We start from the raw sequence: 228,193 nt of genomic DNA, 5'->3' as shown, positions 1-228,193 counted from the left end.
GACCCGGCGGGCCAACCTGGACTCCGAACTCCTCATCCAGTTGCGTGACGTCCTGGACCGCCGTTCGAAGATCATGATGATCATCCCTGCCGCGGTGCTGGGTTTCATCGGTGGCTCGGTGGCCTCCGGCATGTACGAGACCTTCCTGGCATGGACGCAGTCCACGCCGTTCGGCAGCCAGGACGCACAGTTCTCGCTGGACGCGTCGTTCTACGTCTTCCAGCTGCCGTGGTGGCGATTCGTCCTCGGATATGTCACGTTCACCGTCATCGTGGCCACCATCGGCGCACTCATGGTGCACTTCCTCACGGGTTCCATGACCACCAAGGCGCTGCGCGGGCTCGGCAACGTCGACGTGCGGCAGAGCGGCAACGCCGCCCAGCGCCAGCTGTCCATCATGGTGGGCGCGGTGCTGCTGCTGTTCGCCACCTCGGCCGTCCTGGACCGCTACAACTACCTGACCACCACCAACCACCTGTTCACGGGCGTCACCTACACTGACGCGGCATCACGGATCCCGGCGCACCTCATCGTCGCGGCCATCGCCGTGATCTGCGCCCTGCTGTGCTTCTACAACGCCTACAAGGTGCGCTGGAGCATCCCCGCCGTGTCTGTGGCGCTGCTCGTGGTGAGCTCCATGATCCTGTCGGTCGTCTACCCGTGGTTCATCCAGAACTTCGAGGTCGTCCCGGACGAGCCGGACAAGGAGCGGCCCTACATTGCCGCCAACATCGATGCCACCCGGAAGGGTTTCGGCATCGACGACGTGCAGATCACCGACTACGAGGCGAAGACCACCGCCAGCGCCGGTCAGCTCAAGGAGGATGCTGCGGCGTTGCCGGCGATTCGTCTGATGGACCCAGCCGTGATCGCCCCCACCTTCGAGCAGCTGCAGCAGGTGCGTGGCTACTACACGTTCCCCGCGACCCTCGACGTGGATCGCTACGACATTGACGGCCGGGAGACCGACGCGGTGGTCGCTGTCCGCGAGCTGGACCTGGCCTCCGTCGAGTCGGGCGAGACCTGGAACAACAAGCGCACGGTCTACACCCACGGCTACGGACTGACGGCCGCCTACGGCAACCAGAAGGAAGCCAACGGGGAGCCCGTCTTCTTCGCAGGTGGGATTCCCACCGTGGGTCTGCTGCCCGAGCACGAGCCCCGCATCTACTTCGGTGAGAAGTCGGACCACTGGGTGGTGGCCGGTGCACCCAAGGATCGCGATCCCGTCGAGCTGGACACGCCCGGCGGCGGCGAGGGCGGCGGCGAGGCGAAGTTCACCTACGCCGGTGCCGGCGGTGTGGCCATCGGGGACTTCCTCACCAAGGGGATGTTCGCCATCCGTTTCGGCGACGTCAACCTCATGCTCTCGGACCGGGTGAACGGCGACTCCAAGATCCTGTTCAACCGTGTGCCCGTGCAGCGGGTGCAGCAGGCTGCTCCGTGGCTGACGGTCGACTCCGACCCGTACCCGAGTGTCGTGGACGGCAAGATCGTGTGGATCATCGACGCCTACACCACGAGCGAGAACTACCCGAACTCCACCAAGATTGACTGGGCCAACGCCATCTCCGACACCCGTACCGCCGCCGACAGGCTGCTCATGGGTCGCCAGGTGAACTACGTGCGCAACTCGGTGAAGGCCACCGTCGACGCCTATGACGGCACGGTGAAGCTGTACCAGTGGGACGAATCCGACCCCATCCTGCAGACGTGGATGAAGGTCTACCCGGGTGCGGTCACGGACAAGTCCGAGATCTCCCCGTCGCTCCTGGAGCACCTGCGCTACCCGGCTGACCTGTTCAAGGTGCAGCGGGAGACCCTCGGCCGCTACCACACGGAGAACACCAACACCTGGTACCAGCAGTCCGACATCTGGGCCGTTCCCAACGACCCGGTGCGCGGTGCTGACAAGGTCAAGGAGCCCCCGTACTTCCTCACCATCCGCTGGCCCGGGGACAAGAAGCCGCACTACGCCAACACCACGGTGTTCGTGCCGCGGGAGCGGGAGAACCTGTCGGTGTACATGTCTGCCAATGCGGACGCCTCCAGTGAGGACTACGGCCAGATCCGGGTCCTGAAACTTTCGGACAAGAGGCAGATCGCGGGTCCGGGACAGACGTTCAACGCCATCAGCACCGATGAGCAGGTGGCTGGTGCATTGCTTCCGTTCAACAGGGACGGCAGCAATGCCTCCGCGATCTACGGAAACCTGCTGACCCTGCCCGTCGGAGGGGGCGTGCTGTACGTCCAACCCATCTACACACAGACCAAGGCCACCACCGGTGGATACCCGGCGCTGCGGTTCGTGGTGGTGCGCTTCGGCGAGAAGGTGGGCATCGGTCCGACGCTGCAGGCCGCGCTGGACCAGGTCTTCGAGGGCAACTCGGGTGCGGACACGGGAGAGAAACCCGTGCCCAATGAGCAACTTCCGGGGACGACGCCGCCCGTCAACACCCCGGTGGATGAGCAGGCCCGAGGTCTGCTGACTGAGGCGATGACGCTCTTCCAAGAGGCGGACAAGGCACTCCGTGAAGGCGACCTGTCCACCTACCAGGCCAAGACCAACTCCGCCATGCAGAAGGCCGAGGCTGCGCTGAAGATCCTCAACCCGTGAGTGTGGGGGACCCGGTCAGCTGATCACGACCGGGTCCATACCCGCCGCCTGCAGAGCCGGGACCAGCACGCTGGCCGGCCCGCTGATGGCCACGCTCGTGGCGTCGGGGTGGACGTGGTGTCTGAAGGCGGAGGTTACCTCCGAGGGGGTGGGGAGTTCGAGCGCCGCAAAATGTTCGTTCACGAACGACGCCCGCTCGCCGACGGCGGCCAGCACCGCCGCCTGGCGCGCGATGTCGGAGGCCGTCTCGTTGGCCAGTGGCGCGACGCCGATCAGGTAGCGCTTGGCATCCTGCACCTCGGCGTCGCTGAAGGGCTGGGCGAGCGCCAGTCCGTCCAGGAGGCGGCGCAGAGCATCGGCCGCCACCTCCACGCGGAAGCTGCCGCCCACGAAGAACTGTCCGTCGTCCTGGCGTGCGCTGAAGCCGCCCCCCACGCCGTAGGTGTAGCCCTGGCGCTCCCGCAGTTCGAGGTTGAGGCGGCTGGCAAATGCGCCACACATGGCGTGACCGCCCAGTTTCAGGGCCGCCCAGTCGGGGTGGCGACGTCCCACCGTCAGCCCACCTGCGTGGATCGTGGCCTGGACGGTGTCCGGCATGTCCACCAGGACGATCTGGGTGGGTCGATGAGCCTGCGGCGCTGTGTCTGCGCATGCCGCGTCCCCGCCCCACCGGTTCAGCGGCGACAATGCGGAGGACAGATCCAGGCCTGCGAGGTCGCCGGCCACCACGAGGGTCGCGTTCCCGCCCCGCCACTGTGTGCTGTGCCAGGCGAGCACGTCGTCGCGGCTGATGGCTTTCAGCGTCTCCGGGGTGCCCGCCACTGGGCGCCCCTCACGCGAGTCCCTGCCGAACAGCACCTGGCGCAGGGCCTGCTTGGCCACCCAGTCGGGAGAGGCGACGCGGCTGTCGAACGCCGCCACCTGCATCTCCACGTGGTGCTCGATGTCGGATGCCTCGAAGCTGGGTTCGGTGACAACCTCGGCCAGCAGTTCCATCACCGCAGGCAGCCGGTGGGCCGGGGCGTCGCCGCCCAGACTGGTGTGCGACTGGGAGGCGTGACCGTGGAGCGCCGCCCCCTGCAGTTCCAGGAGCTCCGAGATGCGACCATCCGGGTTGCTGCGCGTCCCCTCGTCGGCGCAGTGCAGCGCCACGGTGGCCACACCCTCGATGGGACGCGGCTCCGTGGACAGCGACGTCGGCAGCACCAGTTCGAGGGCAGCGATGTGCTGACCGGGCAGGTCGAAGGCCCAGATCTGCGTGCCGCCCTCCAGTGCGAGGACCTGCGGCTCCGGGAAGTGCCAGGCGCCGGCCAGCGAGACGGTGGGGCGTTTCACAGCGAGACCTCCGAGGGCAGGTAGTGCAGAGTGCTGGGGGTGGCCAGCAGGTGTGTGCGGACGGCGTCGCGGACGACGTCGACGTTGAGCGCAGCCAGTTCGGCCGCGTGCTGGTTCACGTGGCCGGGGGTGCCGAAGGTGAGCCACGCGTCGTTGAGGAGATCCGATCGACCCTCAACGGTGGCCAGTTGGAGGAGCCAGTCGCGTTCGTACTGCGCGATGGCGCGTGCGAGTTCCTCGTCGGTGGGGCCGCCCTCGGCGAAGCGGGCAAGCTCTTCCACGAGCGCGGCGGCGGTGACGTCGGTGCTGATGCCGTCGGTGGGGCGGGCCATGAGCGTGGTGATGGAGGTGGAGCGCAGGTGTGGCAGCGATGCGGCGTGTACCTCCGCGGCCAGACGACGCGAGCGCACCACTGCCTTGTGCAGCCGCGACGTGTGGCCGTCAGCCAGGATCGACAGGGCCATGTCCAGCGGGAGGTGGTCGTCGTGGGCCGCTGGTGGCGTGTTCCACGACAGGTACACCAGAGGGTGTGGCACATTGCCGTGCGTCGTCGTGTCGCGGGACGGCAGTGCGGGGACCGGCGCTGTTGCGTGGTCCGGCCTGTCCCGGCGCGGCACCTGTCCCAGGTACCGCTGCGCGAGGTCGAACGCCTCGTCGGCCTCGACGGGACCGGAGAGCACCAGTCGCGCGTTGCTGGGGCGGTACCAGTCGTCGAAGAACTGCTGGACGTCGTCGAGGGTGGCATCGTCAAGGTGTGCCATCGAACCAATCGGCAGGTGTCCGTAGGGGTGGTCCGCGGGGAAGTGCTGCGCCACGAGCAACTCGAGCAGGTCACCGTAGGGCTGGTTGTCGTAGCGCTGGCGCTTCTCCTCCTTGACCACCTCCCGCTGGGCCGCGAAGTTCTCGGCGGTGATGGCCAGGGACGACATCCTGTCGGCCTCCAGCCACAGCGCCAGGTCCAGCGCGCCGCGGGGGACCGTCTCGAAGTAGTTGGTGCGGTCCGTCGACGTCGTCGCGTTCACGGAGCCGCCGTTGGCCTCCACGAGGGCCATGTGCTCGCCGCTGGCCACGTTGTTCGACCCCTGGAACATGAGGTGCTCAAACAGGTGGGCAAACCCGGTGCGCGTGGGGTCTTCGTCGAAACTGCCCACCTCGTACCAGATGTTCACGGCAACGGCCGGGGCCACCGGATCGGGTTGCACACAGACGCGCAACCCATTGTCGAGTGTGGTTTCCACCAGGTTGTAGTCCAGCCGTCGGCCGTCAGTCATGCAGAGAACTCCTCGTCTACGGACGCACTCCCACCGGGACGGCGTCTGCCGCGTGAGTCTAGCGGGCGTGCTCCGTCGTCGACCTGGAAAGTTGTCGGCGGAATGCGAGGATGGACGATTCCCGCCACCGGCGCCAGTAGATCGGGTGACGTTGGCGCTCAAGGCCATTCTTCGCCTGGGCCCCGGGTGCTTCAGGCACGGTCTCAGCGCGTGATGCTCGTCATGGATCGGTGGGAGTGGATGAACGGCACGTCGATGGGCCGCGGAGCCTTGCGCCCGGTCAGGGGATCCTGCGTGTCCAGCGCGCTCGTGTCGGACGAGGAAGCCGGTTCGAGATCGTCGAGTCTGCGCATCACGTCAACCACCTTGTCCTCCACTCTGGAGGAGGGCCCCCAGATGAACGAGATGTCGTGCGTCAGGTGCCAGACGCCGGCGATCATTGCGATGACCACGGGCAGCGTGATGGCGGGGACCAGCAACTCGGTGAGAGGCGTGGCGGAGACGTCGAACTGCAGCCAGACCCCACCGACGATGGCGACAGCCAGCCAGTTCATCAGGTAGAGCGGCAGTGTGCGCCGGCCAGCCCGCTGCGCTGCCGGCCGCAGGGGCGTCAGGACGATCAGCTGGGAGATGGCAAACAGTGCGGGCACCGCGAGGAGCGACTTCATGGGTACGGCCGGGAGCCACAGTTCCATGGCCAGCCACGCCGTCACGATGGCGACTGATCTCAACGGGGTCATGCGCCCCACCACGTCGCGCAGCGGCTTGCTGAGCCGGGCTCCGACCATGAAGAAGAAGGCGTACTGGATCATGCCGCGGTAGCCGGTGCTGCTGAGCATCCCCGGCAATGCCGTTGCGCCGGTCTCGACGACGACGTAGCCGATCCCGGCGACCGTCAGCGGCACCCAGGAGGCCACGTTGCGGGTGCCCCACCAGATCAGGTGGAAGGCCGGCAGCGCGACGAGGTACCAGAGCGGTGTTTCGAGCCAGAGGACGTTGTGGACGAGGTTGGTGCGTGAGACGACCTTCGCGGTGTCGTGCAACCAGAACTGGAGTCCCACCTCGACGACGGCCGTGATGGCAAGCCACAGTGCGAACAGGTAGACGAAGCCGATGACGCGTCGGCGGGCGAACCGCTCGAAGGATCCGGCCGCGAACCGATGGGCGAAGAGGCCGGACATCAGGAAGAACCCCGGCATGCGCATGGGGCTGGTGGCTTGCAGGACACGGCGCCAGACGTCGGACGTGGGAAGTTCGAGCAGGCTCAGTACCCATACGACGTGCCCGAGGACCACCAAGGTGATGGCGACGCCCTTGGCAACGTCGATCCATTCCACCCGGGCCTTGACGGGCGTGTGGACGGCGACGATCGTGTCGCTCTGCTGCTGTACCGCCATGCCACCTCCTCCGGGGTGCGGGAGCGCCGGACAGACGTCTCCTGCATGAGTGCTCACTCGGTGGGGGACTGGGATCACGGTCCTGGGTCCCGGGATGTCACGGGGCCCCACCGACGTCGACGTCATGCCTTGCTCGCAGTCGACGACGGAAGCCAGCGACCGCTTTCTAAATTTTTCTCAGTATACGGGACGAAAGTTGTGGACTCCACCAGTCGCGCGGGTGCAGGCTGGGGGTGCCTGGGATGTTGGTGGTGATAGGGCGGTCTTGGTCCTGTCGCATTCGGTGCGCCATCGACGTCCGTCGGTCCTGTCCACTGACCCGTCGTCCCCAACGGGTTGTTCACCCACAGAGCCCGGTCCGACCAGCGGCAGGTCAGGGAGTTGAAGGCCCATCTCTGCACGGTGGTGAAGCCGGTGAGGGTTTTCTTGCTGGTCGTGGCAAAGATCTCCGTACGGCACCGCCACGAGGAGTGTGGTCGTGGCGATGCAGAAAGCCACAGTTCCGAAGAACTGTGGCTCTGTGTTTCCCCGTGGTACCCGGGGCGGGACTTGACCCCGGAGGACAGGGTCGCGATGTTTATGGGTGCATCTTCGGGTCCTCCGTCGGATCCCTGAACAGTGGGGGGCAGCCGCTGGCCTGCGCATCCGTTCGGAGCTCGAAGTGCCAGGATTCGTTGGCGTAGATCTGGCAGAGTCCGTACTTTTCGCCGTGCTCGGACAGCCATCCGATGGCGTCGAAGTGTGCGACGTCGACCGCGTCACCCGAGACGTGAGCCGAGGTCTCAGCTGTCGCGACCCAGCGGGCTGCTTCCTCCGGTGATCCGTATTTTGACACGGCTTTCTCCAGTAGTTGGTTTTGGTATGCCGCCGATCGCCATCCGCTGTTCACAAGAATCTCGATGTTCTCGTCCCGGGAGTCAGTGGCTGCTGCTTGCAGCGCGGCCAGTAGGGGGGAGTTGAGGTTCGCCACTGCTGGCTGGGTCCCATCGAAGGCGCTCACCGGGCTCGTGAGCTCACCGCTTGCCCTCTCGGAGGCCGAATCATTTCCCGACAGCATCTCCACTGGGGAAACGTTGGGGGCCTGCATCAGCTGAAATCCGACGGCGAGCGTGCCAATCACGGCAACAAAGGTCAGGGGAACGAGAGTCCGTCGCAGGATCCGCGTCGCACGAGTCCGGTGTGTGCTGCGTAGAGGGTCACGGTGTGTGGCTGTGGTGGTATTCATCCTTCTAGGCAACAGGGCGCGATGTTGTCAGCACGTATGCAGTTGTGGATACGTCGGCGATATGTTCTGGTCCCTAGTGTGGGGGGATGCGTGTGTTGATCGTCGAGGATGAGCCCCTCATGGCCGAGGCAGTGCGCGATGGGCTGCGACTGGAGGCCATGGCTGCGGATGTCGCGGGTGATGGTGAGACAGCGTTGTATCTGCTGGGCATCAATGACTACGACATCGCGATTCTGGATCGGGACATCCCTGGTCCGTCCGGCGATGAGATCGCCAGGTGGGTCGTGGCCTCGAACAGTGGAATGCCGATTCTCATGCTCACTGCCGCGGACAGGCTCGATGACAAAACTTCCGGGTTCGAGCTGGGTGCTGACGACTACCTGACGAAGCCTTTCGAGTTCAAGGAATTGGTCTTGCGCATCCGGGCGCTCCATCGTCGTCGGGCCAATCATCGTCCTCCTGTGGTGGAGATCGCGGACATGCGCCTTGACACCTTTCGGCGCGAGTTCTACCGAGGTGATCGATACATTGCATTGACGCGGAAACAGTTTGCGGTGCTCGATGTCTTGATGGCTGCCGAGGGCGGTGTTGTCAGTTCTGAGGAACTTCTCGAGAAGGCGTGGGATGCGAACGCCGACCCTTTCACGAACGCGGTGCGGATCACAGTGTCCGCCCTGCGCAAGCGGCTGGGCGAACCGTCAGTGATCACCACGGTGCCCGGGGTGGGCTACCGCATCGACACGACGGCCGTGACCAGCGGTGGTTAGGCCTGCCGGGATGAGTGTGAGGTGGAAGCTGACCCTCAGCTACGTCGGCTTCCTGACCCTCGCGGGCGTGCTCTTGGCCGCCGTCATCTGGCTCTTCCTGCTGCGCTACGTCCCCAACACCGAAATAGACAGCGCGGGAGGATTCGTCCCCAACCGGGACGACCTCATCCGTGCCTTTGCGCCCAAGGCGGCCGTCGTGGTGGTTTCCCTGCTGGCGTTCGCTCTCCTTGGCGGGTGGATTCTCGCCGGAAGAATGCTCGCGCCGCTCGACAAGATCCAGAATGCTACCCGGATTGCCACAGGCGGTTACCTTCATCATCGAATTCGGCTCGAAGGACCCTCGGACGAGTTCCGTGAGCTCGCCGATTCCTTTGATGTCATGCTGGATCGGATCGAGGCGCACGTCGCGGAGCAGCAGAGATTCGCCGCGAATGCCTCGCATGAGCTCCGTACCCCGCTCGCGATCACACAGGCTCTGCTCGACGTCGCCCAGTTGTCGCCGGACCGCGACACCGGGGAAGACCTGGCGAAGTTGAGGGAGACGAATACCCGGGCGATCGACGTCACCGAAGCGCTCCTGTCCTTGAGCCGAGCGGGCAACGCACTGATCGGCCATGACAGCGTCGACCTGTCCCTACTGGCGGAGGAGGCAGCAGAGACTCTTCTGCCGCTTTCCGAGGATCATGGCGTGAGTGTCGCTGTCTCAGGTTCCACCGCAATGACGACTGGGTCGACGTCGCTGCTACTGCAGATGGTTACCAACCTCGTCCACAATGCCATCGTCCACAACCTTCCATCAGGGGGGACGATATGGGTGTGGACCAGTCAGGACGCCCATGTTGCGTCAGTCACCGTTGAGAACACGGGCACGGTACTCACTCCCCAGCAGGCCGCCACCCTCGCCGAGCCCTTCCAACGAGGCAGCAACCGCGTGCGAAGTGACGGAAAGGTCGGGGCTGGCCTCGGTTTGGCCATCGTGAACCGCATCGTCGACGCCCACGCAGCCACTCTCGATCTCCACCCCAGGGTCGGCGGTGGTCTCCGAGTGCGGGCACGCTTTCCGACCCACAGAACCAGACACCTTGGTGAAAGCCAACAGCCCCCCACCCAGGACCCACGAGTGGGTGGGTCTGCTGCACGGATAGGTACCTGATCGTGCAGCAGACCCATGATCTCGGCCCCTGTGGTGGGTCGGTTGGTGCGGATGATGGCGAGCTGGTCAGCGATGGCGGTCCAAAAGCTGGCGGTCATGGTGTGTCCTCCTGGGAAGGGTGGTGAACGTGGCCCCGTGGTCTGCCAGTGCTGGTGAGTGCCCGACCCGTCAGGGTCGCTCCGTCCACCACGGATGCGGTGGACGCCGGCGGCCGCCGGCACCAGATCTACGACGCCAGCGGGCGTCTCTACTTGTTCCTCGATCCGGAGTTGTCGCGGCCCCGCCAGGGGTCGTGGACGAATCACCGCAGCGCGGTGGCAGTGTCGCTAGTGCGGGTAGTTGGCCTAGTGCAGGTAGTTGAGGGGCTTGGAAAAGGGCCCCGGGCCGCTTGTTGCGACTCGGGGCCCTGACCTTCTACAAGGAAGTTTGGCCGTGCCCCTTCGTCGCAGTGCGACCTGCGTGAGCGCCGCGGCACCCAGTTCGGAGGGGAACTGCTTCCGCAGACGGCCAGCGGCGCCGAGCAATCCGGGGTCGACCTCGAGGCTGGCGGCGGCGAGCGCCGCCAGCCCCTGTTCGGAGAGGATGTCAACGGATGCAAACCTATCGAGTTGGCTACTCCGGACGCGTGGTTGGCTGTCAGAGGCGCCCGGCCCCCATCTCGGTCAGGATGTGGTCGGCCTGGCGCATCGCCAGGGCAACGATCGTCAGGGTGGGGTTGGCCGAGGCCGACGAGGTCATGACCGAGCCGTCGCTGACGAACAGGTTCGGCACGTCATGGGTGCGTCCGAAGCGGTCGACGACACCGTCCTCGGGCTTCTCGCTCATCCGGTTCGTGCCCAGGTTGTGGGTGGAGGGGTACGGCGGGGTGCGGTGGGTCCACAGTGCCCCGACCGATGAGTAGATGTCCTCGGCGACCGTCCAGGCGTGCTCACGCATCGCCACGTCGTTGGGGTGGTCGTCGAAGTGGACATTGGGCACCGGTAGACCGTGCTGGTCCAGCACGTCGGTGTTCAACGTCACCCGGTTCGTCTCCTGCGGCATGTCCTCCCCGACGATCCACATGGCAGCCAGGTTGTCGTAGGCATCCATCATCCTGGCGAGGTCGGGTCCCCAGGTGCCGGGTTCGACGAAGGCCGCCAGGAAGGGCACCCCCAGCGAGATGGTCTCCATGTAGTAGCCGCCGACGAAGCCGCGGTTCGGGTCGTTGATGGCGTTGTCGGCGATGATGCCAGCCATCGTTTCGCCGCGGTACATGTGCACGGGTTTGTCGAAGGCCGCGTAGGACGACGCTGTCATGTGGCGCATGTAGTTCCTGCCGACCTGGCCGGATGAGTTGGCCAGACCGTCGGGGTGCATCGACGAATCGCTCATCAGGAGCAGACGGGGCGACTCGATCGAGTTGCCGGCCACCGCAACGACGCGCGCGGCCTGCTTGTGCAGGGCGCCCGAGCCGTCCAGGTACTCGACGCCGTCAACCTTGCCGGCCGCATTGTGCGTGATCCGGACGGCCTGGCACTCGGGTCGCAGGTCGAGGTTGCCGGTGGCGAGCGCCCGCGGGATCTCTCGGATCGCGGTGGACCACTTCGCCCCGGATTTGTCGCCCTGGAAGTTGAAGCCGTCCTGGATCGATGCCGGACGACCGTCGTAGGGTTCGGCGTTCGTGGCATAGGGTCCGGTCGCGTAGTACTTCAACCCGGCCCGTTTGGCACCCTCGGCAAAAACCTTGAAATTGTTGTTCGCTGGCAGCGGCGGGCGTCCGTGGCGATGGGTGGAGCCCATGGCAATCTCGGCCTTGTCGTACCAGGGCGCCATTTCAGCGGAGTCGATGGGCCAGTCGAGCAGGTTGGCACCGTCGAGGTCGCCGTAGGTGGTCCGGGCCTTCCACTCGTGGTCCATGAAGCGCGGCGTGGCTCCGGCCCAGTGCGTGGTGGTACCGCCGACGGCCTTCACGATCCAGGTCGGCAGGTTCGGGAAGTCCTGGGCGACCCGCCACGACCCGCTGGTGGTGCGCATGTCGAGCCACGCCATTTGACCGAAGGCGCCCCACTCGTCGTTCTCGTAGTCGTCGCGGGTCAGGTGGGGGCCGGCCTCGAGGACCACGCACTTCACGCCCTTGGTGGTCAACTCGTGGGCGAGCGTGCCGCCACCTGCTCCGGAGCCGATGATGACGACAACGGGGTCCTTCTCATCGATGGTCGCCATCTCAGTTCCCTCCAGCGTTCTGGGCCAGCGGCACGTTCTCGACGCGCCCCTGCCCCTCGTACTCGGTGATGCGGGCCTCAGGCAACCAGTCCAGGTCGTCGAATCCGCGGTTGATGTAGCCGCCCTTCTCGAATGAAGGACCCTCGTAGCCGAGGATCGTCCACACCTCGTGGTCGTTGTAGAGGGTGTTCACAGCGACGCTGTGCACGGCAACGACGAAGTCGTCCCGTCCCAGTCCGTCGACCAGTTGGCGCAGTGCCGCGTCGTCCGCGTCCTTGAACGAGCCACCCGCGAGGTCGTCGAGACGGGCCAGCCCTGCGGGCAGGTCGGTCTGGACGCCGTCCCGCACGACCTCCGCGCACCGTTCAAAGGGCCCGTCGGGGAACCGGTCTTGGGGGTACATCACCTTGATCAGCCGGGTCAGTGTGGCCATCTGGTCGTCATCGAGGGCCGGACGTTGGACGTCCTGCGCGTCTTCCTGTGCGACCTGAATCTCGTCAGGCTGAATTTCCGATTCACGTTCATCACCAGTCACGGCACGCTCCTTCAAGGGTCCAGCGCCCACTGCATTGTGGGCCTGACCCACTCTAGGCATCGGCAGGGCCGCGTCCTGTCAATTCAGGAAACCGCGTCCGGTAACCAGCCGGTGCGGGGAACCGCGCTGCCTGTGAGGGCGCGAGAGGGTTGGGGATGCACGGGGGGATGTGCCCGGGCCTGGTGGTGGGTGACCCTCGCCTTGCTGGGGCGGGGTCACCCCTTCCACGTTCTCAGGCGGCTTCGGCGGCTGGGGTGTCGTCCTCGATGAGGGCCCCGGCCAGTTGGTGGACGGCTCGAAGGACGTTGGCGGCGCTGCCTTGGATCATCTCGATGTCTCCGCCGGCCCAGCCGGCGACGTAGCTGCTGGAGGTTCGCGCAGGCGAGCGAACCGGGGGAAATGGCGACGAATTGAGCGCCGGCGCATCAGCTGGGCCGACACTCTGGATCAACCACACCACCGGCCGGAGCCGCCTCGTGGAGATGCCCAGAGTCCGACGACCCCGAACCAAGGCCAGACCCGTCCCCGAACCGGTACTCCAGACCTTCCTCACCTCGCACGACCCCCGAATCTCCCTCGGGTCACGACTTGCCGCCAGCGCAGGGCTGCGCCGCTCCGAGATCATCGTTGTCCATCTCGACGACTTCCGCGAAGACCTGCTGGGCAGGTCTCTCCTTGTCCACGGCAAGGGCGGCACCGACCGCCTCGTACCCCTGGCCGACGGACTGGACTCCTCCATCCGCAGCTACGTCGCCGCTCACCACATCACGGGCTACCTGTTCCCAGGCGAGTGCGACGGCCACATCGGCTCCAACTGGCTCGGCAAACTCATCAACCAACAACTACCACCGCCCTGGAACCTCCACGGGCTGCGTCACCGTTTCGCCACGACGATCTATCAGCAGACTCACGACATCATCGTCGTCCAGCAACTCCTCGGCCACGAATCCGTCGCCACCACCCAGCGCTACCTCGCCCACAACGGCGAACAACTACGCCGAGCCGTCAACCTCGCCGACACTGCTCGAACCTTCCGGGCGGCCCGCGCCGACGGCCGCCACAGAACTCTCGCCAAGGAGAAGCGACCCATGGCCGCTTTATCACGAACGCCACGGCCCCCAGCAATAGAGGCTTCCCCCCAACCTCGACGCCGCGACGTCCTGCGTGCAGTGTGATGGGGACGTCGCCCCTCGTCGCTCAGTGCACGAAGCGGTCCAATCCGCGACCGTTTCTACCCCGGCGCTCTTGCCCTTGTGTGGTGGCCCCTCCTGACCGTGATCGTCACCATCCAGTTCTACGAAGATTTCAGAAGGACGACGCGCTTCTATTGACCAATCGGTTTAGTATTCAGTGTAGGAAAGTCGCCCAGCTCAGCCGAACTTTTTCAGCTCTTGCCGATCCGACTCGTCGTGCGATCCTCGCGAAGCCCGCAAGTGGGGCGGCAACCGTGCAGGACATTGCGGCACCCTTCGACATGAGCATGCCCGCGATCTCACAGCACTTACAGGTTCTCGAAACGGCGGGTCTCATTTCTCGAGGTCGCGAAGCCCAGTGGCGCCCGGCGAGATAGAAGGCCAGTGCTCTCGCGCCGGCAGCCGGTTGGATCGACGACCACCGCAAGTTCTGGGAGACGAGTTTCGACGCTCTCGAACACCACCTAACAACTGAGATGAAGGGCACTACGATGACTGAATCGACGGGTTCAAAGGTGACGCTGCCCGAAGCCATGACGGGTAAAGCGAGCCCTGCGAAGGCGGCAGTCGGTGACAAGCCGGTCTTCGCCTACATCGCCAGCCTGCCTCAGCCGCAGCGCGGCATCGCAGAAGCGGTCGATGCGCTGGCAGCCAAGACGCTGCCCGACCTACAGCGCTCGGTGAAGTGGGGTATGTCGTACTACGGCGTCGGCGACGGTTGGTGCTTCAGCTGCGGCGGGTTCGCTAGCCACGTCAAGCTCATGTTCATCAACGGCGTCGACCTCAAGCCGGTTCCTCCTGTGACCCCGCAGGGGATGGGCAAGGCGACACGAGGTGTGGAGCTGCACACTGTTGAGGATCTCGACGAACGCCAGGTCGCCGCATGGATGACGTCGATTGCGTCCGTGCCAGGTGTCGGTGGTAAGAAACGATGACTCACGCGACAGGCTCCGTCGTTACCCGCCGGTTCGGAGTTTCACCCGAAGCGGTTTTCGATGCTTGAGTAACGCCAGAGTCCTTCGCCGAGTGGTGGGGAGGGAGTGACGTCGAAATCCCACTAGACCGACTGTCGTTAGATGTTCGATCAGGCGGCGGGTGGGAGGCGACCATGATGCTCCGACAGGATCAACCGGGCCTCCTCGCCCACGGCGAATTCCACATGCGCGGCGAATACGTCGAGGTTGATCGACCACACAAGCTCGTGATGACCATGTCCAACGAGCTTGAAGGAGAAGAACGCGAACTACTCACTGTGACCTTCAACGCGATCGGAGGTGGAACCGAAATAGTGTTCAGCCAGATCGGACGTGCTGGGTGGCCTCCGGTCCCCCTACCTCGATGTGCCCACCAGCACCTGGTCCGGCACATCCACAGGTGCATCGTTGTGCTTCATCGCCGGTCACGAGGTCCCATTCTCGAAGGCGACCCTGACCAGCCTGTACTCGAGCCACAACGACTACGTCAAGAAGGTCAAGAAGAACACCGAGTCGTTGGTGAACCAGCGCTTCATCACAGCCTTGGACGGGCAAGCACTCATCAAGGAAGCCAAGCAATCCGACATTCCCTGACAGTGAACGCTGGCTGAAAACCTTCGTGTGAATCCGACGGGTCCGTACACCCCGATTGCGGAGTGTTCGGACCCGCCTGCAGCGAACCCGGAAACACCGTTAACGAGACAGTCCCGTACTGGGTGATTACGGCGTACCTGCGTGTCCTGTTCATGGGTTTCGAGGCACGAGGGCTATGTGACTATGTCAACCCAAGTGGTACCCACTGGGGCAATCTCGGGCGAGTTGAAGACGATTCCGCTCGCATTAGGGCACTCCACTGCGACAAGGGTCGACCACTTCTCCGATGGGCCCAGCGAATCCTGATAGGAGGGTCGGCGGTTTGCCTACACACTCGGGGATGCTGAGGGCGGTCTCGACCAAAGCTCAGGTTGGATCATTTTGGTAGTTGGTCGCGACGGCGGGTGGGATAGGCCGTCTCGGCGGTGTTGCCTGCCAGCTCGATAGCCGTGTCATATGCCGCGCATGACTGTTGGTTGCGGCCCATCCGTCGCAGCAGGTCGGCGCGAGTGGCGTGGTAGGCGTGATAACCGGCCAGCGTGTCCTCGAGTCGGTCGATGGTGGCTAGGGCCACTTCAGGTCCGTCCAACTCAGCGACCGCGATGGCCCGGTTGAGGACGATGATTGGCGAGGGGTCAAGGAGAGCGAGACGGTCATAGAGGGTCACGACCTGCAACCAGTCGGTGTCGCGAAAATCGGTGGCGGATGTGTGAATTGCGTTGACCGCAGCGAGGATCTGGTAGCGACCTGGAGTGACCACGGCGGCGAGACGCTCGCTTACCAGCCGATGACCCTCGGCGATGAGCGCCGTATCCCAAGCCCCACGGTCCTGCTGGTCAAGTGTGACCAATTCGCCGCTTGCCGTGACGCGGGCGAGAGCACGGGCTTCTGTCAAAAGCATGAGGGCCAAGAGTCCGGTCGCCTCATGATCGTCGGGTAGGAGTACACGGATCAGACGAGTGAGCCGGATCGCCTCGGCGGTCAAGTTGCGACGTACGGGATGGGTGTGGTGGCCGGTCGCCAGATAGCCCTCGTTGAAGATGAGGAAGATGACGGCAAGTACGCCGGACACGCGCGCCGGAAGGTCCTCCGCCGATGGCACCCGGTACGTGATGTTAGCCGCCTTGATCTTTGCCTTCGCACGGGTAATCCGCTGCCGCATTGTGGCCTCCTGGACCAAGAAGGCTCGAGCGATCTCGGTCACGGTCAGACCTCCTACCATCCGCAGCGTCAGAGCCACCCGGCTTTCCATCGCGAGGGCAGGGTGAGAGCAGATGAACAGCAGCCGCAGCCGGTCGTCGACGATGGCGCCGACCGGGTCCGGCGAGCTGTTGTTGATCGACATCTGGGCCTGCCGTTGCTTGTGGTCACGATTGTTCTCACGCCGGATACGGTCGATGGCCTTGCGTTTGGCGGTGGTAGCCATCCAAGCGCCGGGGTTGGCAGGTACGCCCTCGACCGGCCACCGAGCCACGGCGATCGCGAACGCCTCGGCCGCCGCCTCTTCGGCAATATCGAGGTCACCAAAACGCCTCGCCAGCCCAGCCACCACCCGGCCCCACTCCTCGCGGTAGACCCGGGTGATCACCCCCTCGACTTGAGTCACTGGAACGGTCGGACCTCAACTCGTCCTTGGCATGCCTTCGAGCCCTCAGCCGCCAGCGCAAGCGCCTGATCGAAGTCAGCAGCCTCAATGATCCAAAATCCGCCGATGTACTCCTTGGACTCCAGGTACGGGCCATCACTAAAGACCGGGGTCTCACCCTGCCCATCGACGACGGTCGCATCCATCGCCGAAGCAAGACCATTGGCGTAAAGAAGGTGGCCGTCGGCTTGCAGCCGCTCGTTGAAGACTCCTGTGTCGGCCATCGCCTTCACCATCGTCTCCCTGTCCGGGTAGCTCCCAAACTCGCCGCGCTCAGCAGGTCCAAATACCGACAACAGATATTGCGTCATGGTCACAACTCCTCACCAGATAGCCCCTCTGGCCACCACACCTATGCTACGAACGGCTCTGCGCCGATACGACACCACATCCCACAATTCTCTCAACGGCTTCTTCGAGTGCCTGAAGATTGAGTCCGATCACCGGGGTCCTTTGCCTTACCTACGCACGAGCCGAGAGTGATGCTTCCCCATCCCGGTGTCGCGCAACCCTTACGAATCTAGGCGTCTCACCGAGTCGGCGTTGGCGACGAAGTGGCGCGCCTTGAAAAGTCTAAGCAGTAGCGGGGCGGTTTCGCGGACACACCACTCTCTTGAGCTTCGGCGCGACGCGCGGGACTGTTCCCTCAGATCGGGCAGACTGCATTCCTAGGAGACATCGAGGAGTAGGTTCCGCACCCAGTCGCTTCAACCACCTCAGGAAGGCATGTAATGAGGCTTTTGCTCACCTCGGGGGTATCACCAACACCAGCATCAGCGACGCGCTGATCGACATGCTGGGCAAGCCGGTCGCCGAGTCGACCGCGCTCTGCGTTCCGACGGCACGGTGGGGTTACCCCACGGACCGACCGCTCTCGGCGCGGGACTACGTCAGTGGGCGTGCCTGGGGTGGCATGACAGCTCTGGGCTGGAAGTCGCTGGGAATCCTCGAGTTGACCGCGCTGCCCACGATCGGAGCGGAAACCTGGGTCCCCTGGGTCCGAGATGCCGACGTATTGCTCGTCGCCGGTGGCGAAGCAACCTACCTGTGGCACTGGATGCGGGAGTCCGGGTTGGCCGATCTCCTGCCGTCACTGACTGACATGGTCTGGGTGGGCGTCAGCGCCGGCAGCATGGTGATGACCCCGCGCATCGGCAAAGCCTTCGTTGAATGGCCGTTCGCGCGGGACGACCGCACCTTGGGCGTCGTGGACTTCTCGATCTTCCCCCACCTGGACGTCTTGCCGGAAAACACCCTGGCCGAAGCGGAGCGCTGGGCGGCCGACATCGGCGGACCCGCCTACGCCCTCGACGACCACAGCGCCATCAGGGTGACCGACGGGACAGTCGAGATCATTTCCGAGGGACAGTGGACGCACCTCTCCCCATAAGAGCCCCTCACACACTCGATGCCGCAGCCCTTGTTGCATGCCGCAACACGCCCCCGCGAACCGCAGCCAGATCCCCCAACGCCCTGCGATTTATCGACGGGGGGGGGACTGGCCGCGCAAGTGGCACGCGACCTCCGAATGTCCCGGGCCACCCCTCTACCGGCGGGCAAAGACCATCGCCCCTGAACCCAGGATCACCGGTCAACCTGTGCGCCTGGGTCAAGGGGTTGCTGACTAGTCGTGCTGTTGGTAGGCGGCCATGATCTCAGCCGACACACGTCCCCTGTCGGAGACCGCCGACTTCGCGAACCGGTGGAGTCGTCCTCCAACAGCAATAACCGGTGACCGCAACTGATCAGCGCTGTTAGCGTCGACGTATGACTGGACTTACCCCCTACCTCGCCTTCGATGGCACCGCCCGCGACGCGCTCACCTATTACCGCGACGTGTTCGGAGGTGCCCTTGTGCTTAATACGTACGAGGACTTCGGGCGTACGGACGGCCCCGCGGAAGCCATTTCCCACGGGATGCTGCAGGGTCCCGTCGAACTGTTCGCCTCGGACGTCGCCGCAGGGGAGTCGGCGCTGAAACTTGATGGCATCTTGTTCTCATTGCTCGGTACTGCGGAGCCCGCTGTCATGGAGACGTGGTTTGCCAGGCTGGCCGAGGATGGCAGCGATATCGACGCGTTGCAGCAGCGCAGCTGGGGTGACCACGACGGACAAGTGACTGACCGCTTCCAAATTCGCTGGCTGATCGGGTACCAAGGCTGAGCCGGCAAGCTGCCTAAGAACGTTCAAATAGGGTGGCGAGTTCAAGGGATCAACGCACTGCAGCGTTGAAAGTCTAGGGCTTGAGTGACTGGGGGCTTCTGGACGTCAAGTCCCGTTACTCCCGCGTCCCTCTTCTGGCGTGCGACAGTTGTGGACATGAGAACCGTCCTTGCCCTCATACCAGTACGGTTCTTCGGGCGATACAGAGGTGACCGCCGAGTACGTGGTGCCAGCCAAGTGGGAGGCGACGGTGCGCGCCTCGGAGGCCATCTGGAAGCCGGGCATGTTCGCCAACCAGAACTCCGCGTGCAAGCTCAGTAAACAGTTCACCATCGACACGGTTGAAGCGGCTCTGAGCGTGTCCGACTGAGTCATCCGGAAATGGCGACGAATTGAGCGCCGGCGCATCAGCCGGGCCTACTCATGCAGCGTCGGTACACCCTGATCCCGGGGGGTGTGGATCATCCTCAGTAGGTGAACAGGACCTGGTTGTTGAAGACCCACTTGTTGCTCTGGGTGTACTTCCCACCCTGGCGGTCATAGACGGTTGTCAAGATGTAGCTGCGACAGGCACCACGCCCGGTCTTGGTCGTGTCGCATTCGGTGCGCCACTGACGTCCGTCGGTACTCGTCCACTGACCGGTCTTTCCCAACGGGTTGTTCACCCACAGAGCGCGGTCCGACCAGCGGTAGGTCAGGGAGTTGAAGGCCCAGCCCTTGACGCTTTCGAACCCGGTCGGAGTTTTCTTGATGGTCGTGGCAAAGATCTCCGTGCGGCAGCGCCAGGTGGAGGAGTAGGGCTCGCAGGTGGTGCGCCACTGACGGCCGTTCACGGTGCGCTCACCGGGGATGGTGTACACCTCCATCATGGGCTTGAAGAGCTTGGCGATCGGCACCTGTGCCGCGATCATCCACGAGAACTGGAGGTTCGCGTAGGCGAGAGAACCGGGGGAGAACTGCCAAGTGACAACCGTGAACCCCTGCGGATCGGCAAAGGAGAACGCGTAGCTGCTCAACTCCGGGAGCGGCTGCACATTGGACAGCAGCCCCAGGCGTTCTTGCTCGTAGTAGTACTCGATGGTGTCGGGCTTGAGCGTGTAGGAGTTGAGCCCGAACTCGAGGGTGGGCGGCACGTTGGCCGTCGTCTTGAACCTGTAGATGCAGAGGTACGGAGCTGGCTGAACCCCGTACGCGAGGGGAGGTTCAGTGGAGTCGGCAGGGCGAAGCTTGTTGATCTCGGCCGCACTCGGGCAGGAAACACGGTTGACTGGTGGCACGTCAGCGTGTGCAGGCAACGCTGGAGCGAGAATGGCGACGAGGGCCGCGACGATGGTTGCGGCAAGTGTGCGGGCCTGGAGTTTCATGGTTTCTCCCCTGAGCGACGTTGAGCAGTGCGAGTGGTATTCGGCTGTGCGCTCGGGCGCCGAGGGCAACCAGGTTTCGAAAATATAGCATCCGAATGTGCCCGCGCGTGGTCGTGGCAATACAAAAAGCCACAGTTCCGAAGAACTGTGGCTTTTCGTTTCCCTGTGGTAGCGGGGACAGGATTTGAACCTATGACCTCTGGGTTATGAGCCCAGCGAGCTACCGAGCTGCTCCACCCCGCGTTGCTTGACCAACTATAGACGGCAATTTCGGTGGGCACAAATCGGGGGTTCCCAGGGCCTCTTCACACTGATCGCCCGTGGCAGCAGACGTGGTGCAGAGGCATGGATATCCTTCCCCCGTGATGCACGCATGGGCACGAACCTGGCACACGGTGACTCTGATCATCGTTCTGGCGACGCTGTTGCTGCAGGCTGGGCTGGTGATCCAGGGGCAGGCGGTGCTGGACGAGTCCTTGGTCCCACCGCTCGGGACACGTCTGTGGCGCCTCGTCAGCTACTTCACCGTCCAGAGCAACATCCTCGTGGCGGTCGCCGCTGCCACGCTCGTCAAGAACCCGGCGCGCGACGGTGCACTGTGGCGCGTCATGCGCATCGACGCGGTACTGGGGATCACGCTGACGGGGCTCGTGCACTTCTTCCTGCTGCGGCCACTGCTGGACCTCAAGGGCCTCAACGCGGTGGCCGACACGGGGCTGCACCTCGTGGTCCCGGCCCTGGCGCTCATCGGGTGGCTCGTGTTCGGCCCGCGGCCCCGCCTGACGCTCCAGGGCGCCCTGTGGTCCCTGCTCTGGCCCATCGCATGGCTGGTCGGCACGCTGGCGCTGGGCTCCCTGACGCGGTGGTACCCCTATCCCTTCCTGGACGTGGCGGCGCGCGGGCTGGTTCCCGTTCTCATCACATGCGGCGCCGTGACGCTGGTGTTCCTCGTCCTGGCGGCGGTGGCGTGGGTCCTCGACACCCGGTTGCCGGGGGTGCCCAACAACTGAGGGACTACTCAGGCCAGGTCGGGGATGCTGTCGCGGGCGTCGGTGTAGTCCATCCCGCACAGCTCCAGCAGGTCCGCCATCATGGAGCGCGCCTGCGCGAGGATCACCGCACTCGACAGCCTGTCCCCGACGGGAATGGTGGCGCTCTGCTCGGCCAGGGCAACGATGTCGTCGATCTTGCTGGAGGGCTGACGCATGGCGAAGAGCTCGGCGGCACACTCGTCGGTGATCTGCGCGAGGCACGCCATGAGCTGGAGGTGGTCATCGGGGACTCCCTCGCCGCGGTAGACGGCCACGACGGCGCGCCGCGCAAGAACGCGCAAATTGCGGGTGAAGCGGTCCAGGGGGACGGTGAGGTCGGCGATCTGGAGCACACCCTGGCGGTGCCGTCGCATGAAGGGGGAGAACCGGACCACCGCAGCACCCTCGTTGGCGGCGGTCGTCAGCGTGGCGAGGGCCTGCTCCGTGGCACGCGCGGAGGCAAGCACGCGTTCGGCGGCCTCCATGTCGGAGGCCTCCACGGCCAGAATCATCTCCCGGATGGTATTGGCCGTTTCGTGCAACACCTTGGCGGCCTGCAGGCGTGGCCGCATGACGGGGCCGGTGGGCGCGACGGTGGCGAACACCAGTGCCACGCCGCAGCCCACGAGCGCGTCCATCCACCGCGAGATGCCGGCGTCGACGCCCGGGATGACGGTCAGCACCACGGCCGCCTGGACTGCGGACTGCGTGACCATGAGCGTGCGCGCACCCAGCCACGTGGTGAACGACATGGCGACGGCGATCACGAGGACGATCTGCCACACCCCTGTGCCGAAGTAGTGCAGGAAGATGTCGCCGAAGAGCACGCCGACGGTGACGCCCACGGAGATCTCCAGCGCCCGCCACAGCCGCTGTCCGAAACTGAAACCGAGGCAGACGATGGTGGCCACCACGGCCAGGAACGGCGCCTTGTGGGAGAACAGTGTCTGGGCAAGCCACCAGGACATGCCGGCGGCCAGCGAAATCTGCACGATCATGAACAGCCGCGACTGCCAGCGCAGGACACGGCGCTTCTGGGAGCGCCAACCCCACCTGGCGGTGCGTTCGCTGAGATCGAAAGCCCGCAGCGACGCGTCGTGGATGGCGTTGCCGGTGCCCTCCCAGGAAAAAAGGCGGCGCTTCGGTTTCGACAACGCATCCTCCCGATTCTCAGGATCGCCACAGGAGCGCCATGGCGGTCAACGCATCGTGAATTCTAGCCGACAGTGGCCCCGTGGCACGGGGCCGGCGCTCAGTCTGCCGGCGCACCGGTCACGGTTCCACGGACCCGGGCAGATAGGATTGCCGCGTTATGTTGTCCACGATGGGGGAGTTCCGCCCAATGGAAGCACGTCGTCCACGCCGCCTCGTCGCGGCTTGGCTTTGTCTGATGGCTGCTGGAGCCGTCGCGCTGACAGCCTGCACACGTCCCGAAGCACCCTCCCAGGGTGAACCCGTCATCCTCAACATCGGGGCCACCGGTGAACCCGTGGGTCTCGACCCGTCGACGGTCAACGGGGCCGGCACACCCTTCGTGCTGCTCTACAACGTGTACGAGACCTTGGTGCGGATAGATGGCGAGGGCGCGATCCGCCCTCTGCTGGCCCGCGACTACAGCGTTTCCGATGACAACAAGGTCTACACCTTCAACCTGGACGGGCTGGCCAAGTTCGCCTCGAACACCCCTGTCGACGCCGAGGCGGTCGTGACGTCCTTCGACCGGATCCTGAAGGGTGACGGCATCACTGACCAGGTCACGTCGAAGATGGCGCCGGTGGACTCGGTCAAGGCTCTCGACTCCGACACCGTCGAGGTCACCCTGAAGCAGCCGAGCAACCAGTGGCTCTTCGACATGGCCGGTCCCGCCGGCATCATCTACGACCCGGCCGGTCTGGACACCCTGGACACGAAACCGGCCGGTTCCGGGCCGTTTGCCTTTGCGGAGTGGGAGACGGGCCAGTTCGTGAAGCTCGTGCGCAATGATCACTACTGGGGCACGGGAACGCGCGTCGACGAGGTCTTTTTCCGCTACTACGCCGACCCGAACGCCATGAACACGGCCATGCTGTCCGGCCAGCTGGACATCATCTCGAACCTGACGGTGCCCCAGGCCCTCGACCAGTTCGGGGACCCCGACAAGTACACCGTCATCGAAGGCACCACCGACGGGGAGGTGGTACTCGGGTTCAACCACGACAACCCGCAACTCGCCGACCTCAAGGTCCGTCAGGCCATCAACTACGGCATCGACCGGCAGGCGCTCGTGGACTCCGTCTGGGGTGGCAAGGGCATGCTCATCGGGTCCATGGTTGCGCCCACCGACCCGTGGTTCGAGGACCTCTCGAAGACCTACACCTTCGACCAGGAGAAGGCGCGTGCCCTGCTGAAGGAAGCGGGCTTCGAGTCCGGCCTGACGCTGCGTTTGCGCGTCCCCACGCTGCCCTACGCCCCGCCCGCCGCCCGGTTCATCGCGGCACAGCTCAAGGAGATCGGCGTCACGGTGCAGGTGGAGGAACTGGAGTTTGCCCGCTGGCTCAGTGAGGTCTACACCGCTGGCGACTACGACATGACGATCGTCGCGCACGTCGAGCCCCGCGACATCGGCAACTTCGCCAACCCGGACTACTACTGGCACTACGACAACCCCGCATTCGCAGACCTCATCAAGAAGGCCGACGAGGGCTCGGCGCAGGAACAGGTGACGCTGATGAAGGAGGCCGCGAAGATGTTGGCCGACGACGCGGCAGCCGACTGGCTGTTCCTTCTCCCCAACCTGGTGATCACCACCAAGGAGGTCTCCGGACTCGAGCAGAACGCCACGAGCCTGTCCTTTGACCTGACGTCAGTCGCCACCAACCGGTGACGTGACCCTGCGCACCGTGGGGCTGCGGCTGGCCGGGCTGGTGGTCAGCCTCCTGGTTGCCTCCCTGCTCATTTTTCTCGCCACCAACGCCCTGCCCGGCGACGTCGCACAGGTCATCCTGGGGACGAACGCCTCACCGGGGGAGGTGGAGGCACTTCGCCAGCGCCTCGGGCTCGACCGGCCGCTGAGCGTTCGCTACGTCGAATGGGTCACCGGTGTGGTGCGCGGCGATTTCGGTACGTCCATGATCACGGGCCGCGACGTGGTCTCGCAGATCGCGCCCCGCCTGGAGGTGTCGCTGTGGCTCGTGGGTCTCGCCATGGTGCTCGCGATCCTCATCTCCCTGCCGCTGGGCGCGTTCGCGGCGGTCCGTCGACGCCACGCCAGCGGCTTCGTCGCCTCCGCCATTGCCCAGATAGGGCTGTCCATCCCTGCTTTCTGGGCGGGAATCTGGCTGGTGGTGATCTTTGCCGTGACGCTGCGGTGGCTGCCCGCCGGCAACTACGTCAGCTACTGGGACAGCCTCGGACAGTGGGCCCTGCACCTGGTGCTGCCCGTCACGGCGCTGGCCGTCGTTCAGGCCAGCATCCTGGCCCGCTACGTGCGGAGCGCCATCATCGACGTCCTCGGGGAGGACTGGTTCCGCACCGCCCGCTCCGTGGGCTGGTCCACGTGGGGTGCTCTGCTGCGGCACGGCAGCCGCAACGTGGCCATCTCCCTGTTGACCGTCATCGGCCTGCAGCTCTCGACGCTCCTGGTGGGGGCCATCATCATCGAACAGGTCTTCGCTCTGCCGGGCCTGGGCTCCCGCCTCCTGCTGGCCGTTGGCCAGCGCGACCTCGTGGTGGTCCAAGGCATCGTGCTGCTGCTCGTGTGGGCCGTGCTGGTCATCAATTTCGTGGTCGACGTCATCTACCAGTTCGTCGATCCGCGGCTGCGACGGGTGGGGACAAACCGATGAGGCGCGCGAACCTCGTGGTGGGTGGTGTCCTCATTGCGGTCATCGTCTCGATGGCGGCCGTGGGGCTGTTCTGGACGCCGTTCAGCCCCACGGCCATCTCCGGGCCCCGGTTGGCACCCCCCGGATGGCCGCATGTGTTGGGCACCGACGGGCAGGGCAGCGACACTGCCTCCCGCATCATCAGCGGTGCCAAGCTGGCCCTGCTGGTGGGCGTCATGTCGGTCTCTGCGGCCGCCCTCATCGGGGTACCCGTGGGCATCATCGCCGGCATGTCCCACCGGTGGGTGGCAGCCATCTTGTCCCGCGGCGCCGACATCCTCTACGGTTTCCCCGCCCTGCTGCTGGCCATCCTCTTCGCGGCCGCCGTGGGCGGCTCCACGTGGACGGCCGTGGCAGCCATCGGCATCGCCACCATCCCCGTCTTCGTCCGTATCGCCCGTGCCGCCACGATGCAGGTCATGAGCCAGACCTTCGTGGAGGCGGCCAGACTGTCTGCCACCCCGCCCCTGCAGGTGGCGTGGCGCCACGTGCTCCCCAACATCGCCCCGGTGCTGGGGGTGCAGGTGTCCGTCAGCTTCGGGCTGGCAATCCTCGCCGAGGCGGGACTGTCCTACCTGGGCCTCGGCTCCGGCAGCGACGTCCCCACGTGGGGCAGGATGCTGCGCGAGGCGCAGAACGAACTCTTCAACGCCCCGCTCGTGGCGCTGTGGCCCGGTCTGGCCATCGCCATGGCCACCATGGGCTTCAACCTGCTCGGCGACGGACTGCGCGACCTGCTGGACCCCAAGCTGCGGGAGATCGCGTGAACCGACTTGAGGTGACAGACCTGACCGTCGCGTTCGGCCGCCGCCGCACCGTCGCCGTCGACCGCCTGTCGTTCACGCTGGGGCAGCACGAGCGCCTCGGGATCATCGGGCAGTCCGGATCCGGGAAGTCCGTCACGGGTCTGGCAATGATCGGGCTCCTCCCCGAAAATGCCCACGTCAGCGGGTCCATCCTCCTCAACGGGCGCGAACTCGTGGGCGCCCCGGAGCGGGAGCTGCGTCCTTTGCGGGGCGACGAGGTGTCCATGATTTTCCAGGAACCCATGACCGCCCTGGACCCCACGATGCGCGTGGGGCGCCAGATCGGTGAGGTGGTGGCGCTGCACCACCGCGACCGCAGGGGCGGTATCCACGACGAGGTGCTCGACTGGCTGGGGCGTGTCGGCATGACCGACCCGGAGCGCGTCGCCCGGTCCTTTCCCGACGAGCTCTCCGGTGGGCAACGGCAACGCGCGCTGGTGGCCATGGCGCTGGCGAACGAGCCGGGGCTCGTGATCTGCGACGAACCCACCACGGCGCTCGACGTCATCGTGCAGCGCCAGATCCTTGACCTGCTCGACGAGCAACTCCAGGGGCGCGCGTCGCTGTTCGTCAGCCACGACCTCGCCGTGGTCCGGCAGGTCTGCGACAGGGTGCTCGTCATGCTCCAGGGGCGTGTGGTGGAGTCCGGGAAGATCGACGACATCATCGAGGACCCGCAGCATCCCTACACGCGGGGCCTCGTCGCGGCGGCGCGCATCGGCAACCACCCGAGGGGCACCCGGTTACCCACCATGACCGACTTCACAGAGGGGGGTCGTGCGTGAACGGCTCACTGATGGCGACGCAGGGTGCCGAGGTGACGTACCGGCGCTCCGGGCGGCCATTCGTGGCGCTCCACGACGTGACCTTCCGGCTCGCGCCGGGGGAGCGGGTGGGGGTCGTGGGCGGCTCCGGTTCAGGCAAGACCACGCTGGCCCGGCTGCTGTTGGGGCTGATCCGGCCCAGCGCCGGGACGGTGTCGTTCCGGGGTCAACGCGTCGACGGCTTGCCCGAACGACTCCTCGGCGACCTGCGGGCCGGTGCCTCCATGGTGTTCCAGGACCCCAACTCCTCGCTCAACCCACGCATGGAGGTGGGCGACATCATCTCTGAGCCGCTGCGCTCGCCACGGCTCCGGCGTCGCGGCGACCTTCCAGAGGTATCCCCGGAGGCTGTCCGGGCGGCGCTGGAGTCCGTCGGCCTGGATCCGGCCACAACGTCCCGCTTCCCGCACCAGCTCTCCGGTGGGCAGCGGCAGCGGGTGGCCATCGCGCGGGCTCTCGTCAGCGACCCCGAGGCTCTCGTGGCCGATGAACCCGTGTCAGCGCTGGACGTGTCCGTGCGCGCACAGGTGCTGAACCTCCTGTCCGACGCCGTCACGGAGCGAGGTCTCGCGCTGGTGTTCATTTCGCATGACCTCGCCGTGGTGCGGCACCTGTGCGAACGTGTCGTGGTGATGCAGCAGGGCCGCGTCGTCGAGGAGGGGGCCGTCGACGACGTGTTCGCGGATCCCCGCCACCCCTACACCAGGCAGTTGCTCGAGGCAACACTCAGCATCTGATCGACCGTGACCTGACCAGGCAGCAGCCCCCGTCCGCAGATCGCTATTGTGGGACACGTGAAGGCTCTCCTGCTCGAAAACATCCATTCCGAGGCCACCCGCATCCTGACGAAGCGTGGCTACGACGTCGAGAACAGGGCCGGCGCCCTGACTGACGGTGATCTCGTCGCCGCGCTCGAGGGCGTCAGCTACCTGGGTATCCGGTCTCGTACGCAGATCACCCGCGAAATCCTGGAGGCTGCACCCAGCCTCAAGGCCGTGGGCGCCTTCTGCATCGGTACCAACCAGATCGACCTCGACGCCGCGACCGAGGCCGGTGTGGCCGTGTTCAACGCCCCCTACTCCAACACGCGCTCCGTCGTGGAACTCGCGATCGCCGAGATCATCTGCCTGGCCCGCCACCTCACGGACCGCAACAAGGACGTCCACGAGGGGCGCTGGGACAAGTCGGCCATCGGCTCCCACGAGATCCGGGGGCGAACGCTCGGCATCATCGGGTACGGCAACATCGGCTCCCAGCTGTCCGTGGTGGCCGAGGCGCTCGGCATGCGCGTGTACTACTACGACATCGCGGACCGCCTGCCGCTCGGCAACGCCAAGGGCCTGGGGTCCATGGAGGAACTGCTGGAGGTCTCCGAGACGGTCTCCGTGCACGTCGACGGCCGGGCCAGCAACGCCGGCCTCATCGGCGAGGCACAGTTCGCCCAGATGCGTCCCCGCACGCTGTTCCTGAACCTGTGCCGCGGCAACGTCGTCGACCACGACGCCCTGTATGACAACCTCGTGAGCGGTCACCTGGCGGGTGCCGCCATCGACGTGTACCCCAAGGAGCCCAAGATGAAGGGCGAGCCCATGGTCAGCAAGCTGCAGGGCCTGAGCAATGTCATCCTCACCCCGCACATCGGTGGCTCCACTCTGGAGGCTCAGGTGGACATCGGCCGCTACGTCGCCGGCAAGCTCGCCGACTACGAGACCTACGGCGCCACATCAATGTGTGTGAACCTGCCCGAGGTGCCCGGCGCATCCCCGGAGAACCACCGCATCGTGCACCTGCACCACAACGTGCCCGGCGTGATGGCCCGCCTGAACCACCTGCTGGCCAACCACAACATGAACATCGCTTCCCAGACGCTGTCCACCCGGGGCCAGCTCGGCTACGCCGTCACCGACGTGTCGGGGGAGGCGCCCGCCGACCTCCTCACCGAACTCGAGGCCCTGGACGAGACAGTCCGCGTCCGGGTGCTGTAAGTCCACCACACACGTCACGAAACCCCGGCCCACCCGGTCGTGGGCCGGGGTTCTGTGTCGTGGGGGCCCGGGCCCCCCTGTGTTGCTCGGCAGTTCCTCGCGGCGAGGCATGCGGGAATGCTCCCGGTCCCGGACAGCCTCAGGCGTCGTGGTTGGCTGCCATCTCGCGAAAATAGTCCCCGACGCGGTGGGTGCCGCAGCGCTCGCCGACGGCGTCGTGCGTCAATCCCTCGGCGAAGAACTGGGCGAGGCTGGCGGATCGCTCGCCCAGACGAGACGCCATCCACACTGTTGCCGTGAGGGCTGGGCCGGGGATCGTCACCAGGCGCGGATGCTTCCCCCACGCCTCGAAGGCGAGACGGGCCATGTCCGGGTAGGTGAGAACATCGGGGCCACCCACATCCCAGGAGCCGTTGACGTCCCCCATCCTGTCGACGCAGAATCGGGCCAGGTCCGCGCCGTGGATGGGCGCCACGCGCGCGTCACCGGGAGGCACCAGTGCGACGCCGCGCCGCGCCATGCCCACGTAGTCGCCGACGTCGGAGAAGTACCCGGACGGGTTCACCACCTGATGGGCCACGGGGGAGCGACGCAGCACTTCGGCGAACGCTGACTTGGCGCGCAAAAGCAGGGAGCGGCCAATGTCTGCATGCATGACGTTGACGTAGAGGAAGGAGCGCACCTGATGGTGCTCCGCGTCGGCCAGCAGGTGCAGGTTGGCCACGAAATCGACATCCCACGGGTTCGCGTTCTGTCGGGTGACCCCCAGTGCGGAGATGACCCGGTCCGCCCCGCGGCAGAGTCCCGTGACGAAGCCCGGGTCGGTGACCTCCCCCTCGGCCCACTCCGCGACGAGTCCTGACAGCGAGGGCGCGCCGTGTGGACCCGGCGATTCTGCCCGGCGGCGGGAGCGGACAATCGCACGCACCAGGTGACCGCGTGCCGCGAGCTCGGCCACGACGTGGCGGCCCAGGTAGCCGGTGGCGCCGGCGACAACGACGGTGTCCATGTCACCCTCCTCGAAGCTGCACGCCGAGGCCAGGCTGGTGCCGGCAGTGGTGTCACGCTACGTCCGGCCAGAGGTGGATGCAACCACATTCCAGAAGTCGCGACCGTCGTCCCCTGGTTCAGAGGGTGCTGAGTACTTCCATGGCGATGTCGTGGAGCAGGCCGTTGGTCGCGAGGGCGCCGGGACCCTTGACACCGGGCTCTCCGTCGAGGTTGGTGAAGCGACCGCCGGCTTCCCGGACGATGATGTCAAGGGCGGCCATGTCGTAGAGGGCCAGGTCCGGCTCGCACGCGATGTCGACGGCGCCCTCGGCCACCAGCATGTAGCTCCAGAAGTCGCCGTAGGCGCGGGTGCGCCAGGACTGGCGCATGAGGTCGATGAAGCCCTGGCCGCGGCCCGAGTCCACCCATTCGGAGATGTCGGAGTAGGACAGGGAGGCGTTGTCCATCTCGGAGACCTTGCTGACGCGGATCTCCGAGGCGTTGAACAGGGTCTTGCCGGTGCGCGCGCCGCCGTTGAGGCTGGCCCACCAGCGCCGGCTGAGCGCGGGGGCGGACACGACGGATGCGACGACCTCCCCCTCCACCTGCAGTGCGATGAGGGTGGCCCACACGGGAACGCCGCGCAAGTAGTTCTTGGTGCCGTCGATGGGATCGATGATCCAGCGGCGTGCGCTCTCGCCGGTGTCCGACATCTCCTCGCCGTGCACGGCGTCGCGCGGACGGGCCTTGGCCAGCGTCCGTCGGATCGACTCCTCGACGGCGGTGTCCGCCTCGGTGACGGGTGTGTTGTCAGGTTTGCTCTCAAAACGCAGGTCGAGTGCTTTGAAGCGATTCATGGACAACGAGTCCGCGTCGTCGGCAAGCATGTGCATGAGTCGGACGTCGTCGGTCAGGTTCTTCGGCTGGGCCATGGACCCAACCTATCGAACAGGGTGATCGCTCAGATGAAGGCGCGCTCCATGCGGCGGAATGAGGCGAGCCGGAGGTGGTCCAGCCGACCATCCGCCACGGCCTCGTCCAGTGCGCACCCCTCTGCACCGGTCTGGTGGTGGCAGCCGCGGGGACACTGCTCGGCAAACTCCGTGAGGTCGCCGAACGCGGCCACGATGGAGGAGGTCTTCACGTGGCTGATGCCGAACGAGCGCACGCCCGGTGTGTCCACGATCCAGCCACCCTGCGGCAGCGGGATCGCCAGGGCCGAGGTGGAGGTGTGACGGCCCTTGCCGGTGAGGTCGCTGACCTCAGCCACCGCGCGGTTGATGCCGGGCACCAGGGCGTTGACGAGGGTGGACTTCCCGACGCCCGAGTGCCCCACCAGCACGGTGGTGTGGTCGGTGAGGATGCTGTGCACGGCCGCGAGGTCGGAGCCGGGGCGGGTGGTGATGATGGGGACGTCCAACGGCTGGTAGGCCGCGATCAGTTCGTCGGGGCTGGCGAGGTCGGCTTTGGTGAGGCACAGGATGGGGGAGACCTTCGCGTCGAAGGCGGCCACCAGAATCCTGTCGATCATGCCCATGCGGGGCTCCGGGTCAGCCAGTGCCGTCACAATCATGAGTTGGTCGGCATTGGCCACGATGGGCCGCTCGAACGTGTCGGCGTCGTCGGCGCTGCGACGCAGGATGGTCCGGCGCTCTGCCACCTCGACGATACGGGCCAGCGTGCCCTCCGAGCCGGAGGTGTCGCCGTCGAGCGTCACGACATCTCCGACGATGACACCCTTGCGCCCGATGACGCGCGCTTTCGTCGCCGTGACCAACGTTCCGTTGTCCAGCAGGCAGCGGTACCGCCCACGGTCCACGGTCACGATCCGCGCCGTCGGGGCCCCGAAGTAGTCGGGTCGCTCCTTGGTGCGGGGACGGCTGTGCTTGCGGGGCCGGTCGAAACCACCCTGGTCATCGGCGCCGAGCCCCCCGCGACGGGCCATCAGGCACCCACCGCGGCGAGCCAGTCGGCCTCGAAGTTGGGCATGGTCTTCGCGACGCATGCCAGGTCGGTGACGCTGAGTCCGGGGACGCGCAGCGCGAGGATGGCGGCCGAATGCACCATGCGGTGGTCGGCGTAGGTCTCGAACTCGGTGGGTGCGAGGTCGGTGGGTGAGTCGACACCTTCCACGACGAGCCCGTCGTCGGTCTCGTGGGCTGTGATGCCCAGCCGGGTGAACTCCGTGACGAGGGCGGCGAGGCGATCGGTTTCGTGGCCGCGGATGTGCCCGACGCCGCGGATGCGGGTGGTACCCCGGGCCAGCGCGCCCAGGCTCGCCACGACAGGTGTCAGCTCGGAGGAGGCATGCAGGTCGACGTCGATGCCCTGCAGGCGCTCGGGTCCGTGCAGCGTGACACGGTCCCCGTCCTGATCGACGGTGGCGCCGAGGCGCCGGGCGATGTCCAGGAAGAGACCACCGGCCTGCTGGTTCACAGCGGGCCAGCTGGGCACGGTGACGGAGCCCCCGGTGACGGCCGCGGCTGCCAGGAAGACTGACGCGTTGGTGAGGTCGGGCTCCACCGTCATGTCGCGCGCAGCGATGGGACCGGGTGCCACCTGCCAGGTGTTGTCGTCCACCTCGTCGATGTGGACGTCGTGCTGGCGCAGCATGTGCACCGTCATGCCGATGTGAGGGCGGGACGGCACGGTGGCGCCGACCTGTTCGATGCGCAGCCCCCGGGGGAGCCTGGCTGCCACCAGCAGCAGGCCGGAAATGTACTGGCTTGTGGCGGAGGAGTCCACCCGCACCACGTTCGACGCGCTGCGGCCGGGCGTGACGGTGAACGGGAGCCTGTCCGAGTCCACGTCCGCACCCAGTTGGCGCAATGCGTCGAGGAGCCCTGCCATGGGCCGGTTGCTGGCATGCGGGTCGCCGTAGAAGTGCGTGGGGCCCCCGGCCAGCAGCGCGACGGGGGGCACGAAGCGCATCACGGTGCCGGCGAGCCCGCAGTCGATGCCACTGGCTGCAGTGGTGAAACGTTGCGGCGCCGTGATGCGCAGCCCGTCGGACACGTCCCCCTCGACCGTGACGCCCATCGAGCGCAGCGCGGCAATCATCAGGTCACTGTCGCGGGAGGCCAGCGCGCCTTTAACCGTGCAGGGCCCGTCCGCCAAGGCAGCGATGACGAAGGCACGGTTGGTCTCGGACTTCGACCCGGGGACCAGAACTTCAGCCGTCACCGGTCCCGGGGACGAAGGGAGAAGGTGTGCCATCAGTGGATCACGGACTCCAGCTTCTTACCGACCTTCTTGGCCTCTTTCCGGGCACTCTTCGACAGGTCATGGCCCTTCTTCTCCGCCTTCTTCGCGGCCTTTTTCGCTGTGTGCGAGATGTCGTCGGTCGTGGCGGAGATCTTCTTGTCGGCAGCCTTGACGGTCTGCTCTGCCCGCCACGACAGGCTGGGGCGACCCTGGAGGTCGCGGGCGGCGATCAACGTGGCACCCAGAAGGGCCAGGTTCGTCAGCACCTTCGGTCGGGCCGCGTCCTTCTCCTCCTTGGAGGCGCCCTTCGCCGGGAGTGCGATGGCGACGTTCAGGACCGTGGACTTGGCCAGGAGGACCGCACCCAGTCGGCGACCGATCCCGGTGGCGAACATCACACCACCTGCCACCTCGGCGGCGCCCCCCAGACGGACCCACGTCTCCGTGGACTCGGGGATGGACGAGGAGTAGGGCGCCGGGACCACGCGCTGCAACAGCGGCACGACGCGCGCCGTGAAGGCTTCGGCTTCCGGGGCGGACTCGGCGGGGTTGCGCAGCTTCTTCACACCGTCGGCGATGAAGGCGCTGGCGAACAGACTACGGGACAGAAAACGCAACAGGCTCATGGGGCCAAACATACCCACTCAGGAGTGCACGAGCGCTCGCACGTCCTAGATTGGTGCGCATGTGTGGGCGATACGCGGCCGGTGCTGATCCTGACGAACTCGTCGAGGAGTACCGCATCGACGAGGTCACGGCGGACGGGCGCGACGCGTGCGTTCCCCGGTTCAACATCGCCCCCACCGACACGGTTCCCGCAGTGGTGGAGCGCGAGGCGGAGACAGGTCTCCTCCGCAAGCTCGTGGGCCTCCGGTGGGGTCTGGTGCCCAGTTGGTCGAAGGATGCCGGGGGCGGCGCGCGCATGATCAACGCCCGCGTGGAGACCGTCACCGAAAAACCCGCCTATCGCAGGGCCATGGCGGCCAGGCGGTGCCTGCTGCCCGCCCTGGGCTACTACGAGTGGCGGCCGGAGAAAATCGGGGACACCACGCTGAAGCAGCCCTACTTCCTCAGGCCGGCTGATGGCTCGATGGTGCACATGGCCGGGATCTACGAATTCTGGAAGGGGCCAGACGGATGGCTCGCCACGGCGTCCATCATCACCACCAGCGCCACCGATGAGCTGGGGTGGGTGCACGACAGGATGCCCATGACCGTCACGGACCGGGACCTCTGGCTGGACCCTGGACTCACGGCCGGTGAGACGGCGCGGGAACTACTGGTGCCGCTGCCGCATCTGGCGCCCACCAAGGTGTCGAGGGCCGTCAATTCCGTGGCCAACGACGGAGCCGACCTTCTGCTGCCCATCGAGTGATCTTTTGGGGAATAGACGGGCCACGGGTGGTGTTCCACCAGACATGGCCCCACTCCTCGACACGGCAGTCCCGGACATGGGTCTGCGTCGTCGTTTTCCGGCGCTATCCTCGTACCTGATGAACGTGGAAGCCTCAAGCACTGACCTCGCCCCGGACGCCGTCGACGTCCCGTCGCAGGACGCTGCCTTCGAGGAAGAGGCGCTCAGCCACCTGGACCGTCTCTACGCCGCCGCGTTGCGCATGACCCGCAATGCCGCTGACGCCGAGGACGTGGTACAGGAGGCCTACGCCAAAGCGTTCGCCGCTCAGTCCACCTTCACGCCCGGAACCAATCTCAAGGCGTGGCTGTACCGGATTCTCACCAACACCTACATCAACACCTACCGCAAGGCTCAGCGTTCGCCTCGCACCAGCTTCGACGGCGACGTCGAGGACTGGCACCTGGCACGGGCGGCCTCGCATGACTCCGAGGGTCTGCGATCAGCGGAGATGGAGGCGCTGGATCAGACGCCCGACAAGACGGTGGCTGATGCGATGAGCGGGTTGCCCGAGAACTTCAGGATGGCTGTCTACCTGTCGGACGTCGAAGGTTTCTCGTACAAGGAGATCGCCGAGATCATGGGTACGCCGATCGGCACGGTCATGAGCCGGCTGAACCGGGGGCGCGCCCTCCTGCGTGACGCGCTGGCCGACTACGCGGCCGAACGTGGCATCTCCCGTCGTCAGCGAGGCGATGCGTGATGTCCGACACCGCAATGTGGAGCCACGAACACGACGAGATGGACGAATGCGTCAGGGCCCTGGAGGCGGTTCACGCCTTCCTCCACCACGAACTGGCCGACGCGGACGCGGACGTGATCCGCGTTCACCTGCACGCCTGCGAACGATGTATGGAGAACTTCGACATCGAGTCCACCATCACGGAGATGATCGAACGCAGCCAGCCCGCGCAGAGGGCGCCGGCAGGACTCGCCGCCCGGGTGCGCGTCATCCGTCGCACTCTCCGCTGAGACCCTGCACTCATGCCGGCCGGCACGACGCCAGCTTTACGGGGACGGTGAACTAGGATCTGGCGGTGACCAACCCCAGCCTGGATGCCATCGACCCCGACGAACTCGCCATCGCGGTCAAGGTGCTCGGTGAGCTCCATGAGCTGCCGTCGGATCATCCCGACGTGACCACGGTGAAGCGCGCGGCATCCCACATGTACAAGGTGCTCAAGCACACCCGTCGGTTGCGCAAGCGCGAGGCGGAGGCGGCGGCCGACCGCGCCATCATCGAAGCCACCGCCACCGGTTCGCGGATGCGCATCGACGACGAGACCCAGGGCATTCAGCTCGTCTCCACCACCACCGGTGCCTTCGCCGGCGAGTTGTTGAAGTCCCGCGGTTGCTACATCTGCAAGCGCGACTACACGCTGGTGGACGCTTTCTACCACTGGCTCTGCCCCGAGTGCGCCGCCTTCTCCCACACCAAGCGTGACCAGCGCACCGACCTGACGGGCAAGCGGGCGCTGCTGACCGGCGGTCGGTCCAAGATCGGCATGTACATTGCGTTGCGTCTGCTGCGCGACGGTGCACACACCACCATCACCACGCGGTTCCCGAAGGACGCCGTCCGGCGTTTCTCCTCGCTCGAGGACAGCGACGAATGGCTCCACCGGCTCAAGATTGTCGGGATCGACCTGCGCGACCCCACCCAGGTGGTTTCCCTGGCTGAGGACGTGGCCGCCTCAGGGCCCCTGGACATCCTCATCAACAACGCCTGCCAGACCGTCAGGCGCTCACCCGGCGCCTACAGCCAACTCGTCGAGGCTGAGCTGGTCCCCCTCGCACCCCCCTGCGCCGGCCGTGAACTGCCGGAGATGCTCTCCTTCGACCGGATCTCCGAGGCCCACCCCGCTGCAATCGCCGGTGCCCTGAACAGGGACGCCGTGCCACAGCACGAAGGTGAGTCACTCGAGCAGGCCCGGGCCGTGCACACGGCAGCGTCGCTGACGGCGCTGGCCCTCTCCGCCGGGAACGCCTCGCTCGAGGCACACCTGGCCGGAACCGCCGTCGATGCCGGGGGACTGCTGCCTGATACACAGACCAACAATTCCTGGACCCAGGTTGTCGACGAGGTCGACCCGTTGGAGTTGCTCGAGGTGCAGTTCTGCAACTCGATCGCGCCGTTCCTGCTGGTCTCCAAGCTGAGGCCGGCGATGCGGGCGGCCGTCGCCGCCGGTGCCCGACGCGCGTACGTGGTCAACGTTTCAGCCATGGAGGGGCAGTTCTCCCGGCGCTACAAGGGTGCCGGCCACCCGCACACCAACATGGCCAAGGCCGCTTTGAACATGATGACCCGGACCAGCGCCGGGGAGATGTTTGAGACCGACAAGATCCTGATGACAGCGGTCGACACCGGATGGATCACCGACGAGCGGCCCCACCAGGAAAAGTTGCGGATCGCCGCCGAGGGCTGGCACGCCCCCCTCGACCTGGTCGACGGCGCGGCCCGGGTCTACGACCCGATCGTGATCGGCGAGGCAGGGGAGGACCTCTACGGCTGTTTCGTGAAGGACTACAAGCCCAGCCCCTGGTGACGCTGACGCCCCGTCACCCCGGGCGGGCACCCGGGAGACGTCCCCTCGGTGTCCTCCCGGACCGGGGCACAAACAAAACCCCCGCCGGCAAACCAGCGGGGGTTGTGTGAATCTCCTCGGTCAGGCGTTGGGACGCTTGCCGTGGTTGGCCTTGTTCTTGCGGCGCGCGTTGCGCTTGCGTCCACGTTTGCCCATGGTGACTCCTCGTTTGCTGGATGGTGCGGGTACAAGTGTGCCAGAAACCGGCGCAGGGTCCTACCATGCGTCCCACGTGGCCCTCGGTGCCGCCGTGGTGGCACAGTATGGCCATGGTTCTGACACATCTGGAGAAGTTGACCGACGAGCAGTGGCTCGAAGGGTTTGTGGAGCAGTGGCACCTGCTCGCTGACCTCAGTTTCTCCGACCTCCTCCTGTGGGTGCCGAGCGAGGAGGGCGAGCGCTTCACCTGCACTGCCCAGGTTCGTCCCGTCACGGGTCCGACGGCGCTCGAGGACGACGTCATCGGGGAGACCATCATCAATGAGGTGGACCACGCCGTCACCGCCGCGTTCATGACGGAGCAGATTGCCGAGACCAGCGACAACCAGATCAGCGCAGGCATCCCCGTGGACGTGTGGGCGGTGCCCATCATGCGCCACGGTCGCTGCATCGCCGTCCTGGAACGCCACACGAACCTCATGGGGGTGCGCGCAATGGGCGCGCTCGAGGAGAACTACATGGAGGCCGCCGGCGTCCTCACGTCCATGCTGCTGGAGGGCCAGTTCCCACTGGCGCCGGCCATGGACAAGGCGTTGGAGCCCAAGGCGGGTGACGGCCTCCTACGCGTGCAGCCCAACGGGGTCATCACCTACGCCTCCCCGAACGCCATCACGGCCTACCGACGCATGGGCGCCCAGGGCGACATCGAGGGGGAGGACTTCGGGGAACTGACGCGGCGTCTGCGTCACGGCGTCGAGACCATGGGTCAGACGGTGCAGTCGGACCTTCGCGACCAGCGGATCGCGGTGTTCGACGTGGAGCAGTCCCGCGCCTCCATGCGGTTCGTCCTGCTACCGCTCGAAGTGGCCGACATCACGGTGGGCATGCTCGTGCTGTGCCGCGACACCACGGACCTGCGACGCCGCGACCGGATGCTCGTCACGAAGGACGCCACCATCCGGGAGATCCACCACCGCATCAAGAACAACCTGCAGACGGTGGCGGCGCTGCTGCGCATGCAGTCGCGTCGCATGACGTCGGACGAGGGGAAGGAGGCGCTGCGGGACGCCATGCGGCGCGTGTCCTCCATCGCGGTGGTGCACGACACCCTAAGCCACACACTGGAGAAGGACGTGGCATTCGACGAGGTGTGCGACAAGATCCTGCGGATGGTGGGGGACCTGGCGGCCGCTTCCGGCGTGGTGCGGGCCAAGCGTGTGGGGACCTTCGGGGTTGTGTCATCCGAGGCAGCCACATCGCTGGCGATGATCATCACCGAGTTGTGCCAGAACGCCATCGAGCATGGGCTGCAGAGCTCGTCGGGCGACATTGAGGTGAGGCCCCGTCGCGTTGACGGCGAACTGATCGTGGATGTTGTCGACGATGGTGTGGGGTTGCCGGAGGGGTTCGACGTGAAGGCTCAGGAGAGCCTCGGCCTGGCCATCATCACCACGCTCATCACGGATCTGGGGGGCACCGTCCACCTGGGGCCGCGCGAGGACGGCGCCGGAACAGTGGCACGACTGAACATCCCGGTCACTGAGTTCTAGGAGGGGCTGATGGGGGCGGGCCCAGAAGGGCCCGCCGCGTTCAGCTGTTGCGAAGCCTGGAGCGCGCTGCGCGCCTCTTGATGGCCCTGCGTTCGTCTTCGCTCATCCCGCCCCAGACGCCGTGATCCTGTCCCGCTTCGAGAGCCCACGCGAGACATTGCTCGCGCACCTCACAGCGCTGACAGATTTTCTTTGCGTCTTCGATCTGCTGGAGAGCTGGTCCGGTGTTTCCCACGGGGAAGAACAACTCGGGGTCCTCCGTGAGGCAGGCTGCCTTGTGGCGCCAATCCATGTATGTGACACACTCCTTCAATCGGCATTCCCGTGAATCGGGTGTCCGTGGGGGTAGTTGAGAGCTAGAGCAACCTACTCCGAGTAGCCACGATAGACAACCCCCGTCCACCGTGGGGCCTGTGTCACCGAAAACACCCCGGAAAGATTTGCCTTGCCCGGATGCGCGCGGCAGTCTTCAGGACATGCGCCACCTCTCACACATCTTCGAGCCACCGTCCCTGGGCGTCGCCGTCACGGGGGCCGCGCTCTCGGGTGTGGGCATCGTGGGAGTGGGGGTCGGATCGATCGCGGCCGCGCATGCCGCGTTCAGCATCGGCATCGGGGCCGTTCTCATCGGCTACGGCCTGCTGGTGGCGTTCGGGGCCTGGCTCGGGGCGCGACGCAATCCCTTTGCCCGCGGACTCATCGTGGCGCCTGCTCTGCTGCACATCGCCACGGTGGCCAGCCTCATGCAGTCCGCCGAGACCCCGCAGGTGGTGGGCCTCGGTGCGGTCCTGCTGCTTCTGGTGGCCACCGTGGTGGCCGCTGTCCTGCCCAGTACTCGTCTCGCCCTGGCGAGGCCGGCAGCCGGGGAGGACTGACGGCCGGCTCAGGCCAGTCGGCCCGCCCCCTCTGACGGCGTGGCCGTGAACCATTCCGGTGGGTGATGCCCGGCGGCGGCGAACGCCGCCGCGATCTCCTGGGCGATCAGGTCACCCTCACCGGTGTGGCAGAGCGCGATGATGCACCCGCCGAAACCTCCGCCGGTCATGCGGGCCCCGAGCGCGCCCGCCGCCTTCGCGGTGTCCACGGCCAGGTCGACGGTGTCCACAGTGATCTCGTAGTCGTCGCGCATGGATGCGTGGGAGGCATCGAGCAGGGGCGCCAGATCCGCCAGCCGCCCCTCGCGTGCCACCTCGTAGGCCTCCAGGGTGCGGGAGTTCTCGGTGACGACGTGGCGCACGCGCTTGCGCATCACCTCGTCGTCCAGCTTCGCCAACGCGTCGTCGAGGTCCGTGACGTCGCGGAGTGCCGGGATGCCCAGGATGGCGGCGGCCTGCTCGCAGGACGCGCGTCGCTGCCCGTACTCGCCATCGACGTGGCTGTGGGGGGTCTTGGTGTCCAGCACCAGCATCTCGAAGCCCTGCTCCGCCATGGGCAGGGGCACGTGAACGCCCTCGAGGGAGCGGCAGTCGAGGAAGAGGCCGAAGTCCTTCTGGCAGAGTGTGCTGGCCGCCTGGTCGAGCAGGCCGGTGGGGGCCCCGACGTAGGCGTTCTCTGCCATGCGGGCGACCTTGGCTCGATCCATGGGCTCGATGTCGAGCTCGTACAGGTCACACATGGCCGCCACGACTGCGCACTCGATGGCCGCGGAACTGGAGAGACCTGCGCCCAGCGGGACGTCGGACGTCAGCACCAGGGTGGTGGCGCCCACCTCGTGGCCGGAGGCCTCCAATGCCCAGATGACGCCTGCCAGGTAACCGGACCAGCCCCCAGTACCCGGTTCAAGGGCTGAGAGGGCCACTTCCACGCGCTCCTCCAGTTCCAGGGAGTACATGACCAGCAATGCGTCATCGCGGCGGCCGGCGGCGACCACAGCCCTCTTCTCGAGGGCGAACGGCAGGACGAACCCGTCGTTGTAGTCGGTGTGCTCGCCAATGAGGTTGACCCGGCCCGGGCCGAACCACAGCCCGGTTGCCTCACGCCCAGCGATCTCCAGGTACGTGGCGCGCAGGGCGTCGAGACGCTGTTGTGTGCCTGTCGAAAGGCTCTGCATCTAGTTCTCCTCGTCGTCGAGACGCGCCGGCCATGGTGCCAACCGCTCGATGGTGTTCAACATTGCGGGATGCAGCTCCATGAAGGTCTGCATGGTCTCTCGGCCGGCCAGAGGACGGCGATCTGCTCGCTGCACTGACCGGGCCGTGGAGTGCTTCCGTGACCCGGTTTGTGCACAACAGGATCGTCTCAGTTGCCGAAAGCTGCTTCGAGCAGCTCGGTGGCCTGCACGAGGTGCACCTTGTGTGACCCCACGGACGGAGCCGAGGCCCAGGGCCTCGCCACCCGCTTCATGGTGAGGGGCTTGGCCGTGTGCCGGGCGACCGCGTTGGGCAGGTGCACGGACATGAACGGCCACGGGCCCTGGTTGGCGGGTTCGTCCTGTACGAAGCGGACGTCGTCCACGTGCGCGTAGCGGTCGAGGATCTCGGCCACCTCCTGTCCGGGCAGCGGGTACAGCCGCTCCAGGGCCACGATTGCCACCTTGCCCTCGAGGCCGCGCCTGGCGCGCTCAGTGACGAGCTCCCACCGGATCTTGCCGGAGCAGAGCATGACGCGCTCCACCTGCGACGGGTCCTCGATGGTGGGGTCGTCGAGCGCCGGGTGCCAGTGACCCGACGTGAAGTCCTCCGGCATGGAGGCGGCCTGCTTGTTGCGGAGCATCGACTTGGGTGTGGCGATCACCACGGGGCGGTGGAAGTTCACGTAGGCGTGCTGACGGAGCAGGTGGAAGTAGCTGGCGGCCGTCGACGGCTGGCACACGGCCAGGGCGTTCTCGGCACACAGCTGCAGCCACCGTTCGATGCGGGCGGAGCTGTGGTCGGGGCCCTGGCCCTCGAAGCCGTGCGGCAGCAGCAGCACCACGCCCGATTTCTGGGTCCACTTGGCCTGACCCGATGCGACGAACTCGTCGGAGATGATCTGGGCACCGTTGACGAAGTCGCCGAACTGCGCCTCCCACAGCACCAGTGCCTCGGGTCGGGCCACGGAGTAGCCGTACTCGAACCCGAGTGCCGCGTACTCGCTGAGGAGCGAGTCCCAGACCTCGAACGACGCCTGGTCCTTCGACAGATGCTTCAGTGGCACCCACGACTCCCCGGTGACCCGGTCGACGATGGCGGCGAAGCGCTGCGAGAAGGTGCCGCGACGCGAGTCCTGCCCGGCGAGGCGCACGGGCCGGTCCTCCAGGACCAGCGACCCGAACGCCAGGATCTCGGCGGTGGCCCAGTCGATGGGCCCGTGCAGGATGGCCTCGGCGCGCCGCTCCAGCTGCGGCATCACCTTGGGGTGAGCCGTGAAGCCCTTGGGCAGCTCCGTGTGCACCTGCGAGATGAGCTGCATGGCCTCCGGGGTGATCTCCGTGAGGCGCTGCGCCGGCTTCGTGGGGTAGTACGGGACGCGGCTGTACTCGTCGTCGACGGCGTCGGCGTCGCGCGCATCGCGCACCTCCCGGAACACGTGCTCCAGACGGCTCCGGAAGCTGTTCATGACCTTCTCTGCGTCGGCCATGGAGATGTCGCCACGGCCGATGAGCGACTCGGTGTAGAGACGACGCACCGAACGCTTCTGCTCGATGAGGTCGTACATGCGGGGCTGGGTGAAGCTGGGGTCGTCGCCCTCGTTGTGTCCACGGCGGCGGTAACAGATGAGGTCGATGACCACGTCCCTGTTGAACTTCTGCCGGTAGTCGAAGGCCAGGCGCGCAGCGCGGATGCAGGAGTCGGGATCATCGCCGTTGACGTGCAGGATGGGTGCCGCGATGGCCTTGGCAACGTCGGTGCAGTACTTCGAGGAGCGGCTCTCGGCCGGGGCAGTGGTGAAGCCCACCTGGTTGTTGACCACGATGTGTACGGTGCCGCCGGTTTTGTAGCCGCGGATCTGGCTCATCTGCAGGGTCTCGAACACCACGCCCTGGCCGGCGAACGAGGCGTCGCCGTGCAGCAGCAGCGGCAGCACCGGGTAGTCGTCGGCTCCCAGCACGTCCTGCTTGGCGCGGGCGATGCCCTCCACCACCGGGTTGACGGCCTCGAGGTGTGACGGATTGGCGGCCACCGACGTCTTGATGGTGGTGCCGTTGACGGCCACGAAGGCACCCTCGGAGCCCAGGTGGTACTTGACGTCGCCGGTGCCGCTGCGGATGTCGAGCGTGCCGTCGAACTCACGGAAGATCTGGCCGTACTTCTTGCCGACGATGTTGGCGAGGACGTTGAGGCGGCCGCGGTGCGGCATGCCGATGCAGACCTCGTCCATCGAGTCGTTGGCGGCCCTCTGACACACCTCGTCGAGCAGCACGATGAGCGACTCGCCGCCCTCCAGTGAGAAGCGCTTCTGGCCCACGAACTTGGTCTGCAGGAACGTCTCGAAGACTTCGGCCTCGTTCAGCTTGTCGAGGGCGTGCATGTGCTCGTCGTGCGTGAGCGGCTTCAGAGGCTTCTCCATGCGCTCCTGGAACCATTCGCGCTGGCGGGGGTCGGTGATGTGCATGTACTCCACGCCGACGGTGCGGCAGTAGGAGTCCTGCAGGATGGAGAGGATCTCACGCAGCGGCAGGAACGCCCGCTCCTCGGCGAAAAAGGTGCCGACGGCAAAGTCGCGGTCCAAGTCCCAGATGCTCAGACCGTGGGTCTCCAGCCGCAGGTCCTCGTGCGAGCGCTGACGGTACTCCAGGGGGTCCGTGTCGGCCACCAGGTGTCCCAGGGATCGGTACGCGTTGATGAGCTCCAGCACCCGGCTCGACTTGCTGACCTGGTTGAGCCGGTGGGCGTAGACGTCCGGGGACCAGCGCAGCGGCTCGTAGGGGATCCGCAGAGCCTCGAAGACGTCGTCGTAGAAGCGGTTGTGGCCCAGCAGCAGCTGGTGCAGTTCCTTCAGGAACTCGCCGGACTGGGCGCCCTGGATGACGCGGTGGTCGTAGGTGGAGGTGAGCGTGGTGATCTTGGAGATACCGAGCTCGGTGATGCGGGACAGGGAGGTGCCCTGGAACTCGGCTGGGTAGTCGATGGCGCCGACGCCCAGGATCATGCCCTGACCCGTCATGAGGCGGGGCACGGAGTGGTTCGTGCCGATGCCGCCGGGGTTGGTGATGGACGCGGTGGTCCCCGCGAAGTCGTCGACCGTGAGGCCTCCGCCGCGCGCGCGCTCCACGAGTGCTTCGTAGGCTGCCCAGAACTGGGAGAAGTTCAGCGATTCACAGCCCTTGACGCACGGCACCATGAGCTGGCGGGAGCCGTCGGGCTTCTTCAGGTCAATGGCGATACCGAGGTTGATTGACGGGTTCTGCACCAGCGTCGGCTTGCCGTCGACGACGTCATAGGCATCGTTCATGCCGGGCACGGCCTTCATGGCCTGCACCATGGCGTAGGCGATGAGGTGCGTGAAGGAGACCTTGCCGCCCTTGGAGGTCCTCAGGAAATTGTTGATGATGGTCCGCTGGTCGATGACGAGCTTCATGGGCACCGAGCGCACCGAGGTGGCTGTGGGGACCGTGAGCGACTCCTCCATGTTCTTGGCGGTGCGCATGGGGGCGCCGCGCAGCCTCGTCACGGTGGGGGACGCGGCGCTCGGCTCCGGGCGCAGCGTGGGGTTCGGCGCATTTGCGGACAGACCTGTGCCGTTGGCGGGTGTCGCGGATGGCTCCGTGGTGGGGCTGACCTTGCGGACCACCGCGGGCTTCGCCTCGGTCCCGCCAGCCTTCGGTGCTGTGGGTGCACTCGCCCCGGGGGCGGCCGTCGCAGGCTCGGACACCGTGGGCTTCGCGGTGGCGGGCCTCGTGGGGGCGGTGGCGGGCGCTGCGCCAGGTGCCTTCGCAGGTGGCGGGGTGGCCGTCTTCGCAGCTGCGCTCGGTGCGGCGGGGGCGGAACTGGACGCCTCCTCGGCGAAGAAGTCCTGCCACGTGGGGTCAACGGAGGCCGAATCCTTCTCGTACGCCTCCCGCATCTCGTCGATCAGCCAGGAGTTGGCGCCGAAGGAGTCCTGTGTGTCCGGTGATGACATGTGTGACAGTGGCTTGGCCACGATCCCCTCTGTGAGTCGGTAGCAGGTGGGCTGCTGTGCCCACCCAGAAGCCTATCAAGGCAAAGTGTCGGTCCGCTCGTCGCCATGCGGCGCTGGAGCGGCATGCAGAGGTGGATCGTCGATTCTGGTACCGCGAGCTTCCTCGTCGGACTCCTCGTGATCCGCGGGTTCCTGCACCCGTCCCGTGATCCTCCAGGCGAGGTGGATGGTGTAGAGGGTCACCACGATGAGCAGAACGTTGCGCAGCAGCAGCAGGGAGGTCTCCAGCGGCGACCCGTTGGGCATTCCCATGATCCCGAACGTGCCCCACGGGTAGGTGTACTGCGTGAGGCCCGCCACCACGATGAGCGCGATGGTGATGATGTTCAGGGGACTTCGCAACCACGCACTGCGTCGGGACATGACGAGTACTGACAGTGGCCCACCCAGCCACAGGATGTACTGGGGTGAGAGCGTCTTGTTCGCGACGATGGTGGCCAGGACACTGGCCAGAACCACCAGGAGCATGGCCTCGTGGAGTGCCGGGGTCTGACGCCGGAAATGCCGCAGCAGCCTCCAGGCCAGGACGGCAGTGAGAACTACCCATCCGACCGTCAGCACGCTCGACACCTGGAGCAGGAGCCCGACGCCGGGTCCCTGCAGTTCCAGGGCGTTGTACTGGGAGAGGAACACAGGCCACGCCTGGTTGTCGGTGAATGTGCGCAGGAACATCAGCGGGGTCGCGGGTACCGACTCCATCTGCAGCCCGCGGCGCGACTGCCACACCAGCGGCGAGATGGACCTGGTCCACCCGCCCAGCAGCAGCGACGACATCCCCAGTGCGAATCCGGCGCCGACGAACCCCAGCAGGCGGGCCCGTCCATGTCCGGGACGCAGTGGGTTGGGTGCCGCCAGGGGCAGCGCCAGAAGCGCAGGCCACAGTTTGACGGCCGCCCCCATGGCCACGAGGCTGCCGGCGAGGTAGGGCCGTACCGCCAGGAACATGCAGGCCCACACCACGAGCGCTGCGGGGATGAGGTCGAAGCGGAAGTACATGATGGGCCCGCCGGCGGCCGTGAACAGGATCCACACCAGCGCGCCCTTGGCGTTGCCGCGGCGGAACAGGCTGGCGGCCACGACGACGTCGAGGAACAGCATGAGTCCCGCGAACCAGTTGAAGTAGGGCTCAAACCCGCCCGCCAGCGCATAGATGCCCTGCAGTATCCATTGTGCGGGCAGGGGATACTCCGCCATGATGCCCAGCCCGGAGGCTGCCTCGACGCACTGGGCGCTGCCCTCGAGGAGGCCCTTGTCGAAACACCATGTGTAGTAGCTGTAGTAGGAGACATCGTTGGCCACGAAGCTCGCTGCGGGCTGCTGCCACACCCACCAGTTGACCGCGCGGGTGACCAGGAAGAGGAGCAGAAGCGCCAGTCCTGCGTTGAGGGAGTTGCGCCGTGGTGCGGCGGTGGCTGTCACGAAAAAGGACTCCTGGCTTGCCGGATCAATCGTCGACCCGGCCTCATTGTCACTGTGCTCAGCGCCCCCGCGAGGATTCGAACCTCGGCTCCCGCCTCCGGAGGGCGGTGCTCTATCCCCTGAGCTACGGGGGCAAACATCGTCAGACGTGACCGACTGCGCGACGACAAAAGGTTAGCAAACAATCGTCGGTCCGCTCACCACCCAGGATCGGCTAGCGTTGCGGCGTGCGTTGGATCCCCTGGCCTCTCGTGGCGCTGCTCCTGGTGGGTTGTGTGTCCCGCCCCGCACCGGAGCCCGCCACACTCGTCACCGGTCCGCCGCCGTGGGCCGCGCCGCGCGACGCCGTGTCCTACATCCGGGCGGCGGGGCTTCCGGAGCTGCCACTGGACTCGGAGACTGACCCGTTCATCCTCACCATCGAGGTCTTCGTGGACGGAGAACCGGTGCCGCTGGCACCCTTCATCGGCATCGACCGGCTGCGGGCACTGCAGGCCCCCGTTCACACGCACGAAGCCAGCGGGGACGTGTGGCTCGAGGGCGAGGGCAACCGCGACGTGACGCTCGGGCAGTTCTTCACCCTCTGGGGTGTGCGCTTCGACGACCAGTGCCTCGGCAGCGCCTGCGAGGGCCTCGACGTCCTCGCCGACGGAGCCGCCGTGACCGATCCGGCATCGCTGATCCTGCGCGACCACAACCTCGTGGAAGTCCGCGCCCAGTCCTGACGGGGCGGACACATCGCGCCGGGGGGTGCGCATCTGGCAGGCTTCTTCACCATGACCCACACCCACATCGCCGGTTCCATCCATGCGGATGCCTCCAACGCGGGCCCGCAGTGGCTGAACCTGCCCGAGGACCTCAACGCACTCGATCCCGCGCTGTGGCCCGTCGGCGCACATCGCAACGAGCAGGGTGCCATCGTGGTCGCGGGTGCCAGCCTCACCGACGTCGTGGCCGAGTACGGCACACCGGCCTACGTCATGGACGAGGCAGACTTCCGCGCCCGTGCCGTCGCGTTCCGGGACAGCTTTCCCGGGTGGAACGTCTACTACGCCGGCAAGGCGCTGCTCACCAAGACGGTGGCGCGCTGGGTGGAGGAGGAGGGGCTCAATCTCGACGTGACCACCATGGGTGAGATGCGGATCGCGCTGGCCGGTGGCATGCCCGCTGCGCGTCTGGGACTGCACGGCAACAACAAGTCCGACGCCGAGATCCGCTTCGCGCTGGAGCAGGGTGTCGGCCGCATCATCATCGACTCGTTCCCCGAGATCGAGCGCATCGAAGCCGCCTGCCGCGAGCTCGGTGTGAAGGCTGCAGCACTGGTGCGGGTCACCACGGGCGTGGAGGCCCACACGCACGAGTACATCGCCACCGCACACGAGGACCAGAAGTTCGGTCTGTCCATTTCCGGTGGGCACGCCCTGGCCGCGCTGGTGCGGTGCCACAGCTCCGCCCACATTGACCTGCAGGGAATCCACAGCCACATCGGCTCGCAGATCTTCGAGACGCACGGGTTCGAGGTGGCGATCCGTCGCACCATGCGTCTGGCGCACCAGTTCCGCACCGCCACCGGCACGGAAATGCCCGAGCTGGACCTCGGTGGTGGCTTCGGCATCGCCTACACCAGCGCCGACACGCCCATGGGGACCCGCGAACTCGCCTCCGCGTTCGAGGAGATGATCGAGCACGAGTGCCGCGGCTACGGACTGCAGCGACCCCAGCTCTCGATCGAACCCGGACGCGCCATCTGCGGGCCGGCTGGCGTGGCCGTGTACGAGGTGGGCACCGTCAAGGTGGTCGACATCGAGGGTGGTCGCGCCCGCGTCTACGTATCCGTGGACGGTGGCATGAGTGACAACATTCGCCCGGCCCTGTACGCCGCCGAGTACTCCTGCGTGCTGGCCAACCGGGTCTCGGAGGCCGAACCGGTTCTGTGCCGCGTGGTGGGCAAGCACTGCGAGGGCGGCGACATCCTCATCCGCTTCGTGTTCCTGCCGGGCGACATCGGTCCCGGCGACCTCATTGCGGTCCCGGGGTCGGGTGCCTACGCACGCTCGATGGCCAGTAACTACAATCAGGTCCCGAGGCCACCGCTCCTGTCGGTGCGCGACTCGAAAACGTCGGTGCTGTTGCGCCGCGAGACCTTGGACGACCTGATGCGTCTGGATGTGGGGGAGTGAGCATGGCTGAGGCTGAGCCGTTGAAGGTGGCGCTGCTGGGCGCCGGGGTGGTCGGGTCGCAGGTGGCCCGGATCCTCATCGCCGAGTCCGCGACGCTGGCCGCCCGTATCGGGAGGCCGCTGGAACTGGTGGGGATCGGCGTGCGCCGGCTCGACGTCGAGCGCCCGGGCGTCGATCCCGCCCTGTTCACCACCGACTCCGCGGCACTGGTGGCCCGGGGCGACCTCGATCTCGTCATCGAGGTGATCGGCGGCATCGAACCCGCGCGCAGCCTCCTGCTCTCAGCCATGGAGCACGGCGCCTCCGTCGTCACCGCCAACAAGGCACTGCTGGGCTCCGACATGGCCGCACTGTCCCACTGCGCCAACGCCAACGGAGTGGACCTGTACTACGAGGCCGCCGTCGCCGGCGCCATCCCGATCGTCCGACCCCTGCGCGAGTCGCTGGTGGGTGACGAGATCCGCGCGGTCATGGGCATCGTGAACGGCACCACCAACTACATCCTCGACAAAATGACCACCGCGGGCCTGTCCTTCGACGTGGCGCTGAACCAGGCACAGGAGCTCGGCTTCGCCGAGGCCGACCCCACGGCGGACGTGGAGGGCCACGACGCCGCCGCGAAGGCCGCAATCCTCGCGGGGCTCGCGTTCCACACCGAGGTTCGCCGCGAAGAGGTGTTCTGCGAGGGCATCTCCAGGGTCACCGAAACCGACATCGCCGCCGCCGACCAGATGGGCTTCGTCGTGAAGCTCCTGGCCATCGCACGCCTCACCGATGAGCCAGACGCCCGCGTCATCGTCAAGGTGCACCCCACCATGGTCCCCAAGACCCACCCGCTGGCATCGGTCTCCGGTGCCTACAACGCGATCTTCGTCGAGTCCCGCGACGCGGGGCAGCTGATGTTCATGGGGCAGGGGGCCGGCGGTGCACCCACCGCCAGCGCCGTCATGGGTGACGTGGTCACCGTGGCGCGCAACCGCTTGCGGGGAGCCAGCAACGACATGCAGACCGGGTACACCACTCGTGGCGTGGCCCCCATCGGCGATGCCACGGCCCGGCACTACATCCGCTTCGACGTGGCCGACCGTCCCGGGGTCCTGGCCGCCTGCGCCACCATCTTCGGCGACCACAACGTGTCGCTGCAGACGGTGCAACAGTCCCACCTGGAGGGCGCGCGACGCCAGGCAGGTTTCGAGGCGCGGCTCAACGTCATGACGCACGAGGCCAGCGAGACGGACCTGGCCGCCGTGGTGACCGATCTGCATCTGGCGTCGTTCGTCGGGGACACCATCGACGTCATGCGCGTCGAGGGCCACTGAGACCCACCCATGACCACATTGCACGTCCGGGTTCCGGCCACCACCGCGAACCTCGGATCCGGGTTCGACTGCGTCGGCATGGCGCTGGATTTCCACGACGAGCTCGAGATGGAACTGCTCCAGAGCTCTCACGCGCTCGCCATTGAGGTGGAGGGCCAGGGTGCCGGTACGGTGCCCACCGACGAGACCCACCTGGTGGTGTCCTCGTTGCTGCGGGGCCTGCAGGAATGGGGCGGTGAGCGACCCGGCATGCGGCTGCGATGCCACAACCGCATCCCGCACTCGCGTGGACTGGGTTCCTCCGCCTCGGCCATCGTCGCGGGGCTCGCCTTCGCCTGGGGCATCAGCCGGCCCGGCGAGGCCCTGGACCGCGCCGAACTGACGCGGGTGTCCAGCTTCATGGAGGGCCATCCCGACAATGCGGGCGCCGCCGTCTGGGGTGGGGCCATCCTCGGATGGTTCGACGGCGACGACGTGGATCTCGTTCAGCTGGAAGTCCCGGCAGTCATCGGCACCCTCGTCTGGGTGCCGCAGTTCGAGGTGGGCACCGCCGGCGCGCGCTCCGTCCTGCCGGAGGTGGTGCCGCGTCGCGACGCCGTTGCCCAGGCCATCGCGGCGGCAGCCCTCCCGCTTGCGTTGGAACGCCGGCACGACCTGCTGCTGGCCGCCACGGCCGACCGCCTGCACCAGAGCTACCGCGCAGACCTCATGCGCCCCTCCTTCGACCTCATGACGGCGCTGCGGGAAGCCGGCGTGCCCGCCACCATCTCCGGTGCCGGCCCCACCGTCATCGCCTTCGGCACGGCCGAACAGTTGACGGCAGGTGACGCTGTCGCCTCCGATGGTTTCGAGCGCCACGCGCTCGCGCTGGGCTCCGGAGTGGAGCTCACCGTCTCCTGAGTCGCGGTTGGGTCCAGAACGCGGTGGGGTGGTTCGCGACCCGACTGGACTCCACAATGGGGTGATGCTGCTCAAGGACATTGTGGACGCATCCACCACCATGCAGGCCACGCGATCCCGCCTGGCCAAGAAGGCCGCCCTGGTTGCCGTGCTGCGCAGCGTCACGGCGGATGAGGCGGGCATCGCCACGTCCTACCTCGCCGGAGAACTCCGTCAGCGGCGCACCGGACTGGGCTGGCGCTCCATGGCGACGCCGCCGCCGGCCTCGGAGGATGCGAGCCTCACACTCACGGAGGTGGACGGGGCCTTCGAGGCGATGGCCGCACTGTCCGGGGCGGGCTCACAGGGTCGACGAGGCGTGGCACTGGACGCGCTCATGCGCCGCGCCACAGCGGGGGAGCAGGCCCACATCGCCGGCCTCGTCACCGGGGAGTTGCGGCAGGGTGCTCTCGATGCCCTGGTGGTTGACGCGCTGGCCGAGGCGGTAGGGGCCCCCACCGTGGCCGTTCGACGTGCCGTCATGCTCTCCGGATCCACCGCAAGGGTGGCCGAGGCGGTGCTGAGGGACGGGCCCGCGGGGCTGGCGGCCTTCACGCTGTCGGTGGGGACACCCGTGCGCCCCATGCTGGCCTCCAGTGCGCCGTCGGTGGCGGAGGCGCTCGAGGCGTTGGGTGGAGTGGCGGTGCTGGACGCGAAGCTCGATGGCATCCGTGTCCAGGTCCACAAGCGGGGAGCGGACGTCCGTGTCTTCACCCGCACGCTCGAGGACATCACCCGTCGCGTCCCCGACCTCGTGGAGGTCGTCGCTGCGCTGCCGGCGGAGACGGCGGTGCTGGATGGGGAGGCGCTGCTCATGGGTGCGGACGGTCGCCCCGCCGCCTTCCAGGACTCCTCCTCCAGGATCGCCGGGGGCAGCGCAGGTGCACCCCTGTCCGTTTTCTTCTTCGACGTGCTGCACCTCGACGGCGAGGACCTGATCGACGAGCCCGCGCACCTCAGATTCGAGGTTCTGGCGCGACTGCTCCCCGCTGGGCTGGTGGTGGAGCGGTGCCTGGCCCACGACGCCGATGGGGCCGAAGCCTTCTTTGGTCGCGTGCTGGCCGCCGGACACGAGGGCGTGGTGGCCAAGGACCCCGAGGCGGCCTACGAGGCCGGACGGCGCGGTGCCAGCTGGATCAAGGTGAAGCCGGTCCACACGCTGGACCTCGTGGTGCTCGCCATCGAGTGGGGCAGCGGGCGGCGCGCCGGCAGGTTGTCCAACATCCACCTCGGCGCCCGGGACGGGGCGGGCGGATTCGTCATGCTGGGCAAGACGTTCAAGGGCATGACCGACGCGATGCTCGAGTGGCAGACCGCCCGATTCCTCGCACTCCAGACCTCCCGCGAGGCACATGTGGTGCATGTCCGCCCGGAGCAGGTGGTGGAGGTCGCCGTCGACGGTGTGCAGCGCTCGTCACGGTACCCCGGCGGGGTGGCGCTGCGCTTTGCACGGGTGCTGCGTTACCGCGGTGACAAGTCCGCCGACGAGGCCGACACGCTCGCAGACGTTCTGGAGCTCGCGGCCCGGCATTGAGGTCTAGAGCCCTGGAGGTGTGTGGCTCAGGTTCCCCGGACGCTGGTCGAGCCTGCCGACGAGCGTCCGGGGGGCCGTCTGGCGATACGAGGTCTCCAGCAATTCGGCGATCTCCGCGAAGTCGGTGCCCTCGTCGATGTCCACGCCGATCCAGCCGCTGGATCCCAGATACCCCGGTACGTAGACGCGATCCTCGCTCAACAACGCCTCTCGCTCGTCCTCGTCGAGTTTGACCATGATCGACTGCGGGTGCTGGATCCACTCACCGTCCACCTTGAGGGAGCCGCCGAAGTAGGCGAACACCTTGGTGGTGTAGAAGGTGGGGCGACCGTGTCCCACCTTCTCCTGAGCATCCGGCAGTGCCAGGGCCAGCATCCGGACACGAGCCAGGACAGGATCGTCATCGCTGAACATCCGTGGGTGCTCCATCAGGCCATTATGGGCGACGTTCCCGTGCGGCGGGGGACACCAGCCCGGCCACGCCGATGAATACGAGGACCACGAGCAGCGCCCGCAGAAGTCCCACCTGTTGCCCCAGGAAACCGATGAGGGGCGGGCCTCCCAGGAAGGCGACGTAGCCGATGGTGGCCACAGCGCTGACCCGGGCCGCGGCGGTCTTCAGGTCATCGGCCGCGGCGGACATCCCCACGGGGAAGCCCAGGGCGGAGCCAAGCCCCCAGGCCACGATGCCGATCGTCACGGCGACGGGATGGGACAGGAAGATCACAGCTGTCAGGCCGAGCGCCGCCAGGACGGCGCTGCCGCGCAGCACCGGAACGCGACCGAAACGGTCGAGGAGGCGGATGCCCAGTACGCGGCCCACAGTCATGGCGGTCAGGAAGACGCCCAACGAGATGGCGCCCTGGGTGTTGGACTGGTTGTGGCCGTCCACCATGGCCAGTGCCAGCCAGTCGTTGGCGCTGCCCTCAGCCAGCGCCATTCCCAGGATGATGAGGCCCAGCAGCCATGTCAGGGGCTGCTTCCACACGGCCAACCGGTCCGCCACCGTGCCGCCGGTGTCGTCCCCGACGCCTTCGAGTTCGTGACCGATGAACCGGTTGGTGAGCCAGACCGCCACGAGGCAGGCAAGGTTCAGCACGCCGACGTGCACGACGACGGGCACCTGCCACAACTCCGCCAGTGCACCGAGGCCCGCCCCCACCATGGTGCCGACGCTGAACAGCGCATGGAACAACGGCATGAGGGTGCGGTGCAGACGCTGCTCGCAGGCCGCGGCCGACACGTTCATGGCCACGTCCGTGGTCCCCAGCCCGAGCCCGAGAATGACGAGCCCGCCGAACAGCACCCAAAACGACGCCAGTGACGCTCCGATGCCGGCGATGACGACCCCGACGCTCAGGATCGTGACGAAGACCAGCATGGTGCGCCGGGCGCCGAGCCGGGCCACCACATGGCTGGAGCCCACCATGCCGCTGATGGAGCCGATGGCAATGGCCACGGCCAGCACCCCCATCTCGGCAGTGGATGCTCCGAGGACGTCGCGGATGTGCGGGACGCGGGACATCCACGACGCCAGTGCCAGGCCGCAGGAGAAGAACACGAGGAACACGGCGTTGCGCCAGCGCAGCAATTCTGCTGCGGGGTGCGTGCCGGTGGGCTGGGTCTGAGTCTGTCTCACGGGGAAACACCCTAGTCGGTGCGCACGGTGACGATGGTTAGGGAGCGGGGCCCGCGGGTGGTACTGTAAATCCAAGGTCACCAAAGTTGGCGCCAGTGGTTGCTTGTGCCCACTGAAATCACCAACGTCTTCATGCAACGCTTTCGTGTGACCACCCCATCTTGTTCGGCCGGAGTTGCTGTCGCATACTCGCCTCTGGCGCACTTGGAAGGAAACCCGTGACCGATTCCGGTTCCAACAACCTGGCTGGCTTGAAGCTGGTCGAGCTCAAGTCCATGGCCTCCGGCTTGGGCATCAAGGGCGTCTCCGCGATGCGCAAGGGCGACCTCGTGGCCGCCATCGCCTCGGGCCGCGGCGCGCCTCGTGCCTCGGCCGAGGCTCCGAAGTCCCAGACACCCAAGGCAGCAGAGGCCCAGGCGCCGAAGACCGCCCGGGCCCCGAAGCGCTCCGAGCCCGCGGCCCCCGTGCAAGCCGCGCCCGAGCGCAGCGAGCCCCGCCGGGAGACGTCCCGGCCCTCGCAGGACACATCCCCGCAACAGCAGGACACATCCCCGCAACAGCAGGACAATCCCCCGCAGCAGCAGAACGATGCCGCGCAGCAGAACGGATCCCATCAGGGCACCGAGCAGCGCCAGGACGGGCAGGGACGCAACAACCGCCGCCGCCGCGACCGCAACGGTCGGGATCGCGATCGCGCCGCCCAGGAAGCAGTCAACGAGGAGGTGGGCGAACGCCTTGCCGCCGCCATGGGTACGACGGCTCCCGCCAAGCAGCCCGCCGCCAAGGCACAGCAGAGCGCGCCCGCATCCGCACCTTCCGGCATCGACGGTGGCAGCCAGGGCGGCAGCAGCAACCGCTACGACGATGACCACGGTGGCGGGTCCCAGCGCGGCCGTCGCCGTCGCAGCCGTGACCGTCAGGGCGGTAGCAGCAGCGGTGGCAGCAGCAGTCGTCGCCCCACCGGCCGCGGCCCCTCCGGCATGGACCGTTTCGAGAACGACCCCCAGATCAGCGAGGACGACGTCCTGGCGCCGGTCTCAGGCATCGTGGACATCCTCGACAACTACGCGTTCGTCCGCACCACCGGCTACCTGCCCGGCAACAACGACGCCTACCTGCCCATCACGACGGTGCGCAAGTACGGCCTGCGTCGTGGGGATGTCATCGCCGGCGCAATCCGCACCCAGAAGGAGGGCGAGCGCAAGGAGAAGTACACCCCCCTGGTGCGCGTCGACTCCGTGAACGGTGACGACCCCGAGAAGGCGCGCAACCGCCCCGAATTCTCCAAGCTGACACCGCTGTACCCCCAGACCCGGCTCAAGCTGGAAACTCCTGGACCGCAGCTGGCCGGCCGCCTCATCGACCTGGTGTCGCCCATCGGCAAGGGTCAGCGTGGCCTCATCGTCTCGCCCCCCAAAGCGGGCAAGACGATGATCATGCAGGCCATCGCCAACGCGATCGCCGCCAACAACCCCGAGGTGCACCTCATGGTGGTGCTCGTGGACGAGCGTCCCGAGGAGGTCACGGACTTCCAGCGGACGACCTCCGGTGAGGTCATCGCCTCCACGTTCGACCGGCCCGCCGAGGACCACACCATGGTGGCCGAGCTCGCCATCGAGCGCGCCAAGCGCCTCGTGGAGCTGGGACATGACGTGGTGGTGCTGCTCGACGGCATCACCCGCCTCGGTCGCGCCTACAACCTCTCCGCACCGGCTTCAGGACGCATCCTCTCCGGTGGTGTCGACTCCGCGGCCCTGTACCCGCCCAAGAAGTTCTTCGGTGCCGCCCGCAACATCGAGGACGGCGGCTCACTGACCATCCTCGCGACGGCGCTCATCGAGACCGGCTCCAAGATGGACGAAGTCATTTTCGAGGAGTTCAAGGGCACCGGCAACATGGAGCTCCGCCTGACGAGGCAGCTTGCCGACAAGCGGATCTACCCGGCCATCGACGTGGACGCCTCCGGCACCCGTCGCGAGGACCTGCTCATGAGCAAGGACGAGCTGAACATCATCTGGAAGCTGCGCAGGGCACTGTCCGGTCTGGGGGACCAGGCGGCGCTGGAAACGTTGATGACGCGGATGCGCAAGACCGCCGACAACCACGAGTTCCTGCTGAGCGTGATGAAGACGACTCCTGCTCAGGACGGCTGATCGCACTGCCGGTTTGGTGATTGCCGCACACAGTGGCAAAATGGGTCGCCGTGCCGGTTCACGCATCCTGGGGCCCCTTTCATGGCCCCTGCGACCCGGAGACAACACACATCCCAGAGGAGCACCACATGAAGCAGGGCATCCACCCGCAGTACCAGGACACTGAAGTGACCTGCACCTGCGGCAACAAGTTCACCACCCGCAGCACCTCCACCAAGGGCTCCCTGAGCGCCGACGTGTGCGCCGCGTGCCACCCGTTCTACACGGGCAAGCAGAAGATCCTTGACACCGGTGGCCGCGTGGCCCGCTTCCAGAAGCGCTACGCGAGCAAATAACTCCACTGCACCAGACGCTGGGTGTGGCCTGAAATGGCCCACCCGGCGTCTGGTTTTTTGTATCCACGCGCGGGTTCGCCACGCGTGCCCGCCTCGCCCCGGCAAGGAGTCCCGTGTTCGAGTCCGCCGCACCACTGGTCGAGGAGTTCCGCGCGTTGGAGGTGGATTTGGCCGACCCCGCGCTGCACGCCGATGCCTCACGCTCGCGCAAGGTGGGGCGGCGCTATGCGGCGCTGCGACCCGTGGTGGAGGCCCTCGACGAGTACGGCCGCCTCACGGGCGACCGCGACGCGGCCAGGGAGCTTGCCGACCTCGACGCGGATTTCGCCGACGAGGTGGAACAGTTGGAGGGACGCCTCGCCGTCGTGACGTCCCGCCTGACGCGTTTGTTGGCCCCCCGGGACCCCAACGACGACGCAGACGCACTGCTGGAGATCAAGTCGGGCGAGGGCGGCGATGAGTCGGCGCTGTTCGCCGGCGACCTGCTCCGCATGTACCTGCGCTACGCGGAGCACGCAGGCTGGAAGGTGGGCGTGTTGGACGAGCAGGAGACCGATCTGGGCGGCTACAAGTCCGTGACGGTGGTGGTCAAGGGCAGCGCCGTCGACGGCGTCGGCCCGTACGGTCGCCTGAAGTTCGAGGGTGGCGTCCACCGCGTGCAGCGGGTGCCCGTCACCGAGTCGCAGGGCCGTGTCCACACCTCCGCGGCCGGGGTGCTCGTGATGCCCGACGTGGAGGCCGACGAGGTGGAGATCAACGACGACGACCTGCGCATCGACGTGTTCCGCTCGTCGGGGCCCGGAGGTCAGGGGGTCAACACCACTGACTCCGCCGTGCGGATCACGCACCTGCCCACGAACACGGTGGTGAGCTGCCAGAACGAGCGGTCCCAGTTGCAGAACCGCGACTCGGCCATGCGCATGCTGCGCTCGCGCCTCATAGCGCTCGCCGAGCAGGAGGCGGCGTCCCAGGCCTCGCAGGCCCGCAAGTCGCAGGTCCGAACCGTCGACCGTTCCGAGCGGGTCCGCACCTACAACTTCCCCGAGAACCGCTTCAGCGACCACAGGATCGGGTTCAAGTCCTACAATCTCGACGCCGTGCTGGGCGGCACCCTCGACCCGGTGCTGGACGCGTTGGCAGAGCAGGACCTGAGCGAACGCCTCGCGGCCGGCGGTCGCTGATGCGTGCCCACGACGCGATGGCGAGGGCCGCGGCGAGGTTGCAGTCCGCGGGCCTGCCCAGCCCCGTCCCGGACGCGCGGGTCATGCTGACCCACCTGGTGGGGGCGACCCACGGCCTGCTGCTCGCCCCCGACCTCACCGCTGAGCAGGGCGAAGCGTTTGAGGCCATGGTGGAGCGCCGGGCGGCGGGCGAACCCGTGCAGCACATCACGGGAGTCGCGCCCTTCCGCTACGAGGAACTGCGCGTGGGGCCCGGCGTCTTCATCCCCCGTCCCGAGACCGAGCACCTCGTGGACCTTGCCCTGCAGGTGCTGGCGGGGCGGCCACCCGGGCAGCGGCGCGTCGTGGAATTGTGCGCCGGCTCCGGCGCCATCACGCTGTCTCTTGCCCGCGAGATCGGTGGGGTGGAGTTGCACGCCGTCGAGCTCTCCGAGGCGGCGTGGCCGTACCTGCAGGAGAACCTCCGGGGCGTGGATGTGGAGCTCGTGCTCGGGGACATGCGTGATGCCTTCAGAGCGCTGGACGGCACCGTGGACCTGGTGGTGGCCAACCCGCCCTACGTCCCGGAGACCGACCGCCTGCTCCTGCCGGGCGACGTCGTGGGCGGGGATCCTGACATGGCTCTCTTCAGTGGCGCGGACGGGCTGGACGCGCTGCACGTCGTGCGTGACGTGGCGCGGCGACTGCTGCGGCCCGGTGGCTCGGTGGTGGCGGAACACGACGAGAAACAGTCCGTGGCAGTAACGGCCCTCTTCGGCGCCCCGGATTTCGACCACACCGTGGACCTGCCGGACCTCACGGGTCGTCCCCGGTACGTGAGCGCGCAGCGGACCCGCGGGGTACAGGGCTCCGACATGGCAGGATTGACGCCGTGACGAACGAGAACTCCGCAGTGTCCAGTGATGACGTTTCCCAGGGCGAGGTGTCCCCGGAAGTCGTCGCCGCACCCCCAGCGGTGCACGACCTCTTCGTGCAGGCAGAGGCGGGCATAGCTGCCGCCGCCGACGCTGTGGCCGCCGGGCAGTGCATCGTGCTTCCCACCGACACCGTCTACGGCATCGGGGCCGACGCGTTCTCCAGCGACGCGGTCCAGAAGCTCCTCGACGCCAAACATCGGGGCCGCGACATGCCACCGCCGGTGCTGGTGGCCGAGCCGTCCATGCTGCGTGCACTGACGTCCGAGGTCCCCCAGGACGCCGCCGCGCTGGCGAAGGCGTTCTGGCCGGGAGCGTTGACCCTGATCCTCAAGGCCCAGAAGACCCTGCACCTGAAGGTGGGGGAGACCGACGGCACCGTGGCGGTCCGCGTGCCGGACCACGACGGCGCCCGTGCGCTGCTGCGCCGCACCGGCCCGCTGGCGGTCAGCTCCGCGAACCTCTCGGGTCAGGACGCGGCCACCACGTGCGACGAGGCGCGGGCTGCCCTGGGCGACAGCGTAGCCGTCTACCTCGACGGCGGGACGGTGGGCGGGCAGGGGGCCAGCACCATCGTCGACTTCAGCCGTAGCGACAGGGGTCGGGTACTGCGCGCCGGCGCCCTGTCCTTCGAGGACCTCGTGGCCGTGGCAACGCGGCTGGAGCCCCTCCCCGAGCCGGCAACCCCCGACTCCTCTCAGCTCGCAGCACCCGTGGAGCCGGAACAACTGGAGGCCCCCGACGCCTCTCAGCTCGCAGCACCCGTGGAGCCGGAACAACTGGAGGCCCCCGACACCATGGAGGCCATCGAAACGCCTGAGGTGTCCGCGGACGACGACCACGGCGAACACTCCGACGCGCGGGCCACCGAGTGACCCATGCGTGAGTACCTGCTGGTCCTGCTGGTGGCCGCCACCACCACGTACCTGCTGGCGGGGCTGTGCCGCACCATCGCCGTCCGCACCGGGGCCATGGCCACCGTGCGGTCCCGCGACGTCCACACCGAGCCCATCCCGTACTACGGCGGCGTGGCGATGCTCGGCGGCCTCGCGGTCGCGTTCTGGCTGGCGTTGCAACTGCCGTTCCTGGGAAGGCACGCCTCCGTGGCGCACGACGCCTCCGCCGTGCTGTGGGCGGGTCTGGTGATCTGCGTCATCGGGGTGCTCGACGACAAGTACGACATGCCGGCACTCGTGAAACTCGGCGGCCAGGTGCTGGCGGCCGGGGTGGCGGTGCTGCAGGGTGTCCGTATCTACTGGATCCCGCTGCCTGATCGCATCGTCGGCCTGGATGACGCCAGCAGCATCCTCGTCACCTTCTTCTTCATCGCCCTGTGCGTGAACGCCATCAACTTCGTGGATGGTCTCGACGGACTGGCCGCCGGCGTGGTGGCCATCGGCTCAGGTGCCTTCTTCGCCTACTCCTATGTGCTGGCCTACGAGCAGGAGCTGGTGCGTGCCACCACCGCCAGCCTCATCACCGTGGCCACCGTCGGGGTCTGCCTGGGGTTCCTGGGCCACAACTTCCATCCCGCGAAGATGTTCATGGGGGATTCCGGCGCCATGCTGCTGGGGCTGCTCATGGCCATGAGCGCCATCTCCTTCACGGGCCTCGACTCGAGCGCGTTGCCGAGCGCGCCCGGCGACATCCTGCCGGCCCTGCTGCCCATCCTGCTGCCCTTCGCCGCGCTCGCCCTGCCGTTCCTGGACCTCGTGCTGGCCTATGTCCGGCGCACCCGCAACGGCCAGTACTGGTTTGTGGCCGACAAGCAGCACCTCCACCACCGTCTCGTGGCACGGGGCCACTCACATCGCGGCGCGGTGCTGCTCATGTACGCGTGGACGGCCGTGCTGTCCGTCGGCCTCGTGGTGATCACACTCTCCGACGAGCCCTACGCAGTGTGGGTGGTGGGGCTGGCGCTGGTGGCCGTCATCGTCTGGTCCACGCGGCCGCTGCGGCCCGTGGACGCACTCGCCACGCCCGAACCGGGAGTCGTCACGGAGGCCGACGATCCCTCCCTCATGAAAGCGGGTCCACACGATGACCAGGTCTGACAGAGCTCCCCGACCCCCACGTCTCGTGACCGGCTCCGCGCAGAGGGCGCGCCAGATGATGGTGGGCGGGCTCGTCCTGGCCCACGCTGTGGGTGTGGGCATCTTCGGCGTTGCGCTGGCGGTTGCCGGGGGTTCGGCTGCCATCAGCGTCGCCCTGGGCTTCGCCGCCGTGGTGATCTTCTTCTCCATAGGCCAGGCCATCGAGGTGGTGGCGTGCGAGCTTGACCCCGTGCAGGGCCTGGGGCTCGCACTCGCGTCCTACGCCGTGCGGGTGGTGGGGATCGGGGCTGGCATGTGGTTCCTCCTGGGGCACCCCGCCGTGAAGCCCAGTATCGAACCGGGCTGGCTGATGCTGGCCGTCACCGGCACCGTCGTCGCCTGGGTGGGTGGGGTGGTGTTGGTGGCGAGCCGCCAGCGGGTTCCCATCTATGACATCGAGTATGTCGCCCCAGCGGAGCGACTGCCGAAGTGATCGAGCCGGACTTTTCCGCTAGGCTCACCCACGAACATGGTCACGACACCGCCGCCCGAGGGGACACGGCCGCCACCACGAGGCGGTAGTACCGACGATGGCATGGTTGTGCTCAGCTATATCCTGGCGGGTCAGATCCTCTACGGGGGTCTCGGCTGGCTCGGGGACCACTACTTTCACGCCGGGTGGATGCTGCCGGTGGGACTCATCCTGGGTCTCGCCACCAGCACCTACTTGATCATCATGAGATACGGGAGACTTGAGTGAACCCAGGACTTCTTCCGCTGGAGGGCGGCGGTTACACGCCGCCCGGCGTGGACGACTTCAAGTTCGGCCCCGCCTTCGCAGGTGCGCCCGAATGGCTGAACAAGCCCCTGCTGCAGGCCGTGATCGGCGCCCTGCTCGTGATTTTGCTGTGGTGGTGGGCGTCGCGGAACCTGAAGGTCAAGCCCACGAAGGGCCAGTTCCTGGCCGAGTACGTCTACGAGTTCGTCCGCAACGGCATCGCGCGGGACATCCTGCACCACGAGTACAAGAAGTTCCTGCCCTACCTGCTCGGGCTCTTCTCATTCGTCCTCATCAACAACTGGTTCGGTGAGTTCTTCTTCTTCATGTTCCCGACGTTCTCCAATGTCGGCTACGCCTACGGACTCGCACTCCTGTCGTGGTGCATCTACGTGGGTGCCGGCTTCAAGAAGTTTGGCTTCGGTTTCCTGAAGCGCTCACTCATCCCCGAGGGTGTTCCGTGGTACCTCCTGCCCCTCATCATTCCCCTGGAATTTCTGTCCACGTTCATCACTCGGCCCATCACGCTGGCGCTGCGTTTGTTCGCCAACATGTTCGCCGGTCACCTCGTCGTGGCGGTGTTCGTGGTCGGGGGCTCGTTCCTGCTCACCTATGAGAACAACATCGGCTACAACGTCGCCGGTGGTGTCTCCGTCATCTTCAGCTTCGCGATCCTGTTCCTGGAGCTGTTCATCGGGGCCCTGCAGGCCTACATCTTCACCGTCCTGACCGCCCAGTACGTGTCGACCTCCATCTCCGAGGCGCACTAATCACCAACGACTTCCTCCCCGGGAGAGAAGCCATCCGAAAGGTAAGCAATGTACTTGTTGGAAATTCAAGGCTCGCTGAACATGCTCGGCTACGCCATCGCAACCATCGGCCCAGCCCTGGGCGTTGCATGGATCTTTGCATCCGTCATCAATGGCACCGCCCGCCAGCCTGAGGCCCGTGGCGCCATGATGAGCACCGCCTTCATCGGCTTCGCCGTCGTTGAGGCCCTGGCCATCATTGCCATCGCCCTCGCCTTCGTCATCTGATCCGGATGACTGTCCCCGTCATCGGGGTGCTGCAAGAGATCAATCTCGGCCCTCTTGCCCCCGAACACCTGTCGGAGGTCATCGTCGGCATCGTTTTGATGCTGCTGGTCTTCCTGGTGATGTGGAAGGCTATTGTTCCCGCCTTCGAAAAGATGTATGACGAGCGCTCGTCGCGGATCGAGGGCGGTCTGCAACGCGCGGCCGCCGCCGAGGCCAAGGCCGCGGCAGCACTGGCCGAGTACAAGGACCAGCTCGCCTCCGCCCGCGAAGAAGCGGCACGCATCAGGGAGGACGCCAAGAACGCCGGCGCCCAGATCGTTGCCGAAGCTCGCGACAAGGCCTCCACGGAGTCCGCCCGCATTCTGGAATCGGGGCATGCACAGCTGGAGGCGGAGCGTTCTCAGCTCCTGACGCAGTTGCGCAGCGAGGTGGGCGGTCTGGCCACCACGCTGGCAGGCAAGATTGTCGGCGAGTCACTCACCGACGACGAGCGTGCCAACCGCACGGTTGATCGGTTCCTGGCCGAACTCGAGTCGGCGCGATGAAGGCACGCGACGCAGCACTTCACGCCCTCGACGCGAAGACCGACGCCCTGTCGGTGGATGCCGGGGCCGCCGACGAGCTGTTCGCCGTCGTCGACCTTCTTGAATCCGAGGCACCGCTGCGCCGCTCGCTGGCCGACCCGTCGGCATCACCGGAGGACCGGGATGCCCTCGCCACCCGGCTCTTCAGCAGCCGCATCAGCCCAGGCGCCATGGAAGTCCTCTCGGCGGTGGCTCGCGCCCCCTTCTCAGGTGGCCGAGGCCTGCTGAACTCGCTGGAGTCCCAGGGAGTGCGGGCGTTGCTGCGGCAGGCCCGCAGCTCCGGGGACCTGGAGCAGGTGCAAAAGGATCTGCACGGATTCTCGGTCGTCGTTGACGGCAACGCGGATCTGTCGGACTCGCTGCGCAATCGCACCATCCCCCTGGAGGCCCGTCGGGCGCTCGTGGCCCGGCTCACCGCCGACCGCGTGCACCCCGTCAGCGCCAGGCTGCTGGCGCGGGCGGCTGCTGCACGGGTGCGCACGCTCCCGCTGACGGTGGCCTCCTACCTCGACGTGGCGGCCAGACTGTCCGCCCAGCAGATCGCGAAGGTCACTGTTGCCCGTCCCCTGGACGCGGAACGCACCGAGCGGCTGCGCAGAGCGCTCGAGGCGACCGTGGGCGGACCCATCTCGCTGCAGGTCGAGATCGATCCTGCGGTGCTGGGTGGCATGGACGTCCAGCTCGGCGACCACATCATCGAATCAACCATTGCCGGGCGGCTGGATGATGCCCGTCGGCTCCTCACCACCCATTAAGCGAAAGTAGGACCCCCATGGCTGAACTCACCATCAGTCCCGATGAGATCCGGGACGCGCTGGACGACTTCGTCCAGTCCTACCAGCCGGCGGCTGCCACCCGTACCGAGGTGGGCACCGTCCTGACCTCCGGCGACGGGATCGCCCGCGTCGAGGGCCTGCCCTCGTGCATGGCCAACGAGCTGCTGCGCTTCGAGAACGGGACCATGGGCATCGCCCTGAACCTCGACGAGCGCGAGATCGGCGTCGTGGTGCTCGGCAACTCCGACGGCATCAACGAGGGTTCCGTTGTGCACGGCACGGGCGAAGTCCTCTCCGTGCCGGTGGGCGACGGGTACCTCGGGCGAGTCGTGGATGCCATCGGCAACCCCATCGACGGACTGGGTGAGATCGACGGCATCGATGGCCGTCGCGCCCTGGAGCTCCAGGCCGCGGGCGTGATGGATCGCCAGGAAGTCCGCGAGCCGCTGCAGACGGGGCTCAAGGCCATCGACGCCATGACCCCGATCGGCCGTGGCCAGCGTCAGCTGATCATCGGTGACCGCAAGACGGGCAAGACCGCCATCGCGATCGACACCATCATCAACCAGAAGGCCAACTGGGAGTCCGGCGACGAGAAGCTGCAGGTGCGCTGCATCTACGTGGCCATCGGCCAGAAGGGCTCCACCATCGCCGAGGTGCGCAGCACCCTGGAGGCTGCCGGTGCTCTGGAGTACACCACCATCGTGCACTCCCCGGCCTCCGACCCGGCCGGGTACAAGTACATCGCCCCGTACTCCGGCTCGGCCATCGGTCAGCACTGGATGTATGCGGGCAAGCATGTCCTCATCGTGTTCGACGACCTGACCAAGCAGGCCGAGGCGTACCGCGCCATGTCGCTGCTGCTGCGTCGTCCGCCGGGCCGCGAGGCCTACCCCGGTGACGTGTTCTACCTCCACTCCCGGTTGCTGGAGCGTTGTGCAAAGCTGTCCGACGCACTGGGTGCGGGGTCGATGACGGGCCTGCCCATCATCGAGACCAAGGCCAACGACGTCTCGGCCTACATCCCCACGAACGTCATCTCGATCACTGACGGGCAGATCTTCCTGCAGTCGGACCTGTTCAACGCGAACCAGCGTCCTGCCATCGATGTCGGCATTTCGGTGTCCCGCGTGGGCGGTGCGGCTCAGATCAAGGCCATGAAGGGCGTCTCCGGTTCGCTGAAGATCAACCTTGCCCAGTACCGCGACATGCAGGCCTTCGCCATGTTCGCCTCCGACCTGGACCCCACGTCGCGCCGCCAGCTGGATCGTGGCGCGCGCCTCGTGGAGCTGCTGCGGCAGGGCCAGTACGCGCCGTACCCCATCGAGGACCAGGTCATCAGCGTGTGGGCTGGCAACACGGGCCACTTCGATGACATACCTGTCGTGGACGTGCTGCGCTTCGAGCAGGAGTTCCTGGAGCACCTGCGGCACAGCGGCAACGTGCTGCAGAACATCGCCTCCACGAAACTCTTCAGCGACGACGACAAGGAAGCCACCGTCTCCGCGCTCGAGGACTTCAAAACCATCTTCCGGACGTCCGAGGGCAACACCCCCGCCGACACCGAGGAGCACGAGCCCATGGATGAGGACGAGATCGGCCAGGAGACCATCGTCCGCCAGAAGCGGGGTTGATGACTCATGGCTAGCAGCCTGCGGGAGCTCCGGGAGCGTCGACGTTCGGTCTCGACGACGAAGAAGATCACCCGCGCCATGGAACTCATCGCCGCGTCGCGCATCATCAAGGCGCAGCAGGCGGCGAGGTCTGCCATGCCCTACACCCGGGCGCTGACGCATGCCGTCTCCGCCCTGGCGACCCATGCGAGGGTCGACCACCCGCTGCTGGAGGACCGACAGCCAGCGCGTCGCTCGGCGATGCTGCTCATCACGGGCGACCGTGGACTGGCGGGCGCGTACTCGACCAACGTCATCAAGGCTGCGGAACAACTGCACGCCACGCTGGTCAAGGAAGAGGGCCAGGAGTGCGTGCAGTACATCACCGGCACCAAGGGCGTGTCGTACTTCGACTTCCGTCAACGCCACGTGGAGCAGAGCTGGACCGGCTTCTCCGACGCGCCGCTGTACTCGAACGCCAAGGACATCAGTGACGTGCTCATCGAGCGCTTCCTGCGTCCATTCGAGGAGGGGGGCGTGGACCAGATCCACGTCGTCAGCACCCGCTTCGTCTCCATGCTGACCCAGCAGGCGGTGGCCGTCCGTCTCCTGCCTCTCGTGGTGGAGGACAGCGAGGAGGCCCCCGTCAATGGTGAGGTCATCCCGTTCTACACCTTTGAGCCGAACGCCGCCATGGTCCTGGACCAGTTGCTGCCCATGTACGTGGCGAACCGGATCTACACGGCACTCCTGCAGTCCAGCGCGTCGGAGCTGGCCAGCCGCCAGCGGGCCATGAAGTCGGCCACCGACAACGCGCAGGACCTGATCGAACGTCTGACACGCGAGGCCAACCAGGCTCGTCAGGCCGAGATCACCCAAGAAATCTCAGAAATCGTCGGTGGCGCCGCGGCGCTCTCCGAATCAGCCGGAAACGAATGAGGAAAGACATGACTGCCACTGCAGATGCGAGCCCCGTTGCCGCTACCGGCGGGATCGGCCGGGTTGCCCGGGTCATCGGCCCCGTCGTGGACGTGGAGTTCGCGGCCGACCAGATCCCCGAGATCGGCAACGCCCTTCGCGTGGAGACCGACGTGATGGGCGACAAGCGGACCATGACCATGGAAGTCGCGCTCCACATCGGCGACAACCTGGTGCGCGCCATCGCCCTGAAGCCCACCGACGGCATGCGCCGCGGTGCCGAGGTGCGCGACACGGGATCACCCATCACCGTGCCTGTGGGCGACGTCACCAAGGGTCACGTCTGGAACGTGACCGGTGACGTGCTGAACGTGGACCCGGCCTCCATCGAGATCACGGAACGCTGGCCCATCCACCGCGATCCCCCCAAGTTTGATGCCTTGGAGCCCCGCACCGAGATGCTCGAGACCGGCATCAAGGTTCTGGACCTCCTGACGCCCTACGTCAAGGGTGGAAAGATCGGCCTGTTCGGTGGCGCCGGTGTCGGCAAGACCGTCCTCATCCAGGAGATGATCTACCGCATCGCCAACAACTTCGGTGGCACCTCGGTGTTCGCCGGTGTGGGGGAGCGCACCCGTGAGGGCAACGACCTCATCATGGAGATGGATGAGGCAGGCGTCCTCAAGGACACGGCACTCGTCTTCGGCCAGATGGATGAGCCCCCGGGCACCCGTCTGCGCGTGGCGCTGTCGGCCCTGACGATGGCGGAGTACTTCCGCGACGTGCAGAACCAGGACGTGTTGCTCTTCATCGACAACATCTTCCGGTTCACCCAGGCCGGCTCCGAGGTCTCCACCCTGCTGGGCCGCATGCCCTCGGCCGTGGGGTACCAGCCCACGCTGGCCGACGAGATGGGGCAGCTGCAGGAGCGGATCACCTCCACCCGTGGTCACTCCATCACGTCGATGCAGGCCATCTACGTGCCGGCTGATGACTACACGGACCCGGCTCCCGCCACCACGTTCGCCCACCTGGATGCCACCACCGAGTTGTCCCGCGAGATTGCGTCGCGTGGTCTCTACCCGGCCGTGGACCCGCTCAGCTCCTCGAGCCGCATCCTGGATGCCCAGTACATCGGCCAGCCGCACTACGACACGGCAGTGCGCGTCAAGCAGATCCTTCAGCGCAACAAGGAACTGCAGGACATCATCGCCATCCTCGGTATCGATGAGTTGTCCGAGGAGGACAAGATCATGGTGAACCGGGCACGCCGCATCCAGCAGTTCCTCAGCCAGAACACCTACACGGCTGAGAAGTTCACGAACGTGCCGGGCTCGACGGTGCCGCTGGCCGACACCATCGAGGGCTTCCAGATGATCTGCCGCGGTGACGTGGACCACATCGCGGAGCAGGCGTTCTTCAACATCGGCTCCATGGAGGACGTCCACGCGGCATGGGACAAGATGAACAAGGAACGCTGACATGGATCGTCCCCCGCTGAAGGTGGAGGTGGTCGCGGCCGACCGCCAGGTGTGGGCTGGTGACGTGGTCACCGTCATCGCCCGCACCACCGAGGGTGACATCGGCATCCTGCCCGGCCATGAGCCGCTGATGGCTGCCCTCATCCCGTGCGTGGTGGACATCATCACCTCGGACGGCCGCAGTGAGACCCTGGCCGTTGATGGCGGGTTCATCTCGGTGGCACAGAACCACGTGTGGATCCTCAGCCAGAAGGCAATCATGGGTGAAGAGGTCACGCTGGATCTGGCGTACAGGGAGATGGCCGAGCTGCGCTCCCTGGGTGACAAGGAAAACCTCACCGGCGAACAGACGCACCACATGAACATTCTGGATGCCCAGATTCGTGCCGGTGAAAAGGTGCAGAACGAGCAACCAGCCTGATCAGTGGCGTCAATCACAACGATTAGATAACAGTTGTGCCAGATGGTCGGTCCGCCGACCATCTGGCATACCTGTTTCAGGGTTTTCTCAGGTATCTTCTTGTTCCATGGGTTGGGACGTCGCGATCGTCGTCATGTGTGTGACGGGGATCGTCGCCATGCCCTTCGTCGGGTTGTATGCACGCCGCCGCTGGCTCACAGGCCAGGGCGGCCTTTTTGATTGCGCGTACCGGGTGGCCGACGGCGTGCCCGGCAGCGGGTGGGTGCTTGGCCTGGCCCGGTACCGGGAGGACCGTCTGGAGTGGTTCCGGGCGTTCTCCCTGGGGTTGCGCCCCAGCGTCTCGCTCCAGCGTGGCACAACCACCTACGTCCACCAACGGCCCGCCAGCGGGCTGGAGCAAGTGGTCCTGTTCGAGGACTCGCGCGTCATCCTGGTGCGTGAGCGCGTGACGTCCCGCGAGCACTGCCTGGCCATGGACGACGACACCACGATGGGTCTCATCACCTGGTTGGAGTCCGCGCCGCCGGGCAGCCACTACATCCCGGCAAGCGCCGATTCACCGCTCTGAGTCACAGCAACACCCGGAACCCCTGGGGGCCCGGGTTTTTTTGTGCTCGCGGCCACTCAGGAGTTCTTGGCGGGCTTCTCGCGGTCTGTCCCGGGCACCCACAACACATCACCCTCGGTGCCGTTGGTGGTCCGGCTCATGATGAACAACAGGTCGCTGAGACGGTTCAGGTACGTGACAGCGAGCATGTTCACGCCGCCGGTACCACGGTCCTGCGAGGTCTCCGTGCCGTGCACTTCCACAACGCGCCACGCCACGCGCTCGGCGCGGCGGCACACGGTGCGGGCAACGTGCAGTTGGGCTCCCGAGGGGGAACCGCCCGGCAGGATGAACGAGCGCAGGTTCGGCAGCGGGTCGGACAGCTCGTCGCACCACTTCTCGAGGCGGTCGATGGAGGACTGCTCGATCCGCAGCGGTGGCCACTCCGGGTTCTCCTGCAGCGGGGTTGCGAGGTCCGCCCCCACGTCGAAGAGCTCGTTGCGGATGAGGGACAGCATTTCCGTCACGCGCTCCGGCAGCCCGCCGAGCGCGACCGCCACCGCGATGGTCGAGTTGGTCTCGTCGACGGTGCCGTAGGCCTCCACCCTGAGGTCGGTCTTGTCGGTTTCGGAGTTGTCGGCCAGACGGGTGCGGCCGGCGTCGCCAGTGCGCGTGTAGATGCGGGTCAGGTTCACCATGGACTCCAATCTAGTGGCTTGGACGCCGAACACGACACAGGGCGAGGACACCGACGAATCGGTGTCCTCGCCCTGCATCGTGCGCCGCGTGGTGTGCCCGTCGCTGGTGGACGGTGAACCACTGCGGGGTCAGCCCTGGGGCAGGAGCACGCCGTCGATGATGTAGACGGTGGCGTTGGAGGTCTGCACGTTGCCGCAGACGATCTTGGCGGTGCCGTTGACGGTGAAGTCCTCGCCGGAGCCCTCCACCGTGATCTTCTCGGTGCCGTTCAGGGTGTCGAAGACACCCGGGAGGTCTGCAGGCGCGATGCGCTTGTCGACGACGTGTGCGGTCAGCACTGTGGTGAGCAGACCGGACGGGTCGGCCAGGGCCGCTTCCAGGGTGGTCTGGTCCATGGCCGCGAACGCGGAGTTGGACGGGGCGAAGACGGTGATGTCCTCCTTGTTGTTGAGGGTGTCAACCAGGTCGGCCGCCTTGACGGCGGTCACGAGCGTGCTGAGGTCCTCGTTGTTGCTGGCGGCCGTGGCGACCGGATCCTTGCTCATGCCGTCGAAGGAGCCGGCACCGTCTGCCGGCACCGCCGAGCAGCCCGGGCCGAAGGGAGCGTCGGCGTTCATGGCGTCCATGCTCTCCATGGGGCTCGCCATGGGGCTCTCCATGGGGCTTTCCATGGGGCTCGTCATGGGGGCGGTGGAAGTGGCACTGGTCGTTGCTGCAGGCTCGGCGCTCGAGCACGCTGCGAGGCTGATGGAGAACAGGACAGCAGCGCCGATGGCCGCGAAGTTCTTGGTGCGATTCATGATGGTTCTCCTTGATCGATGCGAGGCTGGTCCCCGGTTGCGGCAACCCATTCGAGCTACCTCTCACTGGGTATTCGGAGCCGTGCGGGGGTTGGATTGGATTGTGTGAGAAAAATCCGATTCTTCTTGTGGGGTTGTCCCCGGAGTGCAGCGATCGACCCACCCACGCCAAGGCGTCGATGGGTCGATTCTCCAGGAGTTCACGTGCGTGGGGCTCTACGCCGAGGTGAAGCGGATCAGGTGCCAGCCCGTGGCGCCGGAGGGAAAAACCGGCTGGCGTTCCTCGGGTTGGGTGTTGCCGTCCAGATCGGTGGCGCGGACCTCGGCCGTGTGACCGCCGGGGGGGCCGTCGTAGACGTGGCTCCACTGTCGCCAGAGGTCGATGCCGGCGTCGTCCGCAAGCGTGGTCTCGATCCATTCGCCACCGTCGATCCGGATCTCCACCTTCTCGATCCCGCGATGCTGAGCCCATGCGACACCGGCAAGAACCGGCTTGTCCTTGGTGATGGTGCCCAGTGATTCCGGCACGTCGATGCGGGCCTGCGTTCTCACGTCGGCGTCGGTGGCCCAGCCGCGCTCGCTCCAGTAGGCCTTCCTCTTGTCGTAGGTGGTGAACTCGATGCGGTTCAGCCACTTGGTGGCCGAGACGAATCCGAACAGGCCGGGCACCAGCATCCGTGCCGGGAATCCGTTCTTGTTCGGCAGAACCTCCCCATTCATCCCCACGACGATCATGGCGTCGCGGCCATCCGAGACGGCCTGGAAGGGTGTGGAGCAGGTGTAACCCGAATCCATCGAGTAGGAAAAGAGTTGGTCCACCCCGGGCTTGACTCCGAGCTTGGGCAGCAGATCCGAGAACGGGACGCCCAACCACCGAGCCGTGCCGACGTAGGGGCCGCCCACCTCATTGGAGACGCATGTCATGGTGATGTCACGTTCGATCATCGGCATCTCCATGAGCTCGTCGTAGCTGATCGTCATGGGGTTCTCCACGTCACCATCCAGGGTGAGGGACCACCCCTCAGTCGAATAGGACGGTGTGGTCAACGCTATGTCGACGCGATAGAAGTCCTCGATGCTGGTCGTGAAGGGCGTGTTGCCGGGCACCTGCGCTCCGTCGGGGATGGGTGTGGCCGGTGATGCCGGCGTGGGCAGTCCGAGTCGGCGCGCAGCGGCAGCGCCGGCCTGCTTCACCCGGTCGATGACGACGGCACCCCCCAGCGCGAGGGCGGCGACGGCAGCACCTGCCGCCGTGCCGATCATGAGGTGGCGACGGCTGACGCCGCCAACTGACACCCCGGCGCGATGTGCTGGTGTGGGTGTGTTCGCCCACCACACCAGCCCCATGAGCGTTGCGACCCCGACGACGGATGCCACCAACGACGGCACCACCGCGCTCCCCCCGAAGCCGGGTCGCAACAGTGCCACCACGGCTCCGACCAATCCGAGGGTCGCCACCCCCACGCTGGCAATCCGCGGACGCTGCCAGGCAAGGAGCCCCAGAAGTGCGCCCGCGATCAGCACCACCACGGCGACCGCCGCGATGAGGACGGGTTTGTCCGCGGTTCCCAGGTAGCGCACGGCCACTTCCTTGACGGGCGTGGGGGACAGATCCACCAGTTGCGATCCCACCACGACGACGGGTGAAGCCGCCGGATTGAACAGCGCCGCGACGACGTGGCCCATCGCCAGCGCCACCGCAGCCGAGACGAACCCGGCCAGCGCGCGTAGGACCCGACTGGGCATCGCTCGTTGTTCACCTGTTGTTGCCATGCCGTGTATTCGGAGCGGACCCCCACACCGGATTGGTCCCTCGTCGGCCTTCGTCGGTGCCCCAGAGGTCAGAGGATGCGCACATGCGCTCCGTCATGGGAGGCTGGGTACCGTGAAGAAGATCCTCCTTGTCCCCCTGCTCGCTGGCTCACTGTCGCTGATGGCGGCGTGCGGCGACGCAAACGACTCCGGCCCGGGTGACGACGCCGTGCAGGCCATCTCGTGTGAATATCCCGCCGACGGCAACCCCGCCAAGGCCGTGGATCCGCCGTCGACCACCGACGTGAAGAATGCCGGCGCGGCGTCGGCCACCATCCACCTCACGGCCGGGGACATCGAGATCGCGCTGGACCGGGCCACGACGCCCTGCACCGTGAACTCGTTCGAGTCGCTGGCCCAGCAGGGATACTTCGACGACACCGCGTGCCACCGACTCGTCGACCAGGGAATTTTCGTGTTGCAGTGCGGGGACCCCTCCGGAACAGGCATGGGCGGCCCCGGCTACTCGTTCGCCGACGAGACCAACGCCTCCATGAAGTACCCGGCAGGGACCGTGGCCATGGCCAACGCCGGCCCCGACACCAACGGCTCCCAGTTCTTCCTCGTCTATGCCGACACGGATCTGCCACCGCAGTACACCGTCTTCGGCACCATGGACCAGGCGGGCATCGACGTGGTCGGGGGTATCGCCGCCCAGGGTGTGGCTGCGGAGGACCAGACGAGCCCCATCGCGGAGGCACTCATCACGTCGGTGACACTCGGCTGACACGGGCAAGCGTCAACCAATGGTTGACACTGGCACGCGTCTCGACCACACTGGTCACCATGGTGAACATGACGTGGGTGCTGGCGGTTGTCGTGGGAGTCTCCGTGGCCGTGGGGCTGCTCACCGACGTGGGCTGGCCGGGCTTCGTCATCGGAGCAGTGCTGTCGTTCTCCCTGTGGGTGATGCTCTTTCTGGGGCCCGCCAATTTCGCCGCCAGATCGGTACCTGCGTCGCAGTTCGCCTGGGCGGCTCTCGGTTCCGTGGCGCTGGGATACCTCATCTTCCGGCTCGGTGGCGAGAACCCCGTGATGTGGGCCACCGGTTTCATCGCCGTTGGCGTGGTGGCATTCGGTTTCCCGGCGGTCAGGCGCGGGAAGAGCACGAATTCCTGAGTGTTGTTGTGCCGCGTTCGAATCGGGGGCTGCTGGCGGCCGCGTTGCGCCTCGACAATGCGAGGGCCGCACTGCAGTCTTCCGTGGATGAGGCGCGCGAGCAGGGGCAGAGCTGGGCCGACATCGGTGAGGCGCTGGGGGTCACCCGGCAGGCCGCCTTCAAACGATTCGGGCGACCCCACGACCCGCGGACCGGTGTGGCCATGAGGAACACCACGACGGCGAGCAGCGTTGTTGCCCTCACCGAGCGCGTCTTCACGCTGCTGGACGCGGGGGACCACGACGCCATCGCGGGGCTGATGTCGGCGAGCGCGGCCAGGACGTTGACGCGCGAGGTGCTGCTGGGGACCTGGGCGGCTGCGGTGGCCGAGACCGGCAATCTGGTGGCCTGCCGCGACACCCGGGCCGAGCTGGGGGACAAGACGGTGCTGCATCCCGATGAGTCCGTACTCGGCCTGAGCATTGGGGTCACAGAGCTTCAGTGCGAGGCCGGCGAGTGGATCGGCCGACTGGCGCTGGATGGCGAGCAGCGGATCGTGGGGTTGCTCGTGGTGGCGCCCGGGGAGCAGTCACTGCCCTTCTGACGGCGTCCGGGGCCCTTCGTCACAGGTCAGGCGAGGAACTTTCGCAGGATCTCGGTGAATGCCTGAGGCTCGTCCGCGTGAACCCAGTGGCCGGCGCGCTTCAGCGTCACCGACACCACGCGGGGGAAGAGCCGCCGCATGGCGGGCATGTCCTCGGGCGTCACGTAGTCGGAGCGTCCGCCCACCACCCACCACGTTGGCCCCTCCCACGAAGCGTCCACGGCGGGCCAGCCGGCGACGACGTGCAGGTTGTCGCCCAACAGGTCGAGGTTGGCATTCCAGGCCCAGTGGCCGCCCCGGCGCTTCAGGTTCTGCAGCAGGAAGCCGCGCACCCCGGGATCGGGGACGGCGTCAGCGAGGCGTCGGTCGGCGTCCGAGCGACTCGTGACCGCGGCCAGGTCGAGGTTGCGCATGGCGGAGACCAGGTCCGCGAAGTGGGACGTGGCCTCGTTGTGGGTGGGGGCGGTGTCCACCACCATGAGGCGCGACACCAGTTCAGGGTGGCGCAGAGCGAGCCGCATCCCGACCTTGCCCCCCAGCGAATGCCCCACCACGGTGGCGGGTCCGGGCACCGTGACGCGCAGCCAGTCGGCCACCAGGTCCGCCTGCTGGTCCAGTGTGAAGTCAACGGTCCAGGGCGAGCGGCCGTGGTTGGGCTGGTCCACCAGCCAACTGGTGGCGACGTCACTGATGGCTGTGGCGATGCTCGTGAAGTTCTTGCCCTGGCCGAAGAGGCCGTGGATGAAGACGATCCGCTCGGGGCCCTTGCCGACGACGATGTGGTGCAGGCTCATGCGATCAGCCGCCAGCAGTGCCGGTGCCAGTGGCGTCGCTGCTCCGTGCCGGAGTCGAAGCCCATGCCGGGCGTCTCGGGCCACGCCACCACGTGGGCCATCCCGACGGGGATGGTGTTGTGGCACCCGGGGCAGGTGTAGGGCTTGCTGGCTCGGTCGGCGGGCACGTCGCGCACGAGGAAGCGCCCACCGCTGGTGCTGCGCGAACTGGCGTGTCGGGATGCGTCGAGGGGGCGCGGGGCGCGCAGGTGTTTGCTGGGACGGCGACTGGTGGGCATCTCCTAGAAGAGCCTTTCGTCGGCGTTGTCCATGCCGCGCAGCAGGTCGTAGTCGATGACTCGGCAGGAGATGCCGCGGTCCGCGGCCAGCGTGGCGGCCTGGGGCTTGATCTGCTGGGCGGCGAACACACCACGCACGGGGGCCAGCTGGGGGTCCCTGTTCATGAGGTCGAGGTAGCGGGTCAGTTGCTCCACGCCGTCGATGTCGCCGCGCCGCTTCACCTCCACGGCCACGTGGCCGCCCGTGTGGTCGCGCAGGAGCAGGTCCACGGGTCCGATGGGCGTGTAGTACTCACGCTTGACGAGTTGCCAGCCGGCGCCGAAGGTGGAGGGGTGCTCCGCCAGCAGGGCCTGGAGGTGCGCCTCGACGCCGTCCTTCTGCAGCCCTGGGTCCACGCCGAACGTGTGGTCGCTGTCGAGAAACACCTCGCCGATCCGGATCACGAGTGTGTCGCCCTCCTTGGAGCGCACCTGCCAGAGCTGGGTGACACCCAGCTCCGCGGCTTCCTCGTCCGCCTCGGAGATCTCGAGCCGGCACGGCGCGCTCATCCAGTTGAGGGGTTTGTAGGCCCGGTCGTCGGCATGCACCGACACGGAACCGTCCGCCTTCACGATGATGAGACGCTTTGACATGGGCAGGTGGGCCGTCAACCGTCCCGCGTAGTCCACCTGACATTCCGCAATCACCAAACGCACGCCAGCCAATCTAGCAAAGACCACGGGATATCCCGCGAATTGCCCTGCGGGACTGGCTGACCGGGGTGTGGGTGGCTAGGTGGCGTCGAGGTGCGGCTGCACCACCTCGCGGTAGAGCAGCAGGATGGCCGCGGCGGTGGGGATCGCGATGACGGCGCCGATGATGCCCAGCAGCGCACCGCCGATGATGGCGGACAGGATCACCAGAACCCCGGGAACCTTCACGGTGCGCTTCAGGATGTTGGGGTACAGCACGTAGGCGTCGAACTGCTGGTAGACGAGGAAGTAGATGATCGTGACGATGCCCAGCGTCGGGCTGGTGGCGAAGGCGACGATTGCCACCGCCACCATGGCCAGCGACGAGCCGATGATGGGGATGAAGCAGAACAGTGCCACCACGAACGCCAGGGCCAGCGAGTATTGCCCGAGCCCTGCGATGTTCATGTAGATGAACGAGGCCACCGAGGCCACCGTCACGATGAAGAACATCCCCGTGATGTAGCCGGAGACGCCGGAGAAGATCTCATCGGCCAGGTACCGTGCCCGCGGCCGACGGCTGGCGGGTGCCAGGTGGTAGATGATCTCCTTGATGGAGGGCAGGGACGCCAGGAAGTAGATGGTCAGCACCAGGGTCATGATCACGGAGAAGACCACGTTGGCAAGGATGCGACCCGCACCCCAGATCCCGCCGAAGAGGTTCTGCAGCAGCGTGCCCGAGGTGAGGAACGACCGCACCCTGTCGATGATCTTGAACTCCTGGTCCCAATCAGCGATCTGCCGGTTCTGTCGCAGGTTGTCGAGGAGGGCGGGCAGGTTCCTGACGAGCGACTGGGCCTGTTCGGTGAGGATCGGGACCAGGGCCGTGAAACCCAGCGCGATGATGCCGATCGCAGACACCGTGACGATGAACACCGCCAGGCCGCGAGGCACCCGACGGCGCGCCAGGAAGTCCACGACGGGGCTCAGGCCGAGCGCCAGGAACAGTCCCAGCACCACGAGGATCAGGATGCTCTGAACCTGCATGACAGCCGAGGCCAGGCCCAGGGCCACGAGAACGCCGATGGCGCCATAGAAGCCCATGGCGAAGGGTGAGTGTTTCAGCAACTTTGATTCACTGCTGACCGCCGTGGGCGGCACGGGGGCGATGGGCTCGATGGGCACGGGCGTCAGCAGCGTTTGCGCCCCCCGGCGCGCATCACCGAAGACGCGACCGACGAGCCGCTTGAGCCGACGTCGGTCGCGAGCGGAGCCCCCCGTCATCTCCGTCTCGTCGATCTGTGACAGGGTCGCGGCCACGTTGATCGCGCCGTCCGGCGCACCCTCGTTCCCGAGGGGGGACCCAGTGGGCTCAGCGGGATTCGTCACCGACGTCCTCACCGCCGCGGGTGATGACCATGGTCTCCTCGGCCTCCGGGACCGCCTCGTCGGCGATGCCCCGCAGGTTCTGCATCGACGCCACCATGGCCATCCTCCGCGCCGTCAGGGCGGCGATTTCGCGCTCCAGTTGTTCCTTGCGCCACGCAACCTGCTCCTCGAGCCGTGTCTCGTCCTCGCGAAGGCGTGACCGCATCGCCGCCATCGTCTCCTCAGCCTCGCGGGTGGCAGCCAGGCGGGTCTCCTCCGCGGCAGCCACGGCCTGGGAGCGAACCCGCGCGGCCTCCTCGCGCGTCTCGGCCAGGAGCGCCGTGGAGCGCTCATGGTTCGCGGTGGCTGCGGCCAACTGCTCGGTGATGGACTGCTGGGTGGCGCGCGCACTCTCCAGAGCCTGCGCCAGCGTCTTCTCGGCCTGTTGCTGGGATTCCAGCAGCACCTGTGAGGCCCGTACCTCGGCGGACTGGAGGCGACTGGCTGCCTCCGCCATGGACGTCTCCTGCAGAGCCCTGGCCCGTGCGGCCGCCTCGTCGAGGATGTGCTGCGCGGCGGCAGATGCCTCGGACGCGGCCAGTTGGGCATCCGCCCGCGCGGAGGCGAGGGCTGCCTCCCCGGCTTCCGCCTGTTCCTGGCGGAGCTTTCGTAGTCCGGAGAGCCCGCTGATCCTGACGTCGTCGGCCTCGCGTTGGGCTGACTCGCGCAGTGCCGCGGCACTGCGCCGCCCCTCGTTGCGGATCCGGTCCGCCTCGGTCTCGCCCTGGCGGACGAGTTCAGCGGCCTGCTCCTCGGCGGCGTGCAGCAGCTGTTTGGCGTGTGCGCCCAGCCTCGTGAAGTCCGTGGTGCCGGACTCGACACGGACGTGCGCCATTTCCTTGGTGCGCTCCCGCATCTGCACCTTCAGTTGGAGGACCTGCTGCTCCATCTCGCGGACGTAGCCGTCGACGGCCTGCCGGTCGTAGCCCAGCATGGAATGCGGGAAGTTGCCGGCTGCCGAGGCCCTCTCGTCGAAGAGGTTGAGACCCGTCAAGGAGTCTTCGCTGTCCCAGTCATCGCGTGGATTCGTCACCAATGTCCCCTTCTACGGAAGCAGTCCCGTCGCCGTGCCTGCCAATCGAGCCTATCGTCTGGGGACGCCAGAATGGGGGCAGGGCGACACGCGTCGCCCTGCCCCCGGATGTTGGGTGGGTGCAGTCGTCAGTGGGCTGCGTCCGTTGCCGGCTCCACGAGCTCCAGGAGCACACCACGCGCGTCCTTGGGGTGCACGAAGTTGATGCGGCTGCCAGCGGTGCCGCGCTTGGGCTCGGGGAAGAGCAGGCGCATGCCGCGCTCGCGCAGCACCCGGCTGGCCTCGTCGATGTCGCGCACGCGGTACGCCAGCTGCTGGATGCCGGGGCCGCTCTTGCCGAGGAACTTGCCGATGGCGGAATCGTCGCGCAGCGGTGCCAGGAGCTGGATCTTCGCGTTCTCCTCGCCCTGTTCGCCGGTGCCGAGCATGGCCTCGGCCACGCCCTGCTCCTCGTTGATCTCGCGATGGAGTTCGCGCCAGCCGAAGACCTCAGCGTGGAACTTGATGGCCTCGTCCAGGTCCGGGACGGCGAGGCCGACGTGGTCGATGCAGATGAAGAGATCAGTGTTGTCCATGACTCCCAGCATTCCACAAGGCATCCGGAGCTCCCCGTGCGGGGTGGGATTGTTGGGCGCTCCCGGCGCGTTGCCGCGCACCCCGGACCAACCTTCGGGCAGACTGTCACGTGGCGCCGTGCCGCAAACGCTTTTTCAAGGAGGCAGAGGATGGGCTGGATCAAGAAGATCCTCATCGTGTTGGTTGCTGCCTTCGTGGTGTTCTACCTGTTCACACGCCCCGAAGCGGCGGCTGAGGCGGTCAAAACCTTCTTCAGCGCCTTCGAGTCCATCGGGACCTTCTTCACCACCCTGGTCGAATAGGCAGAGCCACCGTGGGCTTCATCAGCCGGCTGCTTGAACCCGACGCCCATCGTCACCTCATTGACGAGGAGGGCGAGGTCGTGGTGGAAGAGGTGCACAAGCACTGGGCCGCCACCTTCTGGTGGTACGTCCTCATGTCGCTGAGCATTCCGCTGTTCATCAGCATGGTCTGGGCGGGGGACTTCTTCTGGTTGCCGCTGGCCGCTGGTCTCGTGTTGTTGGTCGTGTCGATGTGGAAGTGCCACGTCGCCTACATGGATCGCTTCGTGATCACCAACATGCGGGTGTTCAGGATCCACGGCATCTTCAACCAGAACCTGGCGACGGTTCCACTGGCACGGATCCTCGACATCTCCATGACGCAGACCCTGGCGGGGCAGCTGTGCGGCTACGGGCACTTCATCTTCGAGTCTGCTGCGCAGGACCAGGGCCTGAAAATCATCCGCTACGTGGGGGATCCCACTGAGCGGGATCTCATCATCCAGCGCACAATCTCGAGGGCGGGCCTGCGGGGCAACGTACCCCACCCGGTCCGGCCCGCCCCCTGAGGACCGACGATCAGCCCAGTGCGCGGTCCACGAGTGCCTTGGCCTGCTCCTGCACCTGCGCGAGGTGCCCTGCATCCTTGAGGGACTCGGCGTAGATCTTGTACTTGTCCTCCGTGCCCGAGGGCCTGGCTGCGAACCACGCGCTGTTCGTGGTCACCTTCACCCCACCTATGGCTGCACCATTGCCGGGTGCCTCCGTCAGGATGGACGTGATGGGTTCCCCCGCCAGTTCCGTGGCGCTCACGTCGCTGGCGCCGAGCTTGGACAGGCGTGCCTTCTGCGCGCGGCTGGCCTCGGCGTCGATGCGGGCGTAGTAGGACTTGCCGAACTCCGCCTCCAGCGCGGCATAGTGCTGGCTGGGTGAGGTGCCGGTGACGGCGAGGATCTCGCTGGCCAGCAGGGCCAGGAGGATGCCGTCCTTGTCAGTGGTCCACGTCCGTCCCGAATGCTCAAGGAAGGAGGCGCCTGCGGACTCCTCGCCGCCGAAGCCGAGGGAACCCTCCGTCAGTCCGGGGACGAACCACTTGAATCCCACGGGTACCTCCACGAGGCGACGCCCCAGCTTGTCGGACACCCTGTCGATCAGCGACGAGGACACCAGTGTCTTGCCGATGCCCGCATCCGCTGACCACTGGCTCCGGTGCCCGAAGAGGTACTGGATCGCCACAGCCAGGAACGCGTTGGGGTTCATGAGGCCGGCGTCCGGAGTGACGATTCCGTGGCGGTCGGAGTCCGCGTCATTGCCAGTGGAGATGTCGAAGCTGCTGCGGTTCGCGATCAGCGAGGCCATTGCGTCGGGCGAGGAGCAGTCCATGCGGATCTTGCCGTCGGTGTCCAACGTCATGAACCGCCACGTCGGATCCACGGTGGGGTTGATGACGCTCAGGTCCATACCGGTGGTCTCGGCCAGGTGTGCCCAGTACTGCACGGAGGCGCCGCCCAGTGGGTCGGCACCGATGTGCAGACCGGATGCCGCGATGGCGTCGATGTCAAGGACACTCGTCAGCTCGGCGCAGTAGGGGGTCTTGTAGTCGTAGCGCTCAACGTCGGCGGCGATGGCCTCGTAGGACCGGCGGCGGATGGCCCGCGGGTCGGCCATGAGGGCGTTGGCGCGGCCCGCGATCCAGCTGGTGGCGTCGGTGTCGGCCGGGCCTCCCGTGGGTGGGTTGTACTTGAATCCGCCGTCGCGCGGCGGGTTGTGGGACGGCGTCACCACGATGCCGTCGGCGTGGGGGCCACCCGCCTCGCGGTTGTGGCGGATGATGGCGCGCGACACCGCCGGGGTGGGTGTGTACTCATCCTCCCGCTCGGCGCGGACAGCGACCCCGTTGGCGACCAGGACCTCGATGGCGGTGCGCCAGGCGGGTTCCGAGAGGGCGTGGGTGTCCTTGCCGATGAACAGCGGGCCGGCGGTGCCCTGCTGGGCGCGGTACTCGACGATGGCCTGGGTGGTGGCGGCGATATGGAGGTCGTTGAACGCGGTGTCCAGACTGGAGCCACGATGTCCGGAGGTGCCGAAGACCACCTGCTGGTCCGGATTCGTCGGGTCGGGCGTCAGGTCGTGGTACGCCGCGAGGAGGGCGTCGACGTCGACGAGGTCGGATTCTTGTGCCGGAGTTCCGGCGCGCGGGTGAGCCATGCGCCCATCCTTCCACCACCCCGGTCCCGCTGCACAGAGTTTGGTGCGTGGGGGGTTTGAAGCAGCGGGCCCGGGCGGCCAAGATGGGGACCATGACTGATCCGAACTTCTCGCGGCCGGGCGCCGTGGACCTCTCCTCCTTGGCAGCACCGACCCTCCCGACCGCCGGCGGGTACGTGGTGGAGGTGGGGGAACCGGACTTCCAGGACCTCGCGAGTCTCTCGACGAAGCATCCCGTGATCGTGGAGTTCCATTCGGCCCGTGACACCTCAGGGCCCGCCCTGTCGCAGGCGCTCGCGGAACTCGTGAACGCAGGGGCGGGGCGGTACCTTCTGGCACGCGTCGACGTCGATGCCGAGCCCCGCCTCGCGCAGGCGCTGCAGGTGTCCGCCGTCCCCACGGTCGTGGCCCTCATTGGCGGCCAGTTGGCGCCGCTGTTCCAGGGCACGCGATCACGGGAGGAGATCGCTGCGGTTCTCGATCAGGTGGCGCAGCTGGCTGTGGCCAACGGCATCACCGGCCGCGCCACCGCTGTCGCCACGGGGGAGCAGGAGGCGGCGGAGGCCCCCGTCGATCCCCGCTTCGAGGCAGCCGACGCGGCCCTGCAGGCCGGTGACTACGCGCTGGCCGTCGGGGAGTTCGACACGTTGCTCGCGGCCACACCCCACGACCCCGAGGTGGTGGCCGGTCGCGCGCAGGCCGGGCTGCTGCAGCGCAGCACCGAGTTCGACCCTGCGGCCGTGGTGGCCGCTGCGTCGGCCCGACCCGACGACGTGGCCGCGCAGCTCAACGCCGCTGACCTGGAGGTCATCCAGGGCGCCACGGAGCAGGCCTTTGACCGTCTTCTGCAGCTGGCGGCCGAGGTGGGTCCCGACGAGAAGGAGATCATCCGCCTGCGGATCCTTGAACTCTTCGAGGTCGTGGGTCGCACCGACGCAACCGTGCTGAAGGCACGCCGGCGCCTGTCCACCGTTCTTTTCTGACGGGCAGGGCATGACAGACGGGCCGACCCCTGGAGGGGGTCGGCCCGTCTGCTGGCGCTGAAAGGCGCGGTGCCTGCGATCAGGCGTTCACGGAAGCCATCAGCGACACGAAAGCGATGATGTAGATGATGATCCCGACGATCCAGAGGGCGCCCAGAACAGTGCCGATCCAGCCGGTGATCTTGCCGACCTTGGCGTCGCCGCCCAGCTCCTCGGCGCGCTTGGCCTTGATGATGGCCAGCGGGCCCAGGATGATGCCCACGGCGAAGAGCGAGATGATGCCGAGGATCATGGACGTCTGGGCCAGCTGCTGACCGCGCATCTGGTCGGGGCTGCCCTGGGGGTAGTTGGGCTGGTAGCCGCCCGGCTGCTGGGGCGCGTTGTACTGCTGGGACATGGGGGTCTCCTGGAGAAAGGCCGAAAAGTCGATGGGGGCGCGCGTGCGCCCGGGTAGCATCCTAGGCCCACGAGACTTGTCAGGATGCTCCGGCAGCGGTGTGTCGTTCCCCGGTTCCCTCACGGATCAGAGGGGACGGCCGTCCTCGGTCATGCCGGTCCAACCGCTCAGCAGCAGCCGTATGCGTCGGGCCGAGAGTTCGGTGACGTGCTCATCGAGGTCCTCAGGGGCCACCCAGTGCACGGCCGCCAGTTCGCGGGGGTCCGTGACGGTGATCCCCGCGGCGACGTCGTCGGTCATCGTGCCGCCGTCGAAGATGAACTCGATGGCATCCGACCACCCCAGGTACGGCGGCATCCAGTCGATGAGCGCCGCGTTGCCGAAGGTGACGGCCAACCCGATCTCCTCCATCACCTCGCGCTCGGCACCCACGCGGGGCGACTCGCCCGCCTCGACGATCCCGCCGGGGAGTTCCCAGTCCTCCTTGTAGCGGGTCTCGGTCAGCAGTACCCGCCCCCGGCTGTCGCGGAACACGGCGTGGCCGATCATGCGTTTCATGGGGAGCACCGAGTCCATGACACCGGAGAACCCCTGCGGGCCGTAGACGGGGTCGATGGCGAGCCGGGCATAGATGAGGACGTCGACGAGGTCGTCATTGCCGACACGCTGCGCGGAGCGCAGCCGGCCCTCCAGCCGGAAACCGCAGCGCTGGAGAGCACGTCGGGCCACGACGTCGTTGGCAGGTAGGTCCACCTGCAGACGACGCAACTCGTGCGCGATGATGGCGTCGTCTGCGGCCATGCTCACGGCGGCCTCGAGGGTCTCCGAGTCGACACGCTGCTCCTGCCAACGCAGCATGCCGACGTCACCGGTGATTTCGACCTGGACGCTGAACTCGCTCACGGTGTGGCGGGGCCCGCCTGCCGACGAAGCCACACGGCGCCCAGCGGGGGAACCGTCACGTTGGTCTGCGCGGGGAAGTGGCCCCACGGCTGCTCGCGTGCCGTGACCTGTCCCAGGTTCCCGAACTCGCCACTGCCGTCGTAGACGGCCGAGTCGGTGTTGAGGATCTCTTCCCAGACTCCGGCCTCCGGAAGCCCAATCGGCAGGTCCGTGAGCGGTTCCGGGGAGAAGTTCGTGATGCAGGCCACGTGGTTGCCGGCCTCGTCGTGGCGCACCCAGCTGAGCGTGTTGCGCTCCGCGTCGTCACCCCGGATCCAGGTGAACCCCTCGGGGGAGTTGTCCAGCTCGAAGAGGGGGGCATTGGCGCGGTAGAGGGCGTTGAGGTCCCGGAACAGCTGCTGGAGGCCGCGGTGGCCCCACAGGTCGCTGACCCACCACTCGAGGCCGGTGGCCTCGTTGAACTCGGGACGGGACCCGAACTCGCTGCCCATGAAGATCAGCTGCTTGCCGGGGAAGCTCCACATGAAGGAGTAGAAGGCGCGCAGCGTGGCGAATTTGCGCCAGTCATCCTGCGGCACCTTCTGCATCATCGACCCCTTGCCGTGCACGACCTCGTCATGGCTGATGGGCAGGATGAAGTTCTCCGAGTAGGCATACACCATGGCGAAGGTGATGAGGTTGTGTTCGTACTGGCGGTAGACGGGGTCCAGCTCCAGGTAGCGCAGCGAATCGTTCATCCACCCCATGTTCCACTTGAACCCGAAGCCGAGGCCGCCCTCGTGGACAGGTTTGGTGACGCCCGGGAAGCTGGTGGACTCCTCGGCGATCATGAGGACGCCGGGGTGGCGCTCGTAGAGGTGCAGGTTGACCCAGCGCAGGAAGTCGATGGCCTCGAGGTTCTCGCGGCCGCCGTACTCGTTGGGCACCCACTCGCCCTCCTCGCGGGAGTAGTCGAGGTACAGCATGGAGGCGACGGCATCCACGCGCAGCCCGTCGATGTGGAACTCGTTGATCCAGTACAGCGCGTTGGAGACGAGGAAGCTCTTCACCTCGTTGCGGCCGTAGTTGAAGATGTAGGTGCCCCAGTCGCGGTGCTCTCCCTGCCTGGGGTCGGCGTGCTCGTAGAGCGCGGTGCCGTCGAAGCGTCCCAGCGCCCAGTCGTCCTTGGGGAAGTGACCCGGAACCCAGTCCAGGATGACGCCGATGCCGGCCTGGTGGAGGCGGTCCACGAGGTAGCGGAAGTCGTCGGGCTTGCCGAACCGGCTCGTGGGGGAGAAGTAGCCGGTCACCTGGTAGCCCCAGGACGGCGCGTACGGATGCTCGGCCACCGGCATCAACTCGACATGCGTGTAGCCCTGCCAGGTGATGTATTCCACCAGTTCGTCGGCGAGCTGCAGGTAGGACTTGCCGGGGCGCCAGCCGCCGAGGTGCAGTTCGTAGACGCTCATGGGCTCGGCGTGGGCGCGGGACTTCTCCCTGCGCGCGATCCACTCGTCGTCGGACCACACGTACTTCGACTCGTAGACAATGCTGGCGTTGGTGGGTGCCTGCTCGCTGAAGCGGGCCATGGGGTCGACCTTCTCGCGCCACGCGCCGTCGACGCCACGGACCCGGAACTTGTAGAGCGCGTCCTCGCCGGCACCGGGGACGAATCCGCCCCACACACCGGTGCCGGGGATGAGCGCGAGGTCATGGGCGTCCCACCCGTTGAAGTCGCCGGTCACCTGGACCTGCTGGGCATTGGGAGCCCAGACGGCGAACCGCACGCCGGAAATGGGGCCGTCCTCACCGTCGACGGTCGCGACGAAACTGCCGAGTCTCTTCCAGAGCTCGGTGTCGCCACCCTGGTGGAAACCCTGGAGGTCGGTGCCGGTCAATCCGCCGAACTGGTCGTAGTTCATCGTGTTTCTCCTGCCAATCGGTTCAGTGAATCTATCGGTACATGGATCAGGTGGGGACGGTTACGACGTTCGTAAATGACTTCGTAGACGGCCTTGTCCGCCTCGAACGCGGCCAGGAGTGCCCGCTCCTGGCCATCAGGCAGGCCGTATCCGGCGAGGAAGGCCTGGCGAGTCCCGGCCAACCAGGCTGCGGTGGCCTCCCCGGCCGCGGCCGCGTAGTCGAAGGACCGCAGCATGCCGGCGACGTCGCGCCACCGGGAGTCGGGCTCGCGTCGCTCCTCCAGTGTCTTCAGCGGTTCGCCCTCGAAGTCCACGTAGCGCCAGTGCCCGGCAGAGAGCAGCACCTGGCCCAGATGGCAGTCGCCGTGGATTCTCTGCGTGGGGAACGTCTCAGGAAGCGCCCCCCAGGTGGATGCGATGGCGTCGCGGTACGGCCCCACCTCGGGTGCCTCTGCCGCGGCGGCCACGAACCGGCGCTCCAGGGTGGCCCGGAGTGCAGGGGCCTGCCGGGATTCGGTCCCCAGCCTCTCGGCGAGCGTCTCGTGCACCGCCGCCAGTGTGGCCCCGAGAGCGTGGGCGTGGTCGTCAAAGCTGCTGCTCCGCCGGGCATGCTCGCACGCCAGGTCGTAGCCATCCTCCGGTTGGGCGAGCGCCTCGGTGATGATGGCGAGGTCCACGTCGCCGTCGCTCCACACCCCGTGGATCTCGGCGACCGACCCGGTGCCCGCCAGCGCACGGTGGAGTTCCACGTCGACGTTGGAGCCCTCCTCGAGGCGTCGGAACACCTTGCACACCAGCGACGTGCCGAAGAACAGGGAGGTGTTGGACTGCTCCCCCGTGAACCGACGGGCCACGAGGCCCGTGGGGATCTCACCGAAGCTCTCGAAACCGGGGGCGCCGTCGCGGAGAAGGTCAAGGAGCAGGGATGCGGCGGCCGGGTCGTCGCACAACTCACCGACGCTGAACTCGGAGCCGTCCACGTCTGCCCGTGCCAGCTCGGGAGCGACTGCCTCTGACACGGGGCGGTAGGTCAACGGTACGTGGTAGCGCTCACGCTCGCCGGAGTCGAACAGCACCTCCAGCACGGCGCTGCGAATACCGACGCCGCTGGAGGCAGGGGTGAGCCAGCGGCCCAGCGTCACGCCCTCGGGGCGCCCGCCGCGCGAGCGGCCGGCGAACCAGCGAGCACCCTGGGCGAGCTGCCACAGGGCCGGCAGGAGGCTCTCCGGCATGTGTGTCGTTGTCCCCATCAGGTGCTCAGGTGGACGATGTGGGCGGGCTGCCCCGGGTACAGGCGCACGTAGTTCCGCTCACCCCAGGTGAACTCCTGCCCCGTCAATTCGTCGATGGCCCGGATGCCCTTGCCGCTCTGGAACCCCAGCGCCTCGAAGTCGATGTAGAGGTCCGACTCCACGGTGTTGTCGGGGTCCAGGGACGTCACCACCAGCACGGTGTCGTCGCCGTCCTGCTTCGAGAACGCGATGATCCCGTCGTGCGGGACGTGGTGGAAGGTGATGTTGCGCAGTTGCTGCAGCGCCGGGTGGCGGTCTCGGATGGCGTTCAGCTGGCCGATGAGCATGTTGAGGTTGGGTGACGCGTTGTAGTCGCGTGGCCTGTACTGGAACTTCTCGGAGTCCAGGTACTCCTCGCGACCTGCGGCCAGTGCCTCGTGCTCGAACAGTTCGAAGCCCGAGTACACGCCCCAGGTGGGGGACATTGTCGCGGCCAGAATGGCGCGGATGGCGAAGATGGCCGGGTTGCCGGACTGCAGGTGGAGGGGGTTGATGTCCGGGGTGTTGACGAAGAAATTGGGACGGTAGAACGCAGGGGTGTCATGGGCAAGTTCCGTGAGGTACTCGGTGAGCTCCCACTTCTCCACCCGCCACGTGAAGTACGTGTAGGACTGCTGGAAGCCGACCTTGCCGAGTGCGCCCATCATGGCCGGCCGGGTGAAGGCTTCTGCGAGGAAGATGATCTCCGGATTCGTCTCGTGCACCCGCTCCAACAGCCAGTCCCAGAATTCGACGGGCTTGGTGTGCGGATTGTCCACGCGGAAAATCGACACCCCTCGGTCGATCCAGAAGTGCACGATCCGCAGCACCTCGTGGTAGATCCCCTCCGGGTCGTTGTCGAAGTTGATGGGATAGATGTCCTGGTACTTCTTCGGGGGGTTCTCCGCGTAGGCGATGGTCCCGTCCAGCCGCGTCGTGAACCACTCCGGATGCTCGGTCACCCACGGGTGGTCAGGGGAGGCCTGCAGTGCCAGGTCCAGGGCAACCTCGAGGCCCAGCGATCGGGCCTTGTCCACGAAGCGACCGAAGGACTCCAGGTCCCCGAGGTCGGGATGGATGGCGTCGTGCCCGCCGTCTGGGGAACCGATGGCCCACGGGGAACCCGGATCGCCCTCGGCCGGGGTGAGCGTGTTGTTGGGACCCTTGCGGAACGCGATGCCGATGGGGTGGATGGGGGGCAGGTAGACCACGTTGAATCCCATGGCGGCCGCTGCCTCGAGGCGCTCGTGCGAGGAGTCGAAGGTTCCGGAATGCCAGGCGCCGGTCTCGTCCTGCCACGCACCCTGGGAGCGGGGGAAGAACTCGTACCAGGAGGAGAAGAGCGCGCGTCGACGCTCCACGCGCACCGGGTACTCCTTGGTTCCCGTCACCAGTTCACGGGGTCCGAAGCGTGCCATGGCGCGCTCCACGGGGCGGGAACAAATGAGGTCCAGCAGTTCCTCTGCGGGCGTCTCGGGACGCAGGGCGTCGATGACGGCCTCGAGCAGGTGGGCGGCGCTGGTGACGCGCTGTTGGGTGGCGTTGGTGGCGGCGCGGCCGATGACCTCGCGCCCCTCCTGGCAGATGAGGTCGAGGTCCATGCTCAGTGGCAACTTCGCCTCGGCGTTGTGCTGCCAGGTGGCCCAGGGGTCGGACCAGCCCTCGACCCGGTACGTCCAGTCACCCTCGGTGGCCATGCGGATGCTGGCCTCCCACGAGTCCAGCCCCTCGGGGCCCACGGGATGCATGTCAATGCGGCGCTGCGTTCCGTGCGGGGCCGTCAGGATCACCGACGCCTTGACGGCGTCGTGGCCCTCACGAAAGACCGTGGCGCTCACCTGAAGGCGCTCGTGCGCGACCGCCTTCACGGGGTAGGCGCCATCGGAGATGACGGGGTGGACGTCGCTCACAGGAATGCGACCAAAGCCGCCGGGCGTGCGGTGCAGTCGCGACGGGCGGGGCGTAGTGGGCAGAGAGTTCACACGATCACCCTATCGGGCCTCGATTCTGTCCCGCGGGAACGACAGGGTAGTTTGTGGCGCGTGCGTGCATATCGTCGTTTCACCGTTCAGCCGGTGCTCCCCGAAAAGATCCATTCCCTTGAGGCCCTGGCCCACAACCTTCGCTGGTCGTGGCATCAGCCCTCACGGGACCTGTTCCGTGCCATCGACCCCCAGCTCTGGGATTCGGTCGGCGAGGACCCCGTCAAGCTCCTGACGGCCGTGTCCGCGGAGCGCATGCAGCAGCTCGCGGCGGACAAGGTGTTCGTCCGCCGGGTGGAGCTCCTGCACGATGACCTCCAGAACTACCTGACGGCGGACCTCTGGTTCCAGAACCACGCCGCCAAGGGCGAGGACGTCCCCTCAGCCATCGGATACTTCTCCGCCGAGTTCGGTGTCTCCCAGACGCTGCCCCAGTACTCCGGTGGCCTCGGCATCCTCGCCGGCGATCACCTGAAGGCGGCCTCCGACCTGGGCCTGCCGCTCGTGGGGATCGGGTTGCTGTACCGACACGGCTACTTCCGCCAGTCACTGAACGCGGCCGGTTGGCAGCAGGAGCGCTACCCCGTGCTGTCCTCCAACGACCTGCCCGTGCGTCGTCTCACTGACGATGCCGGTGAGCCGCTCACCATCACGGTGGACGTTTCCGGCCGTGAGGTCAAGGCGTGGATCTGGGTGGCGTCCGTGGGCCGCATCCCGCTGCTGATGCTCGACACGGACCGCGTGGACAATGACCCCGAGGCCCGCAACATCACCGACCGCCTCTACGGCGGCGGCACCGAGCACCGACTTGCCCAGGAGGTGCTGCTGGGCATCGGTGGCGTCCGTGCACTGCGCGAGTACTGCCGTGTCACGGGCCACGCCAAGCCCGATGTCTACCACTGCAACGAGGGCCACGCAGGCTTCCTCGGATTCGAGCGCATCCGCGAGTACCTGGCCGAGGGTCACGACCTCAACTGCGCCATCGAACTGACGCGCGCCGGCACCGTCTTCACCACCCACACCCCGGTCCCTGCCGGCATCGACCGTTTCGACCGGTCCCTCATCGAGCGCCAGTTCGCCCACTTCTGCTCGGGGCTGCCGCTGCAGCGCATCCTCGACTTCGGCACCGAGACCTACGCCGGCGGTGACCACAGCAGGTTCAACATGGCCGTCCTCGGCTTGCGCCTCGGTCAGCGCGCCAATGGCGTGTCCAAGCTGCACGGGGCCGTCTCCCGTGAAATGTTCAACGGCCTGTGGCCCGACTTCGACGAGACCGAGGTGCCGATCACGTCGGTCACCAACGGCGTCCACCACCGCACCTGGATCCATCCGGAACTGCTGGAGATCCTCGAGGCGCACACGGACGACTCGGACACGGTCATCGACGGCTACGACTGGTCGGCCATCCAGCGCGTCGACGATGACACTTTGTGGAGCCTGAAGCGTCAGCTCCGCGCCTCCATGATCCACATGGCCCGCGCCCGCCTCTCCGAGTCCTGCAAGGTGCGTGGCCTGCCCGACGACTGGACCGCTGACGCCCTGAACCCGCGCGTCCTGACGCTCGGCTTCGCCCGCCGTGGCGCGTCCTACAAGCGCCTCACACTGATGCTCACGGATCCCGAGCGGCTCAAGCGTCTGCTCAACCACCCGCAGACACCCATCCAGATCATCATCGCCGGCAAGGCGCACCCCGCCGACAACATCGGCAAGTCGCTCATCCAGCAGATGGTGCAGTTCTCCGACCAGCCCGACGTCCGCGGCAAGCTCGTGTTCCTCCCGGACTACGACATGTCGATGGCCCGCCCGCTGTACCCCGGCTGCGACGTGTGGGTGAACAACCCGCTTCGCCCCTACGAGGCCTGCGGCACCTCCGGCATGAAGGCGTCGCTGAACGGCGCCGCCAACCTCTCCATCAAGGACGGCTGGTGGGACGAGCTGTACGCCCCCGAGTTCGGCTGGGAGATCCCCTCCCTGGAGGGCATCACTGATCAGGTGGAGCGCGACGCCGCCGAGGCCGAGTACTTCTACAGCATCATCGAGAACGAGATCATCCCGAAGTTCTACACGCTGGACACCCACGGGAACCCGCTGGCGTGGCTCAAGATGATGCGCGACACCATCAGCGACCTCGGCCCGGAGGTCCTGGCCTCGCGCATGGTGCGCGACTACGTCACCCAGATGTATGCGCCGGCCGCGCTGTCCTCCGCTGCTCTGGTGGACGACTCCCAGGCCAACGCCCTGGCCGTGTGGAAGGAGCGCATCCGCCGCGACTGGGATTCCCTGCACGTCGTCGCACTCGACACGAACGTGACGGGGCGGGTGGCCGCGGGTGACCAACTCGAGGTCACCGTCGATGTGCGACTCGGTGACCTGTCGGCCTCCGACGTCGCCGTCCAGCTCATCTTCGGTGACGTCGACAACGAGGACAAGCTCCACAACATCCGCAAGTACGCAACCACCCCCGCCCTGGAGGCTGACGGCGTCACGCGGTTCGAGGCCAGCATCCCGGCCAGGTACTCCGGACAGATCGGCCTGCTCGCGCGCGCCGTCCCGTCCCACCCGTTGCTGGCCAGTGACTCCGAGATGGGTCTGGCCGCGGTGGTCACCGGCTGAATCCGTTGACCCTGCCCCCCTGCAGGGTCAACGATGGGGACATGGTTTCCCCACAACGACGCAAGGTGCTCCTCACGGGAGCCACAGGTGGAATCGGCCAGTTGCTCGAGAAGCGGCTGGCCGATTCCTATGAGCTTGTCCTGCACGGCCGCACGCCGCGCACGGACATCGAGAAACAACAACTGCGGAGGGCTGACCTCGCGAACTTCGACGAGGTCGTGGAGCTCATGGACGGCGTGGACACCGTCCTGCACCTGGCAGGGGCCGCATCACCCACCTCGGAGTGGGATGACGTCCTGGAGGCCAACATCGTCGGCTTTCGCAACACGCTGGAGGCTGCCCGCCTGGCCGGGGTGAGGCGTTTCGTTTTCGCGTCCTCAAACCACGCCATGGGCATGTACGACAGAGATGGCCAGTGGCCCGTCTACCCACACCAACTACCCCGCGGCGACTCCCTCTACGGGGTGTCCAAGATCTTCGGTGAGGCGCTTGGCCGGTTCTACCACGACGAGTACGGCATCGACTTCATCGCCCTGCGCATCGGCTGGTCGGCCGAGGACCCCATGGAGAGGGACGAGGACGTCCTGCACGCCATGTGGCTCAGCGACGACGATGCCGAACAGGTGTTCCGCTGCGCCATCGAAGCCGACGTCGCGTTCGGGCTGTACTACGCCATTTCGGACAACCCCAACCGCCGGTGGGATCTGACCAACACCATGCTGGAGCTCGGATACCGGCCCGCGGACAGCTGGACGGAGGCCTCCGGCCAGAGCGAGGACGTCGTCGAGGGCGGCGAGGAAGCGCCCGGGGACTGGCCGAAGAATTCTTGAGTGGGGATCAGGGCATCAGGCGCCGGTCGTGAGCCGGTAGCCCATCCCAGGTTCCGTGAGCAGGAATCGTGGCCGCGCGGGGTCGGGCTCGATCTTCTTGCGCAGCTGGGAGATGTAGAGGCGCAGGTAGCCGGTGTCGGTGATGTGCTCCGAACCCCAGATGTCGGCCAGGAGGGTGCGTCGCGTGACCAGCTTTCCGGCATTGCGCACCAGCAGGTCCAGGACGGCCCACTCCGTGGGGGTGAGGCGAACGGCAACCTGCCCCTCCGGCGTGGAGCGACTGATGACACGGGCTGCCAGGTCGATGGTGATGTCACCCAGGCGCACTGATGGTGGGGCATCCTCCTGGGGGATGACCCGCCTCGTGAGTGCCCGAATGCGGGCCAGGAGTTCGTCGATGGAGAAGGGTTTGGTCACGTAGTCGTCGGCCCCGGCGTCGAGGGCGTCCACCTTGTCCCCGGCGCCCGTGCGGCCCGACACCACCAGGATGGGGGCCGACGTCCAGCCACGCAGGGCGTGGATGACGTCAAGGCCGTCCAGCTCGGGCATCCCCAGGTCCAGCATGTAGAGATCCGGCCGCGCTTCGATGGCGACGTTGATGGCCTCGGCGCCCGTGGCCGCCGTGACGATCTCGTAGCGCCGGGCCGTGAGGGTGATGCGCAGTGCGCGCAGGATCTGGGGATCGTCGTCGGCGATGAGGATCTTCATGTCTCCTCCACCTCGCCACCGTATCGGCGCGACCCTGCGGCCGCGGGGAGTTCGACCACCATCGTCAGGCCGCCCCCCGGGGTGTCCTCCGCCTCGAGGGTGCCACCCATGCCCTCGGTGAACCCCTTCGACAGGGCAAGGCCAAGGCCCAGCCCCGTGAGGTTGTCCGTGTCCCCCAGGCGTTGGAACGGGACGAACACCTGGTCGCGACGGTCGTGAGCGATGCCCGGGCCCTGGTCCACCACCCGAATCTGGACGGTGTCGGCGAAGCTGCTCGTGGAGATCCGGACACGCTTCTCGGGTGGCGCGAACCGCAGGGCGTTGTCGAGCAGGTTCACCACCACGCGCTGCAGGAGGCCCGCGTCCGCCACCATGGCGGGAAGATCGGGATCCAGGTCCAGTTCCATCTCGGCAGGCCCGAGCTTGAGCTCGTCGAGCGCGGGAAGGATGACGTCCTCGGCGTCCACGGGTGCCAGCGAGACCGCAAGTGCACCGGCCTGCAGGCGGCTGACGTCCAGAAGGCTGGTGACCAGCGTGGACAGCGTGCCCAGGCTCTCGTCGGCCGTGGCGAGGAGGTCGCGACGGTCCTCCTCGCTGAGAGGGACATCAGTGGAGCGCAGGCCCGTGACAGCGGCCGTGGCGGCGGCGAGCGGGCGACGCAGGTCGTGGCTCACGGCCGAGAGCAGGGCGCTGCGCACACGGTCGGTTTCTGCCAGAGGCCCCAGTTCGCGTGCCGTCGCTGAGAGGTCGGTGTACTCCAGGGCCGCGTCGAGTTGGGAGGCGATGACGGCGAGCAGTCGCTGTTCCGAGGACTCCAGGTCCGCCCCGTAGAGCTCGAGGATCCCACGCTCGCCCACGGGAATGTCGACGTGGGGCTCGCCGGGGGTGGGTTCTCCGTCCTGCCGAATGGTGTTGCCGTCCGCCACCAACCGTGCGGCGGTGAGCCCGAACGCCTCGCGCGTGCGCCCCACGAGTGCCTCGATGGCACCCTCACCACGGATGACACTGCCGGAGACAGTGGCAAGGAGTTCCGACTCGGCGGCAGCCCGGTTGGCGACACGGGTGCGCCGCGCAGCCTGGTCCACCACGTAGCTGACCAGCACGGCGTTCACCACGAAGAGCACCAGCGCCAGAGCGTGCAACCCCTTGTCCACCGTAATGGTGTAGATGGGTTCGACGAAGAAGAAGTCCAGGGTCAGACCGGACATGAGGGCCGTGAACAGCGCTGGCCAGATGCCGCCTGTCAGCGCGACGATGACGATGAGGAGTTGGAAGGTCAGGACGTCGCTCGTGATGGAGTCGTCCGACCGGAAGGAGACGAGCAGCCACGTCACCAGCGGCCCCCCGAGCAGGGCCAGCACGAATCCGATGATGCGTCGCCGGATGGACAGGGCGCCGCCGATGCGTGGGAGCCGTAGCCTCCCACCCGCGGCCGAGTGGGTCACGATGTGGACGTCGATGTCGCCGGACTCCCGGATCACCGTCGCCCCGATGCCGGGGCCCGTGAATGCCGCCGTCAGCCGGTTGCGGCGGCTGACGCCGATGACCAGCTGGCTGGCGTTGATGCTGCGGGCGAAGTCGACGAGTGCCCGCGGGACGTCGTCGCCAACGACCTGGTGGTAGGAGCCGCCCAGTTTCTCCACGAGAGCGCGCTGGTGTGCGAGCGACTCCGGGTGGGGGCTGCGCAGGCCATCCTGGCTGACGACGTGCACGGCCACGAGGTCACCACCCGCCGACCGGGCCGCGATGCGCGCCCCCCGGCGGAGCAGCGCCTCGCCCTCGGGCCCACCCGTCAGCGTCACAACCACCCGTTCGCGGGCCTCCCACCGGCTGTCTATGCCGTGCTCCGCGCGGTAGTCCTTGAGCGCGCTGTCCACCTCGTCGGCCAGCCACAGCAGCGCCAACTCGCGCAGGGCGGTGAGGTTGCCGAGGCGGAAGTAGTTGGAGAGTGCGGCGTCGATGCGCTCCGCAGGGTAGACGCGGCCCACGGCGAGGCGGTCGCGCAATGCCTGAGGGGCCAGGTCCACCACCTCAATCTGGTGGGCGGAGCGCAGCACCGCATCGGGAATGGTCTCCCGCTGGGGCACACCGGTAATCTGCTGCACCACGTCATTGAGGGATTCGATGTGCTGGATGTTCACCGTCGACATGACATCGATGCCAGCATCCAGCAGCGTCTCCACGTCCTGCCAGCGCTTCTCGTGCCTGGACCCGGGCGCGTTGGTGTGGGCCAGTTCATCGACGAGCGCGATCTCGGGGCGCCGGGTCAGCACGGCGTCGAGATCCATCTCCGTGAGCGTCACGCCCCGGTGGGTCACCTCGAGCCTGTCCATGATCTCCAGGCCCTCGGTCATGGCGGCGGTGGCCTGGCGTCCGTGCACCTCCACGAACGCCACCACGACGTCTCGACCCTCACCCAGCAGGGTCCGGCCCTCCTCCAGCATCGAATACGTCTTCCCCACGCCGGGCGCGGCGCCGAGCAGTACCCGAAGCCGTCCTCGTCGCATCGCCCTAGCCCTCCAAGCCGTCGAGAGCCACGTTCAGCTCCAGGACATTGACAGTCTCCTCGCCCAGGAACCCGAGGTCTCGTGAGGCAATGCTAGCTTCCACGAGTTCCCGCACCGTGGTCTCCGGCAACGATCGGGCCGCGGCCACCCGTGCGACCTGCAGACGTGCGTACGCCGGGCTGATGTGGGGGTCCAGTCCGGATGACGATGCAGTGACGGCGTCGGGCGGTACGGCGTCCACCTCCACGTCGTTGAAGGCTGCCACCTGCTGCCTGCGCTCCTGAATGGCAGCGATCAGGTCGGGGTTCTCCGGTCCGAGGTTCGAACCGCTGGAGCCTGCACCGTCGTACCCCTCCCCAGCAGCCGATGGGCGGGACTGGAAGTACTCGGGCAGCGGATTCCCGGTGGCGTCCGTGAACGACTGCCCGATCAGTGACGAGCCCACCACGGCGCCTGCCACCTCCACGGTGGAACCGCCGGCACGACCCGGCAGCAGCACGGCGCCGATTCCGGTGACGACCAGGGGGTAGGCCACCCCGAGGACGAGGGTGAGGATGATCATGGCGCGCAGCGCCACGAGGGTGGTGCGCAGGCCGTTGCGGGATGAGGACATGGTGAGAGCTTTCTGTGGAGGAGAGGACGTCAGAAGCCGGGGAGCATGCTGACGACGAGGTCGATGAGCTTGATCCCGATGAACGGGGCGATGACACCACCCACGCCGTAGCGCAGCAGGTTGCGCCCGAGGATCCGTGAGGTGCTGAGCGCTCGGTAGGCGACGCCCTTCAGCGCCAGCGGGATGAGGAAGACAATCACCAGTGCATTGAAGATGATGGCCGCCAGGACCGCCGAGGCGGGGGAGTGCAGACCCATGATGTTGAGGACGCCCAGGCCGGGGAAGATGCCCACGAACATGGCCGGGATGATGGCGAAGTACTTGGCGATGTCGTTCGCGATCGAGAACGTGGTGAGGGCCCCGCGGGTGATGAGCAACTGCTTGCCGATGCGCACGATGTCGATGAGCTTGGTGGGGTCTGAATCGAGGTCCACCATGTTGCCCGCCTCCTTGGCCGCAGAGGTGCCCGTGTTCATGGCCACTCCGACGTCGGCCTGCGCCAGCGCGGGGGCGTCGTTGGTACCGTCGCCGGTCATGGCCACCAGGTTGCCACCGGCCTGCTCCCGTTTGATGAGCTCCATCTTCTGCTCGGGTGTGGCCTCGGCCAGGAAGTCGTCCACGCCGGCCTCGGCCGCGATGGCACGGGCGGTCAGGGGGTTGTCGCCCGTGATCATGACCGTGCGGATGCCCATGGTCCGCAGTTCGGCGAAGCGTTCCTTGAGGCCGTCCTTGACGACGTCCTTCAGATGGACGAGACCGAGGATGCGGCACTCGCCGGACGCGGTGGCCACCGCCACCACCAGGGGGGTCCCGCCCCCCTGCGAGATGGCCTCGACCTCCGCGTCCAGCTGTGCCCTCACGGATCGGTGCAGCGGGGAGAACTGCTCGACCCACACGATGACTGCGGATCCGGCGCCCTTGCGGATGGTGGTTCCTCCGGGTTGGTCGAGACCGCTCATGCGGGTCTGTGCCGTGAAGGGGACGACGTCGCCGGGGGCGCTCTCGCCGACGTCGACGCCGAGGACACGTGCCAGGTCGACGATGGACTTGCCCTCGGGAGTGGGGTCGGCCAGGGAGGACAGTGCGGCCGCCTCCACCAGCTCACCCACGGTGACGCCGTCGAGTGGCACGAACTCCGAGGCGCGCCGGTTGCCGTAGGTGATGGTGCCGGTCTTGTCGAGCAACAGTGTGGTGACGTCCCCGGCTGCCTCCACGGCGCGCCCTGACATGGCCAGGACGTTGTGCTGCACGAGGCGGTCCATGCCTGCGATGCCAATCGCCGAGAGCAGGGCTCCAATGGTGGTGGGGATGAGGCAGACGAGCAGGGCGATGAGGATGGGCAGGGTGACGTCTGCGTTCACCGCGGAGGCGATGGGCCCCAGTGTCAGGGTGACCACGAGGAAGATGATGGACAGGCTGGCCAGCAACACGTTGAGTGCGATCTCGTTGGGGGTCTTCTGGCGGGAGGCACCCTCCACGAGGCTGATCATGCGGTCCACGAACGTCTCGCCCGGCTTGGAGGTGATGCGCACCACGATGCGGTCCGACAGGACTCGGGTGCCGCCGGTGACGGCGCTGCGGTCCCCGCCGGACTCCCGGACCACGGGGGCGGACTCCCCGGTGATGGCCGACTCGTCGATGGAGGCGATGCCCCAGATGATGTCACCGTCGCCGGGGACCAGTTCCCCGGCAACGATCACCACCACGTCACCCAGCTGCAGATCGGCTGATGACATGTCCTCGAGGTCGGATGCACCCGCTGCCGGGTCCTCCGTCTCCTGGTAGTCCGTGACACGCCGGGCGATGGTGCTGGTGCGCGTCTTGCGGAGGCTGTCGGCCTGTGCCTTGCCGCGTCCTTCCGCCACCGACTCGGCCATGTTGGCGAACACCACCGTGAGCCACAGCCAGATGGCGATGCCCCAGGTGAAGGAGCCCGGGATGGCGGTGCCTCCGGAGGTGCCGGGACCACCGACGAAGGGCTCCACGATGGCGAGCAACGTCGTCAGGGCGGCACCCACTTCGACGATGAACATCACGGGGTTGCGCCACATGAGTCGCGGGTCGAGTTTGCGGAAGGCTCCCGGGAGCGCCTCGAGCAAGGACGACGGGCTGAAGGCACCCCGAGAACTGCGCGATGGCGGCGGGGCGGACGACGTCTCAGGTGGTGTTGGTGCGGTGAGGGTGGTCATGTTCAGCGCAGCCCTTCTGCGAGCGGCCCCAGCGTGAGGATGGGGAAGAATGTGAGTGCCGTGACGATGAGCGTCACGCTGACCAGCAGACCGACGAAGAGCGGCCTGTGGGTGGGGAGCGTTCCGGCGGTGGCGGGAACCTTGTCCTGCCGGGCCAGTGCCCCCGCGAGGGCGAGGACGAAGAGGATCGGCACGAATCGGCCCAACAGCATCGCGAGTCCCAGCGCCGTGTTGAACCACGGCGTGTTGCCGGTCAGGCCCGCGAACGCGGAGCCGTTGTTGTTGGATGCCGACGTGAACGCGTAGATGACCTCGGAGAGCCCGTGGTTGCCGGGGTTGAGGATGGAGGTGGTTTCGACGTCGGTGCGGATGGCCGGGACGGCGAAGCTCAGCGCCGTGCCCACCAGCACCAGCGCGGGCATGACCAGGATGTAGAGGCTGGCGAGCTTGATCTCGCTGGGCCCGATCTTCTTCCCCAGGTACTCCGGCGTGCGGCCCACGAGCAGCCCTCCGATGAAGACGGTGATGACGGCCAGCACGAGCATGCCGTAGAGACCTGCCCCCACGCCTCCGGGGGCCACCTCCCCCAGCATCATGTTGAGCATGGGGAGCATGCCACCCAGTGCCGTGTAGGAGTCGTGCATGGAGTTCACGGCGCCCGTGGAGGTCAGGGTGCTCGTGGTGCCGAACAGTGTGGTGGCGAAGATGCCGAAGCGCTGCTCCTTGCCCTCCATGGCTGCGCCCGCGAGCATGGGCGCGGTGCCCGATCCCGCGTACTCCAGAGCACTCAGGATGACGAGCGAGGCGAGGTACAGCGTGGCCATGACGGCCAGGATGGAGTATCCCTGCCGCTTGTCGCCCACCATGCGTCCGAAGGTGTAGGGCAGCGCGAACGGGATGACGAGCATGAGGAAGATCTCGAAGAGGTTGCTCCACCCCGTCGGGTTCTCGAACGGGTGCGAGGAGTTGGCGTTGAAGAAGCCGCCGCCGTTGGTGCCGAGCTCCTTGATGACCTCCTGGGACGCGACGGGGCCGCCGGGCAGGCTTTGCGTGCCCCCCGTCAGGGTGGTGATGTCCGTGAAGCCATGAAAGTTCTGGATGACACCGGCGATCATCAGGACGATGGCGCCCAGGACAGCCATGGGCAGCAGGAGGCGCAGCGTGCCGCGGGTGACGTCCACCCAGAAGTTGCCGATGGTGCCCGAGGTGCGGCGGGCGAATCCCCGCACGAACGCGATGGCCACGGCGATGCCGACGGCCGCTGACACGAAGTTCTGCACGGCGAGCCCGGCCATCTGGGTGGTGTAGCCCAGCGTGGCCTCGGGGGAGTAGTTCTGCCAGTTCGTATTGGTGACGAAGGAGACGGCCGTATTGAACGCCAGTCCCGGTGGCACGGCCGGCAATCCGAGCGCGTACGGCAGCAGGGGCTGGAGTCGCTGCATCCCGTAGACCAGCAGGAAGCCGATGACGGAGAACGCCAGCAGGGCGCGAAGGTAGGACTGCCATGTCTGGTCGGTGCGCGGCGCGACGCCGATGAGGCGGTAGAAGCCCCGCTCGAGCGCCATGTCCTTGTCCGAGGTGAAGATGTGGGCCATGAAGGCGCCCAGCGGGCGATGGGTGATCGCGAGCATGAGGACCAGCGTTGCCGCCTGAAAAGTGGCGAGGAGGACGGGCATCAGAAGCGCTCCGGCCTGATGAGCGCGAACACGAGGTACACGATGGCGGCGACGGCCAGGACGGCGGCCAGGAGGCTGAAGGCGGTCACAGCGCTTCGACCCCCTTCGCGAGCAGGCCGATCATCACAAAGATGATGATGAGACCGGCGACGTACACGATGTCCAGCATGGTGCGGCTCCTTGTGGAAGAGACTCCCGTGCGGGCGAAGCCTTGCTGGCTGCGCGCACGGGTTTGACTCCTGGAGTCCACACCCGCATCAGTGGGGGGGAGTGACGTCCTAACGGAACGCACACGGCATCACGGGAAACCCTGACGGGTTCCATGCGGGTGCGTGCCCGGGTGGTGCGAACATGCCCCCGGAATCACCCGGGGGCGGCGTCCGTCAGCCGAAGACCTTCGTGCTCGGCTCCACGTCGATGCTGTAGGCCGCCGCGGCCTCGAGTTCCATCAGTTCCGCGGTGGTCGTCGGGACCTCGGCCCGCATCACGATGGTGCAGCGCCCCGGCACCACCAGCGGCGAGCCCGGCTCGAGGGGGCCCGTCGGCAGCTCGTTGTCCTCGGCGGAGTGCCAGTAGATGGTGTACTCCTTGGCCCACGGCACCCCCGGCAGGGTGATGGCGACGGGATCGGCGCCGGAATGGAACCACGTGAGGAAGGCGTCGCTCTCGTCGGAGGTGTACATGCCCAGGAGTCGACGCGACTGGTCATGCCAGTCGTCCTCGCCCATCTGGCCCTGATCGCCGTCCATCCAGGTGAGGTCCACCCGGCGGAGGTTCTCGCCGTGGGCGTTGATCACCTCCGAGTGGTAGAGGAACCTGTCGCTGCGCAGCAGCGGGTGGGCCGCACGCAGCTCCAGCAGGTTCGCGACGCGGTCGCGCACAGCCTGCCACCGGGGCGCGATGTGCCAGTCCACCCATGACAAGGGGTTGTCCTGGCAGTAGGCGTTGTTGTTGCCGAGCTGGGTGCGGCCGAATTCGTCGCCCGCCACCAGCATGGGGGTGCCCTGGGCGAGGACCTGCGTGGCCATGAGGTTCAGCACCTGACGTGACCTCAGAGCGTTGATCTCGTCATCGTCGGTGGCCCCCTCCCAGCCATGGTTCCAGGACCGGTTGTTGTCGGTGCCGTCACGGTTCGACTCGCCGTTGGCGAGGTTCTTCTTCACGTCGTAGCTGACGAGGTCGTGCATGGTGAAGCCGTCGTGGGCGGTCACGAGGTTGACGCTGGCCTGCGGGGTGCGCCCGGAGTTGTCGAAGATGTCGGGCGAACCCGAGAGGCGGGTGGCCAACTCCTGCACACCGGGGACGGCGCCACGCCAGTAGTCGCGGACGTGGTCGCGGAAGCGGTCGTTCCACTCGGACCATCGGGGGCCGAACGCCCCCAGCTGGTAGCCGTACGGACCGACATCCCACGGCTCGGCAATGAACTTGACGCCCTCGAAGGCAGGGTGGTTGTCCATGGCAACCTTCAGGGGGTGATCGTGGACCACGTGGTGGTGCTCGTCACGCAGCAGGGTGGTGGCAAGGTCGAAGCGGAAACCGTCGACCCCCATCTCCTGCACCCAGTACTTCAGGGAGTCGATGACGAGGTTGGCCACCATCGGCTCGGACGTGTCGACGGAGTTGCCGCACCCGGTCACGTCGTAATCGTTGCGCTTGTCGTTGGTGAGCCGGTAGTAGGCGTGGTGGTCGATGCCACGCATGGACAGGGTGGGGCCGGCGTGGCCACCCTCGGCGGTGTGGTTGTAGACGACGTCGAGGATGACCTCGATGTCCGCTTCGTGCAGCGCCGAGACCATGTCCTTGAACTCGTCCACCTGACTGCCACGGTTCCCGCGGGTCGCGTAGAAGGAGTGGGGGGCGAAGAAGCCCAGCGTGTTGTAGCCCCAGTAGTTGCGCATGCCCTTGGCCACCACGAACGGCTCGGACACGAAGTGATGGATGGGGAGGAGCTCGACGGCGGTGACCCCCAGGTCCTTCAGGTACGCGATGACGTCGGGGTAGGCGAGCCCTGCGTAGGAGCCGCGAAGATGCTCCGGCACCAACGGGTGCGACTTCGTGAATCCGCGGACGTGGAGTTCGTGGATCACCGACTCCGCCATGGGGCGACGCCGCGCCATGGGGGTGGGTGCGGGGGACTGCTCCACCACCACGGACAGGGGGACGGCACCGATGGAGTCGGTCTCGTCCATGGTGTAGTCGTCGCCCGGGATGTGGTCGAGGATGGGGCCGCGGAAGTCGACGCCGCCGCTGACGGCGCGGGCGTAGGGATCCACCAGGAGCCGCGCCGGGTTGAACCTGCTGCCCTGCGAGGGGTCCCAGGCGCCGTCGACCCGGTACCCGTAGCGCTGCCCGGCGAGCACACCGGGAACATGCACGCTCCAGATGCCGTGCTCACCCAGCTCCATCTCCACGTCGCTCTGCTGTTCCCTGTCATGCACCAGCGTCAGCGTGACGCCCGTGGCGCGGGGCGCCCACAGACCGAAGAGTGCGCCGTCGTCGACGAGGCGGGCGCCCAGGATGGACGTGTCGGGTGTCGAGTTCATACAGGAGTCCTCAATTGCAGTTCAAGCGGTTGCACAACCTGCACAGTGTGCCAGTTCCCTGGCATACCAGCGGCATGCGGGGCGTGTCGCGCTAGCGTGGGGCATCATGCCCGCACCCGCATACCTGGACCACGCCGCCTCCTCCCCGCTGCGGCCGGAAGCCTTCGACGCCCTCGTCACGCACCTGCCCCTGGAGGGAAATCCGTCCGCACTCCACGTGGCGGGGCAGCGTGCCCGGCGGGCACTGGAAGAGGCCAGGGAGCGACTGGCCGCCGCAGTGGGCGCAGCACCCGGCGACGTGGTGTTCACCTCCGGTGGCTCGGAGGCCGACAGCATCGCCCTCATCGGGGGCATGAGGGCCCGCCGACAGCAGGGGCGGACGCGATGTCTGGTCTCGGCCGTGGAACACCCGGCCGTGCTGGGGATGCTCCAGCGGGGCGCAGAGGCGCTGCCGGTGACCCGCGACGGCGTCATCGACGTTGACAGGGCGCTCGAATCCATCGACGGCGACGTCGGCGTGGTGTCCGTCATGGCCGTCAACAACGAGACAGGCATCTGTCAGCCCCTCGCGGACCTGTGCGCCGCCGCGCTCGGCCACGACGCCTGGGTGCACACCGACGCCGTCCAGGCACTGGGGCACGTGCCCGTGGACTTCCGCGCCAGCGGCGTCGACATGATGTCACTGTCGGCCCACAAGGTGGGGGGCCCCGTGGGCATCGGTGCACTCCTGGTGCGACGCTCCGTGACCCCCGCCATGGTGGGCCTGGGGGGTGGCCAGGAGCGCGACATCAGGTCAGGCACCGGGGCTGTGGCGTTGGCCGCGGCATTCGCCGCCGCCGCCGCAACCGCGACGGAATCCCTGGAGGCGGAGACGGTACGGCTCGGCGGCATGCAGGCGCGCATCATGGCCGTCTCCCGTGAACTGGGCGGGGACGTCAGCACGGCGCTGGCCGAGCATGCGCCCCACATCACCAATGTCACGTTCGCCGGTACGCGCGCCAACGACCTGCTGTTCCTGCTCGACCAGGCGGGCGTCTACGCCTCAGTGGGTTCCGCGTGCAGGGCCGGGGTCCACCAGCCCAGCGAGGTACTGCTGGCCATGGGGCGCACGTCCGATGAGGCTGCCGCCACCCTGCGTTTCTCCACGGGCCACAGCACCACCGACGCCGACATCGCGAGGCTGGAGGAGGTCCTGCCAACCGCGCTCAGGCAAGCACGTGCCGCTTTCTGAGGAACCGCAGGCGAATCGGTCACCGTGGGTGCATCGCGTACCATCGACGCGGAGTCTTTTCATGATGGAGGGTGGACGTGCGAGTACTGGCAGCCATGAGTGGCGGGGTTGATTCGGCGGTGGCCGCGGCCCGTCTGGTGGCGGCAGGGCACGAGGTCACAGGTGTGCACCTGGCGCTGTCGAAGAACCCGCAGAGCTATCGCACCGGGGCCCGCGGCTGCTGCTCGCTGGAGGATTCCCACGACGCACGCCGGGCCGCCGACGTCCTGGACATCCCCTTCTACGTCTGGGACTTCGCACAGGAGTTCCAGGAAGAAGTGGTGGACGACTTCGTGGCCGAGTACCAGGCCGGACGCACGCCCAACCCGTGCCTGAAGTGCAACGAGAAGATCAAGTTCGCGGCGGTGCTGAACAGGGGGCTGGCACTCGGGTTCGACGCCGTGGCCACCGGGCACTACGCGCGCCTCGTGCAGGGTGAGGGTGGCGTCGAGCTGCACCGCGCCGTCGACCCCGAGAAGGACCAGTCATACGTCCTGGGCGTCCTCACGCAGGAGCAGCTGAGGCACTCGTTGTTCCCCCTGGCCGAAACCCCGAAGACCGAGGTGCGTGCCGAGGCCGAGCGCCTGGGGCTGGCGGTGGCGAAGAAGCCCGACAGCCACGACATCTGTTTCATCCCCGACGGCGACACGCAGGGTTTCCTGTCGCGCTACCTCGGCGAGGAACCCGGGGACATCGTCGACGCCGACGGCGTGACGCTCGGGATCCACCATGGCAGCCACAACTTCACCGTCGGTCAGCGCAAGGGCCTGGACCTGAAGATCCCGGCCCCCGATGGCCGGGCCCGCTACGTGCTGCGGATCGAACCCGTCAACAACACCGTGGTGGTGGGGGCACGGGAGGACCTGCGCGTCAGGACTTTCCGCGGCATCCGCCCCAGCTGGACCCAGGGCCCGGTGGAGGGCCCTTGGCGTGGGCTGGCGCAGTACCGCGCGCACGGCACACCCATGGACGCCACGATCTCGCTCCGCGACGGGGAACTCGTGGTGGAGCTGGACGAGGAGGCCTCGGGTGTCGCCCCCGGCCAGAGCGTCGTGGTCTTCGACGGTGACCGCGTGGTCGGGTCCGCCACCATCAACGAAGCCCGCTGATGAGGGTCACCGCCGCCGGTTCCCTGCCCGGCGACGACTTCCGGGGCGCACTCGGCGCCGTGACGGAGGTTCTGCCTGACATCCTCCCCCTCCCGGAACTCCCCGGGCGTGGCGTGGGCTCGCAGATGGTGGGCCGTACCCTCGGCCTCATCGACGGCCTCGGCTTCGACCTGCAACCCGCCGGTTGGCGGCTCACCACCAGCTCCGGATCCGGGGCCGACCATCGTCGCGCCCGGTCACAGTGGCGCTTCGATCTCGACGACGCCGAGGAGTTGCTGCAGGGCTTCGGAGGTGTCCTCAAGGTGGCTGTCGCCGGCCCGTGGACCCTGGCGGCCTCCGTGGAGCGGCCCACCGGGGACCGGCTCCTTGCGGACCACGGCGCACGCCGTGAAATGGCGCAGGCGCTGGCCCACGGCGTCGGCTCCCTGTTCGCCGATCTGTCCCGGCGTCTCCCTGAGACCACACTGCGCCTGCAGGTGGATGAACCCCTGGTGGTCTCCGTGGCCGAGGCTCAGGTGCCCACCGCCAGCGGCTTCTCACGGCACCGCCGCGTCCACGCGCCAGAGCTGAGCGGAGCGTTGTCGCCGCTCATCGCCATCGACCGCGACGCCATCCTGCACTGCTGCGCAGACGGCGCATGGTTGCCGCTGGCACGCAGCGCCGGCTTCGCGTCCGCGTCGCTGGACCTCACACTGTTCGAGACCGGGCGCCTGCGCGACGTGGTGGGCCAGTGGCTCGCCGACGACCTGTCGATGGTGCTGGGCGTCGTCGACACGGCGCGCCACGAGGTGCAGTCCGCCGATGACCTCGTGACGCGCGCGTTGGGTTTCCTGCGGCCCCTGGGCCTGGACCCCGAGGTGCTCCGCGACCGTGTCGTCCTGGGGACCGCCTGCGGCCTGGCCGGATGGTCGCTGCCGGACGCCATGGCACAGCTGGAGCAGTTGCGGCGGGCGGGCGAGCTCATCGACGAACAACTGGAGCGTTGAGTGCGCCGTCGAAGCGTCGCGATGCGGTGGCTAGACTGCTGATCGTGCGCGTTTTCTCCGACCTGAACCTCAATGGCAAGAGCCCGATGCGCGCCCAGCCGCGCATCGGCGACTGGGGTCCCCAGAAAGTGCCCAGCACTCGCTGGAAGAAGTGGCAGAGGGTGCTGGTTCCCCTCCTGGCCGTTCTGCTGGCCGTCGGGGTGTTCTTCCTCGGCCGGATGTTCTATCTGGCACTCACCGAGCCCCAGGCGGCTCCCGCCTTCCACGTGGGGACGCACTCGTCCTGACGAAGCTCAGGACCCCCTGACCGCTGCGGCGAACCACCCCGTGATGGTGCTGGGGTGCGTGATGGCCGTGCCGACGCAGACGGCGTGGGCGCCGAGCCGCATGACGGCAGCAGCATGCTCCAGCGTGTGGACGCGACCCTCCACCACCACGGGCCTGGTGCATGCCTGGATGGCCTCCTGTGCGAACTCGAAGTCGGGGCCGACCGTCTTGTTGCGGTCCTGCGTGTAGCCCCCCAGCGTGGTGCCGATGATGTCGGCGCCGTCGGACTCTGCCCGCACGCAGTCATCAACGGATCCGCAGTCAGCCATCACGAGGACGTCCGGGTACCGCTCCTTGAGGCCCCGGACGATCCCGGCGAAGGTGGACCCGTCGGGACGGGGGCGCGACGTGGCGTCGATGGCCACGATGTGGGCACCGGCCTCCGCACATGCCAGTGCATGGCGCAGCGTGGGGGTGATGTAGACACCCTCGTCGCCGTCCTTCCACAACCCGATGACGGGCACGTCGATGACGGCAACGGTGGCCCTGATGTCCTCCAGGCCCTGTACGCGGATGGCGGCCGCACCGCCGGCCACGCAGGCCTGAGCCACCTGCGACATGGTGCGGGGATCGCGCATCGGCTCCCCCGGGTAGGCCTGGCAGGACACCACGAGGCGTCCGGCCAGGCCGTCGACGAGGTCGGTCATGCGAGCAGCCCGGTGTGCACCAGGACCTCACGCACGGCGGAGATGTCCTCAGCCGTGAAGTCCGCGAGCGGGCGGGGCTGAGTGGGCTGGTCGATGACGCCCAGGAGGTGCATGGCGATCTTGAACGCGCCAACACCGGTGCCGTCGCCGCCGCGACCCCGCGGCATGAAGACCACCTGGAACTCGGCGTTGATCTCCTCCTGGATGGCGACGGCGTGCTCCCACTTGCCGTCGACGCAGGCATCCCACAGCGCGCGGTAGCGGGCCGGGTCCACGTTGGCGAAGCCGGGCACCATGCCGTCGGCGCCGATGAGCATCATGGCCTCGTTGACCATCTCGTGGCCGGTGAACAGCTTCAGCGGGGAGCCGGCGGCACGGTTCAGGGCGATGAGGCGCCGGAACTCGACGTCGTTGCCGGAGGAGTCCTTCACGCCAGCGATGACACCCTCGGTGCCCAGCATCACGAGCATCTCGGGGGCCAGCTTGACCCCGCCGAGACGGACGGGGACGTCGTAGGCGAACACGGGTACGTCGACGGCGGCGGCCACCATGCGGAAGTGCTCAGCAATCTCCGACATCGAGTTGAGGGCGTAGAACGGGGCCGTGACCACGATGCCGGCAGCGCCGGCGGCGATGGCGCGGTGAGCCTGCTGGATGACGCGCGGGGCGGTCTGCTCCATGCAGCCCACGAGTATCGGCACCCGGCCGGCCGTGCGGGCGGCGATGGCGGACACCACGGACTCGCGCTGGTCGTCGGTGAGGTAGGCCACCTCACCGGTGGAGCCCATGACGAACAGTCCGTGCATGCCGCCGTCGATGAGGTGGTCCACGACGCGGTCGAGGGACGCGAAGTCGATGTCACCCTCGGCGGTGAAGGGGGTGACGACCGGGGGGTAGATGCCGACGAATTCTTGGGTCATGCTGATGGCTCCTTGAGCAGGGATGGAACGGCGGAAAGCAGCTTGGCGGTGTAGGGGTCCTTGGGATGAAGGAAGATCTCGTCCGTCGGACCCATTTCGACGAGTTTCCCGAAGTACATGACGCCGATCCGGTCCGAGACGAACCGCACCGTGTTGATGTCGTGGCTGATGAAGACGAGGCCGAGGCCGAGCCTTTCCTTGAGGTCGCTGAGCAGGTTCAACACCTGTGCCCGCACCGAGACGTCCAGCGCCGACGTGGGTTCGTCGGCGATGATGACGTCCGGCTCCAGGGTGAGGGCGCGTGCGATGGCGACTCGTTGCCGTTGCCCCCCGGAGATCTGGCGGGGCAGGACGTCGAGCGCGGACTGGGGGAGGCCCACCAGTTCGAGGAGTTCCTTGACCTTGGCCAGCCGGTCGCGCGGCGTGCTGATGCCGTGCACCCTGTAGGGGTCGAGCAGGGTGTCGCGGACAGTCATGCGGGGGTTCAACGCCGTGGCCGGATCCTGGAAGACCACGGAGACTGACCGTCCCAGCTTGCGCCGCTCGGCGTAGGAGTTGCCGATCGTCTCGCCCTTGAAGAGCACCTCGCCGTCGGTGACGCCCTGGAGGCCCACCATGACACGGGCCGTGGTGGACTTCCCACATCCGGACTCCCCGACGATGCCGACGGTCTCGCCGCGCGAGACGCTGAGGGTGACGTCGTTGACGGCGTGCACCTTGTCGGGGCGGAACAGTTTGCCGGTGCGGGCCTTGTGCACCACATGCACGTTGCGCAGTTCGATGACCGGCGCTTCCTGGTTGGCTGCTGACTTCTCAGGCATGCTGTGCCTCCTTCGCGAGGGCGTCCTGCAACTCGGGGGTGCTGGCGAACACATGGTCGGAACCGTCGATGGGCACCAGTTCCGGGCGCTGCGTCAGGCCCAGTCCCGGATGGGACGAGCGGGGTGCGAAGCGATCGCCCGCCACGAACTCGCGCGGCGATGGGACGGTGCCGGGCACCTGGTGCAGGCGGTCGGCCCCTTCCTCGATGGAGAGCACCGCGCCCAACAGCCCGCGTGTGTACTCGTGGCGCGGATCGCTCAGCAGGTCCGTGGTGGAGGCCTGCTCCACCACCTGGCCGGCGTACATGACCGTGATCCGGTGAGCAACCTCGGCCACCAGCGCGAGGTCGTGGCTGACGAAGACCATGGCGAACCCGAGCTTGGTGCGCAGGTCGTTGAGCAGGTCGATGACCTGTGCCTGCACTGTGACGTCGAGGGCCGTGGTGGGCTCGTCGGCGATCACGAGGCGGGGATTGCGGGTGAGCGCCATGGCGATGAGGACGCGTTGGCGCTGACCGCCGGAGAGCTCGTGCGGGTAGGACTTCAGGGTGCGCACGGGGTCGAGGCCCACCAGCTCCATGAGGTCCTCAGCCGTGCGCTGACCGCCGCGCTTGGTGAGTTGTTTCATCTGGGCGCGGATCAGCATGGACGGGTTCAGCGAGCTGAGCGCGTCCTGGTAGATCATCGCCATTTCATGGCCCCGCAAGGCGTTGCGGTCCTTGGGGTTGAGCGACAGCAGATCGACGCCGTCGAACATGATCCGACCCGTGATCCGTGCCGTGTCCGGCAGGAGGCCCATGATGGCCATGGACGTGATGGATTTGCCGCAGCCGGACTCGCCCACGAGGCCCATGGTTTCCTCCGGCCGGACAGTGAACGAGACCTTGTCGACGATGTTGACGTCGCCGTGGGCGCCGGGGAAGGAGATGCTCAGGTCGATGACCTCCAGGAGGGGGGCCGCATCCGGGTGCGCCAGCACGAGGCGGTCGGTCCGCAGCGACTCCGACGCCTTGAGGTGTGCGAGGCGTGCACGCAGCGACTCGGCCTGCGAGGCGTGGCTGGCGGCGATGCCGCCGGCTGCCTTCTCGCCGCGCAGGGCGGCCTCGTCGGCGTCAACGTCGACGTGGACCTTCACGCGTGGCGAGGCCATGGCGTCGGTGAGGCCCTCGGAGAGGATGTTGAGGCACAGGGTGGTGATGAGGATGAACAGGCCCGGGAAGAAGGTTGCCCACCAGTGGCCGGACAGCAACAGCGACTTGCCCTCGGAGAGCATGTTGCCCCAGGTGGGCGTGTTGACGGGGCTGATGCCGGTGCCGATGAACGACAGCGACGCCTCGAAGACGATGGCGTCGGCCACCAGCACGGTGGCGAACACCATGATGGGTGCCAGGCAGTTGCGGGCCACGTGTTTGACGAGGATCCATGAGGTGCGTGCGCCCATCACCTTGGAGGCGGACACGTAGTCCTCGCCGAACTGTGACATGACGTTGGCCCGGACCACGCGGGTCAGCTGTGGCACGTAGAGGAACGCGATGGAGGCGATCACCACGGGCAGCATCGGCAGGCGGGTGGCGAGCGCCGACACCAGGACGGCGGCCAGCGCGATGCCGGGAAAGCTCATGATGATGTCGAGGATGCGCATCAGCACTTCTGCCACCCACTTGCGGGCGGTGGCGGCGATGGATCCCAGGACCGCGGCAACCAGGAGGGCGATGCCCGTGGCACTCAGGCCGACGATGAGCGACACGCGGGAGCCGAAGATGACGCGGGAGGCGATGTCGCGGCCCTTGGCGTCGGTGCCGAACCAGAACTGTGGATCAGGCGCGATGGCGTTGTCGGGCAGCTTCTGAATGCCGACACCCTCGATCTTGACCTCGGTGTAGACGATCTTGTCGGCCGGGACGAGACCGGAGGCGCCGGGGGAGAAGGGGGCGATGAGCGGCGCGAAGACGGCCATGAGGACCACGATGGCCACGACCACCAGCGCAATGCGTGAGCTGACGGGCAGCGACTTCAGCGACGGCAGGCGCAGGCCCGGGGTCTGAAGCTTCGTCTTTGACTCGGCGGACAGCATCATACGCTCCTGATCCGCGGGTTGACGAGCACGTAGAGGAGGTCCACGAGCACATTGATGACGATGAAGGCGATGGCCACGGTGACGGTGACTCCCTGCACGATGTTGACGTCGTTGCGGGTGATGCCCTGGAAGATCAGCTGGCCCATCCCCTGGATGTTGAAGATCATCTCGATGACGACGGCGCCACCGAGGAGATAGCCGACCCGCAGCCCGAGCACGGTGATGGGGGTGATCAGCGCATTGCGCAGCACGTTGCGGCCGATGACCACGTGCTTGGGAATGCCGGCGCCGATGGCGGTGCGGACGTAGTCGCGGTCGAGTTCCTCCACCATGGCCGTGCGCACGACGCGGGTCAACGAACCTGCCACGGGGATCGCCAGGGCCACGGTGGGCAGGAAGACCTGGTCCACGTAGGCGGCGGGGTTCTCACCGATGGAGACCCAGTCGGTGATGACGGCGGGGAAGAGGCCGGCGCCACCGGGTACATTACCGAGCCACTGGATGAGCAGCAGTGCCAGCCAGAAGGACGGTGTCGCGAGGCTCGCTATGGAGAACACGCGGATGGCCTGGTCGGGCCACCTGTCGCGGTAGATCGCCGCGATCACGCCGAGCAGGGTGGAGACGATGATGGCCAGGATGAGGCCGAGGAACGTCAACTGCAGGGTGATGGGGAAGGACTTCGCCACCATGTCGGAGATGGGAACACCCACGAAGGAGGTGCCGAGATCGCCCTGCACGAGGTGTGTCAGGTAGCCCCAGAACCGCAGGAGCAGCGGGTCGTTGAGATTGTTGAGCTCCCGGTAGTTCTGCAGGGCCTGTGCGCTGGCGGATTCGCCCAGCGCCAGACGGGCGGGATCTGCGCTCGAGAACGACATGACGACGAACACGAGCAACGTGACCCCGAACACCATGATCGGCAACGCGATGATGCGTCGACCGAGCAGACGGATGAGGTTGGACAAGACGGTTGCTCCTTTGCACTCGTCTACCCCGCGTGGGGGACTCTTTCACGGACTGGACCCGGGCGGGCGGGGAACGATCGGGGGGAATGCTCCCCGCCCGCGGCGGGTGGATCAGTTGGACGAGGAGACGTCGACGAACGACAGTCCCGTGACAGCAAGCGGCTTGAAGTTCTGCAGCGTGTCGGGGTTGAACGCCGTCGGGGTCTTCCGGTGGAAGATCGGGTACAGCGGCACGTTCTCGGCGACGAGGTCGAAGACCTGCTGCCAGAGCTTCACCTGGTCAACACCGGAGGCCTCGCCGGCCTTGTCGAGAAGGTCCTGCACGGCCATGTAGGACTCGGATCCCTTCCAGTGCATGCGTGAATCGGTCCACGTGTCGCCGGCGTACCACCAGCGCAGCAGCAGGTCGGCGTCGTCACCGAACACCGACGGGTCGCCCGGAGCAACGACGATGTCGAAGGCGTCAGGCTTGCCGTCGATCGTGGCGTAGACGTCGCTGGACTTCTTCTCCTCGTAGGTCACCTTGAGGCCGGCGGCCTCCAGGGATTCCTTGATGATGGGGCGTGCAGCGCTGAAGAAGTCGTGGTCCGACGCCAGCAGGCGGACGCTCGTGAGGCCGGTCTCGGCAAACATGGCCTTGGCCTTCTCCGTGTCCTTCGTGTAGACGGTGGCCGCCTCCTTGTAGGAGGGGTGCTCCTTCTGGACGAAGCAGGTGGCGGGGGTGGCCAGGTCCGACATGCCGACGGAGCAGATCTGGTCGTAGTCCAGGGCGTACATGACGGCCTGGCGGTTCTTCACGTTGCTCATGGGCTCGGAGCCGCAGTTGAACATGGCGAACACCAGCCCGAAGCCCTGCTGGGCCGCGACACTCTTGCTCTGCGACAGGGTCGCGAGGTCCGAGGCGGGGACCGAGTCGATGGCCTGCACCGTGTCCGAGCTGATGGCGTTGGTACGGGTGGAGGCGTCGGGCAGGATCTGCCACGTCATCGACGCGGCGAGCGCGGGATGGGGGCCGTTGTACTTGTCGTTGCGCTCGAAGATGACCTTCTGCGACGCTGCGCCGTTGTCGGTCATCGTGTAGGCACCGGTGCCGATGGGCGCCAGGTCGAACGCCTTCGCGTCGGCCTCAACAGCCGCCTTCGGGACGATTTTGACGACCGAGAGACGCTCCGGGACCAGGGAGAAGGGGTACTTCAGCGTGAAGGTGACGGTGGTGTCGTCCTTCTTGGCCACGGAGTCCAGGAAGGGCAGGAAGGCCGCGTAGAGGGACTGGTTGGCCTCGTCGAGGACGCGCTGGAAGGAGAACACGACGTCATCAGGGGTGACGGCGTCACCATTGGTGAACACGGCGCCGTCGCGGAGGGCGACTTCCCACGTCTTGTCGTCGATCATCGTGGGCATGTCGGCGCCGAGTGCCGCGTAGACCTCGCGGGTGGCGGGGTGGATCTCGGTGAGACCCTCCATGGTGTGCCAGTTGGCGGCCAGGGTCAGCGCCGACGTGGTGGTCATGGGGTCGTAGCCGTTGGTGCCGAGCTCGTACGAGATGCCGGCTGTGATGGCGCCGTCGTTCGAGGGAGCGGCGGGTGTGCCTGCTGCGCTCGACTCTGTGCCGCCGGTGGGCGCGGGAGCAGATGTTTCTGCGGGGGTGGTGGTGCCACATGCCGCAAGGCTGGCGGTGATGCCGGCGGCGGCGGTTGTCGCCCCGATCAGCTTCACGAAGGAACGGCGGGACAGGCCCATCCGGGCTTCCTCGGGGAGATGCATCGTTGAACTCCTAGATTGTTCTGACGTCTGATGACTGACGTATGCCTATAATAAACACATAAACGTCAATGAGGCAACGGTTGCCATAGTTACGGTTGGATATCGGGAGGGGCAACACCTGTGGCCCCGACACGGAGCAGGGATGAGGAAGCAATGACGCAAGGTGCACCCCCGAGGCAGGGCATTCGTGCAAGCGGGTCCCTGGCAAACGAGGCCGCCCGCGAGATCAAGCGGTTCATCCTGTCGCAGGGTTTACGAACAGGCGACCCCTTGCCCAGTGAGTCGGAGCTCTGTGACCAGCTCGGCGTCTCCCGTTCCTCCGTGCGCGAGGCCATCCGTACCCTGCAGACCCTCGACATCGTCGAGGTCCAACATGGGCGTGGCACGTTCGTGGGGTCCATGTCCCTCCAGCCGCTCGTGGAGACCCTTGCCTTTCGCTCCATCATCAGCCCCGGCGACGACTTCCGGGCGCTGCGTGAAGTGGTGGACGTGCGGATGAGTCTGGACCTCAACTTCGCGCAGCGCATCGTCGGGCACTTCGCAGGCACACGCAACGAGGGCCTGCACGCACTGGTGGACGAGATGGTGCAGGCCGCCAAGCGAGGGGAGTCGTTCGCTGCTGCGGACCGCCAGTTCCACACCCAGCTGCTTCGGGAGACCGGACGCGAGATGGTCTCGCAACTTGTCGCTGCGTTCTGGGACGTCCACACCGCCGTGCTGCCGCAGCTGTCGATCCCCACTCCCGATGACATCGAACTGACCGCCCGGGCGCACGGTGATGTGTTGGATGCTGCGGAAGCCGGTGACGTCGAGGCGTACTGCATCGCGGTGAAGGAGCACTACGCCCCGTTGCTCCGCGTCCTGGACGCCACCGACGCCAAGCCGGTGGCCTGACTGGGGGACGCTCGCGCAGAACCCCTAGGATGGGCGCGTCCTTCAAGACCTGAAGCCCCCTCTCCCTAGGAGCGAATCGTGGCGTTGACCGCTGACGACGTTGCCCGGCTCGCCGGGCTCGCCCGCCTCCACCTCACCGAGGCGGAGTGCGCTGAACTGGCACCCGAACTCGACATCATCTTGTCCTCGGTGGATCAGGTGGCCGCGGTTGCCCGCGACGACATCCCGATGATGACGCACGCGCTGCCGCTGACCAACGTGATGCGGGACGACGTCGTCACGCCGTCCCTGACGCCTGAGCAGGCACTGTCAGGGGCCCCCGCCACCGAGGACGGCCGGTTCCGCGTCCCCCAGATCCTGGGCGAGGACGCATGACCGACGCCACGTTGCTGACGAAACCAGCCCACGAACTCGCCGCAATGCTGCGCGCCGGCGAGATCACCTCCGAGGAACTCACCCGAGCGCACCTCGAGCAGATCGAGGCGCTCAACCCCACGTTGAATGCGTTCCTGGCGGTCGACGCCGACGGTGCGCTGGCCACGGCGCGCGCCATCGACGCCCGCCGCGCCGCCGGCGAGGAGCTGGGCCCGCTCGCCGGTGTCCCCATCGCCGTCAAGGACAACTTCTGCACCCGTGACCTGCCCACCACGTGCGGGTCCCGGATGCTGGAGGGCTGGGTCCCGCCGTATGACGCCACCATCATCACGCGGCTGCGCGACGCCGGCCTCGTGATCCTCGGCAAGACCAACATGGACGAGTTCGCCATGGGCTCCTCCACGGAGACCTCCGCGTTCGGCCCCACCCGCAACCCGTGGGACATCGACAGGATCCCCGGTGGATCCGGCGGCGGCAGCTCGGCCGCGGTGGCCGGGTTCCTGGCGCCCCTGGCCGTGGGGTCCGACACGGGCGGCTCCATCCGCCAGCCCGGCGCCGTGACGGGCACGGTCGGCGTCAAGCCCACCTACGGCGGTGTGTCCCGCTTCGGCGTCGTGGCCATGGCCTCCAGCCTTGACCAGCCCGGGCCGGTGGCCCGCACCGTCCTCGACGCGGCGCTGCTCCACGAGGTGATGGCCGGGCACGACCCGCGCGACTCCACGTCGATCGACCGGCCCGTACCTGCCCTCGCCGACGCGGCGCGACTGCGTGACGTGCGCGGCATGCGTGTCGGCGTCGTCAAGGAACTGGGCGGGGAGGGCTACGACGTGGCCGTGGAGGCCAGGTTCCTCGAAGCAGTGGAGCTCCTGAAGGAGGCGGGTGCCGAGGTCATCGAGGTCTCCTGCCCCCACTTCACGTATGCGCTGAGCGCCTACTACCTCATCCACCCCGCCGAGGTCTCCAGCAACCTGGCCCGCTTCGACGCCATGCGCTACGGCATGCGGTGCGGTGACGACGGCACCAACGGCGCCGAGGCCGTCACCAGCATCACTCGTGGCGAGGGATTCGGGCGAGAAGTCAAGCGTCGCCTCATCATCGGTACGCACGCCCTCTCCAGCGGTTACCACGACCAGTACTACGGGTCCGCGCAGAAGGTTCGCACGCTGGTGGCACGGGACTTCGACGCTGCATTCGAGCTGTGCGATGTCCTGGTGTCCCCGACAACGCCCACGGTGGCGTTCAAGCTGGGGGAGCGGATGAATGATCCTCTCGCCATGTACAAGGCCGACCTCTGCACCATCCCGTCGAACCTGGCCGGCAACGCGTCGGCCTCATTCCCCGTTGGGGTATCCGATGAGGGTCTCCCCATCGGCCTGCAGGTGATGGCCCCGCCGCTGGCCGACGACAGGCTGTACCGCATCGGCGGTTGGCTGGAGGCGGTGCTGGAGGAAACCTGGGGTGGACCGCTGCTGCAGCAGATGAAGCCCCTGCCCGAGACCAAGGCGGTGTTCGCATGACTGAGATTCTCGACTACGACGACGTGCTGGAGAGCTTCGACCCGGCCATCGGACTGGAGGTGCACGTCGAGCTGTCGACGGCCTCCAAGATGTTCTGCGGCTGCTCCACCACCTTCGGGGCCGAACCCAACTCGCAGACCTGCCCCGTCTGTCTCGGTCTTCCCGGCTCACTGCCCGTGGTCAACGCCAAGGCCGTGGAATCCGCCATCCGCATCGGACTGGCACTGAACTGCCAGATCGCGCCCTGGGGGCGCTTTGCCCGGAAGAACTACTTCTACCCGGACATGACGAAGAACTTCCAGACCTCGCAGTACGACGAGCCCATCGCCCACGACGGCTGGGTGGATCTCGAGGTGGAGGGCGAGATGTTCCGCATCGAGGTGGAGCGCGCCCACATGGAGGAGGACGCCGGCAAGCTGACCCATGTGGGCACCAGCGGTCGCATCCACGGCGCTGAGTACTCCCTCCTGGACTACAACCGTGCCGGCACCCCCCTCATCGAGATCGTCACGAGGCCGATCCTGGGCACGGGTGCTAAGGCACCGCAGGTGGCCAAGGCCTACGTGTCGCACCTGCGTGACCTCATGCGCGCACTCAAAGTCTCCGACGTCCGCATGGAGCACGGTTCGCTGCGCTGCGACGCCAACATCTCGCTGGCGCACAAGGGTGCACAGGAGCTGGGTATCCGCACCGAGACCAAGAACGTGAACTCGCTGCGCTCCGTCGAGCGGGCCATCACCTTCGAGATGCGCCGGCAGGGGGCGCTGCTGCTGGACGGAGGCCGGGTGAAGCAGGAGACCCGTCACTTCGACGAGGCCACCGGCACCACCCGCTCCGGCCGGTCCAAGGAGGAGGCGCAGGACTACCGCTACTTCGCGGAGCCCGACCTCGTCCCGATCGCGCCCAGCGCCGAGTGGATCGAGGAGCTGCGAGCCACGCTGCCCGAGCAGCCCGTCGCGCGGCGCAAGCGCCTTGCGACTGAGTGGGATGCCGATGAACTGGCCATGCGCGACATCGTGGCCGTCGGGGCCATGGACATGATCGAGGAGACCGTCGCTGCCGGGGCGCCGCCCCAGGCCGCCCGCAAGTGGTGGGTGGGTGAACTGGCCCGCCGTGCCAACGAGGGTGGCGTCGAGCTGGAGGAACTGCCCATCACGCCCAGGGATGTGGCCGAAGTGTGCGCGCTGGTGGTCTCGGGGGAACTCAATGACAAGCTGGCGCGCCAGGTCTTCGAGGGTGTCCTGGCGGGGGAGGGCAGTGCCCGCGAGGTGGTGGACGCTCGCGGACTCGCCATCGTCTCCGACGACGGCGCCCTCAAGGAGGCCGTTGACAAGGCCATCGCCGCCAACCCTGACGTGGCCGCCAGAATCCGTGACGGCAAGCACCAGGCCATCGGGGCACTCATTGGCCAGGTCATGAAGGCGATGCGTGGACAGGCAGACGCCGGTCGCGTCCGGGAGTTGGTGCTGGAGGAGCTCGGCTGACCCTGTCCTGGGCGGCTCCAGCCGTGATACACACACCTATGGGCACTGTGAGATACGGCATCGTCGGGACCGGCTACTTCGGGGCGGAGATGGGGCGCAGCCTCGCCGCCCGCCCGGACGCTGTGGTGAGCGTCGTCCACGACCCCGAGAACGCCCGGCAGGTGGCGGACGAACTCGGCGCCCGTGTCGCCGGCACCGTCGAGGAGCTCTGCCGCGACGAGGACGTCGACGTGGTGGTGGTGGCCTCGCCGAACTGGGCACATCTGGAGCCTGTACTGCTGGCGGCCCAGGCGGGCAAGCACGTGTTCTGCGAGAAGCCGATCGCGCTGTCGTACCGTGACTGCGCGGACATGCTGGAGGCCACGACGTCCGCTGGCGTGTTGTTCATGGCGGGTCACGTCACGCACTTCATGGCCGGCGTGCGTCGCACCAAGTCCCTCATTGCCGACGGCGTGATCGGTGACGTCCTGTTCTGCCGGGCGGTCCGTACCGGCTGGGAGGATCCCAAGCCGTCGGTGAGCTGGAAGAAGCAGCGGGAGCTCTCCGGGGGCCACCTCTACCACCACATCCACGAACTGGACCTGGTGCAGTCGATCATGGGGCCGGCGCGGGTGGCCACCATGGTCGGCGGCAACGTAGCGCACCAGGGCGCCACCTTCGGTGACGAGGACGACATGCTGGTCATCAGCCTCGAGTTCGACCAGGGGTTCGCGGCCATGGAGTACGGATCGGCGTTCCGCTGGCCCGAGCACCACATCCTCATCCAGGGAAGCCTCGGGGCCGTACGGATCGACATGCGCGAGGTGGGCTGCGAGGTGCGGACGCCCGAGCGGGCCGAGCAGTTTCTGCTGCACCGCACCCGTCAGGAGGACGATGAGCGTCGTGGCATCCAGTCCGACCGGGGCACTGACGGCCCCATCATCTATGGCAGCCCGCAGGATCGGCCGCCCCGGTGGTTGCGAGGAATCATCGACGAGGAACTGGACTACTTCCAGGGCCTGGTGCTGGGTGGCGAACCGCTCGCCGAGTTCGCGGCCCTCACTGACGGGTCGGCAGCCACGGCCGCCATTGCCACGGCAGACGCGCTGACGCTGTCGCTGCGGGAGTCCCGCAAGGTGCGGATCGATGAGGTCACATCCCGCTCCTGACCACATGCTGTGTCTCCTGAGTGTGAGCGCCGCGGCCAGGGCATGGATGGGGTGCCCTGCTGCTTCGTCGCGGGGGCTGCCCAGGGAACACGGTGTGGTGTTCTTCTCCGTCGTCGCGACAGGCACTCGGGGAACACATGGCGGTGCTACGCAGGAAGCGGGGCGCGGCGGGCGATGAGGATGAGCGCCATGGCAACGACCGCTGCCAGCGCGATGCTGATGCTGTCGGTGACCAGTGTCGAGCGGGGCGTCAGGACGAATCCGGCCATGTCGAAGGTGGCGTGCAGGACGACGGCGGGCCAGATGCTGCCGGTGGTGCGCACCAGCACGGACGCGAGGACGCCGAACAGGAACGCGAAACCAATGGTGCGGAGCGTGGCGACCAGGCTCTGATCAGGGGACAGGCCCGTCACCGCGTGCGCCACCGCAAAGGCGATGGAGGTGACCACGACGGTCTCGATGGTGCCTCGCGACCAGAACACCCTCGGCAGGATCCCGCGGAAGATGGCCTCCTCCACGAAGCCCACCAGGATCGCCATCCCCGCGAACCCCAGGATCCCCGCAGCCGATGTGGAGAGCCCCTGGGCGCCTGCCAGCACGCTGATCGGGAGGAGGGCCGCCAGCACCATGGCGGCCACGGCGCCGGCGTTGTGCGTGCGCACGGGCCGGAATCCGACGGGAACCCATGCGTGGCGCACGGTGAGGATGATGGCGATGACGACGGCCAGCGGGATGTAGGCGGCGACCAGTGGCGCGTACCCCGTGAAGCCGAGAAGATAGCTGGTGGTGCCGACGACACCCAGCAACAGGACCAGTCCAACGGTGATGGCCACGAGGGTCACGTACGGGCGAAGTGGGCGGCTGGTGGGGCGTGTGGTGGTGAACATCTCAGATCTCCTCAGTGGAATACGTGTGTATTCCCCCACCGAAGATACACCTGTATTCTTGAGGGAATCAAGAGGTCCGCGGAACGATTTTTGGAGGAGATCATGTCGGCTCGCATTGCGGAGTTCGCAGACGTTGCGCTGGGCATCGTGGCGAGGGAGGGCCTGCCCGCCCTGTCCTTCCGGGCGGTCGCGGCGGAGTCCGGATGGTCACTGGGAGCCGTCCAGAAAGCGTTCGCGTCAAAGGAGGAGCTTCTTCACGCCGCCCTCGACCGGGCGCAGGCGCAGGTGAACAGCAGCGTGTCGGCGGAGCCGGCCAAACCGACGCTAGAGCGGTGGCTCGTCGGGCTCATCCTCGCCACGCTCCCGCTGGATGCCCAGCGTCGTGCGGCCGTGGTGGTGGGGGTGGCCTTCGCCGACAGGGCGCCCTTCGATGACCGCATCGCGGAGGCCATCCGTACCTCCGACGAGGGAATTCGCGCGCAGTTGGTGCGGCTGTTCGCCTGGCGACGGGCTGAGGGCGAACTCGTTGCGCGCCTCGACGACGAGGCCCTCGCACGGCTGGTCCTCGCCTTCAGCGCAGGCCTGGCGGCCCAGCTCCTCTACGACCCCCAGCCCGCGCAGGACGTGGAGAAACTCGTCGCCGACGTGATTGGTGCTGCGCTGCACTGATCACGCGGGGGGCGGGGGTCCCTCTCAGATGCCGCTTGCCGCCTCGGTGAACTTCTTCACGGCATCCGGCTCCCCGACAAGCTGCACATTGGCGTGGTCAGTGCGGCCGGAGACGAACAGCAGGATCTCCGACGGCTTGCCGATGAGGTGGACGGGGCGGGTGCCTTGGCCGAACTCCAGCTGCTTGCCGTCGTTGGTGTCGATCACAACCCTGTCGCCATAGGTCCTCGCGGTCTTGCCCGCGAACATCTTGATGGGAGTGCGCAGCGTCTCCTCGTCTTTGGGGCTGATCTCCTGGTCCCTGTCGTTGGCGCGCAGCACGTCCGTGTGGTGGATGAAGTACTCGGCACCGTTGACCAGCGAGTCCAGTGGCCGCATCATCAGGCTGGGCTTGCGCAGCCGGTCGATGAGTCCGACGAATCCATGGGAGTGCAGCGCCTCCATCTGCACGCGGGAGGTGATGGCGGCAAACCTCTCCGAGAACATGCCCAGCATCGCCTGGGGCTTGTGCTCCCTGATGAACAGGTGGGCGGCCAGGTCCTGGGTCTTCCAGCCCTCGCAGAGCGTGGGGGCGAAGGGACCGAGCTCCAGAAAGAGGTCGAGGAGCTGTGCGCGCTGGCGTTGGGCAAGAGTCATGGGTGCAAGCCTAGTTGGCAGGTGACCAGCCTCGACGCAAGGGGATGCCACAATGTCGCCCATGGGACCGCAACTGAAGTTCAATGCCGATGGGCTGCTGCCCGCCGTCGCGCAGGATGGCGCCACTCGTGAGGTGCTGATGCTGGCATGGATGGACCAGGAGGCGCTGCGTCGCACCCTGGCCACGGGGCGTGCCACCTATTGGTCCCGCAGCCGGGGCGAATACTGGGTGAAGGGGGAGACCTCGGGGCACACCCAGGCCGTGGAGTCCGTGCGCCTCGACTGTGACGGCGACACCATCCTGCTCCGCGTCCGGCAGGAAGGTGCTGCCTGCCACACCGGGAACCGGACCTGCTTCTTCACGGAACTGCGCGACGGTGACGTCGCGTGATCACCATCAATCCCACGCTCGAGGAGTTCGTCGAACTCGCCCTGACGCGCCGCGTCATCAGCGTCCACGCGCGGATGCTGGCCGACGACATCACCCCCATCGGCATCTATGACGCCCTCTGCGGGCACCGGGAGGGCACTTACCTGTTCGAGTCGGCCGAGGCGGGCGTGTGGTCCAGGTACTCCTTCATAGGGGTCCGGGCCGCCGCGACGCTCACCGAGGTCGACGGGCAGGCGACCTGGCAGGGGCGTGAACTCGTCGGAATCGGTGACGGCGACCCGCTCGCGGTTCTGCAGGAAACGCTCGAGCAGCTGGCAACCCCCGCCACCCCGGGGCTGCCGCCGTTCCACGCGGGGATGGTGGGCTACATGGGCTACGACGTCGTCCGACGCCTGGAGAAGCTGCCCGACAGCTGCGTTGACGACTTGGGGCTGCCCGAGATGATCATGATGCTCACCAGCCAGCTGGCCGTGTATGACCACCACACGTCCGAGCTGTGGCTCATCGCCAACGCCATCAACTTCGACGGTGGCGACGAGGGTGCCGAGCGCGCCCATGCGGAAGCGGTGGTGGCGGTGCAGGAGATGGCCCGTCAGCTGACGGAACCGCGACGCACGCTGGCCCAGCCCGTGGCCGACCCCGTGGCCCTCACCGTGCGCCGCCAGCGCGACCCCGAGTCCTACCGGGGCGCAGTGCGTGCTGCCATCGAGGAGATCAACGCCGGGGAGGCATTCCAGGTGGTGGTCTCCCAGCGCTTCGACATCGACAACTCCGCAGATGCCCTCGACGTGTACCGCTGCCTCCGCCTCACCAATCCCAGCCCGTACCTGTACCTGCTGCGACTCCCGGGCTTCGACGTGGTGGGCTCCAGCCCCGAGGCGCTGGTCACCGTGAAGGACGGCGTGGCCACCACGCGTCCCATCGCCGGGTCCCGGCCCCGCGGCGCCACGGATGCACAGGACAAGGCCCTGGCCGAGGAGTTGTTGGCGGACCCCAAGGAACGCTCCGAGCACATCATGCTCGTGGATCTTGGCCGCAATGACCTGGCCCGGATCAGCGAACCGGGCACCGTCGTGGTGCACGAGTTCATGAACATCCACCGCTACAGCCACATCATGCACCTCGAGGCAGCAGTCAGCGGACGGATCGCAAAGGGCTGCACCGCACTGCAGGCGACCCTGTCCTGCTTCCCCGCCGGCACCCTGTCCGGTGCGCCCAAGGTGCGTGCCATGGAGATCATTGACGAACTGGAGGTGAGCCGCCGCGGGCTCTACGGTGGCGTGGTGGGCTACTTCGACTTCGCCGGCAACTCCGACGTCGCCATCGCCATCCGCACCGCCGTGCTGAAGGACGGCGTGGCGCACGTGCAGGCTGGCGCCGGCATCGTCGCCGACTCGGTACCGGAGACCGAGGACGCGGAGTGCTCCCACAAGGCTGCCGCCGTCATATCGGCACTGGGCAGGGCTGCCGCACTGCAGGCACCCGCATGACCGGTCGGCTCACGGCGCTTCTCGCGGTGATCGGTGCACTCGGCATCGCGTTCTCGGGACTGGGCGCGGGCGCCTCCGCCGTGCAGGCGCTGGGGTGGGCCTCGGCTGCCGGCGTCGGCTTGTCCGCCATGCTCAAAGGGCCCGGCCTGCGCGTGATGGGAGTCCTGGGTGTGATGCTCGCCGCCGGGGCTCTGGCGAGCGCCGCGCTGGCGGGGGGCTGGGCGTGGCTCGCGGCGGTGTTCGCCGGCGTCCTGGCCGTGGCTGCCGTCGCGACCATCCGTCGGGGCCCCGCCTGGCGGCAGGGCGCGGCGGCACGCAAGAGGGAGCCGGTGAGGGATCTGTGGAAGCAGTTTGATGCCGGCGACGACCCCACCACGGACGCAAACGAACCCGATGGCCAGGATCCGCGATAATCTCGACACGACCAGTTCCAAGGAATGACCAGAAAGGCCCCTGCCATGGCGAGGACCCCACAGTTTTACCACCACGGACGCAGCCCTGCTGCCTGGGTGGGTTCGATCACGGCGTCAATCGGGTTCATCGTCGCGTCCATCGGGGCGGTGATGGGCCCCATGTGGCTTCTCGTCATCATCGGTGGCTCGATCATCCTGCTCGCCGGACTCGCCACCATGGTCCTGAAGGCAATGGGCATGGGCCAGCCCGGATGACCGTGCTCGACGACATCGTCGTCGGTGTCCGCGAGGACCTGGCCATCCGGATGGCCAGGACCCCGTTCGCCGACGTCGAGGCCGCCGCGCTGCAGGTCCCCGCACCGTTGGACGCGATGCACCGTTTCCGGGCCCCGGGGCTGGCCGTGATCGCCGAGGTCAAGCGCCGGTCGCCCTCCAAGGGCGATCTGGCCGTCATCACCGACCCCGCGTCCCTGGCCGCCGAATACGCTCTCGGTGGCGCCTCCGCCATCTCCGTGCTGACGGAGGAGCGGCGCTTCAGCGGCACCCTCGCCGACCTTGACGCCGTCCGCGACCGGGTGGACGTGCCCGTCCTGCGCAAGGATTTCATGGTGGAGGAGTACCAGTTCTTCGAGGCCCGCGCCCACGGCGCTGACATGGTGCTACTCATCGTCGCCTCCCTCACCGACGCCCAGTTGAGCCGGTTCCATCACCTCGCCATCGAACTGGGCATGACCCCGCTCGTGGAGACCCATACCGCCGAGGAGGTCGACCGGGCACTCGGCATCGGCGCGGAACTCATCGGAGTGAACAACCGCAACCTCAAGACACTCGAGGTGGATCTGGCCACCTTCGGCGGGCTCGCCGAACGCATCGGCGAGAACGCACTGAAGGTGGCGGAGTCCGGAATCCTGACGCCCGCCGACGCCGCCCGCGTGGCAGGGGAGGGTGCCGATGTCATCCTCGTGGGCGAGGCCCTGGTGCGTCACGGTGACCCACGCAGCGCCGTCGCTGGCCTCGTCGGGGCCGTCCGCGCATGAGTGGGGGACTCGCAGCACTCCTCGATGACATTGCCGCGCTTGCCAAACTGGCTGCCGCCAGCGTCGACGACGTGGCGGCGGCCGCGGGCCGCGCGAGCATCAAGGCTGCGGGCGTGGTGGTGGACGACACCGCCGTGACCCCGCAGTACGTCGCTGGCGTCAACCCGAACCGTGAACTCCCGATCATCAAGAAGATCGCCATCGGTTCGCTGCGCAACAAGCTGCTCATCATCCTCCCCGTCATCCTTCTGCTCAGCCAGTTCCTGCCGTGGCTTCTGACGCCTCTGCTCATGGTGGGGGGCACCTATCTGTGTTTCGAGGGCGCCGAGAAACTCCTCGAGTGGCTCCGTCGCGACGAACCCCAGAAAAAAGTGCCTGCAGTGCTGCAGGGGCGAGATGCCGAGGGAACCGTCGTGAGTGGTGCCATCCGCACCGACTTCATCCTGAGCGCCGAAATCATGGTCATCTCGCTGAACGAGGTGGCTGCCGAGGGGTTCATCTCGCGTGCCGTCATCCTCGTGGTCGTGGCCCTGGGCATCACGGCCCTGGTGTACGGCGTCGTCGCACTCATCGTGAAGATGGACGACGTGGGCCTGGCCCTGGCCGGCCGCGACTCCGCACGCTCGCAGGCCGTCGGGCGTGGGCTCGTGGCAGCCATGCCGAAGGTGCTGACCACACTGTCGGTCGTCGGCATCTTCGCCATGCTGTGGGTGGGTGGGCACATCCTCCTGGTGGGCATCGACGAACTCGGCCTGCACGCCCCCTACGCGTTCGTGCACTGGCTGGAAGGTTTCGTCATCGACGCGCCAGGCGTGGGTGCAGCCCTGGTCTGGGTCGTCAACACCCTCTGCTCCCTGATCCTCGGCGTCGCCTGTGGCTTCGTCGTGGTGGGTGTGCTGCACGTTCTTCCCTGGCCGAAGAACCACCACGGCCACGTCCAGGACAAGGCCCCGGCCGCCGACGATCCGACGGCGGGGACGGTTCACCAGAGCCGGTAGTCTGGGAGTCATGACCCTGCTTCCCGACGCCACTGGCCATTTCGGTGACTTCGGCGGCAAGTTCGTGCCCGAAGCGCTGAACGCGGCGCTGGCGGAACTTGCCTCCGAATTCTCCCGCGCCAGCGAGGACCCGACGTTCATCGCGGAGCTGCGTCGGCTCCAGCGCGACTACTCGGGTCGGCCAACCCCCATCACCGTGGCCGACAACTTTTCCACGCTGTGCGGCAACGCCCGCATCCTGCTGAAGCGCGAGGACCTGAACCACACGGGTGCCCACAAGATCAACAACGTGCTGGGGCAGGCCCTGCTCACCAAGCGCATGGGCAAGACCCGTGTGATCGCCGAGACGGGCGCCGGGCAGCACGGTGTGGCCACCGCCACCGCCGCCGCCCTCATGGGGCTGGAGTGCCGCGTGTACATGGGGGAGGTGGACACCAAGCGCCAGGCGTTGAACGTCGCACGCATGCAGTTGCTGGGCGCCGAGGTGTACGCCGTCGCCGCCGGGTCCCGCACGCTCAAGGACGCCATGAACGAGGCCATGCGCGAATGGGTCTCCAGCGTCGAGACAACCCATTACCTCATCGGTACCGTCGCCGGCCCGCACCCGTTCCCCTGGATGGTGCGTGAACTCCAACGCATCATCTCGACGGAGGCGCGTGCCCAGATGATCGAGGACCACGGTGGGCTGCCCGACCACGTCGCAGCCTGCGTGGGGGGTGGCTCCAACGCCCTCGGAATGTTCGCCGACTTCATCCCTGACGAAGGTGTCAAGCTCTGGGGCTACGAGGCGGCTGGCGACGGCATCGAGACGGGCCGCCACGCGGCCACCATCTCCGCCGGGACCATGGGGGTGCTGCACGGCGCCCGCACCTACGTGTTGCAGAACGAGGATGGCCAGACCATCGAGTCGCACTCGATCTCGGCCGGACTGGACTACCCGGGCGTCGGCCCCGAGCACGCATGGTTGGCCAAGAGCGGTCGCGCCACCTACGAGGGTGTCACCGACGCCGAGGCCATGCAGGCATTCGGGGAGCTGACACGGACCGAGGGCATCATGCCAGCCATCGAGACCGCCCATGCCCTGGCTGGCGTGAAGCGGCTCGGACTGCGTCTGGCCGAGGAGCAGCCGGATGCCCGCCCCACCATCCTCGTGTGCCTCTCAGGCCGAGGGGACAAGGACGTCAGCACCGCCTTCGAGTGGTTCGGCATGTCAGGGGAGCCCGACATGGTCGTGGGAGGCATGGAATGAGCAGCGTGGCCACGAACAGGTTCACCGACGAGTCCCGCCTCGGGATCTCCGGCAAGGTTCTGGCGGCCTGCGCGGCACAGAACCGTGCAGCCCTCATCGCGTACCTCCCCGTGGGGTACCCGAGCGTGGACCAGAGCCTGGAAGCCTTCCGTGCCCTGACTGACGGAGTGGGAGTCGACCTCGTGGAGATCGGCATCCCGTACTCCGACCCGGTCCTGGACGGCATCGTGATCCAGCACGCCACCACCAAGGCCCTGAGTCGGGGTGTGCGCACGCGAGACGCCTTCCGCGCCGCCCGGGCCGTTGCCGAGCGCGGGTGCACCCCGTTGGTCATGACCTACTGGAACCTCATCGAGCAGTACGGCCCCGACGAGTTCGCCCGCGACCTCAAGGAGGCCGGTGGCGCCGGCGTCATCACGCCCGACCTCACACCCGACGAGGCCGGGGTGTGGCGAGCCGCCACGGACAAGTACGAGCTGGACCGCATCTTCCTCGTCGCGCCCAGTTCCACCGATGATCGCATCGCCTCCACCATGGCCGCCTGTCGCGGCTGGGTGTATGCCACCAGCGTCATGGGTGTCACGGGCACGCGCACCACCACGTCGTCCGCCGCGCCCGTGATTGCGAGCCGTGCCAGGGCCGCGGACCACCAGCTCCCCGTGGGCATCGGGCTGGGCGTCTCCAACGGCGACCAGGCCGCGGAGGTGGCCAAGTATGCCGACGCAGTCATCGTCGGCTCGGCGCTGCTGCGCTGCCTGGACTCGGACGGCGCCGACATGCCCGGTGACCTCGACCGGCTCCGCGCCCTCGTCGACGAACTCGCCGATGGCGTTCGGAGGGGTCGGGCGTGATCCCTCGCCGGAGCCTGCTGGGCGCGCTCCTGCTCGTACCACTGGCGGCCTGTGGCTCCGACGTGCCACCCGCCAGCGTGCAGGCCGACGACGATGGTTACCACGGCACCGGACTCACGGATGGCTTCGAGATGCCGGACGTGGACCTCACGGATCAGGACGGAAACCCCTGGAACCTGGCCACCTCGCCCACCACGAAAGCCATGGCGCTGTTCTTCGGCTACACCAACTGCCCGGACATCTGTCCCGGGATACTGGCCGACATGGCCACCGCCAAACGGCGGATGCAGGACGGGCTTGGCAGCTCCGTCACGCTCGTCATGGTGACCACCGACCCGGCGCGCGACACCCCCGAAGTGATGAAGGCGTACCTGGAGCGCATCGACGAGTCGTTCATCGGTGTGACGGGAGATCTGGACGTGATCTCCGGCATCGCCAGTTCCATGGGCATCGCCATCGAGGAGGGCAAGAAGCTCCCCTCCGGTGGCTACGAGGTGGACCACGGCTCCCAGATCCTGGGCGTCGGCGCTGATCATCGGGTGCAGGTCATCTGGACCGAGGGCTACAGCGTCAAGGACCTTCGCGAGGACTACGCCACGCTCATTTCCCGGCAGTGAGGGCGGGACGCCACCGGCCCGGATGGCCGGTCGGCGGCTAACATCTCCGGCATGGAAACAGTGCGATGGGGCATCATCGGCGTCGGAGACGTCACCGAGGTCAAGAGCGGACCGGCCTTTCAGAAGGCAGCGGGATCGCAACTGGTTGCGGTGATGCGCAGAACTGGGGCGAAGGCCGCCGACTATGCGGCCAGGCATGGTGTGCCCAGGTGGTACGACAACGCCGACGAGCTCATCCACGATGATGAGGTCGACGCCGTCTACGTGGCCACCCCACCGGACTCCCACCGCGAGTACGCCATACGGGTTCTCGAGGCCGGCAAACCGGTGTACGTGGAGAAGCCGATGGCCCGCAGTGCCAGCGAGTGCATCCAGATGAATGACGCCGCCGAGAGTGCGGGTCTGCCGTTGTTCGTCGCCTACTACCGCCGCGCCATGCCCCGCTTCGAGACGGTCCGGCGTCTGCTCACCGAAGGGGCCATTGGTCGATTGCAGGCCGTGACGATCCGCCAGTTGCGCCCGGCGGATCCCACAGACGGTGACGTCCTGCCGTGGCGGTTGCGACCGGACGTCTCCGGCGGTGGCCACTTCGTGGACCTTGGTTCGCACACGCTGGACCTGCTCGACCATCTCGTGGGGCCCATCGAACACGTCACGGGGCACGCGAAGAACCGCGCCGGGACCGGGGCAGCGGAGGACCTGGTGGGTGCCGTCCTGCAGTTCGAGTCCGGGGTGGTGGGGACCGGATTGTGGTGCTTCGATGCCGGCGAGGAGCTGGACGAGGTCCAGCTCGTCGGTTCTCGTGGCACGCTGAGCTTCTCGGTCTTCGACGAGCAACCGCTGGAGCTGCGGACCAACGACGGACTGCAGAGCATCCCTGCGCCCTATCCCGACACCGTGCAGCAGCCGCTCGTGCAGAGCGTCGTCGACGAACTTCTCGGGCGCGGGATGTCCCCCAGCACCGGGGTCTCGGCGCTGCGCACGGCCCGGGTCGTCGACGCCATCCTGACCGACCACAGGGCTGCCCACGGCGTGACCCTTGGTTAGTGCTGGAATCCCCACGTCCTGAGGGGCGTGTCCCTGGCGGGCATCACCGGAGCGGAGGCGTCATCGTAACGGGTGCAGAAGGCGTCCGGCCGTGCACCGTGCAGGCGGCGAGGAGGCAGGCGACGACAGGGATGGCGAACAGGCCGATCGACAGGATGGAAACCATGCTGAACACGGCCGACAGGATGGTCAGCGTCCAGGCCACCGGGCCGGCTCCCGGGCTGGATCCGCGCAGCCAGAGTGCGAATGCGGTTCCGAGCGCCAGCAGGAAGGGGACGGCTGCCACCACCACTCCGCTGGCACCGTTCACGCCCACCAGCGTCAGAGCCCGCTGCGTCACAGCGCCGGTGGAGTCCGCGCCCTCCCCGCCGTAGACGGGCACTGTGAATGCCCCCACGAGCAGGACCCCCGCCCAGATGAGGGCGATGGCCAGGGCGATTCGCTCACCCCGGCGCGATCCCGCCCACCGGTTCATACGTGCACGTGCTCGGGAGACAACACGCAGACCTCGCAGGCGACACCCATGTATCCAGACTATGACGTCCAACCCCGCCACGTACGATGGTCTCGATGACTGGATCCATCCTGAATTCCCCGGAGTTGCGCCCGCTGCGGCAGAGCGACACCCCGGCTGTGCTCGCGGCATTCCTGTCCAACCCCGACATGCGGCGCCAGGGCGACGTCAGCTCACCCGAGACGGCCGCTGCCTACGTGACCCACCTCCTGCACTCTGACGGACCGCACCGGGCGTTCGCAGTCGTCACCGGTGACGAACTGGTGGGGCTCGTCGCCGTCACCATGGATGCGAAGAATCGCAACGGGTGGTTCTGGTACTGGATGCGCGAGGGCTCCCGGGGGCGCGGGTGGACCACGTGTGCGGCAGCCACCATCGCCAACTGGGCGCTCACGGCCGGGAGACTCGAGCGGCTGGCGCTGGGGCACCGGGCCAACAACCCCGCGTCCGAGTCCGTGGCACGCGCTGCGGGTTTCATCCACGAGGGCACCGAGCGGGAAAAGTTCCTGGTGGATGGTCAGCGCATTGACGTGCTGACGTATTCTCGGCTGCGCAGCGACGCCGTGCCCACCACGACGGAGCTTGCCTGGCAGCACGTCTGACGCGCCGGATCACCCACGGTGCACCGCGGCGTTCCTGCCCGACGTGGTGCCGTCACGCGTAGCGTGTCGCCATGAACACGACACTGTCGAAGCACACCGAGGCGCGCCGTCCACTCGAGGCAGTCCTGGAGTCGGGTCCCGCGGATCGTTGGTCAGCGCAGTCGCCCTGCGAACACTGGTCCGCTCGAGACGTGGTGCGCCACCTCATCGACACACAGCGCGAGTTCCTCACGGCATCACTCACCGACGAGGAACTCGACGTCATGGATTCCCTGGCGCAGGCCTACGGGGACGTGCTCTACACGGAGGGCGTCTGCAAGCCGGAAGTCGAGTGTGCCTCCGGCGACGACAGGCAGGCGAGGGTGCTGGCAAAGCTGGGGCGCCGCGCCTAGCGGTGGACGTGCCGATGGGCTGGACCAGCCGTCGCCGGGGGCGCAGACCCACTGCCCCGTTTCAGCCGGGCAACAGTTTTGCAACGCGAAAGTTACGATCGTGCTACAGAGCCGGATCCGGCGGTTTCGACCGTTTTACTCTGCCTATTCTCACTATCCGGGCGTCCGCTGTGACGACCCACGGATGGAGGAGGATCAGCATGCAGGTCAGCAACCGGCCCGGAAAGGTGGGCCTCTACGACCCCGCCAACGAACATGAGGCGTGTGGCATCGCCTTCGTCGCCAAGCTCGACGGCATTGCCCGCCACTCGATCGTGGCCCAGGGCCTCGAGGCCCTTCGCAACCTTGACCACCGTGGTGCCACGGGTGCCGACGAGGCCGCCGGTGACGGCGCGGGCATCCTCCTCCAGGTGCCCGATCGCTTCCTGAGGTCCGTCGTCGAGGTGACACTGCCCGAGCCCGGTGCCTACGCCGTGGGTCTGGCGTTCCTGCCCGCCGACGCGGACGAGCGGGCCGCCATCAAGCGACAGATCGAGGACATCGCAGCCGACGAAGACCTGGATGTCCTCGTGTGGCGCGAGGTGGACGTGGAGACCGCCACGCTCTCGCCCGTCTCGCTCGCGGTCATGCCCCACTTCGAACACCTTGTCGTGGCGGGCCGAGACAACGAGACTGGCCTTGCGCTGGACCGTCTGACATTCGGCCTGCGCCGCCGCGCCCAGCACGAGGCCGGCGTTCACTTCGCATCGCTGAGCTCGCGCACGCTCGTCTACAAGGGCATGCTCACCACCAGCCAGCTGGAGGAGGTGTTCCCGGAGCTGCTCGACGAGACCATGGAGTCCGCCCTGGCGCTCGTGCACTCCCGGTTCTCCACCAACACATTCCCCTCCTGGGAGTTGGCACACCCGTACCGCTTCATCGCCCACAACGGCGAGATCAACACTGTGCGCGGCAACCGCAACTGGATGCGCGCCCGCGAGGCGCTGCTCATGAGCGAGAAGATCCCCGGCAACCTGGCACGGCTCTTCCCCATCTGCACCCCTGAGGGCTCCGACTCCGCATCCTTCGACGAGGTGCTGGAACTGCTGCATCTCGGCGGCCGGTCATTACCGCACGCCATGCTGATGATGATCCCCGAGGCATGGGAGGGCAACCCCTCCATGGACCCGGCGAGGCGAGCGTTCTACGAGTACCACTCGGCCATCATGGAGCCGTGGGACGGCCCCGCCTGCATGACCTTCACCGACGGCTCCATCATCGGCGCCACCCTTGACCGCAACGGTCTGCGCCCCGGTCGGTACTGGGAGACCTCGGACGGCCTCGTCGTCTTCGCCTCCGAGTCCGGCGTGCTGCCGCTACCCCCCGGCGACGTCGTCGCCAAGGGACGGCTGCAGCCCGGACGGATGCTGCTGGTGGACCTCGAGCAGCACCGCATCATCGACGACGACGAGGTCAAGGGGCAACTCGCTGCCGAACATCCCTACGCCCAGTGGGTGGCGGGCAACAAGGTGGAACTGGACAAGCTGCCCGGCCGCGCACATGTGGTGCACGGGCACGCATCGGTGATCCGCCGACAGCAGGTGTTCGGCTACACACATGAGGAGCTGCGGCTCGTCCTCGCCCCCATGGCCTGCGACGGGTTCGAGCCCATCGGATCCATGGGCACCGACACCCCCGTGGCCGTGCTCTCCGAGCGCCCCCACCTGTTGTTCGACTACTTCTCCCAGCTCTTCGCGCAGGTGACCAACCCGCCGCTGGATGCCATCCGCGAGGAACTCGTCACCTCCCTGACCACCAAGATCGGCCCCGAGCGCAACCTGCTGGACCCGGTCCCGGAGGCCGCCCACCTCATCACCATGACCCGGCCCATCCTCGACTCGGAGCAGCTCGCCAAGATCGTCCGCCTCAGCGACGGCACCGTCCCCGGCTACTCCACGCACGTGGTGCGCGGGCTGTACAAGGTCGCCGGCGGCGGGCGTGCACTGAGGACGCGCCTGGACGAGTTGTGCACTGAGGTGTCCGCCGCCATCCGCGGGGGCGCCCGGGCCATCGTGCTCTCCGACCGCCACTCGACGCCGCAGCTCGCCCCCATTCCGTCGCTGCTCCTGACGGCAGCCATCCACCACCACCTGGTGCGGGAGAAGTCCCGGACCCAGGTCGGCATCGTCGTGGAGGCGGGCGACGTGCGCGAGGTGCACCACGTGGCGCTGCTGCTGGGCTACGGGGCGGCCGCCGTGAACCCCTACCTGGCCTTCGAGAGCGTCGAGGACATGGCCCGCCGCGAAATGTATGTCGGCGTGCTGCCAGAGGTGGCCATCGCGAACCTGGCGAAGGCCCTCTCCAAGGGTGTGCTGAAGGTCATGAGCAAGATGGGCATCTCCACGGTCGCCTCCTACACGGGCGCCCAGGTCTTCGAGGCGCTGGGACTGAGCCACGAGCTCGTTGACGCCTACTTCACCGGCACCACGAGCCGGCTGGGGGGCATCGGTCTCGCGGAGATCGCCGAGGAGATCCGTCTCCGACATCTGCGTGCCTACCCGTCCGACGGGATCCCCCTGGCGCACCGCGACCTGCCGGTCGGCGGCGAGTACCAGTGGCGCCGTGAGGGCGAGCAGCACCTTTTCGACCCCGAGACCGTGTTCCGTCTCCAGCACGCCACCCGCACCGGGCGATACGACGTGTTCAAGCGCTACACGGCGCTCGTCGACAACAACTCGGAGCGCGTCATGACGCTACGTTCCCTCATGAAGTTCGCCGACGGTCGCACCCCCGTCGACATCGACGAGGTGGAGCCCATCAGCGAGATCGTCAAGCGGTTCTCCACGGGGGCCATGAGCTACGGCTCCATCTCCGCGGAGGCGCACGAGACGCTGGCCATCGCCATGAACACCCTCGGTGCCCGCTCCAACACGGGTGAGGGTGGGGAGGACAGGGAGCGCCTGCACGACGACCTGCGCCGCTCCGCCATCAAGCAGGTGGCATCCGGCCGGTTCGGTGTCACCAGCGAGTACCTCACGTGGGCCACCGACCTGCAGATCAAGATGGCCCAGGGTGCCAAGCCGGGGGAGGGTGGCCAGCTGCCCGGACCCAAGGTGTACCCGTGGGTGGCCAAGACACGGCACTCCACACCCGGCGTCGGCCTCATCTCACCTCCGCCGCACCACGACATCTACTCCATCGAGGACCTCAAACAGCTCATCCACGACCTCAAGTGCGCCAACCCGTCGGCACGGGTCCACGTGAAGCTCGTCAGCGAGATCGGCGTGGGAACCGTCGCGGCCGGAGTCTCGAAGGCCAAGGCCGACGTGGTGCTGATCTCCGGGCATGATGGCGGCACGGGCGCGGCCCCACTGACGTCGCTCAAGCATGCCGGCGGTCCCTGGGAACTGGGGCTCGCCGAGGCCCAGCAGACGCTGCTGCTCAACGGGTTGCGGGACCGGATCGTCGTGCAGTGCGACGGACAGCTCAAGACGGGGCGCGACGTCATCATCGCCGCCCTGTTGGGCGCCGAGGAATTCGGGTTCGCCACGGCGCCTCTCGTGGTGGCCGGCTGCATCATGATGCGCGTGTGCCACAAGGACACCTGCCCCGTGGGCGTGGCCACCCAGAACCCCGCGCTGCGCGCCAAGTTCACGGGTGACCCCCAGCACGTCATCAACTTCTTCGAGTTCATGGCCACGGAAGTGCGGGAGATCCTGGCGTCGCTCGGATTCCGCTCCATCGAGGAGGCCGTCGGGCAGGTCGCGGCGCTCGACGTGTCGCCGGCCGTCAGGCACTGGAAGACCCAGGGCCTGGACCTGACACCGATCCTCACCCGGATCGACGTGGATCACCCGCTCCACAACACCACCACGCAGAACCACGGACTGGAGGAGAAGCTGGACATGCGGCTCCTCGAGCTCGCGGCACCCGCGCTGCAGCACGGCCGGGCAGTGCGACACACCGTGGCCATCCGCAACATCGACCGCACTGTCGGCACGATGCTCGGCCACGAGGTGACAAAATCCACGGGTGGTGAGGGGCTGCCGCCGGGCACCATCGAGTTCACCATGCCCGGCACCGCAGGTCAGAGCTTCGGGGCCTTCCTGCCCCGCGGCATCACCCTGCGTGTGGTGGGAGATGCGTGCGACTACGTCGGCAAGGGCCTCTCCGGGGGACGCATCATCGTCGCCCCCGACCCGGCCAGCACGTTCTTGGCCGAGCGCCAGGTGGTGGCAGGCAACGTCATCGGCTACGGGGCCACCTCCGGTCAACTGTTCCTGCGCGGCCTGACCGGCGAGCGGTTCTGCGTCCGCAACTCCGGTGCCACCGCCGTCGTCGAGGGCGTAGGGGACCACGGGTGCGAGTACATGACGGGCGGTGAGGCGCTCGTGCTCGGGCCCACCGGTCGCAACTTCGCCGCCGGCATGTCCGGCGGACTCGCATGGGTGCTGGACATGGACCTCACCTGCCTCAACACCGAGTTCGTGGACGCCGTCGACATGACACCCGCAGATGTCGCCCGGGTCCGGGAACTTCTCATCGACCACCGAACCGAGACCGGCTCCACGCTCGCGTCGGCACTCATCAACCTCGACGACGCGACTGTGGCCAGCCGCTTCACCAAGATCGAGCCCCGCGTATGGGCACGGGTCATGGAGGCCCGCTCCCGGGCCGAGGCCGACGGTCACACCGACACACAGATCACCCAACTCATGATGGAGGCTGCTCATGCCTGACCCACGCGGATTCATGACCTCCCCCCGCGAGATGGCTTCACGTCGGCCCGTGGACGAACGCGTCCACGACTGGCGGGAGGTCTACCCCGGCACGCCGGGACGGGCCCTGCTCCCGATCATCTCCCAGCAGGCGGGCCGCTGCATGGACTGTGGCATCCCCTTCTGCCACAACGGTTGCCCGCTGGGGAACCTCATCCCCGAGTGGAACGACCTGGTGTGGCAGGGCGAATGGCAACCCGCCCTGGAGCGTCTGCACGCCACCAACAACTTTCCGGAGTTCACGGGCCGGCTCTGCCCCGCCCCGTGCGAGACCGCCTGCGTGGTGGGGATCTCGGGTGACCCGGTCACCATCAAGAACGTCGAGGTGGCCATCATCGACAAGGCCTGGGACGACTCACGCGTGGTCCCGCAACAGCCGGAGTGGCACACGGACCGGACGGTCGCGGTGGTCGGCTCCGGCCCTGCAGGCCTGGCCGTTGCCCAGCAGTTGACCCGCGCCGGGCACACCGTGGTCGTGTACGAGCGTGCCGACGCCATCGGTGGCCTGCTGCGCTACGGCATCCCCGAGTTCAAGATGGAGAAGTCCGTGCTGGACCGCCGTCTGAAGCAGATGGGGCTGGAGGGCACCCAGTTCGTCACCGGGGTCGCCATCGGCGAGGACATCACGGGTACCGAGTTGCTGGAGCGCTACGAGGCCGTGGTGCTGGCCATCGGGGCCACCGTCGCTCGGGACCTGCCCGTTCCTGGGCGCGATCTGCACGGGATCCACCAGGCCATGGAGTTCCTGCCGCAGTCCAACAAGGCGGTGCTCGGCGGCGACGTGCCCGGGCAGATCACAGCCACCGGCAAGGACGTCGTGATCATCGGCGGCGGCGACACCGGCGCTGACTGTCTCGGCACCTCCATCCGCCAGGAGGCGCGTTCCATCACCCAGCTGGAGATCATGCCGACGCCGCCCGGCGTGCGTCCCGTCGCCCAGCCGTGGCCCACCTTCCCCATGACGTTCAAGGTCACCTCAGCCCACGAGGAGGGCGGAGACAGGATCTACGCCGTCTCGACGAGCCAGTTCGTGGGCGACGACGACGGCAACGTCGCGGGCCTCGACCTCACCGAGGTCCGGTTCGAGGCCGGGAAGTTCGTGCCGGTGGAAGGCTCCGAGAAGCACATTCCTGCCCAGCTGGTCCTGCTGGCCATGGGCTTCTCCGGCCCGGAGCGCACGATCGCCGAGCAGCTGGGCGTGACCCTGGACGAGCGCGGCAACATTGCCCGCGACGAGCAATTCGCCACCAACGTGCCCGGCGTCTTCGTCTGCGGCGACGCGGGTCGCGGCCAGTCGCTGATCGTGTGGGCCATCGCCGAGGGCAGGTCTGCGGCCCAGGGCGTGGACGAGTTCCTGTCCGGCAGTTCCAAGCTCCCGCGCCCCATAGGCCCGGAGGTCCGCCAACTGCTGGCCTGAGAAGACGGCGTGCGCGAGGGGTAGCCTGCTGTGTGCCCGGCCCCGGCCGGACCGGAAAGGAGTCCCTCGTGCTCGACATGTTGACCGCCTCACCGCTTCTGACGATCCTTCTCGTGGTGGCACTCGGGGCTGCAGTGGGCGTCATTCCCTTTGGGCCGCTGCGCTTCGGGGCCGCCGGTGCACTGTTCGTGGGGTTGGCGCTCGGGGCCCTGGAACCCTCGCTCGGCGAGGGCCTGGGGATCGTGTCCTCCCTGGGGCTCGCCCTGTTCGTCTATACCGTGGGGATCGCTGCCGGCGAGACGTTCTTCGCGGACCTGCGCCAACAGATACCTGTCATGGGACTCGGCGTCGGTGTCATCGTGGTGGTCACGGTGCTGGCGGTGCTCGTCGGGGCCGCCCTCGGACTGGGCCCGCCGCTGGTCGCCGGTGTCCTCGCGGGGGCACTCACCTCCACCCCCGCCCTCGCGGCGGCGACGGCGGCGACGGGCCCGGATGCCGCCATCGGCTACTCGCTGGGTTACCCCGTGGGCGTCGTCCTCTCGATCATCGCAGTGGGTCTGGTGGTGCAGCGGCGCTGGCCCGGCGCCAACGACTCCGCGCCCCCCAGCGCCGAGGGTCTGGTGGCGGAATCCGTGCACGTCGAGCGGGCAACACTGCTGCGGGCCGTGCCGGGCTGGAGCGACGAGACGATCAAGATGAGTTATCTCATCCGCAGTGGTGCGACGCGTGTCCTCGCACCCGGTGAGGACCTCCATCCAGGGGACCAGGTCCTGGTGATCGGCGCACCCGACGCGGTCAATGATGCCGTGCTGTTCCTCGGGCACCGTATGGAGCGGGAACTCACGTCGGATCGCGATGCCGTCGACTTCAAACGGTTGGTGGTGTCCTCCCCTGCGATCGCGGGCCGCACCGTCGCCCAGCTCAACCTCCCCAGCCGCTACGGGGGTGTCCTGACCCGTGTACGGCGCGGTGACAACGACCTGCTCGCCCGCGACGACCTGGTGCTGCAGCTCGGTGACCGCGTCCTCGCGGTGGCGCCCCAGAGCGAGCTGGCCGCCCTGACGACGTACCTCGGAGACTCCGAGCGGCGTGTCTCCGAGGTGGATGCGCTCGCGCTCGGGCTCGGGATGGTCGTGGGCCTGTTGCTCGGTGCGGTCACCATCCCCATACCCGGAGGTGTGGCGTTCTCCCTGGGTCCGGCCGCAGGGCCGCTCGTGGCCGGCATGGTGCTCGGCGCCGTGCACCGCAGCGGGCCGCTGATCTGGAACATCCCGCTGTCGGTGAATCTGACGATCCGCCAGTTGGGCCTCCTGTTGTTTCTCGCCACCGTGGGGTTGGCATCCGGGCCGCTCTTCGCGGAGCAGGCCTTCACCCCCACCGGTCTGCGTGCCGGGGCGTTGTCCGTGGTGGTGGTGGGCGTCTCGGCCATTGCGTTCCTGGGCGGGGCGCGGCTGCTTGGGCTCAGCGCCCAGCGGGGAGCCGGTGGCTTCGCCGGTTACGTCGGGCAGCCGGCGGTTCTGGCCTTCGCCACGCAGCGGGTCAGCGACGAGCGGATCGACGCCGGCTACGCTGCGCTGTTCGCGTTGTGCATCATCGCCAAAATCGTTGCCGTGCAGGTGATCGGCGCCGTGGGTTGACGGCCGTGGTCAGGGCAGGCGGCAGAGTTACCCGGCCTCTGGGTCTGCAAACGGGTCGGGGCCGGGGTGGGTTTCGACCCGTCCCACACGGCGTCCCCACAGGAAGCCCACGACAACTCCGGCGATGATCAGTGCGACGACGACCAGTCCGGCAGCCACCAGTCGCTGTCCATGGATGATGAACGGGAATAGGGGCTGATCCGCGAGGGGCGCGTAGGCGAACCACCCGAAGGAGGCGCCGGTGTCGGGGACTGTGAACCACACCACCATCCCTGCGGCAACCAGCGCACTGGCGACGATCAGGCCGATCGTTGCGGGTCCGCGGGAAGGGGACGCCATGTTCCACCGCTTCCTCAGTCGTGGGTATCTCCAGGTCACGGACAACTCTAACGATGTGAGCCACGAGCGGCCGAGCCTGTGCCGATGACGTCGGGCCAGCGGGGTAGGGTGGGGCCTCGTTCGCGTGATGTGAAGGGAAGCCCTGAGTTGTCGGATTCGTTCGTCCATCTGCACTGCCACACCGAGTTCTCGATGCTGGACGGTGCCGCCCGGATCAAGGACCTTTTTGAAGGCGCCGAGCGCATGGGGATGCCCGCCATCGCCATGACCGACCATGGGAACCTGTTCGGCGCCTACGAGTTCTACAAGGCGTCCAAGGACTACAACGTCAAGCCCATCATCGGGCTGGAGGCCTACCTCACCCCCCGCACGCACCGCTCGGAGCGCAAGCGTGTGCAGTTCGGCGACGGCACGGGCGACGACGTCGCCTCCCGTGGCGCCTACACCCACATGACGCTGCTCGCCTCCAACCCCGACGGCATGCACAACCTGTTCCGGCTGAGCTCACGCAGTTCGCTGGAGGGCTTCTTCTACAAGCCCCGCGCGGACCGGGAGCTTCTCAACCAGTACGGCAAGGGCCTCATCGGCACCACCGGCTGCCCCTCCGGTGAGGTGCAGACCTTCCTGCGGCTGGGCCAGTACGACAACGCAGTGGCAGCCGCCGCAGAGTTCCGCGACATCTTCGGCGAGGGCAACTTCTACGCGGAGGTGATGGACCACGGACTCTCCATTGAGCAACGCATCCGCGGCGACCTCCTGCGCCTTGCCAAGGACCTGAAGCTTCCGCTGCTGGCCACCAACGACCTCCACTACGTCCATGCCGACGACGCCGACGCCCACGACACCCTCCTGTGTGTGTCGTCGGGGTCACGCAAGGCGCAGGTGGACCGCTTCAAGTTCAACGGCAGCGGCTACTACCTCAAGTCTCCGGCCGAGATGCGGGCCCTCTTCGCGGAGATCCCCGAGGCCTGCGACAACACGCTCGCCGTCGCCGAGCGGTGCGAAACGTCCTTCACCGAGGGCATGGGCACGTTCATGCCCGTGTTCGACTGCCCACCGGGGGAGACCGAGGACACCTGGTTCCACAAGGAGGTGCAGCGAGGTCTTCATCGGCGCTTCCCGAACGGCATCTCCCGGGAGGCCCAGGAGCGCGCGGACTTCGAGACCGGCATCATCGCCTCGATGGGATTCACCGGCTACTTCCTGGTGGTGGCCGACTTCATCAACTGGGCCAAGGAGAACGGCATCCGCGTCGGCCCCGGCCGCGGATCGGGCGCCGGTTCCATCTGCGCCTTCGCACTCCGGATCACCGACCTGGATCCCATCGCACACGGCCTGCTGTTCGAGCGGTTCCTCAACCCTGAGCGCGTATCCATGCCTGACTTCGACATCGACTTCGACGATCGTCGTCGCGGCGAGGTCATCAACTACGTCTCGGAGAAGTACGGCAACGACAAGGTCGCCCAGATCGTCACCTACGGCAGCATCAAGGCCAAGGCCGCCGTCAAGGACGCCTCCCGGGTGCTGGACATGCCCTTCGCCGTCGGGGAGCGCATCACCAAGGCGCTGCCAGCCGACGTCATGGGCAAGGGCATCACGCTCCCGCAACTCTTCGACCCGAGCAGCAAGCGTTACTCGGAAGGCGCCGAGGTCCGCGACATGTACGCCTCCGACCCGGACGTGCGCACCGTGATGGACACAGCCAAGGGCATCGAGGGCCTGAAACGCCAGTGGGGTGTTCACGCCGCCGGCGTCATCATGAGCTCCACCCCGCTGCTGGACATCATCCCCATCATGAAGCGCGAGTCCGACGGCGCCATCATCACGCAGTTCGACTACCCCGGCTGCGAGTCGTTGGGCCTCATCAAGATGGACTTCCTGGGGCTGCGCAACCTCACGGTCATCGACGACGCCGTCAAGAGCATCAAGATGAACCGCGGCGTCGACGTCGACCTCGACAACCTGCCCCTGGACGACCAGCCCACCTACGACCTGCTGGCCCGCGGCGACACGCTCGGTGTGTTCCAGCTCGACGGTGGACCCATGCGGGCGCTGCTGCGCTCCATGCAGCCCGACACGTTCGAGGACATCTCCGCAGTCGGTGCGCTCTACCGCCCCGGCCCCATGGGTGCCGACTCGCACAACAAGTACGCCCGTCGCAAGACAGGCAGGGAAGAGGTGGAGCCCATCCACCCCGAGCTCGCGGAGGCGCTGGAGCCGATCCTGGGGGAGACCTACGGCCTCATCGTCTACCAGGAGCAGGTGATGGCCATCGCGCAGCAGCTCGCCGGCTACACCCTGGGTGGCGCCGACGAACTCCGCCGGGTCATGGGCAAGAAGAAGCACGACGCGCTCATCCAGCAGTTCGAGATCTTCAAGGCCGGCATGGTGGAGCGCGGTTTCAGCGTCAACTCCGTCCAGACGCTGTGGGATGTGCTGGTGCCGTTCGCGGACTATGCCTTCAACAAGGCGCACTCCGCCGCCTACGGTCTCGTGTCGTACTGGACGGCCTACCTCAAAGCCAACTTCCCCACGGAATACATGGCCGCGCTCCTGCAGTCCGTCCGCGACGACAAGGACAAGTCCGCGGGCTATCTGGCGGAGTGCCGCCACATGGGCATCCAGGTGCTGCCGCCGGACATCAACTCCTCGGAGCTGGCCTTCACACCCGTCGGAACCAACATCCGGTTCGGGCTGGGTGCGGTGCGCAACGTCGGTGACAAGGTGGTGACCGCCTGGACACAGGAGCGCGCCACGCAGCAGCCCGCCACGAGCTTCCACGACTTCCTCGACAAGGCACCACTGCTGATCTGCAACAAGCGGGTCATCGAGTCACTCATCAAGGCGGGTGCCTTCGACGAGATGGGCCACACCCGTCGCGGCCTGTTGAGTATCCACGAGGCCGCCGTCGACGGCATCATCGACGTCAAGAAGAATGCCGAGAACGGCCAGGACGACCTGTTCGGTGCTGCTTTCGGTGGCGGGGGCGAGGACGAGGGGATGGAGCGTCCCACCGTGCCCCAGGTGGACGAGTGGGACCGGCGCACCAAGCTCGCCTTCGAGCGCGAGATGCTGGGCCTCTACGTCTCGGACCACCCCCTCAACGGGCTGGAACACGTCCTGGCTGCCAACGGGAACCATTCGGTGGCCTCGGTCGCCGCCATCGACGGGTACCGCGGGGAGACCACGGTGTGCGGGCTCATCACGTCGGTGAACCGGCGCGTGAACAAGAAGGGTGCCTTCTACGCACAAGTCGTGCTGGAGGACCTGGCCGCCTCCATCGAGGTCACGATCTTCCCGCGCGTCTACGACGCCGTGGCCATGCATCTCGCGCCCGACACCATCGTGGCCGTGCGTGGTGTCGTGGAGGCGGCCGAGGACCGTGCCCGGATGCGGGCCGTGGACCTGTTCGCGCCGCAGATCAGCTTGGACGGCGCCGCGCCGCCCGTGGTGCTCACGCTGCCGGCGGTGCGCTGCACTCCCGGGATCGTGGCCAACCTCAAACACATCCTCACGGGCTACCCGGGCTCCGCCGAGGTGCATCTTCAGTTGCGCAGCGGTGAGAAGGTCACCACCTTCAAGCTGGGTGAGGGTTTCCGCGTGGCACCCAGTTCCCCCCTCTTCGCGGACCTCAAAGCCGTGCTCGGCCCCTCAGCCGTCGGCGTCGGCCGGTTGGGCGCCCATGACTGAGACCCAAATGCCCCCCTGGCGCCGGATACTTCCGGCGACGCGCTGGCGTGTACTCGTGTTCCTCGTGTCGTGCCTCGCGGTCGGGGCTGCGGTCGGCATCCTGTGGGCAGTGTTCGCGTCCCGCCCCGGCTACGTGGTGGCCGACGACCTGGGAGCGTCCCTCAATGAGCGCGGCATCGCGGAGATCTTCGCCGCAGACGCGCTGTTCAGCGTCCTCCTGGCAGCCGTGGGTGTGGGGGTCGGGGTGGCAGGCTGGCTCGTGTTCCACCGCTGGGGCTGGTGGGTGTGCCTGATCACCGTCATCACGGCGGGCCTCGCAGGCCTGGTGGCGTGGCAGGTGGGGCTCCTGGTGACCCCCAGCAACTTCGCGGAACGCCTCGCCAGCGCCGTCAGTGGTGACGTGGTGGCCGTCGACCTGCAACTCCACGCCAAGGCTGCGCTGCTCGTGGCCCCGTTCACCGCCATCACCCCCGTCATGCTGCTGGCGGCATTCTGGCCGGAATCCAAGGACATGGCGGCGATCGCGGACACCGGAATGGATGAGCCGGAACAAGCCTGACACACCCGCCGACATCACGCTCTGGACAAAACCCCGGAAGCCACGTCTCATGGGTGCATGACAGCCACAATCGACCACATCGACGCCACGCAGCGGTTCGCAGCCCACAACTACGACCCACTGCCCGTGGTGCTCACCGAGGGCAGCGGGGCCTGGGTCACCGACGTCGAGGGACGCCGATTCCTCGACTGCCTGGCCGGCTACTCCGCCCTCAACTTCGGACACTGCCACCCACGCCTCGTGGCGCGCGCAACGCACCAGCTCCAGCGGCTCACACTCACGAGCCGCGCGTTCCACAACGATCAGCTCGGAGGTTTCGCAGAGGCAGTGACCCGGCTGGCGGGCAAGGACATGATGCTGCCCATGAACTCCGGCGCCGAGGCCGTCGAGACGGCCATCAAAGTCAGCCGGAAGTGGGGCTACGAGGTCAAGGGCGTGCCCACCGGAAAGGCCAACATCATCACGATGGGGGGCAACTTCCACGGCCGCACCACCACCATCGTCGGCTTTTCGGACGACCCCGTGGCCTCCGGCGGCTATGCCCCCTTCACACCCGGGTTCCGGGGCGTCGAGTTCGGCGACAGTGACGCCGTCGCGGCCGCCATGGACGATTGCACCGTGGCGGTGCTGGTCGAACCGGTACAGGGGGAGGCCGGCGTGATCATCCCGCCGGAGGGCTACCTGACGCGCCTCCGACAATTGTGCAGCGAGCAGGGCGTGCTCATGGTGGCCGACGAGATCCAGTCCGGCCTGGCACGCACCGGCGAGACGTTCGCCTGCGACCACGAGGCCGTGGTGCCCGACATCTACGTGCTGGGCAAAGCACTGGGCGGGGGGCTGTATCCCGTCTCGGCCATTGCGGCCGACCGGGAGGTCCTCGACGTCATCACCCCTGGCTCACACGGCTCGACGTTCGGCGGCAACCCTCTGGCGTCCGCCATCGGCAGCGAGGTGGTGGCGATGCTGGAGGACGGCCACTTCCAGGAGAGGTCCCGGCAGATCGGGGCCCGGCTGGGGCTCGGCCTCTCGGCGCTGCTGGGCCGGGGGCTGGAGGGCGTCCGCATCCGCGGGGCGTGGGCCGGTGTGGACATTGACCCCGGCCTCATGACGGGCCGCCAGATGTGTCTGTCCCTGATGGCCAGAGGCATCCTCGCGAAGGAGACGCACGGCGCCACGCTGCGACTGGCGCCGCCCCTGGTGGCCACCGATGACGAGATCGACATGCTCGTCGACGCAGTCACCGCAGTCGTCACGCGCTGACGGCGCGAGCCTGAGACGCGACATACACAGTGGCCGTCGACTCACCGCGTGTCAGCGCGTTGGGGAAGGTGATGACCTGGGCCCGGCACAGGGCGAACCTGGCGTCCAACGCCGCGACGAAGTCGTCGTCCGGCGGGTCGTCGGACCAGAGTGCGAATACGCCGTCGGGGTGCAGGTGCCGCTGCAGTGCGCGCAACCCGTCGGAGGTGTAGAGGTCGGCATGGCTCGGGTGGAGCAGGTGGCGCGGCGAGTGGTCGACATCCAGAAGGATCGCGTGGAACAGCGTGGGGGCGTTCCCGGTCAGGGACGCGTCCCCGCGCATCAGGGCGAAGAAGTCCGCCTCCACCAGCGAGGTTCTGGCGTCCGAGGTGAGGGCGGTCTCCGGGAGCAGCCCACGTTCGTGCCACCCGATGACCTCGCCCAGCGCATCCACCACCGTCAGGGTGGCGACGCGATCGTCACTGAGGGCCTGCAGGGCGGTGTACCCCAACCCCAGTCCCCCCACCAGGACATCGAGTCCGTCTCCGGGGGTGGCGGCCAGACCGAGGAGGGCCAGTTCCCGTTCCGCCACGGTGAAGGCGCTCGACATGAGGAACTCGTCGCCGAGTTTCACCTCGTAGACCTCCGCCTCCAGCACGGGGTCGAAGCGGCGGCGCAGCGTCAGCAGGCCGAGGCGCGTCCCCTGGGCATCGAGTTCCTCGAATCGGCGTTTCACGGCGTGAACGTAACACGTATCCACGGCCGGCCGACCGGCCGGTGTCCTCGTCCCCACCAACTAGACTCCTTGACTGTGTTGAGAACCGTTGACCTGACAGGGATCACCTCCGACTACCGCTCCCAGCTACCCCGCGCCGAATTCGACGTCGAGGCTGCCCTGGAGGTGGTCCGGCCCATCTGCGCCGACGTCCATGCCCGCGGTGTCGAGGCACTCGCCGAGTACTCGGAGCGCTTCGACGGCGTGGTGCCGGAGTCCTTCCGGGTGCCCGCGGACGTTCTTCGGCGCTGCGCCGAGGAATTGGACCCGCAGCTGGCGGAGGCGTTCACGGAGAGCATCCGCCGCCGCCGCCACGTGGCACAGACCCTGGAGCTCGACGCGGACCCGCCGCCGGCCGTGCTGGCCGAGGGTGCCCGCGTGGGCCTGAGGAACATCCCCGTGGACCGTGTGGGTCTCTACGTGCCCGGCGGCCTGGCCCCGCTGGCCTCCAGCGTCATCATGAACACCGTTCCGGCCCAGGTGGCCGGCGTGCGGCAGATCGCCGTGGCGTCCCCGCCGCAGAAGGACTTCGGCGGCTGGCCGCACCCCAACATCCTGGCGCTGTGCCACATGCTCGGCGTCGATGAGGTGTACGCGGTTGGCGGCGCCCAGGCCGTGGCCATGTTCGCGCACGGGGTGCGCGACCTGTGCGAGCCCGTCTCCCTGGTGACGGGCCCCGGCAACATCTGGGTGGTGGCCGCCAAGCGCCAGCTGCGCGGCGTCGTCGGCATCGACTCCGAGGCGGGTCCCACCGAGATTGCCATCATCGCCGACGGGTCCGCCAACCCCGTCTATGTTGCCGCCGACATCATCTCCCAGGCGGAGCACGACCCCCTGGCCGCCTCCGTCCTCATCACCGACTCCCCGGCACTGGCCGTGAAGGTGGGAGCCGAGGTCGAGAAGCAGTTGGCTGCCACCAAGCACGTCGAGCGGATCCGCACCTCGCTCACGGGAAGGCAGAGCGCCATCGTGCTGGTGCGCGACCTGGACCAGGCCATCGCCGTCGCCGATGCCTACGGCGCCGAACACCTTGAGATCCAGACCGCCGACGCGGCCGCCGTCGCCGCCCGCATCCGTAACGCAGGCGCCATCTTCGTGGGCGACAACTCACCCGTGAGCCTCGGCGACTACTCCGCCGGGTCCACGCACGTGCTGCCGACCGCCGGCTGCGCCTGCCACTCCTCGGGTCTCAACGTCCGCAGCTTCATGCGCACGGTGCACGTCATCGACTACACCCGCGACGCACTGCTGGAGATCGCCGACGGTGTGGAGCGGTTCGCTCTTGCCGAGGACCTCCCGGGCCACGCCAACGCCATCACCGTTCGGAGACAGCAGTGATCACGCTCGCAGACCTCCCTCTGCGGGACGACCTCGTGGGCGCCGAGCCGTACGGGGCGCCGCAGCTCGTGGTGCCGGTGGTGCTGAACGTCAACGAGAACCCGTACCCGCCCAGCGCGACGGTGCGCCGCGAGATGGCGGAGGCCGTCGTGGAGGCGGCCGGGCAGCTCAACCGGTACCCGGAGCGCGAAGCCCTCGAACTGCGCCGGGACCTGGCCAACTACCTTGGCCACGATCTGGGGCCGGAGAACATCTGGGTGGCCAACGGCTCCAACGAGATCATGTCCCACCTGCTGACTGCCTTCGGCGGCCCCGGGCGGCGGGTGCTCACGTTCACGCCCACGTACTCGATGTACCCGGAGTACGCCCGCAACACCTGCACCGAGTATGTGACGGCGCCGCGCAGGGCCGACTTCACACTCGACGCCGACCTCATCGTGGACGCCATTGAGGAGCACCGGCCCACCGTCGTCCTCATCACCACACCCAACAATCCGACCGGCACCACCACGTCGCTGCAGGTCATCGACGAGGTGTGTCGCCGGAGCGATGCCATCGTGGTGGTGGACGAGGCCTACCAGGAGTTTGCGCGCACCGACTCGGCGCTGGAACTGATGACACGGCACCCACGGCTGGTGGTGAGCCGCACCATGAGCAAGGCGTTCGCGCTGGCTGGCGGTCGCGTGGGATACCTGGCCGCGCAGCCCGCCGTCGTCGACGCGTGCCGCATCGTGCGCCTGCCCTACCACCTGAGCGCCCAGACCCAAGCCGTCGCACGGGTGGCCCTGCGCCACAGCGACGAACTGCTGGGTAGGGTGCACGAACTGGCGGAGACCGCTCGCGCGTTCGAGGCGTGGCTCCGGACCCGCGGCTACGACGTCGTGGACTCCGAGGCCAACTTCACCCTCTTCGGACGGTTCGCCGACCGCCACAATGTCTGGCAGCAGTTGCTGGATCGCGGCGTCCTCATCCGGGAAACGGGCCCCGATGGCTACCTGCGCGCCTCCGCCGGGACCCCCGCGGAGATGGCGGCCCTCAGGGACGCCCTCGACGACATCTCACCCACGATGCTGGGCGAGCCCACCACACGAGTAGATCCAGTTCTTCAAGGAGAGACGGCATGACCCGCACCGCCACCGCCCAGCGCTCAACGAGCGAATCCACCATCACGGTCAGCATCGACCTCGACGGCACCGGCGCCTCGAACATCTCCACCGGCGTCGGGTTCTACGACCACATGCTGACAGCGCTGGCGAAGCACTCCCTCATCGACATGGACATCTCTGCCGTCGGTGACGTGCACATCGACGGCCACCACGTGGTGGAGGACACCGCCATTGTGCTGGGTCAGGCGCTCGCCGAGGCGCTCGGCGACAAGGCTGGCATCCGTCGCTACGCCGACGCCACGGTCCCGCTGGACGAAGCGCTGGCGCACTGCGTCGTCGACGTCGCAGGCCGCCCCTACGCCGTGTGCACGGGTGAGCCTGACGGCCAGGTGTACGCGCTCATCGGCGGGTCCGGCGTGCCGTATGCGGGGTCCATGACCTACCACGTGGTGGAGTCCCTGGCCCTGAACGCCGGCCTCTGCGTGCACCTGCGCCTGCTTGCTGGCCGGGACCCGCACCACATCGTCGAGGCCCAGTTCAAGGCGCTGGCCCGTGCGCTGCGCGACGCGATTGCCCTCGACCCACGCCAGCAGGGCATCCCCAGCACCAAGGGTGCCCTCTGATGGTGGCGCCCCGCGTGGGGCTGCTGGACTACGGCTCGGGGAACCTGCACTCCGCAGCGCGCGCGCTGTCGCTGGCGGGGGCAGTCGTCACCGTCACGAGTGACCTCGGCGAGTTGCGCCGTCAGGACCGGTTGGTCGTGCCCGGCGTCGGTGCCTTCGCCGCATGCATGCGGGGGATTGACGCTGTCGGTGGCCGGGAGCTCATCACCGGATGGCTCGCCGAGGAGCGCCCGCTGCTCGGTATCTGCGTGGGTCACCAGATCCTCTTCGGCACGGGCACCGAGCATGGCCTCGAGACCCCCGGGCTGGGGGTGCTGGCCGGCAGCGTCGAAAAGTTGCCCGCACGGAGGCTGCCCCACATGGGATGGAACGACCTTCAGACGCCGGGCGACTCCAGGCTGTTCCGGGGGATTGCGGGGGAGCGGTTCTACTTCGTGCACTCCTACGCGGCGCTGGTGGCACCGCCGGACGCACGGGTCGCGATGGCGCGGCACGAGGACGTCGCCTTCGTCGCCGCCGTGGAGCGGGGGAGCCTCAGCACCACCCAGTTCCACCCGGAGAAGTCGGGTGAGGCGGGCCTCCAGCTGCTCCGCAACTGGCTGGAGAGCTGACGCCTGAGCTCATGTGTGAGACAACCCACACGGGAAGCGGCGCACATGGCCACTGAGATCGAGAAGGGGCTGCGCTGGCTGCGAACCAATCCCGAGAGCCTCGCGGCAGCGATGCAGGCGGGGGACCCCTCGATCCTTGAGGTTTCCCTGTCGACAGTGGCAGAGGTCGATCCGGACTGCATCTCCGCCGTGCTGGATCAGCAGCTGAGGTACTTGATTCGGGGAGAGGCATATTTGCTGCGCCCTCGCGTCGTCATGATGCGCGATGCCATCTTTGTTCGCTGAGTAGCCCACGCGACGAAGTCGCCGGGCACCCCCCCATTTGTTCCCTGAGTAGCCCACGCGACGAAGTCGCCGGGCGTATCGAAGGGCTTCCTTTGCGTCAGGGGCCCTTCGATACACCGAAATTCGTCCCTCATGGGCGGCACTCAGGGAACAGATACCCGACAGCTTCCATCGGTGATTTGTGGGGGTTAGAAGAGTATCTGAGGAAAATAGATCACCTGTTCATAAAATGTCAGTGGTGGTCCGTAGGTTTGGTTCATGGAGCAGGAGTGGCGGACCACGGCGGAGGCGCTGACTGCGCTGGAGGCTGTGATGTCCTCGATCGATCACGATGCGCGGGTCAGGCTGTCGGCGCCGGAGCGGCTGGTGTTGATGAAGAGGGCCCGAAGTTTCCGGGATCGTGCCGTGTCGTTGGCGTGTGTGTTGACTGATGAGGCGTCACACAGTTCGGTGGCCGCAACCGGAACCCCCATCACCTCCCTCATTGGGTTGGAGGAAGGACGCGACAGCGGCGACGCGGCACGGCAGGTGTTCCAGGCCCGCGACCTCGCCCGGCACAAGGCGGTCAAGGAGGCTGCCCTGGCCGGAAAAGTGTCGTCCCGGCACGCGGCCGCCATCGGCAAAGGGATGGCGCAGCTACCGTCCGAGTTGACCACTGAGCAGCAGGCACGGGCGGAGCAGGCTTTCCTGGACCGGGCAAACAAGAACACCCCCAAACGGCTGGCGGAGTTGGCACCGCAGATCCTGGCCGAAGTCGCACCCGAACTGGTCCCCACTGTGGACGATGAGGCCGCCCGGCTGGAGCAGCAGCGGCGCCGGGCGTTCAGCAAGCGGTCGCTGCGGTGGGGTGATGACGGGGACGGGTCGACGTGGTTGCACGGTTCCCTGCCCCATCTGGAGGCGGCACCGCTGATCAGTCTCATCGAGGCCTACGTCGAGTCCGACCGCCGCGCGGCCAGGGACAGGTTCAGGGCCACCCGCGCCACCGACCCCGGACCCCAGGTGACGCGGGACCAGGCAGCCGAGGACATCAACCGCACACCCGAGCAGCGCCGCGCCGATGCCCTCACCCAGATCATCTCCGACCACCGTGACGCCCCCACCAGTGTGGGGGACCGACCCCGGATCGTCGTCACCATTCGGGAACAGGACCTCCGCGAACGTGCCGAACGGGCCGGAGTCCTGGCCCGGGGGGCCAGGATCACGGCCGGGGACCTGCGCAGGTTGTGCTGCGACGCTGACCTCATGCCCGTCGTTCTCGGCGGCCCCTCGGAGATCCTGGACGTGGGCCGCACCCAGCGGCTCGTGACCCCGGCCATCCGGAAAGCCCTGAGCCTGCGCGACGGTGGATGCGTGTTTCCCCAGTGCAGCGCCCCGGACTCGGCCTGCGAGGCGCACCATCTGCAGCCGTGGTGGGCCGGCGGTGCCACAGCGTTGTGGAATTTGGTGTTGTTGTGTCCGCATCACCACCAACTCGTGGAGCCGGACCGGTGGAGCCGCCCCGAGGACCGCTGGGTCATCCACATCGACCCGGACACCGCACGAGTGGTCGTGGTCCCGCCCGCAAGGACGAATCGGTTCACGGCTCGAGCGGGGCCACCATCCTCCTCGGCTGGAACCTCACCTTCGGACAGTGCCGCATCTGCGGGGCTCCGCAGGATGGCCGAACCCGGCGCACCGCCGCTGATTCACTCCTTGGCGTGATGCCCACCGCCGATGTCGGGGTGGGAGTGAGCGTCCCGCACGCGCGCCGCGCGAGAAGACGGAGGCTGGGCGGTGCGCGTCCGATAGGGTTCGTGATCGTGGATGCATTGCAGTTGTTGCCAGCCGTCGACGTTCAGGATGGCCGCGCCGTCCAGCTTGTCCAGGGAGTGGCCGGGACCCAGAAGGAATTCGGCGACCCGCTCGCCGCCGCCATGCGTTGGCAGGACCAGGGGGCGGAGTGGATCCACCTCGTGGACCTGGATGCTGCCTTCGGTCGCGGCTCGAACGCGAACCTGCTGCGGGACATCATCGGACAGCTTGATGTCGAGGTGGAGCTCTCCGGCGGCATCCGTGATGACGTGTCCCTGGAGCGTGCCCTGGCCACCGGCTGCCGGCGCGTCAACATTGGCACCGCCGCCCTGGAACATCCCTACTGGTGCGAACGCATGATCGCCGACCATGGCGACCGCATCGCCATCGGCCTCGACGTCCGCGGCGAGAACCTCGCGGCGAGGGGGTGGACCGAGGAGGGTGGTCCCTGGCAGGAGACGCTCGACCGCCTCTCCGACGCCGGCTGCGCCAGGTTCGTGGTCACCGACGTGAACTCCGACGGGATGCTGACCGGCCCCAACATCGAGCTCCTCGAAGCCGTGTGCGCCCGGACCGACGCGGCCGTCATCGCCTCGGGCGGGATCGCCACCCTCGACAACCTTCGCGCACTGCGTGAACTCGTTCCGGGCGGCGTGGAAGGTGCCATCATCGGCACCGCCCTCTACATGGGCGCGTTCACGCTCCCGGAGGCGCTCATCGTGGCGGGAGGCGTCACGCATGGGTAAGGCACCACGCAGCAGCTTTGGCGCGGCCGACATCGCAGGCGTGCACACACCGCCGCTCCTGACGGGCCGCATCAAGGACCTGCTCGCCGGCAAGAAGATCGTCATGACGGGCGTCACCGGCTTCATCGGTGAGCAGATCCTCTGGAAGATCCTGACGGAATGCCCAGATGTGCGCACCGGGGTGCTGGTGCGGCCCAAGGGCTCCGTCACCGCCGAGCAGCGTGTGACCAGCCTGCTGAAGAAGAAGATTTTCGCCGACGTCGTCGCGGCTGCCGGATCCGTCGAGGCGCTCCTGGCGTCGCGTGTCCAGGTCATCGAGGGCGACCTCCCGCGGGTCCCTGACCTGCCCGGGGACCTCGACATCCTCGTGCACTGCGCAGGGGACGTGTCGTTCGACCCACCCATCGACCAGGCGTTCATGACGAACGTCGTCGGTACCCGGGCGCTGCTCACCAAGCTGCGCGAAGCGTGCAGCGACGCCGACGGCAACCTGACGAAGGTGCCGCACTACGTGCACATCTCCACGGCCTACACCGCCGGCCGACGACGGGGACCCATCCCCGAGGCAGCGCACATTCATGACGTGGACTACGAGGTCGAGTCCGCCGCCGCGCTGGCCATGAAGGAGCACGTCGAAGCACGCTCCCGCAGTTCCGAGCAGCTCACTGTGCTGCGCAAGCAGGCAGAGCGCCTGCACCGCCGTGCGGGCTACCTCACGACCTCCGAGGACACCGAGCGCCGTCGCACGGAGTGGGTGAAGCAGGAACTGGTGGCCGCAGGCACCGAACGTGCCCGGTCGCTTGGCTGGACCGACGTGTACACGTTTGCCAAGGCCATGGGGGAGCGCGTGGTGGCCGACATGTGCCACGACATGCAGGTGTCGGTCGTCCGGCCCGCCATCGTCGAATCCTCGCTGAGGTTCCCGCACGAGGGCTGGATCGAAGGCTTCAAGATGGCCGACCCGCTCATCCTTGCCTACGGTCGCGGTCAGCTGCCGGAGTTCCCGGCCTCACCGGACGCCGTCATCGACATCATCCCCTGCGACCTCGTGGTCAACGCCATCATGGCCGTGTGCGCCACGCAGCCGACGGTGGGTGAGCCCGAGTTCTACCACTGCAGTTCCGGGGCCCGGAATCCGCTGACGTTCCGCGGCATCTACCAGCACATCCGCAGCTACTTCTCGAAGCACCCCTACGCCGACGGGCAGGGATCCGTTCCGCTGGCCACGTGGAACTTCCCAGGCGCCGAACCGGTGGAACGCAAGCTGTGGTTCGCCGCCAAGGGCACGGCCATCGCCAACCGCCTGCTCAGCTTCGCCCCCCGAGGCGAAAAGGTGCGGGCAGCCGCCACGGCCCTGGACAAAACCACCAAACAACTCGACTTCCTCAACAAGTACCTGTCCCTCTACGGCGAATACCTGCAGTCCGAACTGCACTTCGTCGACGACTGCACCCTGGCGCTGCACCGCTCGCTCGACGAGGCCGACACCGACACGTTCAGCTTCGATTCCGCGAGCTTTGACTGGACGCACTACATCGAGGACGTGCACTGCCCGGCCGTGACAAACCCCGTGCGCCGCATGGAGGCTGCCCGCAAGCGCCGCCAGGCACGTTCCGCCACGTTCAAGGACCTCAAACCCTCCACGTCCGGCACCGTGCTGGCCGCCTTCGACCTCGACGGCACCATCATGGTCACCAACGTCATCGAGACCTACCTCTGGCTGCGCCTGCCCGAGTTGTCGGTCATGGAGCGTGCCGCGGAGGTCTCGCGTGTCGTTGCCCAGATGCCCAACTACCTGGCGGCCGAGCGCAAGGACCGCGGGGTGTTCCTGCGGCAGGTCTACCGTCGCTACGAGGGCGCGAACCTGGCCGACATGGAGCGCTTCGTCGACGAGAAGCTCGCCCCCCACATCCTGGACCGCACCTCGGCGGACGCCCTGCGCCGGATCCGGGCGCACCGTGAGGCTGGCCACACCACCATCCTCATCACCGGTGTGATCCGGCCGTTGACGCGTCCGTTCGAGGGCCTGTTCGACCACATCGTGGCCGCCGACCTTGGCACGGATGAGAACGGGAACTGCACGGGCTTCCTCACGGGGCCGCCGATGGTGGGGGAGTCCCGGTCCGCCTGGCTGGAGCACTACGCGGCCCTGCACGGCATGGATCTCAAGCAGTCCTTTGCCTACGCGGACAGCCACGTGGACCTGCCGATGCTGCGCACCGTGGGCAATCCCGTCGCCGTCAGCCCCGACATCGGGCTGATGCGCGCCGCACGCACCAGTGGGTGGTCCATCATTGACTGGCCGGCCACCTCACCGCAGCCCCGGTGGAAGCTGCCTACCCGCTAGAGAAACAGGAGCAGACACGACCATGCCACGCCCGGGATTCGTCCTTGAAGTCGATGACAAGACGCCGTCACTGCTCACCATTTCGGGGGCAGCGGTCAGGTTGCAGGGGTTCGGCCTCGGTACCAAGGTGGCCTACCCGGCCGACGCCGTGCCCTCCACCGACCCCGTGGGCCTCATCGACGCCGCACTGCTCTCGCCCGTGGAGGGTGACGCTCTCCTGCGGCGTCTCGGCCCCGGCGTCCGCCTGACCATCGTCGTGGCCGACAACGGCCGTCCGCAGCCGCGGATGCGTTTCGACGTGCGCCGCACCATGGTGGAGCGGGTGCTGGAACTTGCAGCCCGCAGCAAGGTGGACGACGTCCAGGTGGTGATCGCCACGGGACTCCATCGTCGGTGGTCCGATCATGACGTCACCCGTGTCCTGGGGGACCGGGTGGCCTCGTCCTTCCTTGCCGACGGACTCATCACGAGCCATGACGTGACCAGTGACGACCTCGTGGGCATCGGGGACATCGACGGGCACACGGTGAAAATGAACGCCCGGGTGGCGTCCTCGGACGTCGTGGTCACCGTGGGCATCCGCGACGACCACTCGCTGGGATGCCCCTCGACGCTGGGACTGGTGGATGCGTCCACCATCAACCGGGTGGCCGGTCTGCACGCGGATGCCGCCGCGGCCGACGAGGTGGCACGACTCGTGGCCTCCACATCCGAGACCTTCGCTGTGGTGGCGGTGATCGGCCAACCGTTCCTGCGCCCCAGCCTGTCGTTCCTCAACAGGCGCGAGTGGGAGTGGCGGCTCGTGGACCAGTTGGCGTTCGCCGCTGCCCGGCAGTTCGTGGCGGCCCTGCCCAAGCAGGGGGCACAGAAGCTGTACGCCTCCCCGGTGGCCGACTACGCCATCCTCGACGTGGTGGGCGGCAGCCCGGAGGCAGTGCACACCGAGTCCCGCGAGGTGTGGCGCGCAGCCAACGCCGTCGAGGTCTCAGCCCCCGCCGACGTGCTCGTGGCGTCGGTGTGGGGTGCAGGGTTCGACGTCGGCAACCCCGTGGGTTCTCCCATCAACGCCGCACACAACGCTCTTGTGGACCAAGCGGGCTGCCATCTGGGCACCCCCCTGGTCCGCGACGGGGGAGTGGTGGTGGCCATGCACCCCCTGCTTCGCAACTTCTCCAACCGGACGCAGGCTCCGTCAGCAGATTTTTTCACCAATGTGCTGCCCGAAACGCTTGATCCGGCCGAGATCCATGACCGGTTCGAGGCGTCGGCGGCCCACGACCCGTGGTACATCAACCTCTACCGCGAACGCTTCGCCCACCATCCGCTGCGCGTGTTCCACAGTTGGTACCGCATCAAGGAGGCCTCGGAGGGGCTTGCGGACGTCATCTGGGTGGGAGGCGACCGCCGCAGCGCCGGCATCATGGGTCACCGCGCAGCGTCCACGCTCGCGGACGCCTACGAGGTCGCATCGGCCGTCGTCGGACCCCGTCCCGACATCACGTACCTGCACGGCCCCGGCCGCGTACTGGGGGCAGTGAGATGAGCAGGGACCTGAGTCCGTGGGCCCGGGAATCCCACCCGTCGGCGCGGCCGCGGATCACCTGGCCCGCCGACATGATGGGGTTCGCCGGTACCCTGTTCGGGCTGCGGACCCGCCGTCCGAGCAACGCACCACCACGCCAGGGAGAACCACGCGACCGCTTGTCGCGCAGCGACATCCGACGCATCCCGGACCTGTTCAACGTTTTGGCGTGGCGGGTCGACTACCAGGTGATGGGTATCGACGCGCTCACGGGGCTGCAGGCCCCCGTGGTGTTCGCCGCCAACGAGCAGGGTGCACTCGACTGGCAGGTGTTGAAGCTTGTCCTGCCGCCAAGGCTGCGCACCACGCACCGCCACCTGAGCCGCTCCCTCACGCAGGGGCGCAGCGTCGCGGTGTTCACCGACGACCCGCTGGTTCCGGACGAGGTGGGCGACTTCACCACCGTGGCTGCGGACCTCGCCACCCAGTACAGCATCCCCATCGTGCCCGTGGCGCTGGGTGGAACCTTCAAACTGAAGGAGATCCTGCGGCTCGCCCTGAAGTCGAAGCCGCGTGTGTGGGTGTGTTTCGGCGCCCCCATCTATGTCCACGGCCGCTCACTGGCGGAGACCACCGCTGAGGTGCAGGCGGCGGTCGGGGAGCTGTTCCGCTCCGAGCAGATGTCCTGGTGGGCCGTGCAGCGCGGGGCTGCGGCACCAACGTGCCGCGCCGAGTCCATGCCCCGCTGGCGGCGACTCTGGGGACAGACGGCACCCCGCCCCATCCGGGAGCACCGGCTCTGGCAGTGAGGCGCGGCCGCTGGTCGGGTAATCATCGTTGATACACAAGGGCCCGTGTAGCCTTGCCGTTCACCCAGCATTGGCGCAGGGAGGCCGGCATGGACCATTGGGTCGAGGACCATTTGCAGTGGCGATTGATGACGGCAGAGGACGCGGGTGAACTCACCCACCTCCGAGAGCAGATCGAAGTGTTTGACGACACGATGTTCTCGGGCGTGGAGCAGCTGGGGCGTACCGCATGGCTGGCGTCGTTGGAGGACGACTGCGTCGGCGGGTGGGACCACTACGGCAGTCTCGTGGCGTACGGCTGGAACGTTCCGGACACCGACCCGAAACGGGCTCGTGTGACGCTGGCGGGTGGGGTCCACCCGACGCACCGCGACCTGTCGATCGGACGCAACCTCATCGCCTGGCAGGAGGCCCGGGCCATGGCATGGCGCGACAGGCACCGACCGGGCCTGGACCTGTGGCTGGGAAGCTACGTCGAGGATGTCCAACCGGGGTTGCGCCACCTCCTGCGCTCCACCGGTTTCCACGAGGAACGACACTTCTTCGACATGCACCGCCGCCTGGATGATGTTCCCACTCCACGATCGATCGACGGCATCGATTTCGTGCCGTTCGAACTGTCCCGCAGCGATGAAGTGCACAATCTCCACCACCTCTGCTTTCTGGCGGACGTACCCGCGGATCAGGACCACTGGGACAAGTCACTGCCCCGCATCCGGCCGGACTGGTCGTGGGTCGCTTTGCAGGGGGAGGAGGCGGTGGGCTACGCGCTGTCCGGCATCGACGACGCCGCCGCAATGGACGGGGTGGTGGAGGGGTGGACCGACAGGCTCGGCGTCCACCCGGCGCACCGTCGCCGTGGGATAGCCAGCGGCCTGCTGGAGCACACGATGGTGTCGATGGCGCAGTCCGGATGTCCCGGAGCCGGTATCGGGGTGGACACGCAGGACCCAAATCTGCCGCGCTTCCTTCACGGCTCGCTCGGCTACGAGTCCCGCGACGCCGTGGTACTCATGGCCAAAACCATCCCGGTCGCTGAGTCTGTAAGCTGACGACGACTTATCGAACTCCTATCGAGGCGGGATGCATGTCTGGCCACTCCAAATGGGCAACCACAAAACACAAGAAGGCGATCATTGACGCAAAGCGCGGCAAATTGTTTGCCAAGCTCGTCAAGAATGTGGAGGTCGCGGCGCGCATTGGCGGTGGCGACATCGCAGGAAACCCCACCCTCTACGAAGCCATCCAGAAGGCCAAGAAGTCGTCAGTCCCCAACGACAACATCGACCGCGCCGTCAAGCGCGGCTCGGGGGTGGAATCCGGCGGTGCCGACTACGAGACCATCATCTACGAGGCCTACGGCCCCGCCGGCGTTGGCATGCTCATCGAATGCCTCACCGACAACCGCAACCGCTCCGCCTCCGACGTCCGGGTTGCGGTGACCCGCAACGGCGGCACCATGGCCGACGCCGGCTCCGTGGCGCGCATGTTCGCACGCAAGGGCGTCGTGACCGTGCCCAAGCACCAGGACGGCAAGGACGTCAGCGAGGACGCGATCCTTGAGGCCGCCCTGGATGCCGGGCTGGAGGAGGTGTCTGACGCCGCCGACTCCTGGGAGGCGATCTGCGACCCCAACGACACGATGGATGTCCGCAAGGCAATCGAGGCGGCGGGCATGGAGTACGACAGTTCCGAGGTGGGATTCGTGGCGTCCTTCGACCAGACTGTCGACGAGGCTGAGGTCGCCCACAAGGTGTTCCGCATCATCGACGCCCTCGAGGACTCCGATGACGTGCAGAACGTCTTCACGAACCTCGACCTCACCCCCGAGGTCGAAGCCTCCCTGAACAGCGACGACTGAGTCTGACCATCGAGCGGGGGCCCGGCCATGCGTGTACTGGGTATTGATCCGGGCCTCACCCGGTGTGGCGTCGGTATCGTGGAGGGCACCGTGGGGCGCCCTCCCACGCTGGTGGCCGTCGGTGTGGTCCGCAGTGACCCCGCGCTCGACGTGGCCCGCCGGCTGGCGGAGATCGCCGTCGGCCTGGAGGAGTGGTTCGACACCTACTCACCCGAGGCCGTTGCCATCGAGCGGGTGTTCGCGCAGCACAACCTGGGCAGCGTCATCGACACGGCCCAGGCATCCGGCGTCGCCGCGCTGATCGGGGCCCGACGAGGTCTACCCGTCACGTTCCACACGCCCAGCGAGGTGAAGGCCGCCGTCACCGGCTCCGGCAACGCCGACAAGGCGCAGGTGGGTGCCATGGTGGCCCGGATTCTGAAGCTGTCGGCGCCGCCGAAACCTGCCGACGCCGCCGACGCCCTGGCGCTTGCCATCTGTCACGCCTGGCGTGGTGGACACACGAATCGTTATGCCGCCGCGGCGGCCGAAGCAAGGAGTAGACGTTGATCCAGCAACTGCGCGGCACTGTGCTCGAGGCCGGTGCGACGACGTTCACGATCGACGTCGGCGGCGTGGGTTTCAAGGCCTTCACCACCCCCGCCACGGCAGCGGGCCTGCGTCTGGGGGAGCCCGTCACCGTCCACACGAGCCTCGTGGTGCGCGAGGACTCCATGACCCTGTTCGGGTTCGACGACCCGGCCGAACGTGACGCGTTCGAGTTGGTCCAGACGGCCTCGGGTGTGGGCCCGAAGCTGGCCGTGGCCATCGTGTCGGTCCTCAGCCCCTCGGAACTGCGGCAGGCCATCAGCAGCGAGGACCTCAACCGGCTGTGCAGCGTGCCCGGCATCGGACGCAAGGGCGCACAGAAGCTCGTCATCGAGCTGAAGGACAAGGTCCTCCTCCTGGCCGCCGCCACCGGTGATGCCCCCCGTGCGGTCGCGGCAACCGGCGAGAGGTGGCGTGAGCAGGTGGAGGAGGGACTCCAGGGACTTGGTTGGTCGAGTCGTGACGCCGCCGCCGCGTGCGACACCGTGGCCCACCTCGTGGAGGAGGAGCCGGACATCGCCATCGGGAAGCTGATGCGCTCTGCGTTGAACTCGCTGGCGAAGCGATGATGGAGCACTCCGAGGTTGATCCGGAGATCCTGCCGGAGGAGCGCGACTTCGAGTCCGCGCTGCGGCCCCGCAGCCTCTCCGAGTTCGGCGGCCAGCCCCGGGTCCGTGACCAGCTGGGGCTGGTGCTGGATGCTGCGCGCCACCGGGGAAGCAGCCCAGACCACGTGCTTCTCTCGGGACCCCCCGGTCTCGGGAAGACCACGCTGGCCATGATCATTGCCGTCGAGCTGGGCGTGGCGCTGAGGATCTCGTCGGGACCGGCCATCACCCACGCCGGGGACCTCGCCGCCATCCTGTCAGGGCTCAGTGAGGGCGACGTCCTCTTCATCGACGAGATCCATCGCCTTGCACGCCCCGCCGAGGAGCTGCTGTACCTGGCCATGGAGGACTTCCGCGTCGACGTCGTCGTCGGCAAGGGACCCGGCGCCACCGCCATTCCCATTGAGCTTCCACCGTTCACGCTCGTCGGCGCCACCACCCGCGCCGGGCTGCTCCCAGGCCCCCTGCGTGACCGGTTCGGGTTCACGGCACAGCTGGACTTCTACGAGGACGCTGACCTGGCCCGCATCGTCCACACGTCCGCGGCCAAGCTCGGCGTCACCATCCACGCCCGCGCCGCCGACGAGATCGCGTCGCGCTCCCGGGGCACACCCCGCATCGCCAACCGGCTCCTGCGCCGGGTCCGGGACTTTGCACAGGTCAAGAAGCATCCCGTGGTGGACCTCGACGTCGCCTGCGCTGCGCTGGAAATGTACGAGGTGGACCAGTTGGGTCTCGACCGCCTCGACCGTGGGGTACTCGACGCCCTCTGCCGACTCTTCGGCGGCGGCCCGGTGGGGTTGTCGACGTTGGCGCTGAGCGTGGGGGAGGAGACGGAGACCGTCTCCGAGGTCGCGGAGCCGTTCCTCATCAGGGAGGGGCTCATGATGCGGACACCACGCGGACGGGTGGCCACCCACGCAGGCTGGTCGCACCTTGGTCTACGGCCACCCGCAGGCGTGGCGCCGGCACTTTTCGGCGACGCCGAGTGATCCCTGTCAGGCACCCAGCGCCACGTCGGCTATTCTGAGCGCTGGCCAACCCCGCATTCCAGCGAAGGAAGAACCATGGACCCAACATTCTTGCTGATGATCGTCGCGTTCGGCGCGCTCATGTACTTCCTCATGATCCGCCCGCAGCAGAAGCGCATGAAGGAACACCAGGCAACGATCGGCGCACTCACCCCCGGGACCCGTGTGCTGCTCACCTCCGGCATCTTTGCCACCATTCGCCACCTCGGTGAGCGGCAGGCCATCGTCGAACTGGCCCCCGGCACGGAGATCACCATCGTCAAGGGCAACATCGCCCGCCCGGCCACCGAGGACGAGGAGGAGTTCGAGTTCGCAGATGAGGTCGATTCCGACAGCCTCGTCGAGGAGTCGCCACTTTCTGACGCGTCGGTCCAGGACATGGATGCCGTCGTCGAGGAGGACGTGACGTTCGACCCCCGCGGTGAGCGTGACATGACGGCCGAGGAACTCCAGCGCAAGTTCGACAACTGAGGCACTGACCGCCTCCCTTCCAACAAGAAGAGAAAAAAGAAGACTGTGGCAACTAGCTCCCGCAAATCACGTCCGGCAGTGGTCCTGCTGATGCTCCTGGTGGTGATCGGCATCATGTTTGCGATCATGGCCGGCACACGCACCTGGACACCGAAGCTCGGCCTGGACCTCCAGGGCGGCATGACCATCACGCTCAACGCCACCAACAAGTCGGTGCCGGCTGAGTCCCTGGAACTGGCGAAGAACATCATCCAGCAGCGCGTCGACGGCCTCGGCGTCGGCGAGGCGTCGGTGGCCACACAGGGCGACCGCCACATCGTGGTCTCCGCACCCAACGTGCAGCGCGATGACCTCGTGGAGCTCGTGGGTGCCACGGCTGAGCTGGCCTTCCGGCCGGTCCTCGCAACCGCCCCCGCCGGTGCGACGCCGCCGCCGGAGGGCCAGGGACCCGGTCTGCCGACAGCCCCGCCCACTCCTGAGCAGGGTGATGAGGGTGTCAAGCTCTCCATCGACCAGGTGCTGGCGTACCAGCCCACCGAGGCGGACCAGAGCGCCTTTGCGGCGTTCGAATGCGATACCAAGACGCCCGACCGGCTTGATGCGGCATTCTTCGCGTGCGACGACGCCAAAACCACAAAGTTCCTCCTGGCACCCGTGGCCATCACCGGCAAGCAGGTCGCCTCCGCCTCCTCAGGCATCCCGCAGGGCGAGTTCGCCCCCGTCGTGACGTTGCAGTTCAAGGGTGAGGACGCCACGGCGCTGGCGCAGCTGACTGGTGCGCTGGCGGGTAAGCAGTCCCCGCAGGACCAGTTCGCCATCGTGCTCGACGGCGTGGTCCAGTCCAACGCGTCGGTCACCAATGCGATCACCGGCGGCAACGCCCAGATCAGCGGCAACTTCACGGAGGCCACGGCAGCCTCGCTCGCCAACGTCCTGAAGTTTGGTTCCCTTCCCCTGACGTTCGAACCGTCCCAGGTGGAGAGCGTCTCCGCCACGCTCGGCGGCGAGCAGTTGCGCGTCGGACTCATCGCCGGACTCATCGGTCTTGCCATCGTCATGGCCTACTGCTTCGCTTACTACCGCGGGCTCGGCTTCGTGGTCCTCGGTTCACTGCTGGTGGCTGCACTCGCGACGTACGCGTCCATGGTTCTGCTGGGCTCAGCGGTGGGGTTCTCCCTCAACCTGCCCGCCATCGCCGGTGCCATCGTGGCCATCGGGATCACGGCCGACTCGTTCGTCATCTACTTCGAACGCATCCGCGACGAGATCAGGGACGGGCGCAGCCTGCGCTCGGCCATCGACACGGGCTGGGTCAAGGCCCGCCCCACCATCGTGGTGGCCGACCTCGTGAGCCTGCTCTCGGCCATCGTCTTGTTCATCCTGGCCGTCGGGGGCGTCAAGGGGTTCGCGTTCACGCTGGGTCTCACCACGCTCATCGACCTCGCCGTGATCTTCTTCTTCACCCACCCGCTCATGCAGCTGCTCGGGCGCACCAAGTTCTTCGGCGAGGGTCACAAGCTCTCGGGCCTCGACCCCACCCACATGGGAGTCTCCCGTGACTCCCTGCTGGGCCGCCGCACCCGCCGCACCACGCGCATCGCGCAGGAGGCATGATGTCCACCACCAAACTGGGCCTGGCCCATCGCCTGTACACCGGCAAGGTGAGCTACGACTTCATCAAGAATCGCAAGCTCTGGTACGCCATTTCGGCGATCCTGTTGACGGTCTCCATCCTCGCGCTGGTCATCCGTGGCCTCACGCTGGGCATCGAGTTCAAGGGCGGCACCGACTTCCAGGCACCCACGCAGGTGACCGCCTCCACCGTCGATGATGTGCGCAGCGCCGTCGACAACTTCGAGGTCCCCGACCTCGGCGCCCAGGTGTTCTCGATCGGCACCGATGCCGTCCGTATCCAGACCCGCGTGCTCACCCCGGAGGAGACCTCCACCGTCCGCGCGGCCATCGCCGAGTTGACGGGGGCGCCCCCCGCGGACGTCACCTACAACGCCATCGGCGCCTCGTGGGGCCAGCAGGTCTCCCAGCAGGCCGGAATCGCGCTCGTGGTGTTCGTGGTTCTCGTGATGCTGCTCATCTGGGTGTGGTTCCGGGACTGGAAGATGTCCGTGGCCGCCATCGTGGCGCTGGCGCACGACCTCGTCATCACCGTCGGCATCTACGCGCTCGTCGGCTTCACAGTCACGCCCGCGACCGTCATCGGCGTCCTCACCATCCTCGGGTACTCGTTGTACGACACGGTGGTGGTGTTCGACAAGATCAAGGAGAACGTGGCCGGGCTGTCGGACTCGAACAAGACCTACTCCCAGGCCGCCAACCTCGGTGTCAACCAGGTTCTGGTGCGCTCCATCAACACCACCATCATCGGCGTGCTGCCTGTGGCGTCGCTGCTCATCGCAGGATCCGTCCTCAGCAGTGGCCCGCTGCAGGACCTGGGCCTGGCACTGTTCATCGGCATGATCGCCGGCGCCTACAGCTCCATCTTCATCGCCACCCCGGTCCTGAGCACGCTCAAGGAGCGGGAGCCAGCACAGGTCGAGCACCGCGCCACGCTGGCGCGACGCATAGAGCGTGCCACCGCCAAGTCCATGCGGCGCAGCGACGACGTCGTGCTCGAGGACGGCGACGCCGTGGCGGTCACGAGCACCGGCGGCGTCCGGTCTCAGCCGCGCGCCGCGAGTTCCCGTGCGGACCGCAGGAAGCGGCCGGGCACCCGATGAGCGGATCGCGACTGGAGATGCTGGCGTCGCTCATCCGCGACGTTCCGGACTTCCCGCAGCCGGGTGTGGTGTTCAAGGACATCACCCCGCTGCTTGCTTCGGCGAAGGGTTTCCAGGCGTCCATCGATGAACTGGTGGCCTCGGCCCCCGCGGACATCGACGTGGTGGTGGGCATGGAGGCGCGCGGGTTCATCTTCGCCGCCCCCGTGGCGCTGGCGCTGGGGGCGGGTTTCGTTCCCGTCCGCAAACCCGGAAAGCTGCCGGGCGATGTGGTGTCGCAGGGGTTCGACCTGGAATACGGCTCCACCGAGCTCAACATGCACCGTGACGCCATCGTGTCGGGGGCGCGGGTGCTGGTGGTCGACGACGTGCTCGCCACCGGCGGGACCATCGGCGCCACGGCCAGACTTCTCGAACAGTTGGGCGCCGAACTGGTGCACGTGAGCGTGCTCATGGAACTCGAGTTCCTGGGTGGGCGGGCTCGGCTGGAGAGCCTGGGCATCCGCAACTGCAGCGCCGTCCTGAAGGTCTGACACCATGGCAAAGATGCGTCATGCGGACAGGCGGGGCGGCCCGACGTCACTGGTCAGCATGCCGCGTCTCGGTGTGCACCCCTTCAGGGAACTGGGCCGACGTGCCCTGTTCGCAGGCCTGCTGCTCCTCGTCAGCACCCTGTTGGTGTGGTTCGACCGGGGCGCCTACGTCGACAACACGGGCGCAGACGGTGTCAGCTTCATCGACGCCCTGTACTACTCGACCGTCACCATCACCACCACCGGCTACGGAGACATCACCCCGCTGGCCCCGCACGCCCGCCTCATCAACGCCCTGGTGATCACCCCCATGAGGATCGCCTTCCTGGTGCTGTTGGTCGGCACCACCATCGAGGTGCTGGCCAATGAGGGCAGCCGAATCGTCCGCGACCTGCGGTGGAGGAGAACAATGCGCAACCACGTCGTCGTCATCGGGTACGGCACCAAGGGCCGCAGCGCCGTCAACACCATGCGCCGCCACGGGCGCGCCGCCGACAAGATCGTCGTCGTCGACAGGGATGCACTGGCCATCAGCGACGCCAACCTCGACGGACTGGCAGCCTTCCAGGGCGACGCCGGCCGCCGCGACCTGCTCCGACGTGCTGAGGTCTCGAAGGCCAAGGAGGTCGTCATCTGTCTGGACAGGGACGACGCCGCCATCCTCACAACCCTCATGGTGCGGCAACTCAACCCCCAGGCCGGCATCGTGGTCTCGGTCCGCGAACACGAGAACGTGCCGCTGGTGAAGCAGTCCGGCGCCACCTCCGTGGTGACGTCCTCCGACACGGTCGGTCGGCTCATGGGCCTGTCCGCCATCGGCCCGGAACTCGGCGCCATCATCCAGGACCTCCTCACCAGCGGCACCGGCCTGGAAGTCACGCAACGTCAGGCCCGACCCGACGAGGTGGGCAACAACCCCAGCGGAATCGGCAACGAACGGGTCATCGGGTTGGTCCGCAACGGCACGCTGCGCCGCTTCTACGACTCGACGGCCGCCCGTGTGGAAGCCGGAGATCAGCTCATCGTCGTGCGCAAGTCGATCACCCACGTCGAGGGTCTGCGGGATCTGGACGACTGAGACCGCTCCGGTGCGCGTACACTTCCCCCATTCGACGACTGAGATGAATCCAGGAGGGGGTGCCTGATGGCGGAGTTGCCCGTCGAGCATCAACCCGAGCATGGCGTGTTCCAGCGCGTTTCCACGGGGCCCGAACAGCCGCGCCTGCGCATGCGCCACAGGCTTGCGCGCCTCGGTGCCGTCCGCACCAAGGTGGCGGTACTGGACCCGCTGTTCAAGATCGTCCGCAGCAACCACCCCAAGGCCGACCTCGACCTCATAGAGCGCGCCTACCGCACCGCCGAGAAGTACCACGACGGCCAGAAGCGCAAGTCCGGCGACCCCTACATCACGCACCCGCTGGCCGTGGCCACCATCCTGGCGGAGCTCGGCATGACCGAGCCCGTCATCGTTGCCGCCCTTCTGCACGACACCGTCGAGGACACTGACTACTCCATGGAGCAGTTGCGGGCCGACTTCTCCGACGAAGTCGCGCACATGGTGGACGGCGTGACGAAGCTGGACAAGGTCACCTACGGGGAGACCGCCAAGGCCGAGACCATCCGCAAGATGATCATGGCCACCAGCGAGGAGGTGCGCGTCCTCGTCATCAAGCTCGCGGACCGCCTGCACAACATGCGCACCCTGGGGTTCCTCCGCCAGGAGAAGCAGGTTCGGATCGCCACCGAGACGCTCAACATCTTCGCCCCCCTGGCGCACCGCCTGGGCATGAACACCATCAAGTGGGAACTCGAGGATCTGTCCTTCGCCGCCATCGAGCCGAAGGTGTACCGGGAGATCGTCGAGATGGTCGGCACCCAGGCCCCTGGCCGGGAACGCTACCTGCGGGAACTCATCAGCGAGTTCCAGGCGCTGATGACCGAGAACAAGATCAAGGCGACCATCTACGGGCGGCCGAAGCACTACTACTCGATCTACCAGAAGATGATGGTGCGCGGACGCGACTTCTCCGACATCTTCGACCTCATCGGCCTGCGCGTCCTCGTCGACGACGTGAAGGACTGCTACGCCGTCCTCGGGGTGGCGCACAGCGCCTGGAAGCCCATCCCCGGGCGTTTCAAGGACTACATCGCCAACCCGAAGTTCAACCTGTACCAGTCGCTGCACACCACGGTCCTCGGTGCCAGCAACGAGCCCGTTGAATTCCAGATTCGCACGCACGAGATGCACCGTCGCGCCGAATACGGTGTTGCTGCGCACTGGAAGTACAAGGAGAACCTCCGCGAGGGCGTCACGCCGGAGGAGGCGGGCCTGCGCGCCATGCACCAGTTGGGTGTGATGAGCAAGGAGACCCAGGATCCCGGCGAGTTCCTTGACTCCGTGCTGTTCGAGATCAACCAGGACGAGATCTACGTCTTCACCCCCAAGGGCGAGGTGATGGCCCTGCCCGTGGGTGCGACCCCTGTGGACTTCGCGTTCGCGGTCCACACCGAGGTGGGGTTCCGGTGCATCGGGGCCCGCGTCAACGGCCGCCTCGTCGCGCTGTCCACCAAGTTGCAGCAGGGCGACAAGGTGGAGGTGCTCACGTCGAAGAGCCCCAACGCCGGCCCCAGCCGCGACTGGCTGGGCTTCGTCGCCTCCAGCCGTGCGAAGCAGAAGATCCGGCAGCACTTCACGCGGGAACGGCGTGATGAGGCCATCGACCTGGGCAAGGACATGCTCGCCAAGCAGTTGCGACGCACGGGCCTTCCCATGCAGCGTCTCCTGACGTTGGAGAACCTGACGGCCGTCGCGAACGCGGTGCGCACGAAGGACGTGCCCAGCCTGTACATGGCCATCGGCGAGAACCACATCGGCGCCCAGGCCGTGGTGCAGCACCTCATCGATCTCCACGGCGGCGAGGACGAGACCGTCGACACCGTCACCGAGGACACGGTGGTCAGGCAGCGCCAACGGGCCACCGCCAAAGCTGACGTCGCCGTCCTCGTGGACGGTGACCCCACCCTGCTGGTGAAACTCGCCAAGTGCTGCTCGCCGCTGCCGGGCGATGACATCCTTGGCTTCATCACCCGCGGCGACGGCGTGTCGGTCCACCGGACCGACTGCACGAACGCCCCGTCCCTGCGCGAGCAGTCGGAGCGACTCGTCAACGTGTCGTGGGCGGGCTCCACGAGTGGCAGCTACCTCGTCACCATCCAGGTGGAGGGCATCGACAGGGCGCGCATGCTCTCCGACGTCAGCGCCGCCTTCTCCGAGCAGCACGTGGACATCCTGTCCGCCTCCATCTCGACCAACAAGAACCGGCAATTCGTGGGCCGTATCACCTTCGAATCGCCCGACCCCACCCATCTGGCGCACGTGTTGAGCCAGGTCCGCCGGGTACCGGGCGTCTACGACGTGTTCCGCGCCAACTACTGATCCCCGGAGGGGCCATGGAGCAGAGCGTGTGGGTCCGTCGGATCCAGGATCAGGCCACTCACAACGACGGCACCCGCGTGCTCGTCGACCGCCTCTGGCCACGCGGAATGAAGAAGGAGGACGTTCTGTTCGACCACTGGAACAAGGACGTCGCGCCCTCGACGGAGCTGCGGCAGTGGTACGGGCACGACCCGGAAAAGTTCGACGAGTTCTCCCGGCGCTACCGCCGTGAACTGGAGACTCCCGCCGGTCAGAGGGCGCTGCACGAGCTGCGGGCATGCGTCCGCGGCAAGCGCCTGACCCTGCTGACGGCCACGAAGGACGTCGAGCACAGTCAGGCGGCTGTCCTCGCCAAGCTGCTCAGGCCTGCTGGAAGTCCTTGAGGGTTTCCCTGGCCTGGTCGAGCCACGCGTTGTAGGTCTCCAGCGACTTGGTGGCGTCGCGGGCCTTGCGGGCGTCGCCCTTGCTCTCGGCGTCGGCCACGTCCCGGTTGAGTTTGTCCACCTGTGCCTGGAAGAGCGCCACCGTGTCCTCGGCACGCTTGCGTGCCTCGGGGTCGGTGCGTCGCCACTCGTCGGCCTCCATGGAGGAGACCTTGTCGCCGAGCGAGCGGACACGTGAGTCGAGGTCGCGCATTGCGGTCCGCGGGACGTGGCCCAACTCGTTGAACTTGGACAGGAATTCGCGGTGAATGCTCTTGGCCTTCTCCACGTCCCTCACGTCGGCCAGGTCCTTCTCCACCTGGTCCACGAGCGCTGTCTTGGCGGCCAGGTTCTCCGACTGCTCGCCGTCCATGGCGCTCTGCGCGGTGGTGCGGGAGTCGAAGAACTGGTCCTGCAGGGCTCTGAACCGCGCCCACAGGGCGTCGTCATCGGAGCGACGGGCGCTACCGGCGGCCTTCCAGCGTGCCATCAGGTCGCGGAAAGCGCCCGAGGTGGGACCCCAGTCGGTGGACGTGGCCAACGGCTCCGCCTCGGCGATGATCTGCTCCTTGGCGGACTTCACCTCGTCGCGGCGGCTGTTCAGCTCGGAGAAGTGGGACTTGCGGCGGCGGGTGTAGGCAGTGCGCGCCGAGGAGAACCGGTGCCACAGGTCGTTGTCGGTGGTGCGGTCGATTCGCGGCAGCGCCTTCCACTCCTCCAGCAGGGTGCGGAATCGATCCACACCTCCGCGCCAGTCGTTGCCGGTGGAAAGCTTCTCGGCCTCGTCCACCATGGCCTGCTTCGCAGCGATGGTGACGGCGTTCTGTTCGGCGCGCACCTGCTTGCGGGCCTCGATCTGCGCGGGCAGCAATTCTTCGATCTTGCCGAGGCGCTCGATGAGGGCTGCGAGGTCGCCGACCGCGTTGGCCTGCTCCACCGATGCCCTGGATCCGTTGATGGCCTTGCGTGCCTCCTCGGGCGACATGGCCTGGGCGTTCACCCGTGATTCCAGCAGGCCGATCTCGGCCGCCAGATTCTCGTATCTGCGGGTGTAGAAGGCCATGGCCTCGTCGGGTGTTGCGTCCGGTACCTGTCCCACGTTGCGTTCACCATCGGCAGTGCGGACCCAGACGGTGCCGTCCTCGTCGACGCGACCGAAGTCAGAGGGCGCTTGCATATCGCTCATGCGCCCAATCTAGCCGGATAGGGTGGCGCAATGCTCATCGAGGCCCATCCTGTCTCACCATGGCAGGCCAATTGCTACCTTGTGGCCGCCGGTAGCGGCGACTCCGCGCAACCCACAGCGTGCCTCGTCGTCGACCCCGGGATCGCGTCCCTCGACGTCATCACGCACGCGCTGGAGGGTCGCCGGTGGCAGCCGGCGGCCGTGGTCCTCACCCACGGCCACATCGACCACGCGGGCGACGCGCATGCCGTGGCAGCGCGGTGGGGCGTGCCCGTCTACTGCGCCGAGGCGGACCAGCCCATGCTGCAGCGCCCGTCCCTGGGGCTGGGGACCTCCTTCGTCGGCATCATCGAGGAGTTCCTCGGCGCCGACGCACTGCCCCTACCAGCCGATCTGCGGCCGCTCGTCGAGCCGTTCGAGGTGGCCGGTCTGCGCGTGCGCCCCCACCGGGCGCCGGGGCACACCCAGGGCTCCACACTGCTGGAGGTCAGCGACGGCGGCAGCAGCGTCGTGTTCACTGGCGACGTGGTGTTCGCAGGCACGATCGGGCGAACCGATCTGCCGGGCGGTAACATGTCCGAGATGCGCGAGACGCTGCGACGGATCCGCTCCAGTTTCCCCGAGGATGTCCCGCTGCTCCCGGGCCACGGCCCAGACACCACGCTGGCCGCGGAACGGCTCAGCAACAGCTACCTGCACGACAGCTACCTGCACCACGAGATGTGAGGAACACCAAGACTCCGATGGCACGCCCCAAGCCAATTTCCGGCTTTCCCGAGTTCCTGCCCGCCGGCCGCATGGTCGAACAACGGGTCCTTGACATCATCTCCTCCACAGCAGAGCTGCACGGCCTGGCCTCGGTCGAGACGCGCGCCGTCGAACGGCTGGAGCAGCTGACCCGCAAGGGAGAGATCGACAAGGAGATCTACGTCGTCCGCAGGCTGCACGCGGAGTCCTCCGACGTGGACGAACTGGCGCTGCACTTTGACCTGACCGTGCCGTTCGCGCGCTACGTCCTCGAGAACTCGGGGCACCTGCACTTCCCGTTCCGCCGCTACCAGGTGCAGAAGTCCTGGCGTGGCGAGCGTCCACAGGAGGGCCGTTACCGAGAGTTCACCCAGGCCGACCTCGACATCGTCGGATCCGGCACCCTCGCGCTGCACCACGACGCCGAACTGCCCCTCGTGGCACTGGAGGCGTTCGAGCGAATGCACCGCGACCTCGGGCTGCCGCCGGTCCTGATGCGGCTCGGCAACCGCAAGCTGGCGCAGGGGTTCTACGCCGGCCTCGGGATCGATGACCCGGCAGCGGTGCTGCAGCGCGTGGACAAGCTGGACAAGATCGGTCCGGACGGCGTCTCGGCGTTGCTGCGCGACCAGCTGGGCATGGACGACGCCCAGGTGCGGGCGGCGCTGGCATTGGCCCGCATCCACAGCACCGACCTGTCCTTCGTCGACGAGGTGACGGCACTTGGCGTCCGGAATCCCCTGCTGGAGGAGGGCATCGCCGAGGTCTCCAGCGTCCTGTCGGCGGTCTCCGCCCAGTTCCCCGGCCGCATCGCAGCCGACCTGCGCATAGCGCGCGGCCTCGACTACTACACCGGCACCGTCTACGAGACGGAACTGGTGGGCTTCGAGTCCATCGGCAGCGTCTCCGGCGGTGGCCGCTACGACGCTCTGGCCAGCGACGGGAAGAACACCTACCCCGGCGTCGGCCTCACCATCGGCGTCACGCGCATCCTCGCGCCACTCGTGGGTCGGGGACACCTGGGCGCCACCCGGTCCGTGCCCAGCTGCGTCCTCGTGGCGGTGGACGCCGAGGACACACGGCCGGCCGCCGATGACGTGGCGCGCCAACTCCGGGCCCGAGGCATCGCCTGCGAGGTGGCACCCAAGGCCGACAAGTACGGCAAGCAGATCCGCCACGCTGATCGCCGTGGCATCCCGTTCGTCTGGTTCGGGGACTCCGTCAAGGACATCCGCACCGGCGAGCAGCAGGAGGCCGACCCCGGCACCTGGGAGCCGCCGGTCGGTGACCTGCGCCCCGGTATCACCGCGGCCTGGTGACGCACCCGCTCGTCCCACTCAAGAATCCGTTGTCAAGGAAGGGAAACATCCACATGCTTCGCACCCACAAGGCCGGAGACCTGCGCGCGAGCCACGCCGGTCAGACTGTCGTGCTCACCGGCTGGGTGGCCAAGCGCCGCGACCACGGCGGTGTGGCCTTCATCGACCTGCGTGACGCCTCCGGCGTGGCCCAGGTGGTCATCCGCGACGAGGTGCTGGACTCGTCCGGCGCCCACGACCTGCGCAACGAGTTCTGCATCCAGGTGACCGGCGTCGTCGAGACCCGCCCCGCCGGCAACGCCAACCCTGATCTCGCCACCGGGGAGATCGAGGTGGCCATCTCCGAGCTCGTGGTGCTCAACACCTCCGCGCCGCTGCCGTTCCAGATCGACGAACGCAGCGGGGTCGGCGAGGAGGCCCGCCTGAAGTACCGCTACCTGGACCTGCGTCGCCCCGCCCCGGCCGAGGCACTGCGCCTGCGCTCCGCCGTCAACCGCGCCGCCCGCGCGGTGCTGGACTCCCGGGACTTCATCGAGATCGAGACCCCGACGCTGACCCGATCCACCCCCGAGGGTGCTCGCGACTTCCTCGTACCGGCCCGTCTCTCACCCGGCTCCTGGTACGCCCTGCCGCAGTCGCCGCAGCTGTTCAAGCAGTTGCTCATGGTGGCCGGCATGGAGCGGTACTACCAGATCGCCCGCTGCTACCGCGATGAGGACTTTCGCGCGGACCGGCAGCCGGAGTTCACCCAGCTCGACGTTGAAATGAGCTTCGTGGACCAGGACGACATCATCGAGCTGGCCGAGGCCGTGCTCAGCCAGGTGTGGGCGTTGAAGGGCCATGAGCTGGCCACGCCGTTCCCCCGCCTCACGTTCGCCGACTCCATGAACCGCTACGGCTCCGACAAGCCGGACCTGCGGTTCGACCTGGAGCTCTCCGAGCTGACCGACCTGTTCGCCGACACGGCGTTCCGCGTGTTCAAGGCCCCCTACGTGGGTGCCGTGGTCATGCCCGGAGGTGGATCTCAGCCGCGTCGCACGTTTGACGCGTGGCAGGAATGGGCGAAGCAGCGTGGCGCCAAGGGCCTGGCCTACGTCACGGTGGCGCAGGACGGCACCCTGGGTGGTCCCGTCGCGAAGAACCTCTCCGAGGCCGAACTGGCCGCCCTTCCGCAGCGCACCGGCGCCACGCCCGGCGACTGCATCTTCTTCGCGGCCGGTGCACGCACCGCGTCGCAGAACCTGCTGGGCGCCGCCCGCGCGGAGATCGGCCGTCGCTGTGGACTCATCGACGAGTCGGCGTGGAGCTTCCTGTGGGTGGTGGATGCACCCCTGTTCAAGCCCACCAACGAGGCGCTCAGCGAGGGCGACGTTGCACTGGGCGACTCCGCCTGGACGGCCGTGCACCACGCGTTCACCTCACCCAAGCCGGACTGCATCGACACGTTCGACACGGATCCCGGCAGTGCCCTGGCCTACGCCTACGACATCGTCTGCAACGGCAACGAGATCGGCGGCGGCTCCATCCGTATCCACCGCCGCGACATCCAGGAGCGCGTGTTCCGTGTCATGGGCATCGGCGCGGAGGAGGCCCAGGAGAAGTTCGGCTTCCTGCTGGACGCCTTCGCCTTCGGTGCCCCGCCGCACGGTGGCATCGCATTCGGCTGGGACCGCATCGTGGCACTGCTGACGGGTGCGGAGTCCATCCGCGACGTCATCGCGTTCCCGAAGTCGGGCGGCGGCTACGACCCGCTCACCCAGGCGCCCGCGCCCATCACGGCGCAGCAGCGCAAGGAGGCGGGAGTGGACAGCAAGCCCGTCGACAAGGACACCAAGCCTGCACCGGCCGAGTCCGCAGCGGCCACCGAGGTCCCCTGACCCGTCACGGCTTCAGAGAGGCATCGGGCGCTGCGCGGGATCCGCGCAGCGCCCCCATGCTTGCCGCCACCACGCACACCATGGCCGCCACCTCCACAGGCCTCAGGTCCTCGCCCAGAACGAGCCACGCCAGCAGCGCCGCAGCCCCCGGCTCCAGGCTCATCATGATGCCGAACACCCCCCTATCCATGGTGCGCAGGGCACGCAACTCCAGGGCGTAGGGGATCACGGACCCCAACAACCCCAGTGCCAGGCCCCACAGCCACACCCTCGGCTGCATGGCCCACTGCGTGGTGCCCGATGACAGGGTGGCGAGCACCACGGGAAGCAGCAGGACGGCGCCCACCCAGGACGAGATGGTGACGGCCGTGACCCCCGACCAGTGCTCCGCCGCCGGCCCGGCCGCGACGATGTATGCCGCCCAGAAGGCTCCTGCCAGCAGTGCGAGGAGTACACCCGTGACGTCCAAAGCACCCGGGGCGAACCCCAGCAGCGCCACACCGACCGCGGCCAGCCCCGCCCACAGGTATTCCCGGGCCTTCCGCGACCCTGCCACGGCCACCGCCAGCGGTCCGATGAACTCGAATGTCACGGCAACACCGATGGGGATGCGGCTGATGGCCATCACGAAGGAGACGTTCATGAGGGTGAGGCTGAGCGCATAGACGAGCACCCGACGCCATTCGAGCCGGGTGCGGCCGGACAGTCGTGGTGGCGCGACGACGCTCAGCACCACACCGCTGCTCAGGATGCGCAGCCACACCACGATCCACGGCGGGGCCAGTTCGAACAGTTGTTTGGCGAACGAGGACCCCAGCTGCACCGATGCGATCGACACGAGCAGCAGGAGCTCGGGCCGGATGCGGGGCGTCGGTGTGTCCACAGTGACGTTCTATCGCAGACGGGGCCGTCCTGCTCAGTCCAGCCGGACCTGCAACCGCATGGGACGGATGATGGTCCACAGGAAGACGACCGCCAGGCCGGAGCACGCCAACATGGCGATGCCCATGGGGGCGGCACTCGTCAGGGTCGCGAGCCCGATGAGTGGCCCGACGATGGCAGCGGCGGTCATGTTCAGCGCACCCATGAGTGAGGCGGCCACGCCGGAGTCCGTGCGGTGGTGCTGCAGCCCCAGCACCTGCGCGTTGGGCGCGCAGGCCCCGAACGACAGGGTGAAGGCGAACATGGTGGGGATGAGCGGGATGTAGGAGTCAGAGGCGGCGTTGACAATCAGCAGGGCCGCGGAGGCCAGAACCATCCCGGCGGTACCGAGTGCGAGGACGCGGTGCGGCCCGATCCGGTGGGACAGGCGGCTGCCCACCTGGACGCCCACGAAGACCCCCACGGAGCAGATCGCGAACACCGCACCGAAGCCGCGGGGAGAGAGGCCGAACACCTCCTGCAAGAGCACCGAGGACGTGGACACGTAGGAGAACAGGCCCGCGAAGGCGGCGGCCGCCGTCAGCCAGGCGCCCACGAAGATGCGGTCGTTGAGGACTCTCCTGTAGGCGGCCACCATCACCGAGAATCCGCCGGTGGTGCGCTCCGAGGGTGGTCGCGTCTCCACGATCAACAACCACACGAGAGCGACAATCGTCGAGCCGTAGAGCGCCAGCGCCCAGAACACCCCACGCCAGGACACGAAACTGACCATCCACGACCCCACGAGTGGCGCGATGATGGGGGCCATCCCGTTGATGAGGGCGAGCCGGGAGAGCATGACCACCAGCCGGCGGCCGTCGAAGAGGTCCCGCGCCATGGCCATGGCCACGACTGCGCCGCCCGCCGCACCGATCCCCTGCAACGCGCGCATGCCGGTCAGGAACTCGACGTTGGGTGAGATGGCCACCAGTACCGAGGCCACCACGTGCAGGGCGCTCATGGCCAGCAGCGGGCGCTTGCGGCCCAGACGGTCGCTGAGCGGTCCGACGAGCAACTGTCCGAGGGCGAAGCCCAGCGTCGTGGCCGACAGAGTGATCTGCACCTGGGCGTCGCTGATGAGCAGGTCGGCCTTCAGCGCCGGGAACGCCGGCAGGTACAGGTCGATGGTGAAAGGACCGAGCCCCGTCAGAAGTCCGAGCGTGATGATGAACGCCAAGCGGCGGCGGGGGCTGAAACGGTCGCCGAGTTGGGCGGGCATCTGTCTCCAGTAAGAGGTGTGGGGAATGAAAAAACCGCCCCATCAAGGGAGCGGCACCGGTGCAACTGTCATACCCTACGCCATTTTCCGGGCGTGGTTACATGGAGTCCATGACTTCCAACCCCATCGCGCCCCACGTCCCCCTCTCGATCCTCGACCTCGTCTCCGTGTCGTCCGGTCAATCAATCGGAGAGGCCATCGAGGCCTCCATGCACTCCGTCGAAGTGGCTGAACGTGTGGGCTACAGCCGTGTCTGGTTCGCCGAGCACCACAACACGGCAGCCGTTGCCTCGTCCTCCACGGCGGTCATCGTGGGGCGCGCAGCTGCCCGGACCACGCGGATCATCGTCGGTTCTGGGGGCGTGATGCTGCCCAACCACGCGCCGCTCATGGTGGCGGAGGACTACGGCACGCTGGCCGCCATGTTCCCCGGTCGCGTGGAGTTGGGTCTCGGACGTGCCCCCGGCACGGACCAGATAACGGCGCGTGCGCTGGCGCGCTCGGACGGATCGCCGAATGCGTTCGTGGCCAACGTCACGGACCTGTATGACTGGACCACTTCGGGTGTGGCTTCCTCCGGTCTGCGTGCAGGGGTGGCAGCGGGGACGCAGGTGCCCATGTGGATACTCGGGTCCTCCACCTCGGGCGCACAGATCGCCGCCCACCTCGGCCTGCCGTACGCGTTCGCCTCACACTTTGCACCTGACGCCCTCTTGCCGGCCATCGAGTTGTACCGCGAGAGGTTCAACCCGGACGCCCCCACCGCCCAGATCGAGGAGCCGAGGGTCATGGTGGGCGTCAACGTGCTGGCCGCCGAGGATGACGCCGAAGCCCACCACCAGTTCAGCACGGTGCAGCGGATGTTCATGTCCCTGCGTCGCAGCGGCGGCCGCGAAGCCCTGCTCCCGCCCGGCGAGGTCGAGGCCACCGAGCAGGAACTGGCCATGATGGAGCACATGCTGCAGGTCAGCGCCATCGGTTCACCGGACAGGGTCGTGAGCCAGCTGGAGTCGCTCGTGGACCTGACGGACGCCGACGAACTCGTCACCGTCACCTACGCCCACGACCCGGCGGTGCGGTCGCGCTCGCTGGAACTCGTGGCACAGGCCTGGGGCCTGCAGGCCTGACGTGCTGACCGGCGCTCCCCCCATGGCTAGAGTGGGTCAGCGTGAGCTACGACCTGTTCGGGAACCCTGATCCGCAGCCGGCGCGACCGGTGGGGTCGCTGGGGGACGCCCGCGTCGACGGGGCGCCGCTTCCGGTCCGGATGCGACCGCGAACGCTGGAGGAGATCGTCGGTCAGCAGCATCTCCTGGCACCCGGGGCTCCGCTGCGGCGGCTGGTGTCCGGTCAGCCCATGAGCGTGTTCCTGTGGGGTCCACCGGGGGTGGGCAAGACAACGCTCGCGTCCATCGTTTCCCGAGCATCAGGCGCCCGGTTCGTGGAGATTTCCGCCGTCACGGCGGGTGTGAAGGAACTGCGCACCGAACTGGACAAGGCGCGACGTGAGCTGGAGCGTGGAACCTCCACGGTGCTGTTCATCGACGAGGTCCACCGATTCAGCAAGACCCAGCAGGACGTCCTGCTGCCGGCGGTGGAGAACCGGATCGTCACGCTGATCGCGGCCACCACCGAGAATCCGTCGTTCTCGGTGATCTCGCCGCTGCTGTCCCGCTCACTGCTGCTGCGACTCAAGCCGCTCACAGAGCGAGACATCGGCGCCCTCATCGACCGCGCCGTCCTCGACGAGCGCGGGCTGGGCGGTGCCGTGGGACTCACCGACGCCGCCCGATCCGACCTTGTCAGGATGGCCCAGGGCGACGCCCGCCGCGCGCTGACGTTCCTCGAGGAGGCCGCCGCCGGCGCGGTGGCGCTGGAGCTTGCAGAGGTCACCCCGGAGGTGCTGTCCCAGGCCGTGGACCGTGCCACCGTGCGCTACGACAGGCAGGGCGACCAGCACTACGACATCATCAGCGCCTTCATCAAATCCATCCGGGGCTCCGACGTCGATGCCTCGCTGCACTACCTGGCGCGGATGCTGGAGGCGGGGGAGGACCCGCGCTTCATCGCGAGACGGCTCATGATCTCAGCCTCCGAAGACATCGGCATGGCCGCCTCCGGTGTGCTGCAGACCTGCGTGGCCGCGGCCCAGGCCGTCCAGTTGCTGGGCATGCCGGAGGCCCGTCTCACCCTGGCCCACGCCACGGTGGCTGCGGCGTCGGCCCCCAAGTCCAACGCCGCCTACCTCGCCATGGATGCCGCCATTGCTGATGTGCGGGCGGGCAAGGGCGGCGACGTCCCCAGCCACCTGCGCGACGCCCACTACGCCGGGGCGGAAACGCTGGGCCACGGCAAGGGGTACCGCTACCCCCATGACCATCCACACGGGCTGGTCGCGCAGGACTACCTCCCCGCGGACCTCCGCGGTGCCCGCTATTACAAGCCGACAGACCACGGAGCGGAAGCCGCGGTCGGCGAGCGACTGGCCTGGGCGGCGAAGCAGGTGAGCGGAGGTCCCCCGTCAGCTAGAGTTGCGCCGAATCAATCATGAGAGTTGGGGACCCCGTATGACCATTGGACAGATGGCCGGAATGCTGGCCGCTATCGCCCTGTGTGTTCTCGTGGCCTTCTGCGCCGTGCCACTGCTCAAGCTGGGGCGCGTGCTGGAAGAACTACGACTTGCGGTGCGCGACATCGGGCACAACTCGGTGCCGATCCTGCAGGAGTTGAAGGGCACCGTCGAAGCCACCAACGACGAGATCGCCAAGATCAGCCTCGTCACGGAGGACGTCTCGAAGGTTTCGGGCCACGCAACGGTGGTCAGCGAGAACGCGGCGCAGATGTCGCAGCTGTTCGCGGCGACGCTGGGTGGACCCATGGTCAAGACGGCCGCCTTCACCTATGGCGTGCGGAGCGCGCTGAAGGGTCGCAGGAAGAAGTGAAGAAGATCTTCTGGATGCTGCTGGGTGCCGGACTTGCCGTCTTCGTCATCACGAGGGGGCGCGCCCTGGTGCGTCGCCTGACACCACAGGGCATTGCCGAACAGGTCGAGCGACGTGGCAACGAGGCCGCCGCCGGTTTCGGCGACTTCTACGCCACGTTCAAGACAGCCAGCCAGGCGCGCGAGGCCGAGTTGCGTCGCGAACTCGACATCGTCTGACACAACCCTAGGGATACCCCAGCATGAAGACCTCCGACATCCGGAGCCGGTTCATCAACTTCTTCGAGCGCAACGACCACACGGTGGTCCCCAGCAGCTCGCTGTTGTACAACGACCCCACGCTCCTGTTCGTGAACGCCGGCATGGTGCCGTTCAAGCCGTACTTCCTCGGGGAGGAGAAGGCACCCTTCGCACGGGCCGTCTCGGTGCAGAAATGCGTTCGGACCCTCGACATCGACGAGGTGGGAGTCACCACCCGGCACGGCACCTTCTTCCAGATGAACGGCAACTTCTCCTTCGGTGACTACTTCAAGGAAGAGGCCATCGCCTACGCCTTCGAACTGGTCACGGGCAGCGTCGCCGACGGCAACTGGGGTTTCGACGCCGACAAGGTCTGGGTGACGGCTCTCCACGGTGACACCGAGACCATCGACCTGTGGCAGAAGGTGGGCATCCCGCGCGCCCACATTCAGGAGCGCGGGCTGAAGGACAACTACTGGCACATGGGCGTTCCCGGCCCAGGCGGCCCCTGCTCGGAGATCTACATCGACCGCGGCCCGGCCTTCGGGCCGGACGGCGGCCCCGAGGTCGACGAGGACCGTTTCCTGGAGATCTGGAACCTCGTGTTCCAGACCCAGGAACTCTCCGCGGTGCGCGCCAAGGACGACTTCGACGTCGCCCGCCCGCTGGCCACCCGCAACATCGACACGGGCTGTGGGCTGGAGCGCACGGCGCTGCTGCTGCAGGGCGTCAACAACATGTACGAGATCGACGAGGTCTTCCCCGTCATCCAGCGCGCCTGTGAGTTGTCCGGCCGTCGCTACGGCGCCGACCCGGCCGACGACGTCCGCTTCCGGGTGGTGGCCGACCACATCCGCAGCTCCCTGATGCTCATGACCGACGGTGTCACCCCCGGCAACGAGGCCCGCGGCTACGTGCTGCGCCGGCTCATGCGCCGCAGTATCCGCGCCATGCGGCTGCTGGGTGTGGGTGACCGGGTCCTCGGAGAGCTGCTGCCCATCAGCCGCGACGCGATGCGCGGCTCCTACCCGGACATCGATGGTGCCTGGGACCGGATCGTTTCGGTGTCGGCCACCGAGGAGGAGTCCTTCCGCCGCACCCTGGCCTCGGGCACCGTCATCCTCGACACTGCCGCCACCCGTGCGAAGCAGGCGGGGGAGACCTCGTTGCCTGCGGAGCAGGCGTTCCAACTGCACGACACCTACGGCTTCCCCATTGACCTCACCATGGAAATGGCCGCCGAGCAGGGCCTTGCCGTGGACCGGGACAGGTTCAACGCACTCATGACGGAGCAGAAGGAGCGTGCGCGCGCCGACGCGAAGTCGAAGAAGGGCGGCGCCGCCAGCACCGAGGCGTACCGCCAGATCCGTGACACCGGTGAGGTCCCGTTCCTCGGCTACACCGACCTGGACATCGAGACACACGTGGCAGGCATCATCGCCGACGGCGTCGTCACCGACCGCGCGGGCGACGGTGACGTCGTCGAGGTGGTGCTGGCGGAGACCCCCTTCTACGCGGAGGCGGGCGGCCAGGACGCCGACCACGGGATGATCACGGGCGACGGGTACTCCCTGGAAGTCCTCGACGTCCAGCGCCCCGTCCCCGGACTTGCCGTGCACCGCGTCCGGGTTCTGGGGGAGCTGATCTCGGGCGCACACGCCCGCGCCGTCGTCGACGCAGAGGCGCGACGCGGATCGTGCCAGGCGCACACCGCCACCCACATCATCCACGCCGCGCTGCGCGAGCTCGTCGGCCCCAGCGCCACACAGGCCGGGTCCTACAACAAGCCCGGCTACATGCGCTTCGACTACTCCTCGCCCACCGGCATGTCCCCGGCGCTTCGCCAGGAAGTGGAGCAGCGCGCCAACGACGCCATCCGTGACTCCTTCGAGGTCACATCCGCGTCGATGAAGCTGGAGGACGCCACCGCCATGGGGGCCATGGCCATGTTCGGGGAGAAGTACCCACCGATCGTGCGGATGGTGGAGCTCGCCGGCGCGTGGTCGCGGGAACTCTGCGGCGGCACGCACGTGCCCAACACCAGCCAGATCGGGGTCATCAACCTCGTGGGCGAGCAGTCCATCGGCTCCGGCGTGCGCCGTGTCGAGGCGCTGGTGGCACGGGACGCGTTCCGGCAGTTCGCCGCCGAGCGCGCGCTCGTGAACACGCTCACCGAGACACTGCGGGTGCAACCCGACCAGGTCGTCCCTCGCGTGGAGAAGCTCATCCACCAGCTCAAGGACGCCGAGAAGCAGATCGCCGCCCTCAATGCCGCGCAACTGCGCGCCAACGCTGGCCAGTTGACCAGCCAGGTCCGCGACATCGCGGGGGTCAGGTACCTCGGCGTGGAGCTCCCTGGGGTCTCAGGTGGCGACCTGCGCACCCTGGCCACGGATCTGCGGGACCGGCTCGGGACCGAGGCTGCTGTCGTCGCGCTCATTGGTGGCGCCGACGGCAGGGCCGCAGCCCTCGTGGCCACCAACGACGCTGCCCGGGGGTTGGGCCTGAAGGCGGGCGCGCTCATCGCCAAGGCCTGCGCCGCCCTGGGCGGCAAGGGTGGAGGCCGCGACGACATGGCCCAGGGCGGCGGCACGAAGCCGGAGGCCGCAGGCCAGGCGCTGGCGGCCATCGAGTCGGAGCTGGCCCATCGTGGCTGACGCCCCGGCCGGGGGCCGGATGGGCGTCGACTGGGGCAAGGTCCGGATCGGGGTGGCCGCGTGCAATGCAGGTACCACGTTGTCCTACCCCGTGGAGACGGTGCAGGCGGGGGCGCAGGAACTCCAGCGCATCGCCGCCCTTGCGGCAGAGTACGAGCCGGGGGCCATCTACGTCGGGCTCCCGCTGACCCTGTCGGGGGAGCGGCAGCAGGCCGCGAAGTTCGTGATGGACAAGGCCGAGGCGCTCGCCGCCCTCGTGTCGCCGCTGCCCGTGAGACTCATCGATGAGCGCATGAGCACGGCGTCGGCTTCGCGTAGCCTGTCCGGGGCGGGACACCGCGCCAAGCAGCAACGACGCATGATTGACCAGGCGGCCGCAGTGGAGATCCTGCAGCGGGCCATCGAGTGGGAGGCGCGCACCTCGTCGCTCGCCGGTGAGCCCGTCGGAGAAGGAGAGGCATCGTGAGCCCAGCATTCGTCGACAACGACGGCAAGTTCAACTGGCAGAAGATCGGCTACCACGCGCGCAGCGCGTTCGCGGTGCTTCTCTCGATCGCCGTCCTCGTGGGTGGCGGACTGTTTGTCTACCAGAAGGCGGACGAGGCCTGGACGGCGTTCCGCACCGAGGATGACTACATCGGCGACGGGGTCAAGAAGGTGGAGGTGGTGGTGCCCAACGGCGCCTCCATCACCCAGATCGGCGACATCCTCACCGAGGAGGGCGTCATCAAGTCCACCGGCACCTTCCGCAAGGTGGCGAACAAGAACCCTGATTCAGCCAAGCTCCAGGCAGGCAGGTACAGGTTGCTCACCGAGCTCCCCGCCAAGACCGCTCTGGACATGTTGCTCGACCCCAACAACCTGGTGCTCATCGAGATCACCATCCCCGAGGGGAAGATCCTCGGGCAGCAGTGGACGCTCATCGAGGAACAGCTGGTGAAGCAGGGCCAGAAGATCACCCGCCAGGAACTGGCGGCTGCCATCAACGGCGCCGACCTCGGGCTGCCGGACTGGTCGCGCGGCAAGCTCGAGGGCTTCATGTTCCCGGACACCTATCGTGTCGGTGAACCGGTTGACCCGGCCCGCATCTTCCGCTCCCAGTCCGCCCAGTTCAACAAAGTGGCCGCCGACATCAACCTCGTGGGTGGCGCCCAGGCCCTCGGCGTCGACCCCTTCAACATCGTGACGGTGGCCTCCATCATCGAACGTGAAGCTGCCAGGGCCGAGGACAGGCCCAAGGTGGCGGCCGTCATCTACAACCGCCTCAGGGCGGACATGCCGCTGCAGTTCGACTCCACCGTCCACTTCGCCATCGGCGTCTTCGACAGGGTCACCACGACGGCCGCGGATCGCGCCACAGACTCGCCGTACAACACCTACCTCTACAAGGGCCTGCCGCCCGGCGCCATCAGCAACCCGGGCAAGGCCGCACTCGAGGCCGCGCTGCAGCCCGCCGACATCACCGCGTTGTTCTTCACCACCGTCAACCTCGACACGGGGGAGACCGCCTTCGCCAATACCGCCGCAGAGCATGCTGTCAACGTGGCCAAGTTCCAGGCGTGGTGCCAGGCGAACACCGGCCGGTGCAGCTGAGTGATGCGCTGCGCACTCATCGGTGATCCGGCCGAACACTCGCTGTCCCCGGCCATCCACCGCGACGGCTACAGACGCCTCGGACTCGACTGGCGCTACGACGCTGTCACCGTCGCCCCGGATGACCTGGAGGGCTTCGTCTCCGGCTGCCTCGCCGACGACGAGTGGGCGGGGCTCAGCGTCACGGCCCCCCACAAGGAGGCCATCGTCGCGTTCGGTGAACCGGACCATGTCACGCGACTGGTCGGCGCGGGCAACACGCTCGTGATGCGGGACTCAACACCGGGGCGCACCCCCACCGTCCACAACACCGACGTCCCCGGATTCGTCCGCGCCTGGCGTGCCCGTGGTCTGTCGACGCCCCGCACGGCCGCCATCGTCGGCAACGGCGCGACGGCACGCTCGCTCCTCGTGGCGCTGGCGGGCCTCCACCTGACCCGGGTGGTGATCCTGGCCCGCGACACCACCCGCGCCACCCGCATCGTCGAGCTCGGCATCGCGCTGGGCGTCGACACCACCGTCCAGCCGCTGGGGTTCCACCTGCCCGAGACTGACCTCGTGGCCAACACCATCCCCGCTGCAGCCACGCAACCCCACGCACAGGGGTGGGCCGATGCCGCGCCGTGGCTCTTCGACGCCGTCTACGACCCGTGGCCCACGCCGCTGGGCGCCGCCGCCACCGCCGATCACACGGTGCTGACGGGGCTCGACCTGCTGGCCGGCCAGGCCGTTGACCAGTTCCACCTCCTCACGGGCGGGGCGGTCACCTTCGAGGACTGCCATGAGGCAGCCGCCGCCGAGCTCCGGCGTCGGACGAGAAAATGACCGCCGCGCTTTGATGGAAGAATGGCCCGCATGCTCCGATACCTGACCGCCGGTGAATCGCACGGCCAAGCACTGATAGCGACCATGGAGGGCATACCCGCCCACGTCCGCGTGGGCGTCCCGGAGATCGCTGCGAACCTGGCGCGACGCAAGTTGGGTGTCGGCCGTGGGGCCCGCATGAAGTTCGAGGCCGACGAGCTCGCACTGCTGGGCGGTTTCCGCCACGGCGAAACGCTTGGTTCCCCCATCGCCATCATGATCGGCAACACCGAGTGGCCCAAGTGGGAAGAGGTCATGGCACCGGGTGAGGTCGACGAGGACGTCCTGGCCGCGCTGGCCCGCAACGCCAAGCTCACCCGCCCCCGCCCGGGCCACGCCGACCTGGCGGGGATGCAGAAGTACGACTTCGACGAGGCCCGCCCCATCCTCGAGCGGGCCTCCGCCCGCGAGACGGCCGCCCGGGTGGCGCTCGGCACCATCGCGAGCGCCTTCCTTGAGCAGGCGCTGGGCGTACGGGTGCTGAGCCACGTCGTGGAGATGGGACCCGTGGCGGCCACGCGCGTCGACCTGCCGCGCCCCGACGACCTTGACGCCATCGACGCCAGCCCGGTGCGCTGCTTCGACGAACGTGCCGCCGAGGCGATGCTGGCCGAGGTCGAGGCCTGCAAGAAGGAGGGCGACACCATGGGTGGCGTCGTGGAGGTCCTCGCCTGGGGGCTGCCACCGGGACTCGGCTCCCACAGCCAGGGTGATCGTCGCCTGGACGCCAAGCTGGCCGGTGCGCTCATGGGCATCCAGGCCATCAAGGGTGTCGAGGTGGGCGACGGCTTCGGGCTGGCGCGGCGACGCGGCTCCGACGCGCACGACGAGATCGTCCTCGACGGCGGACGGATCGCCCGCGCCACCGGCCACTCCGGAGGCACCGAGGGGGGCATGTCCACGGGCGAGGTGCTGCGCGTCCGCGCCGCCATGAAACCCATCGCGACCGTCCCGCGGGCGCTGCGCACCATCGACACCGCCACGGGCCAGGAAGCATCCGCCCACCACCAGCGCAGCGACGTCTGCGCTGTGCCGGCCGCGGGTGTCGTGGCCGAGGCCATGGTGGCACTCGTGCTGGCGGAAGCAGTCCTCGACAAGTTCGGGGGCGATTCCGTCGCCGAGACCCGCCGCAACGCGGAGTCCTACCTGGCGCGAATCCGCGAACGTGGTCTGCAGGTGAGCGCATGAGCATCGTGCTGATCGGGGCACCGGGAGCTGGGAAGAGCTCCGTGGGTCGCCTCCTGGCCGCCAAACTGGACACCGTCTTCGTGGACGTCGACGCACGCATCGAGGAAGTGGTGGGCAAGCCCATCGGCGAGATCTTCGCTGATGACGGTGAGGCCCACTTCCGGGAGCTGGAGGAGTCCGCCACCCTGGAACTGATCGAGGGCGACGGCGTTGTCTCGCTGGGCGGGGGCGCCGTCCTCAACCCCCGCATCCGCACGGCGCTCGTCGGTCACGACGTGGTGTGGCTGGAGGTCTCCATTTCCCAGGCCACCCGTCGCGTCGGCATGAACACCGTGCGCCCACTGCTGATGGGCAACGTGCGGGGACGCCTCATCGAACTCCTGCGCGAACGGACCCCGCTCTACGAGGAGGTGGCCACCACCCGCGTCATGACGGACAACCGGCGGCCCTCCGAGGTGGCTGCCGAACTCGCCGCGACGCGCCGGGCCGCCTCGTGATCATCCGGGTCGGCTCAACGCTCGGCCCCTACGACGTCACCATCGCCCGCGGTGCCCTCGACGCGCTGCCCACCGCACTGGAGGGTGCCGACCGGGTTGCCGTGATCGTCTCCGAACCGTTGCGTCATCTCGCGGACAGGGTGAGGGCCCTCACGCAGGGTCGCCCCACCACCGTCATCGAGGTACCCGACGCCGAGGCGGGCAAGACGCCGCAGGTCCTGGCCCGCTGCTGGGATGAACTGGCGGGGGCGGGGTTCACCCGCAACGACGTCATCGTCGGCGTCGGCGGGGGATCGGCCACCGACCTGGCAGGCTTCGTCGCGGCCACGTGGCTGCGCGGCGTGGCCTTCGTGTGTGTTCCGACATCAGTGCTGGGCATGGTGGATGCTGCAGTGGGTGGCAAGACGGGGATCAACCTCAACGCCGGCAAGAACCTCGTGGGGGCCTTCCACGAACCCCTCGCCGTCCTCGCAGATCTTGCGCTGCTCGACGACCTGCCAGCCACCGAGGTGGCCTCCGGCATGGCAGAGGTCGTCAAGTGCGGCTTCATCGCCGACGCCGAGATCCTGCGTCTCGCCGAGGCAGACCTCGCGGATGCCACCGACACCCGATCCGACAGGTTCGCCGAACTGGTGGGCCGTGCGGTGGCCGTCAAGGCGGCCGTCGTGGCCGGCGACCTCACGGAACGCACATCGTCCGGGGCCAAGGTGGGGCGCGAAGCCCTCAACTACGGCCACACGCTGGGCCATGCCATCGAAGCCCGTGAGTCCTACCGGTTGCGACACGGCCAGGCCATCAGCATCGGCATGGTGTGGATGGCGGAAGTGTCGCATCGACTCCTCGGCCTGGACCCCGGCCTCGTCGCCCGGCACCGTGATTTGCTGGAGGGTCTGGGTCTGCCCACCTCCTACCAACGCGACGCCTGGCCGCCGCTGCGGCAGCTCATGAGCCTGGACAAGAAGGCGCGTGGCGCCACCCTGCGACTGGTGGGTCTGGCAGCGCAGGGCCGCCCCGTCATCATCGATGCACCACAGGAGGCCGCCCTCGCCGCGGCCTACGCCCATGCCGTCGCCGGGTGAGTCCGTGGACACCTCATCCGCACGCAAAAGGAGCCGGAACCCCAAAGGGTCCCGGCTCCTTCCTGCTGAGGTCAGAAGACCTGTGGGTCAGCGATTGTCGTGCTTGTCGGTTGCGTCGTTGAACACACCCGCGGCGGAGTCCTTGACGTCCTCAACACCCTGCTTGACGTTCGCCTTGCCCTGGTCCATCTTGCCCTCGGCCTCGAGGGAATCGTTGTCCGTTGCCTTACCGAAGCCTTCCTTGGCCTTGCCAAGAGCCTCTTCGGCGGCGTTCGAAATCTTGTCGCCCAAACCCATATGCGTCTCCTTTGGTGGGCGGCCCCAATCGGCCGCGTTGACTCAAAGTTAGCGCCTTTTCAGGTCAGGGCAAGGGAGATCACCGGAAATGGGTGGAACTCCACCCCTTTGGTGTGAGACCCCCGAACCGGTGCCCGTGGGTCCCCTCCGTGTCCACCTCTGAGAGGGCCGTTGGCCAGTGCCGCGCGGATTGGGTAAACTTTCGCGTCGGCCCACCCAAGGCCCTTGAAACATGAGGCGAAAGGGGACGTTGTGGCGTCGACCAACGATCTGAAGAATGGCATGGTGCTCGACCTGGACGGTCAGCTGTGGCAGGTTTTGTTCTTCCAGCACCACAAGCCCGGCAAGGGCAACACCATCGTTCGCACCAAGTTGAAGCACGTCCTGTCCGGGAAAATCGTCGACAAGACCTTCAACTCCGACACCAAGGTGGACACCGCCACCGTCGATCGTCGCGACATGCAATACCTCTACATGGACGGCGACGCCTACGTCTTCATGGACAACAGCACGTACGACCAGATCAACGTCCCCGCCGAGACCGTGGGCGACGCCAAGGACTACATGCTGGAGAACCAGGGCGCCACCGTCGCCATGCACGAGGGCAACCCGCTGTTCATCGAGCTTCCCACCTCCGTGGAGCTGGAGATCACCTACAGCGAGCCCGGCCTGCAGGGCGACCGTTCCACGGGCGGCACCAAGCCGGCCACCCTGGAGACGGGCAAGGTCATCCAGGTGCCCCTGTTCATCACCCAGGGTGAAAGGGTCAAGGTCGACACCCGGGACGGCTCCTACCAGGGCCGCGCAGCCAGTGCCTGAACCCACACCGCACTACGGCGCCCAGACGAAGGCCCGCAAGGGCGCGCTGGACATCCTCTACGCCGCTGAACTGCGCCGGGTCGCTCCCGTGGAGGTTCTCATGGAGGTCCGTTCCCAGGGCGAGACCACGCTGCGTGATCTGACCGTCGCACTGGTGCACGGCATCGCCGCGGACCAGCGCGAGATCGATGCGCGGATCATTGCCTGCGTGAGCGGTGGCTGGACGCTGGACCGGATGCCTGCGCTGGACCGCAACATCGCGCGGATCGCCGTCTACGAGATTGACCACACCGACACCCCGCCATCCGCGGTGATCGCCGAGGCCCTCAAACTGGCCGGCGACCTCTCCACGGATGATTCACCCGCCTTCCTCAATGGCCTGCTCTCCCGAGTGCTGGCCACGAAGCCACCGACACACTGACCGCGAGGATACGCATGAGTTCCCAGCCCGCAATTCTGGTTTTGGAGGACGGACGCGTATTCCGTGGTCGCTCCTTCGGTGCCGTCGGCGAAACCTTCGGGGAGCTGGTGTTCTCCACCGGCATGTCCGGCTACCAGGAGCTGCTCACCGACCCCAGCTACCACCGCCAGGTGGTGCTCACCACCGCCCCCCACGTCGGCAACACCGGCTGGAACGACGAGGACGACGAGTCGTCCCGGATCTGGGTGGCCGGACTCGTGGTGCGCGACGTCTCCCCGCGCCCCTCGAACTGGCGCTCCAAGGGCAGCCTTGACGCCGAACTGGCACGTCAGGGCGTCGTCAGCATCGCCGACATCGACACCCGCGCCCTGACACGTCACGTCCGCGAGGCCGGGGCCATGCGCGTCGGCATCTCCACGGTCGAGACCAACGCAGAGGCGCTGCTGCAGCGCGTCCTGCAGCAGGCGCCCATGGCGGGCGCCGATCTGGCAGCCGAGGTCACCACGAAGGAGATCGTGGTGGTGCCGGCCGATGGTGCAAAGCAGTTCACGGTGGCGGCACTGGACCTCGGTATCAAGTCCATGACGCCCAAGCGGCTCGCGGAGCGGGGCATCGAGATGCACCTGCTGCCTGCCACCTCCACGTTCGACGACATCGCCGCCGTCAACCCCGACGGCGTCTTCTTCTCCAACGGCCCGGGGGATCCGTCCGCCTCGGACGGCCCCATCGCGCTGCTGCAGCAGGTGTTGGACGCCGGTATCCCGTACTTCGGGATCTGCTTCGGGAACCAACTGTTCGGCAGGGCTCTGGGCTTCGACACCTACAAGCTCAAGTTCGGCCACCGCGGCCTGAACCAGCCCGTGAAGGACCTCACCACCGGCAAGGTGGAGATCACCGCCCAGAACCACGGCTTCGCCGTGGACGCACCCATCGGTGTGGACGTCGACACCCCCTACGGGACTGCCCGCGTCAGTCACATCTGCCTCAACGACAACGTGGTGGAGGGGCTGGAATTGCACCGCGACGGGAACCTGGTCGCCTTCTCCGTGCAGTACCACCCCGAGGCCGCCGCCGGCCCGCACGACTCCACCCACCTGTTCGACCGCTTCACAGCCATGCTCGCCTCGGCCCGGAAGGATGCCTGATGCCTCGCCGCACCGACATCAAATCCATTCTCGTCATCGGCTCCGGCCCCATTGTGATCGGCCAGGCCTGCGAGTTCGACTACTCCGGCACCCAGGCATGCCGTGTGCTGCGTGAGGAGGGGTTCCGGGTCATCCTGGTGAACTCCAACCCGGCCACGATCATGACCGACCCCGACTTCGCGGACGCCACCTACGTGGAGCCCATCACCGCGGAGTTCGTCGAAGCCGTCATCGCCAAGGAGCGCCCCGACGCCGTCCTGGCCACCCTGGGCGGGCAGACGGCCCTCAACGCCGCCATCCAGCTCCACGACAGTGGCGTGCTCGAGAAGTACGGCTGCGAGCTCATCGGTGCCTCCGTCGAAGCCATCCAGCGCGGTGAGGACCGCCAACAGTTCAAGGAGATCGTCGCCTCCCTCACCGACATTCCGGGAGGGACACCGGAGTCCGCTGAGTCGCACATCTGCCACACCATGGACGAGGTCCTGTCGGCCGCAGACCAGTTGGGCTACCCCGTCGTGGTGCGGCCCAGCTTCACCATGGGTGGCGTCGGATCCGGGTTCGCGCACAACCCCGACGAGCTGCGCCAGATCGCCGGTGCTGGGCTGTCCGCCAGCCCCGTCACCGAAGTCCTCATCGAGGAGTCCATCCTCGGCTGGAAGGAGTTCGAACTGGAGTTGATGCGGGACACCGCCGACAACGTGGTGATCATCTGTTCCATCGAAAACTTCGACCCCATGGGTGTCCACACGGGCGATTCCATCACCGTGGCCCCCGCCATGACGCTGACGGACCGCGAGTACCAGCGCATGCGCGACGTGGGTATCGCCATCATCCGTGCGGTGGGCGTCGACACGGGCGGTTGCAACATCCAGTTCGCCATCAACCCCGACGACGGCCGCATGATTGTCATCGAGATGAACCCGCGCGTCTCCCGCTCCTCGGCGCTGGCGTCGAAGGCCACAGGGTTCCCCATCGCGAAGATCGCCGCCAAGGTGGCCGTCGGGTACACCCTCGACGAGATCCCCAACGACATCACACACGGGGGCTCCACCCCCGTTCCCCCCCGTGCCGAAGTGGAGTTGGCGCCAGGTCATGGTGCCTCTTCTGTCCACGAGGCATTTCTCTCGGCAGCCTTTGAACCTTCCATCGACTACGTCATCGTCAAGGTGCCCAGGTTCGCGTTCGAGAAGTTCCCACTCGCCGACCCCCGGCTCACCACCCACATGAAGTCCGTGGGTGAGGTGATGGCCATCGGCCGCAACTTCACGGAGGCACTGGGCAAGGCATTGCGGTCGCTCGAGGACAAGAATGCGCCCCTCGACTTCGCTTCGCCCCCCACCCGGTCCATCCCCGAGCTGCTGGAGCTTGCCTCGACACCCCACGACGGCCGCATCCGCCTCGTCATGGACGCGCTGCTGCAGGGCGCCACCTCGGAAGAGGTGTACGAATCCACGAAGATCGACCCGTGGTTCCTCCACCAGCTGGAGCTGTTGCGCGACCTCGCCCACGAGGTGCGCGACGCCAAGGAGCTGACGGCCGACCTGCTGCGCATGTGCAAGCGTCACGGCTTCTCCGACGAGCAGGTGGCCGGGCTGCGCAACCTCAGCACCGACGTCGTCCGCGGTGTCCGGTGGGCACTCGGGATCCGCCCCGTGTTCAAGTCCGTCGACACGTGCGCCGCCGAGTTCGAGGCACACACCCCCTACATGTACTCGTCCTATGACGAGGAAACCGAGGTGCCGAACAGGACCAAGCCGGCTGTCATCATCCTCGGCTCCGGCCCCAACCGCATCGGGCAGGGCATTGAGTTCGACTACTCCTGTGTGCACGCCACCATGGCGGTGAGGGACGCCGGGTACGAGGCCATCATGGTCAACTGCAACCCGGAGACGGTCTCCACTGACTATGACACCTCAGACCGCCTGTACTTCGAGCCTCTGACGGCCGAGGACGTGCTGGAGATCTACCACGCAGAACTCGCGGCCGGCCCCGTTCTCGGGGTCATCTGCCAACTCGGCGGCCAGACCCCTCTGAAGCTCGCACAGGTACTCAAGGACGCCGGGGTGCCCATCATCGGCACCAGCCCCGAGGCCATCAACCTGGCCGAGGAGCGCGGCGCGTTCGGGCGGGTCCTGGCCCGCGCCGGGCTGCCCGCCCCCAAGCACGGCATGGCCGCCTCCTTCGACGAGGCCCGCCAGATCGCCGCCGAGATCGGCTACCCCGTACTGGTGCGCCCCAGCTACGTGCTGGGTGGTCGTGGCATGGAGATCGTCTACGACGACTCCTCGCTGGAGCGCTACATCACCCAGGCCACCGAGATCACCGAGGAGTCCCCGGTCCTGGTGGACCGCTTCCTCGACGACGCCGTGGAGATCGACGTCGACGCCCTCTACGACGGCACGGAGCTGTTCCTCGGTGGCGTCATGGAACACATCGAGGAGGCCGGTATCCACTCCGGGGACTCCGCGTGCGTCCTGCCCCCCATCACGCTCGGTGACTCCGAGGTCGAGGAGATCCGACGCTCCACCGAACTGATCGCCGAGGGCGTCGGGGTTCTGGGTTTGCTGAACATCCAGTACGCCCTGCACGCCGACACGCTCTACGTGCTGGAGGCCAACCCTCGCGCCTCCCGCACGGTGCCCTTCGTGAGCAAGGCCACCAACACGCCCCTGGCCAAGGCTGCGGCCCGCATCATGCTGGGCGACAGCATCGCCGACCTGCGTGCTGAGGGCATGCTGCCCGCCACCGGCGACGGCGCCACCACCCGCCCCGGCGCCCCCGTGGCGGTCAAGGAAGCCGTGATGCCCTTCAACCGGTTCCGCACGGCAGCCGGCGCTTTCGTCGACACCCTGCTGGGCCCGGAGATGCGCTCCACCGGTGAGGTCATGGGACTGTCGGAGGACTTCGGCACTGCTTTCGCCAAGGCGCAGGCTGCAGGCGGGGGACCGCTGCCCACCAGTGGCACGGTGTTCGTCTCCGTGGCCAACCGTGACAAACGCCACGCGTTGTGGCCCATCAAGCGGCTTGCCGACCTGGGCTTCGACATCCTCGCCACGTCCGGGACGGCCTCGGTCCTGCGCCGCAATGGCGTGGAGGTGCGGCAGGTGCCCAAGCTGTCGGAGAAGCAGGAGGGGAGTGGGGAGCGATCCATCGTCGAGCTCATCACCGACGGCGACATCGACCTGGTGTTCAACACCCCGGGGTCCAGCGACGGCGCCTCGCCCCGCAAGGACGGCTACCTGATCCGCACTGCAGCCGTGCTCGCCGACGTGCCGTGCGTCACCACGGTTCCCGGACTGGCCGCCGCCGTGCAGGGGATTGAGGCGTTGCGACGCGGCCACCTGGCCGTTGCGTCACTGCAGGAGTGGGCGGCGGGACAACGATGAGCAGCGTCAGAGCTTCCACGCGCGCGATGCGCGGCGCCTACCACGTGGCCCGCGCCGGCATGTTCCGGTATGCAGGCGGTGACCCCGAGAAGATCCACGAGCTGTTGGTGGACTCCCTGGCCGGCCTGGCACCCGTCGACCATGCCGCGGAGGTGGACCCGGTGACGATCGCCGGGATCCGCTTCCCGAATCGTGTGGGCCTCGCGGCCGGCCTCGACAAGGATGGCCGCGCCGCCGCCGCCTGGACCCGGTTCGGGTTCGGGTTCGCGGAGCTCGGCACCGTGACGGCCTCCGGGCAGCCCGGCAACGACCGTCCACGGCTGTTCCGGCTCAAGAAGTCGCAGGCCATCATCAACAGGATGGGATTCAACAACCGTGGCGCAGCCGCCATGGCGGCCCACCTGGCAGCCCTGGGGGTGTCCCGCGGTACCAACCGCCTGGGCATCCCGCTCGGCATCTCCATCGGCAAGACCAAGGTCGTGCCCCTGGAGGAGGCGGCGGAGGACTACCTCGCCTCGCTCGAGGTCCTGGCCCCCCACGCCGACTACATTGCCGTCAACGTGTCCAGCCCCAACACGCCGGGGCTGCGCGATCTGCAGAGCGCCGACGACCTCTCCGCCCTCGTGGGGACTCTGGTGGCGCACGCACCCGACGCGTTGCCGGTGTTCGTCAAACTCGCCCCGGACCTCTTTGCCGACGTCCTGACGCCGACGCTGCGGGCCATCGAGGACAGTGGTGCCGCCGGCGTGATCGCCACCAACACCACCCTGGGCCGCGAGGGCCTCCACAGGGCTGACAGGGGCGCCGCGGGGGAGTCCGGGGGACTGAGCGGGAGGCCGCTCACCGGGCGGGCCCTGCGCTTCGTCGAGAGTGTGGCCCGCGCCACGGACCTGCCCGTCATGGGCGTGGGTGGCATCATGTCACCCGGCGACGCAGGCCGGATGTTCGATGCTGGGGCGCACCTCGTCCAGCTCTACACCGGATTCATCTACGAAGGTCCGGCGCTGGTGCGGGGCATCAACGACATCCGACGACACCCGGCGGCTTGACGGTGGACGAGAGGGCTGAGCACATGGGGTACGCGGCACGGCTGCGCCAGATCACCACCCGGCGGGGAAACCTGTGCGTCGGCATCGACCCGATGCCCTCCGTCCTGTCGGCCTGGGGTCTGGACGCCACGGTGGAGGCACTGGAGCGCTGCGCCCGCGGCATCGTCGCGGAGCTGGCGGAGAGCGTGGCGGTCTTCAAGCCGCAGTCCGCCTTCTTCGAAGCCTTCGGCTCCGCGGGTGTGGCGGTGCTCGAGCGGGTGCTCGAGGACATCCGGCAGGCCGGGGCCCTGTCGATCCTCGACGTCAAGCGCGGCGACATCGGCAGTTCCATGGCCGGCTACGCCACCGCCTACCTGGGCGATGACTCGCCGCTTCGTGCCGATGCCATCACCCTGAGCCCCTACCTCGGCGTGGGGTCCCTGTCGCCCGCCATCGAGCAGGCTGTCCTCACGGGCCGGGGCATCTACGTACTGGCCCGCACCTCCAACCCCGACGGCGCCGCCATCCAGTGCGCACGCACCGACCATGCCAGTGTGGCGCAGCATGTGGTGGACGCCATCACCGAGGGCAACCCGCGGTGGGACCACGCCGTGGGTGTGGTGGTGGGGGGTACCCATGCAGACCTGGGCTGTGATGTATCCACGTTCAACGGGTCCATCCTCGTGCCCGGCATTGGCGCCCAGGGGGGAACCATGGAGGGCATACGTGACGTGTTCGGTGACGCGAGTTCGATGGTTCTGCCCACCGTCAGTCGTGACGTCATCGGGGGTGGCCGTGACGATCTGGGTCGCCGGGCGGAGCTGTTTTTGGCAAATGCGCAGGTCGCAGGCCTGTAGTACTGGCCTCCACCCCAAAGGGTGAGTAATATATCCGTCTGGCATGCATTTTTGGTATACCGGGACAACACAACCGCCCAGCCCAGGGCGGAAGAGATGATGGAGCGTCGACGATGGCCATTCCACAACTGAGCACTGAGCAGCTCCAGTCAGCACGCGCCGCCGCCACCGAGGCGCGTCGCGCCCGCGCGGCCCTGAAGGCACAGGTCAAGGAGGCCGAGATCACCTTGTCCGAAGCGCTGGACAAGGCCACGGGCGACGAGACGCTCTCACGCGTCAAGGTGGTCGACCTGCTGAGGTCCCTGCCACGCGTGGGCGTCACCCGCTCCGCGGAGATCATGGAGAACCTTGACATTGCACCCAACCGGCGCATCCGGGGCCTCGGACGCCACCAGATGGAGCGCCTCAAGGAGATGTTCTCCTAAGCTGTGACCGTGGCAGACAAGCAACCCGCTGTATGGGTCATTTCAGGTCCGAGCGGCGTCGGCAAGGGAACGGTGTGCAACCGCCTCCGGGAACGTCGCCCGGACCTGCACTACTCCGTGTCCATGACCACGAGGGCGCCCCGCCCCGACGAGGTGGACGGCACGAGTTACCACTTCGTCACGCCCGAGGACTTCCAGGATCTCGTCGAGAGGGGCATGTTGCTGGAGTATGCGCAGGTGCACGGCACCAACTACTACGGCACGCCCCGCGAACCCGTCGAGAAGGCACTGGCGCAGCGCACGCCCGTCGTGCTGGAGATCGACCTCCAGGGGGCCCGGCAGGTCAAGCAGAACATGCCCGAGGCCCGGTTGGTGTTCCTCACGCCTCCGTCCTGGGATGAACTGGTCAACCGGTTGAGGCGGCGCGGCACGGAGGACGAGGCCACGCAGGAACGGCGGCTTGAGACGGCCCGCATGGAACTGGCGGCACGCGATGAGGCGGACCACGTGGTGGAGAACCGGGCGGTCGAGGACACCGTGTCGACTTTGATAGGCTTGATGAGCTTGTGATCACAGGCTCCCCACACTGAAGAAGCAGAAGGTGAATCTTGAGCATCAACACCGAAGGCATCACCAACCCCCCCATTGATGACCTGCTCGAGTCCGTTGACTCGAAGTACCGACTGGTGATCATCGCCGCCAAGCGTGCACGCCAGATCAACGCCTACTACTCGCAGCTCGGCGAAGGTCTGCTCGAGAACGTCGGCCCGCTCGTCTCCGCGGCACCTCAGGAGAAGCCACTGTCCATTGCCCTGCGCGAACTCGCGGAAGGGATGCTGCAGTACACGCAGATCGATCCCCTCGAGGACGAGCAGCGCACCGCTGAGGCCGACCCGGCGTTCAGCTTCGTCGACCCGTTTGCAGGCACCGACCCCGCCTCCTGAGCAGCATCCCGGAATTGATTGTGTGCGTGGCTTGTTGCCACCCCTGTACCCAACACACCACGTGGCTTGTTGCCACGCTCGTCATGACATCTGAGGAGCTCACCCATGAGCCGATTGTTCACATCTGAGTCGGTGACCGAGGGTCACCCCGATAAAATCGCCGACTCCATCTCCGACGCCGTCCTGGACGCGCTCCTGGCGCAGGATCCCGGATCCAGGGTGGCGGTGGAAACCCTGGTGACCACCGGGTTGGTGGTGGTGGCCGGCGAGGTCACCACCCAGGGCTTCGCGGACGTGGCGCCCATCGCGCGTCAACGGATCCTCGACATCGGCTACAACTCGTCACGCGTCGGGTTCGACGGCGGATCCTGCGGCGTCACCGTCGCGATCGGGGCGCAGTCCCCAGACATAGCGGCCGGTGTGGACCGGGCCTATGAGGCGCGCGTCGAGAACGACGTCGACGCCGTCAGCTCCCAGGGGGCCGGCGACCAGGGCCTGATGTTCGGCTATGCCTGCAACGAGACCCCCTCCCTCATGCCGATGCCCATCGACCTGGCCCACCGACTGGCCGAGCGGCTCACCGAGGTGCGCAAGCAGGGCGTGCTGGACTACCTTCGCCCGGACGGCAAGACCCAGGTGACGATCCTCTACAACGACGAGGGCAGGGCCGTCGACGTCGAAACGGCCGTGGTCTCCACACAGCACGACGACGGCGTGGACGTGGAGAACACCATCCGCCCCGACCTGACGCGCGAGGTCATCGCGCCGGTCCTGGACCGCTACGGATTCAGCGCCCGCGACACCCGCGTGCTCGTGAACCCCACCGGCACCTTCGTGATAGGCGGCCCCATGGGCGACGCCGGCGTCACGGGCCGCAAAATCATCGTCGACACCTACGGCGGCATGGCCCGTCACGGCGGGGGCGCCTTCTCCGGCAAGGACCCCTCCAAGGTGGACCGCTCCGCCGCCTACGCCATGCGCTGGGTGGCCAAGAACGTGGTGGCAGCCGGTCTCGCGGACCGCTGCGAGGTCCAGGTGGCCTATGCCATCGGCAAAGCGCATCCCGTCGGCTTCTACCTCGACACCTTCGGAACCTCCGCCGTACCTGAGGTGCAGATCCGCGACGCGGTACTGGCGACGTTCGACCTGCGTCCCGGCGCCATCATCCGCGACCTCGACCTGCTGCGCCCCATCTACTCGCAGTTCAGCACGTACGGCCACTTCGGCCGCGACCTGCCGGACGCCGCGTGGGAGCGCACCGACCGCGCCGAGGCCCTGGCCCGGGCGGTCAAGGGCTAGGGAATTCCCGGCATGCCGGCGGCGGCGCCTGCACTGTTCGAGCGGCCCACACCGCACCGTGTGGCGCGCGTTGCCGTCGACGTGCCGCTGGCCCACCTGGACCGGCTGTTCGACTACGAGATCCCGGAGGCGCTGGCCGGGGCGGTCGCGCAGGGGTGCCGTGTCAAGGTGCCGTTCTCCGGACGCACCCGGGAGGGTTGGCTCGTCTCATTCGGTGAGGCACAGGCGGACATGAAGCTGCTGAAGCTGAAGACTGTCGTCTCTGGCGAACCCATCCTTGATCCGGGTCTCGTGGCGCTGTTCCGGGCCGTGGCCGACCACTACGCGGGCGTGCTCACAGACGTCATCCGGCTCGCCGTGCCCCGACGGCACTCCAGCACGGAGAAGGCCCCCCAGCGCGAATGGCCGCAGCCGACACCACACGAAGCCCGCACGGTGCTGCCCCTGTTCCCCGGGGGGGAAGCATTTCTCGACGCGCTGGTACGCGGCACTGGTCCTCGTGCGTTCTGGCAGGTGCCGTGCGTCACGGACACCCCCGGCGACCTCGTGGCGGGGGTTCTGGAGGCCGTCGACGCCACGGTGAGGGGAGGACGGGGCGCCATTGTCATCGTTCCCACGGTCCGGGAACTGACGGAAGCCCTGCCGAGGTTCCAGGCAGCATTCGGGACTGGCGCCGTCGCCGTCCTGAACGGTGAGCTGGGCGATTCCGCCCGCTACCGCAACTGGTTGGCGCTGCGCCGCGGGCAGGCCCGCATCCTGTTGGCCACCCGCAGCGGCGTCCTTGCACCCATGGACGACCTCGGGCTGGTGGTGGTCGTCGACGATGGCAACGACTCCCATGCCGAGCCCCGCGCACCCTACCCGCACACGCGCGGCATGGCCGTGCTGCGCTGCATCCACAGTGGCTGTGCGCTGCTGCTGGCCGCTCACGGCCGATCCACGGACGCGGCAGCACTCGTGGAGCGGGGCTGGCTCAAGGAGTTGGCGCTGAAGCCCGGCCAGACCCGGGCCGTCACCCCGCCCGTGCGCCTCAGTGGTGACAACGCGGGGCACCGCGATCCCGTTGCTGCCCGCCTGCGCCTGCCGTCTGTGGCGTTCGAGTTCCTCCGGACAGCCCTGACGCAGGGCCCGGTGCTGGTGCAGGTGCCTCGCGCCGGTCACTCTGCCGGACTGTCGTGCCAGCGGTGCGGGGAGTCCGCACGCTGCCTGAAGTGCCAGGGACCGCTTCGCAGCCAGCGCCAGGGACGCCTCGAGTGCGCCTGGTGCGGGTTCGAGCCGCCACGCTGGGAGTGCAGTTTCTGCCACCATCAAAAGCTGCGCGCCCCCATCGTCGGCGCCGTGCGAACAGCAGAGGAACTTGGGCGCGCGTTCCCCGGTGTGGTGGCCATCAACAGTTCGGCAGCCATGATCCGCACCGACGTCCCCGACTCCGCGGCCATCGTCGTGGCCACGCCCGGTGCGGAGCCCGTCGCCCCGACGGGATATGCGGGGGTGCTGCTGCTGGACACCGAACTGATGCTCTCGCGGGCTGACCTGCGGGTGGCGGAGGAGTCGGTGCGCCGCTGGTGCAACGCCATCTCCCTGAGTCGGGGCCCCCGTGATGGTGGCCGCGTGCTGGCCGTGGGTCCCTCAGAGCACCCTGCCCTGCAAGCGCTGGTGCGCGGCGACGTGGGCGGCTACATCGCCTCCGAGTTGGCCGAGCGGACCGCGGCCGGGCTGCCCCCTGCTGTCAAGGCCGTCCGCGTGGGCGGTGACGCCACAGCCGTGCGCGAGTTCCTCGACAACGACCCCTTCGACGGCGTGGACATCCTGGGCCCCAACGAGTTCCAGCACGGCCCCACCACCGAGACCGTCGCTCTGCTGCGGGTGCCGCTGGAGGAGGGCAGGGATCTCGTGCGACGGGTGAAATATGCGGCGGCGATACGCTCCGCCCGCAAGGAAGGTGGGAGGCTGTACATCCAGGTCGACCCGGAGGTATTGGACTGACATGAGACTGCTCTTCGCAGGAACCCCCGAGGCGGCCCTGCCGTCACTCGAGGCGCTGGTGGCGTCCCGGCACGAGGTGGTGGCCGTGGTGACTCGACCCGACGCTCCCGCCGGCCGTGGCCGGAAGCTGACCCCGTCGCCCGTGGCGGCACACGCGGTGCAGCTGGGCCTGCCCGTGCTGAAGCCCGCCACGCCGCGCGACGAGGACTTCGTTGCTGAGCTGACACGACTGGCACCGGATGCGTGCCCCGTGGTGGCCTACGGCGCCCTGCTCACCCAGAGGGTGCTGGACATCCCGCGCCTCGGCTGGATGAACCTGCACTTCTCGGTACTGCCACGCTGGCGCGGCGCCGCCCCGGTGCAACGCGCCATCATGGCCGGCGACGAGACCATCGGCACCAGCTGCTTTCGCATCGTGCGGGAACTCGATGCCGGCGACGTCTACCGCTCCTCATCCATGGCCATGCCCGACGCCACGGCAGGCGAGCTGCTGGCCGCCCTCGCCCAGTCGGGGGCTCACCAGCTCCTCGACGCGCTGGACGCCATGGAGAACGGCGAGACCCCCGTCCCCCAGCCGGCTGATGGCATCACCGTGGCACCCAAGGTCACCGTCGCTGATGCACGTATCGGCTGGTCCGCCCCCGCAGCCGGGATTCGCAACCTCGTCATGGGGTGCTCCCCGGATCCGGGCGCCTGGTGCGAGCTGGAGGGGGAGCGCCTCAAGGTGTATCGCGCCCGCGTGGCTGATGAGGCCGAGGCCGAGGCAGGGGAGCCGGGGCGGCTCCGCACCACCAAACACCAGGTGTTCGCGGCCACCGGTGACGGTGAACTGGAATTGCTCGAGGTGCAGCCCGCTGGCAAGCGCCGGATGCAGGCCATCGACTGGGCCCGCAACATGACCGCCGGAAAGGCACTCGCATGATCAAGAAAGACCCCCGCCGCGTGGCCTTCGACGTGCTGCGCGATGTGACGTCGCAGGATGCCTACGCCAACCTTGCACTGGCCAAGAGGCTCGCCACCGCCGGATTGGAGGGCCGCGATGCCGGGTTCGTCACGGAACTCGTCTCCGGCACCTGCCGGCTCATGGGGACCTATGACGCCATCATCGAGGCGGCCTCCGGGCGCTCACTGACCACCCTGCAACCGGCCGTGGTGGACCTGCTGCGGCTCGGGTCGCACCAGGCGTTGTCCATGAATGTGGCCTCGCACGCAGCCGTGGCCGCCACCGTGGACCTGGCCCGCGCCACCGTGGGGCAGCGCGTCACCGGCATCGTCAACGCCGTGCTGCGCAAGGTGGCTGCGAAAGACCTCACCACGTGGATGAACGAACTGGCGCGCGGGCTCGACGAGACCGGTTCCCTGGCCGTGCGCGGCCATCACCCAGCCTGGATCGTGAACGCGTACCGGGATGTGCTGCCCGAGAACGAGGTGGCAGACGCTCTGGCCGCCAACAACGTTCCACCCAGCCCTACCCTCGTGGTGCGGCCGGGGTTGTGCGAGGTGCGCGAACTCGTGGCGCTGGGGGCGCGCCCCACCGGGTACTCGCCCTTCGGCGCCGTGGCCGACGGCGTACCCGCACACCTGCCGCCCGTCGCCGAGCGTCGTGCGGGCGTGCAGGACGAGGGGTCGCAGCTCGTGGCGTGGGCACTGTCGCGCGTCGAGGCCCCCGAGGGGCCGTGGCTGGACCTGTGCGCCGGACCCGGCGGCAAGGCTGCGCTGCTCGCCGGTCTCGCCCGGCAGGCGGGGGAGGTCCTCGTGGCCAACGAGAGCGCGGAACACCGGGCGGCCCTCGTCGAGCAGGCCCTGTCCGCTTATCCCGAGGGCACGGCCACGGTGACGTGCTCCGACGGCCGCACCCCGGACTGGGAGCCGGCCAGCTTCGCCCGCGTCATCGCCGACGTCCCGTGCACCGGGCTGGGGGCCCTGCGCCGCCGCCCGGAATCACGCTGGCGCCGACGCCATGAGGACCTCGCCCAACTCGGGGCCCTGCAGCGCGACCTGTTCCGCTCAGCCCTGCGCTCCGCCATGCCCGGCGGCGTCGTGGCCTACGCCACCTGCTCACCGCATCGCGCAGAGACCAGTGACGTGGTCGAGGACGTCCTGAAGGAGTTCCCTGACTCGACGCTGCTGCGCGCCGCGGACTTCCTCGCAGAGGTCCCGGGCTGCGAACTGGGCGACTACGTCCAGCTCTGGCCCCACCGTCACGGCACCGACGCCATGTTCCTGGCACTCGTGCGGTTAGGGTGAACGCCATGCGCATCACGCCCAGCATCCTGAATGCGGACTTCGCGAACCTGGCCGCCGAAGTGCGCCGAATTCCCGGCGCCGACGCCATCCACGTCGACGTCATGGACAACCACTTCGTGCCCAACCTGACCTTGGGCCTGCCCGTGGTGGAGTCCTTGCGCCGGGCCACGGACACGATGCTTGACATCCACCTCATGATCGAGGATCCCGATCGCTGGGCCCCTGCCTACGCGGAGGCCGGTGCCGAGTCCGTCACCTTCCACGTCGAGGCCGCCGCCGCACCCATCCGTTTGGCGCGGGAGTTGCGGCGCCTGGGGGCCCGCGCCGCCATTGCGCTCAAGCCCGCCACGCCCATCGACGGCTTCGCCGACATGCTGGACGAGGTGGACATGGTTCTGCTCATGACGGTGGAGCCCGGCTTCGGCGGCCAGTCGTTCCTGGACCTGGTGCTGCCCAAGATCCGGCGCACGCGCCAACTGATGGGGGATCGACCGCTGTGGCTGCAGGTCGACGGGGGCGTCTCCGTCGCCACCATCGAACGATGCGCCGAGGCCGGCGCCGACACGTTCGTGGCGGGCTCCGCGGTCTACAGCGCCCCGGACCCGGATGCGATGGTCGCGGAGCTGCGGAACCTCGCCATCGGCGCATGCCGCCACTGAACCGCTCCGCTCCAGAAGGAGCGGTCAGCTGTGGCGGGGGCCCCTGCCACGGCTGCGGCCGTCGCCGCGACCCCTGAGGTAGCGCTCGAACTCGGCGGCGATGGTGTCGCCCGTGGCGCCCTCCACGTCGTGCGCGTCCTTCGCCTCCTCGAGTTGCTCGATGTACTCGGCGACATCCGGATCCTCGGAGCTGAGCTCGTCCACGGCCTCGCTCCACTTGGCTGCCTCGTCCGGCAGGTCGTCGTAGTCGAGTGAGACACCCAGCACCTGCTCCAGCCTGCTGAGCAGAGCCTGCTGGCCCTTGGGGCTCGGCGGGTTGGACACGTAGTGGGGGATGGCCACCCACATGGAGGCGGTGGGCAGCTGTTCAGCGATCAACATCTGGTTGATGACACCGATGATGCCGGTGGGACCCTCGTAGTTGGACGGCTCCAGGTCCAGCAGTTCACGCAGCCCCGAGTCAAAGGTGTACATCGTCACGGGCAGGGGGCGCGAGTGCGGTGTGTCGCTCAGCATGGCCCCGAGCAGTACCACCAGCGACGGCTCCAACTGCTTGAGTGTGCCGACCAATTCTGTGGCGAAGCTCCGCCACAACAGGCTCGGCTCCGGCCCCACGACCACCAGGATGTCGCGCTCGGGATGGCGGATCAGGGCCAGGGAGATGCTGGGCCATTCGATGAACGGGCCGTCAGGGGAGCGGCGCATGAAGGGGCGTGTCGCCTGGTAGTCGAAGTAGCGCTCGTCGTCGATGGCACCCAGCTCCACACGCTCGTAGCGTCCGAGGACGTGTTCAGCAGTATCGCTCGCTGCGCTTCCGGCGTCGTTCCACCCGCCGAAGGCGACGATGACCGCCAGGTCGCGAAATGGTCGCAAGTGCTCGAAACGCATGCACCCAGTCTAGGGTCCAGCACACTTCACGCCGAAGGACCAACCAGCAGCCGCGAGCGAACGCATCTATTCCCACCCGCCCTTCGGGGTTAGAGTGACCGTCGTGTCCAGCTCAATTCGTGAATTCCTGAATGCCAAAGTCCTTGTCGCCGACGGTGCTATGGGCACGATGCTGCAGAGTTTCGGGGAATTGGATGTCGATACCGACTTCCAGGGCCTCGAGGGCTGCAACGAGGTGCTGAACGTCACGCGCCCCGACATCGTGGGTGCCGTGCACCGTGCCTACCTCGAAGCGGGCGCCGACTGCGTGGAGACCAACTCCTTCGGCACCAACCTGGCGGCGCTGCGCGAGTACGACATCGAGGACCGCCTCGAGGAACTCGCCGTCGCCTCAGCCCGCATCGCACGGGAGGCGGCCGACGAGTACTCCACCCCCGAGAAGCCCCGCTTCGTGCTCGGCTCCGTGGGGCCCGGCACCAAACTGCCCAGCCTCGGCCACATCCGCTTCGCCGAGATCCGCGACGCCTACCAGCTCCAGGTGGAGGCCATGGTGGCCGGCGGCATCGACGCTGTCCAGATCGAGACCAGCCAGGACCTGTTGCAGGCCAAGGCCGCCGTCATCGCCGCCAAGCGTGCCCGCACCAAGCTCGGCGTGGACCTGCCCATCTTCGTCAACGTCACCGTCGAGGCCACCGGCACCATGCTGATGGGTTCCGAGATCGGCGCCGCGCTGACAACGCTCGAGGCGCTGGGCATCGACGTCATCGGCCTCAACTGCGCCACCGGTCCCGCCGAGATGAGCGAGCACCTGCGCCACCTGTCGCGCCGTGCACGGATCGCCATCGGCGCCATGCCCAATGCCGGTCTGCCCGAGCTGACCTCCGACGGTGCGCGCTATCCGCTGGGCCCTGAGGGGCTCGCCGAGGCACTCGAGCTGTACTTGCGTGACTACGGCCTGGCCATCATCGGTGGTTGCTGCGGTACGACCCCTGAACACATTCGCCTGCTGGCGGAGCGCTTCTCCCACACACCTGTCGTCCAGCGCGACGTCGCAGTGGAAAACGCCGTCTCCAGCCTCTACATCGAGGTACCGCTGGCACAGGACGCCAGCTACCTCAACATTGGTGAGCGAACCAACGCCAACGGTTCCAAGGCCTTCAAGCAGCACATGCTGGACGGCAACTGGGACGAGTGCGTGGCCATCGCCAAGAGCCAGGCCCGCGACGGTGCGCACGTGCTGGACCTCTGCATCGACTACGTGGGACGCGACGGCGCTGCGGACATGGACCTCATGGCCTTCCGCCTCAACACCGCCGTGACGCTGCCCGTCGTGCTGGACTCCACCGAGCCGCCCGTCATCCAGGCCGGCCTGGAGCGACTGGCAGGGCGCTGCACCATCAACTCCGTCAACTACGAGGACGGCGCCGGGCCTGAGTCCCGTTTCGGCCGCGTCATGCCCATGGTGCAGGAGCACGGCGCCGCCGTCGTCGCCCTCACCATCGACGAGGAGGGGCAGGCCCGCACGGCCGAATGGAAGGTCCGCGTCGCCTCCCGCCTCATCGAGGACCTCACCGGCAATTGGGGCATGGACGTGGGCGACATTCTCGTCGACTGCCTCACCTTCCCCATCGCCACAGGCCAGGAGGAGACCCGACGCGACGGCATCGAGACCATCGCGGCCATCCGGGAGTTGAAGCAGCGGTACCCGCGGGTTCGCACAACACTGGGAGTGAGCAACGTCTCCTTCGGGCTCAACCCGGCCGCCCGCATCGTGCTCAACTCCGTGTTCCTCAACGAGTGCGTCGCTGCCGGTCTGGATTCGGCGATCGTGCACAGCGCCAAGATCATCCCCATGGACCGCATCCCCGCCGAGCAGCGCGAGGTGGCGCTCGACCTTGTCTACGACCGCCGTGCAGAGGGCTACGACCCCCTGACGAAGTACCTGGACCTGTTCGAAGGCGTCACGGCTGCCTCCGCCCGCGCGTCCCGCTCCGCGGAACTGGCTGCGCTTCCCTTGGAGGAGCGGCTCCAGCGCCGCATCATCGACGGTGAGGGCAAGGGCCTGCAGGCCGACCTCGACGAGGCCATGACCACCAAGGCCCCCCTCGACATCATCAACAACGACCTGCTGGCCGGCATGAAGGTGGTGGGGGAGCTGTTCGGCTCGGGGCAGATGCAGCTGCCGTTCGTGCTGCAGTCCGCCGAGGTCATGAAGTCCGCCGTGGCACACCTCGAGCCGCACATGGAGAAGCAGGACACGGCAGGCAAGGGCACACTCGTGCTGGCCACCGTCCGTGGCGACGTCCACGACATCGGCAAGAACCTCGTGGACATCATCGTCAGCAACAACGGCTACACAGTGGTCAACATCGGCATCAAGCAGCCCATCAACGCCATCATCGAGGCCGCCGAAAAGTCCAACGCCGACGCCATCGGCATGTCCGGCCTGCTGGTGAAGTCCACCATCGTCATGAAGGACAACCTCGCCGAGATCAACCGGCTCGGCCTCGCGGAGAAGTACCCCGTGCTGCTGGGCGGTGCCGCCCTGACCCGGGCGTTCGTCGAGCACGACCTCGGCGACATGTTCGAGGGCGAGGTGCGCTACGCCCGTGACGCCTTCGACGGGCTGGCCCTCATGGACGCCGTCATGGCCGTCAAACGGGGCGTCCCGGGAGCGGCTCTGCCAGCCATCAAGCCCAAGCGGGTGTACAAGAAGGTCGTCGAGGAGATTGAGGAACCCGAACTGGGTGTCCGCTCCGACGTCGCACGCCGCATCGACGTGCCGACCCCGCCGTTCTGGGGATCCCGCGTCGTCAAGGGCATTTCGCTGGCGGAGGTGTCCGAGTGGCTGGACCACCGGGCCACGTTCATGGGCCAGTGGGGTCTGCGCGGGGTCCGGGGTGGCGTCAGCTACGAGGAACTCGTCGAGACCGAGGCCCTGCCCCGGCTGCGGATGTGGATGGACCGCATCAAGACCCAGGGGCTCGGCACCTTCGCCGTCGTGCACGGCTACTGGCCGGTGCACAGCGAGGACGAGACCCTCATCGTCGGCCATCCTGAGGATCCCAGCAGGGAACTCACCAGGTTCACGTTCCCGCGGCAGCGCCGCGACAGGAAGCTGTGCCTGACCGACTACTTCCGCGACGCGGAGGAGTCTGCCGAGCTGGGCCCCGACGTGCTGGGCATGCAGCTCGTGACCATGGGTCCCGACGTGGCGAAGGCCGCCAACAAGTTGTTCGAGGCCAACTCGTACCGCGAGTACATGGAGCTGCACGGCCTGTCCGTGCAGCTGACGGAGGCCCTGGCCGAGTTCTGGCACCACCGCACCCGCATCGAGTTGGGGCTGGCCGCCGACGACGGCGACGTCGAGGGCGCCATCCGCGACCAGGCGTACCGCGGTTCCCGCTACTCCTTCGGCTACCCGGCCTGCCCGGACCTCGAGGACCGCATCAAGCTCGTGGAAATGCTGGAGCCACATCGCATCGGCGTCGAGTTGAGCGAGGAGCTCCAACTGCACCCGGAGCAGTCCACCGACGCCATCGTCGTGCACCACCCCGAGGCCAAGTACTTCAGCGCCAAGTAGTCGCGGCGGCCGAAATCTGTCGTGGCGTCCAGGTGGTATCACCGGCGCCGCGGATGCCTCTTCCCCTGTGGATGGACAGCTGTCCAGCTGTTTTGTGAGGGGGCGAGTCAGACATGGCTGAACAACAGGTGTGGGCAGAGGGGACCGCAGGCACCGCGATCGGGGCGGCTCTGTGGAACGGGCGGACGGTGCTGGCCACCGACTGGTCGGGCGGAGCGCTGAACGCCTTCGCCGTCGAGAACGGGGAGCGGACCCCGTGGGGCGACGGGTACCAGCACCCCGAAGGAATCTCGATCCGCGGCAACGAGGCACTCATCGCCGAACAGGCAGGGGACCTGCTGCACCAGGACCTGCTGCAACCCGGCCGCGCCAACGCCGTCATGGTTGCCGGCGGGCTGGGGAGCATCCATGCCGTTGTGCATTCCGACGACGGTGCCACGGCTTTCGTGACGGACCACGGGGGAGGGCGCCTGATCGCCGTCGACCTGGCAACGGGGGACGTGCAGGTCATCGCCTCCGGATTGCTCGCCCCCATCGGGCTCGCCATCGCGTCCTCGGGCGAGTTCTACATCACGGAGCAGGGGCCGGGCACGCTCACAAGGATCGACACGGACGGGTCACGCTCCGTGGTGCTCAACGGCCTGGTCTCCCCGTTCCTCCTCTCCTGGACAACAGGGGACCGCACAGCACTCCTGCTGACGCAGCGTGCACCTGTTCATCGAGTTGGTCTCGTGGAGCTGACCCAGGCCGTTCCCCGGCTCCAACCTCTGGTGGGTCGTGGCGTCCGCCAGCCCTCCCAGGCACTCGTTTGCGGGGACCGGCTCGTCATCACCGGCGAGAACCGTCTCCTCAGCCTGGATGCCTCCGCAGGCCTGGTCGCCACTGTGCGGCTCGGGGTGCCGGAGACACCCATGTGGCCGGGTGCCTGGGCCGACGTGGAGATCGACACCGGCGTCACCGGGTACACCCGGGCCGACCTCGACATCACCATCGATGCTGCAGACGCCATCACGCTGAGTTCACACCCCGCCGCGGACGCGGATCCGAACAGGCCCCACATCCGGCTGCTGGCCGGCGCAGTACCCTGCGACACACACGTCGTGGTCCGGGACGCCATCACCGGTGACGAAGTGGGAAGGGCAGCTGTGAGCGTCGGCTTCGATGCCTCACCCGTCGTCGACGGGCCTCCCCTGTGGCTCGACAACCCGACGGATCCGCCACCGTTGATGCACGTGCTGGCCAGCAAACCCGGCGTGGACGACACCGGGTCGCTGAGGCCACGCGACGCTGCGGGCAACGTGTTGTCGCAGTGGAAGGTGGTCGTGGTGTTGGTCGACACGGGGGACGCGAGATGGTCCACGAAGGTGACCGCCGCCACCCCGGCACCCACCATTGCTTCCGCACGCGTCGACTGGCGTGGGGTCTTCTCGGGGGCCAACGACCTCAACACCTGGTTCAGTGAACTCTCCGCAGGACGCCTGGGCATGACGCTGGTCACCGGCAGCGTTCTGGGCCCCGTCAGCCTCGGCGGGACGTGGGGCGACTGGCACACCATGGATTCCGACGGCACCTGGAGGCAGAAGGGCGAGGCGGTGGAGCGCGTCGTGGGAGCGCTCCAGGGCACCCCCGGTGTGGACTGGACCTATGTCGACGCCGTCTTCCTCGTGACCCGATCCGCAGGGGGCAACTTCGTGTGGCCGCGCTCCACGGTGGGCAAGACACTCAACGTCACAGTGCGGAGTCCCGGCGGCAAGGACGTGGCCGTCAAACTCGCCACACTCACCATGCCGCACGACCAGCCGACCTCCGTGGGTTTCACCAACGTGGAGGTCAGCGCACACGAACTGGGACACACCATGGGACTGCAAGACATCTACATGACGTCCGGCTACACAACGGAGATGGCAGCCCGCGACCTCGGTGGGCGGGAGTTGATGGGCAACGAGCAGGGCCTGCCCCACCTGTCCGCACGGCACAAGCTGCTGCTGGGCTTCCTTGATCCGGCACACGTGCGCTCCTTCACCCCGCTCTTCGCCGAGTCCGCCATCACCTTGACGCTGGTTCCCATTGCCTCGGGTCTGCCAGCGCCGGGACGGTTCTCGGCGGTGGAACTGAAACTGGCGCCGAAGTTGTCCTGGTTCTTCGAATTGAGGCAGAGCGTCCCCGGCCGGATCGGTGACACCGCCACGTTCCCACCGGGGGGCGAGATCATCTGTTACGACGCCATCAACTACTCCAAGCCGGCGGTCATCGCCGACGCCCGACGCACCATCATCCTGCTGAATGATGACGGGGACGGGGAGGGTCCACTGCTGGTTTCAGGACAGGACTATGAGGACATCAACGCCGACGACCAGGTCAACATCCAGCGTTTCCGATTGGAGGTGCTCTCCATCACGGCCGGCGCAGCCACTGTGCGGATCGACGTCGGACGTGTGGACCAGCCCGACCCTGTGCTCATCAACAATTGTGGTGAGGACGGCGACTACAAGAGCCCCGATATTGAGGTCCGCAACTCCCTCAGTGATGCGGACCCCTCGTGGTTGAACAAGCCCATCATCGGTGAGCCCAACCGGATCGTTGCGAAGGTCCACAACGAGGGTGGACTGGATGCCCCCAAGGTGTCGGTGAAGTTTCAGGTGTTGCCGTTCAACACCGACGACAAGGATTCAGACCGGTGGACAAAGCTTCCAGCCCCGGACGGGAAACCGAGCGTCACCCATGATGTGAAGAAGGGCGCCACGGTGGAGTTCGAGACGCACTGGCAGCCGATGGAGGACCGCCACTACTGCATCCAGGCCCGCATCGACCGGTATGTCGACGTGGCGGGGGCGGCAGCCAACGAGCCGGACGTGGACAACAACCTGGCACAGTCGAACTACTTCACCATCTACTCCAAGCCCAGCTCGCCCGCGACCCGCGAGGTCTCGTTCGTGGAGGTCCACAACCCGTTCGACCACGAGATCGATGCCCGGGTGGAAATCGCCCAGGACTCGACGCAGTACCGCTCCTACGTGGACCACCGGTGGCTGCACCTGTCGCCGGGACAGACCCGCATGGTGCGTCTGGAGGTGGAGTCGAAGGCCACGTCCATCTGGGACGTCTTCGAGCACAGGTGGCCCGCGGGGCGCACATGGTTGCGCTCGTGGCTGCCCGGCCAGCAGTGCACCGATGCCACAGGTGGGGGCGTGACGATCGCCGCAGTGACGGCCGTCGGGGCACGGCTGCGGACGCTCGAACAGAGTCCCGGTGTGTTCTACCTGCGGGTGGAGGGCCCCGAGGGTGCACCGCGACCCACGGACGGCACGCTGGTGGTGAGGGCTGACTACGAGGACGGGACGTCGGAGACCCTGGTGGGTGCCCTGGATGTGGACGGCCTGGCGCGGTTCGAGCACGAGCACCAATCCGGGCGTGCCACGGCGTGGTTCTCGGGCAACGGTACGCATGCGCCTGTGTCTGGGTGGGAGTTCGAGCTGTTGGGCGATTGACCGGCCTGTGGAGGGCCGTGGTCTAGGCTGTGCGGCGGCCCTGCAGCGAAAGAAGGACATGAATCTCTCCGGTATCCGACGCGGCCCCCTCGTGGTGGGGGAGCGCGTGACCCTCACCGACTCCAAGGGGCGCCGCAAGTCGCTCCTCCTCAAAGAGGGTGGCGTCTGGCACACCACGAAGGGCGCCGTCAGCCACGACGAGCTCATCGGGGGCCCCGAGGGCGTCACCATCAAATCCATCGGTGGGATGCAGTACTTGGTGCTGAGGCCGCTGCTCAGCGAGTACATGGTGGCCATGCCGCGTGAGGCCGCCGTCATCTATCCCAAGGACGCCGCCCAGATCCTGATGTGGGCCGACATCTTCCCCGGAGCCCGGGTGATGGAGGCCGGTGTCGGTTCAGGCGCGCTGTCTCTAGCGCTGCTGCGTGCCATCGGCCCGGACGGGGAGCTGCACTCCTACGAGCGCCGCCAAGAGTTCGCCGACGTGGCGCGACGCAACGTCGAGACGTTCATCGACGGCGAACACCCGGCATGGCGGCTGACGGTCGGGGACCTCGTGACCGAGCTTCGCGACGACAGGCTGGACCGTGTGATCCTCGACATGCTCGCCCCCTGGGAGTGCATTGAAGCCGTTGGTGAGCGACTTGAGCCGGGCGGTCTGGTCTGCTGCTACGTCGCCACCTCCACGCAGCTCGGACGCGTGGCGGACACGTTCCGTGCGCACGGGGGCTACACCGAGCCGCATCTCACGGAGACGACGGTGCGGGACTGGCACGCCGAAGGTCTCGCCATCCGTCCTGGCCACGGTACGAGCGCCCACACCGGCTTCCTGGCCATCTCCCGTCGACTCGCCCCGGGGGTGACGGCGCCCATGCGGAAACGCCGCCCCGCGCCGGGAGCCTACGGACCGGACTACACGGGTCCGCGTCCCGCCAACATCCCGGGGATGTGACCGGAAGGGCTAGTTCATTGCCCGGGTCCCGGGGGCAGGTTCAGGTGTTGCGGTCCAGGCCCCTCGTAGCGCGTCTCCAGCGAGTTGTACGCGCCCGGTTGGTAGGTGTCGAACTTCGGCGTGGCTCGACGTCGCACGACGAGAACCACCACGACCGCGGCCACGACCACCACGACCAGGCCAAGAAGAACCCACAGGAGAAGTACGCCAGTCATGTGGCAAGCGTAGCGATACGCCCGGTTGCAGGTATCCCATACGGCGCGATGCCGTCGGCTACACCCCCGGACCGTGGTGGAAGAACGTCGGGATGCTGGACGGGTCCTGCGGCACCTGCGGACCGTTGTCGAAGGGGCCGGACTTCTTGAACTTCTGTCCACCACGGCGGCGGACGGGGCGACCCTCGGGGGCGTGCAGATCCCGGGGGGAGCCTGTGCGCCGGGTGCGGATGTTGTAGGCGACGACGCCCAGCGCGAAGAGCAGGACCACACCTGCGAGCCCCAACCACGCTTCCAGTTCCATCACGACACTGTCGCGTCAGTCTGCTTGCGCGCGCGGATCAGACGGACCACGAGACGCCAGCCGAAGAACGACGAGAACAGCACCAGCGTCGCCACGATGACGAAGGCCGTCTCGGCGGTGTCGCCGGCAACGATGCGCAGGCCCATGCCCGCCAGCACCGTGACGAGCCAGATCACCAGTGCCGCGCGGGGACCGTAGCCGCTGTCGTCGAGGAGACCGACGACCACCCACGCGAACAGGCATGCCGCGAGGAATGGCCACGCGGTCTGCGCGACGCCGGGGATGCTCAACCTCTCGGCGTGGCTGGCCCGGCCCACGACGGCGAAGATGACCACGAACACGAGATCGATGACGGCGGGGAGGATACGGACCATGGCGGCAACGATATCGCCCGGCGTGGAAGCACTAGTATCAGCCGGAGCCGTTTCGCAGATCAGCAGGAGGACCCGTGGTTGCAGAGCCCGCAGCGCCCGGTCCCGTCCTCGTGATCGGGGCCGGTCTGGTGGGCTCGTCTCTGGGCATGGCGCTGAGCCGTGCAGGCGTTGATGTCACCCTGGAGGACCTGAGCAGGTCACACGCGCTGGTCGCGGCCAGTCTCGGGGCCGGCCACGTGTCTGCCGTGGTCTCCGACGACATCGCGGTGGTTGTGGTGGCGACGCCCCCCTCCAACATTGCCGACGTCGTCTGCCGGGCGCTGGAACGGTTCCCGGACGCCGTGGTGACCGACGTCGGGTCAGTGAAGGGGCCAATCGCGGACGCCGTGGCCCAACGCAGCCCCCACTTCGCGCGCTACGTGCCATCGCATCCCATGGCCGGTTCCCAGTTCACCGGCCCGATGACCGCGTCGGCGGACCTGTTCCGCGATCGCACCTGGGTGATCACCCCCTCCGCCGGGAACACCGAGGAGTCGCTGGACGTTGTCCGCGGGCTCGCCCGTCTCACCGGGGCGGTGGTGGTGGAGCTCGACGCCGAACTCCATGACGAAGCCGTGGCCCAGGTCAGCCACGTCCCCCACCTCATGAGCATCCTCACCGCCAGCCACCTGCGCGGCGTACCCGGTGAGAACCTGCGGCTCGCCGGGCAGGGGATCCGTGACGTCACCCGCATCGCCGGCTCCGACCCGGGGCTGTGGCGCCAGATACTGACCACCAATGCCGTCGCGGTCCGTGAGGAACTTCTGGAGGTGGCCGACGACCTCGCCTACCTCATCCGCGTCCTGGATCACCCCGATGAGCTGGAGGCGTTCCTCCGCATCGGGCAGCACGGAGCACAGTCCCTGCGTGGCAAGCACGGCCAGGAGCCGAAGGACGTCGTCAGCGTCACCGTCGAGATCCCCGACGAACCGCGAGCCCTTGGGCGCCTGTTTGGCGACGTCGGAGACTTCGGGTTCAACGTGGAGGACTTCGAACTCACCCACGACGCCGTGCGCGAGGTGGGCTACCTGTCCATCTCCGTGGAACGTCCCCAGGCAGAACAGTTGCGCGCCAACCTCGTGGGGCGGGGTTGGAAGGCGTGGTCCCATTCCGGTGCATGAGGAGATCATTGTGAGCCAGTCGTTGGTCATCGCCATTGACGGACCGAGCGGTTCGGGCAAGTCGACCACCGCCCGTCTGCTCGCCGACAGGCTGCAGCTGGGCTACCTCGACACCGGGGCCATGTACCGGGCGGTCGCCTGGGAGTACCTCAACTCCGGTGGCACCGCCGGCGACGCCGACGCCATCGTGGTGTTGACCCGTGAGGCCGACCTCCGGATCTCCACCCATCCTGCGAACCCGCTGGTCACCATCAATGGCCACGACGTGACCACCGCCATCCGGGATCCCCGGGTGTCTGCATCCGTGTCGGTGGTCGCGACCAACCCCGACGTCCGCCGCATCCTCACGAAGAAGATGCGCGAAATCATCGCGGCCCATCACCGGCGCATCGTGGTGGAGGGGCGTGACATCACCACCGTGGTCGCGCCCGACGCCGATGTCCGCATCCTGCTGGTGGCGGACCCCGAGGCACGTGTCGCACGCCGCGCCGCAGAGCTGGGGCACGCCGTCGACAGGCACGCCGTCACCGACCAGGTCATCCGTCGCGACCGTGACGACTCGACCGTGTCCAACTTCACCGACGCCAGCGAGGGTGTGGTGGTCATCGACTCCACCTTCCAGTTGCCGGAGGAGGTTGTCGCGCAGGTCCTGCGGCTGGTCGACACCCTTCCCGCGGACCGCTGACCACCGGCAAGCCTCCTTCAGCTGGCAGGCTGGAAGCATGTCCCTTGATGTGTTGGTGTTCTACGTCCCCGTTGCGGACACCGACGCCGTGCTGTCGGCGGTCTTCACCGCCGGGGCCGGCCGGATCGGCAACTACGACCAGTGTGCGTTTGTGACGGAGGGTCGCGGCCAGTTCCGACCCCTCGTGGGCGCCCACCCCACCATCGGCGAGGTGGGGAAGCTGGAACGCGTGGTGGAGAACCGTGTGGAGCTGACGTTCCCGCGACCGCTGCGGCAGGTCATCGTCGCCGCACTCCGGGAGGCGCACCCGTATGAGGAGCCCGCCTTCCACGTCGTGGAGAACATGGCCTGACGGCAAACCGGAGACGGAACCTGGATCCGTGGGACGACATCACCACCTCCCGCCTTGCGGCGCGCCACCCCCACCACCTGGTTCGCGTGCGCCGGTCAAAGCCATCCGGATACCTGCAGGAAGTGCTGCACCGAGCGGACTCCCGAACCACCCCACCCACACCCGTCTCGATCAGGGCTGCGGTGTTGACGACCATCGCGGCCTGAATCTGTGCCATCAGGTGAGGAGAGTTCACCCAGCCGGGCACCACCGCGTTCCCAGCCGGCCTCACGTGCGGCGCCCATGGAATCGTAGAGTGTGGCGATGAGCACCCGTGTCTGCAACACCGGGTTGGGCGCCGTCGAGGTTGTGTACCTGCGCGGGGAGAGGCCTCCCGTGTTGTTCTTTCCGGGGGGCCACTGTTCGGCTGCAAGTGACTGTGGGTGGAGTCTCTACACCTCCGAGGGGTTCGGGGTACTGGCGTTCTCACGACCCGGCTACGGGGCCACCGACGTGGGAGCGCTGACGGCTGCGGAATTCGTCCCTGCCGTCGTTGAATGCTGCGAGCAGATGGCTGTCCATGAAACGTCGGCTGCCGTGGGTGTGTCCTTCGGAGGAATGCAGGCCATCCATGCGGCGAGGTCGGCGCCTTCGCTGGTACCACGGCTCATCCTGCACAGCTGCGCCCCGTCGACCAACGCATACCCGGACACCGCCCGCGAACGATCTCTTGGTCCGGTGGCGTTCGCCCCCGCTGTGGAGCGGCTGACGTGGGCAGCGGTGGGGCGCCTGGTCGCATCCGAGACCGGGCTGCGCCGGATGGTGGGTGCGCTGTCGTCCCTACCCACGGGAATCTGGTGGCACACCTGGTCCACCGACGACAAAGAGCGGGCCCGGACACTGTTTCGGTCGATGCGCTCAGGCACCGGCTTCATGAACGACCTCAGGCAGGCACGTGCCGATCGTTGCCTGTACCGCCGACTCATGCAGACGGAGGTTCCCTGTCCGACGCTGGTGACAGCCTCGCGCCACGATGGCGGTGTCGCGTTCGCGCACGCCGTGGACCAGGCTCACACCATCCAACGTGCCACCCTTGTTGAACTGGGTGCCCCCAGTCATCTCTTCTGGCTCGGACCGGAGGTCGTCGAGGCACAGGAAGCCGTCAGGGAGTTCCTGAACGGGCACGACGCAAGCATGAGGGGATCCTGACCACCGCTGGGGGGTCCCACGGGTGCTCACGTCACGTGCAGCGACCCGTCGGCCCCCAGCCGGACAACCTCGTCGAGGACCAGTCGTTCCAGAAGGTCGACATCGTGTGACACCACGAGGAGGGCACCGCGGTACGCCTGCACACCGTCCACCAGCTGGTCGATGCTCGCCAGGTCCAGGTTGTTGGTGGGCTCGTCGAGGATGAGGAGTTCGGGCACTGGGTGGGCCAACAGGATCCGTGCCAGCGCCACACGAAAGCGCTCGCCGCCCGAGAGGTCACCGACGAACCGCTCCACCATGTCGCCGCGCACAAGGAACCGTGCCAACTGCGCCCGGATGTCATGCGGGAGGCGAGTGGGAGCCGACTGGCGAACGTTGTCCAGGATGGTGGCATCGTCGTCGAGCATGAGGTTCTGGTCGAGGTACCCCACACGTGAGGTGAACAGTTCGCCGTGCGCCGGTGATCTCGACGGTTCGCCCGGCTGCAGCATGCTCCTCAGCAATGAGGTCTTCCCGACCCCGTTGTCGCCCACAAGCCCCCACCGCTTCCCGCCGGTGATCTGGATCCCCTGGTTCGTGCCGACGAGCTCTGCGAGACGTCGCCCCGCCGCGGTGTGCGGGTCGATGATGTCGACACGAATGTGGTCGTCATCACGCAACGCACTCTCTGCTTCAGCGACCTGTCCCTTCGCCGCCTGAACCCTCTGTGCCGCACCCTTCACCTCGCCGGCACGGCGAGCCTCGGCTGACCGCTTCGCCGTCGGATCGGAGAGTCGGGGACCACCCGCGACACGTGTGAAGGTCGATCTGTTCTGGCGGGCTCTGCTCGCCATGGCCTTCTGCATGTGATCGCGGTCGCGCTTTTCGGCACGGAGCTTGTCTTCCGCGGACCTGACTGTGTGGTGGGCCGCCTCCTGTTCTCCTGCCACCTGTTCGAGGTACAGGTCGTAGTTGCCGCCGAAGACGCGGAGCTGTCCGCCGTGGACTTCGACGATGGTCTCCATCCTTCGCAGAAGCTCCACGTCATGGCTCACGATCAACAGCGTGCCGTTCCAGCCCTCGACCGCGTCGTACAGGCGTTTCCGCGCACCGGCGTCGAGGTTGTTCGTGGGCTCATCCATCACGGAGATGGCCGCCCTCGACAGCTCCAGACGGGCAAGCGCCACCAGCATCAACTCGCCGCCCGACAGCGTCGCGGCTCGTCGATCAAGCGCGTTGGCGACGGCGAGGCTCGGCACCCGCCTGGCCACCAGAGCGGTGGCGCGTGCTTCGATGTCCCAGTCCGAGCCGACGGCGTCGTAATCTGCCCCCTCGGTGCTTCCGCCCGCGATGGCACGGATGGCCCGGCAGATGGCGTCGACACCCAAAATCTCGGCCACCGTCTCGTCCGGCCGTTGCAGGAGATCCTGCGGCACAGTGCCGACCTCGCCAGGGACGTCGATCGAGCCGGAGGTGGGGGAGAGCTCGCTGGTGATGAGGCGCAGCAGGCTGCTCTTCCCGGCCCCGTTGCGCCCCACAACGCCGACGCGGCCCGTGGGGAGGGTGCAGGTGACGTCCTCGAGAACCGGGGGGCCGTCGCCGAAGGTGACGACGACGTCGGACAGGGTGATGGAATGGTGTGCGGGCATGATGTCTCCCAGATGTCAGCGGATGGATACGCCGATACCGGGAGCCTGTGGCGGCCATCGGTACAGCGCGGAATCAGTGCGCTGACAGGTACACCGCAAGGCCTTTCGCCGGGAACAGTTCGACGTCCAAAGTAGACCGAACCCCGGCCCCGGTCAAGGGGGTGGGGTCAGCGTGGGCGCCGGGTCGCTGACGGACGGATAGTATGGCGCGGTGCTGTTGATTTGCCGTTGAAAGGATCACACATGAGCGAACCCACCATCATCAAGCCGGTGGTTGCAGTGGTCGGACGGCCAAACGTTGGCAAGTCCACGCTGGTCAACCGCATCCTCGGACGCCGTGAGGCGGTCGTACAGGACACTCCGGGTGTGACCCGCGACCGCGTTTCCTATGACGCCAACTGGGCCGGACGTGAGTTCGTGCTCGTCGATACCGGCGGCTGGATGTCCGACGCCCAGGGCATGGCTGCGCAGATCGCGGAGCAGGCAGAGTTGGCCATCTCCATGGCCGACGCCGTCATGTTCGTCGTGGACGCCACGGTCGGCACCGTCGACGAGGACGAGGCCGTCGTTCGCGTGCTGCGCCGCTCCAACAAGCCTGTCATCCTGGCCGCCAACAAGGTGGATGACCAGCGACACGAGGTCATGGCCTCCACCATGTGGAACCTGGGGCTCGGCGAGCCCTTCCCTGTCTCCGCCATGCACGGACGCGGCTCCGGCGAGTTGTTGGACGCCCTCCTGAAGGCTCTGCCCGAGGCACCTGTTGAGTCGTTCGAACTCGAGGTCGGTCCGCGACGCGTCGCAATCGTCGGCAAACCGAACGTGGGCAAGTCCTCGCTGCTGAACAAGCTGGCACAGCAGCAGCGCGTGGTCGTGTCAGACATCTCCGGCACCACCGTCGACCCCGTCGACGAGATCGTCGAGGTGGGCGGGCAGGTCTACCGGCTCATCGACACCGCTGGCATCCGTCGCCGCGTGAAGGAGGCCTCGGGGCACGAGTTCTACGCCAGCCTCCGCACCCAGACCGCCATCGAGCGTGCGCAGGTGTGCATCGTGGTGGTCGACTCGTCCGAGGAGCTCACCGAGCAGGACCTGCGGATCATGAGCAACGTGGAGGAGACCGGCCGCGCTCTGGTGGTGGCGTTCAACAAGTGGGACCTCACGGACGAGGAACGTCGCCGCTACCTCGATCGTGAGATCGAGCGCGACATGGTGCAGTTCACCTGGGCCCCCACCGTCAACATTTCCGCGCTGACGGGCCGCAACGTCGACAAGCTCAGCAAGGCCGTCGAAGCTGCGGCCGAGGGGTGGGAGACCCGCGTCTCCACAGGAAAGCTCAACGCCTTCCTGGGGCGGATGTCGGCGTCGCACCCGCACCCCGTTCGCGGCGGGAAGCAGCCGCGCGTGCTGTTCGGGACACAGGCGCAGAACTGCCCACCCACGTTCGTCCTGTTCACGAGTGGGAAGCTCGACGACGGCTACCTCCGGTTCGTGGAGCGTCGTCTCCGCGAGGAGTTCGGCTTTGTCGGGTCCCCCATCAACGTGCAGGTCCGTGCCCGCGAGAAGCACAAGGATCGCTCCTGATCCTCTGACATCGTGCTCGGCCGGTGGCAGTGTGTGTGGATGAGCATCATCTACTGCACTGCCACCAGCCTCGACGGGTTCATCGCCGACGATGACTCCAGCCTGTCGTGGCTGTTCAGGACGCCCGATTCGGACGCTGACCCTGTCGGCAGTGATGATCCCATCACGTTGAACTTCGACACGTTCTTCAGGGATGTGGGGGCGCTCGTGACCGGTGTGAACACGCTCGAGTGGATCCGTGAAGACGCCCGACGCAAGGGGGTGCCGTTCACCTGGGACTTTGAGATCCCCAGTTGGGTTCTCACCCACCGTGACGTGGACCTTCCCGACGGCGTGCATCGGTTCGAGGGCGACATTCGCGCCCTGCATCCCCTCCTCCTTGAGGCGGCTGGGGGCCGTGACATCTGGATCATGGGCGGGGGAGAGGTCGCCGGCCAGTTCGCCGACGCCGGTCTGCTGGACAGGGTCTGGGTCCACATCAATCCCGTCACTCTGGGTGCGGGTGCGCCACTGCTGCCGCGCCGTCTCCGGCTCCATCGGGAACGAGTGGAACGCGACGGACAATTCACCGCAATGCTGTTCTCTGTGGTCGGGGAGGAGCCCAGAGATCTGGCTCCGTGAGGACGGCTGACTCTCGATGTGCCAAGACGGCCCGGAGTCGCTAAGCTACTCGAGTTGTCACATGATGACGACGGCGGGCTGTAGCGCAGCTTGGTAGCGCACCTGACTGGGGGTCAGGGGGTCGCAGGTTCAAATCCTGTCAGCCCGACGAGGTTTTCGACCTTGTCAGGACCGCTTTGGAAAGACTCATTTCGGGCGACGTGCCAGATACGTGCCAGATGGTCCCCCAGATCCCTGCCTATAGCAGCTGAGTCCTTCCTCGCAGCGCTGCCACTCCCGAGCAGTCCCGGGGCTAAAATGACGAAGCGGTCATGTCGTCGATTCCTGTGACCTGAGGGCGAACCCCTTCTTGATCTGTGATCTGCAGCGCAGAGTCCACCCCGTTATGGACCACATTCCCTTTGGTGGCGGCTGACATGGCTTGGGGCAACCGGCGCGCCTTCGCTTCGCTCATAATCACTTGTACAGAAGTGTCGGCGCCATTGAATGGCGATCGGCATGTTCGTCGGCATCAGCCTTGATCCGATCCGCGATCGGTACATGCACAAGATCGTCGAGACCAGATCTCATGCCGTTCGCGGCATGACCGTGAAGAAGATTTGTGCGCCACACTGGTTGAGGTGATGAACGCACGACGCGCGAAGGATGCGAGGCCCGCTCGATGGCTGCTGTGGATCAGACGTTGATTGGTGGGATCTCGTCCGCTACGGCCCGCCCAGCTTCGACATGTACATACGCATCGCTTTCCCCGAACATGATGACGGGGAAGATGCCGTACGCGCAGCACTGACCATCCTCGCGAAACACACGTCCACGCCCGACAAGTGCCACGCCGCGGTTTGGGAGGGATGGTGCGGAACCCCGCCCACACGTGAAGCACCGCGCTTGGAAATCTCCAACCGATAGATGCTGCTCTTCACAGGTCCCATCAACGCACTGCGGGATGCCGCAGCGCTGGCCTGGGACTGCCCAGGAATCCCCGTGGCGCCCCACCTCGTGTGGCCGGAGGACCGGGCCTGGTGTTTGGCATGCGAAGTCGATGAGGAGATCGAGTTCGCTCCAGCCCAGCTGCACATGCCCTTGCCAACGCCTTTCCGGGTCGGACTCGGCGGGTGGAGTACGGCGACGACCTTCCGCCGTACCGGGATCAGTTGGCCTAAGTTGTCTGCAGCGCCACTTGCGGCAGATGCGTTCACTTCCTTCACGTGCTAGGCATCCTTGGAAGGGAAGTCGATCCACTGCCACAATCCGGCGCGACAGACCAAATACTGGTGCCAGTAGTTTGACCACACCCAAATCCCGTCCAGCATGGTGAAACCCTCTGGGCTCCGAGCCGGTGCCGGGAAGTCATTGGTGAAGAATCTCATAGGCAACACCTCATCGACTGGCACAAGAAAGAGGTGTCTTTCGTTCACGCCTTTGGCCCGCTGAAGCTTGTCAATGTGCCTCGGTAAGTGCGGCCTATGGAGCCATCCCTCAACCACGGTGGTGAAGTCCGCATCCTCGGCCTCGAAGAAGCCAGCGCGCGTCTCGTGCAGGAGAACCACGCCAGGACTGAAAGGGGTCCGACGAAGGTCACCAACATCATTCATCCACCGGATCTCAGGGTGATGCTGAAGCACTTCCGGCGGCAGTTGGCGGGGCGTCGTCACGTTCCAGAGGTCACACAGTTCGATCGCTCGTAATGCCGCCTTGCGCGTTCTTCGATACGGCATGTGGGCAGCACGCATACGAAACTCCCAACCTGATTCCGCGGGCCAACGCCATCCCTCCTTGGCGGCCATCCCTTGCCAGGCGGCCGACTCTGGCCTGGTGACCAGAGTCACTTCAAGGGCTCCTCGACGACCACTCGTCCACTCAATCAGGAAGTCGACAGCGGACTGACGGCCGTCGGTGTCGTACTTGCTAATTTTGGCACCCAAGGCATGCCCAACCAGATGTGCAGCAATCTCCTCAGCGCGATCAGCCAGTCCACTCACGCTTACATCCTGCCCTCTCGCTACCCAGCCGAAGGCAAATCCCATTGCCAAGAGCGACCGACTCTTTCGACTGTCGGCGTTGCGGCAAGAAGAGAATGGCATTCCGTGATCGACAACGAGCGTGAGCATGCCGGTCCTGTGGGAAAGTACCTGTGTGGAATACAGCATCGAGCAAGTTGCCCAACGACTCGAACGGTCTACCCTGCAACCCGCCTTCGCCTCCGAGGCCCTTCGTCAAGTTCGGTACCGTCGCGAGCAGGAAGGGCGGGCGACAGCACTTTGGAGTGAAAGCGATCTCGACGCTGCTAAGGCCGAGGTCGGCTTCATGAACGACCAAGAGGTCGAGGAGCAGCTGGCTCGGGACTGATCCGGAGCGCCAGCGGTCAGCGCCAACCGATTCAGTCTTCGCCCACATCCTATGGCTGGTGTGGTGCTTATTGTGGGCTCGAGGGACGCTGACTCAAAATCCGCGTGCACAAGAAGATTCGAGTGCGAGCGGCTTTTGTCGATGTGCCTGTGCTGCCGTACTTGGCAAGGCGCTCAGTGCGGCAGATGCGGATGACTGGGAGCGGGACCGACTCGTCCTCTCAGGTCTCTTTAAAGGACGGTCCTATCCGAATGACTGGTCGCGGCACGACGAACCAGACGATCTGTGGCCACTAGTGGTGACCCAGTCTCAATAGATCTCGTCCGATCCGTCCGCGGGTATGCCCAAGTCTAGGCAGACGCGAGGGATCTGACCCGGGCGAGGCTCCCTCGTTGCCTATCTTGATGGCTGCATGACGAGCCTTCCAGGGCTACCTGACTGCGCGCTAGGGTTCTGCGGCACACTGGACGAGTGAACTGGCTCCAGCGACTTTCATCCAAGCAGCCCTCCGCCGCGACGGAGGCAGAGGAATCCGTCGAGCAGAAGCACGAGCTACCTCGCGCCGATGAACAGTTCGAGGGCATGGGTTCGGGGGCACGGGCATCGGCGATGCGTCGGGAGGGTCTTGCGCTATCGCCTTTGGACGAGTGCGACGCCGACGAGCATGATACCGAGTACGTGCGAGGCAAGCACTTCCTCGAGTGGGGCGATGAGCTGAAGCGACTCAAAAGAGAGGGCCGACTCGATGATGCTCTGACTCTAGCGATGGAGATCATCGAGGCAACTGAGCGTGGACAATCCACGGCGGCTCGTAACGCCTCAAAGCGTGCCGCCTACCTCCGCGGTAAGCCTGAGGATCACCAACCCCGCGAGACACCCCCTGGCTGGACGGAACACGCAGCAATAATCCTGCGCAAGCTCGGGCGTTTTGATGAGAAGGTCGCTGTCATCGACCGGTGGATTGCCCATGCTGGGCCCTCTCATCGCTGGGTCGGGGCAAAACACGCCAAATTACTCGAACGCCGGGGAAGGGCCATTGAACTGACCGGCAGCGGAGCGTGATTGCAGCGGTACTAGTGGTTTAGACCGACACGGATACAGACTGGGGGCAGTATTCCGTCTTCCCAGACGCTGCCGGCAGGCGGCATGAGCGGATGGGTTGAAGGTCTGACGCTGAGGAGATGTCGTCGCTTCCGCGAGACGGCATGCGCGGCATGGCGACGTGGGTGCAGCCAAGTCACAGTGGAGCGGCAAAGCGAATCTTGCGTCTAAGCCGGACAGTGCCGGCTCATGTGGGCTGATCTCTGCGGCGAGCGCGGCGGAGCCGCTCCCTCACGCTCAGGATCCTCCAGTTGAGTCTGCTGAGAAGTTCGCCATTGACCATCGGCATGTCGATAGTGTCGTGCTCCCACCATGATGAGCGATCAGTTTCCTCCGTCCAGTTGACGCAGAACCATACGTAGCCAATGTGGTACACGTAGTCGACCGCTGAGAACCGTTCTTCACGCGAGTACGCAGTTGCCGGGAGAAGGCCGACGAAGTTGGTAATGCCATCGTCAAAGCCATCTCGAAGCATGGTTCGGTGCATGTCGCCTGCCCGCCAGTTGCGGAGGATCATGAAAGCGATGGGAGGGCAACGCTTCGCTCCGTTAAGGAAGCCAATCAGCTCAGCGGGTACAGGCAGTCTTTGAGTCGCGAGCATGCAGCCCAGCTGCTTTCCGAAATAGCGTGCTAGGTCAGCGGCACCTTGTTGCCACTGCGCGCCGTACACGTCCGCCCAGCTCAACCTTGACCATTTCATCATGTCGTCCGCATGCGTGACGATGAATGCTTCCATGGTGTCGTAGGCGAGGTCGAAGGGCTGACTGCGCTGGTTATTACACTTGGCACACATGTTCTTGCGCCAGCGCACTTGTGCGCCTTTCCTGATGGATCGAAGCAAACCTTCCCAGTCGTCGCTCTTCTTAAAGACGGTGCGGGGGTCTTCTTGCCCAGTGTCGGCGCGGGCGACCCGCCGCAACGTAGAGAGTTTGAACCGGTGCTCCTCTGTCGTGGCTTTGTCATCGCACCACCAGCAGCGTTCGGATGGTGGTAGCCGATACGGGTCGAGAGCGGGGCTCAACGACATCGGTCCCCGGCGCCATCCTTCAACTGGAGAATCTTTGGCCATACCTTCATGGTGGCCTATCGCCCTGACAATTCGCGGCAGATGAGGACGTTGGGAAATAGCCCCTCACACGCCCGGCCTCGGCCCCAAGGCGTTCCCCGCGCGATCCACTCTGCTTTGTGATATGCCCGTTAAGCGCATCTCACGAGAACCCTAGAAGGGAACTGGCGCATCGGTTGCGAGGTCATCTTGATGAGATGACGACTTAAGTGGTGGCATGCGGCGCTTAAAAGCACGTTCTAGATGTGAAGTATTTCCGCCACGCTTCGAAGGCATGAGCCGGTCTCGTTTGCCCACCGCTTCTTTGCAAGAAGTGCATCGGTCAGACGGATACGGCCCTCGAGGATGAGGAATATGTCAGAGCCATCCATAGTTAGGAAGGGCGTGCCCTCTCGAAAACGAGTGATGAAATCTTGGGTGAACCCGTTGACGCTGACAAATAGACCCAACGCGTTCTTACCCTTGGTCCGAACCTTGGCGGCAAACAGGTCGCCATCAGGACGCCCCGAGGGCTGCTTCGTCCACTTTGCCTCCACGATGTAGTCATCCGTGTGCAATCGTAACGAACCATCGATTTGCTCACTTTCCAGCTTGTATGCCAACCGAGGCTCGAGATCGAACAGTCGAAACAAATCATAAAGAAACTGCTCGAACGCCAGTCCACGCGCTTGGGGCGCTGAGGTATTCGATTGAAGCTCCAAGAACCGGGCTCTGAGATCAGCCAGTGCGTCCGAGTGCAGCTGACCCTTCTGCGCTGCGGAACGATGCTGCTGAATCTGCTCTTGGACATTTTCCTGCTTCTGCAGCATGGCATCATACGTGCCGACCAGGTCCCTGAGATGCGCAACTGAATCGTGGGCTGTTGCAAGCAGCTCGCCTCGCTGAGGCTCCTCAAGGCGCTCGATATCCGAGAACTTACTCTTGGACGAAAGCTCGACCATCAAGCCCAGCGTGACATCTTGATACTTCCGCTCATGCCGCATGAGGAGCAAGACGAGATCATCCGAGACTTCACGTTTCGTCTGGTCGAAATTGAGGGGAGTTAACAGCTCAGGGTGTTCGCGGAGCAGCGTATGGACAAGCCTCTTGAACTCGTTCCGATACCAGGTCGTGGTCGCCAAGGCCTCACGCAGGGCTTCGTAGCCGTCCGCTCGGATCTTCTGTGTCACATTTCGAGTCTATCGGGGATGGCCAGCGGTAAGGTCTGGCGACGCACCCTTGTCGATGATGTCGGCCAAGGTCAAGTGCAAGAGAAGAACCATCCTCTATGGACAACGTGGCTGAACAACTCGCGGCAGATGAGTGCGTCGGTGGGGTTGCCCACGAGCGACACCGATCACAATAGAAGCGCGGCCAACGGAGCCAACTTCACCACCACATCCAGAACCGATGACACGGCCGCCATCACGGCCGTCCATTTCTCCCTCACCGCTTCCTGCGGCACCTTGGGATCGGCGGCGACGTCACGTAGCGCTACCAACTCACCACGCACCGACTCATCCGCCACACCAGCGAGTACATCCTCAACCGCCTGCACGAAATCATCGCGCCGCTCCCATTCAATGGTGACGGTCTGCACGTTTCCGCGCCCACCCTGGATAGCGCCCGCCATGTCGCCGCTGATTGAAGTGTTCGTGCTGTAGTCGACGCTTGTCGCAGCGCCACGCACGACATGGGAGACCGGCCTGCCGGACGTCGCCGCAGCCCTACCCGTCGGAGAAACGCGCATCGCGACGATGCGGCCGTCGGCGCGTCTCGGTCCAACCATTGTTGCGAGATTGCTGTCTATGAACGCGTCCGCCGCGTTGTACACCTCCTCCTCAGAGGCATCCAGCCCCTCCGGCTGTCCGTTTGAGTAAAAATTCTGCGGGCTCGCTGCGTCCACTGAGTTGAGCCACCGCAGCATTGCGGTTTGTACCGCATCGGCCCGGTCTGGGCCAGTGGCGCGGCTCTCCAAAATGTGCTTTGCGGCGCGTTTGCCCTTCGGTGTGAGCGAGATCTCACAAGCCGCTGAGACATCTGCAGCAGCGAGTCCGAGTTCGCGTAACTCACCGCCCACCATGAGAGCTTCTTCGTGCTCCCAGTCCAAGACTTCGCACACCCTTGCCGGTAGGGCCGTAGCCTGCGGTTCGTCCGCAACGAGCACGAGCAGGTCCTTATGTTCCTCATTCAGCTGGTCAACTATGTCCCAGATGGTCATAATATCCGTCCCCTTCACTTCCGTTGTAGCTCCGAACTTTTCCCAGATCTTGTTTCATCGTTACATACAGCGCTGACAACTAACGGGAACGAGGGCGACGAGTGCTTGATAGTTCTCGTATTTGCTGGCGATCTCGAAACATTGAGCCGGCCTAGCAGTAGGTGCCTCTTCGGAACATGATCAATCTTCTGATGGTGCGATGTCAGGGACTCGGCAGTTTCACACGACCGCAACTCGGCAAGATCGACCGTGGTGGCTGCGGGACGAGAGGATGTATGACCATCCTTCAGTAGGCGCTGCCGCTGTTGCCACGCGGTTCTGGGTATGTGGCTCACGGCCGTTGATCCATCTGTAGCCTGCCTTTATGCCCAAGGAGTCGTACAACGTCCGCGTGCTTCGTGCGAAGGCGCTGGCTTCGCTGAGGACCGGAATCACAGCTTTCAATGGCCTTGACGGTGACGGACGCATCACGACCGTGCTTCTGAGCTTTCAGCACGCTTTCGAGATGCTCCTGAAAGGCATTCTGGAGGCGAAGGGCGATAAGGGCGTCTTCGATAAGAGAAGCAAGAGGTCGATTTCGCTCGAGGCTGCGATCAACCGCTGCCAGAACCTTGAGGGAGTGAGGGTCACCGACGACGAGGCTGGAACAATCCGGGTGATCGATGCACTTCGTGATGCGGAACAGCACTGGCATCTCGTTGTCGAGGAAGGGCTCCTCTACTTGAACGCCCGAGCCGCAGTCACCCTTTTCGATGACTTGTTGCATAGAGCTTTCGGCCAGCGGCTGGCGGAACACATCCCAGTCCGAGTTCTGCCCATCAGCGCCCAACCGCCTCAAGGGCTCGACCTCCTCGTGGACGAGGAGTACCAACGCATTGCCGACCTGTTGAAGCCAGGCAGACGAGCTACAGCAGAAGCTAAGGCACGTATTCGGACCCTGCTGGCAACAGAGTCCTTAACAGATCCAGACGCTGCTGCGATTAGCGAGGCTGACGTGGGTCGTGTTACACGGGGTATCCGCGACAGCAAGACGCGTGCACAGGTCTTTCCCAAGCTCACCGGAGTGGCGTCGACTACAGCCGGTGAGGGACTCACAGTCGAAGTCCGGTTCGTCAAGAAGGATGGGCTGCCGGTTACATACATCGCGGACGCCGACACCGACGCGGCCGCCGTCCGCACAGTGGACCTAGAGAAGAAGTTCCACATGGGTGCGTATGACCTCGCAGATCGCGCCGGAGTCCCAAGGGGTAAGGCCACAGCCCTCCGACGCCATCTCGGTCTTGACACAAACGACGATCATTTCTCTCACCGCTTCGTATTTGGCAACTCCAAGCATCTTCGGTACTCGGACAACTCGCTGCGCGCAATGAAGGAAGTGCTGGAAAAGGTAGACCTTGCCAGGATCCATTCGTCACACCGAACACTGCCGTACAACAAGACAGCTCAGACCCTCCCGCCCTGTAGCCAGCCCGGCTGCGTTGCTAACCCGTCGTAACTGCTGTTGACGGTCATTCTGGAGCGGTGGCCGCCCACGATCGATTCGGACATCCGCATTGCTGAGATAGACGCTGACCAAGTCATGCGCGACCGGGCCTCAGGTCAAGACACTGTCATCGGCATGTGCGGTTGACTGCTTCCGCCGTGACCACGCTCGGGCGTTCTGGTGAATAATGATCCTTGTTCCGGCTGAGGGCCGGGGCGCCGGGTCCCAAAAGTCCGTGAACCTTCAGAAGCGTGATGAGGCGTTACGTTCTGTCGCTGCACGGCTGTTTATCGGTTGCCACGGCACACAACTCTAATGTCGGTCGTCAGGGTGTGCGGGTGACCGGGCGTGTCGGTGAATGGTTCAGCTCGTATAGCGCCCGCGCTCGATGGGTGAGCGCTGGCCGATCGGGCTGGATGGAGTCGTGGTTCAAGGCGTCGGCCAGCTTGGTGACGGGGTGTGTCTGATGGCGGTAGTCGAGGTAGTCGAGGTAGCGGATGGTGGCGTCGCGGACTCGCGTGGCGGTGGCGGTCAGGATCTCCAAGGGGGTGGTTTTTGTTTCTTTGGCGGCGGAGGCGGTCCATCCGGCGAGGTAGTGGAAGGAATCGGGAGAGGAGTCCAGACCCCAGTCGTTGTTGACGAGCCAGGCGAAGGATTCGGCTTCTACTTCCACTAGCCCCCTGCAAGCGATGGTTTTCCGCTGCTCTGCGGTGTCGGGGTCGGGGTCGTGCATGGTGGCGTGTCCTACCTCGTGGGCAAGCACGGATGCTGCGTGGGCGGGGTCGAAGCCGTGGAGGATCGTGATGTCTCGTCTCAGGAAGTGGGTGAGTCCTTCGGCTGGGCAGTCGCCGATGTGGACGGTGAATCCCAGTTGGGATGCGTAGTGTTCCAGGTTGTTCCGCATCCCCTCTGGTGCCTGTTCTTGCAGAAGCGTCTGCGGCTCGGTGTCGGGGTGGGGCAGGGGTGGGCCATCGGTTTGGGAGATGTCGAAGACGGTGGCTGGTTTCACTCCGACGATTCCTCTGAGTTGTGTGCCTTTGGCATCGAGTAGGGGCTGCCCATCAGGAGTGTGGCGGGGTGCGGTGACGGGGGCCAGGATGCTGATTCCTTTTTCGCCTTTGCGGACCTGGTGACCAGTTGCTTGCCAGGTCCGGAGCCGGCGACCTGTGTGGCTGAGGGGTTCTGGATTGCGATGAGGATCTGGTTGTTCAACGAGTAGGTGTGGAAGTGGTGAGCGACTTTGAGCCAGGTCATCCAGCCGGTTGCTTCCATCAGCTGTTGTAGCCCGTCGGCTAGTTGTCCTTGCAGCGCGGTGAGCTTCTCCTGCCGTTGGGCGGCCCATTTGTCCTTATCCTGGGGTGTGAGTGGCCGGGTCATGACAGCTTGGCCCTCAACTCGGTGGCGTAGGCCAGGAGGGTCTTGATCTCGGTGGTGTCTGGTCGCTGCTGGTGGAGCTCATCGATATGCAGCAGGACGTCCTCCAGCAGGACGAGGAGATCGGTGTCTGCTTCCGTGTGGTCGGGGTTGGGGTCGGGGGTGGTGTGTGGTTGGTTCATACCCAGGTATGGCCCGGTGGATGCTCCCGGTGGCGCACACCATGCTTCGACACGCGGGA

Annotated in this window: 214 protein-coding genes, 3 tRNA genes and 2 pseudogenes (1 of these 219 cut by a window edge); 145 read left to right on the top strand and 74 right to left on the bottom strand. The window is 67.1% G+C overall.

Annotated elements, in window-relative coordinates:
- Positions 1-2,617, top strand: partial view of a UPF0182 family membrane protein gene (locus tag EAX62_RS12320; RefSeq protein ID WP_121902008.1) — the 3' portion only. Its footprint begins 260 nt before the window's first position; the window shows 2,617 of its 2,877 coding nt (coding positions 261-2,877); its start codon lies off the left edge, out of view; it ends in the stop codon at positions 2,615-2,617.
- 15 nt (positions 2,618-2,632) lie between these two features.
- Here EAX62_RS12320 and EAX62_RS12315 read toward each other — a convergent pair whose 3' ends face one another.
- The 4 genes from EAX62_RS12315 to EAX62_RS12300 form a co-directional block, all read right to left on the bottom strand.
- Positions 2,633-3,952, bottom strand: a complete 1,320-nt coding sequence (locus EAX62_RS12315; protein ID WP_147454102.1) for a M16 family metallopeptidase — start codon at positions 3,950-3,952, stop codon at positions 2,633-2,635.
- Positions 3,949-5,223 carry a M16 family metallopeptidase gene (locus tag EAX62_RS12310; RefSeq protein ID WP_158600666.1) on the bottom strand — a complete coding sequence of 425 codons (1,275 nt, stop codon included), beginning with the start codon at positions 5,221-5,223 and terminating at the stop codon, positions 3,949-3,951. Before EAX62_RS12310 ends, EAX62_RS12315 begins: the two co-directional genes overlap by 4 nt.
- Before the next feature lie 203 nt (positions 5,224-5,426).
- Positions 5,427-6,620, bottom strand: coding sequence for an acyltransferase family protein (locus tag EAX62_RS12305; protein ID WP_158600665.1), 1,194 nt, complete (start codon positions 6,618-6,620; stop codon positions 5,427-5,429).
- A 577-nt stretch (positions 6,621-7,197) separates the two neighbouring features.
- Complete coding sequence (locus tag EAX62_RS12300) at positions 7,198-7,740, bottom strand: M15 family metallopeptidase (protein WP_233557929.1); 543 nt, start codon at positions 7,738-7,740, stop codon at positions 7,198-7,200.
- Positions 7,741-7,931: 191 nt separating this feature from the next.
- Between EAX62_RS12300 and EAX62_RS12295 the strand changes: the two genes are divergently transcribed.
- A complete protein-coding gene (locus EAX62_RS12295) occupies positions 7,932-8,612 on the top strand; it encodes a response regulator transcription factor (protein ID WP_121902004.1) in 681 nt (226 codons plus the stop codon).
- 10 nt (positions 8,613-8,622) lie between these two features.
- A complete protein-coding gene (locus EAX62_RS12290) occupies positions 8,623-9,765 on the top strand; it encodes a sensor histidine kinase (RefSeq protein WP_121902003.1) in 1,143 nt (380 codons plus the stop codon).
- A gap of 636 nt (positions 9,766-10,401) precedes the next feature.
- On the opposite strand, the gene EAX62_RS12285 is transcribed toward EAX62_RS12290, so the two are convergent.
- Together EAX62_RS12285 and EAX62_RS12280 are read right to left on the bottom strand one after the other, a co-directional pair.
- The gene (locus EAX62_RS12285) at positions 10,402-11,967 is read right to left on the bottom strand and encodes a GMC family oxidoreductase (RefSeq protein ID WP_121902002.1); all 1,566 of its coding nucleotides are present in this window, start codon (positions 11,965-11,967) and stop codon (positions 10,402-10,404) included.
- 1 nt (position 11,968) lies between these two features.
- A complete protein-coding gene (locus tag EAX62_RS12280; protein ID WP_199711275.1) occupies positions 11,969-12,502 on the bottom strand; it encodes a hypothetical protein in 534 nt (177 codons plus the stop codon).
- 482 nt (positions 12,503-12,984) lie between these two features.
- Here EAX62_RS12280 and EAX62_RS12270 point away from each other — a divergent pair, with 482 nt between their 5' ends.
- From EAX62_RS12270 to EAX62_RS17175, 5 genes and pseudogenes are all read left to right on the top strand, one after another.
- Complete coding sequence (locus tag EAX62_RS12270; RefSeq protein WP_121902000.1) at positions 12,985-13,677, top strand: tyrosine-type recombinase/integrase; 693 nt, start codon at positions 12,985-12,987, stop codon at positions 13,675-13,677.
- Positions 13,677-14,072 (top strand): ArsR/SmtB family transcription factor, encoded by a 396-nt coding sequence (locus EAX62_RS17395; protein ID WP_325048826.1) that lies wholly within the window; start codon positions 13,677-13,679, stop codon positions 14,070-14,072. Before EAX62_RS12270 ends, EAX62_RS17395 begins: the two co-directional genes overlap by 1 nt.
- Before the next feature lie 114 nt (positions 14,073-14,186).
- The gene (locus tag EAX62_RS12260) at positions 14,187-14,630 is read left to right on the top strand and encodes a DUF1801 domain-containing protein (protein ID WP_233557928.1); all 444 of its coding nucleotides are present in this window, start codon (positions 14,187-14,189) and stop codon (positions 14,628-14,630) included.
- 116 nt (positions 14,631-14,746) lie between these two features.
- Positions 14,747-14,959, top strand: a pseudogene (locus EAX62_RS17545) (SRPBCC family protein); the annotation flags it as partial.
- A 43-nt stretch (positions 14,960-15,002) separates the two neighbouring features.
- Positions 15,003-15,263: an alpha/beta hydrolase domain-containing protein gene (locus tag EAX62_RS17175; RefSeq protein ID WP_233557927.1), complete on the top strand. Its 261-nt coding sequence runs from the start codon at positions 15,003-15,005 to the stop codon at positions 15,261-15,263.
- A gap of 376 nt (positions 15,264-15,639) precedes the next feature.
- Here EAX62_RS17175 and EAX62_RS12250 read toward each other — a convergent pair whose 3' ends face one another.
- Both EAX62_RS12250 and EAX62_RS12245 read right to left on the bottom strand, forming a co-directional pair.
- A complete protein-coding gene (locus EAX62_RS12250) occupies positions 15,640-16,851 on the bottom strand; it encodes an RNA polymerase sigma factor (RefSeq protein ID WP_233557926.1) in 1,212 nt (403 codons plus the stop codon).
- A gap of 14 nt (positions 16,852-16,865) precedes the next feature.
- Complete coding sequence (locus EAX62_RS12245; protein ID WP_121902159.1) at positions 16,866-17,219, bottom strand: YciI family protein; 354 nt, start codon at positions 17,217-17,219, stop codon at positions 16,866-16,868.
- A gap of 482 nt (positions 17,220-17,701) precedes the next feature.
- Here EAX62_RS12245 and EAX62_RS12240 point away from each other — a divergent pair, with 482 nt between their 5' ends.
- The 3 genes from EAX62_RS12240 to EAX62_RS12230 all read left to right on the top strand — a co-directional run bounded on the left by EAX62_RS12240 (position 17,702) and on the right by EAX62_RS12230 (position 19,441).
- Complete coding sequence (locus EAX62_RS12240) at positions 17,702-18,298, top strand: Type 1 glutamine amidotransferase-like domain-containing protein (RefSeq protein WP_233557925.1); 597 nt, start codon at positions 17,702-17,704, stop codon at positions 18,296-18,298.
- A 377-nt stretch (positions 18,299-18,675) separates the two neighbouring features.
- Complete coding sequence (locus EAX62_RS12235; RefSeq protein ID WP_121901997.1) at positions 18,676-19,071, top strand: VOC family protein; 396 nt, start codon at positions 18,676-18,678, stop codon at positions 19,069-19,071.
- 169 nt (positions 19,072-19,240) lie between these two features.
- Positions 19,241-19,441 (top strand): hypothetical protein, encoded by a 201-nt coding sequence (locus tag EAX62_RS12230; RefSeq protein WP_121901996.1) that lies wholly within the window; start codon positions 19,241-19,243, stop codon positions 19,439-19,441.
- A gap of 97 nt (positions 19,442-19,538) precedes the next feature.
- Here the strand turns inward: EAX62_RS12230 and EAX62_RS12225 are convergent, their stop codons facing one another.
- A complete protein-coding gene (locus EAX62_RS12225) occupies positions 19,539-20,435 on the bottom strand; it encodes a hypothetical protein (protein WP_121901995.1) in 897 nt (298 codons plus the stop codon).
- Positions 20,436-20,601: 166 nt separating this feature from the next.
- Positions 20,602-20,678: transfer RNA gene (locus EAX62_RS12220), tRNA-Met, on the bottom strand.
- A gap of 122 nt (positions 20,679-20,800) precedes the next feature.
- On the opposite strand from EAX62_RS12220, the gene EAX62_RS12215 reads away from it, so the two are divergent.
- Positions 20,801-21,445 carry a Pr6Pr family membrane protein gene (locus tag EAX62_RS12215; protein WP_121901994.1) on the top strand — a complete coding sequence of 215 codons (645 nt, stop codon included), beginning with the start codon at positions 20,801-20,803 and terminating at the stop codon, positions 21,443-21,445.
- An 8-nt stretch (positions 21,446-21,453) separates the two neighbouring features.
- Here the strand turns inward: EAX62_RS12215 and EAX62_RS12210 are convergent, their stop codons facing one another.
- Positions 21,454-22,620, bottom strand: coding sequence for an FUSC family protein (locus EAX62_RS12210; protein WP_121901993.1), 1,167 nt, complete (start codon positions 22,618-22,620; stop codon positions 21,454-21,456).
- Between the two features lie 236 nt (positions 22,621-22,856).
- Between EAX62_RS12210 and EAX62_RS12205 the strand changes: the two genes are divergently transcribed.
- The 6 genes from EAX62_RS12205 to serA are packed head-to-tail and all read left to right on the top strand — an operon-like array spanning position 22,857 to position 28,944.
- Entirely contained in the window at positions 22,857-24,329 is a 1,473-nt protein-coding gene (locus EAX62_RS12205) for an ABC transporter substrate-binding protein (RefSeq protein WP_121901992.1), read from the top strand.
- Between the two features lies 1 nt (position 24,330).
- Complete coding sequence (locus EAX62_RS12200; RefSeq protein WP_121901991.1) at positions 24,331-25,290, top strand: ABC transporter permease; 960 nt, start codon at positions 24,331-24,333, stop codon at positions 25,288-25,290.
- Complete coding sequence (locus EAX62_RS12195; protein ID WP_121901990.1) at positions 25,287-26,096, top strand: ABC transporter permease; 810 nt, start codon at positions 25,287-25,289, stop codon at positions 26,094-26,096. The genes EAX62_RS12200 and EAX62_RS12195 overlap by 4 nt, the downstream gene beginning before the upstream one ends.
- Positions 26,093-26,920 (top strand): ABC transporter ATP-binding protein, encoded by an 828-nt coding sequence (locus EAX62_RS12190; RefSeq protein ID WP_121901989.1) that lies wholly within the window; start codon positions 26,093-26,095, stop codon positions 26,918-26,920. The genes EAX62_RS12195 and EAX62_RS12190 overlap by 4 nt, the downstream gene beginning before the upstream one ends.
- Positions 26,917-27,696 (top strand): ABC transporter ATP-binding protein, encoded by a 780-nt coding sequence (locus tag EAX62_RS12185; protein WP_233557924.1) that lies wholly within the window; start codon positions 26,917-26,919, stop codon positions 27,694-27,696. The genes EAX62_RS12190 and EAX62_RS12185 overlap by 4 nt, the downstream gene beginning before the upstream one ends.
- A 57-nt stretch (positions 27,697-27,753) precedes the next feature.
- The gene (gene serA, locus EAX62_RS12180; protein ID WP_121901988.1) at positions 27,754-28,944 is read left to right on the top strand and encodes a phosphoglycerate dehydrogenase; all 1,191 of its coding nucleotides are present in this window, start codon (positions 27,754-27,756) and stop codon (positions 28,942-28,944) included.
- Positions 28,945-29,083: 139 nt separating this feature from the next.
- Here serA and EAX62_RS12175 read toward each other — a convergent pair whose 3' ends face one another.
- The 5 genes from EAX62_RS12175 to EAX62_RS12155 form a co-directional block, all read right to left on the bottom strand.
- The gene (locus EAX62_RS12175; RefSeq protein WP_121901987.1) at positions 29,084-29,953 is read right to left on the bottom strand and encodes an SDR family oxidoreductase; all 870 of its coding nucleotides are present in this window, start codon (positions 29,951-29,953) and stop codon (positions 29,084-29,086) included.
- 118 nt (positions 29,954-30,071) lie between these two features.
- Complete coding sequence (locus tag EAX62_RS12170) at positions 30,072-30,866, bottom strand: inositol monophosphatase family protein (RefSeq protein WP_121901986.1); 795 nt, start codon at positions 30,864-30,866, stop codon at positions 30,072-30,074.
- Positions 30,867-30,895: 29 nt separating this feature from the next.
- Positions 30,896-31,879: a ribosome small subunit-dependent GTPase A gene (rsgA, locus tag EAX62_RS12165; protein WP_121901985.1), complete on the bottom strand. Its 984-nt coding sequence runs from the start codon at positions 31,877-31,879 to the stop codon at positions 30,896-30,898.
- The gene (gene aroA / locus EAX62_RS12160) at positions 31,879-33,150 is read right to left on the bottom strand and encodes a 3-phosphoshikimate 1-carboxyvinyltransferase (RefSeq protein WP_121901984.1); all 1,272 of its coding nucleotides are present in this window, start codon (positions 33,148-33,150) and stop codon (positions 31,879-31,881) included. Before aroA ends, rsgA begins: the two co-directional genes overlap by 1 nt.
- Positions 33,150-33,764 carry a DoxX family protein gene (locus EAX62_RS12155; protein WP_158600664.1) on the bottom strand — a complete coding sequence of 205 codons (615 nt, stop codon included), beginning with the start codon at positions 33,762-33,764 and terminating at the stop codon, positions 33,150-33,152. Before EAX62_RS12155 ends, aroA begins: the two co-directional genes overlap by 1 nt.
- 59 nt (positions 33,765-33,823) lie before the next feature.
- Here EAX62_RS12155 and EAX62_RS12150 point away from each other — a divergent pair, with 59 nt between their 5' ends.
- From EAX62_RS12150 to EAX62_RS12135, 4 genes are all read left to right on the top strand, one after another.
- On the top strand, positions 33,824-34,513 hold the full coding sequence (locus tag EAX62_RS12150) for an SOS response-associated peptidase (protein ID WP_121901982.1): 690 nt from the start codon (positions 33,824-33,826) through the stop codon (positions 34,511-34,513).
- Between the two features lie 118 nt (positions 34,514-34,631).
- Positions 34,632-35,255, top strand: coding sequence for a sigma-70 family RNA polymerase sigma factor (locus EAX62_RS12145; protein ID WP_121902157.1), 624 nt, complete (start codon positions 34,632-34,634; stop codon positions 35,253-35,255).
- Positions 35,255-35,524, top strand: a complete 270-nt coding sequence (locus EAX62_RS12140) for a zf-HC2 domain-containing protein (protein ID WP_121901981.1) — start codon at positions 35,255-35,257, stop codon at positions 35,522-35,524. Before EAX62_RS12145 ends, EAX62_RS12140 begins: the two co-directional genes overlap by 1 nt.
- Positions 35,525-35,589: 65 nt before the next feature.
- Positions 35,590-37,098, top strand: coding sequence for an SDR family NAD(P)-dependent oxidoreductase (locus EAX62_RS12135; protein ID WP_233557923.1), 1,509 nt, complete (start codon positions 35,590-35,592; stop codon positions 37,096-37,098).
- A gap of 120 nt (positions 37,099-37,218) precedes the next feature.
- Here EAX62_RS12135 and EAX62_RS17540 read toward each other — a convergent pair whose 3' ends face one another.
- Complete coding sequence (locus EAX62_RS17540) at positions 37,219-37,293, bottom strand: 50S ribosomal protein bL37 (RefSeq protein WP_407703339.1); 75 nt, start codon at positions 37,291-37,293, stop codon at positions 37,219-37,221.
- A 113-nt stretch (positions 37,294-37,406) separates the two neighbouring features.
- On the opposite strand from EAX62_RS17540, the gene EAX62_RS12125 reads away from it, so the two are divergent.
- A complete protein-coding gene (locus EAX62_RS12125; protein WP_121902155.1) occupies positions 37,407-38,846 on the top strand; it encodes a sensor histidine kinase in 1,440 nt (479 codons plus the stop codon).
- A gap of 40 nt (positions 38,847-38,886) precedes the next feature.
- Here the strand turns inward: EAX62_RS12125 and EAX62_RS12120 are convergent, their stop codons facing one another.
- Positions 38,887-39,138, bottom strand: coding sequence for a WhiB family transcriptional regulator (locus tag EAX62_RS12120; protein ID WP_121901979.1), 252 nt, complete (start codon positions 39,136-39,138; stop codon positions 38,887-38,889).
- A 184-nt stretch (positions 39,139-39,322) separates the two neighbouring features.
- Between EAX62_RS12120 and EAX62_RS12115 the strand changes: the two genes are divergently transcribed.
- A complete protein-coding gene (locus EAX62_RS12115; RefSeq protein ID WP_121901978.1) occupies positions 39,323-39,721 on the top strand; it encodes a hypothetical protein in 399 nt (132 codons plus the stop codon).
- Between the two features lie 8 nt (positions 39,722-39,729).
- Here the strand turns inward: EAX62_RS12115 and galK are convergent, their stop codons facing one another.
- From galK to EAX62_RS12090, 4 genes are all read right to left on the bottom strand, one after another.
- Complete coding sequence (galK, locus tag EAX62_RS12110; protein ID WP_121901977.1) at positions 39,730-40,896, bottom strand: galactokinase; 1,167 nt, start codon at positions 40,894-40,896, stop codon at positions 39,730-39,732.
- Positions 40,897-41,084: 188 nt separating this feature from the next.
- A complete protein-coding gene (locus EAX62_RS12100) occupies positions 41,085-44,909 on the bottom strand; it encodes a multifunctional oxoglutarate decarboxylase/oxoglutarate dehydrogenase thiamine pyrophosphate-binding subunit/dihydrolipoyllysine-residue succinyltransferase subunit (protein WP_407703335.1) in 3,825 nt (1,274 codons plus the stop codon).
- Positions 44,910-44,963: 54 nt separating this feature from the next.
- Positions 44,964-46,367 (bottom strand): glycosyltransferase 87 family protein, encoded by a 1,404-nt coding sequence (locus tag EAX62_RS12095; protein WP_121901976.1) that lies wholly within the window; start codon positions 46,365-46,367, stop codon positions 44,964-44,966.
- Positions 46,368-46,429: 62 nt separating this feature from the next.
- A tRNA-Arg gene (locus tag EAX62_RS12090) sits at positions 46,430-46,501 on the bottom strand.
- Positions 46,502-46,594: 93 nt separating this feature from the next.
- Here EAX62_RS12090 and EAX62_RS12085 point away from each other — a divergent pair.
- The 5 genes from EAX62_RS12085 (at position 46,595) to EAX62_RS12065 (ending at position 52,339) form a co-directional block, all read left to right on the top strand.
- Positions 46,595-47,092, top strand: coding sequence for a hypothetical protein (locus EAX62_RS12085; protein WP_121901975.1), 498 nt, complete (start codon positions 46,595-46,597; stop codon positions 47,090-47,092).
- A gap of 51 nt (positions 47,093-47,143) precedes the next feature.
- Entirely contained in the window at positions 47,144-48,547 is a 1,404-nt protein-coding gene (gene lysA, locus EAX62_RS12080; protein WP_121901974.1) for a diaminopimelate decarboxylase, read from the top strand.
- 2 nt (positions 48,548-48,549) lie between these two features.
- Positions 48,550-49,866, top strand: a complete 1,317-nt coding sequence (locus EAX62_RS12075; RefSeq protein ID WP_121901973.1) for a homoserine dehydrogenase — start codon at positions 48,550-48,552, stop codon at positions 49,864-49,866.
- Positions 49,867-49,875: 9 nt separating this feature from the next.
- Complete coding sequence (gene thrB / locus EAX62_RS12070) at positions 49,876-50,766, top strand: homoserine kinase (protein ID WP_121901972.1); 891 nt, start codon at positions 49,876-49,878, stop codon at positions 50,764-50,766.
- Positions 50,767-50,830: 64 nt separating this feature from the next.
- Positions 50,831-52,339: an ATP-dependent DNA ligase gene (locus EAX62_RS12065; RefSeq protein ID WP_121901971.1), complete on the top strand. Its 1,509-nt coding sequence runs from the start codon at positions 50,831-50,833 to the stop codon at positions 52,337-52,339.
- A 3-nt stretch (positions 52,340-52,342) separates the two neighbouring features.
- On the opposite strand, the gene EAX62_RS12060 is transcribed toward EAX62_RS12065, so the two are convergent.
- Positions 52,343-52,768: an MmcQ/YjbR family DNA-binding protein gene (locus tag EAX62_RS12060; protein ID WP_121901970.1), complete on the bottom strand. Its 426-nt coding sequence runs from the start codon at positions 52,766-52,768 to the stop codon at positions 52,343-52,345.
- A 7-nt stretch (positions 52,769-52,775) separates the two neighbouring features.
- The gene (locus EAX62_RS12055; protein WP_233557922.1) at positions 52,776-53,978 is read right to left on the bottom strand and encodes an MFS transporter; all 1,203 of its coding nucleotides are present in this window, start codon (positions 53,976-53,978) and stop codon (positions 52,776-52,778) included.
- Between the two features lie 218 nt (positions 53,979-54,196).
- Between EAX62_RS12055 and rho the strand changes: the two genes are divergently transcribed.
- From rho to EAX62_RS11975, 17 genes are all read left to right on the top strand, one after another.
- A complete protein-coding gene (gene rho / locus EAX62_RS12050; protein ID WP_121901969.1) occupies positions 54,197-56,131 on the top strand; it encodes a transcription termination factor Rho in 1,935 nt (644 codons plus the stop codon).
- A gap of 128 nt (positions 56,132-56,259) precedes the next feature.
- The gene (gene rpmE / locus EAX62_RS12045) at positions 56,260-56,466 is read left to right on the top strand and encodes a 50S ribosomal protein L31 (RefSeq protein WP_121901968.1); all 207 of its coding nucleotides are present in this window, start codon (positions 56,260-56,262) and stop codon (positions 56,464-56,466) included.
- 113 nt (positions 56,467-56,579) lie between these two features.
- Complete coding sequence (gene prfA / locus EAX62_RS12040) at positions 56,580-57,647, top strand: peptide chain release factor 1 (protein ID WP_121901967.1); 1,068 nt, start codon at positions 56,580-56,582, stop codon at positions 57,645-57,647.
- Positions 57,647-58,522, top strand: coding sequence for a peptide chain release factor N(5)-glutamine methyltransferase (gene prmC / locus EAX62_RS12035; RefSeq protein WP_121901966.1), 876 nt, complete (start codon positions 57,647-57,649; stop codon positions 58,520-58,522). The genes prfA and prmC overlap by 1 nt, the downstream gene beginning before the upstream one ends.
- Positions 58,519-59,436: an L-threonylcarbamoyladenylate synthase gene (locus tag EAX62_RS12030; RefSeq protein WP_407703334.1), complete on the top strand. Its 918-nt coding sequence runs from the start codon at positions 58,519-58,521 to the stop codon at positions 59,434-59,436. The genes prmC and EAX62_RS12030 overlap by 4 nt, the downstream gene beginning before the upstream one ends.
- A gap of 3 nt (positions 59,437-59,439) precedes the next feature.
- Positions 59,440-60,615: an MraY family glycosyltransferase gene (locus EAX62_RS12025; protein ID WP_121901964.1), complete on the top strand. Its 1,176-nt coding sequence runs from the start codon at positions 59,440-59,442 to the stop codon at positions 60,613-60,615.
- The gene (locus EAX62_RS12020) at positions 60,602-61,087 is read left to right on the top strand and encodes a hypothetical protein (protein WP_147454100.1); all 486 of its coding nucleotides are present in this window, start codon (positions 60,602-60,604) and stop codon (positions 61,085-61,087) included. The genes EAX62_RS12025 and EAX62_RS12020 overlap by 14 nt, the downstream gene beginning before the upstream one ends.
- 102 nt (positions 61,088-61,189) lie before the next feature.
- Positions 61,190-61,354, top strand: coding sequence for a hypothetical protein (locus tag EAX62_RS16745; protein WP_158600663.1), 165 nt, complete (start codon positions 61,190-61,192; stop codon positions 61,352-61,354).
- Positions 61,351-62,142, top strand: a complete 792-nt coding sequence (gene atpB / locus EAX62_RS12015; protein ID WP_121901962.1) for a F0F1 ATP synthase subunit A — start codon at positions 61,351-61,353, stop codon at positions 62,140-62,142. Before EAX62_RS16745 ends, atpB begins: the two co-directional genes overlap by 4 nt.
- 48 nt (positions 62,143-62,190) lie before the next feature.
- The gene (atpE, locus tag EAX62_RS12010; RefSeq protein ID WP_121901961.1) at positions 62,191-62,409 is read left to right on the top strand and encodes an ATP synthase F0 subunit C; all 219 of its coding nucleotides are present in this window, start codon (positions 62,191-62,193) and stop codon (positions 62,407-62,409) included.
- A 5-nt stretch (positions 62,410-62,414) separates the two neighbouring features.
- Positions 62,415-62,954 carry a F0F1 ATP synthase subunit B gene (locus EAX62_RS12005; protein WP_407703333.1) on the top strand — a complete coding sequence of 180 codons (540 nt, stop codon included), beginning with the start codon at positions 62,415-62,417 and terminating at the stop codon, positions 62,952-62,954.
- Positions 62,951-63,748 carry a F0F1 ATP synthase subunit delta gene (locus EAX62_RS12000; protein ID WP_121901960.1) on the top strand — a complete coding sequence of 266 codons (798 nt, stop codon included), beginning with the start codon at positions 62,951-62,953 and terminating at the stop codon, positions 63,746-63,748. Before EAX62_RS12005 ends, EAX62_RS12000 begins: the two co-directional genes overlap by 4 nt.
- Positions 63,749-63,765: 17 nt before the next feature.
- Positions 63,766-65,403: a F0F1 ATP synthase subunit alpha gene (atpA, locus tag EAX62_RS11995; RefSeq protein WP_121901959.1), complete on the top strand. Its 1,638-nt coding sequence runs from the start codon at positions 63,766-63,768 to the stop codon at positions 65,401-65,403.
- A gap of 6 nt (positions 65,404-65,409) precedes the next feature.
- Positions 65,410-66,321 carry a F0F1 ATP synthase subunit gamma gene (locus EAX62_RS11990; protein ID WP_121901958.1) on the top strand — a complete coding sequence of 304 codons (912 nt, stop codon included), beginning with the start codon at positions 65,410-65,412 and terminating at the stop codon, positions 66,319-66,321.
- A gap of 8 nt (positions 66,322-66,329) precedes the next feature.
- Positions 66,330-67,781 carry a F0F1 ATP synthase subunit beta gene (atpD, locus tag EAX62_RS11985; RefSeq protein ID WP_121901957.1) on the top strand — a complete coding sequence of 484 codons (1,452 nt, stop codon included), beginning with the start codon at positions 66,330-66,332 and terminating at the stop codon, positions 67,779-67,781.
- Position 67,782: 1 nt separating this feature from the next.
- Positions 67,783-68,202, top strand: coding sequence for a F0F1 ATP synthase subunit epsilon (locus EAX62_RS11980; protein WP_121901956.1), 420 nt, complete (start codon positions 67,783-67,785; stop codon positions 68,200-68,202).
- 106 nt (positions 68,203-68,308) lie between these two features.
- A complete protein-coding gene (locus EAX62_RS11975) occupies positions 68,309-68,770 on the top strand; it encodes a DUF2550 domain-containing protein (RefSeq protein WP_158600662.1) in 462 nt (153 codons plus the stop codon).
- Between the two features lie 56 nt (positions 68,771-68,826).
- On the opposite strand, the gene EAX62_RS11970 is transcribed toward EAX62_RS11975, so the two are convergent.
- The 3 genes from EAX62_RS11970 to EAX62_RS11960 form a co-directional block, all read right to left on the bottom strand.
- A complete protein-coding gene (locus EAX62_RS11970; RefSeq protein ID WP_121901954.1) occupies positions 68,827-69,447 on the bottom strand; it encodes a cob(I)yrinic acid a,c-diamide adenosyltransferase in 621 nt (206 codons plus the stop codon).
- 129 nt (positions 69,448-69,576) lie between these two features.
- Positions 69,577-70,248 carry a fasciclin domain-containing protein gene (locus EAX62_RS11965; RefSeq protein ID WP_121901953.1) on the bottom strand — a complete coding sequence of 224 codons (672 nt, stop codon included), beginning with the start codon at positions 70,246-70,248 and terminating at the stop codon, positions 69,577-69,579.
- Positions 70,249-70,464: 216 nt separating this feature from the next.
- On the bottom strand, positions 70,465-72,021 hold the full coding sequence (locus tag EAX62_RS11960) for a molybdopterin-dependent oxidoreductase (protein WP_199711273.1): 1,557 nt from the start codon (positions 72,019-72,021) through the stop codon (positions 70,465-70,467).
- Between the two features lie 112 nt (positions 72,022-72,133).
- Between EAX62_RS11960 and EAX62_RS11955 the strand changes: the two genes are divergently transcribed.
- The 3 genes from EAX62_RS11955 to EAX62_RS11945 are packed head-to-tail and all read left to right on the top strand — an operon-like array spanning position 72,134 to position 73,763.
- On the top strand, positions 72,134-72,787 hold the full coding sequence (locus EAX62_RS11955; protein ID WP_233557921.1) for a peptidylprolyl isomerase: 654 nt from the start codon (positions 72,134-72,136) through the stop codon (positions 72,785-72,787).
- Between the two features lie 59 nt (positions 72,788-72,846).
- Complete coding sequence (locus tag EAX62_RS11950; protein ID WP_147454099.1) at positions 72,847-73,179, top strand: hypothetical protein; 333 nt, start codon at positions 72,847-72,849, stop codon at positions 73,177-73,179.
- A gap of 8 nt (positions 73,180-73,187) precedes the next feature.
- The gene (locus tag EAX62_RS11945) at positions 73,188-73,763 is read left to right on the top strand and encodes a hypothetical protein (RefSeq protein WP_121901950.1); all 576 of its coding nucleotides are present in this window, start codon (positions 73,188-73,190) and stop codon (positions 73,761-73,763) included.
- Between the two features lie 26 nt (positions 73,764-73,789).
- On the opposite strand, the gene EAX62_RS11940 is transcribed toward EAX62_RS11945, so the two are convergent.
- From EAX62_RS11940 to mce, 6 genes are all read right to left on the bottom strand, one after another.
- On the bottom strand, positions 73,790-74,557 hold the full coding sequence (locus EAX62_RS11940; protein WP_121901949.1) for an alpha/beta fold hydrolase: 768 nt from the start codon (positions 74,555-74,557) through the stop codon (positions 73,790-73,792).
- Entirely contained in the window at positions 74,554-74,835 is a 282-nt protein-coding gene (locus tag EAX62_RS17170; RefSeq protein ID WP_121901948.1) for a hypothetical protein, read from the bottom strand. Before EAX62_RS17170 ends, EAX62_RS11940 begins: the two co-directional genes overlap by 4 nt.
- A gap of 3 nt (positions 74,836-74,838) precedes the next feature.
- On the bottom strand, positions 74,839-75,531 hold the full coding sequence (gene nucS, locus EAX62_RS11930) for an endonuclease NucS (RefSeq protein ID WP_121901947.1): 693 nt from the start codon (positions 75,529-75,531) through the stop codon (positions 74,839-74,841).
- 75 nt (positions 75,532-75,606) lie between these two features.
- Complete coding sequence (locus tag EAX62_RS11925; RefSeq protein WP_233557920.1) at positions 75,607-76,896, bottom strand: AI-2E family transporter; 1,290 nt, start codon at positions 76,894-76,896, stop codon at positions 75,607-75,609.
- Positions 76,880-77,968 carry a DivIVA domain-containing protein gene (locus EAX62_RS11920; protein ID WP_121901946.1) on the bottom strand — a complete coding sequence of 363 codons (1,089 nt, stop codon included), beginning with the start codon at positions 77,966-77,968 and terminating at the stop codon, positions 76,880-76,882. Before EAX62_RS11920 ends, EAX62_RS11925 begins: the two co-directional genes overlap by 17 nt.
- A 128-nt stretch (positions 77,969-78,096) precedes the next feature.
- Complete coding sequence (mce, locus tag EAX62_RS11915; RefSeq protein ID WP_233557919.1) at positions 78,097-78,543, bottom strand: methylmalonyl-CoA epimerase; 447 nt, start codon at positions 78,541-78,543, stop codon at positions 78,097-78,099.
- 150 nt (positions 78,544-78,693) lie between these two features.
- On the opposite strand from mce, the gene EAX62_RS16915 reads away from it, so the two are divergent.
- Together EAX62_RS16915 and EAX62_RS11910 are read left to right on the top strand one after the other, a co-directional pair.
- A complete protein-coding gene (locus EAX62_RS16915) occupies positions 78,694-78,846 on the top strand; it encodes a hypothetical protein (protein WP_199711272.1) in 153 nt (50 codons plus the stop codon).
- A gap of 11 nt (positions 78,847-78,857) precedes the next feature.
- Complete coding sequence (locus EAX62_RS11910; protein ID WP_121901944.1) at positions 78,858-79,394, top strand: PH domain-containing protein; 537 nt, start codon at positions 78,858-78,860, stop codon at positions 79,392-79,394.
- Between the two features lie 10 nt (positions 79,395-79,404).
- Here EAX62_RS11910 and pgm read toward each other — a convergent pair whose 3' ends face one another.
- On the bottom strand, positions 79,405-81,033 hold the full coding sequence (gene pgm / locus EAX62_RS11905) for a phosphoglucomutase (alpha-D-glucose-1,6-bisphosphate-dependent) (protein ID WP_121901943.1): 1,629 nt from the start codon (positions 81,031-81,033) through the stop codon (positions 79,405-79,407).
- A gap of 92 nt (positions 81,034-81,125) precedes the next feature.
- Between pgm and EAX62_RS11900 the strand changes: the two genes are divergently transcribed.
- Complete coding sequence (locus tag EAX62_RS11900; protein WP_158600661.1) at positions 81,126-82,016, top strand: tetratricopeptide repeat protein; 891 nt, start codon at positions 81,126-81,128, stop codon at positions 82,014-82,016.
- A gap of 79 nt (positions 82,017-82,095) precedes the next feature.
- Here the strand turns inward: EAX62_RS11900 and EAX62_RS11895 are convergent, their stop codons facing one another.
- The 5 genes from EAX62_RS11895 to EAX62_RS11875 form a co-directional block, all read right to left on the bottom strand.
- Complete coding sequence (locus tag EAX62_RS11895; protein ID WP_121901941.1) at positions 82,096-82,413, bottom strand: DUF4190 domain-containing protein; 318 nt, start codon at positions 82,411-82,413, stop codon at positions 82,096-82,098.
- A gap of 126 nt (positions 82,414-82,539) precedes the next feature.
- Positions 82,540-83,316, bottom strand: coding sequence for an NUDIX hydrolase (locus EAX62_RS11890; protein ID WP_121902148.1), 777 nt, complete (start codon positions 83,314-83,316; stop codon positions 82,540-82,542).
- Positions 83,313-85,217, bottom strand: coding sequence for a 1,4-alpha-glucan branching protein GlgB (gene glgB, locus EAX62_RS11885; RefSeq protein ID WP_121901940.1), 1,905 nt, complete (start codon positions 85,215-85,217; stop codon positions 83,313-83,315). The genes EAX62_RS11890 and glgB overlap by 4 nt, the downstream gene beginning before the upstream one ends.
- Positions 85,214-86,449, bottom strand: a complete 1,236-nt coding sequence (locus EAX62_RS11880) for a phosphotransferase (protein ID WP_158600660.1) — start codon at positions 86,447-86,449, stop codon at positions 85,214-85,216. The genes glgB and EAX62_RS11880 overlap by 4 nt, the downstream gene beginning before the upstream one ends.
- Positions 86,450-86,466: 17 nt before the next feature.
- On the bottom strand, positions 86,467-88,470 hold the full coding sequence (locus EAX62_RS11875; protein ID WP_121901938.1) for an alpha-1,4-glucan--maltose-1-phosphate maltosyltransferase: 2,004 nt from the start codon (positions 88,468-88,470) through the stop codon (positions 86,467-86,469).
- A 60-nt stretch (positions 88,471-88,530) separates the two neighbouring features.
- Between EAX62_RS11875 and glgP the strand changes: the two genes are divergently transcribed.
- Positions 88,531-91,083, top strand: coding sequence for an alpha-glucan family phosphorylase (glgP, locus tag EAX62_RS11870; RefSeq protein ID WP_121902147.1), 2,553 nt, complete (start codon positions 88,531-88,533; stop codon positions 91,081-91,083).
- Between the two features lie 41 nt (positions 91,084-91,124).
- Positions 91,125-91,913, top strand: a complete 789-nt coding sequence (locus tag EAX62_RS11865) for an NAD-dependent epimerase/dehydratase family protein (RefSeq protein WP_121901937.1) — start codon at positions 91,125-91,127, stop codon at positions 91,911-91,913.
- A gap of 15 nt (positions 91,914-91,928) precedes the next feature.
- Here the strand turns inward: EAX62_RS11865 and EAX62_RS11860 are convergent, their stop codons facing one another.
- From EAX62_RS11860 to glgX, 8 genes are all read right to left on the bottom strand, one after another.
- Positions 91,929-92,621 carry a response regulator gene (locus tag EAX62_RS11860; RefSeq protein WP_121901936.1) on the bottom strand — a complete coding sequence of 231 codons (693 nt, stop codon included), beginning with the start codon at positions 92,619-92,621 and terminating at the stop codon, positions 91,929-91,931.
- The gene (locus EAX62_RS11855) at positions 92,618-95,128 is read right to left on the bottom strand and encodes an ATP-binding protein (protein ID WP_121901935.1); all 2,511 of its coding nucleotides are present in this window, start codon (positions 95,126-95,128) and stop codon (positions 92,618-92,620) included. Before EAX62_RS11855 ends, EAX62_RS11860 begins: the two co-directional genes overlap by 4 nt.
- A gap of 4 nt (positions 95,129-95,132) precedes the next feature.
- Positions 95,133-95,741 carry a potassium-transporting ATPase subunit KdpC gene (gene kdpC / locus EAX62_RS11850; RefSeq protein WP_121901934.1) on the bottom strand — a complete coding sequence of 203 codons (609 nt, stop codon included), beginning with the start codon at positions 95,739-95,741 and terminating at the stop codon, positions 95,133-95,135.
- Positions 95,742-95,770: 29 nt separating this feature from the next.
- Positions 95,771-97,930: a potassium-transporting ATPase subunit KdpB gene (gene kdpB, locus EAX62_RS11845; RefSeq protein WP_121901933.1), complete on the bottom strand. Its 2,160-nt coding sequence runs from the start codon at positions 97,928-97,930 to the stop codon at positions 95,771-95,773.
- A gap of 2 nt (positions 97,931-97,932) precedes the next feature.
- Positions 97,933-99,606 carry a potassium-transporting ATPase subunit KdpA gene (gene kdpA / locus EAX62_RS11840; protein ID WP_121901932.1) on the bottom strand — a complete coding sequence of 558 codons (1,674 nt, stop codon included), beginning with the start codon at positions 99,604-99,606 and terminating at the stop codon, positions 97,933-97,935.
- Positions 99,606-99,695 carry a K(+)-transporting ATPase subunit F gene (gene kdpF, locus EAX62_RS11835; RefSeq protein ID WP_121901931.1) on the bottom strand — a complete coding sequence of 30 codons (90 nt, stop codon included), beginning with the start codon at positions 99,693-99,695 and terminating at the stop codon, positions 99,606-99,608. The genes kdpA and kdpF overlap by 1 nt, the downstream gene beginning before the upstream one ends.
- Positions 99,692-99,856 carry a hypothetical protein gene (locus EAX62_RS16740; RefSeq protein ID WP_158600659.1) on the bottom strand — a complete coding sequence of 55 codons (165 nt, stop codon included), beginning with the start codon at positions 99,854-99,856 and terminating at the stop codon, positions 99,692-99,694. Before EAX62_RS16740 ends, kdpF begins: the two co-directional genes overlap by 4 nt.
- Positions 99,857-99,989: 133 nt before the next feature.
- Positions 99,990-102,149 (bottom strand): glycogen debranching protein GlgX, encoded by a 2,160-nt coding sequence (gene glgX, locus EAX62_RS11830; protein WP_121901930.1) that lies wholly within the window; start codon positions 102,147-102,149, stop codon positions 99,990-99,992.
- Between the two features lie 106 nt (positions 102,150-102,255).
- Here glgX and EAX62_RS11825 point away from each other — a divergent pair, with 106 nt between their 5' ends.
- The 4 genes from EAX62_RS11825 to EAX62_RS11810 all read left to right on the top strand — a co-directional run bounded on the left by EAX62_RS11825 (position 102,256) and on the right by EAX62_RS11810 (position 105,801).
- Complete coding sequence (locus tag EAX62_RS11825) at positions 102,256-103,380, top strand: cysteine desulfurase family protein (protein ID WP_121901929.1); 1,125 nt, start codon at positions 102,256-102,258, stop codon at positions 103,378-103,380.
- Positions 103,381-103,457: 77 nt separating this feature from the next.
- Positions 103,458-104,528 carry a tRNA 2-thiouridine(34) synthase MnmA gene (gene mnmA, locus EAX62_RS11820; protein ID WP_121902146.1) on the top strand — a complete coding sequence of 357 codons (1,071 nt, stop codon included), beginning with the start codon at positions 103,458-103,460 and terminating at the stop codon, positions 104,526-104,528.
- Positions 104,528-105,514 (top strand): uroporphyrinogen decarboxylase/cobalamine-independent methonine synthase family protein, encoded by a 987-nt coding sequence (locus EAX62_RS11815; RefSeq protein ID WP_121901928.1) that lies wholly within the window; start codon positions 104,528-104,530, stop codon positions 105,512-105,514. The genes mnmA and EAX62_RS11815 overlap by 1 nt, the downstream gene beginning before the upstream one ends.
- A gap of 44 nt (positions 105,515-105,558) precedes the next feature.
- On the top strand, positions 105,559-105,801 hold the full coding sequence (locus EAX62_RS11810) for a hypothetical protein (RefSeq protein WP_147454097.1): 243 nt from the start codon (positions 105,559-105,561) through the stop codon (positions 105,799-105,801).
- Between the two features lie 6 nt (positions 105,802-105,807).
- On the opposite strand, the gene EAX62_RS11805 is transcribed toward EAX62_RS11810, so the two are convergent.
- From EAX62_RS11805 to EAX62_RS11780, 6 genes are all read right to left on the bottom strand, one after another.
- The gene (locus EAX62_RS11805) at positions 105,808-106,488 is read right to left on the bottom strand and encodes an N-acetylmannosamine-6-phosphate 2-epimerase (protein WP_121901926.1); all 681 of its coding nucleotides are present in this window, start codon (positions 106,486-106,488) and stop codon (positions 105,808-105,810) included.
- On the bottom strand, positions 106,485-107,408 hold the full coding sequence (locus EAX62_RS11800; protein WP_121901925.1) for a dihydrodipicolinate synthase family protein: 924 nt from the start codon (positions 107,406-107,408) through the stop codon (positions 106,485-106,487). Before EAX62_RS11800 ends, EAX62_RS11805 begins: the two co-directional genes overlap by 4 nt.
- The gene (locus tag EAX62_RS11795; RefSeq protein WP_121901924.1) at positions 107,405-108,229 is read right to left on the bottom strand and encodes an ATP-binding cassette domain-containing protein; all 825 of its coding nucleotides are present in this window, start codon (positions 108,227-108,229) and stop codon (positions 107,405-107,407) included. The genes EAX62_RS11800 and EAX62_RS11795 overlap by 4 nt, the downstream gene beginning before the upstream one ends.
- Positions 108,222-110,306 carry a dipeptide/oligopeptide/nickel ABC transporter permease/ATP-binding protein gene (locus tag EAX62_RS11790; RefSeq protein WP_199711271.1) on the bottom strand — a complete coding sequence of 695 codons (2,085 nt, stop codon included), beginning with the start codon at positions 110,304-110,306 and terminating at the stop codon, positions 108,222-108,224. The genes EAX62_RS11795 and EAX62_RS11790 overlap by 8 nt, the downstream gene beginning before the upstream one ends.
- Entirely contained in the window at positions 110,303-111,268 is a 966-nt protein-coding gene (locus EAX62_RS11785) for an ABC transporter permease (protein ID WP_121901922.1), read from the bottom strand. Before EAX62_RS11785 ends, EAX62_RS11790 begins: the two co-directional genes overlap by 4 nt.
- Before the next feature lie 111 nt (positions 111,269-111,379).
- On the bottom strand, positions 111,380-113,032 hold the full coding sequence (locus EAX62_RS11780) for an ABC transporter substrate-binding protein (protein ID WP_199711270.1): 1,653 nt from the start codon (positions 113,030-113,032) through the stop codon (positions 111,380-111,382).
- Between the two features lie 153 nt (positions 113,033-113,185).
- On the opposite strand from EAX62_RS11780, the gene EAX62_RS11775 reads away from it, so the two are divergent.
- The 5 genes from EAX62_RS11775 (at position 113,186) to EAX62_RS11755 (ending at position 118,450) form a co-directional block, all read left to right on the top strand.
- Entirely contained in the window at positions 113,186-113,926 is a 741-nt protein-coding gene (locus tag EAX62_RS11775; RefSeq protein ID WP_121901920.1) for a FadR/GntR family transcriptional regulator, read from the top strand.
- 75 nt (positions 113,927-114,001) lie between these two features.
- Complete coding sequence (gene gatC, locus EAX62_RS11770) at positions 114,002-114,301, top strand: Asp-tRNA(Asn)/Glu-tRNA(Gln) amidotransferase subunit GatC (protein ID WP_121901919.1); 300 nt, start codon at positions 114,002-114,004, stop codon at positions 114,299-114,301.
- Positions 114,298-115,818, top strand: a complete 1,521-nt coding sequence (gene gatA / locus EAX62_RS11765; RefSeq protein ID WP_121901918.1) for an Asp-tRNA(Asn)/Glu-tRNA(Gln) amidotransferase subunit GatA — start codon at positions 114,298-114,300, stop codon at positions 115,816-115,818. Before gatC ends, gatA begins: the two co-directional genes overlap by 4 nt.
- On the top strand, positions 115,815-117,302 hold the full coding sequence (gatB, locus tag EAX62_RS11760) for an Asp-tRNA(Asn)/Glu-tRNA(Gln) amidotransferase subunit GatB (RefSeq protein WP_121901917.1): 1,488 nt from the start codon (positions 115,815-115,817) through the stop codon (positions 117,300-117,302). Before gatA ends, gatB begins: the two co-directional genes overlap by 4 nt.
- Before the next feature lie 38 nt (positions 117,303-117,340).
- On the top strand, positions 117,341-118,450 hold the full coding sequence (locus EAX62_RS11755) for a Gfo/Idh/MocA family protein (RefSeq protein ID WP_121901916.1): 1,110 nt from the start codon (positions 117,341-117,343) through the stop codon (positions 118,448-118,450).
- Positions 118,451-118,596: 146 nt separating this feature from the next.
- On the opposite strand, the gene EAX62_RS11750 is transcribed toward EAX62_RS11755, so the two are convergent.
- Positions 118,597-119,337, bottom strand: coding sequence for a CPBP family intramembrane glutamic endopeptidase (locus tag EAX62_RS11750; RefSeq protein ID WP_121901915.1), 741 nt, complete (start codon positions 119,335-119,337; stop codon positions 118,597-118,599).
- A 102-nt stretch (positions 119,338-119,439) separates the two neighbouring features.
- Here EAX62_RS11750 and EAX62_RS11745 point away from each other — a divergent pair, with 102 nt between their 5' ends.
- The gene (locus EAX62_RS11745) at positions 119,440-120,006 is read left to right on the top strand and encodes a TetR/AcrR family transcriptional regulator (RefSeq protein ID WP_121901914.1); all 567 of its coding nucleotides are present in this window, start codon (positions 119,440-119,442) and stop codon (positions 120,004-120,006) included.
- A gap of 24 nt (positions 120,007-120,030) precedes the next feature.
- On the opposite strand, the gene EAX62_RS11740 is transcribed toward EAX62_RS11745, so the two are convergent.
- The gene (locus EAX62_RS11740) at positions 120,031-120,642 is read right to left on the bottom strand and encodes a TIGR03085 family metal-binding protein (protein WP_158600658.1); all 612 of its coding nucleotides are present in this window, start codon (positions 120,640-120,642) and stop codon (positions 120,031-120,033) included.
- Positions 120,643-120,694: 52 nt separating this feature from the next.
- On the opposite strand from EAX62_RS11740, the gene hisI reads away from it, so the two are divergent.
- The 10 genes from hisI to EAX62_RS11690 are packed head-to-tail and all read left to right on the top strand — an operon-like array spanning position 120,695 to position 128,735.
- On the top strand, positions 120,695-121,033 hold the full coding sequence (gene hisI / locus EAX62_RS11735) for a phosphoribosyl-AMP cyclohydrolase (RefSeq protein ID WP_121902145.1): 339 nt from the start codon (positions 120,695-120,697) through the stop codon (positions 121,031-121,033).
- Entirely contained in the window at positions 121,030-122,523 is a 1,494-nt protein-coding gene (locus tag EAX62_RS11730) for an anthranilate synthase component I (protein ID WP_121901912.1), read from the top strand. Before hisI ends, EAX62_RS11730 begins: the two co-directional genes overlap by 4 nt.
- Entirely contained in the window at positions 122,520-122,936 is a 417-nt protein-coding gene (locus EAX62_RS11725; protein ID WP_121901911.1) for a hypothetical protein, read from the top strand. Before EAX62_RS11730 ends, EAX62_RS11725 begins: the two co-directional genes overlap by 4 nt.
- 45 nt (positions 122,937-122,981) lie before the next feature.
- Positions 122,982-123,191, top strand: coding sequence for an HGxxPAAW family protein (locus EAX62_RS11720; protein WP_121901910.1), 210 nt, complete (start codon positions 122,982-122,984; stop codon positions 123,189-123,191).
- Complete coding sequence (gene trpC, locus EAX62_RS11715; RefSeq protein ID WP_121901909.1) at positions 123,188-123,973, top strand: indole-3-glycerol phosphate synthase TrpC; 786 nt, start codon at positions 123,188-123,190, stop codon at positions 123,971-123,973. The genes EAX62_RS11720 and trpC overlap by 4 nt, the downstream gene beginning before the upstream one ends.
- Positions 123,970-124,971 carry a DUF808 domain-containing protein gene (locus tag EAX62_RS11710; protein ID WP_121901908.1) on the top strand — a complete coding sequence of 334 codons (1,002 nt, stop codon included), beginning with the start codon at positions 123,970-123,972 and terminating at the stop codon, positions 124,969-124,971. The genes trpC and EAX62_RS11710 overlap by 4 nt, the downstream gene beginning before the upstream one ends.
- A gap of 10 nt (positions 124,972-124,981) precedes the next feature.
- The gene (gene trpB / locus EAX62_RS11705; RefSeq protein WP_121901907.1) at positions 124,982-126,220 is read left to right on the top strand and encodes a tryptophan synthase subunit beta; all 1,239 of its coding nucleotides are present in this window, start codon (positions 124,982-124,984) and stop codon (positions 126,218-126,220) included.
- On the top strand, positions 126,217-127,071 hold the full coding sequence (trpA, locus tag EAX62_RS11700; RefSeq protein WP_121901906.1) for a tryptophan synthase subunit alpha: 855 nt from the start codon (positions 126,217-126,219) through the stop codon (positions 127,069-127,071). The genes trpB and trpA overlap by 4 nt, the downstream gene beginning before the upstream one ends.
- The gene (locus EAX62_RS11695) at positions 127,068-127,688 is read left to right on the top strand and encodes an SCO family protein (protein ID WP_121901905.1); all 621 of its coding nucleotides are present in this window, start codon (positions 127,068-127,070) and stop codon (positions 127,686-127,688) included. The genes trpA and EAX62_RS11695 overlap by 4 nt, the downstream gene beginning before the upstream one ends.
- A 51-nt stretch (positions 127,689-127,739) precedes the next feature.
- Positions 127,740-128,735, top strand: coding sequence for a Gfo/Idh/MocA family protein (locus tag EAX62_RS11690; RefSeq protein WP_121901904.1), 996 nt, complete (start codon positions 127,740-127,742; stop codon positions 128,733-128,735).
- Between the two features lie 43 nt (positions 128,736-128,778).
- Here EAX62_RS11690 and EAX62_RS11685 read toward each other — a convergent pair whose 3' ends face one another.
- Positions 128,779-129,210: a hypothetical protein gene (locus EAX62_RS11685; RefSeq protein ID WP_121901903.1), complete on the bottom strand. Its 432-nt coding sequence runs from the start codon at positions 129,208-129,210 to the stop codon at positions 128,779-128,781.
- A 95-nt stretch (positions 129,211-129,305) separates the two neighbouring features.
- Between EAX62_RS11685 and EAX62_RS11680 the strand changes: the two genes are divergently transcribed.
- From EAX62_RS11680 to EAX62_RS11660, 5 genes are all read left to right on the top strand, one after another.
- On the top strand, positions 129,306-129,851 hold the full coding sequence (locus tag EAX62_RS11680; RefSeq protein WP_121902144.1) for a GNAT family N-acetyltransferase: 546 nt from the start codon (positions 129,306-129,308) through the stop codon (positions 129,849-129,851).
- A gap of 71 nt (positions 129,852-129,922) precedes the next feature.
- Entirely contained in the window at positions 129,923-130,243 is a 321-nt protein-coding gene (locus tag EAX62_RS11675) for a maleylpyruvate isomerase N-terminal domain-containing protein (RefSeq protein ID WP_121901902.1), read from the top strand.
- Between the two features lie 200 nt (positions 130,244-130,443).
- Positions 130,444-134,961: a glutamate synthase large subunit gene (gene gltB / locus EAX62_RS11670; RefSeq protein ID WP_121901901.1), complete on the top strand. Its 4,518-nt coding sequence runs from the start codon at positions 130,444-130,446 to the stop codon at positions 134,959-134,961.
- Positions 134,954-136,417: a glutamate synthase subunit beta gene (locus EAX62_RS11665; protein WP_121901900.1), complete on the top strand. Its 1,464-nt coding sequence runs from the start codon at positions 134,954-134,956 to the stop codon at positions 136,415-136,417. Before gltB ends, EAX62_RS11665 begins: the two co-directional genes overlap by 8 nt.
- A gap of 77 nt (positions 136,418-136,494) precedes the next feature.
- Entirely contained in the window at positions 136,495-138,054 is a 1,560-nt protein-coding gene (locus tag EAX62_RS11660; RefSeq protein WP_121902143.1) for an aspartate:alanine exchanger family transporter, read from the top strand.
- Positions 138,055-138,081: 27 nt separating this feature from the next.
- On the opposite strand, the gene EAX62_RS11655 is transcribed toward EAX62_RS11660, so the two are convergent.
- A complete protein-coding gene (locus EAX62_RS11655; RefSeq protein WP_121901899.1) occupies positions 138,082-138,393 on the bottom strand; it encodes a hypothetical protein in 312 nt (103 codons plus the stop codon).
- A 147-nt stretch (positions 138,394-138,540) separates the two neighbouring features.
- On the opposite strand from EAX62_RS11655, the gene dnaE reads away from it, so the two are divergent.
- The 3 genes from dnaE to rocD are packed head-to-tail and all read left to right on the top strand — an operon-like array spanning position 138,541 to position 143,902.
- On the top strand, positions 138,541-142,083 hold the full coding sequence (dnaE, locus tag EAX62_RS11650) for a DNA polymerase III subunit alpha (protein ID WP_233557917.1): 3,543 nt from the start codon (positions 138,541-138,543) through the stop codon (positions 142,081-142,083).
- On the top strand, positions 142,076-142,642 hold the full coding sequence (locus tag EAX62_RS11645) for a hypothetical protein (protein WP_147454096.1): 567 nt from the start codon (positions 142,076-142,078) through the stop codon (positions 142,640-142,642). Before dnaE ends, EAX62_RS11645 begins: the two co-directional genes overlap by 8 nt.
- A 57-nt stretch (positions 142,643-142,699) precedes the next feature.
- Positions 142,700-143,902 carry an ornithine--oxo-acid transaminase gene (rocD, locus tag EAX62_RS11640; protein WP_121901896.1) on the top strand — a complete coding sequence of 401 codons (1,203 nt, stop codon included), beginning with the start codon at positions 142,700-142,702 and terminating at the stop codon, positions 143,900-143,902.
- On the opposite strand, the gene EAX62_RS11635 is transcribed toward rocD, so the two are convergent.
- Positions 143,892-144,617, bottom strand: coding sequence for a spermidine synthase family protein (locus EAX62_RS11635; RefSeq protein WP_121901895.1), 726 nt, complete (start codon positions 144,615-144,617; stop codon positions 143,892-143,894). The two genes, rocD and EAX62_RS11635, sit on opposite strands and share 11 nt — an antisense overlap.
- A 75-nt stretch (positions 144,618-144,692) precedes the next feature.
- On the opposite strand from EAX62_RS11635, the gene hisD reads away from it, so the two are divergent.
- The 22 genes from hisD to EAX62_RS11525 all read left to right on the top strand — a co-directional run bounded on the left by hisD (position 144,693) and on the right by EAX62_RS11525 (position 167,483).
- Positions 144,693-145,994 (top strand): histidinol dehydrogenase, encoded by a 1,302-nt coding sequence (gene hisD / locus EAX62_RS11630; protein WP_121901894.1) that lies wholly within the window; start codon positions 144,693-144,695, stop codon positions 145,992-145,994.
- Complete coding sequence (locus tag EAX62_RS11625) at positions 145,991-147,118, top strand: histidinol-phosphate transaminase (protein ID WP_121901893.1); 1,128 nt, start codon at positions 145,991-145,993, stop codon at positions 147,116-147,118. The genes hisD and EAX62_RS11625 overlap by 4 nt, the downstream gene beginning before the upstream one ends.
- Positions 147,115-147,723 (top strand): imidazoleglycerol-phosphate dehydratase HisB, encoded by a 609-nt coding sequence (gene hisB, locus EAX62_RS11620; protein WP_121901892.1) that lies wholly within the window; start codon positions 147,115-147,117, stop codon positions 147,721-147,723. The genes EAX62_RS11625 and hisB overlap by 4 nt, the downstream gene beginning before the upstream one ends.
- The gene (gene hisH, locus EAX62_RS11615; RefSeq protein WP_121901891.1) at positions 147,723-148,334 is read left to right on the top strand and encodes an imidazole glycerol phosphate synthase subunit HisH; all 612 of its coding nucleotides are present in this window, start codon (positions 147,723-147,725) and stop codon (positions 148,332-148,334) included. Before hisB ends, hisH begins: the two co-directional genes overlap by 1 nt.
- A gap of 45 nt (positions 148,335-148,379) precedes the next feature.
- Positions 148,380-148,619 carry a hypothetical protein gene (locus EAX62_RS11610; protein ID WP_121901890.1) on the top strand — a complete coding sequence of 80 codons (240 nt, stop codon included), beginning with the start codon at positions 148,380-148,382 and terminating at the stop codon, positions 148,617-148,619.
- Between the two features lie 258 nt (positions 148,620-148,877).
- Positions 148,878-150,323: an HNH endonuclease signature motif containing protein gene (locus EAX62_RS11605; protein WP_121901889.1), complete on the top strand. Its 1,446-nt coding sequence runs from the start codon at positions 148,878-148,880 to the stop codon at positions 150,321-150,323.
- 98 nt (positions 150,324-150,421) lie between these two features.
- On the top strand, positions 150,422-151,159 hold the full coding sequence (gene priA / locus EAX62_RS11600) for a bifunctional 1-(5-phosphoribosyl)-5-((5-phosphoribosylamino)methylideneamino)imidazole-4-carboxamide isomerase/phosphoribosylanthranilate isomerase PriA (protein ID WP_407703332.1): 738 nt from the start codon (positions 150,422-150,424) through the stop codon (positions 151,157-151,159).
- On the top strand, positions 151,152-153,506 hold the full coding sequence (locus tag EAX62_RS11595) for an HAD-IB family hydrolase (protein ID WP_121901887.1): 2,355 nt from the start codon (positions 151,152-151,154) through the stop codon (positions 153,504-153,506). The genes priA and EAX62_RS11595 overlap by 8 nt, the downstream gene beginning before the upstream one ends.
- Positions 153,507-153,528: 22 nt before the next feature.
- Positions 153,529-155,049: a lactate racemase domain-containing protein gene (locus tag EAX62_RS11590; protein WP_121901886.1), complete on the top strand. Its 1,521-nt coding sequence runs from the start codon at positions 153,529-153,531 to the stop codon at positions 155,047-155,049.
- Positions 155,046-155,837 carry a lysophospholipid acyltransferase family protein gene (locus tag EAX62_RS11585; protein ID WP_121901885.1) on the top strand — a complete coding sequence of 264 codons (792 nt, stop codon included), beginning with the start codon at positions 155,046-155,048 and terminating at the stop codon, positions 155,835-155,837. The genes EAX62_RS11590 and EAX62_RS11585 overlap by 4 nt, the downstream gene beginning before the upstream one ends.
- Before the next feature lie 89 nt (positions 155,838-155,926).
- Complete coding sequence (locus tag EAX62_RS11580) at positions 155,927-156,889, top strand: GNAT family N-acetyltransferase (protein WP_121901884.1); 963 nt, start codon at positions 155,927-155,929, stop codon at positions 156,887-156,889.
- Positions 156,890-156,924: 35 nt separating this feature from the next.
- The gene (locus tag EAX62_RS11575) at positions 156,925-157,698 is read left to right on the top strand and encodes a YebC/PmpR family DNA-binding transcriptional regulator (protein ID WP_121901883.1); all 774 of its coding nucleotides are present in this window, start codon (positions 156,925-156,927) and stop codon (positions 157,696-157,698) included.
- Between the two features lie 36 nt (positions 157,699-157,734).
- Positions 157,735-158,247, top strand: a complete 513-nt coding sequence (gene ruvC / locus EAX62_RS11570; RefSeq protein WP_199711285.1) for a crossover junction endodeoxyribonuclease RuvC — start codon at positions 157,735-157,737, stop codon at positions 158,245-158,247.
- Complete coding sequence (ruvA, locus tag EAX62_RS11565; RefSeq protein ID WP_121901881.1) at positions 158,244-158,855, top strand: Holliday junction branch migration protein RuvA; 612 nt, start codon at positions 158,244-158,246, stop codon at positions 158,853-158,855. The genes ruvC and ruvA overlap by 4 nt, the downstream gene beginning before the upstream one ends.
- Positions 158,855-159,886, top strand: coding sequence for a Holliday junction branch migration DNA helicase RuvB (gene ruvB, locus EAX62_RS11560; protein ID WP_121902142.1), 1,032 nt, complete (start codon positions 158,855-158,857; stop codon positions 159,884-159,886). Before ruvA ends, ruvB begins: the two co-directional genes overlap by 1 nt.
- Positions 159,887-159,961: 75 nt before the next feature.
- Entirely contained in the window at positions 159,962-160,396 is a 435-nt protein-coding gene (yajC, locus tag EAX62_RS11555; protein ID WP_121901880.1) for a preprotein translocase subunit YajC, read from the top strand.
- A 45-nt stretch (positions 160,397-160,441) separates the two neighbouring features.
- Positions 160,442-162,010 carry a protein translocase subunit SecD gene (gene secD / locus EAX62_RS11550; protein ID WP_407703331.1) on the top strand — a complete coding sequence of 523 codons (1,569 nt, stop codon included), beginning with the start codon at positions 160,442-160,444 and terminating at the stop codon, positions 162,008-162,010.
- Positions 162,010-163,131 carry a protein translocase subunit SecF gene (gene secF / locus EAX62_RS11545; RefSeq protein WP_407703338.1) on the top strand — a complete coding sequence of 374 codons (1,122 nt, stop codon included), beginning with the start codon at positions 162,010-162,012 and terminating at the stop codon, positions 163,129-163,131. The genes secD and secF overlap by 1 nt, the downstream gene beginning before the upstream one ends.
- A complete protein-coding gene (locus tag EAX62_RS11540) occupies positions 163,128-163,664 on the top strand; it encodes an adenine phosphoribosyltransferase (protein ID WP_121901878.1) in 537 nt (178 codons plus the stop codon). The genes secF and EAX62_RS11540 overlap by 4 nt, the downstream gene beginning before the upstream one ends.
- Positions 163,665-163,668: 4 nt before the next feature.
- Positions 163,669-164,742, top strand: a complete 1,074-nt coding sequence (locus tag EAX62_RS11535; RefSeq protein ID WP_121901877.1) for a potassium channel family protein — start codon at positions 163,669-163,671, stop codon at positions 164,740-164,742.
- Between the two features lie 66 nt (positions 164,743-164,808).
- Complete coding sequence (locus EAX62_RS11530) at positions 164,809-167,100, top strand: RelA/SpoT family protein (RefSeq protein ID WP_121901876.1); 2,292 nt, start codon at positions 164,809-164,811, stop codon at positions 167,098-167,100.
- Between the two features lie 14 nt (positions 167,101-167,114).
- Complete coding sequence (locus EAX62_RS11525; protein ID WP_121901875.1) at positions 167,115-167,483, top strand: DUF488 domain-containing protein; 369 nt, start codon at positions 167,115-167,117, stop codon at positions 167,481-167,483.
- Here the strand turns inward: EAX62_RS11525 and EAX62_RS11520 are convergent.
- Positions 167,461-168,708, bottom strand: coding sequence for a DUF349 domain-containing protein (locus EAX62_RS11520; protein WP_121901874.1), 1,248 nt, complete (start codon positions 168,706-168,708; stop codon positions 167,461-167,463). The genes EAX62_RS11525 and EAX62_RS11520 overlap by 23 nt on opposite strands.
- Before the next feature lie 30 nt (positions 168,709-168,738).
- Here EAX62_RS11520 and EAX62_RS11515 point away from each other — a divergent pair, with 30 nt between their 5' ends.
- Genes EAX62_RS11515 through aspS form a run of 3 tightly spaced genes read left to right on the top strand, consistent with a single transcriptional unit; the run spans position 168,739 to position 172,651 of the window.
- Complete coding sequence (locus EAX62_RS11515; protein ID WP_121901873.1) at positions 168,739-169,434, top strand: MBL fold metallo-hydrolase; 696 nt, start codon at positions 168,739-168,741, stop codon at positions 169,432-169,434.
- Positions 169,435-169,451: 17 nt separating this feature from the next.
- Positions 169,452-170,774, top strand: coding sequence for a histidine--tRNA ligase (gene hisS / locus EAX62_RS11510; RefSeq protein ID WP_121901872.1), 1,323 nt, complete (start codon positions 169,452-169,454; stop codon positions 170,772-170,774).
- 53 nt (positions 170,775-170,827) lie between these two features.
- Positions 170,828-172,651, top strand: a complete 1,824-nt coding sequence (gene aspS / locus EAX62_RS11505) for an aspartate--tRNA ligase (protein WP_121901871.1) — start codon at positions 170,828-170,830, stop codon at positions 172,649-172,651.
- A gap of 4 nt (positions 172,652-172,655) precedes the next feature.
- Here the strand turns inward: aspS and EAX62_RS11500 are convergent, their stop codons facing one another.
- Together EAX62_RS11500 and EAX62_RS11495 are read right to left on the bottom strand one after the other, a co-directional pair.
- Positions 172,656-173,534 carry an EamA family transporter gene (locus tag EAX62_RS11500; protein ID WP_121901870.1) on the bottom strand — a complete coding sequence of 293 codons (879 nt, stop codon included), beginning with the start codon at positions 173,532-173,534 and terminating at the stop codon, positions 172,656-172,658.
- 33 nt (positions 173,535-173,567) lie between these two features.
- A complete protein-coding gene (locus EAX62_RS11495; protein WP_121901869.1) occupies positions 173,568-174,791 on the bottom strand; it encodes a multidrug effflux MFS transporter in 1,224 nt (407 codons plus the stop codon).
- Positions 174,792-174,901: 110 nt separating this feature from the next.
- On the opposite strand from EAX62_RS11495, the gene EAX62_RS11490 reads away from it, so the two are divergent.
- Genes EAX62_RS11490 through aroB form a run of 11 tightly spaced genes read left to right on the top strand, consistent with a single transcriptional unit; the run spans position 174,902 to position 185,850 of the window.
- Positions 174,902-175,918, top strand: a complete 1,017-nt coding sequence (locus EAX62_RS11490) for an LLM class flavin-dependent oxidoreductase (RefSeq protein WP_121901868.1) — start codon at positions 174,902-174,904, stop codon at positions 175,916-175,918.
- 41 nt (positions 175,919-175,959) lie between these two features.
- Positions 175,960-177,342 (top strand): replication-associated recombination protein A, encoded by a 1,383-nt coding sequence (locus tag EAX62_RS11485; RefSeq protein WP_121901867.1) that lies wholly within the window; start codon positions 175,960-175,962, stop codon positions 177,340-177,342.
- A gap of 16 nt (positions 177,343-177,358) precedes the next feature.
- Positions 177,359-177,733 (top strand): DUF948 domain-containing protein, encoded by a 375-nt coding sequence (locus tag EAX62_RS11480; protein WP_121901866.1) that lies wholly within the window; start codon positions 177,359-177,361, stop codon positions 177,731-177,733.
- Positions 177,730-177,951, top strand: a complete 222-nt coding sequence (locus tag EAX62_RS11475) for a hypothetical protein (RefSeq protein ID WP_121901865.1) — start codon at positions 177,730-177,732, stop codon at positions 177,949-177,951. The genes EAX62_RS11480 and EAX62_RS11475 overlap by 4 nt, the downstream gene beginning before the upstream one ends.
- Before the next feature lie 23 nt (positions 177,952-177,974).
- Positions 177,975-180,629: an alanine--tRNA ligase gene (gene alaS, locus EAX62_RS11470; RefSeq protein WP_121901864.1), complete on the top strand. Its 2,655-nt coding sequence runs from the start codon at positions 177,975-177,977 to the stop codon at positions 180,627-180,629.
- A complete protein-coding gene (gene ruvX / locus EAX62_RS11465) occupies positions 180,622-181,095 on the top strand; it encodes a Holliday junction resolvase RuvX (protein ID WP_233557916.1) in 474 nt (157 codons plus the stop codon). The genes alaS and ruvX overlap by 8 nt, the downstream gene beginning before the upstream one ends.
- Complete coding sequence (gene mltG / locus EAX62_RS11460; RefSeq protein ID WP_158600657.1) at positions 181,092-182,222, top strand: endolytic transglycosylase MltG; 1,131 nt, start codon at positions 181,092-181,094, stop codon at positions 182,220-182,222. Before ruvX ends, mltG begins: the two co-directional genes overlap by 4 nt.
- Positions 182,223-182,225: 3 nt before the next feature.
- Entirely contained in the window at positions 182,226-183,047 is an 822-nt protein-coding gene (locus EAX62_RS11455) for a shikimate dehydrogenase family protein (RefSeq protein WP_158600656.1), read from the top strand.
- Positions 183,048-183,077: 30 nt separating this feature from the next.
- The gene (aroC, locus tag EAX62_RS11450; RefSeq protein WP_121902139.1) at positions 183,078-184,274 is read left to right on the top strand and encodes a chorismate synthase; all 1,197 of its coding nucleotides are present in this window, start codon (positions 183,078-183,080) and stop codon (positions 184,272-184,274) included.
- Positions 184,271-184,771: a shikimate kinase gene (locus EAX62_RS11445; protein WP_121901861.1), complete on the top strand. Its 501-nt coding sequence runs from the start codon at positions 184,271-184,273 to the stop codon at positions 184,769-184,771. Before aroC ends, EAX62_RS11445 begins: the two co-directional genes overlap by 4 nt.
- Entirely contained in the window at positions 184,768-185,850 is a 1,083-nt protein-coding gene (gene aroB, locus EAX62_RS11440; protein WP_121901860.1) for a 3-dehydroquinate synthase, read from the top strand. Before EAX62_RS11445 ends, aroB begins: the two co-directional genes overlap by 4 nt.
- 87 nt (positions 185,851-185,937) lie before the next feature.
- On the opposite strand, the gene EAX62_RS11435 is transcribed toward aroB, so the two are convergent.
- Positions 185,938-186,147, bottom strand: a complete 210-nt coding sequence (locus EAX62_RS11435; RefSeq protein WP_121901859.1) for a CsbD family protein — start codon at positions 186,145-186,147, stop codon at positions 185,938-185,940.
- A 252-nt stretch (positions 186,148-186,399) separates the two neighbouring features.
- On the opposite strand from EAX62_RS11435, the gene efp reads away from it, so the two are divergent.
- From efp to rpe, 14 genes are all read left to right on the top strand, one after another.
- Positions 186,400-186,966, top strand: a complete 567-nt coding sequence (gene efp, locus EAX62_RS11430) for an elongation factor P (protein ID WP_121901858.1) — start codon at positions 186,400-186,402, stop codon at positions 186,964-186,966.
- A complete protein-coding gene (nusB, locus tag EAX62_RS11425; protein ID WP_121901857.1) occupies positions 186,959-187,387 on the top strand; it encodes a transcription antitermination factor NusB in 429 nt (142 codons plus the stop codon). The genes efp and nusB overlap by 8 nt, the downstream gene beginning before the upstream one ends.
- A 14-nt stretch (positions 187,388-187,401) precedes the next feature.
- Positions 187,402-188,532 (top strand): glutamine-hydrolyzing carbamoyl-phosphate synthase small subunit, encoded by a 1,131-nt coding sequence (gene carA, locus EAX62_RS11420; RefSeq protein ID WP_121901856.1) that lies wholly within the window; start codon positions 187,402-187,404, stop codon positions 188,530-188,532.
- A complete protein-coding gene (carB, locus tag EAX62_RS11415) occupies positions 188,532-191,918 on the top strand; it encodes a carbamoyl-phosphate synthase large subunit (RefSeq protein WP_121901855.1) in 3,387 nt (1,128 codons plus the stop codon). The genes carA and carB overlap by 1 nt, the downstream gene beginning before the upstream one ends.
- On the top strand, positions 191,915-192,967 hold the full coding sequence (locus EAX62_RS11410; RefSeq protein WP_121901854.1) for a quinone-dependent dihydroorotate dehydrogenase: 1,053 nt from the start codon (positions 191,915-191,917) through the stop codon (positions 192,965-192,967). Before carB ends, EAX62_RS11410 begins: the two co-directional genes overlap by 4 nt.
- 2 nt (positions 192,968-192,969) lie before the next feature.
- The gene (gene pyrF, locus EAX62_RS11405) at positions 192,970-193,803 is read left to right on the top strand and encodes an orotidine-5'-phosphate decarboxylase (protein WP_233557949.1); all 834 of its coding nucleotides are present in this window, start codon (positions 192,970-192,972) and stop codon (positions 193,801-193,803) included.
- A 113-nt stretch (positions 193,804-193,916) separates the two neighbouring features.
- Positions 193,917-194,228, top strand: a complete 312-nt coding sequence (gene mihF / locus EAX62_RS11400) for an integration host factor, actinobacterial type (protein WP_121901853.1) — start codon at positions 193,917-193,919, stop codon at positions 194,226-194,228.
- Positions 194,229-194,237: 9 nt separating this feature from the next.
- On the top strand, positions 194,238-194,798 hold the full coding sequence (gmk, locus tag EAX62_RS11395; RefSeq protein ID WP_121902137.1) for a guanylate kinase: 561 nt from the start codon (positions 194,238-194,240) through the stop codon (positions 194,796-194,798).
- Between the two features lie 35 nt (positions 194,799-194,833).
- Positions 194,834-195,172 carry a DNA-directed RNA polymerase subunit omega gene (gene rpoZ / locus EAX62_RS11390; protein ID WP_407703337.1) on the top strand — a complete coding sequence of 113 codons (339 nt, stop codon included), beginning with the start codon at positions 194,834-194,836 and terminating at the stop codon, positions 195,170-195,172.
- 105 nt (positions 195,173-195,277) lie between these two features.
- Positions 195,278-196,471, top strand: a complete 1,194-nt coding sequence (gene metK / locus EAX62_RS11385; protein WP_121901851.1) for a methionine adenosyltransferase — start codon at positions 195,278-195,280, stop codon at positions 196,469-196,471.
- Between the two features lie 12 nt (positions 196,472-196,483).
- On the top strand, positions 196,484-198,457 hold the full coding sequence (locus EAX62_RS11380) for a primosomal protein N' family DNA-binding protein (RefSeq protein WP_121901850.1): 1,974 nt from the start codon (positions 196,484-196,486) through the stop codon (positions 198,455-198,457).
- A 1-nt stretch (position 198,458) separates the two neighbouring features.
- Entirely contained in the window at positions 198,459-199,379 is a 921-nt protein-coding gene (gene fmt, locus EAX62_RS11375; RefSeq protein ID WP_121901849.1) for a methionyl-tRNA formyltransferase, read from the top strand.
- Positions 199,376-200,704: an RsmB/NOP family class I SAM-dependent RNA methyltransferase gene (locus EAX62_RS11370; RefSeq protein ID WP_121901848.1), complete on the top strand. Its 1,329-nt coding sequence runs from the start codon at positions 199,376-199,378 to the stop codon at positions 200,702-200,704. The genes fmt and EAX62_RS11370 overlap by 4 nt, the downstream gene beginning before the upstream one ends.
- Before the next feature lie 5 nt (positions 200,705-200,709).
- A complete protein-coding gene (rpe, locus tag EAX62_RS11365) occupies positions 200,710-201,363 on the top strand; it encodes a ribulose-phosphate 3-epimerase (protein WP_121902136.1) in 654 nt (217 codons plus the stop codon).
- Between the two features lie 24 nt (positions 201,364-201,387).
- Here rpe and EAX62_RS11360 read toward each other — a convergent pair whose 3' ends face one another.
- Entirely contained in the window at positions 201,388-202,251 is an 864-nt protein-coding gene (locus tag EAX62_RS11360) for a PAC2 family protein (RefSeq protein ID WP_121901847.1), read from the bottom strand.
- 160 nt (positions 202,252-202,411) lie between these two features.
- Here EAX62_RS11360 and metH point away from each other — a divergent pair, with 160 nt between their 5' ends.
- From metH to EAX62_RS11345, 3 genes and pseudogenes are all read left to right on the top strand, one after another.
- Entirely contained in the window at positions 202,412-205,834 is a 3,423-nt protein-coding gene (metH, locus tag EAX62_RS11355; protein ID WP_233557948.1) for a methionine synthase, read from the top strand.
- Positions 205,835-205,947: 113 nt separating this feature from the next.
- Positions 205,948-209,322 carry a hypothetical protein gene (locus EAX62_RS11350; RefSeq protein ID WP_121901846.1) on the top strand — a complete coding sequence of 1,125 codons (3,375 nt, stop codon included), beginning with the start codon at positions 205,948-205,950 and terminating at the stop codon, positions 209,320-209,322.
- 82 nt (positions 209,323-209,404) lie between these two features.
- A pseudogene (locus tag EAX62_RS11345) lies at positions 209,405-210,274 on the top strand (tRNA (adenine-N1)-methyltransferase); the annotation flags it as partial.
- 14 nt (positions 210,275-210,288) lie between these two features.
- On the opposite strand, the gene EAX62_RS11340 reads toward EAX62_RS11345, so the two are convergent.
- From EAX62_RS11340 to EAX62_RS11330, 3 genes are read right to left on the bottom strand one after another with little or no spacing between them, the layout of a single operon-like run.
- Entirely contained in the window at positions 210,289-210,489 is a 201-nt protein-coding gene (locus EAX62_RS11340; RefSeq protein ID WP_121901844.1) for a hypothetical protein, read from the bottom strand.
- A 58-nt stretch (positions 210,490-210,547) separates the two neighbouring features.
- The gene (locus tag EAX62_RS11335; protein ID WP_121901843.1) at positions 210,548-210,793 is read right to left on the bottom strand and encodes a hypothetical protein; all 246 of its coding nucleotides are present in this window, start codon (positions 210,791-210,793) and stop codon (positions 210,548-210,550) included.
- Positions 210,793-211,167 (bottom strand): DUF3054 domain-containing protein, encoded by a 375-nt coding sequence (locus tag EAX62_RS11330; RefSeq protein WP_121901842.1) that lies wholly within the window; start codon positions 211,165-211,167, stop codon positions 210,793-210,795. The genes EAX62_RS11335 and EAX62_RS11330 overlap by 1 nt, the downstream gene beginning before the upstream one ends.
- Before the next feature lie 74 nt (positions 211,168-211,241).
- On the opposite strand from EAX62_RS11330, the gene EAX62_RS11325 reads away from it, so the two are divergent.
- The 4 genes from EAX62_RS11325 (at position 211,242) to EAX62_RS11310 (ending at position 214,552) form a co-directional block, all read left to right on the top strand.
- Positions 211,242-212,327 carry a prephenate dehydrogenase gene (locus EAX62_RS11325; protein WP_121901841.1) on the top strand — a complete coding sequence of 362 codons (1,086 nt, stop codon included), beginning with the start codon at positions 211,242-211,244 and terminating at the stop codon, positions 212,325-212,327.
- Positions 212,328-212,334: 7 nt separating this feature from the next.
- Complete coding sequence (cmk, locus tag EAX62_RS11320; protein ID WP_121902134.1) at positions 212,335-213,012, top strand: (d)CMP kinase; 678 nt, start codon at positions 212,335-212,337, stop codon at positions 213,010-213,012.
- A gap of 37 nt (positions 213,013-213,049) precedes the next feature.
- The gene (locus EAX62_RS11315; RefSeq protein ID WP_121901840.1) at positions 213,050-213,364 is read left to right on the top strand and encodes a hypothetical protein; all 315 of its coding nucleotides are present in this window, start codon (positions 213,050-213,052) and stop codon (positions 213,362-213,364) included.
- Positions 213,365-213,667: 303 nt separating this feature from the next.
- The gene (locus tag EAX62_RS11310) at positions 213,668-214,552 is read left to right on the top strand and encodes an alpha/beta fold hydrolase (protein ID WP_121901839.1); all 885 of its coding nucleotides are present in this window, start codon (positions 213,668-213,670) and stop codon (positions 214,550-214,552) included.
- A 26-nt stretch (positions 214,553-214,578) separates the two neighbouring features.
- Here EAX62_RS11310 and EAX62_RS11305 read toward each other — a convergent pair whose 3' ends face one another.
- A complete protein-coding gene (locus tag EAX62_RS11305; protein WP_121901838.1) occupies positions 214,579-216,180 on the bottom strand; it encodes an ABC-F family ATP-binding cassette domain-containing protein in 1,602 nt (533 codons plus the stop codon).
- A gap of 243 nt (positions 216,181-216,423) precedes the next feature.
- On the opposite strand from EAX62_RS11305, the gene der reads away from it, so the two are divergent.
- The 3 genes from der (at position 216,424) to EAX62_RS11290 (ending at position 218,530) form a co-directional block, all read left to right on the top strand.
- Entirely contained in the window at positions 216,424-217,761 is a 1,338-nt protein-coding gene (gene der / locus EAX62_RS11300) for a ribosome biogenesis GTPase Der (RefSeq protein WP_121901837.1), read from the top strand.
- Positions 217,762-217,800: 39 nt separating this feature from the next.
- A complete protein-coding gene (locus tag EAX62_RS11295) occupies positions 217,801-218,382 on the top strand; it encodes a dihydrofolate reductase family protein (protein ID WP_121902133.1) in 582 nt (193 codons plus the stop codon).
- Between the two features lie 74 nt (positions 218,383-218,456).
- Positions 218,457-218,530: transfer RNA gene (locus tag EAX62_RS11290), tRNA-Pro, on the top strand.
- A gap of 1,060 nt (positions 218,531-219,590) precedes the next feature.
- Here EAX62_RS11290 and EAX62_RS16560 read toward each other — a convergent pair.
- Positions 219,591-220,361: a hypothetical protein gene (locus EAX62_RS16560; RefSeq protein WP_147454095.1), complete on the bottom strand. Its 771-nt coding sequence runs from the start codon at positions 220,359-220,361 to the stop codon at positions 219,591-219,593.
- 121 nt (positions 220,362-220,482) lie between these two features.
- Between EAX62_RS16560 and EAX62_RS11275 the strand changes: the two genes are divergently transcribed.
- Positions 220,483-220,728: a hypothetical protein gene (locus tag EAX62_RS11275; protein WP_147454094.1), complete on the top strand. Its 246-nt coding sequence runs from the start codon at positions 220,483-220,485 to the stop codon at positions 220,726-220,728.
- 471 nt (positions 220,729-221,199) lie between these two features.
- A complete protein-coding gene (locus EAX62_RS11270) occupies positions 221,200-221,790 on the top strand; it encodes a hypothetical protein (RefSeq protein WP_121901833.1) in 591 nt (196 codons plus the stop codon).
- A gap of 226 nt (positions 221,791-222,016) precedes the next feature.
- On the opposite strand, the gene EAX62_RS11265 is transcribed toward EAX62_RS11270, so the two are convergent.
- From EAX62_RS11265 to EAX62_RS11255, 3 genes are all read right to left on the bottom strand, one after another.
- Positions 222,017-222,898: a hypothetical protein gene (locus EAX62_RS11265; RefSeq protein ID WP_147454093.1), complete on the bottom strand. Its 882-nt coding sequence runs from the start codon at positions 222,896-222,898 to the stop codon at positions 222,017-222,019.
- Positions 222,899-223,134: 236 nt separating this feature from the next.
- Positions 223,135-224,064: a hypothetical protein gene (locus tag EAX62_RS11260; RefSeq protein ID WP_121901831.1), complete on the bottom strand. Its 930-nt coding sequence runs from the start codon at positions 224,062-224,064 to the stop codon at positions 223,135-223,137.
- A 167-nt stretch (positions 224,065-224,231) separates the two neighbouring features.
- Positions 224,232-225,095 carry a hypothetical protein gene (locus tag EAX62_RS11255; RefSeq protein WP_121901830.1) on the bottom strand — a complete coding sequence of 288 codons (864 nt, stop codon included), beginning with the start codon at positions 225,093-225,095 and terminating at the stop codon, positions 224,232-224,234.
- A gap of 364 nt (positions 225,096-225,459) precedes the next feature.
- Here EAX62_RS11255 and EAX62_RS11250 point away from each other — a divergent pair, with 364 nt between their 5' ends.
- Positions 225,460-226,590, top strand: coding sequence for a hypothetical protein (locus EAX62_RS11250; protein WP_199711269.1), 1,131 nt, complete (start codon positions 225,460-225,462; stop codon positions 226,588-226,590).
- A gap of 313 nt (positions 226,591-226,903) precedes the next feature.
- Here EAX62_RS11250 and EAX62_RS11245 read toward each other — a convergent pair whose 3' ends face one another.
- The 3 genes from EAX62_RS11245 to EAX62_RS11235 are packed head-to-tail and all read right to left on the bottom strand — an operon-like array spanning position 226,904 to position 228,134.
- Positions 226,904-227,587: a hypothetical protein gene (locus EAX62_RS11245; RefSeq protein WP_121901829.1), complete on the bottom strand. Its 684-nt coding sequence runs from the start codon at positions 227,585-227,587 to the stop codon at positions 226,904-226,906.
- Entirely contained in the window at positions 227,584-227,955 is a 372-nt protein-coding gene (locus tag EAX62_RS11240) for a hypothetical protein (RefSeq protein WP_147454092.1), read from the bottom strand. The genes EAX62_RS11245 and EAX62_RS11240 overlap by 4 nt, the downstream gene beginning before the upstream one ends.
- Positions 227,952-228,134, bottom strand: a complete 183-nt coding sequence (locus EAX62_RS11235) for a hypothetical protein (RefSeq protein WP_121901827.1) — start codon at positions 228,132-228,134, stop codon at positions 227,952-227,954. The genes EAX62_RS11240 and EAX62_RS11235 overlap by 4 nt, the downstream gene beginning before the upstream one ends.
- Between the last annotated feature and the right edge of the window lie 59 nt (positions 228,135-228,193).

The sequence above is a fragment of the Tessaracoccus antarcticus genome, assembly GCF_003688855.1.
GTDB classification, from domain to species: Bacteria; Actinomycetota; Actinomycetes; order Propionibacteriales; family Propionibacteriaceae; genus Arachnia; species Arachnia antarctica.
Note: the sequence above shows the minus strand (reverse complement) of the source record. Positions and strands in the feature narration are given on the sequence as shown.

Bases quoted from the DNA above. Each gene is read 5' to 3' on its own strand.
- EAX62_RS12310 (WP_158600666.1), bottom strand. From the start codon at position 5,223: ATGACTGACGGCCGACGGCTGGACTACAACCTGGTGGAAACCACACTC.
- EAX62_RS12305 (WP_158600665.1), bottom strand. From the start codon at position 6,620: ATGGCGGTACAGCAGCAGAGCGACACGATCGTCGCCGTCCACACGCCC.
- EAX62_RS12295 (WP_121902004.1), top strand. From the start codon at position 7,932: ATGCGTGTGTTGATCGTCGAGGATGAGCCCCTCATGGCCGAGGCAGTG.
- EAX62_RS12290 (WP_121902003.1), top strand. From the start codon at position 8,623: ATGAGTGTGAGGTGGAAGCTGACCCTCAGCTACGTCGGCTTCCTGACC.
- EAX62_RS12285 (WP_121902002.1), bottom strand. From the start codon at position 11,967: ATGGCGACCATCGATGAGAAGGACCCCGTTGTCGTCATCATCGGCTCC.
- EAX62_RS12270 (WP_121902000.1), top strand. From the start codon at position 12,985: ATGCCCAGAGTCCGACGACCCCGAACCAAGGCCAGACCCGTCCCCGAA.
- EAX62_RS17395 (WP_325048826.1), top strand. From the start codon at position 13,677: ATGGGGACGTCGCCCCTCGTCGCTCAGTGCACGAAGCGGTCCAATCCG.
- EAX62_RS12260 (WP_233557928.1), top strand. From the start codon at position 14,187: ATGACTGAATCGACGGGTTCAAAGGTGACGCTGCCCGAAGCCATGACG.
- EAX62_RS12245 (WP_121902159.1), bottom strand. From the start codon at position 17,219: ATGACGCAATATCTGTTGTCGGTATTTGGACCTGCTGAGCGCGGCGAG.
- EAX62_RS12240 (WP_233557925.1), top strand. From the start codon at position 17,702: ATGCTGGGCAAGCCGGTCGCCGAGTCGACCGCGCTCTGCGTTCCGACG.
- EAX62_RS12235 (WP_121901997.1), top strand. From the start codon at position 18,676: ATGACTGGACTTACCCCCTACCTCGCCTTCGATGGCACCGCCCGCGAC.
- EAX62_RS12225 (WP_121901995.1), bottom strand. From the start codon at position 20,435: ATGAAACTCCAGGCCCGCACACTTGCCGCAACCATCGTCGCGGCCCTC.
- EAX62_RS12215 (WP_121901994.1), top strand. From the start codon at position 20,801: ATGCACGCATGGGCACGAACCTGGCACACGGTGACTCTGATCATCGTT.
- EAX62_RS12205 (WP_121901992.1), top strand. From the start codon at position 22,857: ATGGCTGCTGGAGCCGTCGCGCTGACAGCCTGCACACGTCCCGAAGCA.
- EAX62_RS12195 (WP_121901990.1), top strand. From the start codon at position 25,287: ATGAGGCGCGCGAACCTCGTGGTGGGTGGTGTCCTCATTGCGGTCATC.
- EAX62_RS12175 (WP_121901987.1), bottom strand. From the start codon at position 29,953: ATGGACACCGTCGTTGTCGCCGGCGCCACCGGCTACCTGGGCCGCCAC.
- EAX62_RS12170 (WP_121901986.1), bottom strand. From the start codon at position 30,866: ATGGCCCAGCCGAAGAACCTGACCGACGACGTCCGACTCATGCACATG.
- rsgA (WP_121901985.1), bottom strand. From the start codon at position 31,879: ATGGCCCGTCGCGGGGGGCTCGGCGCCGATGACCAGGGTGGTTTCGAC.
- aroA (WP_121901984.1), bottom strand. From the start codon at position 33,150: ATGGCACACCTTCTCCCTTCGTCCCCGGGACCGGTGACGGCTGAAGTT.
- EAX62_RS12155 (WP_158600664.1), bottom strand. From the start codon at position 33,764: ATGAGCCTGTTGCGTTTTCTGTCCCGTAGTCTGTTCGCCAGCGCCTTC.
- EAX62_RS12150 (WP_121901982.1), top strand. From the start codon at position 33,824: ATGTGTGGGCGATACGCGGCCGGTGCTGATCCTGACGAACTCGTCGAG.
- EAX62_RS12145 (WP_121902157.1), top strand. From the start codon at position 34,632: ATGAACGTGGAAGCCTCAAGCACTGACCTCGCCCCGGACGCCGTCGAC.
- EAX62_RS12140 (WP_121901981.1), top strand. From the start codon at position 35,255: ATGTCCGACACCGCAATGTGGAGCCACGAACACGACGAGATGGACGAA.
- EAX62_RS12125 (WP_121902155.1), top strand. From the start codon at position 37,407: ATGGTTCTGACACATCTGGAGAAGTTGACCGACGAGCAGTGGCTCGAA.
- EAX62_RS12120 (WP_121901979.1), bottom strand. From the start codon at position 39,138: ATGGATTGGCGCCACAAGGCAGCCTGCCTCACGGAGGACCCCGAGTTG.
- EAX62_RS12115 (WP_121901978.1), top strand. From the start codon at position 39,323: ATGCGCCACCTCTCACACATCTTCGAGCCACCGTCCCTGGGCGTCGCC.
- galK (WP_121901977.1), bottom strand. From the start codon at position 40,896: ATGCAGAGCCTTTCGACAGGCACACAACAGCGTCTCGACGCCCTGCGC.
- lysA (WP_121901974.1), top strand. From the start codon at position 47,144: ATGACCCACACCCACATCGCCGGTTCCATCCATGCGGATGCCTCCAAC.
- EAX62_RS12075 (WP_121901973.1), top strand. From the start codon at position 48,550: ATGGCTGAGGCTGAGCCGTTGAAGGTGGCGCTGCTGGGCGCCGGGGTG.
- thrB (WP_121901972.1), top strand. From the start codon at position 49,876: ATGACCACATTGCACGTCCGGGTTCCGGCCACCACCGCGAACCTCGGA.
- EAX62_RS12065 (WP_121901971.1), top strand. From the start codon at position 50,831: ATGCTGCTCAAGGACATTGTGGACGCATCCACCACCATGCAGGCCACG.
- EAX62_RS12060 (WP_121901970.1), bottom strand. From the start codon at position 52,768: ATGGAGCACCCACGGATGTTCAGCGATGACGATCCTGTCCTGGCTCGT.
- rpmE (WP_121901968.1), top strand. From the start codon at position 56,260: ATGAAGCAGGGCATCCACCCGCAGTACCAGGACACTGAAGTGACCTGC.
- prmC (WP_121901966.1), top strand. From the start codon at position 57,647: ATGCGTGCCCACGACGCGATGGCGAGGGCCGCGGCGAGGTTGCAGTCC.
- EAX62_RS12025 (WP_121901964.1), top strand. From the start codon at position 59,440: ATGCGTGAGTACCTGCTGGTCCTGCTGGTGGCCGCCACCACCACGTAC.
- EAX62_RS12020 (WP_147454100.1), top strand. From the start codon at position 60,602: ATGACCAGGTCTGACAGAGCTCCCCGACCCCCACGTCTCGTGACCGGC.
- EAX62_RS16745 (WP_158600663.1), top strand. From the start codon at position 61,190: ATGGTTGTGCTCAGCTATATCCTGGCGGGTCAGATCCTCTACGGGGGT.
- atpE (WP_121901961.1), top strand. From the start codon at position 62,191: ATGTACTTGTTGGAAATTCAAGGCTCGCTGAACATGCTCGGCTACGCC.
- EAX62_RS12005 (WP_407703333.1), top strand. From the start codon at position 62,415: ATGACTGTCCCCGTCATCGGGGTGCTGCAAGAGATCAATCTCGGCCCT.
- EAX62_RS12000 (WP_121901960.1), top strand. From the start codon at position 62,951: ATGAAGGCACGCGACGCAGCACTTCACGCCCTCGACGCGAAGACCGAC.
- atpA (WP_121901959.1), top strand. From the start codon at position 63,766: ATGGCTGAACTCACCATCAGTCCCGATGAGATCCGGGACGCGCTGGAC.
- EAX62_RS11990 (WP_121901958.1), top strand. From the start codon at position 65,410: ATGGCTAGCAGCCTGCGGGAGCTCCGGGAGCGTCGACGTTCGGTCTCG.
- atpD (WP_121901957.1), top strand. From the start codon at position 66,330: ATGACTGCCACTGCAGATGCGAGCCCCGTTGCCGCTACCGGCGGGATC.
- EAX62_RS11980 (WP_121901956.1), top strand. From the start codon at position 67,783: ATGGATCGTCCCCCGCTGAAGGTGGAGGTGGTCGCGGCCGACCGCCAG.
- EAX62_RS11975 (WP_158600662.1), top strand. From the start codon at position 68,309: ATGGGTTGGGACGTCGCGATCGTCGTCATGTGTGTGACGGGGATCGTC.
- EAX62_RS11970 (WP_121901954.1), bottom strand. From the start codon at position 69,447: ATGGTGAACCTGACCCGCATCTACACGCGCACTGGCGACGCCGGCCGC.
- EAX62_RS11965 (WP_121901953.1), bottom strand. From the start codon at position 70,248: ATGAATCGCACCAAGAACTTCGCGGCCATCGGCGCTGCTGTCCTGTTC.
- EAX62_RS11960 (WP_199711273.1), bottom strand. From the start codon at position 72,021: ATGGCAACAACAGGTGAACAACGAGCGATGCCCAGTCGGGTCCTACGC.
- EAX62_RS11950 (WP_147454099.1), top strand. From the start codon at position 72,847: ATGGTGAACATGACGTGGGTGCTGGCGGTTGTCGTGGGAGTCTCCGTG.
- EAX62_RS11940 (WP_121901949.1), bottom strand. From the start codon at position 74,557: ATGAGCCTGCACCACATCGTCGTCGGCAAGGGCCCCGAGCGGATCGTC.
- EAX62_RS17170 (WP_121901948.1), bottom strand. From the start codon at position 74,835: ATGCCCACCAGTCGCCGTCCCAGCAAACACCTGCGCGCCCCGCGCCCC.
- mce (WP_233557919.1), bottom strand. From the start codon at position 78,543: ATGGACAACACTGATCTCTTCATCTGCATCGACCACGTCGGCCTCGCC.
- EAX62_RS16915 (WP_199711272.1), top strand. From the start codon at position 78,694: ATGGGCTGGATCAAGAAGATCCTCATCGTGTTGGTTGCTGCCTTCGTG.
- pgm (WP_121901943.1), bottom strand. From the start codon at position 81,033: ATGGCTCACCCGCGCGCCGGAACTCCGGCACAAGAATCCGACCTCGTC.
- EAX62_RS11900 (WP_158600661.1), top strand. From the start codon at position 81,126: ATGACTGATCCGAACTTCTCGCGGCCGGGCGCCGTGGACCTCTCCTCC.
- EAX62_RS11895 (WP_121901941.1), bottom strand. From the start codon at position 82,413: ATGTCCCAGCAGTACAACGCGCCCCAGCAGCCGGGCGGCTACCAGCCC.
- glgB (WP_121901940.1), bottom strand. From the start codon at position 85,217: ATGAACTACGACCAGTTCGGCGGATTGACCGGCACCGACCTCCAGGGT.
- EAX62_RS11880 (WP_158600660.1), bottom strand. From the start codon at position 86,449: ATGCCGGAGAGCCTCCTGCCGGCCCTGTGGCAGCTCGCCCAGGGTGCT.
- EAX62_RS11865 (WP_121901937.1), top strand. From the start codon at position 91,125: ATGGTTTCCCCACAACGACGCAAGGTGCTCCTCACGGGAGCCACAGGT.
- EAX62_RS11860 (WP_121901936.1), bottom strand. From the start codon at position 92,621: ATGAAGATCCTCATCGCCGACGACGATCCCCAGATCCTGCGCGCACTG.
- EAX62_RS11855 (WP_121901935.1), bottom strand. From the start codon at position 95,128: ATGCGACGAGGACGGCTTCGGGTACTGCTCGGCGCCGCGCCCGGCGTG.
- kdpC (WP_121901934.1), bottom strand. From the start codon at position 95,741: ATGTCCTCATCCCGCAACGGCCTGCGCACCACCCTCGTGGCGCTGCGC.
- kdpB (WP_121901933.1), bottom strand. From the start codon at position 97,930: ATGACCACCCTCACCGCACCAACACCACCTGAGACGTCGTCCGCCCCG.
- kdpA (WP_121901932.1), bottom strand. From the start codon at position 99,606: ATGCCCGTCCTCCTCGCCACTTTTCAGGCGGCAACGCTGGTCCTCATG.
- glgX (WP_121901930.1), bottom strand. From the start codon at position 102,149: ATGAACTCGACACCCGACACGTCCATCCTGGGCGCCCGCCTCGTCGAC.
- EAX62_RS11825 (WP_121901929.1), top strand. From the start codon at position 102,256: ATGCCCGCACCCGCATACCTGGACCACGCCGCCTCCTCCCCGCTGCGG.
- EAX62_RS11815 (WP_121901928.1), top strand. From the start codon at position 104,528: ATGAGGGTCACCGCCGCCGGTTCCCTGCCCGGCGACGACTTCCGGGGC.
- EAX62_RS11805 (WP_121901926.1), bottom strand. From the start codon at position 106,488: ATGACCGACCTCGTCGACGGCCTGGCCGGACGCCTCGTGGTGTCCTGC.
- EAX62_RS11800 (WP_121901925.1), bottom strand. From the start codon at position 107,408: ATGACCCAAGAATTCGTCGGCATCTACCCCCCGGTCGTCACCCCCTTC.
- EAX62_RS11795 (WP_121901924.1), bottom strand. From the start codon at position 108,229: ATGCCTGAGAAGTCAGCAGCCAACCAGGAAGCGCCGGTCATCGAACTG.
- EAX62_RS11790 (WP_199711271.1), bottom strand. From the start codon at position 110,306: ATGATGCTGTCCGCCGAGTCAAAGACGAAGCTTCAGACCCCGGGCCTG.
- EAX62_RS11780 (WP_199711270.1), bottom strand. From the start codon at position 113,032: ATGCATCTCCCCGAGGAAGCCCGGATGGGCCTGTCCCGCCGTTCCTTC.
- EAX62_RS11775 (WP_121901920.1), top strand. From the start codon at position 113,186: ATGACGCAAGGTGCACCCCCGAGGCAGGGCATTCGTGCAAGCGGGTCC.
- gatA (WP_121901918.1), top strand. From the start codon at position 114,298: ATGACCGACGCCACGTTGCTGACGAAACCAGCCCACGAACTCGCCGCA.
- gatB (WP_121901917.1), top strand. From the start codon at position 115,815: ATGACTGAGATTCTCGACTACGACGACGTGCTGGAGAGCTTCGACCCG.
- EAX62_RS11755 (WP_121901916.1), top strand. From the start codon at position 117,341: ATGGGCACTGTGAGATACGGCATCGTCGGGACCGGCTACTTCGGGGCG.
- EAX62_RS11750 (WP_121901915.1), bottom strand. From the start codon at position 119,337: ATGTTCACCACCACACGCCCCACCAGCCGCCCACTTCGCCCGTACGTG.
- EAX62_RS11745 (WP_121901914.1), top strand. From the start codon at position 119,440: ATGTCGGCTCGCATTGCGGAGTTCGCAGACGTTGCGCTGGGCATCGTG.
- EAX62_RS11740 (WP_158600658.1), bottom strand. From the start codon at position 120,642: ATGACTCTTGCCCAACGCCAGCGCGCACAGCTCCTCGACCTCTTTCTG.
- hisI (WP_121902145.1), top strand. From the start codon at position 120,695: ATGTCGCCCATGGGACCGCAACTGAAGTTCAATGCCGATGGGCTGCTG.
- EAX62_RS11725 (WP_121901911.1), top strand. From the start codon at position 122,520: ATGACCGGTCGGCTCACGGCGCTTCTCGCGGTGATCGGTGCACTCGGC.
- EAX62_RS11720 (WP_121901910.1), top strand. From the start codon at position 122,982: ATGGCGAGGACCCCACAGTTTTACCACCACGGACGCAGCCCTGCTGCC.
- trpC (WP_121901909.1), top strand. From the start codon at position 123,188: ATGACCGTGCTCGACGACATCGTCGTCGGTGTCCGCGAGGACCTGGCC.
- EAX62_RS11710 (WP_121901908.1), top strand. From the start codon at position 123,970: ATGAGTGGGGGACTCGCAGCACTCCTCGATGACATTGCCGCGCTTGCC.
- trpB (WP_121901907.1), top strand. From the start codon at position 124,982: ATGACCCTGCTTCCCGACGCCACTGGCCATTTCGGTGACTTCGGCGGC.
- trpA (WP_121901906.1), top strand. From the start codon at position 126,217: ATGAGCAGCGTGGCCACGAACAGGTTCACCGACGAGTCCCGCCTCGGG.
- EAX62_RS11690 (WP_121901904.1), top strand. From the start codon at position 127,740: ATGGAAACAGTGCGATGGGGCATCATCGGCGTCGGAGACGTCACCGAG.
- EAX62_RS11685 (WP_121901903.1), bottom strand. From the start codon at position 129,210: ATGAACCGGTGGGCGGGATCGCGCCGGGGTGAGCGAATCGCCCTGGCC.
- EAX62_RS11680 (WP_121902144.1), top strand. From the start codon at position 129,306: ATGACTGGATCCATCCTGAATTCCCCGGAGTTGCGCCCGCTGCGGCAG.
- EAX62_RS11675 (WP_121901902.1), top strand. From the start codon at position 129,923: ATGAACACGACACTGTCGAAGCACACCGAGGCGCGCCGTCCACTCGAG.
- gltB (WP_121901901.1), top strand. From the start codon at position 130,444: ATGCAGGTCAGCAACCGGCCCGGAAAGGTGGGCCTCTACGACCCCGCC.
- EAX62_RS11665 (WP_121901900.1), top strand. From the start codon at position 134,954: ATGCCTGACCCACGCGGATTCATGACCTCCCCCCGCGAGATGGCTTCA.
- EAX62_RS11660 (WP_121902143.1), top strand. From the start codon at position 136,495: ATGTTGACCGCCTCACCGCTTCTGACGATCCTTCTCGTGGTGGCACTC.
- EAX62_RS11655 (WP_121901899.1), bottom strand. From the start codon at position 138,393: ATGGCGTCCCCTTCCCGCGGACCCGCAACGATCGGCCTGATCGTCGCC.
- EAX62_RS11645 (WP_147454096.1), top strand. From the start codon at position 142,076: ATGACTGAGACCCAAATGCCCCCCTGGCGCCGGATACTTCCGGCGACG.
- rocD (WP_121901896.1), top strand. From the start codon at position 142,700: ATGACAGCCACAATCGACCACATCGACGCCACGCAGCGGTTCGCAGCC.
- hisB (WP_121901892.1), top strand. From the start codon at position 147,115: ATGACCCGCACCGCCACCGCCCAGCGCTCAACGAGCGAATCCACCATC.
- hisH (WP_121901891.1), top strand. From the start codon at position 147,723: ATGGTGGCGCCCCGCGTGGGGCTGCTGGACTACGGCTCGGGGAACCTG.
- EAX62_RS11610 (WP_121901890.1), top strand. From the start codon at position 148,380: ATGGCCACTGAGATCGAGAAGGGGCTGCGCTGGCTGCGAACCAATCCC.
- EAX62_RS11605 (WP_121901889.1), top strand. From the start codon at position 148,878: ATGGAGCAGGAGTGGCGGACCACGGCGGAGGCGCTGACTGCGCTGGAG.
- EAX62_RS11595 (WP_121901887.1), top strand. From the start codon at position 151,152: ATGGGTAAGGCACCACGCAGCAGCTTTGGCGCGGCCGACATCGCAGGC.
- EAX62_RS11590 (WP_121901886.1), top strand. From the start codon at position 153,529: ATGCCACGCCCGGGATTCGTCCTTGAAGTCGATGACAAGACGCCGTCA.
- EAX62_RS11585 (WP_121901885.1), top strand. From the start codon at position 155,046: ATGAGCAGGGACCTGAGTCCGTGGGCCCGGGAATCCCACCCGTCGGCG.
- EAX62_RS11580 (WP_121901884.1), top strand. From the start codon at position 155,927: ATGGACCATTGGGTCGAGGACCATTTGCAGTGGCGATTGATGACGGCA.
- EAX62_RS11575 (WP_121901883.1), top strand. From the start codon at position 156,925: ATGTCTGGCCACTCCAAATGGGCAACCACAAAACACAAGAAGGCGATC.
- ruvB (WP_121902142.1), top strand. From the start codon at position 158,855: ATGGAGCACTCCGAGGTTGATCCGGAGATCCTGCCGGAGGAGCGCGAC.
- yajC (WP_121901880.1), top strand. From the start codon at position 159,962: ATGGACCCAACATTCTTGCTGATGATCGTCGCGTTCGGCGCGCTCATG.
- secF (WP_407703338.1), top strand. From the start codon at position 162,010: ATGTCCACCACCAAACTGGGCCTGGCCCATCGCCTGTACACCGGCAAG.
- EAX62_RS11540 (WP_121901878.1), top strand. From the start codon at position 163,128: ATGAGCGGATCGCGACTGGAGATGCTGGCGTCGCTCATCCGCGACGTT.
- EAX62_RS11535 (WP_121901877.1), top strand. From the start codon at position 163,669: ATGGCAAAGATGCGTCATGCGGACAGGCGGGGCGGCCCGACGTCACTG.
- EAX62_RS11530 (WP_121901876.1), top strand. From the start codon at position 164,809: ATGGCGGAGTTGCCCGTCGAGCATCAACCCGAGCATGGCGTGTTCCAG.
- EAX62_RS11525 (WP_121901875.1), top strand. From the start codon at position 167,115: ATGGAGCAGAGCGTGTGGGTCCGTCGGATCCAGGATCAGGCCACTCAC.
- EAX62_RS11520 (WP_121901874.1), bottom strand. From the start codon at position 168,708: ATGAGCGATATGCAAGCGCCCTCTGACTTCGGTCGCGTCGACGAGGAC.
- EAX62_RS11515 (WP_121901873.1), top strand. From the start codon at position 168,739: ATGCTCATCGAGGCCCATCCTGTCTCACCATGGCAGGCCAATTGCTAC.
- hisS (WP_121901872.1), top strand. From the start codon at position 169,452: ATGGCACGCCCCAAGCCAATTTCCGGCTTTCCCGAGTTCCTGCCCGCC.
- aspS (WP_121901871.1), top strand. From the start codon at position 170,828: ATGCTTCGCACCCACAAGGCCGGAGACCTGCGCGCGAGCCACGCCGGT.
- EAX62_RS11495 (WP_121901869.1), bottom strand. From the start codon at position 174,791: ATGCCCGCCCAACTCGGCGACCGTTTCAGCCCCCGCCGCCGCTTGGCG.
- EAX62_RS11490 (WP_121901868.1), top strand. From the start codon at position 174,902: ATGACTTCCAACCCCATCGCGCCCCACGTCCCCCTCTCGATCCTCGAC.
- EAX62_RS11480 (WP_121901866.1), top strand. From the start codon at position 177,359: ATGACCATTGGACAGATGGCCGGAATGCTGGCCGCTATCGCCCTGTGT.
- alaS (WP_121901864.1), top strand. From the start codon at position 177,975: ATGAAGACCTCCGACATCCGGAGCCGGTTCATCAACTTCTTCGAGCGC.
- EAX62_RS11455 (WP_158600656.1), top strand. From the start codon at position 182,226: ATGCGCTGCGCACTCATCGGTGATCCGGCCGAACACTCGCTGTCCCCG.
- aroC (WP_121902139.1), top strand. From the start codon at position 183,078: ATGCTCCGATACCTGACCGCCGGTGAATCGCACGGCCAAGCACTGATA.
- EAX62_RS11445 (WP_121901861.1), top strand. From the start codon at position 184,271: ATGAGCATCGTGCTGATCGGGGCACCGGGAGCTGGGAAGAGCTCCGTG.
- EAX62_RS11435 (WP_121901859.1), bottom strand. From the start codon at position 186,147: ATGGGTTTGGGCGACAAGATTTCGAACGCCGCCGAAGAGGCTCTTGGC.
- carA (WP_121901856.1), top strand. From the start codon at position 187,402: ATGAGTTCCCAGCCCGCAATTCTGGTTTTGGAGGACGGACGCGTATTC.
- carB (WP_121901855.1), top strand. From the start codon at position 188,532: ATGCCTCGCCGCACCGACATCAAATCCATTCTCGTCATCGGCTCCGGC.
- EAX62_RS11410 (WP_121901854.1), top strand. From the start codon at position 191,915: ATGAGCAGCGTCAGAGCTTCCACGCGCGCGATGCGCGGCGCCTACCAC.
- mihF (WP_121901853.1), top strand. From the start codon at position 193,917: ATGGCCATTCCACAACTGAGCACTGAGCAGCTCCAGTCAGCACGCGCC.
- metK (WP_121901851.1), top strand. From the start codon at position 195,278: ATGAGCCGATTGTTCACATCTGAGTCGGTGACCGAGGGTCACCCCGAT.
- EAX62_RS11380 (WP_121901850.1), top strand. From the start codon at position 196,484: ATGCCGGCGGCGGCGCCTGCACTGTTCGAGCGGCCCACACCGCACCGT.
- fmt (WP_121901849.1), top strand. From the start codon at position 198,459: ATGAGACTGCTCTTCGCAGGAACCCCCGAGGCGGCCCTGCCGTCACTC.
- EAX62_RS11370 (WP_121901848.1), top strand. From the start codon at position 199,376: ATGATCAAGAAAGACCCCCGCCGCGTGGCCTTCGACGTGCTGCGCGAT.
- rpe (WP_121902136.1), top strand. From the start codon at position 200,710: ATGCGCATCACGCCCAGCATCCTGAATGCGGACTTCGCGAACCTGGCC.
- EAX62_RS11360 (WP_121901847.1), bottom strand. From the start codon at position 202,251: ATGCGTTTCGAGCACTTGCGACCATTTCGCGACCTGGCGGTCATCGTC.
- metH (WP_233557948.1), top strand. From the start codon at position 202,412: ATGGGCACGATGCTGCAGAGTTTCGGGGAATTGGATGTCGATACCGAC.
- EAX62_RS11350 (WP_121901846.1), top strand. From the start codon at position 205,948: ATGGCTGAACAACAGGTGTGGGCAGAGGGGACCGCAGGCACCGCGATC.
- EAX62_RS11340 (WP_121901844.1), bottom strand. From the start codon at position 210,489: ATGACTGGCGTACTTCTCCTGTGGGTTCTTCTTGGCCTGGTCGTGGTG.
- EAX62_RS11335 (WP_121901843.1), bottom strand. From the start codon at position 210,793: ATGGAACTGGAAGCGTGGTTGGGGCTCGCAGGTGTGGTCCTGCTCTTC.
- EAX62_RS11330 (WP_121901842.1), bottom strand. From the start codon at position 211,167: ATGGTCCGTATCCTCCCCGCCGTCATCGATCTCGTGTTCGTGGTCATC.
- EAX62_RS11315 (WP_121901840.1), top strand. From the start codon at position 213,050: ATGTCCCTTGATGTGTTGGTGTTCTACGTCCCCGTTGCGGACACCGAC.
- EAX62_RS11310 (WP_121901839.1), top strand. From the start codon at position 213,668: ATGAGCACCCGTGTCTGCAACACCGGGTTGGGCGCCGTCGAGGTTGTG.
- EAX62_RS11305 (WP_121901838.1), bottom strand. From the start codon at position 216,180: ATGCCCGCACACCATTCCATCACCCTGTCCGACGTCGTCGTCACCTTC.
- der (WP_121901837.1), top strand. From the start codon at position 216,424: ATGAGCGAACCCACCATCATCAAGCCGGTGGTTGCAGTGGTCGGACGG.
- EAX62_RS11295 (WP_121902133.1), top strand. From the start codon at position 217,801: ATGAGCATCATCTACTGCACTGCCACCAGCCTCGACGGGTTCATCGCC.
- EAX62_RS11265 (WP_147454093.1), bottom strand. From the start codon at position 222,898: ATGGCCAAAGATTCTCCAGTTGAAGGATGGCGCCGGGGACCGATGTCG.
- EAX62_RS11255 (WP_121901830.1), bottom strand. From the start codon at position 225,095: ATGACCATCTGGGACATAGTTGACCAGCTGAATGAGGAACATAAGGAC.
- EAX62_RS11250 (WP_199711269.1), top strand. From the start codon at position 225,460: ATGCCCAAGGAGTCGTACAACGTCCGCGTGCTTCGTGCGAAGGCGCTG.
- EAX62_RS11240 (WP_147454092.1), bottom strand. From the start codon at position 227,955: ATGACCCGGCCACTCACACCCCAGGATAAGGACAAATGGGCCGCCCAA.
- EAX62_RS11235 (WP_121901827.1), bottom strand. From the start codon at position 228,134: ATGAACCAACCACACACCACCCCCGACCCCAACCCCGACCACACGGAA.